This is a genomic window from bacterium, assembly GCA_037128595.1.
In the GTDB taxonomy this organism is placed as follows: Bacteria; Verrucomicrobiota; Kiritimatiellia; order CAIKKV01; family CAITUY01; genus JAABPW01.
Genome location: JBAXWB010000002.1, coordinates 1 through 230,686, shown reverse-complemented (window position 1 = coordinate 230,686; position 230,686 = coordinate 1). Strand labels below are relative to the sequence as shown.

The 230,686-nt window shown below is 56.3% G+C and carries 195 protein-coding genes, 4 tRNA genes and 2 other RNA genes; 150 read left to right on the top strand and 51 right to left on the bottom strand.

Features of this window, described 5'->3' with window-relative positions:
• Positions 1-986 precede the first annotated feature (986 nt).
• Genes WCS52_02015 through WCS52_02005 form a run of 3 tightly spaced genes read right to left on the bottom strand, consistent with a single transcriptional unit; the run spans position 987 to position 2,085 of the window.
• On the bottom strand, positions 987-1,310 hold the full coding sequence (locus tag WCS52_02015; protein ID MEI6165946.1) for a hypothetical protein: 324 nt from the start codon (positions 1,308-1,310) through the stop codon (positions 987-989).
• A complete protein-coding gene (locus WCS52_02010; protein ID MEI6165945.1) occupies positions 1,310-1,537 on the bottom strand; it encodes a hypothetical protein in 228 nt (75 codons plus the stop codon). Before WCS52_02010 ends, WCS52_02015 begins: the two co-directional genes overlap by 1 nt.
• Positions 1,534-2,085, bottom strand: coding sequence for a hypothetical protein (locus WCS52_02005; GenBank protein MEI6165944.1), 552 nt, complete (start codon positions 2,083-2,085; stop codon positions 1,534-1,536). The genes WCS52_02010 and WCS52_02005 overlap by 4 nt, the downstream gene beginning before the upstream one ends.
• A gap of 265 nt (positions 2,086-2,350) precedes the next feature.
• Here WCS52_02005 and WCS52_02000 point away from each other — a divergent pair, with 265 nt between their 5' ends.
• The 33 genes from WCS52_02000 (at position 2,351) to WCS52_01840 (ending at position 34,664) form a co-directional block, all read left to right on the top strand.
• Entirely contained in the window at positions 2,351-2,542 is a 192-nt protein-coding gene (locus WCS52_02000) for a hypothetical protein (protein MEI6165943.1), read from the top strand.
• 175 nt (positions 2,543-2,717) lie between these two features.
• Positions 2,718-3,047, top strand: coding sequence for a hypothetical protein (locus WCS52_01995; protein ID MEI6165942.1), 330 nt, complete (start codon positions 2,718-2,720; stop codon positions 3,045-3,047).
• A gap of 127 nt (positions 3,048-3,174) precedes the next feature.
• Positions 3,175-3,249, top strand: a tRNA-Met gene (locus tag WCS52_01990).
• A gap of 25 nt (positions 3,250-3,274) precedes the next feature.
• On the top strand, positions 3,275-3,748 hold the full coding sequence (locus WCS52_01985) for a ferritin-like domain-containing protein (protein MEI6165941.1): 474 nt from the start codon (positions 3,275-3,277) through the stop codon (positions 3,746-3,748).
• Positions 3,749-3,752: 4 nt separating this feature from the next.
• Positions 3,753-5,333, top strand: a complete 1,581-nt coding sequence (locus tag WCS52_01980) for a hypothetical protein (GenBank protein MEI6165940.1) — start codon at positions 3,753-3,755, stop codon at positions 5,331-5,333.
• Positions 5,334-5,533: 200 nt separating this feature from the next.
• Positions 5,534-7,639 carry a hypothetical protein gene (locus WCS52_01975; GenBank protein ID MEI6165939.1) on the top strand — a complete coding sequence of 702 codons (2,106 nt, stop codon included), beginning with the start codon at positions 5,534-5,536 and terminating at the stop codon, positions 7,637-7,639.
• Between the two features lie 24 nt (positions 7,640-7,663).
• Complete coding sequence (locus WCS52_01970) at positions 7,664-7,930, top strand: hypothetical protein (GenBank protein MEI6165938.1); 267 nt, start codon at positions 7,664-7,666, stop codon at positions 7,928-7,930.
• Between the two features lie 10 nt (positions 7,931-7,940).
• Positions 7,941-8,258, top strand: a complete 318-nt coding sequence (locus tag WCS52_01965; GenBank protein ID MEI6165937.1) for a hypothetical protein — start codon at positions 7,941-7,943, stop codon at positions 8,256-8,258.
• A 50-nt stretch (positions 8,259-8,308) separates the two neighbouring features.
• The gene (locus WCS52_01960) at positions 8,309-9,289 is read left to right on the top strand and encodes a hypothetical protein (protein ID MEI6165936.1); all 981 of its coding nucleotides are present in this window, start codon (positions 8,309-8,311) and stop codon (positions 9,287-9,289) included.
• Positions 9,290-9,312: 23 nt separating this feature from the next.
• Positions 9,313-10,254 (top strand): hypothetical protein, encoded by a 942-nt coding sequence (locus WCS52_01955; GenBank protein ID MEI6165935.1) that lies wholly within the window; start codon positions 9,313-9,315, stop codon positions 10,252-10,254.
• 81 nt (positions 10,255-10,335) lie between these two features.
• A complete protein-coding gene (locus WCS52_01950; GenBank protein ID MEI6165934.1) occupies positions 10,336-10,812 on the top strand; it encodes a hypothetical protein in 477 nt (158 codons plus the stop codon).
• 69 nt (positions 10,813-10,881) lie between these two features.
• Entirely contained in the window at positions 10,882-11,544 is a 663-nt protein-coding gene (locus tag WCS52_01945) for a hypothetical protein (protein ID MEI6165933.1), read from the top strand.
• Entirely contained in the window at positions 11,545-12,111 is a 567-nt protein-coding gene (locus WCS52_01940) for a hypothetical protein (protein ID MEI6165932.1), read from the top strand.
• The gene (locus tag WCS52_01935) at positions 12,108-12,440 is read left to right on the top strand and encodes a hypothetical protein (GenBank protein ID MEI6165931.1); all 333 of its coding nucleotides are present in this window, start codon (positions 12,108-12,110) and stop codon (positions 12,438-12,440) included. Before WCS52_01940 ends, WCS52_01935 begins: the two co-directional genes overlap by 4 nt.
• On the top strand, positions 12,440-13,816 hold the full coding sequence (locus tag WCS52_01930) for a hypothetical protein (GenBank protein MEI6165930.1): 1,377 nt from the start codon (positions 12,440-12,442) through the stop codon (positions 13,814-13,816). The genes WCS52_01935 and WCS52_01930 overlap by 1 nt, the downstream gene beginning before the upstream one ends.
• A gap of 92 nt (positions 13,817-13,908) precedes the next feature.
• Entirely contained in the window at positions 13,909-15,693 is a 1,785-nt protein-coding gene (locus WCS52_01925) for a collagen-like protein (protein ID MEI6165929.1), read from the top strand.
• Between the two features lie 2 nt (positions 15,694-15,695).
• On the top strand, positions 15,696-16,391 hold the full coding sequence (locus WCS52_01920; protein MEI6165928.1) for a tail fiber protein: 696 nt from the start codon (positions 15,696-15,698) through the stop codon (positions 16,389-16,391).
• A gap of 2 nt (positions 16,392-16,393) precedes the next feature.
• The gene (locus WCS52_01915; protein MEI6165927.1) at positions 16,394-16,978 is read left to right on the top strand and encodes a hypothetical protein; all 585 of its coding nucleotides are present in this window, start codon (positions 16,394-16,396) and stop codon (positions 16,976-16,978) included.
• Positions 16,975-17,325 carry a hypothetical protein gene (locus WCS52_01910; GenBank protein ID MEI6165926.1) on the top strand — a complete coding sequence of 117 codons (351 nt, stop codon included), beginning with the start codon at positions 16,975-16,977 and terminating at the stop codon, positions 17,323-17,325. The genes WCS52_01915 and WCS52_01910 overlap by 4 nt, the downstream gene beginning before the upstream one ends.
• 360 nt (positions 17,326-17,685) lie before the next feature.
• Positions 17,686-18,771 (top strand): hypothetical protein, encoded by a 1,086-nt coding sequence (locus WCS52_01905; protein MEI6165925.1) that lies wholly within the window; start codon positions 17,686-17,688, stop codon positions 18,769-18,771.
• A 7-nt stretch (positions 18,772-18,778) separates the two neighbouring features.
• Positions 18,779-25,219: a hypothetical protein gene (locus WCS52_01900; GenBank protein ID MEI6165924.1), complete on the top strand. Its 6,441-nt coding sequence runs from the start codon at positions 18,779-18,781 to the stop codon at positions 25,217-25,219.
• Between the two features lie 6 nt (positions 25,220-25,225).
• On the top strand, positions 25,226-28,759 hold the full coding sequence (locus tag WCS52_01895) for a hypothetical protein (protein MEI6165923.1): 3,534 nt from the start codon (positions 25,226-25,228) through the stop codon (positions 28,757-28,759).
• A 9-nt stretch (positions 28,760-28,768) separates the two neighbouring features.
• Complete coding sequence (locus WCS52_01890) at positions 28,769-29,074, top strand: hypothetical protein (protein ID MEI6165922.1); 306 nt, start codon at positions 28,769-28,771, stop codon at positions 29,072-29,074.
• Positions 29,075-29,198: 124 nt separating this feature from the next.
• Entirely contained in the window at positions 29,199-29,519 is a 321-nt protein-coding gene (locus WCS52_01885) for a hypothetical protein (GenBank protein MEI6165921.1), read from the top strand.
• On the top strand, positions 29,519-30,334 hold the full coding sequence (locus tag WCS52_01880) for a hypothetical protein (GenBank protein ID MEI6165920.1): 816 nt from the start codon (positions 29,519-29,521) through the stop codon (positions 30,332-30,334). Before WCS52_01885 ends, WCS52_01880 begins: the two co-directional genes overlap by 1 nt.
• A complete protein-coding gene (locus WCS52_01875) occupies positions 30,331-31,017 on the top strand; it encodes a hypothetical protein (GenBank protein MEI6165919.1) in 687 nt (228 codons plus the stop codon). Before WCS52_01880 ends, WCS52_01875 begins: the two co-directional genes overlap by 4 nt.
• Positions 31,014-31,451, top strand: coding sequence for a hypothetical protein (locus tag WCS52_01870; protein ID MEI6165918.1), 438 nt, complete (start codon positions 31,014-31,016; stop codon positions 31,449-31,451). Before WCS52_01875 ends, WCS52_01870 begins: the two co-directional genes overlap by 4 nt.
• Complete coding sequence (locus WCS52_01865) at positions 31,448-31,693, top strand: hypothetical protein (protein ID MEI6165917.1); 246 nt, start codon at positions 31,448-31,450, stop codon at positions 31,691-31,693. The genes WCS52_01870 and WCS52_01865 overlap by 4 nt, the downstream gene beginning before the upstream one ends.
• 184 nt (positions 31,694-31,877) lie before the next feature.
• Positions 31,878-32,534: a hypothetical protein gene (locus tag WCS52_01860; protein MEI6165916.1), complete on the top strand. Its 657-nt coding sequence runs from the start codon at positions 31,878-31,880 to the stop codon at positions 32,532-32,534.
• Positions 32,535-32,781: 247 nt separating this feature from the next.
• Positions 32,782-33,480 (top strand): hypothetical protein, encoded by a 699-nt coding sequence (locus WCS52_01855; GenBank protein ID MEI6165915.1) that lies wholly within the window; start codon positions 32,782-32,784, stop codon positions 33,478-33,480.
• Between the two features lie 13 nt (positions 33,481-33,493).
• Positions 33,494-33,751 (top strand): hypothetical protein, encoded by a 258-nt coding sequence (locus tag WCS52_01850; protein MEI6165914.1) that lies wholly within the window; start codon positions 33,494-33,496, stop codon positions 33,749-33,751.
• Entirely contained in the window at positions 33,748-34,122 is a 375-nt protein-coding gene (locus WCS52_01845) for an HNH endonuclease signature motif containing protein (GenBank protein ID MEI6165913.1), read from the top strand. The genes WCS52_01850 and WCS52_01845 overlap by 4 nt, the downstream gene beginning before the upstream one ends.
• On the top strand, positions 34,119-34,664 hold the full coding sequence (locus WCS52_01840; protein ID MEI6165912.1) for a DUF1353 domain-containing protein: 546 nt from the start codon (positions 34,119-34,121) through the stop codon (positions 34,662-34,664). Before WCS52_01845 ends, WCS52_01840 begins: the two co-directional genes overlap by 4 nt.
• 210 nt (positions 34,665-34,874) lie before the next feature.
• Here WCS52_01840 and WCS52_01835 read toward each other — a convergent pair whose 3' ends face one another.
• From WCS52_01835 to WCS52_01785, 11 genes are all read right to left on the bottom strand, one after another.
• Positions 34,875-35,039, bottom strand: coding sequence for a hypothetical protein (locus WCS52_01835; GenBank protein ID MEI6165911.1), 165 nt, complete (start codon positions 35,037-35,039; stop codon positions 34,875-34,877).
• Positions 35,036-35,323: a hypothetical protein gene (locus tag WCS52_01830; GenBank protein ID MEI6165910.1), complete on the bottom strand. Its 288-nt coding sequence runs from the start codon at positions 35,321-35,323 to the stop codon at positions 35,036-35,038. The genes WCS52_01835 and WCS52_01830 overlap by 4 nt, the downstream gene beginning before the upstream one ends.
• Positions 35,316-35,501 (bottom strand): hypothetical protein, encoded by a 186-nt coding sequence (locus WCS52_01825; GenBank protein MEI6165909.1) that lies wholly within the window; start codon positions 35,499-35,501, stop codon positions 35,316-35,318. The genes WCS52_01830 and WCS52_01825 overlap by 8 nt, the downstream gene beginning before the upstream one ends.
• A gap of 181 nt (positions 35,502-35,682) precedes the next feature.
• On the bottom strand, positions 35,683-35,964 hold the full coding sequence (locus WCS52_01820; GenBank protein ID MEI6165908.1) for a hypothetical protein: 282 nt from the start codon (positions 35,962-35,964) through the stop codon (positions 35,683-35,685).
• On the bottom strand, positions 35,961-36,263 hold the full coding sequence (locus WCS52_01815; GenBank protein MEI6165907.1) for a hypothetical protein: 303 nt from the start codon (positions 36,261-36,263) through the stop codon (positions 35,961-35,963). Before WCS52_01815 ends, WCS52_01820 begins: the two co-directional genes overlap by 4 nt.
• A gap of 361 nt (positions 36,264-36,624) precedes the next feature.
• Entirely contained in the window at positions 36,625-36,945 is a 321-nt protein-coding gene (locus tag WCS52_01810; protein MEI6165906.1) for a hypothetical protein, read from the bottom strand.
• Complete coding sequence (locus tag WCS52_01805) at positions 36,942-37,295, bottom strand: hypothetical protein (GenBank protein MEI6165905.1); 354 nt, start codon at positions 37,293-37,295, stop codon at positions 36,942-36,944. Before WCS52_01805 ends, WCS52_01810 begins: the two co-directional genes overlap by 4 nt.
• Before the next feature lie 15 nt (positions 37,296-37,310).
• A complete protein-coding gene (locus WCS52_01800; protein MEI6165904.1) occupies positions 37,311-38,192 on the bottom strand; it encodes a DNA cytosine methyltransferase in 882 nt (293 codons plus the stop codon).
• Positions 38,189-38,461, bottom strand: coding sequence for a hypothetical protein (locus WCS52_01795; GenBank protein MEI6165903.1), 273 nt, complete (start codon positions 38,459-38,461; stop codon positions 38,189-38,191). Before WCS52_01795 ends, WCS52_01800 begins: the two co-directional genes overlap by 4 nt.
• Positions 38,458-38,790 (bottom strand): hypothetical protein, encoded by a 333-nt coding sequence (locus WCS52_01790; GenBank protein MEI6165902.1) that lies wholly within the window; start codon positions 38,788-38,790, stop codon positions 38,458-38,460. Before WCS52_01790 ends, WCS52_01795 begins: the two co-directional genes overlap by 4 nt.
• 242 nt (positions 38,791-39,032) lie before the next feature.
• Complete coding sequence (locus tag WCS52_01785) at positions 39,033-40,226, bottom strand: tyrosine-type recombinase/integrase (protein MEI6165901.1); 1,194 nt, start codon at positions 40,224-40,226, stop codon at positions 39,033-39,035.
• 411 nt (positions 40,227-40,637) lie between these two features.
• Between WCS52_01785 and htpG the strand changes: the two genes are divergently transcribed.
• The 5 genes from htpG to WCS52_01760 all read left to right on the top strand — a co-directional run bounded on the left by htpG (position 40,638) and on the right by WCS52_01760 (position 47,222).
• Complete coding sequence (gene htpG / locus WCS52_01780; protein MEI6165900.1) at positions 40,638-42,476, top strand: molecular chaperone HtpG; 1,839 nt, start codon at positions 40,638-40,640, stop codon at positions 42,474-42,476.
• Between the two features lie 105 nt (positions 42,477-42,581).
• On the top strand, positions 42,582-43,100 hold the full coding sequence (locus WCS52_01775) for a type VI secretion system tube protein Hcp (protein MEI6165899.1): 519 nt from the start codon (positions 42,582-42,584) through the stop codon (positions 43,098-43,100).
• Positions 43,101-43,189: 89 nt separating this feature from the next.
• A complete protein-coding gene (locus WCS52_01770; GenBank protein ID MEI6165898.1) occupies positions 43,190-43,939 on the top strand; it encodes a type VI secretion system tube protein Hcp in 750 nt (249 codons plus the stop codon).
• A gap of 164 nt (positions 43,940-44,103) precedes the next feature.
• A complete protein-coding gene (locus WCS52_01765; protein MEI6165897.1) occupies positions 44,104-46,557 on the top strand; it encodes an ATP-dependent DNA helicase in 2,454 nt (817 codons plus the stop codon).
• 140 nt (positions 46,558-46,697) lie between these two features.
• Positions 46,698-47,222, top strand: a complete 525-nt coding sequence (locus WCS52_01760) for a thermonuclease family protein (protein MEI6165896.1) — start codon at positions 46,698-46,700, stop codon at positions 47,220-47,222.
• 16 nt (positions 47,223-47,238) lie between these two features.
• Here the strand turns inward: WCS52_01760 and WCS52_01755 are convergent, their stop codons facing one another.
• The 3 genes from WCS52_01755 to WCS52_01745 form a co-directional block, all read right to left on the bottom strand.
• The gene (locus WCS52_01755; protein MEI6165895.1) at positions 47,239-48,429 is read right to left on the bottom strand and encodes an MFS transporter; all 1,191 of its coding nucleotides are present in this window, start codon (positions 48,427-48,429) and stop codon (positions 47,239-47,241) included.
• A 17-nt stretch (positions 48,430-48,446) separates the two neighbouring features.
• On the bottom strand, positions 48,447-49,214 hold the full coding sequence (locus WCS52_01750) for a leucine-rich repeat domain-containing protein (GenBank protein MEI6165894.1): 768 nt from the start codon (positions 49,212-49,214) through the stop codon (positions 48,447-48,449).
• A 69-nt stretch (positions 49,215-49,283) separates the two neighbouring features.
• A complete protein-coding gene (locus WCS52_01745; protein MEI6165893.1) occupies positions 49,284-49,718 on the bottom strand; it encodes an EamA family transporter in 435 nt (144 codons plus the stop codon).
• Positions 49,719-49,923: 205 nt separating this feature from the next.
• On the opposite strand from WCS52_01745, the gene WCS52_01740 reads away from it, so the two are divergent.
• The 3 genes from WCS52_01740 (at position 49,924) to WCS52_01730 (ending at position 51,244) form a co-directional block, all read left to right on the top strand.
• The gene (locus tag WCS52_01740; GenBank protein ID MEI6165892.1) at positions 49,924-50,049 is read left to right on the top strand and encodes a hypothetical protein; all 126 of its coding nucleotides are present in this window, start codon (positions 49,924-49,926) and stop codon (positions 50,047-50,049) included.
• 70 nt (positions 50,050-50,119) lie between these two features.
• The gene (locus tag WCS52_01735) at positions 50,120-50,965 is read left to right on the top strand and encodes a GDSL-type esterase/lipase family protein (protein MEI6165891.1); all 846 of its coding nucleotides are present in this window, start codon (positions 50,120-50,122) and stop codon (positions 50,963-50,965) included.
• 57 nt (positions 50,966-51,022) lie between these two features.
• The gene (locus WCS52_01730; protein ID MEI6165890.1) at positions 51,023-51,244 is read left to right on the top strand and encodes a hypothetical protein; all 222 of its coding nucleotides are present in this window, start codon (positions 51,023-51,025) and stop codon (positions 51,242-51,244) included.
• A 742-nt stretch (positions 51,245-51,986) separates the two neighbouring features.
• On the opposite strand, the gene WCS52_01725 is transcribed toward WCS52_01730, so the two are convergent.
• The 5 genes from WCS52_01725 to WCS52_01705 form a co-directional block, all read right to left on the bottom strand.
• Positions 51,987-52,277, bottom strand: coding sequence for a hypothetical protein (locus tag WCS52_01725; GenBank protein ID MEI6165889.1), 291 nt, complete (start codon positions 52,275-52,277; stop codon positions 51,987-51,989).
• Between the two features lie 123 nt (positions 52,278-52,400).
• Positions 52,401-52,649 (bottom strand): GIY-YIG nuclease family protein, encoded by a 249-nt coding sequence (locus WCS52_01720; protein ID MEI6165888.1) that lies wholly within the window; start codon positions 52,647-52,649, stop codon positions 52,401-52,403.
• A gap of 167 nt (positions 52,650-52,816) precedes the next feature.
• Positions 52,817-53,171, bottom strand: a transfer-messenger RNA (tmRNA) gene (ssrA, locus tag WCS52_01715).
• A 475-nt stretch (positions 53,172-53,646) separates the two neighbouring features.
• Positions 53,647-53,723 (bottom strand) — tRNA-Pro (locus tag WCS52_01710).
• Between the two features lie 55 nt (positions 53,724-53,778).
• Positions 53,779-54,207, bottom strand: a complete 429-nt coding sequence (locus WCS52_01705) for a peptidylprolyl isomerase (GenBank protein MEI6165887.1) — start codon at positions 54,205-54,207, stop codon at positions 53,779-53,781.
• A gap of 139 nt (positions 54,208-54,346) precedes the next feature.
• On the opposite strand from WCS52_01705, the gene WCS52_01700 reads away from it, so the two are divergent.
• Genes WCS52_01700 through WCS52_01645 form a run of 12 tightly spaced genes read left to right on the top strand, consistent with a single transcriptional unit; the run spans position 54,347 to position 65,010 of the window.
• A complete protein-coding gene (locus WCS52_01700) occupies positions 54,347-54,541 on the top strand; it encodes a hypothetical protein (GenBank protein ID MEI6165886.1) in 195 nt (64 codons plus the stop codon).
• Between the two features lie 15 nt (positions 54,542-54,556).
• Positions 54,557-54,757: a hypothetical protein gene (locus tag WCS52_01695; protein ID MEI6165885.1), complete on the top strand. Its 201-nt coding sequence runs from the start codon at positions 54,557-54,559 to the stop codon at positions 54,755-54,757.
• Positions 54,758-54,782: 25 nt separating this feature from the next.
• On the top strand, positions 54,783-55,346 hold the full coding sequence (locus tag WCS52_01690) for a TadE family protein (GenBank protein ID MEI6165884.1): 564 nt from the start codon (positions 54,783-54,785) through the stop codon (positions 55,344-55,346).
• The gene (locus WCS52_01685) at positions 55,340-56,779 is read left to right on the top strand and encodes a hypothetical protein (protein MEI6165883.1); all 1,440 of its coding nucleotides are present in this window, start codon (positions 55,340-55,342) and stop codon (positions 56,777-56,779) included. The genes WCS52_01690 and WCS52_01685 overlap by 7 nt, the downstream gene beginning before the upstream one ends.
• The gene (locus WCS52_01680; GenBank protein ID MEI6165882.1) at positions 56,779-57,282 is read left to right on the top strand and encodes a hypothetical protein; all 504 of its coding nucleotides are present in this window, start codon (positions 56,779-56,781) and stop codon (positions 57,280-57,282) included. The genes WCS52_01685 and WCS52_01680 overlap by 1 nt, the downstream gene beginning before the upstream one ends.
• A complete protein-coding gene (locus tag WCS52_01675) occupies positions 57,279-57,926 on the top strand; it encodes a hypothetical protein (protein MEI6165881.1) in 648 nt (215 codons plus the stop codon). The genes WCS52_01680 and WCS52_01675 overlap by 4 nt, the downstream gene beginning before the upstream one ends.
• A gap of 19 nt (positions 57,927-57,945) precedes the next feature.
• On the top strand, positions 57,946-58,764 hold the full coding sequence (gene cpaB, locus WCS52_01670) for a Flp pilus assembly protein CpaB (protein ID MEI6165880.1): 819 nt from the start codon (positions 57,946-57,948) through the stop codon (positions 58,762-58,764).
• A 5-nt stretch (positions 58,765-58,769) separates the two neighbouring features.
• Positions 58,770-60,482, top strand: coding sequence for an ATPase, T2SS/T4P/T4SS family (locus tag WCS52_01665; GenBank protein ID MEI6165879.1), 1,713 nt, complete (start codon positions 58,770-58,772; stop codon positions 60,480-60,482).
• 17 nt (positions 60,483-60,499) lie between these two features.
• On the top strand, positions 60,500-61,387 hold the full coding sequence (locus tag WCS52_01660) for a type II secretion system F family protein (protein MEI6165878.1): 888 nt from the start codon (positions 60,500-60,502) through the stop codon (positions 61,385-61,387).
• Positions 61,388-61,389: 2 nt separating this feature from the next.
• Complete coding sequence (locus WCS52_01655; protein MEI6165877.1) at positions 61,390-62,313, top strand: type II secretion system F family protein; 924 nt, start codon at positions 61,390-61,392, stop codon at positions 62,311-62,313.
• Between the two features lie 56 nt (positions 62,314-62,369).
• A complete protein-coding gene (locus WCS52_01650) occupies positions 62,370-63,695 on the top strand; it encodes an FHA domain-containing protein (protein ID MEI6165876.1) in 1,326 nt (441 codons plus the stop codon).
• 1 nt (position 63,696) lies between these two features.
• Positions 63,697-65,010: a PEGA domain-containing protein gene (locus tag WCS52_01645; GenBank protein MEI6165875.1), complete on the top strand. Its 1,314-nt coding sequence runs from the start codon at positions 63,697-63,699 to the stop codon at positions 65,008-65,010.
• A gap of 10 nt (positions 65,011-65,020) precedes the next feature.
• Here the strand turns inward: WCS52_01645 and rfbB are convergent, their stop codons facing one another.
• Positions 65,021-66,049 carry a dTDP-glucose 4,6-dehydratase gene (gene rfbB, locus WCS52_01640; protein ID MEI6165874.1) on the bottom strand — a complete coding sequence of 343 codons (1,029 nt, stop codon included), beginning with the start codon at positions 66,047-66,049 and terminating at the stop codon, positions 65,021-65,023.
• A gap of 154 nt (positions 66,050-66,203) precedes the next feature.
• Here rfbB and eno point away from each other — a divergent pair, with 154 nt between their 5' ends.
• The 7 genes from eno (at position 66,204) to def (ending at position 71,588) form a co-directional block, all read left to right on the top strand.
• Entirely contained in the window at positions 66,204-67,478 is a 1,275-nt protein-coding gene (gene eno, locus WCS52_01635; protein MEI6165873.1) for a phosphopyruvate hydratase, read from the top strand.
• 89 nt (positions 67,479-67,567) lie between these two features.
• Complete coding sequence (locus WCS52_01630; GenBank protein MEI6165872.1) at positions 67,568-67,879, top strand: septum formation initiator family protein; 312 nt, start codon at positions 67,568-67,570, stop codon at positions 67,877-67,879.
• Positions 67,876-68,652 carry a hypothetical protein gene (locus WCS52_01625; protein MEI6165871.1) on the top strand — a complete coding sequence of 259 codons (777 nt, stop codon included), beginning with the start codon at positions 67,876-67,878 and terminating at the stop codon, positions 68,650-68,652. Before WCS52_01630 ends, WCS52_01625 begins: the two co-directional genes overlap by 4 nt.
• 60 nt (positions 68,653-68,712) lie before the next feature.
• Positions 68,713-68,798: transfer RNA gene (locus WCS52_01620), tRNA-Leu, on the top strand.
• A gap of 75 nt (positions 68,799-68,873) precedes the next feature.
• Entirely contained in the window at positions 68,874-69,485 is a 612-nt protein-coding gene (gene rdgB, locus WCS52_01615) for an RdgB/HAM1 family non-canonical purine NTP pyrophosphatase (GenBank protein MEI6165870.1), read from the top strand.
• Between the two features lie 128 nt (positions 69,486-69,613).
• Entirely contained in the window at positions 69,614-71,005 is a 1,392-nt protein-coding gene (locus WCS52_01610) for a 2-isopropylmalate synthase (GenBank protein MEI6165869.1), read from the top strand.
• Complete coding sequence (def, locus tag WCS52_01605) at positions 70,995-71,588, top strand: peptide deformylase (protein ID MEI6165868.1); 594 nt, start codon at positions 70,995-70,997, stop codon at positions 71,586-71,588. Before WCS52_01610 ends, def begins: the two co-directional genes overlap by 11 nt.
• Here the strand turns inward: def and WCS52_01600 are convergent.
• The 5 genes from WCS52_01600 to WCS52_01580 all read right to left on the bottom strand — a co-directional run bounded on the left by WCS52_01600 (position 71,512) and on the right by WCS52_01580 (position 77,951).
• Positions 71,512-72,366, bottom strand: a complete 855-nt coding sequence (locus WCS52_01600) for a ParA family protein (GenBank protein ID MEI6165867.1) — start codon at positions 72,364-72,366, stop codon at positions 71,512-71,514. The two genes, def and WCS52_01600, sit on opposite strands and share 77 nt — an antisense overlap.
• A gap of 3 nt (positions 72,367-72,369) precedes the next feature.
• The gene (locus WCS52_01595) at positions 72,370-72,906 is read right to left on the bottom strand and encodes a 3-isopropylmalate dehydratase (protein ID MEI6165866.1); all 537 of its coding nucleotides are present in this window, start codon (positions 72,904-72,906) and stop codon (positions 72,370-72,372) included.
• 14 nt (positions 72,907-72,920) lie between these two features.
• The gene (locus WCS52_01590) at positions 72,921-74,219 is read right to left on the bottom strand and encodes a 3-isopropylmalate dehydratase large subunit (GenBank protein MEI6165865.1); all 1,299 of its coding nucleotides are present in this window, start codon (positions 74,217-74,219) and stop codon (positions 72,921-72,923) included.
• 12 nt (positions 74,220-74,231) lie between these two features.
• Positions 74,232-74,930, bottom strand: coding sequence for a hypothetical protein (locus WCS52_01585; protein MEI6165864.1), 699 nt, complete (start codon positions 74,928-74,930; stop codon positions 74,232-74,234).
• Positions 74,931-75,047: 117 nt separating this feature from the next.
• Positions 75,048-77,951: a hypothetical protein gene (locus tag WCS52_01580; GenBank protein MEI6165863.1), complete on the bottom strand. Its 2,904-nt coding sequence runs from the start codon at positions 77,949-77,951 to the stop codon at positions 75,048-75,050.
• Between the two features lie 162 nt (positions 77,952-78,113).
• On the opposite strand from WCS52_01580, the gene WCS52_01575 reads away from it, so the two are divergent.
• The gene (locus WCS52_01575) at positions 78,114-80,639 is read left to right on the top strand and encodes an MFS transporter (GenBank protein MEI6165862.1); all 2,526 of its coding nucleotides are present in this window, start codon (positions 78,114-78,116) and stop codon (positions 80,637-80,639) included.
• 2 nt (positions 80,640-80,641) lie between these two features.
• On the opposite strand, the gene WCS52_01570 is transcribed toward WCS52_01575, so the two are convergent.
• Positions 80,642-82,822: a beta-galactosidase trimerization domain-containing protein gene (locus tag WCS52_01570; protein ID MEI6165861.1), complete on the bottom strand. Its 2,181-nt coding sequence runs from the start codon at positions 82,820-82,822 to the stop codon at positions 80,642-80,644.
• Positions 82,823-82,965: 143 nt separating this feature from the next.
• On the opposite strand from WCS52_01570, the gene WCS52_01565 reads away from it, so the two are divergent.
• The 11 genes from WCS52_01565 (at position 82,966) to WCS52_01515 (ending at position 107,357) form a co-directional block, all read left to right on the top strand.
• Entirely contained in the window at positions 82,966-84,093 is a 1,128-nt protein-coding gene (locus WCS52_01565; protein ID MEI6165860.1) for a substrate-binding domain-containing protein, read from the top strand.
• Between the two features lie 83 nt (positions 84,094-84,176).
• Positions 84,177-86,894 carry an AAC(3) family N-acetyltransferase gene (locus WCS52_01560; protein ID MEI6165859.1) on the top strand — a complete coding sequence of 906 codons (2,718 nt, stop codon included), beginning with the start codon at positions 84,177-84,179 and terminating at the stop codon, positions 86,892-86,894.
• Positions 86,884-88,155: a Gfo/Idh/MocA family oxidoreductase gene (locus tag WCS52_01555; protein MEI6165858.1), complete on the top strand. Its 1,272-nt coding sequence runs from the start codon at positions 86,884-86,886 to the stop codon at positions 88,153-88,155. The genes WCS52_01560 and WCS52_01555 overlap by 11 nt, the downstream gene beginning before the upstream one ends.
• A 15-nt stretch (positions 88,156-88,170) precedes the next feature.
• Positions 88,171-90,438 (top strand): hypothetical protein, encoded by a 2,268-nt coding sequence (locus WCS52_01550; protein MEI6165857.1) that lies wholly within the window; start codon positions 88,171-88,173, stop codon positions 90,436-90,438.
• Between the two features lie 5 nt (positions 90,439-90,443).
• Positions 90,444-91,733 carry a nickel-dependent lactate racemase gene (larA, locus tag WCS52_01545; GenBank protein MEI6165856.1) on the top strand — a complete coding sequence of 430 codons (1,290 nt, stop codon included), beginning with the start codon at positions 90,444-90,446 and terminating at the stop codon, positions 91,731-91,733.
• Positions 91,734-91,776: 43 nt separating this feature from the next.
• Entirely contained in the window at positions 91,777-92,019 is a 243-nt protein-coding gene (locus WCS52_01540; GenBank protein ID MEI6165855.1) for a hypothetical protein, read from the top strand.
• Between the two features lie 120 nt (positions 92,020-92,139).
• Positions 92,140-96,399, top strand: a complete 4,260-nt coding sequence (locus WCS52_01535; protein MEI6165854.1) for a choice-of-anchor Q domain-containing protein — start codon at positions 92,140-92,142, stop codon at positions 96,397-96,399.
• Between the two features lie 81 nt (positions 96,400-96,480).
• Complete coding sequence (locus WCS52_01530; GenBank protein ID MEI6165853.1) at positions 96,481-101,910, top strand: DUF2341 domain-containing protein; 5,430 nt, start codon at positions 96,481-96,483, stop codon at positions 101,908-101,910.
• Positions 101,911-101,933: 23 nt separating this feature from the next.
• Entirely contained in the window at positions 101,934-104,285 is a 2,352-nt protein-coding gene (locus WCS52_01525; GenBank protein ID MEI6165852.1) for a hypothetical protein, read from the top strand.
• Between the two features lie 19 nt (positions 104,286-104,304).
• Positions 104,305-105,657 (top strand): FAD-dependent oxidoreductase, encoded by a 1,353-nt coding sequence (locus tag WCS52_01520; protein ID MEI6165851.1) that lies wholly within the window; start codon positions 104,305-104,307, stop codon positions 105,655-105,657.
• The gene (locus WCS52_01515; GenBank protein ID MEI6165850.1) at positions 105,654-107,357 is read left to right on the top strand and encodes a pyridoxal-dependent decarboxylase; all 1,704 of its coding nucleotides are present in this window, start codon (positions 105,654-105,656) and stop codon (positions 107,355-107,357) included. Before WCS52_01520 ends, WCS52_01515 begins: the two co-directional genes overlap by 4 nt.
• Before the next feature lie 12 nt (positions 107,358-107,369).
• Here WCS52_01515 and WCS52_01510 read toward each other — a convergent pair whose 3' ends face one another.
• A complete protein-coding gene (locus WCS52_01510; GenBank protein ID MEI6165849.1) occupies positions 107,370-108,107 on the bottom strand; it encodes an endonuclease/exonuclease/phosphatase family protein in 738 nt (245 codons plus the stop codon).
• 7 nt (positions 108,108-108,114) lie between these two features.
• Entirely contained in the window at positions 108,115-109,221 is a 1,107-nt protein-coding gene (gene mnmA, locus WCS52_01505; protein ID MEI6165848.1) for a tRNA 2-thiouridine(34) synthase MnmA, read from the bottom strand.
• Positions 109,222-109,572: 351 nt separating this feature from the next.
• Here mnmA and ffs point away from each other — a divergent pair.
• The 7 genes from ffs (at position 109,573) to WCS52_01470 (ending at position 116,722) form a co-directional block, all read left to right on the top strand.
• Positions 109,573-109,671: signal recognition particle sRNA small type (ffs, locus tag WCS52_01500), an RNA gene on the top strand.
• A gap of 65 nt (positions 109,672-109,736) precedes the next feature.
• Entirely contained in the window at positions 109,737-111,455 is a 1,719-nt protein-coding gene (gene dnaX, locus WCS52_01495; GenBank protein MEI6165847.1) for a DNA polymerase III subunit gamma/tau, read from the top strand.
• A gap of 56 nt (positions 111,456-111,511) precedes the next feature.
• Entirely contained in the window at positions 111,512-111,826 is a 315-nt protein-coding gene (locus WCS52_01490) for a YbaB/EbfC family nucleoid-associated protein (GenBank protein ID MEI6165846.1), read from the top strand.
• 6 nt (positions 111,827-111,832) lie between these two features.
• On the top strand, positions 111,833-112,435 hold the full coding sequence (gene recR, locus WCS52_01485) for a recombination mediator RecR (GenBank protein MEI6165845.1): 603 nt from the start codon (positions 111,833-111,835) through the stop codon (positions 112,433-112,435).
• 18 nt (positions 112,436-112,453) lie between these two features.
• Positions 112,454-114,205, top strand: a complete 1,752-nt coding sequence (locus WCS52_01480) for an ABC transporter ATP-binding protein (protein ID MEI6165844.1) — start codon at positions 112,454-112,456, stop codon at positions 114,203-114,205.
• A gap of 118 nt (positions 114,206-114,323) precedes the next feature.
• Positions 114,324-115,712, top strand: a complete 1,389-nt coding sequence (locus WCS52_01475; GenBank protein MEI6165843.1) for an OmpA family protein — start codon at positions 114,324-114,326, stop codon at positions 115,710-115,712.
• A 65-nt stretch (positions 115,713-115,777) separates the two neighbouring features.
• Positions 115,778-116,722, top strand: coding sequence for a hypothetical protein (locus WCS52_01470; protein ID MEI6165842.1), 945 nt, complete (start codon positions 115,778-115,780; stop codon positions 116,720-116,722).
• Between the two features lie 99 nt (positions 116,723-116,821).
• Here WCS52_01470 and WCS52_01465 read toward each other — a convergent pair whose 3' ends face one another.
• Genes WCS52_01465 through WCS52_01455 form a run of 3 tightly spaced genes read right to left on the bottom strand, consistent with a single transcriptional unit; the run spans position 116,822 to position 119,252 of the window.
• Positions 116,822-117,709, bottom strand: a complete 888-nt coding sequence (locus WCS52_01465) for a lysophospholipid acyltransferase family protein (GenBank protein ID MEI6165841.1) — start codon at positions 117,707-117,709, stop codon at positions 116,822-116,824.
• Positions 117,710-117,743: 34 nt separating this feature from the next.
• Positions 117,744-118,235, bottom strand: coding sequence for a tRNA adenosine(34) deaminase TadA (tadA, locus tag WCS52_01460; protein MEI6165840.1), 492 nt, complete (start codon positions 118,233-118,235; stop codon positions 117,744-117,746).
• A 27-nt stretch (positions 118,236-118,262) separates the two neighbouring features.
• Positions 118,263-119,252 carry an aldolase catalytic domain-containing protein gene (locus WCS52_01455; protein MEI6165839.1) on the bottom strand — a complete coding sequence of 330 codons (990 nt, stop codon included), beginning with the start codon at positions 119,250-119,252 and terminating at the stop codon, positions 118,263-118,265.
• Positions 119,253-119,450: 198 nt separating this feature from the next.
• On the opposite strand from WCS52_01455, the gene WCS52_01450 reads away from it, so the two are divergent.
• Entirely contained in the window at positions 119,451-120,491 is a 1,041-nt protein-coding gene (locus tag WCS52_01450; GenBank protein ID MEI6165838.1) for a putative zinc-binding metallopeptidase, read from the top strand.
• Here the strand turns inward: WCS52_01450 and WCS52_01445 are convergent, their stop codons facing one another.
• From WCS52_01445 to WCS52_01430, 4 genes are all read right to left on the bottom strand, one after another.
• Entirely contained in the window at positions 120,492-121,538 is a 1,047-nt protein-coding gene (locus WCS52_01445) for a hypothetical protein (GenBank protein ID MEI6165837.1), read from the bottom strand.
• An 80-nt stretch (positions 121,539-121,618) separates the two neighbouring features.
• On the bottom strand, positions 121,619-123,226 hold the full coding sequence (locus WCS52_01440; GenBank protein MEI6165836.1) for a peptide chain release factor 3: 1,608 nt from the start codon (positions 123,224-123,226) through the stop codon (positions 121,619-121,621).
• A 12-nt stretch (positions 123,227-123,238) separates the two neighbouring features.
• A complete protein-coding gene (mtnP, locus tag WCS52_01435) occupies positions 123,239-124,117 on the bottom strand; it encodes an S-methyl-5'-thioadenosine phosphorylase (protein MEI6165835.1) in 879 nt (292 codons plus the stop codon).
• A gap of 63 nt (positions 124,118-124,180) precedes the next feature.
• Positions 124,181-124,256: transfer RNA gene (locus tag WCS52_01430), tRNA-Lys, on the bottom strand.
• Positions 124,257-124,496: 240 nt separating this feature from the next.
• Here WCS52_01430 and WCS52_01425 point away from each other — a divergent pair.
• Positions 124,497-125,264, top strand: a complete 768-nt coding sequence (locus tag WCS52_01425; GenBank protein MEI6165834.1) for a DUF4184 family protein — start codon at positions 124,497-124,499, stop codon at positions 125,262-125,264.
• Positions 125,265-125,754: 490 nt separating this feature from the next.
• Here the strand turns inward: WCS52_01425 and WCS52_01420 are convergent, their stop codons facing one another.
• Positions 125,755-126,075 (bottom strand): pyrimidine/purine nucleoside phosphorylase, encoded by a 321-nt coding sequence (locus tag WCS52_01420; protein MEI6165833.1) that lies wholly within the window; start codon positions 126,073-126,075, stop codon positions 125,755-125,757.
• A gap of 465 nt (positions 126,076-126,540) precedes the next feature.
• Here WCS52_01420 and uxaC point away from each other — a divergent pair, with 465 nt between their 5' ends.
• On the top strand, positions 126,541-127,944 hold the full coding sequence (uxaC, locus tag WCS52_01415) for a glucuronate isomerase (GenBank protein MEI6165832.1): 1,404 nt from the start codon (positions 126,541-126,543) through the stop codon (positions 127,942-127,944).
• Between the two features lie 57 nt (positions 127,945-128,001).
• Complete coding sequence (locus WCS52_01410; GenBank protein MEI6165831.1) at positions 128,002-128,859, top strand: alpha/beta hydrolase; 858 nt, start codon at positions 128,002-128,004, stop codon at positions 128,857-128,859.
• Between the two features lie 11 nt (positions 128,860-128,870).
• Here WCS52_01410 and WCS52_01405 read toward each other — a convergent pair whose 3' ends face one another.
• From WCS52_01405 to WCS52_01395, 3 genes are read right to left on the bottom strand one after another with little or no spacing between them, the layout of a single operon-like run.
• Positions 128,871-131,276 carry a hypothetical protein gene (locus tag WCS52_01405; GenBank protein MEI6165830.1) on the bottom strand — a complete coding sequence of 802 codons (2,406 nt, stop codon included), beginning with the start codon at positions 131,274-131,276 and terminating at the stop codon, positions 128,871-128,873.
• A gap of 3 nt (positions 131,277-131,279) precedes the next feature.
• Entirely contained in the window at positions 131,280-132,053 is a 774-nt protein-coding gene (locus WCS52_01400; GenBank protein MEI6165829.1) for a hypothetical protein, read from the bottom strand.
• A gap of 6 nt (positions 132,054-132,059) precedes the next feature.
• Positions 132,060-133,145 carry a hypothetical protein gene (locus WCS52_01395; protein ID MEI6165828.1) on the bottom strand — a complete coding sequence of 362 codons (1,086 nt, stop codon included), beginning with the start codon at positions 133,143-133,145 and terminating at the stop codon, positions 132,060-132,062.
• Between the two features lie 495 nt (positions 133,146-133,640).
• Between WCS52_01395 and WCS52_01390 the strand changes: the two genes are divergently transcribed.
• The 13 genes from WCS52_01390 (at position 133,641) to WCS52_01330 (ending at position 159,845) form a co-directional block, all read left to right on the top strand.
• Positions 133,641-134,627, top strand: a complete 987-nt coding sequence (locus WCS52_01390) for a hypothetical protein (protein MEI6165827.1) — start codon at positions 133,641-133,643, stop codon at positions 134,625-134,627.
• Positions 134,628-135,413: 786 nt separating this feature from the next.
• Entirely contained in the window at positions 135,414-136,520 is a 1,107-nt protein-coding gene (locus tag WCS52_01385) for a GntR family transcriptional regulator (protein MEI6165826.1), read from the top strand.
• Between the two features lie 279 nt (positions 136,521-136,799).
• Positions 136,800-140,651, top strand: coding sequence for a hypothetical protein (locus WCS52_01380; protein ID MEI6165825.1), 3,852 nt, complete (start codon positions 136,800-136,802; stop codon positions 140,649-140,651).
• A 40-nt stretch (positions 140,652-140,691) separates the two neighbouring features.
• On the top strand, positions 140,692-142,818 hold the full coding sequence (locus tag WCS52_01375; GenBank protein MEI6165824.1) for a hypothetical protein: 2,127 nt from the start codon (positions 140,692-140,694) through the stop codon (positions 142,816-142,818).
• A 139-nt stretch (positions 142,819-142,957) separates the two neighbouring features.
• Positions 142,958-146,758, top strand: coding sequence for a sugar-binding protein (locus WCS52_01370; GenBank protein ID MEI6165823.1), 3,801 nt, complete (start codon positions 142,958-142,960; stop codon positions 146,756-146,758).
• 108 nt (positions 146,759-146,866) lie between these two features.
• On the top strand, positions 146,867-147,832 hold the full coding sequence (locus WCS52_01365) for a glycoside hydrolase family 130 protein (protein ID MEI6165822.1): 966 nt from the start codon (positions 146,867-146,869) through the stop codon (positions 147,830-147,832).
• Positions 147,833-147,835: 3 nt separating this feature from the next.
• Positions 147,836-148,798, top strand: a complete 963-nt coding sequence (locus tag WCS52_01360; GenBank protein MEI6165821.1) for a uroporphyrinogen decarboxylase family protein — start codon at positions 147,836-147,838, stop codon at positions 148,796-148,798.
• An 87-nt stretch (positions 148,799-148,885) separates the two neighbouring features.
• Complete coding sequence (locus tag WCS52_01355; protein ID MEI6165820.1) at positions 148,886-150,646, top strand: hypothetical protein; 1,761 nt, start codon at positions 148,886-148,888, stop codon at positions 150,644-150,646.
• A gap of 111 nt (positions 150,647-150,757) precedes the next feature.
• Complete coding sequence (locus WCS52_01350; protein ID MEI6165819.1) at positions 150,758-151,507, top strand: SGNH/GDSL hydrolase family protein; 750 nt, start codon at positions 150,758-150,760, stop codon at positions 151,505-151,507.
• A 2-nt stretch (positions 151,508-151,509) separates the two neighbouring features.
• Complete coding sequence (locus WCS52_01345; GenBank protein ID MEI6165818.1) at positions 151,510-154,368, top strand: hypothetical protein; 2,859 nt, start codon at positions 151,510-151,512, stop codon at positions 154,366-154,368.
• 207 nt (positions 154,369-154,575) lie between these two features.
• Positions 154,576-155,910: an FAD-dependent oxidoreductase gene (locus WCS52_01340; GenBank protein MEI6165817.1), complete on the top strand. Its 1,335-nt coding sequence runs from the start codon at positions 154,576-154,578 to the stop codon at positions 155,908-155,910.
• A gap of 6 nt (positions 155,911-155,916) precedes the next feature.
• Positions 155,917-158,388, top strand: coding sequence for a glycoside hydrolase family 38 C-terminal domain-containing protein (locus WCS52_01335; GenBank protein MEI6165816.1), 2,472 nt, complete (start codon positions 155,917-155,919; stop codon positions 158,386-158,388).
• Positions 158,385-159,845 (top strand): MFS transporter, encoded by a 1,461-nt coding sequence (locus WCS52_01330; GenBank protein MEI6165815.1) that lies wholly within the window; start codon positions 158,385-158,387, stop codon positions 159,843-159,845. Before WCS52_01335 ends, WCS52_01330 begins: the two co-directional genes overlap by 4 nt.
• A gap of 343 nt (positions 159,846-160,188) precedes the next feature.
• Here WCS52_01330 and WCS52_01325 read toward each other — a convergent pair whose 3' ends face one another.
• The 4 genes from WCS52_01325 to WCS52_01310 all read right to left on the bottom strand — a co-directional run bounded on the left by WCS52_01325 (position 160,189) and on the right by WCS52_01310 (position 164,809).
• Positions 160,189-161,820 (bottom strand): hypothetical protein, encoded by a 1,632-nt coding sequence (locus WCS52_01325; GenBank protein MEI6165814.1) that lies wholly within the window; start codon positions 161,818-161,820, stop codon positions 160,189-160,191.
• 17 nt (positions 161,821-161,837) lie between these two features.
• On the bottom strand, positions 161,838-164,105 hold the full coding sequence (locus WCS52_01320) for a hypothetical protein (GenBank protein MEI6165813.1): 2,268 nt from the start codon (positions 164,103-164,105) through the stop codon (positions 161,838-161,840).
• A 76-nt stretch (positions 164,106-164,181) separates the two neighbouring features.
• Positions 164,182-164,568, bottom strand: coding sequence for a type II toxin-antitoxin system VapC family toxin (locus tag WCS52_01315; protein ID MEI6165812.1), 387 nt, complete (start codon positions 164,566-164,568; stop codon positions 164,182-164,184).
• A gap of 4 nt (positions 164,569-164,572) precedes the next feature.
• Positions 164,573-164,809 (bottom strand): CopG family transcriptional regulator, encoded by a 237-nt coding sequence (locus WCS52_01310; GenBank protein MEI6165811.1) that lies wholly within the window; start codon positions 164,807-164,809, stop codon positions 164,573-164,575.
• Between the two features lie 127 nt (positions 164,810-164,936).
• Here WCS52_01310 and WCS52_01305 point away from each other — a divergent pair, with 127 nt between their 5' ends.
• Positions 164,937-166,562, top strand: coding sequence for a hypothetical protein (locus WCS52_01305; GenBank protein MEI6165810.1), 1,626 nt, complete (start codon positions 164,937-164,939; stop codon positions 166,560-166,562).
• On the opposite strand, the gene WCS52_01300 is transcribed toward WCS52_01305, so the two are convergent.
• Complete coding sequence (locus tag WCS52_01300) at positions 166,509-167,429, bottom strand: AraC family transcriptional regulator (GenBank protein MEI6165809.1); 921 nt, start codon at positions 167,427-167,429, stop codon at positions 166,509-166,511. The two genes, WCS52_01305 and WCS52_01300, sit on opposite strands and share 54 nt — an antisense overlap.
• Before the next feature lie 135 nt (positions 167,430-167,564).
• On the opposite strand from WCS52_01300, the gene WCS52_01295 reads away from it, so the two are divergent.
• The 25 genes from WCS52_01295 to WCS52_01175 all read left to right on the top strand — a co-directional run bounded on the left by WCS52_01295 (position 167,565) and on the right by WCS52_01175 (position 191,102).
• Positions 167,565-168,491 carry a dihydrodipicolinate synthase family protein gene (locus WCS52_01295; protein ID MEI6165808.1) on the top strand — a complete coding sequence of 309 codons (927 nt, stop codon included), beginning with the start codon at positions 167,565-167,567 and terminating at the stop codon, positions 168,489-168,491.
• On the top strand, positions 168,488-168,979 hold the full coding sequence (locus tag WCS52_01290; protein MEI6165807.1) for a hypothetical protein: 492 nt from the start codon (positions 168,488-168,490) through the stop codon (positions 168,977-168,979). The genes WCS52_01295 and WCS52_01290 overlap by 4 nt, the downstream gene beginning before the upstream one ends.
• Entirely contained in the window at positions 168,976-169,422 is a 447-nt protein-coding gene (locus tag WCS52_01285) for a hypothetical protein (GenBank protein MEI6165806.1), read from the top strand. The genes WCS52_01290 and WCS52_01285 overlap by 4 nt, the downstream gene beginning before the upstream one ends.
• A gap of 472 nt (positions 169,423-169,894) precedes the next feature.
• Positions 169,895-170,536 carry a hypothetical protein gene (locus WCS52_01280; GenBank protein MEI6165805.1) on the top strand — a complete coding sequence of 214 codons (642 nt, stop codon included), beginning with the start codon at positions 169,895-169,897 and terminating at the stop codon, positions 170,534-170,536.
• Positions 170,533-171,327, top strand: a complete 795-nt coding sequence (locus WCS52_01275) for a nucleotidyl transferase AbiEii/AbiGii toxin family protein (GenBank protein ID MEI6165804.1) — start codon at positions 170,533-170,535, stop codon at positions 171,325-171,327. Before WCS52_01280 ends, WCS52_01275 begins: the two co-directional genes overlap by 4 nt.
• Before the next feature lie 168 nt (positions 171,328-171,495).
• Positions 171,496-173,046: an NCS2 family permease gene (locus tag WCS52_01270; protein MEI6165803.1), complete on the top strand. Its 1,551-nt coding sequence runs from the start codon at positions 171,496-171,498 to the stop codon at positions 173,044-173,046.
• Positions 173,047-173,051: 5 nt separating this feature from the next.
• Positions 173,052-174,113, top strand: coding sequence for a tyrosine recombinase (locus tag WCS52_01265; protein MEI6165802.1), 1,062 nt, complete (start codon positions 173,052-173,054; stop codon positions 174,111-174,113).
• Between the two features lie 36 nt (positions 174,114-174,149).
• A complete protein-coding gene (locus WCS52_01260; protein MEI6165801.1) occupies positions 174,150-174,488 on the top strand; it encodes a hypothetical protein in 339 nt (112 codons plus the stop codon).
• A gap of 7 nt (positions 174,489-174,495) precedes the next feature.
• Positions 174,496-175,791, top strand: coding sequence for a 3-deoxy-D-manno-octulosonic acid transferase (locus WCS52_01255; GenBank protein MEI6165800.1), 1,296 nt, complete (start codon positions 174,496-174,498; stop codon positions 175,789-175,791).
• Between the two features lie 5 nt (positions 175,792-175,796).
• Entirely contained in the window at positions 175,797-177,341 is a 1,545-nt protein-coding gene (locus WCS52_01250) for a DUF2867 domain-containing protein (protein ID MEI6165799.1), read from the top strand.
• Positions 177,342-177,465: 124 nt separating this feature from the next.
• Complete coding sequence (locus WCS52_01245) at positions 177,466-177,870, top strand: NADH-quinone oxidoreductase subunit A (GenBank protein ID MEI6165798.1); 405 nt, start codon at positions 177,466-177,468, stop codon at positions 177,868-177,870.
• Complete coding sequence (gene nuoB, locus WCS52_01240) at positions 177,837-178,337, top strand: NADH-quinone oxidoreductase subunit NuoB (GenBank protein MEI6165797.1); 501 nt, start codon at positions 177,837-177,839, stop codon at positions 178,335-178,337. The genes WCS52_01245 and nuoB overlap by 34 nt, the downstream gene beginning before the upstream one ends.
• 4 nt (positions 178,338-178,341) lie before the next feature.
• Positions 178,342-178,830, top strand: coding sequence for an NADH-quinone oxidoreductase subunit C (locus WCS52_01235; GenBank protein MEI6165796.1), 489 nt, complete (start codon positions 178,342-178,344; stop codon positions 178,828-178,830).
• Positions 178,827-179,945, top strand: a complete 1,119-nt coding sequence (locus WCS52_01230) for an NADH-quinone oxidoreductase subunit D (GenBank protein MEI6165795.1) — start codon at positions 178,827-178,829, stop codon at positions 179,943-179,945. The genes WCS52_01235 and WCS52_01230 overlap by 4 nt, the downstream gene beginning before the upstream one ends.
• Before the next feature lie 19 nt (positions 179,946-179,964).
• Positions 179,965-180,966, top strand: coding sequence for a complex I subunit 1 family protein (locus WCS52_01225; protein ID MEI6165794.1), 1,002 nt, complete (start codon positions 179,965-179,967; stop codon positions 180,964-180,966).
• Between the two features lie 10 nt (positions 180,967-180,976).
• Positions 180,977-181,417, top strand: a complete 441-nt coding sequence (locus WCS52_01220) for an NADH-quinone oxidoreductase subunit I (GenBank protein ID MEI6165793.1) — start codon at positions 180,977-180,979, stop codon at positions 181,415-181,417.
• Positions 181,414-181,956, top strand: a complete 543-nt coding sequence (locus WCS52_01215; GenBank protein MEI6165792.1) for an NADH-quinone oxidoreductase subunit J — start codon at positions 181,414-181,416, stop codon at positions 181,954-181,956. Before WCS52_01220 ends, WCS52_01215 begins: the two co-directional genes overlap by 4 nt.
• On the top strand, positions 181,953-182,291 hold the full coding sequence (gene nuoK, locus WCS52_01210; GenBank protein MEI6165791.1) for an NADH-quinone oxidoreductase subunit NuoK: 339 nt from the start codon (positions 181,953-181,955) through the stop codon (positions 182,289-182,291). Before WCS52_01215 ends, nuoK begins: the two co-directional genes overlap by 4 nt.
• Entirely contained in the window at positions 182,288-183,772 is a 1,485-nt protein-coding gene (locus WCS52_01205; GenBank protein ID MEI6165790.1) for a monovalent cation/H+ antiporter subunit D family protein, read from the top strand. The genes nuoK and WCS52_01205 overlap by 4 nt, the downstream gene beginning before the upstream one ends.
• Complete coding sequence (locus WCS52_01200; protein MEI6165789.1) at positions 183,769-184,026, top strand: hypothetical protein; 258 nt, start codon at positions 183,769-183,771, stop codon at positions 184,024-184,026. Before WCS52_01205 ends, WCS52_01200 begins: the two co-directional genes overlap by 4 nt.
• On the top strand, positions 184,013-185,818 hold the full coding sequence (locus WCS52_01195; GenBank protein ID MEI6165788.1) for a Na(+)/H(+) antiporter subunit D: 1,806 nt from the start codon (positions 184,013-184,015) through the stop codon (positions 185,816-185,818). Before WCS52_01200 ends, WCS52_01195 begins: the two co-directional genes overlap by 14 nt.
• Positions 185,819-185,821: 3 nt before the next feature.
• Positions 185,822-187,318, top strand: a complete 1,497-nt coding sequence (locus tag WCS52_01190; GenBank protein MEI6165787.1) for an NADH-quinone oxidoreductase subunit M — start codon at positions 185,822-185,824, stop codon at positions 187,316-187,318.
• A gap of 25 nt (positions 187,319-187,343) precedes the next feature.
• Positions 187,344-188,759 (top strand): NADH-quinone oxidoreductase subunit N, encoded by a 1,416-nt coding sequence (locus tag WCS52_01185; GenBank protein MEI6165786.1) that lies wholly within the window; start codon positions 187,344-187,346, stop codon positions 188,757-188,759.
• Positions 188,760-189,241: 482 nt separating this feature from the next.
• Positions 189,242-190,282, top strand: a complete 1,041-nt coding sequence (locus WCS52_01180; GenBank protein ID MEI6165785.1) for a sialidase family protein — start codon at positions 189,242-189,244, stop codon at positions 190,280-190,282.
• A gap of 484 nt (positions 190,283-190,766) precedes the next feature.
• Positions 190,767-191,102, top strand: coding sequence for a toxin-antitoxin system HicB family antitoxin (locus WCS52_01175; GenBank protein MEI6165784.1), 336 nt, complete (start codon positions 190,767-190,769; stop codon positions 191,100-191,102).
• Between the two features lie 93 nt (positions 191,103-191,195).
• On the opposite strand, the gene crtI (WCS52_01170) is transcribed toward WCS52_01175, so the two are convergent.
• Positions 191,196-192,707: a phytoene desaturase family protein gene (gene crtI / locus WCS52_01170; GenBank protein MEI6165783.1), complete on the bottom strand. Its 1,512-nt coding sequence runs from the start codon at positions 192,705-192,707 to the stop codon at positions 191,196-191,198.
• 12 nt (positions 192,708-192,719) lie between these two features.
• Positions 192,720-194,102, bottom strand: coding sequence for an aldehyde dehydrogenase family protein (locus WCS52_01165; GenBank protein ID MEI6165782.1), 1,383 nt, complete (start codon positions 194,100-194,102; stop codon positions 192,720-192,722).
• A gap of 56 nt (positions 194,103-194,158) precedes the next feature.
• Here WCS52_01165 and crtI (WCS52_01160) point away from each other — a divergent pair, with 56 nt between their 5' ends.
• The 7 genes from crtI (WCS52_01160) (at position 194,159) to WCS52_01130 (ending at position 202,435) form a co-directional block, all read left to right on the top strand.
• On the top strand, positions 194,159-195,649 hold the full coding sequence (gene crtI / locus WCS52_01160) for a phytoene desaturase family protein (GenBank protein ID MEI6165781.1): 1,491 nt from the start codon (positions 194,159-194,161) through the stop codon (positions 195,647-195,649).
• Positions 195,646-196,746 carry a glycosyltransferase family A protein gene (locus WCS52_01155; GenBank protein MEI6165780.1) on the top strand — a complete coding sequence of 367 codons (1,101 nt, stop codon included), beginning with the start codon at positions 195,646-195,648 and terminating at the stop codon, positions 196,744-196,746. The genes crtI (WCS52_01160) and WCS52_01155 overlap by 4 nt, the downstream gene beginning before the upstream one ends.
• Positions 196,746-197,228 carry a glycosyl-4,4'-diaponeurosporenoate acyltransferase gene (locus tag WCS52_01150; GenBank protein MEI6165779.1) on the top strand — a complete coding sequence of 161 codons (483 nt, stop codon included), beginning with the start codon at positions 196,746-196,748 and terminating at the stop codon, positions 197,226-197,228. Before WCS52_01155 ends, WCS52_01150 begins: the two co-directional genes overlap by 1 nt.
• 170 nt (positions 197,229-197,398) lie before the next feature.
• Positions 197,399-199,045: an electron transfer flavoprotein-ubiquinone oxidoreductase gene (locus WCS52_01145; GenBank protein MEI6165778.1), complete on the top strand. Its 1,647-nt coding sequence runs from the start codon at positions 197,399-197,401 to the stop codon at positions 199,043-199,045.
• Positions 199,046-199,090: 45 nt separating this feature from the next.
• On the top strand, positions 199,091-199,630 hold the full coding sequence (locus tag WCS52_01140; protein MEI6165777.1) for a DUF4337 domain-containing protein: 540 nt from the start codon (positions 199,091-199,093) through the stop codon (positions 199,628-199,630).
• A 248-nt stretch (positions 199,631-199,878) separates the two neighbouring features.
• Positions 199,879-201,360, top strand: a complete 1,482-nt coding sequence (locus WCS52_01135) for a transposase (protein MEI6165776.1) — start codon at positions 199,879-199,881, stop codon at positions 201,358-201,360.
• 208 nt (positions 201,361-201,568) lie between these two features.
• Positions 201,569-202,435: a DUF4388 domain-containing protein gene (locus tag WCS52_01130; GenBank protein ID MEI6165775.1), complete on the top strand. Its 867-nt coding sequence runs from the start codon at positions 201,569-201,571 to the stop codon at positions 202,433-202,435.
• A 69-nt stretch (positions 202,436-202,504) separates the two neighbouring features.
• On the opposite strand, the gene WCS52_01125 is transcribed toward WCS52_01130, so the two are convergent.
• Positions 202,505-203,656: a serine/threonine-protein kinase gene (locus tag WCS52_01125; protein MEI6165774.1), complete on the bottom strand. Its 1,152-nt coding sequence runs from the start codon at positions 203,654-203,656 to the stop codon at positions 202,505-202,507.
• A gap of 114 nt (positions 203,657-203,770) precedes the next feature.
• Between WCS52_01125 and secA the strand changes: the two genes are divergently transcribed.
• The 18 genes from secA to WCS52_01035 all read left to right on the top strand — a co-directional run bounded on the left by secA (position 203,771) and on the right by WCS52_01035 (position 225,592).
• On the top strand, positions 203,771-206,812 hold the full coding sequence (gene secA, locus WCS52_01120; protein ID MEI6165773.1) for a preprotein translocase subunit SecA: 3,042 nt from the start codon (positions 203,771-203,773) through the stop codon (positions 206,810-206,812).
• Positions 206,791-208,458, top strand: coding sequence for an apolipoprotein N-acyltransferase (gene lnt / locus WCS52_01115; protein MEI6165772.1), 1,668 nt, complete (start codon positions 206,791-206,793; stop codon positions 208,456-208,458). The genes secA and lnt overlap by 22 nt, the downstream gene beginning before the upstream one ends.
• A gap of 7 nt (positions 208,459-208,465) precedes the next feature.
• Complete coding sequence (locus tag WCS52_01110; protein MEI6165771.1) at positions 208,466-209,392, top strand: energy-coupling factor ABC transporter permease; 927 nt, start codon at positions 208,466-208,468, stop codon at positions 209,390-209,392.
• A 117-nt stretch (positions 209,393-209,509) separates the two neighbouring features.
• A protein-coding gene (gene prfB, locus WCS52_01105) for a peptide chain release factor 2 (GenBank protein ID MEI6165770.1) occupies positions 209,510-210,635 on the top strand; the annotation gives its coding sequence in 2 pieces (ribosomal slippage) (positions 209,510-209,578 and positions 209,580-210,635; 1,125 coding nt in all).
• 4 nt (positions 210,636-210,639) lie between these two features.
• On the top strand, positions 210,640-211,524 hold the full coding sequence (locus WCS52_01100; protein MEI6165769.1) for a YicC/YloC family endoribonuclease: 885 nt from the start codon (positions 210,640-210,642) through the stop codon (positions 211,522-211,524).
• A 25-nt stretch (positions 211,525-211,549) separates the two neighbouring features.
• Entirely contained in the window at positions 211,550-212,146 is a 597-nt protein-coding gene (gene gmk, locus WCS52_01095) for a guanylate kinase (GenBank protein MEI6165768.1), read from the top strand.
• Positions 212,140-212,970 (top strand): TatD family hydrolase, encoded by an 831-nt coding sequence (locus tag WCS52_01090; protein ID MEI6165767.1) that lies wholly within the window; start codon positions 212,140-212,142, stop codon positions 212,968-212,970. Before gmk ends, WCS52_01090 begins: the two co-directional genes overlap by 7 nt.
• A gap of 37 nt (positions 212,971-213,007) precedes the next feature.
• Positions 213,008-214,168, top strand: a complete 1,161-nt coding sequence (gene pdxB, locus WCS52_01085; protein ID MEI6165766.1) for a 4-phosphoerythronate dehydrogenase PdxB — start codon at positions 213,008-213,010, stop codon at positions 214,166-214,168.
• 6 nt (positions 214,169-214,174) lie between these two features.
• Complete coding sequence (locus WCS52_01080) at positions 214,175-215,431, top strand: competence/damage-inducible protein A (protein MEI6165765.1); 1,257 nt, start codon at positions 214,175-214,177, stop codon at positions 215,429-215,431.
• 92 nt (positions 215,432-215,523) lie between these two features.
• Positions 215,524-216,249, top strand: a complete 726-nt coding sequence (locus WCS52_01075; protein MEI6165764.1) for an ABC transporter ATP-binding protein — start codon at positions 215,524-215,526, stop codon at positions 216,247-216,249.
• Positions 216,246-218,504, top strand: a complete 2,259-nt coding sequence (locus WCS52_01070) for a Gldg family protein (protein ID MEI6165763.1) — start codon at positions 216,246-216,248, stop codon at positions 218,502-218,504. The genes WCS52_01075 and WCS52_01070 overlap by 4 nt, the downstream gene beginning before the upstream one ends.
• The gene (locus WCS52_01065; GenBank protein MEI6165762.1) at positions 218,501-220,354 is read left to right on the top strand and encodes a DUF4340 domain-containing protein; all 1,854 of its coding nucleotides are present in this window, start codon (positions 218,501-218,503) and stop codon (positions 220,352-220,354) included. The genes WCS52_01070 and WCS52_01065 overlap by 4 nt, the downstream gene beginning before the upstream one ends.
• On the top strand, positions 220,351-222,198 hold the full coding sequence (locus tag WCS52_01060) for a hypothetical protein (GenBank protein ID MEI6165761.1): 1,848 nt from the start codon (positions 220,351-220,353) through the stop codon (positions 222,196-222,198). The genes WCS52_01065 and WCS52_01060 overlap by 4 nt, the downstream gene beginning before the upstream one ends.
• Positions 222,199-223,581, top strand: coding sequence for a tRNA (N6-isopentenyl adenosine(37)-C2)-methylthiotransferase MiaB (gene miaB, locus WCS52_01055; GenBank protein MEI6165760.1), 1,383 nt, complete (start codon positions 222,199-222,201; stop codon positions 223,579-223,581).
• Positions 223,578-224,135, top strand: a complete 558-nt coding sequence (locus WCS52_01050) for a hypothetical protein (protein ID MEI6165759.1) — start codon at positions 223,578-223,580, stop codon at positions 224,133-224,135. Before miaB ends, WCS52_01050 begins: the two co-directional genes overlap by 4 nt.
• A gap of 36 nt (positions 224,136-224,171) precedes the next feature.
• Positions 224,172-224,378: a ferritin family protein gene (locus WCS52_01045; protein ID MEI6165758.1), complete on the top strand. Its 207-nt coding sequence runs from the start codon at positions 224,172-224,174 to the stop codon at positions 224,376-224,378.
• A 21-nt stretch (positions 224,379-224,399) separates the two neighbouring features.
• A complete protein-coding gene (locus WCS52_01040; GenBank protein MEI6165757.1) occupies positions 224,400-225,035 on the top strand; it encodes an HAD-IIIA family hydrolase in 636 nt (211 codons plus the stop codon).
• On the top strand, positions 225,032-225,592 hold the full coding sequence (locus tag WCS52_01035) for a manganese efflux pump MntP family protein (GenBank protein MEI6165756.1): 561 nt from the start codon (positions 225,032-225,034) through the stop codon (positions 225,590-225,592). The genes WCS52_01040 and WCS52_01035 overlap by 4 nt, the downstream gene beginning before the upstream one ends.
• Positions 225,593-225,607: 15 nt before the next feature.
• Here the strand turns inward: WCS52_01035 and WCS52_01030 are convergent, their stop codons facing one another.
• Positions 225,608-226,456 carry an ATP-binding protein gene (locus WCS52_01030; protein MEI6165755.1) on the bottom strand — a complete coding sequence of 283 codons (849 nt, stop codon included), beginning with the start codon at positions 226,454-226,456 and terminating at the stop codon, positions 225,608-225,610.
• A gap of 224 nt (positions 226,457-226,680) precedes the next feature.
• Between WCS52_01030 and WCS52_01025 the strand changes: the two genes are divergently transcribed.
• The 3 genes from WCS52_01025 to WCS52_01015 all read left to right on the top strand — a co-directional run bounded on the left by WCS52_01025 (position 226,681) and on the right by WCS52_01015 (position 230,645).
• Positions 226,681-227,319 carry a hypothetical protein gene (locus WCS52_01025; protein ID MEI6165754.1) on the top strand — a complete coding sequence of 213 codons (639 nt, stop codon included), beginning with the start codon at positions 226,681-226,683 and terminating at the stop codon, positions 227,317-227,319.
• 22 nt (positions 227,320-227,341) lie between these two features.
• A complete protein-coding gene (locus WCS52_01020) occupies positions 227,342-227,674 on the top strand; it encodes a hypothetical protein (GenBank protein MEI6165753.1) in 333 nt (110 codons plus the stop codon).
• Positions 227,675-228,155: 481 nt separating this feature from the next.
• Entirely contained in the window at positions 228,156-230,645 is a 2,490-nt protein-coding gene (locus WCS52_01015; protein ID MEI6165752.1) for an immunoglobulin domain-containing protein, read from the top strand.
• Positions 230,646-230,686 lie beyond the last annotated feature (41 nt).

The following is a 230,686-nucleotide window of genomic DNA, read 5'->3' as shown; positions in this document are numbered from 1 at the left end:
GAAAGGGCGTAAAGTCGTAACACGTTGAAGCGAAACAAGTAGGGAATTGCGGCTAGTAGACCAAACCTATGTTATGCGACATTGACTCGGACACGCTCCACTTCTCGCCAACTACACCAGCCAGAACCGAAGGCCAAGCCGCCGCCCGCCGATCCAAGCCGCGCCGCCCGAGTACACCCCCCATGGACCCCGGCCACTGACCCCCTATGGCCTGGGTCCCATACATCACCCCTCTCCGCGAGAATGGCGTTGCAAAATTCGTTGTCCCAAAAAACTGGTGGGGTATGGCATCTGCTAAAAGCTGAAAAAATTATTTGCCCTGCTGAGTTGATTTGACGTTTGGAAAGACTAGTTTGCAGATGTCTTGCACAAGTTTTTCTTCTGCGTGAAATAACTCCTTTGGCTTACGCTTGTCCATGGACGAAAACGCGGAGAGTGCGCAGTGGAGAGATTCGTGTAGCATGAAGTCGTCAGGTTCATTCTCTCCGGGTTTCCAATGATGAAGGATTGCGAATTTGTGTTTCGAGTTTACGAGGACAGAACCATGCGAGTTGGGGCGGCGCGGGAATGAAAACTCCCAATCATTGAGAATTCTGAATAGACGTGTAGTTGCCTTGAAGCGGCGGGATGGTTTGCGATATTTCACTTTGATTTCCTTGGCCTGTGATGGCGCGTGCCGACAAACCAGATATCGCGCTTTGGGATTCTGTCGTAGATGCGATACTCAGTGGGTTTCCCTGAGCCGTCAGTCGAAAGTGTTTCCCACCCTTTCGGGACCATATTCGACCACATCATCCAGAGATCAAACTTACCCGGCTTGCGAGTCATCCCGGCCGATAGGCCCCACGCCATTGATGGAGACCGTGAGAAGCAGATGTATGGTGGGCGCCATGCTCCACACCTTGATAATTTTCCGGGGCACAGGCCGGAGTGTTTAATTGATTCCCGGCGTGAGATAGGGGACCAATGGAAAAGCAGGAATGGCTTCATGGCAACACCCTGGGCTTCATTGTGTCATGAAGGCATGACGGGCATTCTTTGCCATTTCGAGGCTGGCGTAGTGAGACAGTCCCGCAGTGTGAACACTGGTATTCCGTGTGCATCGGATACCGTGGTGACTCCGAAATCTTTTCCGCCGGGGGCGTCCATCCCATGTCGATGAGCGCCTTGCGGATACCGGCGTCGCGCGTGTTGCATACCCACGAAGTCAGTGTGCCAAAGTATTCCGGGACACCTTCAAGCCGCTGGGCAATGATGCCTGACTCGATGTTGTAGGAGGTGACGAGATTGAGGGAGTGTTGCGCTTCCATTATGGCACCTCCACGTAAACGGGTGTGCGGTTCCAGTCGCCAGCGCCGTCAATGTGGTCAAGAATGAAGGTGCGCACACGGATTTGTTCATGCAGGTTTCTGATATTGGTAATCGGTGTGTGTCGTAGCAATGGAAGCTTGTAGAGGTCTGGCGGAGTTTTGCAATTGTCGAAACCGATTTCCATCACCTGCTCACAGCCGCAAAGTGTTTTGAAAATGGCCTTCATGATTGGCCCCCCGGCTTCATGCTTCCGATATCCGTGAAAGGAACCAAATCGTCAGGACAGCGCCACACCATGACGCGCCCATCTTCCATGCGGATCTTTTTGGGCGCAATCATTTCGAGTCGGAAAATCTTTTCGAGTAATTCCTGTTTTTGTTTTGCCAGAGCAATGACGCATTGGGCTTCGGTGCCGCCTGCTTTGATGATGTGCCACACCATTGCATCGTTTGTTTCTAAAACTTCTCGCGGGACGGAAGGGGTCAATTGTTCGATGCTAACGTACCCGTTTTCAATCCCTGTCACCCGGAACCAAGGAGACGGTTTCCGCATTTCCTTGACCCATCTGAATATGCTGCCATTGAATCGTATTCCTTCGATTGTGAAAGTATCGGTCATGAAGACATAGTGCTGTGAGCGGATTCGCCAAATAATCCTGCTCGGGTGAAATGCCAAAAACAAAAAGGTTGCCCATCTCGGCGGTATTTGCCCCTCCTCGATTCCGGCAATTTTGAACAGGTGAAGAATTGCTCTTGTGCGTAGTGGTTTTTTCATAGTTGAAAAAATGTAAGACAAAACACTTGACGGTGCAATCCGAAAAGCATACTAAAGTGTGCTTTATGACAACGAAGAAAACCAAACCGGAAACGAGGCCCACGATGTCAACGAGCGGGAGAAAGCCCCGTAAGACCCTCACGTTTCAGCTTCCTGATGAACTGGACACATTTGTTCGGACTCAGGACGGGAAGCCAAGTGAAGTGATTCGTGGTGCATTGTGGGCGGCGAAAATGAGACAGCCGAAAATGAAAAAGGTGAAGCAATGAGCATTGAAGTGAAGATCGAGGGAAACAAGGTAATCATCACTGCCGATATCAGTAACCCCCCGGTGGTCAGTAAGACCGGCAAGAGTTGCCTGATTGTTTCGTCCGGCGGGATTAAGAACACGGATGCCATGTTTAATGGCAGGCCGGTGAGCATTGGTTTGAATGTAATGGTTCCGGTGAAAGGATAACCATGTTCACGATCACGATTACAGAAACCAAGTTGATGCCTACCGTGACAAGTTCAGGAGACATTACAAATGAAATCTACCGGCAATCCTTCGAGGCGCTCGACATTCCCAAAATCGTGGCAGTACTGAACAAGCGTAAGCGAGTTCGTAAGGAACGCCAAAAGGAGTTACCGATATGACGCTTGCATCCACTCACCGGCAGATTGAGCGCCGTAAGTTTGCGGAACTGCAACGTGAAAACAACGGTCTGACCATGCAGCTTAAACAGCGTGACTGTGTTCTGTTTGGAATCCTCAAGAAGCACGGTCCTCAGACTTTGACCACTGATGAACTCAATGCCTTTGTCGAAGGTTCAGCGATTGTATGCCGGGCTGACCAAATCGGACAGAGCGTTGAATTCTCTGCCGTTGATTCTGATGAGGTTATCGCCCAGGCGAATGAAGTTGCGCGTAACGATGTAGCCCCACAACCGGAGAATCAAGATGTCCAAAAAGAACAAGGTTAAGACCATGTGTGCCAAGCCAATGATGAAGACGGCAAAGAAGGCTGGCAAAAAATCGGCGCCCGTAATGACTCAGGAAAAGCGGGACGCGATGATGATTTCAAGACCGAAGATGACGATGTGAAATAATTGCGGGGTGGAGCAGTGGTAGCTCGTGAGCCTCATAACCTCAAGGTCGTTGGTTCGAGTCCAACCCCCGCAACCACTTTAACCAGAAAGGCACCTGTTCGATGAAAACGAATCCGAAGATTGTTGTGGCCCTGCAAGGGCTGTATTTCGATGAGCGCATGGCGGAGAACCAATACCTTTCGCATTACGCTGTGGTATTTAACTCGGGCCTTCCTGTTCTTGCCGCTCAGATGAAAGAACGCGCCGCCGATGAAGCCAAGCACGCGGAGAGATTGGCCGGGCGCCTTGCATTCTTTGGATTCCCGGCAAATGCCTATTCCGGGAAGATTGATGAAAAACTGGGTTCTGAAATGGGAATTGAGCCGATGCTTGACGCGGAACTCCCCAAGGAACTTGACGCGATTGCCAAGTACAATGCGGCTATTTCCCTGTGCGTTGAACTCAATGACAACGACACCCGCGATTTACTGGTTTCAAATCTGAAGGATGAGACGGATCACGTTCACGAGATCGAGACCGCCCAGGGATTGATTGAATTGATCGGGGTTGACAACTTCGCTCAGGCAATGATGTAGAACCATGGCCGCAATCCTCACGCCAGAATTCCGAGATGAGTATAGCGCGAACATTCGCGACTGGAAATGGCGTGTCTCGAATTTGTACCACATAAAATCCATGAAGGCGGGCGATGCGATTCCATTTCGCCCAAACCCTATCCAACGAAGGTTCATGGACGACATGTGGCGCCGCAATGTGGTTCTCAAGCCGCGCGGAATTGGAATGTCCACACTGATTGACGTGATAATTCTGGATGACTGCTATGTCATTCCTAATTTCTCCGCCGCCCTGTGCGCCCACACTGAGGATAAAGCACAGGAGATTTTTCGAGACCTGATTCTTTTCCCTCATGAACATTGCGAGTATCCGGTAAAGCGTGGGCTCAAAGAGGGCACCTACGGTTCAAAGTCAGAGATGCAGTTTGATAACGGGTCAACGGTGGCCGTGTATGTGACGATGGCCGGTGGATCTCACCAGGCAATTGTTTCAACTGAACTCGGGGTGTTGTCTGCTTTGAACCCGGAGGCCGCAAAGAATTTCAAGATGCAGGGTTTGCCCACCGCCCGTGATGACAATTCATTTGTGTTCATCGAGTCCACTGGTCAAGGGGGGCCGCAAGGCGTCTTCTATGACACCTGCATGGCTGCGCGGGAAGAGACAAATATGATTTTGTCCGGGCAGATCAAAGGAAGTAAGACAAGTTACAGGTTTCACTTTTACCCTTGGTTTGACGATCCACGGAAGTCCCGAAAGAGTGAGTACCCGATAACCAAAGAGGATGCCCAGTATTTCGAGAAGATCGAACGCGAGTGCAAAGTAAAACTCACCAACGAACAAAAATGGTGGTATTGCGAGACGGCCAATGGCCCCACCGGGCTTGCCAAGATTGGCGAGATGCACAGCCAGTACCCCTCGACGTTCGACGAGGCGTTTGAATGCTTCGTACAGGACGCCTACTTGACTGAGGCTTTGAACCGGGCGACGCAGGATGGGCGAGTAGGAACCTTCAAGTACAATCCCATGTACCCGGTTGACACATGGTGGGACTTGGGTCTTGACGGAACCTCTATATGGTTCAGCCAGACTATCGGGAACATGGTAAATTTCATCTGGTATTTTGAGGATTCCGGGAAGGAACTGCCTTACTATCTTGATTATCTTCAAGGCGGAATGGTGAAACTTCCCTGGAACAAGTCGCGATATCGTTTCCACACTGCCCCCCATGATGTTGTGCGCCGTGATTTTGCGACACTTCAAAATGTTTGGCAGGTTGCCAAGAACCGGGGTGTAGCATTTGAACGTGGGATTGAGCGACCGGCCCGGAAGCAGGACAGTATTCAGGCGGCAATGATGTTTTGCCATCGTTGTAATTTCGACAAGGAAAACTGCGCCCAAGGATTGCGGAGACTTGAAAACTATCGCCCACAATGGGACGCTAAACTTGACATGGCGAAGCCGAACCCCCGCCATGATAAAAACTCACACGGTGGCGATGCATTTCAAACCGCCGCCTTGTATCACGACATGATTCTTAAAAAGCACGGCGAACGGGCTCCGGTACGCGCAACGGAATTTGCCATGCCTCAAGATTATCCAAGGTGACGAAATGTGTTGACAATGATTAAAAAGTCTACATAGTAAAAAGCATACAAAAGTACGTGATTCGATTTTGACAATTTAATTTTGTCCGGCAACGTCAGGAGGTAATTGGCCTGGCGCACTTCGGAGAAAAGGGCGGGAATTCTGGTTCCAGAAAACTAGATTTCCCGCCTTTTTCTTTTGCTGGCAATCCGAAAGCAAATATGGAGCCGACAATCACAAGACCGACGGAGCCGCCAGTAGACCCCACCGCGCCGGGAAGTGCCGCTCCTTTGTGGGGAAAGACGGTTCAATTCCATCAGGCCGCTCAAGTTGTATCTGACGCTCAGAAGGCAAACGCTGATGCAACCGCAACGGAACTTTCTTCCGAGCCAGTACGGTCATCGCTTATCAACCATCTTGAGTTGCTTCGTAATCAGGCGATTATGTCGAAGCTGAATAACGGCGTTACCGACCGGCTATTAGATTGCCAGCGGAGACGGCGGAACCAGCACAGTGCTGAACGGGAAGCACAACTCAAAAAATATAATCTTCCTATCTACTTCCCGCCATTGACTCAGACAAAGTGCATTCACACCGAGGCGTGGTTGCGTGATTTAACCATGCCCTATGGCTCAAAAATATGGATGTGTGAGCCGTCTGAAAAGCCTGAGTTGCCGGAAGATGACGTTCAAAGTATTGAGGCCAGCGTCGTTAATGATGCTGTGATTCAGATTCGCGCCGGTAATGACCAAGGGCTTCAAGCAGCCGACCTGGCTAAGATTGTTGATGCCAACATTGATGCGAAGTCCCGTGCTGAAAAAGAGCTTTCCAAGAAGCGTGCCAAGCGCATGGAATCAGAGATATTCGACAACCTCCAAGACTGTAATTGGTCAAAGGTGTTCGAGGAATTCCGGTCAAATGTTGTGACTTACGGGACAGGATTCCTCAAGGGTCCATATACCAAAACGGTTAAAGTAGCCACATGGAAGGGTAAAAAGCGGGTTGTGATTGATAAGGTCATCCCGGTTTGTTCGGCGCCTTCACCTCATGATATTTACCCGTCTCCCTGGTCTAAAGATGTTCAGGACGGATATATGATAGAGCGGATTAAGACATACCGCCCGGCCCTTAATGCAGTTCGGAAGTTGGAGTATTACCAGCGAACTGAAATTGAAGAACTGCTGAAAGACCAGCCAGTTTCTCGGTCTCCATTGATGACTCAGAATGGAGATTACCAACGCGCACAGCACGAGGACAACGGGAACAATACAACCGATGATCGCATTGAGTGCTGGGAATTCCACGGGTCGCTTCCGGGCTTCATGCTGGATACGTGGGGAGTTAAAAACATCCTGCCTACCGAAGATTACGAGATGGTTGTTTTGTGGTCTGGTACTCACATTCTGAAGGTGATGCCAGCTTGGAACGAAACCGGAATTCGCGGGTATTTCAAAGCGGTATTCAAACCTGTTGTTGGATCTTTTTGGGGTATTGGTGTTCCAAACATGATGAGCGCCGCACAAGACCGGGCGTCGTCTGTTATGACCCAGTTGCTTCAAAACACTGCATGGGCCGGTGGCCCTGTTTTCTGGATGTACGCAAACAGGCTTGTTCGCCCGGAGGATGCCTTGAATATCCACGGCGGAAAGGTCATTCCATTTACCCAGGACGATATGGCCCCCACTACAGCGGCGCCTATGGGCTCGTTTGACGTGACTGACAAGACCAGTGAACTCAATGCCCTTTATCAAGGGTGCCTTACTGATGCTGACAACGAATCAGGGGTTCCGGCCTACATGTACGGCGCGAATCAACAAGGGTCCGCCGGGGCCGTTCGCACCTTCTCGGGCCTTTCCACGTTAATGAATGCCGCCGCTCGTGGCGTCAAAGATGCCTTGATGAACATGGATCAAGCTTTAGGTGATTTCATTTCAAACTGGGCCGATTGGCTGAACGAGTACAGCGAAAACGACGATATCAAGGGCGACGTGCGCGTCATTTCCACCGGTGCGACTGGGCTTTTCATTCAGGAAATGCAGATGGATCGAATGGCGCAAATGCTCGACCGGATCAAGGACCCGAATGTGATTCAGGCGCTTGGCGTGAATGGCGTTGCATTCATGGTTTCGCTGATTAAGGGCATGGCTCAAATGCTCAAACAGGATGTGAGTTATTTGCCGAGTGAAGAGGACATTCTAAATACGGCAAAACGTGCGGCCATGAACCCGGCTCCCTCTATGCAGGTCCCTGGACAGTTGCCTCCCGCGCAATCAACTCAAGAAGAAGTACCCGCTGACGCCCAAGGTGTGCAGACAGTGGCGGGTTAAATAATGCACACGGAGAAAATGAAAATGAAAAAGTTACTCGCAGTGTTGGCGTTAGTTTCCGTGTGTGGAATCGTGCGGGCTCAGGATTTTGGGAATGCCACCTTTGGCAAGTTGTCTGGAAATGAAATCCAGGCGAGCAAAATTACGATCAAAGGGGTTCAGCCGATGACCAATGCAACGGCCACTGTCGCCCTGACACTCCAAACTGTTGCTGTAACCAATGCCGCAGGAACCGTTTCCCAATGTGTCACCGGGGCTACGGGAGTCGTAACGATCACTGCCCAGCGGTAAGGAATCAACGATGCTCAATCTCAATGGAGCCGAACTCGAATCCTTCAAGGAATCCTTGAAGATGATGGTCCACACCGAACACGGCAGGGTTTTTCTCGCCGCCTTGGAGAAGGATCTAAAAACGCTCGACGCCAAGAACAGGGTTATTGGGCAAGAAAATCAAGTGGGAGCCGCGTTCTATTTGGCGCGTCTCTTTGAAAATGCGAGCAACGCCGGATATCAGCCAGCCTATCCCTACGTTGCGACAAGTACGCCAGCACCCATCAAAGAGGTGCCTAAGTCAAGGCTTGCAAGAGTTTTATCCGCCCTTGTTGACACGGAACGGTAATTGCCGCCCCGGTAGCGCAGTGAGTACGGAAAAGAAGAAAGAACAGAATAATGAATCAGTCAGATATGGACATACTGAATAAGGAAGCGGAAGAAGCAACGGCACTGGCACGGAAGGAAGAAAACCCTGACGCCCCGGCCCCCGTGATTCCTCCTGTTCCCGATCCAGTCCCGAACGCTGAATTGACCGAACTCAAAAATCAGTTGGATGCAGAGAAGGCGCGTGTCGCTGAACTCACCGCAAAACTGAATGAGGCAGACGGTCGGCGTGGCGGGGAACTCCGAATGTTACGCGAATCGGTGGAATCTATGAGGGTGCAGATGCAGACGTTATCTGAGGAGAACCGAAAGCTCTCCGAAGCTGCAAAAAACCCACCCCCGCCAGCCGCCCCTTCCGTGGATGATGAGGAGGATAAGGCGTTTGCTGAACACTTCCCAACCCGTGCAGCACGCGAAAAGGCGGAAGCCAAAAGGCGTGAAGCGGAATTGGAAAAGATTCGGCAAGAAGCATTGGAGGCCAAGAAAAAGGCTGAATTGCTCGAACGCCAGTCCATGCAGACAGCCACCCAGCGTTTTGCTGAGGAGGTCAAAGCCAAAGTCCCGACGTTCCTTGAAGTCATCAGAGACCCGGCGTTTAACGCTTGGGCCAATGCGACTCGCATTAAAGGAACGCCCATGACGTTCGGTGATTCATACGATCAAGCCGCCGCTAACCTGGACGTTAATCAGGCTATCGAGGTTCTTGAGGCTTACGCATCAAGCAAACAACCGATCACACCCCCCGCCGCTCCCGTTGTGGATACCACGAAACCGCCAAAGCCTTCAAAAGAGGCTCAATCGGTTCCGGCTTCCGCCGCTGGTGGTGGCGCCGAGACTGTCCCCGATCCAAGCAAGGACAAGTCGAAGCGTGCTGCTCGTATCAAGGAGCTTGAATACAAGGTCTTCGAGTCGAGGACCGCAACCGTGGCCGAACGCGCAGAAATTGAAAAACTGTGGCGTGAGGCTGAAGCCGACAATCCAACCGGCGGATAATCCGCCAGGAAGAAGAAGATATCATGATCGCAACAGCACAGGGCACCCCGAACTATAAAGCCGGGTATGCCATTATGGATGTGTTCTCGAAGGTGTGGAACAAGCGGTATTGGGAAACCGATCCGCTTCCACTGATTACGACCTCCAAGTATTTCAGTGAGTTGAAAAAGGGTGATAACGTCAAGGTGACGAATGAGCCCACCATCGTATTCCACGATGACTATGAGGATGGTCAGGATTTGGAAGAAGATCCTGTGGAGTTGGATGGTATCGACGTGACCATCGACAAGGGCGGGTATTTCAACGTTCCCCTGACGGATGTTCAGGCCGAATTGAGCCACCTGGCGCTTTCCGACCAGTTCATGGAGACCGCGTTGAAGGAAGCCATGAAGAAAATTAACACCAAGTTCTTCATCGCAATGAAGGATGCGGCCATCGCTGCCAATAAGGGCGTTGCCGCCGGTGCATTATTCAGTGGCTATAACCTCGGGACAGCCGATGCCCCCGCCGCTGTGAACTTTGGTGGAACGAACACCGCCACGGCGATTGTTCAGTACCTTACCCAGTTCACTGCTGTTCTTCGTGAGCAGTATGCGAACGAGGAAACCTTCATGGTTATTCCTCCCTGGATGGAGTGGGTATTGGTGAACAGTGAGATGAAGTCCACGATGGTCATGGGTGATGGTCCTTCCCGCCTTATCAACGGATACCGGGGCAAGATCAACAACATGAACGTAATCGTGAGCGGGTATCTCCCCGGAAACGGTTCGGCTGTTGGGACGCCTACGGCGATCCTTGGCGGGAATAAGGCGGCTATTGGGTTCACGCTCAAGAATATCCGCACGAACAAGTGGTACAACGGTAAGTTCAAAACCTTGCTCCAGGGTGAATACATCTGGGGTTGGAAGGCAGTGAAACCGCAGGCCATTGTCAACGGGTACGCCTATTTCAAGGCGGCTGCGTAAGTAAACCTCAATCACTGGCCTATCGGAAGTCAAACCGATAGGCCAGTGGTTCAACATATCTCTGAATTGAAAGAAGATCCCATGAAAATGAAAAAGATTATCTCTCTCGCTATTATCGCGGCAATCATCGCGTTTGCCGTCCCCGCGTTTGCGGTCAACACCGTGACAAATTACACGGGTAGTCGAACAGTTTTTTCCTCACATGATCTCGGGAAGATCTATGTTGTTGAAAATACCGTTTCGTTTGGTGCTGGCGCCGGGTCCGGGGACATCTACAAATGCATTGGAGTACCGAAAGGTGCGGCTGTTTTGGCTGTAAGTGCGGAAGTGCTTACTGCTTCGAGCAATCCGACTGCTGCATTTGGAATTGGTGATTCAGGCAGTATCACACAGTACGTTGGGTCAACGGCGGCAACCAATGTTGCTATTACCGCTGCGGCCTACACGACTCAGAAGCAGTACACATCTGCCGCTGATGATATTCGCCTTACCACGACCGCCGTTTGCACGGGTGGTACGGTCCGGGTTCGTGCAGTAATTGCAGACCTCTCGAAGTAAGCACGAATTGTGTTGGTGCGGGCGCTTCGAAAGGGGCGCCCGCTTTACCGTATTCTGTGAGGAGGCCCTATGAAAGCCGTCAGACTCGATCAGCTTATCCCATCCGTAACAGACAAATTGCCTGCTACGCCACTCAAAGGGCAAGTCATCCGTGCCATCCGCGAAGCTGCGCAACGCTTTTGTTTTGAAACAGAGGTATGGAAGCAACCTCTTGCGGCTATTGACATTGTAGCGAATCAGTTGACTTACACTCTGGCCGCCGAATGGCAAGCTGAAATCCGACGCATTCACTCCGTTTTCATCAAGACCGATGCCGATGTTGCCGCCGGGCGCCTCGGTAAAGAGCGGGATTGCTCAGGCGACACCTTTACCCCGGCAACCTCTGAATATCGCTTTAAGTCTTCCCCTTCCTCGATTGCTGTAACTGATGGCCTGGTAATAACCGTGGTGCAGGTCCCGAATTTACAAACCGACGAGATGCCCGAATGGATTACCGGACTCTACGGAAATGCTTTTGTTTATGGTGCGATAGCTGATTTATGCACTCATAAGGGTGCTGGGCCGATGTATGATGCAGACACCGCGAAACTCTACAATCAGAAGTACGAGAAGATCAAGAATGCAGCGGCGTCAGAGGTTTTTCGCTCACACATGAACGCCTCACCGTCCATCAATCCGCTTTACAATCTTTCCGGTGCATTCTCAGGCACGGGTTACAGGGTGGGAGGATAAATGAGCATCGGTAGCGCAAGTATTACAATCAAGGTCAACCGGGAAAAAATGGAGTTAGTCATATCTGGCACAGTGCATCACCGCAATGCTGTCGCTGTAACTATGACGGGATTTGCTCCAACGATACCAGATAATCTGACTTTGCTGGTTTTGCGTGGAGATGCCAGGGTGTGCAACCCGCCAGTCTTCACCGGGTCTCCTACTGCCGAAACATCGCTCAATACGGATACTGACAAGATGATGGAGGCCTTCAGTGGCATCCCTGATGGGGTAGTGCGTGAATTTACTGTCAGGTTGTGGGACGCCGGATCTGCTGAGTTCTTGGGTATTGGCGTATTACGAATCATTGGGACTTCCCGGACATATTCAGGTGACACGGGCACTGTCCCTGTGATTCCAGTTCCTGGGCCTGAGTGGAATGCCTTGCTTGGTGATCGTCGTGTAATTGACGGGGTATGGAGCATTTTCAATCGAGATGACGGTAGGTGGTATCCCGAAACCATGAAGGGCGTCGGTGATGACCGCCATATTGACATTGGTTCCGAAAATGAAGGGGTAACAATATGAGTTTCACCGTGCAGGACGTAATCAATGAGGCCGGTACATTAGCGGCTGGATTGGCAATCACTGCCCCAAATGGATTGGCCTGGACTATAGACGCCGTTTCTCAACTGATGAGCCAGAGAACCGATTGTATGTACGATGATGACGGTGTGGCAATGGAAGTGCCCGCGTTGACAACATCCGGCGACACTATCCCGCTGGATAATAGGTTCCAGACGAATCTTGCCCGTTATGTTGCATCCAAACAATTCTTTACTGATGCGGAAAGTGCCAAGCATCGTGAGCAGGCTATTCAAATGCTTAAACTTTCAGGAATCGGCGGGAGGGTCTAATGGCAGATTCATCTAATTTGTTGCCATGGGCAAAGGCATCTCGTTCTAATGTTCGGCAGAACGAACAGAGCAATGACGAGTCGATTACTCTTCAATGGCAAAACGTTGTTGATAAAGACCGCGCTGCTGTCGTAGCGGAGTTGTACGCCATTGGCAGTGTAACCGATCTAATTATTGACAACGGCAGGGTGACATATCCCGGTGTGTGGCGTAATGCCGGGTGCGGGTGGGATGGTCGGACCGAAAATTATTACATGGAGCTCCGGAAGGGGTGGGCTACTACAACCCCGGAAGCAATGTCCGTCTATGTAAATGTGATTCGTAACAACCAATCCGGCAAGTTGACTCTTATCCGTAAGTGGCAGTTTATCGACCCTTCCGTGGCTGAAAAGCTGATGAAATCTCAGAATGCCAATCCAAAGGTGCTGTCAAACGTTGTGACTGACCCTATGGCTGATGGCAAGGTATATGAGGGAGAGTGGCTTGCCGTGACCACAGAGGGGCCGAAGTCGGTGCAAGACGGGTGTACTATCATCCAAACACTTATCAAGGCCGGTGACGCCAATCTGACCGTTATACTGGGCACAAATAAGACGACTTCCTCTCGCGAGTGCTACAAGTGGCAGACAACGGCAGAAGATCTTGAAGCGTTCCGAACGCACACCGGAGTTTATGCCGAAGAATTTGACTACAAGTGGGGAACCAATGAGGTAGGGATTCAAAAGGATTGGCAACCTTCTCAGAATGGTGACGACAAATCTCTGAATTTAGTTGCTAAGTACATAGTGAAGGAATTCTGGCAGTATCCTGCTGGAAATGACTTCGTGATTGTGAAGGATTTTGGCGGAATCTTTAAGGAAAGTGTTCAGAAGTTTAAGAACAAATCCACGATTCCGGTAGCTCAGGCGCCCGAGAATGGGGCGCAATTGGTTAAAGCCCTCGAAAATGACTTGGGGCAATTCGATGGCGAAATAATCAATAGGGTCATCAGTGGCGCGGCTATTGCTGGTTTTGTTACGGTTTCATCTTCCATCTACGAGTGGGACTTAGATAAAAGTGATGTGAAGCTGCCTATTTGGACTTCATCGACTAACAGTGATATTCCTCAGAAAATTACGGGTTATAATGTATTTCAATTCCGTCTCTATACCAAGAGAACTGTAGACGTTTCAATTACCCGCTCATATTCGGCAACTCATCCAGGCATTGTTGATGCCGCAACTTCGACAGCGGGAAGTAAGGGCGCCGGAACATCAGTGATAAAGCATGTGCTTGAAATATCTGAAGGGCTTTACGCCATTGAGACGAAGACAATAACCACTGGCGAATGGGTGGTAAGTGATTCTGATATTATCCCGCTCTACTCCACTCCATGAACAATTCACCGATAGCCGACAATTATGCTGGCTCGGTCGCTCCTAGATCAGCGGGCGAATTCCCCTCAGGGGTATCACTCGGTATTCAGGGGATGCTCGATGCCGACGATATGGCTAAAAGGGCTCTTGGTTCATTCCGAAAATCCGCTCTCCCGGAAGATCCGCAGGACGCTCCCGATAGATCCGAGAGAATCAATTTCTCTTTCAAGGCGAAGATTTCAGGGGAACTCGAATTTACGGTTCAGCCTGGTTTCGCGGAAGTCGCGCCGGATACCATCATATCGGTCACATGCAATATCATCCAGACTGTAACAGAAGGAAGCGCAGCATGGTACGGCTGGGTTGACGTGGATTCCACGGCGGGCACGGCTATTGCCTCATTCGGGGACAGTTGGCCCACGGCCCTGACGACTGAACAGAAAAAGACCATACGGCAGAAACGCATTCTTCAAATTGCGATGAATGACGGGATTATCAGCGCAATCAAGAATCTCCAATGCGGTGACATCGAGGTATTCGATCCTGTTAAAGTCCCGGCCCCTGACGCCAAAACGATCAACCTGAACGCCACTGAGGGAGCCCCCATAAACGGGATGCTTCAAATAGCTGGGGCTGATACCGTTGTCGCTTCCAGTGCCAGTTTCCCCATGATGAGCGGACCGAATGTTGGAGAGACCCCAAAGTCTGTTGAATGGGTGCAGGTTGACGGGGCCAATGCGACACCGGACGCAAGTTCCCTTTCGATCCGGGGAGAGGCCGGAGCCAAGAGACTGGAAATCAAGGGGTTTCTGGCCCATGTGGACGAATCCCCCACTGACGGTGCGGGGTGGGCCGTTATAATGAACAATTGCAGTCCGGGAATGCCTGACGTGAAATATGTCGGGTTTGAGAACTTCAAGACATGGCTGGGATTCAAAGACGAGAAAGTCAAGGTATCCGAGGGTGACACGGCTGGCGGGTATCTCGCGGCACTTATTACGGCTGGCACTACCAATGTTCATTTACAGGCTACTGACGGCAATCTCTCCATCAGTGTTGATGAGGTTTCAGGGCCATCCGGAACGGTTGCCGTAGGGACTACGTCCACGGGCGAACCCGGAACGTCGGCAAGTGTTGTGAATAGTGGAACAGAGACCGCGGCCATTCTTGATTTTACAATTCCTAGAGGTGCTGATGGAACAAATGGCGCTGACGGTGCGAACGGAACGAATGGTATAGATGGTGCGAACGGAGCGGACGGGGCCGCCGCTACAATTTCCGTTGGCACGACGACAACAGGAGCGCCCGGTACATCTGCAAGCGTGTCAAACAGCGGGACGCCATCGGCGGCAATATTCGACTTCGCCATTCCTCGCGGAGACCAAGGCGAACAGGGGATACAAGGCATTCAGGGCGAGACAGGCGCTCAGGGGGAGCAAGGAATTCAGGGTACACCAGGAACCAACGGTACAGACGGAATAGTTTCGATTGTCGTTACATGGGATGGCGGAACATGCCGTCCAACTCTCAGCGCGGGAGGGTTCTGGTATCTGGATGACGTTACTCTAGTCAATCATGTTCAGACATTTTCCATGAAACAAATGTGCCTCCCGATGTACGACGTGCCGGGATACTGCCCGCACACCGGAACAGTCAGCGTTGCCGATGCGACAACAGGAGAAGCATTGGTGTTCGATGTGGCGAATGGTTTGATTACCGGATCGCACGAAGGTGAGTTATTGCAGGGAATCAATCCGTCAAATGGAGAACCAGTAACTGCAACCATTCAGGCTAACGGAACGGTGACGGGATATGAGGGATTCATGAGAATCATAGATCCAACAACAGGCGATTCGGGCTTATTCAGAATAGGAAACGATGGAACAATAAGAGGATAAATATGAAAAGTAGAGTGATAATTATAGCGTTAGTGGTTGCGGCGAATGTGACTTACGGCCAATGGCTGCCTGTGACGGTCAACACGAATACCGGAATTTTCAAGCCAATAAATATTGGATCAGGAATATCGGCCGGGATCACAAACGCATACAGCGTGGGTGGATCATCGAACCTGGTGTCTATAAGCAATAAGACTTTGATTGTGCGGTTTGACACCAATTCCGTTTCGTCATCCATTCTGGCGGGAACCATTATACAGTTCGGCGGAACAAATTTGCCGACAGGTTATCTTTTGTGTGATGGCAGTTCTGTTACCACAAACACATACCATAATCTGTTCGCGGCAATTGGAACGCAATGGGGTGGATCTGGGGCTAATTTCAATGTTCCTGATTTAAGGGGGCAATTTTTAAGAGGTTGGTCTGGAACTTCCACAAATTCAGTTGATCCCGACGTGTATTCCAGAACTGCGCGTTATGCAGGGGGAGCGACATCAAATAATGTAGGTTCATATCAGAGCGATACCAATCAAGCGCACTCGCATTTATACACGGCTGGAAACCAGTCTGCTTGGACATTTTCGAACGGAAGTCCTTATAGTCCCGCATATTCGGCGGCGAATTCGGGAACTTCATCTTCAGGGGGTTCAGAAGCGCGTCCAAAAAACGCATACGTGATGTACTGCATTAAATATTAACCATGCCCTGTGACCTCATAACCAAAATCGAAGCACTCTATGCCGCCTACAACGGATTAACAGAACGGTGCTGTACTTCGATTTCACCGCTTGAACCTGACCAGTGTGCGGTGTCATCCATCAGCAAGGCCTATTATGCCGTCAAGCAACTGATGGCCGGTGGCTCATGCAAGAGTATGACGGAATCCACCGGCGCACAAGATCCCGGAGAGATAGGGCAATGCATGACCGGTGACTGGCTCGAACGGTGTGAGGCCTGGATAAACGGCATCACTTGCAACGATGAACCCGACTTACCCTCGGTATGTGATATCGCCCTCGATTCGGCTGGTGGCATAGAAGGATATGACCAGACGTTCTCAGCGCAGGAAGGGACGATTCATATAGAATTTGAGGCATACGGTATCCCTGACCAACTCATTATTTCGACCAACATTGCCACTCTTCTGGACACAGGAATGATGAGTAATCATCTGTCTCAGGATATTATCATTCCTCGTGGTGCTTCATATTTGCGGGTGCAGGTCGCCGGATCATCATCAGGCACGGCATGGACGTTATCGGTTCGTTGTCTGGAGGGCCTATGAAGTGGTTTACCGTTGCTCATGTTGAGTCATTCAGAGGAAAACGCCCCGCTGAATTTCTCGATGAAATTCTTAAGCATAAAGGGGATGGGCCTATTTTCGGAATCATGGATGACGACTACGCCCACATTCGAAAAACACACTTAAACGAACCTCTTCAATCCCCATCTCTGGATACCATGAATTTCGAGGAATTATGCGCATTAATTGAAACCCTCCCGGAACCGGCCAAGTCTTCCGGCCAAGTCATTGCCAACGCCAAGAGGATCAGAATTTCTAAGGCCGAATGCTCGCCGTGCGAGATGTCAAAGGCCGAAACGGCGCTTAGAGAGTGGTTGAAAACAAATTGACAAAGCATACTAAAGTACGCTATGTGAAATATGAAAGGTCGGTGGTTTATGGCAACGCAAGACTTTATCCCTAAGGCTCAGAATAAATTGGACATGACTCGGAGCGAGGTAGCGCCAGGTTATGATAGACTTGCGAGAGCAAATAAATTGCTGTCAGGTGTTCCTGAATATCGCGGGGCACTTGGGTCTTTTGACCCGTTAAAAGCGCCTACAGTCGTAAGTCGGATTGATCCTGCATCAGCTACCGGGTGGAGTCCTATAACTCGAAATGGTGTCTCTCCGGCGCCTGCTAGTGTTCAGGCGGGAGAAGCAGCACGTCCCGTAACTCCATGGTACGAACCTCCCAAGCAACTCAATCCGATGCGTGGTATTGACCACGAAGCCGGGACTTTCGTAGGTGAACAGCCTTCGCCTGTTTCTGTCGTCAGTCGAGATGTAGCGCCGCCCGTGTCGAATAGCGGTGTTGTTCCACGACGAACGGGGGTATTTGTTGGAGGAAGGGAGATCCAGCGCGGTGCTGATGGGGATTTGGAGTCAATTGAGCCAGCATTAAGCGGTGAAGAAGCCCAGTGGGAAGCCGCAAGATCATTGTCAAATTCTGGATTGGATACCAATGCAGCCGCGCAAGTCGCGCTCGATCATGCCCGAGACCCTAACAAATTGGGAATTGGAGAGGTGAGAGTTGTTGCCCCCAATGGCCGCATTTTCAGAGGTAACGGTACACAGGTTTCAAATGCAGTTTCCGCAGTAAGAAATTTTGCACGGCCAGCCATCGGGTCTACTACCCCTGGTGGCGGAATAGTGGTTTCCAATGACGTTGAGCGGGGTTCTGGCGGCGTGATGGGCACTCCTCGTTTGCCTTCTGAATCCATCAGGAGGATGGTTGAATCGTTTGATGGACCACACTTCAATTTGCGCCCGTCTCGTGATGAACGTGTCGCCGGTGTAATCGGTCGTAATCAACTTGCCATCGAACAACAGCAAGCACAGCACGCTCTCACCCTTGCCAGGGCTGGGTTTAGTCCAGACCAGATTAAACATGCCATTGAGCGCGAAAAGATGCAGAACGAGAAAGACATTGCCGCTGGGAGAGACCGGGCAACTGTCAGTGCGGCGGATTCACACAGTAAGGCACTGGTTGAATCAAGCAAGAATCGCGGGGATACCTCAATAGAGCGAGCCCGTCAAAATCAGATGTCTGCCTTCACGAAGATGTATCAATACGCGCAACAAATGGAAGATCAAGAAGGCATGGATACTGCCATGGAAAATATCAATCGCCTGAATGGTGAAGGCGCTCCATCATCGCCGGATCGTGCCGCTACTTCTCCTGTTGAACCGGCTCCTACTGCACGCCCAAAAAATCCTGAGCAGGCAATGGCTATTGCAAAACAGTCCGGTGCAAAATCATTTACGTTTGGCGGAAAAACGTATCAAGTAAAATGAGGTTAAGATGGCTTTGAATGACTCAGGCGTGAAGCATATTGACTTTGACGCGATGCCAGCCGCCGCGCCTTCTGATGCTGGTAGTCATATTGACTTTGATGCTGTTACGCAAACGTCTCCCAAGCCGGTAGACCACATAAACTTTGATGATAATGCCCCATCCCCTGAATCTTCCGCAGCCGGGGCCTTTGCTCGTGGGGTTGGATATAACATAGGGCCTGCAATCGTTGGGGCCGCTGGCGCGGTAGGTGGTGCCGTTGTAGGTGCCCCGGCGGGTCCCGCTGGCGTTATTGCTGGTGATGTTGGGGGTGCTATTGCAGGTACGGCACTGGGGGAAAAGATTCAGCGCACATTAGTTGGCGAGAAAACCGCCATGGAAATGGACGCGCAAGAAGCCGCAGACCGTGAAGCACACCCGATTGCGTCCGGTATAGGTTCGATGATTGGATCTGTTCCGCTGATGCTTACTGGCGGGGGCATCCCCACTGCAATAGCTCGTTCTGGATTAAAACGGGCGGGAACGGCAGTCACGAAAGAAGCCCTCGCGGTAGCTAAGTCCGAAGTCGAAAAGCGGGTATTGCCGAATATTGCGCGTTCGGCTGCTACTTTTGCAGGTATGTCTGGCGGGGAAGCGGCGGCAGAAAAGGTCAAGGGGGCACCTGGCACCGAAGATATCAGCATCGCTAACGAAGCCATCAAGGGGGCTGTAGGCGGCGCTGTCATGGGCGGTGCCGGGCAAGTTATTGGAAAATTTGTGCCACTTGCAAAAACCTACCTTGGAGGCATTGGCATACGCGCCCCGACGGATGCTATGATTTTGGCTGTTTCCAATGGATTATATGACCAAGCCGTCAATGGGAAACCATTTGACCCGGTGGAGACGTTTAAGCAGGGAGGCGAGAGTATTCCGGCCTTCATGCTGATGAACGCAGCCATGGGCCGCAGGGGAGGTATTGCCCCGAAAGTTGACGTGAAGCCGCCAGAGCCAAAACTATTACGTTCTGGCCGGTACGATATGCCTTCACTGAATAACATGAGCGAGGCACAAGTAATCACCTTGGCGCAAGAATATGGCATGGAGACGCACAATAAATCAGCCGCGCAACTCCGAAACGAATTATTCACTGGTCACAAAATTCAACTCGATAAGACGATCCAGGATGCCCCGGAAGTTGATGTTAGGAATCCACCATTTGAGAACCGTGTCATGGGGACGCGCAATCTTCTGCCTCAAAGGACGTTTATTGCTCCTGACCGCATGACGGATGTTCAAATTTACACCTTGGCGCAAGAGCATGGTTGGGACACATCAAATACCACAGCCCAAAAACTCCGTGAGAAGATGATGACTGGGCAAGAGTTTACCCCGGTAGAGAGCCGTGCTGATAGGCTGCTGAATGCACCTGAACCGGCCTCTGACGCCATCAATCGGGGGAAGCCTGATGTTGCGCATACTCGGTTGATTGAAGACTTGGAAGGTCACACAACCCGCGAATTAGGCATTTTGTATCATGCAGTTACCGGGAAGTCTCCTGAAGGCCTTAATCATCCCGAGTTAAAACAAGCATTACTTTCACAGTGGGGGCGCTCTTCTCAAGCAGAAGTCACGCCCCCCGATTCAATTTCTCGCCCTGACGCCGGTCCTGCACGCTCACAGGTCGGTCGCTCTACCGTTTCCCCGGCGCAGGGCGAGAATTCATTTCCTGAGCCCCCCACTGTCGCGCATCTAAAAGATCCGAATGCACCTGCTAAGGCAGGGGGGGCCATTTCTTCCACTCCCGCGCCAGCCAACAATTCCCCCTCTCAGGCAAAACCTGATGGCGCTTTGGCTGAGGCGCGGGACGTGGCGTTGAAGGCACATGAGGCGGCAACTTCTCCGCTTAATGGATTGCCTGAGCCCACCCAGGCGCAGAAGGATGCCGGGAACTATCCCAAGGGACATATCAAGGTTCATGGTCTCAATATTGCCATCGAGAATCCCGCTGGAAGCAAGCGCCGCCCGGAATGGAATCCGCTTGAGGATCATTACGGGTATATCAAGGGCACTATTGGCAAGGACAAAGATCACGTTGACGTGTTTGTGAACCGAGACAACCCGCAGAGCGATAAGGTATTTGTTGTAAATCAAGTTGATACAAAAACGGGGAAATTCGACGAGCACAAGGTTGTCATGGGTGCCAACTCTGCCGAGGAAGCCAAGGCAATCTACCAGCGGAACTATCAAGCCGGGTGGAGTGGTGGCGACAGTGTGGCCGAGATGACCGTTGACCAGTTCAAAAAGTGGGTGAAATCTCCCGCTACTGGTAAGCCTGCTGAAGTTAATCACACGGCGGAATCAAATAAATCTCTGGGAAAGCTTCGTTTTGAAAATGCTTCTAAGCGCTATGAGGCATCGAAGAAAACGTTTGAAGGTTTCCGCGAGTCTTTCAAAAATGGGGGATTGACCCCTGCCGGGATGAAGCGTGAGAACAAGATGTTCGCCAAGGAGCAGGAAATCTTTGACAAGGCTCAGAAGGAATATGCGAAGAGTCAGAGAACACCCCGGAAACCGATGAGTGATGAGACTCGCAAAAAGCTTTCTGATGCCTGGTGGGCTCGCAAACATAAAGAGGAATGGGATGAGGCAGAAGCTGAATCGCGGGAGATTGACGTGCGTATGGGCGAGATTGCCAAAGAGGGCAGTATCATTCCCACTGATTCGTATGTCACCTATTCCGGGGATAAGAACAATGGCGATTGGTCGGTTGTTGCTGTAGAAAAGCCGAATTCACTGAAGAACCTTAACCGGAATGGCCTTAATTATCAGATTCTCAATCACGAAACAGGTGATATACTAACTGTCAGCGGAAAAGAATTATCGCCACTTGAAGAAGTCGGAGGGAAACATGAGCTTGCCGGAGATCCATTGGAAAGCAAAAGCGGCGTTGTTGTCGGAGGTAAAACGCCTGAAAAGGGAAAAGGGCATGACGACACAGGACGCCCAGCGGGAAGCGGCGAAAATAGTTCAGGCTCAACTAAAGGCTCAACCGGCCTAAAGCCAAAGCAGGCCCAGCTTTTCGGAGAAGATGAAGGCGGTTTTACGCTTGCCGGTGAAAAAACTGCCGATGGTGAGCGCATTATCAGGGAGCGCGAGACAAAAGAGAAGGCCGCTGCCGACCTTGTAAAAGGCAATGGTACGCTGGATCTTGAGGGGAAGAAACTTTCCGAGCCCTCTACCAAGGTTGAAGATGTCAAACCATCAATTTCTCTGACGGAAGCTGCTAACCGTGGCACGCTTGAACCGCTTCCCCAGGGGCGCGGTACTCCGCTTCTTCGTATTGAAGCAACCAACGAGAAGGGCCAGAAGGCAACTGTCACCGCCAAGGATGCCGAAACGCTCAAGGATGGGGGGCCGTATAAGTCTATTCGGGTACTTGACACCAAGGGCAACGACGTGACAGCGAAGTATCCCTTAAAGGTTAAGGAAGTTCCGCCCCCATCTTCTGATGGCGCAAAAACAAAGTTCCGCGAAATCTTTTCTGATGCCCCGGCGCCGCTTCGCCGTGATGCTGACAAGTTGCTTCGCAGAATGCTTGGGCCGAATTACAGCCTGGACCAAGTTGATAGCCTCATGGCTGGTGGTGTCGAGCGACTTGGGCAATACTTCAATAAGGTTTTGACGGTATCAGGGAAAGGAGACCAGAACCGCACGTTTTTTCATGAAGCATGGCATGGCCTTCGTGATGTACTTAACCGTGAAGAAAACGAGAAAATTGACCGCATTGAGCCGGATCACGAAAAGCAGGCAGATGCGTTCATGGAATATGCGGCGAAGCATGGCGAGGGATTCACCGGGCATTTGAAGCGGTATTTTGACCGCGCATGGTTCAGACTCAAACAGCTTTTCGGGACGGCAAATGGTGCTGATGAGTTGAAGGCAATGCACGCAAAATTGCTTGATGGAGTCTATGCGGATAGGACGGTAGGGGAGACGACGGCGACAGAACCGGCATTTCGGACTCTCGACACGCTACGTGATGAAGTGAAGGATTTGCCTAAACGCGGGTTATCTCTTTCGGATTCAAAGAATAATCCGCTCGATCTCAGTAAAAAGATTTCTGACGCCAAGGATTCTGTTTTATCAGCCGTTGATGCCCTCAAAGCGGCAGGCCGTGTAACCCGCGAGGCCTTTATCGGTCTCCCCAAAGCCACCGACTGGCAAAAGGCTATTGGTGAATGGTCGTATCAACTACAAACCGCGAGCAGGTCTGCTCATGAATTTGCCAATGACATTCGCCGGGTACTGCCCGACCAACGCACATCGGAAGCAATCAGCAATTACATTGACGCTGGCGGCGACATGTCTGTTCTTAAACGTTCAGCGGTAGAGGCCCCGGAGCGGTACAAACGTGGATATCATGACGCAATGAAATTGACACCTGAGCAAAAGGTGTTTGCCGACAAGGTGAGTAAGTATTACGAGGAGCAGGGAAATACCGCCGTGCGCGAAGGCTGGATGAGTGATGTTATTGAAAACTACATCAACCGCACCTTTGAGAAGGATACTCCCTGGAAGAAGGGTGTCATGGCTGAAATCGGTGCTGGCAACATCGCTTCCGGGAAAGCCGGGTTCCTTAAAAAACGATTCAATCAGTATAATATTGATGCTGAAAAGGCCGGGGTCCGCACGGTGAAGGATGTCCGGCAACAACTGCTGGCTTATGACTGGGCGTTTGCAAAGACCATGGCGGACCGTGCTTTCGTGAAAAGCGCAATGGGAATGACTATGCCTGATGGCCGTCCACGCTTTGACGTGTCCGGTAGCGGGTCGCGGATTGTTGATGAGACCACGGGAGAACAGGACGCCACTCTTGTAAAGCCGTTCACCAAGCGGGCCGATAAAAACGATCCTGCCAATAATCGGGCCGACTATGTGGCTCTCGACCATCCTGCTTTCCGAAAATGGAAATGGGCATCTACGGATGGAGAAGGAAAGCCGGTAATTGTTCAAGGGCAAATGCTTGTGCATCCAGAGGCCTTGAAGGATGCAAAGGCTTTTCTTGGGAAATCTCAAATATCGCAAGTCCCCATTCTCAATACCGCTATGCGGATAAGCAGCACGATCAAACAGACCATGCTTGATTTATCAGGCTTCCATTTTGTTCAGATTGGTGTTCACGGTCTAGAACATCGCGTCAATCCGTTCAATCTTACCAAGATCAATATCACCAACCCGGAATCGACACAGGCAAAACTTGTCAAGGGCGGGCTGATGATCTCTGATACGCGGGGACACCAGCAATGGAGTGAAGGACTTTCCGGCGGTTCGGGTTCACTGTTCAGGCATTTGCCTATTGCCGGTGAATATCTGCAAAACTGGAATGATACGCTATTCAAAGAGTTCATTCCTCGCATGAAAATGACCATGGCCGAACATGCCGTTGAGCGAAATCGAAAGGTTTATGCCAAGGAAATGGCGAGCGGCAAAATGTCTGAGGACGCCCTTTACATGCTGACTGCCAATGAATCGAATGCGGCTTTCGGACACCTTAATTATGAAATGCTTGGACGGAGTAAAACAACTCAGGATTTATTGAGGCTCACGTTACTTGCTCCTGACTTCCTTGAAGCCCGTGGCCGATTTGCGGCGCAGGCACTTACGCAATATGGAAGTGAGCAGCGCGTGGCCCTCGCCCTGGGAGCGGCAACCCTGTATGTCGCGGCCAGAGTGTTGAATAAAACAATCAACGACGAGTATCACCTTGAGCCCGAGAACGCCTTTTCACTGGTAGTAAAGGGAAGGGCTTATAGCTTGCGCACAGTACAGGGCGACATAATGCACATGTTCACAGAGCCAGCAAACTTTGCATTCAACCGACTAAATCCTGTCTATGGCCGCACGACTATCGAGTTTTTGACGGGTCGTGACGCATTTGGGCGCAAGCGTGATGGGTTGCAACAGATTGGTGATTTGGCAAAGACCGCGACGCCAATTTCTCTGAGAAGTCAGCCAGAACAGAGATTGATTGAAAGCTTCATGAACGCCTTTGGATTCACAAATAAGCGGTATAGCGCGGTCAAAGATGTCTATAAAATGGCCGATGAATTCAGGAAAAAGCACAGTATTGCCGCTACGCCGGAAGTGATTTATGACCCCGATAATGATCCGCTCCACATGCTGAAAGTTTCGCTCTCGCTGGGTGATGACTCCATGGCCGTGGATGCCTATAGAAAGATCCTGTCTGACGGGACGAAAACCCGCCAACAGATTATCAAGTATTTCCAAGAATATCCGAATCGTGCATTTACTGGTAGTAGGTTGAATGACACCAAATTCCGCGCAAGTTTAAGCGAAGAGGAAAAGAAAATATACAGTGATGCCGTTGCGGAAAGACGGAATATGTCTCGAAACTTTTATAAGGTGATTCGACTTGCCAGCCAAACCAAAGCGATAAGCGAAAGGAATTGACGGGCAATGAATATTCGGAATATAAATTCACGCATGAATTTCCTGTTCATCGCGATTGTTCTTCTTGCGTTGTGCCCGATGGCGCATGGTCAAGGGAACGTCACCGTAGATCGTGATACGCTTCAAATCTTGTATCCAGCGGGGTTCGCCAAAAGCAATGACTTGGCTTCTGCCGTGCTCCTAGAAGCATACAAAAGTATGCTCTCTGATGAGATCCAGAGCAACGCCACTGACAGGGCATCCCTGACAAACATCACGGCTACCGGGGCAACTGTCACCATGTCGAATAGGACGGCCCACATTGTTGTCACTCCGTCAACCGGGTCCGCTGAGTATGTTTCCGCTGAGTTCCATGACCATGAAACGAACGCCAGCGCCCACGGGGGCACGGTTCTTTCACCGACGAACACGGCCTTGACGGGCTGGTCTCTGCGGTATTCGGAATCCGGGCGGCCCTACTATGCCCCGGTTCAGGCCAGCGACTTGATTATCAGCTACACCACGAACCTGGTATGGTCGGATGAACTGGACGGCGGGGACTTTGATTACGCAACCAATCAGGCAGCGGCATGGGGCGGACGATTGCCGACGAGGGATGAACTTGTCGCCATGGTGTTGACCTCCCCCGGCTGGAATCCCAATGTGGGTTATTACTGGTCTGGCACGATCACGACGCCCGGAAACGCCTACCTTGTTGACTATGCCAATGGGGACGTTTACGACGTGCCCACCATGGGGGAATATGACGTGCGGGCGGTCAAGGAGGTCATTACCTCCACCACGGCCCTTGACGCCTTCTCAAGCCACATAGGACAAACCACGGATGCCCACGGCGGCGTTATGCGTTCTGCCTCGAATCCCGGCGCGAACGGTCAGATCCTTTACATCAACACGGCCACCGGGCGGCCTTACTGGGGAACCCCGGCGATTGAGGGCGGGATTCAGTACCTATTGACCAGTGGCGTGGCCCGCGTGAATGGCCGGTACGTTACCACCAACTACACCGTAACGGTCTCCAATGGGACATGGGACGGCAGCACGGCCACCCTGACGCCCACGGGGATGATTACGGTTGTCTCGACGGTCCCTATTGCCCGCTGGGAATACTCTCACTCGACTCACATTGGCATGGGCCTGACTGACTTGATTGATACCTGGGCATGGGTGACGAACACGCACGGCCTGCTTTCCGCCGGTGATATCTATTCCGTGCGCTCGATTGGGAATGAGACGGCTGATATTCCAAGCATCGGCGAGGAAGGCCCGGTATCCATTTCCCTGAGCAATCTTGTGGTGTGGACATGGGGGGCCCCCGGTCTGTGCGGGACAACAAACTCGTTTGAGGGGACGCATGTCACGGTTGACGATCCCGCCGGGGAACTTGACCCCGTGAATCTGCGCACCATGCAGGAACGGATTGACGAAGTTTTCGGCAGCATGACGCCGAGCCGGTGGGCAGACTATGACGCCAACGGGGCCGGGAACAAGATTGACGGTGTGAACATGGGCGGGCGCCGGGTCTATTTGGACAATCAATGGTCGATGCTGGGCAGCGGAAACTATTTCGCCCTATCCTACAACGGCAAGGATATCCTCTATGTCTCCATGTCGAACCGGCTCCTTTCGATTGCCGGATTCACCCCCGGACCGCTCATGACTGTCCGGGTATCCACAAACACGGTCACGTCAAAGCCGTGGATCGAATACACAACCGACCTGACCGCCGGGAACTGGATCGAAATCACGAACGCAACGTCTACCTACCCGACCAAAACGAACGGGTCCTACGTCATGACCTTCAGTAGTGTCTGGCCAACGGCCTACTTCCGGGCGGTTCAGGCGAGCACAAACGTCAATGGTCTGGTTGTCACCGTCCCCCTGACAGTCCCGGCTATCACCCTCGGGGGAATCACTAAGACCTCGTGGCCGGTGGGAGAAAGGGGACCGGCGGGGAAAGATGGTACGAATACTCAGGTAACGGTGTTTGTGGGGGCGGCGAAAGGTGACCAGGGCGTGCCGGGATACACCCCGGTAAAAGGGGTAGATTATTGGGACGGAACTGTCGGCCGTGACGGTCGTGATGGACTCAGCGGCACCAATGGAGCGGCGGGCCGTGACGGGACTGATGGCCGTGACGGTCGTGATGGACTTCCTGGTCAGGATGGCGTTATTGGACGGGATGGTTTGCCCGGAATTTCCCCGACAATCAATATCGGGAATGTCACCACCGGCACCACCGCCGCCGTGACGAATACGGGCAACTCGACAAATGTTATCCTGGATATCGTCATACCGCCCGGTCCCCAAGGTCCGATTGGACCAGGTATGACGAATCTGCCCGCCGTATGGGATGCAGACTTGATCAGCACGAACGCCCTGTTCCAGAAGGTTGGAGGCCAGAACGTTACGCGCATTGACTCCAATGGAATCACCATGATCAAGGGCACGTTGCAAATGTACGAAGAGGACCTTTCCTGCAACGTCCGGTTATGGGGCGGAACCCGTCTGGCTCCCAGCCTGACCTTTCAGGGGCATACCAACGAGTGGGGACTTTATGACCGTGGGTATAACGGGCATACGATTGCCGGCTGGTCTGTGGCGGGGTCTGAAGTGGGCCTGTTATGGGATGGCGGAATCAAGCTGATGACCACGAACGCCGCGTTTGACGGTAAACACCTCGGAGACATCTCCGGCGCAACCGGATACCCGGAACCCCTCTTCAGAGCATGGAATACAAACATGAATTTCAGCGTGCTTACCCTATCGAATATGACCGTGACACCGGGAGGAATCGACGTAAAGGACACCCTGAGCACCACCCGCACACGCTTGGATACCACCGGAATGACCTACAAGAATGCTGGCGGGATCATCCGTTTAACCTCGGGTACTGAGGTTTATATCAAGGACGAATTAGGCCGCAACCGGACGATGCTGGATTTGAATGGCGTCACGACCTACGACGGCCCCAGCCAGATGCCGATTCTTGGGTTTGGATCATTAAGCCTTGACGCGGTTTCCTGCAAATTTACCGGGGGAAATTTGGTCTGGATGCTCAACTCCACTTATGGCCTACGCCTATGGGACCCTTACCAGACCGGCTTGCGGTTCGGGGTAAACTATCAGGGGATGCAGATTTACAACGCCTCAAGTCAGGCCGTATTCTCTGTCGATTCTGGCACGACGCCCCTGATCACAATGTGGAACACCGTCATCACCAACTCAGGAAACCTTACGTTTTACGGGGCAGTCGCTACAAACCTCCTGACGCTCACCGGTGCCAGTGGTGACATCAAGGCGCTGGGTCGGACGACGGTGGGCAATCTCAGCCTCACTAACAATGGGGCCGTGAGTTTCTACGCGACGGGAGGGGCATTGATGGCAACCATCACGGCTACCAATGGCGGCATTCAGGCATTCGGGCGCAACATCTTTTCGACCAACTGGCCGAGCGGTAACTCGACAAACCTCGGCATCGGGGGGCGTACCAACGTCTATCAGTTCCAGAGCGGCTACGTCACAAACATCATAATTTTATAAGGAGAAACTATGAAATACGCACTTCCAACACCGATTGCATCGAACTACAGCTATGAGGCTGTCCTGATTGAAAATGTCAAATATGACGGCACGCAGTACACCGCTGACGTGTTCGGAATCGTGGACGGTCAGCCTATTCCCCTGATCTTCAAGACCGCTGAGGGATTGATTCGCATTCCGCAATGTACGATCACGGATGAAGAAATCAATGCCGTGATGGCCGCCCATCCTGAAATCACCGTCCGACTTGATGCCGGTCTGGTCCGGGCGATGGAACGGTTGTACGAACTGATTGGAGCGCAGCCGAATGCGTAATCCGTTCAACTATTTCCGCAGGGGTACAGCCAAGGACAAAGACTTCCCGAGTGGGAATAAACTTTGCCTCTGTTTTCATGCTGTTCCTGCCGCCGAATGTCGGCAACTGCGGAAAATATCTGTGATGTTGGTTTTGATTTTCATTGTGGCCTATGCCGCCTTCAGTCAATGCCCCTCAGGACCGGAAGGCAAGCCGGGCGTCGATGGCATCGGGCCTGCATTACAGGTGCGCTCTGAAAAGCCCGTAGCCTACCGCATCCGGACCGAGGAAGCCATTACGGTACCGGCGGGCGTTACCCTTACGGAAGATGAACGAAAGGCCGTTGCTCGTCTCAATTCCCTGATGGAACGCTGGCCGCGAAAACTCTGGCTTTTTTCTAATAATGGACACCTCATGCTTGCCAAAATGGGTGATGACGGAAAACCCATGGGAGCCGGTAAATAATGCGTAAATGCTGGATAGTCATGATGCTGGTATTCGGGGGATGCGCCACCACTCCCCCGCCCTCTATCATTCCGGCACGCTTTCAGATTGGTGTTCCGCAAGCCAATGGCGAGAATGCCGTCATCATCCGGGGCGATGACCCGAACGGGAACGTGTACACCGTCCCGATTTTCGCCATTACGAACACCGCATGTATGGACACCAATAGCCCGGTAGGAATGGCGGCCTACAATGACATCAGCACCAATAAGTGGCCCTCCAAGCGGTTTCACCTGGAACTATCCCTTGATGGTGGATCGAACTGGAACCGGCGCATAGGTTACGGCGTCCAATTCGATGAAGCCCGTATCCATTGCGATTTCCAATGGAGCCCGCCCCAGGATTACAATCTGATGACAACCAATGCCATGATTCGTGCCACGACTCTGGACGGAGGCACATGGCCCGCCAGATCCCCGCGGAGACCTTACGACCTCCCCGACGGTGAATATCCCCATACTGATATATTCACGATTGGCGGGGCAGTCATGACCGCCCCCGCAGGAGGATCTATCCAGTGGCAGGGCAACGGGACGGTTATTACATGGCGACAACTGGGGGCTGGACCAGTCATGAATCTCTACTGGATGACACCGGACAGTTCAGGCGTTGATATGACTCATTGGATCACAACGATTAGCAACTGTGTGGACGGCGTTAATTCCAAGACCATCAGCCTCAACGTACCTGAGGCGGACGCCATGAGGCTGGTATTGATTTCAGTCTATGACCAACGGATACACGGGTATTCCGCAGTATTTACGGTGGACCCATGATGGACATAATGGAACTAGTCGAATGTATAAGTACCGACCGCGCCCCGGTCGTACAGCGCTTATGCTGGACTTGTTCCCGCCTGTTCTCTGTCCGGAATGGGTCCGACGATACGCGGGTATGCCCGGCATGTAAGCGGCGGAAAGAGCAGGGAAAGGACGCCATCACGACGCAACACGTCATCGGATCAAAAGGCATTACCTATCCCCTGGCGAAAATGCCGGCATCTGAGACCATCATTCCGGAAGATCGCAAGAAGATCAGAATGAATGATAATGGACCTAACAATCCGACTGTAAACCCCATCTTGCTTTATGCCGCTAATCAAGTGGTTATCACGCGAATGGACTGGTATTTCCTGAGATCAATGGTACCCGCCCGAGTTGATCTTGGCGTGTCTGTCGCAGATTTCAACCGGTGTGTTGTCATTAAAAACGGTAAAACGATCAAACTAACCAATCAAGAATTGAGAATGCTGGCCCTCCTTTGTGCGGATCTTGGCGCAGTAGTCCCGCTGATGATTCTTGATACCCAGGTGTCTCGCATAGCGGGGAGATCAATCGACACTTTCAAATCAATGCTGGGACGTAAGATCGGTATCAACATCAAACGAGTACACGGCATAGGCTTTTACCTCGAACCCACTACCGCCCATCGCCGGGCCATGAAAAGGAAGGCAGCATGAGCACCGTTGAACAGGAGAAGATCAAAGTTATGCGCGAACAGGTTCAGGGCTCCAAGGATCTTGGACAGGGCCATAAGGACGCACTCACTGACATGCTGATTGCTACCGGGCACGCGGCCAATGGTGCCCCGGATAAGATTCAGGCATTGACTGAGGCCATGGTGTCATTCGGAATTTGTATTGCCCGTGATGCCCTTCACCGTCCGAGTGACTTCAGGAGCATCCTGAATGACTCCCTCGAAACCCACACGAAGAATTGCCCGCTGGTGATTGCGAAGGAAAGCGGTGGGAATACCTGTGACGCCGGATTGACGGTCATTCAGGGGCATGGCGTCAAGGCGCAGGGGAAACCCTCTACCGTTCTGATTGTATCCGGCATGGCAACGGTGTCATGGCTGGCGTTTCTGGCCGCAAAAGTAGGAGGTGTGTTGTGAGTAGGAAATCAGGATTTTCGGACCCTATTACGCTGGCAATCGTCTACAGCCTGACGCTGGTTGTGGTGTCATGGTTCCACGGCTCGCGGTGTAACAACCTTAAAATCAACGGCGACAACAATACAGTCACGCAGTCCCTTTCTCCCCAGGGCGGCGACACAGTTTCAATTCCTCTCACCACGGCGGACGGCAAACGGGTGAGTGTACGTGTCCCGGCTGAGTCAGTGAGGATAGAACGATGAAGGCGCTGGCCCTTTTGTTTTTTGTCCTGACGCTCGTCAGTTCTTTCGCGGTGTTTGTCGGGGGAATGTCGAGCAATCCGGGGGCAGGTGACAGGTTCGCCCGGTCTGGATTGCTGGGGACGTGCATGTTTTGGACGGCGTTTGTGGTGTGTATAACGGTGGTAATAATCAGGAGTATAAAATAATGACTATCTGGCAGAGACTGAGTGACTTGATCGTGAAGGCGTTGGATGCGTATCAGAAAAGCAAGAAGAAGACTGAGCCCACCCCGGTTCCTACGCCGGTTCCGGTTCCGACGCCCCCCCCCGCGCCGGTGGTTGTCACGGGCGACTTGGAAGATCCCGCCGGATACACGGAGGCCAGTGTTTCCGCCAATGCCCACTATGAGGAGTGCCACATCGAGCCGTCTACCGGGCTTCTTATCCGGTACGCCGTGTATCGCCCGTCATGCCGGGGCTGGTGGATGTTATCTTCCCTGGGTGAAGGCCATGTCCGGCTTGAAGGCTCCAAGAGCAATGGGACCCTGATTGCCGAGAACTTCACGAAGAACGGGCAGAATATTGAGGTGCTTGGATTCGCAGATTACGAGATGCACAACGGGGATACCCCTGAGAACATCAGATTCATAACCAAGGGCAATAAGACACCTTACAACCACACGCGGCGGTACATCATTGCCGTATGCCACAAGGCCCCCAATGCTGGCCTGATTCTGTTCGGCTATTGCGTTATCGTAGCAGCCGTTGCGATCACGACCGCGCTTGGCGTTGGGCTCCACAAACAGAACAAATCCCGAACGCAATCCCCCCAAACCAATGCGATTGAAAGGATTGTCCAATGAAGCGCATGACAAACAATTCCCGTAATGGCCGCAGATTTAGCCCTGTTCCTTCTATCCCGGTTAAATTGGCCGTTTGGCTGGTTATTGGGATGGCCGTTGCGGGAACTCTTTCAGGTTGTAAGTCAACCTCTGTCAGTGATGACTGGCCCTATCAAGGGGCTCCTAAAGCTGGAACAAACGCAATTCCCGTACCGCACTGGTGAACAATATGAAAAATCAATGGTGGCAAAACAAAGAATGGAAGGGGATGAAGGCAATGTCCCCCCGCGCTCCCCGGCGAATGGAAGCAGAAGCTTTCGTGCCGTGTGTGCCGTTTACATGGGTGCCGTGGTGTGTCCCCTCTGAAAACCAGAACGGACCATCTTGCGCCGGGCACGCCCTGGGCAATTTCAAGGAAATCATGCTTCGCCGGTTTGTGGGTAAGGATACCTTGAAGACGTTCGACCAGATTGACGGTGACGCCATTTGGGCACGCGCCCGGAAGATGTTCTATGACGGGGACATGGACGGCGGGCTTTACATCCCGGAGGCGTTTCAGGCCGCGCTGGACTTGGGAGTATTCGCCCCCGGTTCCATGCTGATGACCATCTCCCGGAGTGAGGCCATGTATTCACCCCAGTTCGAGCGGACGCCCTTCATCGACGGGCGGGACGTGTCGGGCTGGGTCAATCACGGCACGAGCCCGGATAATGGACAGGTCTACGAGGGGCCGGGCGCTGATGGAACCGCCGGGCACGCAACGATTGACGCGTCCCGACTCACCCAGGGGAATTATAACTTCTGGCAGGATCAAAACTCATGGGGTCCAAAGTTCGCTTGGAACGGGTTATTCATCATGTCGGAAAGTTATGACAGCCTCACGGGTCTTGAAGACGCGAAGTATTACGTTCAGGAGCCCGAAGGCTGGGAACAGTGGGACGGGTGGAAGAAAATCATAACTCACTGATGAAAGGAACATTATGAAGCAGCTAATTGAATTCGTTTTGACGCAAATCAAGGGAAAAAAAGCCCGGTACATCGCCATGCTGGCGGCGGGCATTTTGCTGGGTTCCGGGATGGCGTCCCAGTACCCGGAGGAGAACGCCCGGTTTTGGGCGCAACCCCTTCCGGCCATTGTGCTGATTGTTTTTGCCGTTGTGAGCAGCAACAAGGCAACCAAAGAATGGAATGCCAAGGTGGAGAAGGCCCGGAATGAGGAGCCCCCGAAACAAAAATGATTCGTTGTGTCTCCATATTCGCGGTGATGCTGGCGCTCTTGACCGGGTGCCAGTCTCTACCGCGTCAAGAAGCCGTTCCGCGACCAGTTCCGACACCGGCGCAGGTTCAGCACGCAATGACCGCCTACAGGCAGGCCCACCCCTCCCGGTGCGAGGTATGCGGGAAGCCAGCGGCGGCGGACCGGGTTTTAGAGATCCATCATATTCACCCCCGAGAAGCATTCCCGGAGCAGGCGGCGAACCCGGATAACTTCATTCTGGTATGCCGGAATTGCCACATGTGGGTATGCCACCCCGGAGACTTTGGGAAGTATACCGACGACCTACGGGAATGGCTGAAGGACCGGAAGATCAAGGAGAACAAGCCGTGAAATCGTGGCAGAAATACCGCAAAGCGATTATAGGAACGCTTGGGGCGTTTGGTATTTGGCTGGCAGCCATCATGTCATTTCAGCCTGACGTGCCTCCCGCCAATCTTCCGCTGTGGAATTCTGGCATCAATGAGTGGACGCTGACGAACAACTGCAAAACCTCTGTAACCGTGTCCGGCGTGACCTACACGGTGACTATTAAAGAAGGGTTCAAAACTGACGGGGCGAGTATCCCTGAAGTGCTGGCGGCGCCGCTGGGCCTGACGCGTGACTCACCGGCAATCATCCGGGGGGCCTTGATTCATGACGCTATTTACGCCAGCGAATTACTCGACCGGCAGACGGCTGACTCAATCCTCTATGCCGCCTGTCTTAACGATGGAATGGCCCCGGAAAAGGCGCTTGCTGTCTGGAAGGCTGTTCGTGAATGGGGCTTCGTAGCGTGGGATCGGCATACGGATGAATCGGTATCGACTGCTCGTACGAAAGTTGAGGTCCACACAACATCTCGTACTCGATATTCCTCATCACGCTATCGGTGATTTTCTTGAATAAGCTGGGAGAGCAAATCAACATCCCATAGACCATGAAACACTGATCCTTTTCGACGTGCCTGAAATTCTCCTGTCGTTTTGTCCATTTGTCCCGTATTCGTTTCTTTTTGGATTTAGGGCGCCTGCATTGAACTCTGTCAATAACATGCAGGTTTTCCGACTTCATCAGCTTCAAATTATTAAACGGGTTGATTATGTTCATGCTCCCTTCGCCCGGTTGAATCCAAATAATACCCACAAGCCAACCAGAATCCACATGTTGGGATGTTCTCCGCCGCCGTGGGTCTCAATGTACGCGAGCCCGGAAACTAATCCGGTAAAACCTATGGCTTCTCCGACCGTAAACAAATCAATTAATTTCATTTTGCCCTATCAAGTAACAGTGTTTTGCAGTCTGTGCTTATATCAAACATCAACCCTTCGGAACCGATGACGCGGGCCAGTATGACCGGCAAACCACGCAAAAGGTCTTTTGGCATCTCCCTGAAATGAACGCAGTGAAGGACGTGCAGAACTTCGTAGTCTTTCCGGTCCGGTATCCCGCCGGTGATTTTGAGGATCTTGTCAATTGTGCAGATGCAGACATAGCCGTCCCGGATCATCTTTTCCAGTGCGGCCTGGCAAGCCATCTTCTGAATTTCATTCATGATTAAGCTTTGACACTTTCCCGCACCGCTTGCAGTACATTCGTGCGTAATCCCAAAATCCTTCAATACCATCGGACACCTGTTTCGTAGTGGGAGGGATGCCTTCCGCCGCCGCGCAAGTCCAGTCATGGAAGCGCCACACGTAACAGTTCCAGAATTTGGAGAACCATTTTTTCACGCCTTACTCCTTTGCCGTTTGTTCCATTCGATCATCAGACTGCTCAAAGCGTCCTGTGATTTGACCGTCAACTTATCTCCGCATATTCCACACTTGACCATGACATCGCCATCACGGCACTTCTGAAAGACATGGGGCCGAGAACCGCAGCACATATCGAAATCATCATTATGGATGGTGGTCATCCCCGCCCATCCTTAAGAACCGTCCACAACACTGAAACCGTAGCATCCATCGCCCACCATTGCTCAGAGTAGTACACCTCGCCTTTCATTCTGGCGCGTATCCTGACGATCTCTTTCAGCATTGCAACCTCAAGAGGAGCACGGTAGCGGATCATTGTAATCTGATCTTCATTCAGCGGACAAATTCGCAGAAGTAATGTTCTCTCCATCGGGACAGATCTTGGACACTCGCGGCAATACTTTAAGCTTCCAGCCTTATTGCAGATAAATATTTTCATTCCTTCACCTCTGGAACTACATTGCTTCTAACGCCTCTGTTATTTGGATCATCAAAATGGATTCTGATGAAATTACCTTGCCAGCCTTCGTATGGACATTTCCCGATATCAATCAGTCTCACAGGGAAAAGCATGGTCTGCTTTGTGTAGCCGCGCGCAAATCTCACATGGATAATTTCTGAACGCCTACTGTAAATTAGGCGCATCCATCGTTCGGACGGGGCGCGATATTCGACAAACTTACGCCCTTCTGCAATTTCATCGAACCAGTGATGGGTTAAAACAAGGTGCAGTCTCATGATTTCACCTCGTTACTTGGGAATCGGTCATGCAGGAATGACAGCAAGAATCCAAATCGCTCGTGCCACTTGTCTTTGTCGGGGCTTTCCCGGACTGGGCCATACGTTTCAACCATGAATGTCTTGGCGTGCTCGTAAATCTCATCGCGGGAATAACCGGATCTCACTGGGGAGTCAAAGGGATTGTCCGGTAGAAGCTCAAACTTATCCAATCGTTTGTCAATGCACGTCAGGCAGACATAGCCGCCCATTTCGTCGCGGCGTAAGGGTGTGTGCTTCCGTTCCCTGCAAACGGCGCATTCTGTTGCCTGGCTCGACGAGTAAGTCACGGCGTTGGGATTAAGTGGATGGTTCAATTCGCTCACGGCATCACCTTTAAGTCTTCTATGGCTTTTTGTTCTTGAAATTCTTTGGTGAGGTTTTTCCGAAGAATTAGCCACACGGATTCTGCACTCCGGGACAAGCAGGTATCCTTCATCAGCTTAGAAATATTGTGTTCTAAAATTCGTAGTTGATCCTCTTTTTCGCGAAGTTCTTTGAATCGGTAAAAACAATGTTCCGCCCACCGATCACTTCCCATAGGCATCCCGTCGTTTTCAAAAGCATCCAATAGTTTATCAAGAGTGGCGGGGTCTTTTAGGTAATTAATTCGGCATAAAGAGTTTGCTGTTGGTCCGCTCACTTTCTACCCCCTTCACCATCCGGCACCTTTGCGTATGAAACAGGGTTTTCCTCGTTATCTAATTTGATTGCCATTGCCAAAATCAATAATGCCTGTCGCACTCGCGGGCTCATTCCGCCGCCGAACATGGGCACACGATATCTGCATGATTGCATCATTGGCTGATAAGTTTGAACCCACGCATCGCCATCGCAACCAATGGAAACAGCGATTCCACTTCCTTCTGATGGTGGGCAATCATCCTGAGGGCGATAATAACGTCCATCACTTGAAAGCATTGGAGGCCACCACGGGGTTTCCAGAATGCGCACAACATCCTTTTCTTTAATATTGCCTGTTCTGATTTTCATTCTCTCAATTCTCCTTTAATTGAAACTCTCGAAATACCTGACAATCTCATTACCCACCCACTCGCCAACCGGCACAGAAACACCATTCCCTATCTGCCGATAGGCATCCCGGTCGGTGCCCGAGAAAGTGAAGCTGTCCGGCACTCCCTGCAACCTGGCATATTCACGCACGGTGTAAGGTCTGGCGCCGCCTGGGAACCGGGCATCAGCTACAAGGCGCGTAGATACGTCCTTGGCATAGTGGGCGACGCAGGTAGGGGCGAGGTCCCCTCTGGCCGGGTCGCTGATGATGGGCATGTCCCTGTAGACCCCGCCAAGGCGCTTGGCTACATAATCAGGAATATCCGGGCGTGGATCATCCTCAAGAATATCTCTCAGGGTGCATCTGACAGACGGGGAGGGCTCACGCCACGAGAAAGGCTTCCTGCTGCCAATAATAATCAGGCGATTCCGCTTCTGTGGTAGCCACATTTCAGACTTCACCGGGCAAACCACATGGACGTAGTATTCAGGTAATTTGGTCATGGACTCCATCACCACGGGGAACTTGCGCATTCCGGGGACGTTCTCCACGACATACATCTCTGGCTTCCTGATGGCAACATGCCGGAAGAAGTGCAAGAAAAGATCATCACCGGTCCGGGCGCCGTGAATATCGGCAATCGTGCTGTACTTCGTGCATGGGTAGGTGGCAACCATGACGTGACAATCCTTCTCGTTGCTCACCAACTTCTGAGTGATGTCTGTTTCCGATACTTCATGACTGAAATTGTGGCGGAGCGTCTCACAGCATTTAGCATCTATCTCGAAAGATTGCTGAACACGAACGCCTCCGCGCTCAAGGCCGCAGTCCATCAACCCGGCGCCTGAAAAATAGCTGTTGGCAAGGATGTTCATGATTTTGCCTGCCTATTCAACTCCTGAATGGATACCCCGGCCCGACGCATCAATTCCATGCGCCACCAGTAAGGACCGGCGCCGTCAGTACGCACCGGGAATTCGCCATTGACGCCCAAGGCCCACATGATTGCCTTGCGGAATTCCTTCTCGCGTTTTTGGGATTTATGGAGCGCATCAATAATGGTTCCAAGACGCTCACGCTTGTCGGTATTACAGCAAAAGTCAGACTCCTGTTGGGTGAGTCGCACCGCTTCTTTCAGATTCACTTCACCACCTCAATCCGTTTCCCGCAGTATGGGCAGAATGTGTGCTTGTTCTCTGATGGACCGGCTTCACTGAACAGATGGCGATTACCGCAGCCGGTATCCCACGAATAGGTATCATCCTCGGTCCATTGGCATTTCTGTTCAGGAGCTAGTTTATCCATAGCCTGCAAGGTTTCATGCGAGAATAAAGAAGGGTCCCCGTCACTTGGATCTCCCGACCAGTTGATGATTTCCGAAAATCCACGGCGGGCGATTTCAACCTGCTTTACCGCGATAGTCAGTTCCGCCTCAAGTTCCTTCACGTTTGGACAGTTTCTTATGTCACTCATGATTTCTTATTCCTTCGCTCAAGCCACCAGTATGGTGATTTACATTTACCGCAACGGCCTTCTTTGCCGGGGGTGGGTTCTTTCTTCGGGGTAAACCAGTTACCGCACCGTTTGCATCGAAATTGTTTGATGAGGCGTGTTTCCATTTGCGTGGGAAGCTACACCAAAGGTGCATAAACCGTCAAGCATACTTTAGTATGCTTCCAACTTTTCGATTGAACCGCCTGATTTGTTGGGGGAAATCAGATTTTAGGGATAATTTTCAACACCCACTTGCGAATGGGCTCAATGTCGGGATGACTGTAGACCGCCGTAACTCCCGGCATCAGTTCCTTTTGCCCAGGGAGAGAGTGATTTGTCAGATAGGCACGGATCTGCAAGGGGCACCCGGCTTCGTCCAGCATGGATGCAAAGGTATGCCTGAACGAGTGGAAGCTGGCGTGGCCTTCCTCATTATCCAACACCTTCACGCCCTCCTTGGCAAATAACTCTGAGACTTTCTCGGAAATCTTGGCGGCATCAGCATTGTATTTTTCTGCAATGGTGGGCATCACATACCCTGTGCCCTTGTGACTGAGCAATTCGGATAGTTGTTTCGACATGGGGATAAGCACAAGTTTATTTTTGCGCTTCTTGGTCTTGGCCGGGGTGAAGCCTATGATTTTGTCTTTAACGTTGACCTGATCCCAATCCAATGTGGCGCAGTCAATCAGCCGTTGGCCGGTGGCAAATCCTAGAAGCACAAGCGTTTTGTATTCGCCCTCAGCCGCCTCGTAGAGCCTTTTGCATTCTGCCAGTGTCAACCTACGGTATCCAACCTGAGTGTGGTCCATGGTCGAATGCAGGCCGCGCCACGGGTTCTTTTCATCGGGGAGCAGGACATTCCATATCATTTCCAGCAATCCGACATGTTTATCCACGGTCTCCGCATTGAGCTTTGGCTTTTCCTGCTTCTCAAGATCGTCGATATAGAGTTCACATATCCGGGGGGTGAGGTCCCGCATGGTCTTGACCGTGCCAGGGCTCCAGTTGGCAAAGCGGGTAAATTGCTGCTTATACCCCTTCAAGGTCTTTTCGCTGGTTGCCTTCTTCCGGTATTTCGATTCCTTGAATTTATCGAAGGCATCCTTAATGAGGATCATGCCGCCGCCGCTTTGAAGTTTCTGTAACTTGCGGATCTTGCTTTCGTTGGATTCAATCAGGCGTTGGAGATATTTTTCCTCATCAGTAATAAACATCAGGTCGGCTTTTTTATCAGCCCATCGTTGTCTTGCCTTTTCTAAGTCGGTTGTATTGAGGCAATCGACATAGCGGCGCCGGTTGATGTCATATTGAATGTAGAATTTTCCCTCTAACGGGTCCTCGGGCTTGAGCCGGATTTGCTTTTTCCCAAGATATTTTCTTTTGAAGAGATGCCCTTTGATTTCATCTTTCATGGATCACCTCCATTTTAGTACGCTTCCTAGTATGCTTTGAAGCCTTCTTTTGTATGCGAGACCTACAGAGAATATCATTTATGAGATTTTTGTCTATATTCACTTCATTCAATGTTTTCAGTATCCAAACCCTTATTTTTCTGATATTTTGCGTTCTTACTCAGGGGCCTTAGGCTGATTTGTAATCAGCAGGTCATCGGTTCAAGTCCGATAGCTGGCTCCAGTAAAAACGCTGTAAACATTAGGTTTTATTGGTTTTTACTGGAGCCTTTGGCGGAAATCCCCCCTTTGGTCCTGGTGGCATTTCTTTTGCTCCGCCTAAAGAAGTGCTGGATTTTTGGCCTGCTTTCTCTATTCTGCCGGACTTGTGATTTTGTGATTCACCCCTTTATTTGGATAGGAGATATGCATATGAGCGAAAAAACCATGGAATTTAAAACCGAACTTTCGCAACTGCTGCATCTGATTACGCATTCGCTGTATTCCCACCGGGAGGTGTTCCTCCGCGAACTGATCAGCAATGCCTGCGATGCCATCGATAAGATCCGGTTTGAAGCGCTGACCGACACCAGTCTGCTCGATGGGGACAGCGACTGGAAGATCTCGATAGCGGTGGATAAAGAGGCGAAAACGCTGACGGTTTCCGACAACGGGATCGGGATGGATGAAGCCTCGCTGATCCGGAATCTGGGCACCATTGCGCATTCGGGAACCAAAGCGTTTCTGGCGCAACTCAAGGAGTCCGGGGCCAAGGAGAATCCGGAACTGATCGGTCAGTTCGGGGTCGGGTTTTATTCCTCGTTCATGGTGGCGGATCGCGTCACGGTTGAATCCCGCATGCACGGCGCCCCGGCGGTCTGCTGGGCCTCCGCCGGAACGGGCTCGTTCACGGTCGCCGAAGGAACCCGTGAAAAACGCGGCACGATGGTGACGCTGCATCTCAAGGATGACGCGGCGGAATATCTCGAAGAGTTCCGGATTCGTGCGCTGGTCAAGAAATTCTCAGACTTTGTGGAGCATCCGGTGGTGATGGGTGAGGAAACCATCAACACCCGCAAAGCGATCTGGCTGCGCTCAAAGAGTGATGTCACGGCGGAAGAATACAGCGAGTTTTACAAGCATATCTCGCACGACTTCACTGCCCCGGCGGAAGTGATCCATTATAACGCCGAAGGCGCCATTGAGTTCAAGGCACTGCTTTTTATTCCTGAGAAAAAGCCGTTCGACATGATGATGACCAATGACCAAAAGGCGCGCCTGAATCTTTATGTTCAGCGGGTCTTTATCAGCAACGAATTTGAAAACCTGCTGCCGCCCTACCTGCGCTTTGTGAAAGGCGTCGTGGATGCCGCCGACCTGCCGCTGAACGTGTCGCGCGAAATACTCCAGGAAAACCCGCGCTTGGATAAAATCCGCCGGAATCTGGTCTCGCGGATTCTTAAAACGTTAGGCGACATGAAGGCGCAGCGCTATGACAAGTATCTCAATTTCTATTCCGAGTTCGGGCCCATGCTGAAAGAGGGACTGCAGAACGACTTTGAAAACCGCGAAAAAATTGCTGATTTGCTGCTGTTTGAATCGACCGCCACTGAAGCCGGTAAAATGCGTTCGCTGGCCGACTATGTCGGAAACATGAAAGAAGAACAAAAAGAGATCATCTATCTCGCGGCTGAACATCGCGGCATTGCTGAAAATTCACCCTTTCTGGAAGGCTTCAAGGCGGGCGGACAGGAAGTCCTCTTCATGCTTGATCCGATCGACGAATTCGTGATGCCGCAACTCGGCGAATACAAAGGTAAAAAGTTTAAAGCGGCCAATAAGGGTGAGCTGGGTGATGCCGATGCCCTGAAGGACGAAAAGAAAAAGTTTGAAGGCTTTCTCGGGTTTGTCGGCGAAAAGCTGGCTGGCGTGAAAGAGGTTCGCATCTCCTCCCGGTTGAAGGAAAGTCCGGCCTGTCTGGTCGGCGACGAGTACAGCATGAGCCCGCACATTGAAGCCATGATGCGCCGCATGGGACAGCCGGTGCCTCAAACGGAGCGCGTGCTGGAGCTCAATCCGGCCCATCCGGTGGTGATTGCGGTGCAGGCCATGTATGAAGCCGACAAGGAAAACCCGAAGCTGGGTGAAAGTGTCGAATTGCTGCGCGACCTGGCGCATGTGGCCGAAGGGTCTAAAGTCGACAATCCGGCCGTTTTTGCGGCCCGCATTGCCGCCTTGATGTCCCGCGACCTGGGTGCAGCCGGCGCATAAATAGTTGGATTTGATATTACACAAGGTTGATATTCAAGGTTTAGCTGTAGAAAGGGCAACGGTATGGCAAGCAAAACACGGGTAGCGGGGGCGGTCTTATCCGCCATGTTGATATTCGGGGGGGTGAGTACCCAGGCTGCGATGGATATGTTCCTCAAGATGGACGATCTTCACGGGGAATCACTGGATGCGGTGCATACCAATGAAATCGATGTACTTGCCTGGTCCTGGGGGATGAGCAATTCGGGCACCATGCATACTGGTGGCGGGGGGGGCGGCGGCAAGGTGAGCGTGCAGGACCTGTCGCTCACCAAGTATGTGGACAAGTCAAGTTCGGTGCTGTTTAACTACGTGTGCTCAGGGAAACAGTTTGCTGAAGTGAAGTTGACGATACGCACGGGCGGAGGCCCCGCGCCAGTTGAGTTTCTGATAATTACCATGACGGATGTGATTGTCACCAGCCTCTCGACGGGCGGGTCCGGAGGGGAAGACCGCTTGACGGAAAACATCACACTGAATTTTTCTGCCTTTAAAGTCTCTTACCAGCCGCGGAAGCCCGACGGCACGCCTGACGGTGGCCGGCTGGAATTAGGTTGGGATATTGCCGCTAATGTGAAGATGTAACGGGGAGCGGGATGCGGAAAACCTTGCCAGCAGATTGTTCCAGGCGCAGGTGGGTAACTCTTGCCGTTTGCTGGGCGTGGGGAGTGGCGATGTGCCTTGCGGCCCTGCCGGCTCATGCCGCCAATGAGGTTTTCCTGAAAATCCCGCAGGTGTCCGGGGAAAGCCAGAGCCCGTTGCACCTGGGGGAAATCGACGTCCTCGCCTGGTCCTGGGGCGGGAACTTTGTCCTTTCCACGAACCTTGCCGGCCGTGTGGGGCGCGTCAGTATGCAGGAACTATCCCTCACCAAGTATCTGGACAAGTCAAGTCCGGTGCTGATAGGGCGGGTCTGCATGGGGATGTCTTTTGGCAGCGCGAGCCTGATGGTCCGGAACGCGGCGAGCACCGGTGAGTTTTATCGTGTTACGCTGACCAACGTCATTGTCGAGAGTTATTCGACAGGTGGTTGGGGGGGCCAGGATCGAATGACTGAGAATATCGCGCTCGGATATAAGGCCTTCAAAATTGACTATATCTGCTACCCGCCCGGCGGCTTATACAGCCAGCGCAGGAGCTGTTCCTTCGATCTTGTGAGCACCAATGGCGGCGCCTTGGTCGATCAGCCGGAAAGGCTCGCGCCCTTTGTGGCCACGCTCACCTGCCAGGCGGGTTCGGCACAGGCGCACATGGCCTGGCACTGCATCCCTGGTCGGCAGTATCAGGTTTTGTTCACGGACGATCTGAATCATTCGTTTTCCCCATTGGCCACTTATCCCGCTGGCGCCACGGAAGTGATGTCCATCACCGTTCCGGCGTCCTTGGCCAAGGGATTTTTCAAGGTTATTGAATTAACCGAGTAGGGTTGAGAGTCGCGAGTTGAAAGTTGCGAGTTACGGGTTGCGTCTATTAAGGGCGCATCACACTCAATGGAGGGCGCTGCTCTGTCAGCGCCGGGCCCACGTCCTTGTCCTGCGGATGCGACGGAGCGCATCCCTCCACTGTAAGAACAAGAGGGTGTCAAGGTATGGTGGAAGAGAGCGTAAGTCCGTCAGTTGAAAGGGATAACTTCCCCAAGCCCCTCCACGTCGTCTCCGTTCGTGAGTTGGTAGAGTTTGTCTGGCGGCGTGGTGACCTGGGCGGGGGACAGCTTTTTGTCGGGCCCCGGCGGGCCCTCGCCGGCATCCGGGGACACCAGAAAATCCAACGCTCCCGCCCTTCGGGGTATCAGACGGAAATCCCCGTCGAATGGCCGGTTGAAACGGAGGAGTTTACGTTGCTGATCCGGGGCCGCATCGATGGCCTATTCCACGGGCCGGGAGAGGTCTGGCTTGAAGAGATCAAAACCATTCAGGGAGCCGGGGCGCCTTCGCCTGATCCGCTGCATTGGGCGCAGGCCAAAATTTACGGGTTCAGCTATGCCCGGGCGCAGGGGCTTCCTGAGCTCGCCATCCGTTTGACTTATCTGGAGCTGGAGACCGGGAAGATTACTGAGTTTCAACAGGTATTTTCCCTGGCCGAGCTCTCCGCCTGCGTTGAGGATACCTTGGCGGTCTATCTGGATTGGCTCAAGGAACGTCATGCCTGGTGCCGAACACGGGATGCCTCCATTCGCGCCTTGCGCTTTCCTTATCCTGCTTACCGGAGGGGACAACGTGAACTCGTGGAGGCGGCCGAAGGCGTGCTGGATGACGGGGGCCGACTGTTCCTGGCGGCACCAACGGGGATTGGCAAGACCATCTCCGTACTGTTTCCGGCCATTAAAGCATTGGGTGCAGGATCATTGGAACGGATCTTCTACCTCACGGCTCGTACGGTTGGTCGGTTGACCGCCGAAACGGCTTGCGTAGACCTGCGCTCGACGGGCTTGAAACTGCGGGCGGTGACATTGACGGCCAAGGAGAAGGTGTGTCCCCAGGGGGATGCGCTGTGTGATGCAGTAGTGTGTCCCCTGGCGGCCGGGTATTTCGACCGTAACAAAGACGCCATGCGGGAGGCGTTAGGGCACGAAGCGATGACACGGGCGGTGATTGAAGAGGTGGCGAGGAAACACCAGGTCTGCCCCTTTGAACTCTCGCTGGATGTGTCGGTTTGGTGTGATGCGGTCATTTGCGATTACAATTATGTCTTTGATCCCAAGGTCTATTTGCGCCGTCATTTTGCCGAGGGGGGCGGGTCCAACGGATTCCTGGTGGATGAGGCCCATAATCTGGTGGATCGGGCACGGGAAATGTTTTCTGCCGATCTGGATTATCGCGAGAGCGAGGCGGTCAGGCGAGCCCTGGGGCGCAATGCACCCCGTGTCGCCAAGGTGCTCGTCAAGTTGAATGCGGAATTACAGAAACTGGGCGCCCCGGGGCGGGCGGGGCCGGTCATGGAGGCTTCTGATCCGACCCTGGAGCTCGATCTGTTCCCGCTTGAGGTGAGGCCCGCCCCTGAGGGCGCTGGCGGGGTTCGCGCGAGTCGTGAGTTGCCCAGGGGCCTGGTTGAAATAGTGGAAACCGCCCTTGAGGAGATGGAGAACTGGTTGTCGAAAAATCAGCCGTCCAGTTTCCGCGAGGCGTTGCTGGCCCTGTATTTCCGTTTATATGGGTTCCGGCGCACGGCCGAATATTACGATGAACGGTTCGTGACGCTCTACAACAGCCACGCCACCCGGACGGTCAGGTTGTTTTGCATGGATCCCTCGTTCCTGCTCCGGGAGGCGCTGAACCGTGGCAAGGCCGCCATCTTTTTCTCCGCCACGCTGGCGCCTTTGGAATATTTCCGCATGCTCTTGGGGGGCGAGCCAGGTGATCCGGTTTTGCAATTGTCATCCCCATTCCCGCCCGAGAACCTGGCGGTGCTGATTCAGGATCGGATTCAGACCCATTTCAAAGGGCGAGCCGCGTCGCTGCATGAGGTAGTTGAGGCGATTGGGAGCCTGGTGCTGGAGCGCCGCGGGAACTACCTCGTCTATTTTCCGTCCTATCAATATCTCAATGATGTCCTGCAACTGTTTACCGGGAAGTATCCCTCCGTGGCGGTTCTTGTTCAACGGCCGGGGATGACGGAGGCGCAGCGGGGTGATTATCTGGATGCCTTTTCAATCGAGCATGGAGAAACCCTGGTGGGCTTTGCCATCCTGGGCGGAATCTTCGGGGAAGGGATTGACCTGGTCGGGGAGCGGCTGATCGGGGCGGTGATTGTCGGGGTGGGCCTTCCGCAGTTGTCGATGGAACGGGATTTGATTCGTGCCTATTTCCAGGAACGGGAGATGGATGGGTTTGGGTTTGCGTATACATTCCCCGGCATGAACCGTGTGCTGCAGGCCATCGGGCGGGTCATTCGCTCGGAAACCGACCGGGGGGTGGTGTTGTTGATTGATGCCCGGTTTGGTGAGTTACGCTATCGCCGTTTATTCCCGCCCTGGTGGAGATTTCTCCGCGTCCGCAATATCGGCGCCTTGAGCCATGCGGTGGATGCGTTCTGGCAGGGGTGATGCATGTAAATCACGGTGCCGCAAGCTTTGGCCAAGCCGATGGTGTACCTGTAACAATCGTCGACTCCCTTAGGTCATCTCGTGTATAATTCTCCTGGGAAAGGAAGAAAAGATAGGGATGTGGAAAAGGAGGTGACATCATGAAAAGTCTCTTCAAATTATGTGCGTCGGCCCTTTGTTTGATGGCCTTTTCCCCAATTGGTGCTCAAACGGATGTTGAGGAAGAAGGTGTGGCCGCGGCGCCGGACCAGTCGATTCCGGAAACGCCGGTCGTTCTGGCCGGTCAGACAATTCAGGGCCGGGTTTTAGATGTGATGAGCGGGGAAACGTTCACCATGAATACCCCGGACAACCAGGTCATTGAAGTATGGTTGGCTGAAATCGCCGCTCCCGCCTATGGCCAGAGGCATTGGGCCGCCTCCACCCAGGCGCTGGCTGACAAGATCATCGGCAATGAGGTAACCATACTCGCGATCAGCCAGCGGGACCTCGAAAAGGGAAGCATGCAACTCATTTCCCAGGTTTACCTGGGGGACCGGTGGATCAACCGGGAAATGGTGGCGGAGGGGATGGCTTGGCATTCCCCTGAATATTTGCAGTCCGATGAATTGTCAGCCGCCGAATATCAGGCGAAAGAGATGCAGTTGGGTATCTGGGCGGAGTAGCCGCCTGAAACGCATTTCAAGCCTCTGCCGGTGGGATGCGGACCAGGGTGCTGAACAGGCCCATCAGTACGGCAATACCGGCTGTGGCCAGGAACACCGAGGAGTGACCGTAACGAATCCACATCAGACCGCCCAGGGCGGGGATGGACATCGATACCAGATGGTTGATCGAGATCCCGAGTGAGAGGGTCGGGGCCAGATGGTCCCTCCGCAGCACGATCTTGGACAGGTAGGTGTCGCGGGCCATGTTGACGCCGAATAACAGGTTATCGCCCACGAAGCAGGCATAGAGCAGGCCCAGGGCGGCGGTCGGGTTCGGCAGGTGATGGGCGAATCCATAGCCGAGACAGACCAGCAGGATCAGAACGGAGTCCACCAGCAGGACCGCACGTTCGCCAAACCGGTCAATGGCGCGGCCGAGTGCCGGCTGAAAGAATACGCCGAGAACGGCGGCGGCTATCCAGAGCTGGGCAAAGATCCAGGCCGGCTGATGGAAAATGCGGATCAGGACCCACGGGCCGAAGGTGATGAATACCTGCTTGCGGGCACCGAACAGGAACGCCAGCACGTAGTAGAGCCAGTAATGCCGGTTCCAGATGAATTTCGGGCGCTGTAGGTGCGCGTTGGGGAGCCGCATGGCAAACAAGAACCCCGAGGCGGCGATCGTGACCAGTCCGCCCAGCACGAAGATCAGCCGGTAACTGGCATTCAGCCAGCGCATGGTCACCCACACAATCAGGCAACCGATGATACTGGCGGCGATGGAGGTGGAGGCGATCTGGCCGAGCCGCCGCCCCCGTTCCGCGGAGGTGGTCAGTTCCATGGAGATGGAGGAGCGGACGGGCATCATCAGGTGGGCGCCGGTACTCCAGATGGTCAGGAATATCAACATCCCGGCCCAGTGGGGCCCGATGAAGGCCAGCCCTAGCAGGCCAATCCCGATCCCCAGGGCCGAAAACCCGGCAATGCGGGTCTCGGCCAGGAAGAACAGCAGCCCGGCAAATAACGCGGTCAGGAAGCCCGGCAATTCGCGCGGAAACTCGAGGATTCCCCGGGCATCGGCCCCGAGGTTGAAGGTGTCGCTGACGTAGTTGTTGAAAGTGGTTTCCATCATGCCACCACTGACGCCCAGCAACGCCATGCCGGCCAGGAACAGAATCAGGTTCCGTTCCATTCCGCGACACCGGGTTTTGAGGGAAGTAAGCATGTTGAAATACTGAAGCGTCATTCCCCGGTGGTCGCAGGGCGATCTCCAAACTTGGCTCCCCAGCCAGAAGTCCCCGGCCGGTAATAGAGGGTTGCGGGGGACCCATCAAATACATGCGAACCCAACTGGGGCGCGTTCCCGTTGAAATGGACTTCCTTCAGGTTTTTACATCCCAGAAACGCATCGGATTGGAGGGTGGTGACCGTGCCGGGGATCGTGATGTGGGTCAGGTGGATGCAATATTGGAACAGTCCGCACCGGATGATGGTGAGGTTTTTGGGGATCATGAGGTTGGTCAGACTGGTGCAATACGAGAACGTACTGTCCCCGATATGGGTGACGCTATCGGGGAGTGTCACGGTGGCCAGACTGGAGCAGCACGCGAAGGCCAGGTCCTCGATGCGGGTAACGCCGGGGGGGATCACCATGCTGGTCAGGCCGGTGCAGGACCGAAAGGCATTGTTCCCGATGCTGGTGACGCCATTGGAGAGCGTCACGTTGGCCAATTTGTTGCAGGAAAAGAAGGCGTTATCCCCGATGCGGGTGACGGGCAGGGAATTGATGGTGCCGGGGATGATTACGGCGCCACCGAGGCCGGTGTAGCCGGTGATGGTGATGGTCCTGTTGTTGGTTGTGTAGGTGTAATCCTGATTGACCGTCCGAACCTGAGGCGGCTCATGCACCGTCGCGTGAATGCGGCCTTTGGCAGTCACCGCCGTGGGGGTTGCCAGCAAAAAGACGGCCGCGCCTCCCCACGCCATTCCGATCAGAAAACGTTTATTCAAAAGTTGTGCCTTCATGGGGTTATGGTGCGCGAGGGAATCCGAACCGTCAAGTGTGGTGTTGAACCGGCCTCAGCGCTTGAGCGAGAGAAGAAGGACACCCCCGGCGACCATGGCAATGCCCGCCCATTCGCGCAGCATGGGCCGCTCCCCGAGAAACGCAAACGCGAAGATGGCGACGAGTACCAGGCTCAGTTTGTCGACGGGGGCCACCTGCGAGGCTTCCCCGAGCTGGAGGGCCCGGAAGTAACACACCCAGGACGCGCCCGTTGCCAGACCGGACAGACCGAGGAACAGCCAGGTTTTAGAGGGGAGTGACAACGGATTGCTCCATTTTCCTGCATACCAGACGAAAGCGGAAAGGACGACGAGGATGATGCCCGTCCGAATCAGCGTGGCCAGATCGGAATCGACGCCCTTGATGCCGATCTTCGCGAAGATGGCAGTGAGTGCCGCGAAGACGGCGGATAAAATGGCCCAATGAAACCAACTTGTCGTTGTGATCATACCAGTGTGGAGCGATGTTCCTGTATGGACTGCCGAAGTTGTACCACAATCCGACGCTGTTGGCGGCCGCCAACTGAGTCACTTGCTTTCACGGTTTTGTTCGATTTTGCCATAAGTGAGCAATGATTAACACCGATTGCCACTGATATCAAGCCATAGGATAATACTGAAGGCTGACGACGACGAGGGGAAAGGAGTCGGAGCGATGAATGTACTCCTTGGGATGAACGGGTATGGGACGCCAGTGAATCTTAATCGTAATCCACCAGCGTTTCTAGGAGGGGCGGGTGCTGAAGGGAAAAATTATGATTATGATTACGATTATGATTAAGTTATAAATCTGGACTTCATTTTTTCGGGTTGAATCGGGTAAGTGGTTACATAACAAATAGGAGATACTGATGATGAGTTTTCAAAAAGGGTTGTCGTTGGCTATGTCTGCTGTGGTCGGGTTGTCCGTAGGGACCTGTTCTGCCCAGGAATTGATCGTCAAGAATGGCGCGAAAATCGCTTTCTTGGGGGATTCCATCACCCAGTTTGGCGGGAATAATCCCGGGGGTTACGTTAATCTGGTCATCAAGGGGTTGGAAGCGAATGGCCTGAAAGTGTCGCCCATCAAGGCCGGTATCAGCGGTCATAAATCCGACGATATGCTGGCCCGCGTTGATCGCGATGTCATTGAGAAGAAGCCCGACCTCATGACCCTGAGCTGTGGGGTGAATGACGTCTGGCATGGTGCCAGGGGCGTCGTGCTCGACCAGTACAAGACGAATATCACCGCCATTGTGGACAAGGCCCAGGCTGCAAAAATACAGGTCGTCATCCTGACCTCCACCCTGATCAAGGCCCCGGACAGTGTTGAAAGCGTGAAGCTGGACGCCTACAATGACTTCCTGCGGTCACTGGCCAAGGAGCGGAACCTTCCGTTGGCGGATCTGAGCGCCGACATGAAGGCGATCATCAAGGAAAAAGGGGCAAAAGCCGGTCTTACTACCGATGGGGTGCATATGGCCATCAATGGCGATATGATGATGGCCACGGGCGTGCTGCGCGCCTTGGGTCTGAATCCGAGTCAGATTGAAAAAGCCAATGAAGCATGGCTCGACATTCCTGACACCTGCGCTGTCACCGCCAAGTTCACCCTCAGACAATACGGCAAGTTGAGTGAGAAGGCTGGCAATGGTCAGTCAGTTGACATTTATGTAAAAGAGCAGTTGTCAAAGCTCGGCGAAGTTTCGGCGAAATAAAGAGCACGGATATTTGTTAGCGGTTATTCGTTATTGCTAAGGAAAAGAAGGAATCATATGGACAAGCTCAACATTGAATTGTGCCCGGAAACTGGGATCTGTTCCATCATCAAGAACGACGGGACCAAGGTGGATCTCATGCCGGATGAGGTCAAGAACCTGCGGGTGGCATTGACGGATCCCAATGCCGCCAGGGAAGTGATCGCGGAAGCGGATGCCGGGTTTGCGGCCTCACTAGCCGCGGATGAACTCAAGCAGTTGGCCGCCCGGCTGAAATAATAATAAATTGAATCACGCATGCTGCCTGTGCCATTCGTAGGCTGATTAAAGGGTGATCTGCAAAATGCGAGGGTAATTTGGGCGGGGACGTGATAGATGGCATTGTCAATTTCCCGAAGAAAGATCGATATGATAGGCCCATTCCCTTGTCTGTGATCTTAGGGCATCCTCTCAAATCCAGAGCATCCAGCGTAATCATGGATGTCAGATTGCTCAGGCCAATATTTCATCTCCATTCCATTGAACCTATTCTACACATTCGTTATGGAGTTCGCAGTTAAGCTGAGCAGGAGAATCTGAAACGCGAAATCAGGTAGTGATTCAAAGATATCCCATCTGAATTGAGGAGCCCCATCTCTGAGTCGGGCGGGGGGTTCCAATAGGGTGCAATCCCTCCCCATTGATGAGAAATGTTGTTTACACCATCATGCGTCAGGCTAGACTCGCCCTTTGAAGGACTGGACGAACGCCTTGCACGATCTCAAGGAGGCCCAGACCCTCTCACCTACTTGGGAGAAGGACTTCACGGGCCCGTACATCAAGACCATTGAGGGGATACTCACGGAACAGAAGAAACAGTCCCAGTCACGGCAGACAGACTAGATCTTTACCCCGGCTGACAGGTAAGCCTTTGTCTGGGCGGTGACGATGAGTAGGGGGCTGGCTCCTCTGGAGATCCAATATTGACAGGCTGTCAAAATCATCAAAATCCAGCAATTCCCTCGGGCTCCTTGGTTGCCTTTTATCTCCTGAATACCTTCTTGGCTATCGCCCACGGCAAGCCAATCAAAAATATCCAGTTTCCAATGTCGATTAAGGGAATGACCACCACCCATCCTTTTGGCTCATAGGGGTAGAGCGGATATGCAAGGCCTGTAAGAATGAAGGAAACCAGAGGGACGGTGGAATGATGTTTGGCGATCCCCCTCTTTTTGTTGAGGCTGCTGACAATGATACAGCCCCAGTTCATGGCGGAGATATACAGTGCCATCAGCATCAGGATTATTGCTGCGATTAAACGGGTCGTCATCATAATTGTCTCCTGTATTTCCCTGCCGGATGGCCCGATGCCAGAATCTGCCAATTGATACGCTTCCTGGATTCTTTTGTCTATCGGCAGAACCCTGTTATTCAATGTGAGGAAAATATAAGAAAGTCAGAAGTGACGTCGAGCAAACTCGCGTCCTGACCCGGTTTTGAGGTAGGCCTCAAAAGCGGCGGCTTTCTCTCGACTATCGAAGGCATGACAAGATTCAATTTTCCAGGGGCGGAATTTTGCTGTATGGGGGCATCCGCCCTCATTGTGCTTTTGAAGGCGAGCCTGCAAATCGTCAGTCAAGCCGGTATAGATTTGATCTGGATGGGTACAACTTCTCAGACGATAGACATAATGGAACTCATTCATGTCGGCAAGTGCGGAGGCGGTAGTCTCGCAGCATCATTTAATCGAGATATTCAGGGGCTTGCCAGCCGTAGTCTCGCAGCATCATTTAATCAAGAGTCCACCTTCGCCCTGAAATACAGGGTCTCCGGCGGACAACCTACGCTCTTCGCTGCGCTGCGAGCGAAGGTTGGTGGAGGCGGGGAGAATCGAACTCCCGTCCGCATTAGAGTCACCACAGCTTCTACGCGCGTATCCGATCAATAAATCTCATTATAACGGCTGCCGATCGTCAGGCCACCATCATAACCAGCATCCACGTTAAGTTTCGCCCAGAGGCCCGGTTGCCCAACTTCCAGACTAACCTGCTGTAGTCGCCTCACTCCGCCTAGCAGGTGTTGGCGGCGAGACGTCGCAGTCAGTTAAGCCGCGAGAGCGTACTCTGTGTTCGCTTTTATGTTTTTTCCGGAGATGATTAACGAGGCCAACCGGAGTCCTCGGCGCGCCACTGAGGCTTCAACCAACACGTCGAAACCAGTCGCCCCCATGGGATTTCCAATTCGTTATGATAGCATGAATGGCACGGGATGAAAGGGAAATCAATGTTATCGCGGAGGAAAAGCGATTAAGATTATGATTACGATCAAGATTACGAGGGAGGAAGTGGTCGTTGACCAGGCCCTGTACGCTCATGCATGCGGGCCATCTGGCTCCTCTCCAAACTCCCTCTTCCTGGAGGGGCGGGCGGAGCGTTTGTAGTAATCGACTTAGACGAGAATATATTGGGTTTGAAGGGTTACTGATACTATGAAACCGATTTTTACACACGCGCCACACACACGGGGGAAACTTTAACCTTTTTTATGGTTCAACGGTAGCCTTTCAGGCTGGCTGCGTGTGTGTTGTGTGTGTGATTGTGTGTGTGAATTGACCCCGAGTTTCACCGTTTTCCGTTTGGTTACGCAAAATCAGGTGATATTGATTTTAGTCAATGGAATCAGGGTATTTCGATTAAAAAAAATGGTCGGGGCGGCGGGATTTGAACCCACGACTTTCAGCGCCCAAGGCTGACGCGCTACCAGGCTGCGCTACACCCCGACAATAAAATCAAGGCCCGGAAGCTACCATGATGCGTGTGTTCATACAAGCACTGTTAGATCAGGATCTCAACCAGCTGCAGGTCGAAGGTGAGGTCCTTGCCGGCCAGAGGATGGTTTCCATCGAGGGTGATGGTCGTTTCGGTTTCCGCGACCACATTGACGGTGATCATGCCTTGCGGGGTTTTAAGCTGAACGCGCTGGCCGGGCTTGAGCGCCAGGTGGGCGGGGATCTCGGTTTTCGGGAGTTCCACCACCATTCCCTCTTGATAGGGCCCATAGGCGTCAACGGCTGGGATGTTGACGGTCCGTGTTTCGTTGATGGCCATGCCGGTGACGCCGCTGTCAAAACCGGCAATGACCTGGCCGCTGCCGAGCGTGAAGGTGAGCGGGTCCCCGTTGATGGACGAATCAAAAACTGTCCCGTCATTGAGTTTGCCCGTGTAATGAACCTTAACCTGTTGTCCCGCTTTAGCCTGTGTCATGGTTTTCTCCCTTAATTATTAGGGTGGATAACCTAGCAGAAAATCCCAAATGGGGAATAGGGAATCTTCAACAAAATCATGTGGAATGATTAAAATAGCTTATTTACATGCAATAAATGAGGCACTATGATCGTTATACATGTTAATGAGCCCAGTCATCAAGGCCGTGCGATCCTGTTCTGCACTGAGATCCCGCTCAGGGCAGGCCATGGTCGAGTATGTGGTGATCGCCGGAACGCTGTTGGCCGCAATGACGATTTTCTATCTCTTTCAAGAGACGTTTAAGGAGTTTGGGACGAGAGTGTTGAATCTGATAGGGTCTGAATATCCATAGGAGAAGGGTGCTAATATGAAGAATAACCGTAAAAGTGGGCAGGGCATGGTTGAGTATATCATCATTGTGGCGGTCATCGCCCTGGCGGCCATCGCCATCTTTGGCATCTTCGGCGACACCATCCGTGAGAAAATGGGCGGGGCCGTGAAGGAATTGGGTGGCACGGGCACCGACTCCACGACTACGTCTCAAGACTACATGAAAAGCCTGAAGTAGGCCTTTCCCAGGTCGGAGGTCTAACGTGAACGCACTCCCCAGGAGGCGGGCTTGCTCGCGTGATAAACGCGGGCAGGCCCTGATTGAGTCGTGCATGGTGATTGCTATCATTTGCCTTATTTTCTTCGGCATCTTTCAGATCTCCCAGCTCTTTGCCGCCCAGGAAGTATTGGATTATGCCGCCGGGCGCGGCGCGCGTGCCATCACGGTGGGCTTTAACCGGTTCATGGTGGAAAAGACGGTCCGGGTGGGCGCGATTGCCAACGCCGGACGACTGGTCAATCCTGCCTATCAGGGTGGGCCTGCGGTGGAACACGCTCTGGAGGCGGCCCGCATTCCGCTCTATCTGGCCGCTGACAATCACGGGCAGCTGGGGGCGATCCTGGACTATGAGCGGTGGGATACGATCAGTTTTGGATCGGCTTCTTCCATGGGGGATGGCACCTTCCGTTTCAGCGTGGGCCAGGAGGTGCCGCTGACCAACAACCCATTCTCGCGGGCGATTACCGCCGATAGCTCGATCGATCTGAGCGGCGAAAACTATCTGGATGAACATTACACCCTCTATATGGATGACGCCGGATGGTGAGCTCATTCCATAGCTCTCGTAAGTCGCGCTCCGGACAGGCCATGATCTTCATCATCATGATTGTCGTGATCCTGACGTCGTTTGCCCTCTGGAATTTCGACCTGCATAAGGTCGTCTACATCAAGAATATCAGTCAGAATGCCGGGGATTCGTCCGCCCTGGCGGGAGCGCGCTGGCAGGCGATCACCCTGAACCTGATCGGCGATCTCAACGTCATGCAGGCGGTCGCCCTGACCCGGGGGGAGACCAATGAAGCGGCGGCGATCAATGAGCTTCAGGCGCGCCTCTGTTATGTGGGGCCCATAGTCGGGCTGGTGGCGGCGCAGCAGGCGGCGAAGAATAACGGGATTTTCAACAATGAGGCCTATGCCGCCCGTCTGCGCAAGCATGCTGAGGAGGTTCTGGACTACCGGGCGTTAGGCGGGGATGGGCGCATGATGTTCACCGAGCCCTATTCCAATGCCTGGACGGAATATTCCGCGATGATCGAGTCGGTCGCGGAGGGCGGAGTGGCCGTGGGTCCGGATAATGCCCGCCTCTATACGGACTATTCCGGGGAGCATTATCTGCTCATGCCGGAGTTTTATGATGCGGTCGCCGGGACGGACTGGTGCTGGTTTTTCCATAACGCCCACGATCTCCTGAACAGTTATGTCGATTATCACTCCTGGCCGGCCTTGCCTGAAATTATCCTCAATCCCAACCCGGTTAACTCTGAATATTTCGGACTTGGGCTGCGGATTCAGTCCCTGATCGGGGATGCCCGCGGGCTGACGCAATTAAATCAGGCGCGGGAGGATCGGGGCTTGTCCACCCAGTTGATCGGGACCAACGTCGAAACCCAGGTGACGCACTGGTATTGTTTTGACGCCGGAGTCTGGGGGCCCTGGGATTCCATTTCGCCGGGAGGCGAAAACTCCTTTCCCGCCGCCGGTCCGGTGAAACCGCAATATGACTATGCGGGCGCGGATGCCGCGACCCGTGTGCTCGCGGAGTCGCCCCGGTTGACGCCCGGTGCGGGCAACAACAAGATCTCCTGGACGGCGGCGGCCAAACCGTTCGGGTATCTGACGGTAAATGGAGTGGCGGTCCCTCCGAATGACTACGGATTGGTATTGCCGGCTTTCCGGGATGTGAGATTGATTCCCATCGATGCCTCGTCGGCGCCGGCCGGGGGGGCATTCAATCTCGACTGGCGGGATCATATTGAAATGCATTTGCCGGGATATACGGACGATTCAGGGTTTTATCATCCCGGCTATATGGCGGCCGGCGAAACGGTGGACGGCTGCTGGTATTGCCTGCAATTGGTGGTGTGGGAAAATCCGGTGTTCCGCCAGACGGGCATTGACTGGTTGCGGGATAATAGTGATTCCTGTCAGCTCCATGGCCGGTCGGGTGGGCCGGGTGGCGGTAGCCGGAGGGGACACTGATGCATCAAAAATCAGGTCAGGCCGTAGTTGAGCTCGTGGCCGCCTTGGTGGTCATTCTCGTGCTGGTTGCCGGAACGATCCAGATCTGCTCCATGGGCGTCAGTCATTCCAAACTCATGACGACGGCGCGCCAGGAGGCTGGACGGAAGGCTCTGCAGGATGCCTCCTCCTTTTCCGGCCCGAAGTTTATTGCGGAGTGTACGCCGGGCGCTGATAACATTGCGTTTTCACGGGACGATGATGTGACGCCCGGCAACGTGGCGCTGTTGAGTATCGGGATTGTGGACTATGCTCATCCCGACGAACTCAATCAACGTCGCCTGGATAACCCTGTCTCGGCCCTCGCGAACAGCTCGTACCCGCAGGAACTGTTCGGGCTGGTGGATGGGGAAGCCAAAGTCAGTGTTCCGCTCATGCCGATTGTCCGGGAGCTGCTCTATGGGAGCGATTCGGTGGAACTGCAGGGCAAGGCCTGGATGACCTGGACAAAGGGGATCTATTGAACCACGCCCGCACACGATTCGTCTTTCTGGTATTGGCGGGGTGTCTCGCCGCCACGCTCCTCCATGCCCGGGTCTTCTCCTCGGGTCGCCTGGATTTGCTTAATCCGGCCACCTTTGGCCGGCTGATTTACAAAACCATCATGGAAATCAACGGGGGGAAGGCAGAGGTCAATGTAGTGGCCTGTGCCGAGGGCCCGGCGGTGGTGGAGGCCGCCCTGGCGGCTCACCGCGATCCGACGCTGCGGGTGGTCGCCCTGAGCGCGGGCGACGATACGCCGGCCTTGCTGGTCACGGTGGTGCAGTCTCCTTCTGAAAAAGATGCGTCCCGGCCGTCGCAGGCGCGCCATGGGCTCTCCGATGTCCCGGTTCCCGCGGATGGCGTCGTGCTCGGGACAATGAGAAGTGTGGATACCCGCACCACGTTTGAGAGGCTCAGCTCCCGGCAGGGGGTGGTGGAGGTGACACGATTTTTCGAGCGGGGGATGGGGCAGGCCGGGTGGTCGAAGCTGGTGGGGGCGGATGAGGGAAGTGGCTTTTTGTTTTATATCAAGGGGGCGGATCTGTGCGCGGTGCTGGTGACCCCCCAAGAATCCAATGGCGAAACAGGCATAACCCTGCTACATAAGCAGGGTGCCGTCAATTGAGCGACAGGAGAAGACCTTCATGAAGCAACGCATGGTGTTGATAATATCGGTTGTGGTGGGCTTACTGGCATTTGGGATGACGCAACGTTATTTCCATGTCCGGATGGCGGACCTGGAAAAAGAGCGGGCGGAATTGATTTCCAGTGAAAAACGGGTGGACGTGATTGCGGCCGGTCGCGATCTCCCCGCCGGCACCGTTCTGATCAAAAAGGACCTGCTAGCCAAAAGTATCCCCGGGCGCGAAGTGACCAAGAACACCGTGCTGGTGGCGGATCAGGAGCGGGTGTTCGGTAAAAAGCTCAAATACAGCATGGATAAGACCGAGACCATGATGTGGTCATATGTCGACGTCCCGTTCCGGCCCGGCTCGGGGTTGGCCCCGGTGATTTCCAAGGGGATGCGGGCCATTTCGATTTCGATCAGCGGGGCGGCCGGGGTCAGCGGATTGGCTCAGCCCAATGACCGTGTGGATGTGATGGGCTCCTTTACCTTTCCCTCCCGCAAGGATCCCGAGAAAACCGAATGGGTCACCTTGACGATCCTGCAGGATGTTTCCATTCTGGCGACCGGGCAGACCCTGGGTAAGTCGGAAGTGGGTGACCGGAACCGGGTGGCGGCCGGCTACAGTACGGTCACGGTTGAGGTCACGCCGCGTGAGGCGGAACTGCTCGTCTTTGTCGAGAATATGCGGGGGCATCTGACGTTGTCGCTGCGCAACCCGGAAGATGTGAGCTTTGAGAAAAACCTGCCGGAGGTCAACTTCAGCATGCTGGAAGAGGAAATGCCCATCCTGAACACCTATCGTCAGCAGATCATCCGGCATAAAGGCGTCCAGTAGTCCTCATGTATCTTGAAATCCAAAATCCTGATGGAAGCCGCAAGCTCATGGAGCTTTCCCCGGGCCTCTATTCAATGGGGTCCGACGAGGAGAACAAGATTGTGCTGAAGGGGACCGGCGTGTCCGGCCGGCATGTCATTCTCAGCCTGCGCGGGGGCTCCTGCTGGGTTGAAGACCTCACGTCCGGGGACACGCTGATTGATGGCGCCCTGGTGCATGGCCGTGCGGAGGTCATTGAAGGACAAGTGCTGCAGCTGGGCTCGATCGGGCTGAAGTTCAGTTCCACACGACCGGCCCCCCCTGCGCCCAAGGCGCCGCCCGCCGCGGCTCCGCCACCGCCCGTTGTGGTGCCCGCCGTTTCGCCTCCTGTCAAGGCGCCCCCCAAGCCGGTATCCCCGCCTGTGGTGGCTTCCGGTGCAGACCGCGATGAGCGGCTGATTGCCAAGCGGCAGGCCGTTAAGCAGCAAATTCACAAAGAGCTGTTGGAACGGATGGATATTAAACGTCTGACGGCCACCCATATTGATGAAACCGAGCTTCACCGGCGGGTGCTCGAGACGGTGGAAGGGATCGTCAAGGATGTAGCCCAACGCCTGCCGGCCGATATTTCCGCCCCGTCGCTGATCAAGGAAGTGTACGATGAGGCCGTCGGACTGGGGGCGATTGAAGATCTGCTCGCCGATCCCGATATCACGGAAATCATGGTCAATGGCCCACAGCATATTTATGTGGAGCGCCGCGGGCGCATTGAACTGACGGACCGGACGTTCCTGGATGAGAAAACGGTATTAGCCGTGATTGAGCGGATTGTGTCCCCGCTGGGACGGCGTATTGATGAGAGCCAGCCTTATGTGGATGCCCGGTTGCGGGATGGCTCCCGTGTGAATGCCATCATTCATCCCCTGTCGCTGATCGGGCCCTGCCTGACCATCCGTAAATTCTCCAAGATTCCCATGACGTCCGATGATCTGGTCAGGTATGGAACCTGGACCCCTGAAGTGCGTGACTTCCTAAAGGCCTGTATTGAGGCCCGCAAGAACATCATTGTGGCCGGAGGCACCGGTTCGGGAAAAACTACCCTCCTGAATGTATTGAGCAGCTTTCTGCCGGCGCATGAACGGATCCTGACGATTGAGGATGCGGCGGAACTTCAACTTAAGCAGACGCATGTCGTCTCGCTCGAATCTCGTCCCCCGAATATCGAGGGCAAGGGAGCGGTCACCATCCGGGACCTTGTGCGGAATGCCTTGCGGATGAGGCCGGACCGGATTGTGGTCGGGGAGTGCCGTGGCGGCGAAGCGCTGGATATGTTGCAGGCGATGAACACCGGGCATGACGGCTCGTTGACGACGATTCACGCCAATACTCCCCGGGATGTGATTTCGCGTATGGAAACCCTGGTGCTGATGTCCGGGATGGATCTCCCCATCCGCGCCATCCGGGAACAGATCACCTCCGCCGTGGACCTGATTGTCCATGAATCGCGGATGAGTGATGGGACGCGCAAGGTGGTCAATGTAACGGAGGTGGTCGGGAGTGAAGGGGAGCGCACCACCATGCAGGATATTTTTGTCTTTGAGCAGACGGGGCTGGGCGCCGAGGGGAAAGTCCTCGGCCAGATTGTTCCCACCGGGGCCATTCCCACCTTTCTGGATGATTTGAAAGCGCGGGGGGTGACGGTGGACCTGGCGATATTTGACAGGAACCGGCGCGGCTAGCGGCGGAACGAAACGACATGGATTCACTCTACATATTGTGGTTGGTGCCCGGGTTATACCTGCTCTGTCTGGGCGGGTTGACGTACTTCATCCTCGATTCATTTCATTCGGCGGCGGCCGATTATGCCGCGGCCTACTCCGAGAACACCTCCCGCCAGATGGAGGACATGTTCCTGTTCATTCCGCCGCGCCGCATTTTAGAGTTGGCGGCGGCCTCTGCGGCCGTCTGTTTTTTACTCGGATTCCTTCTGTTCGGGGGTGTTGATGGCCAGGCCTTTCTCATCGGAGTAGGGGTGGGGGGGCTGATGGCGGCCGTGGGGTGGACGATTCCCAAGCGGGTGCTGGCGGTGCTGAAACAGCGCCGTCTGGAGCGCTTCAACCTGCAGTTGGTGGATAGTCTGATCAATATGAGTAACGCCCTGAAGGCCGGTTTCAGTTTGCAGCAGGCGATCGAACTGGTGGTGAAGGAAGGCCAGAACCCGATTTCCCAGGAATTCGGAATGTATCTTCATCAGATGCGGGTGGGGCTGCCCATGGAAGAAGCCCTGGCGAGTCTGCAGAAGCGGGTGGGCAGTGCTGACCTGGCCCTGATGGTCTCGGCCTTCGAAACGGCGCGTCAGACGGGCGGTAACCTGACCGAGGTGTTTGAGAAAATTGCCCACACCATCCGGGAGCGATTGAGGATCGAGCTTCGGATCAAGACCCTCACCGCGCAGGGCCGGCTTCAGGGGGTCATTGTCGGGGCCATGCCGCTGTTGCTGGGGGTCGCCATGTTTTTTCTCGATCCGGTCATGATGTTGGCGTTCCTGCACTCGGGAATCGGGTTGGCCATGCTGGCGGCCGTGATCATATTGGAGCTACTGGGTGCCCTGTTGATCCGCAAGATCATCAAGATTGATGTCTGATTATGTCTACCTTCATTGAATATGGATTAGGTCTGATGTGGGCGGTGTTCGCCGGGTTGGGGACCTGGCAATGTGCCCAGGTGCTCCGGCAAGTCACGTATGTGACGCTGGCCGATGGGCGCCAGCAGGAGCGGCGGATTCCGTTCACCTTCCGGCTGCTGTTTCCGCTCGCTCCGAATCTGGTCCCGCTCTTCCGGCGTCCGTCGTTTGAGAAAGCCAATGCGGACGTGTCTCATAAACTGGTGGCCGCGGGGTTTGGCGGGATGCTGACGCCTGAGGAGTTCTCCGCCATGAAAGTGCTGCTGCCGGGCATTCTGGGGGTATTGTTGTCAGCCCTGGTGCTGGCATTGATCGCCCTGGTTCCCGGGCGGGTGGGCGTATCGCTCCACAATCACGGCATCTCGTTTGTCATCATCATCTTGCTGGGATTTTATGCCTATCCCGGGCTCTGGCTCCGGTCAGTGCTGGCGGACCGGCAGAGCCGGATTCAGAAATCACTGCCGTTTGTGATGGATCTGTTGACGCTTTCCGTTGAGGCCGGGTTGGATTTCATGAGCGCCATGCAGCGGATCGTCTCCAAGGGCAAGGTGGATGCCCTTGAGGAGGAATTTCTCCGGGTGTTAAGGGAGATTCAGCTCGGGAAGACACGGCGTAATGCGCTCCGCGACATGTCGGAACGGGTGGATCAGAAGGATTTGCGGTCGGTATTGAATTCACTGGTTCAGGCGGATGAACTGGGAGTGGGGATTGCCTCGATCCTGCGGATTCAGTCGGATCAGATCCGGCAGCGGCGGTTTGAGCGCGCCGAGAAGCTGGCCAATGAAGCGCCGGTGAAGATGCTGTTCCCGCTGATTGCCTTCATTTTTCCGGCGGTCTTCCTGGTGCTGTTGGGCCCCATTGTTCTTCAGATTTTCAGGCAGATGTAGCGGGAGAGAGTTGACACCGGTGCCGGGTGGGCGTAATTTGAATTTTTCATAACTCTATGGGTACGGACATACATTTACTAGTTACGGATGGGCCGGATAAAGGCCGGGAGATCCACGTGCCTCGGGAGGGCGTCCGCATCGGGCGTTCCTCACGGAACGATATCTCCATTGCGGATGAGGCGATGTCCCGGTTCCAGTGCCGGTTTTTCATTATGGCGGGCGATGGACTCTGGGTGTCCGACCTGGGGAGTGCGAACGGGACGATGGTGAATGGCAAGCTGGTCCAGGAACAGCGGCTCCATGTCCAGGATGAAATTCTGGCGGGGGATACCCGTATCCGGGTCGTCAATGACGGGGCGCGCGCGGCCCAACCCGAAAGCAATGTGATTATGCCGGCGTCCCTCAGGACGGCTGAGGCTTCCGTGGATCTTGGCCTCCGTAAAGACGGCGTGACGCGTGGGCCTGCCGCCCCGAATGCCATGCGCCGGAACCTGCTGTGGCTGGTGGCCATCATGGCGGTCCTTGTGCTGGTGGTCTGGCTTCAGAAACCGCTGATGGCCCTGTTGTCGCCCCCGCCGCCTCCGCCGGTTCAGCCTCAGGTTGACTTACCGGTCCTGGAATTGAAGTTTGAGCGGGTGGAGGGCTCGGCCTCCAATATTTTCAGGTATGCCCTGGAATTGAAGAAAGACTCCCTTTTGGTGCAGGTGGACGATCTGCAGAATGACCGGCATGTGAGGCGTGATAAAAAGGTGACGCCTGAGCTTCAGAAGGATCTGGCGCGCTCCATTGAGGCGGCGGGGGTATTGGATTTGCGGGAGGATTACAGCGGGCTGGAGCCGGGCCTGTATAACCTGAGCGACCTCTCGGTGACCATCGGGGCGGTGACGCGCCGCATCCGGGTGATGAATCAGGCGGAGCCTGAGATTTTCGCGACCACCCGCGGCATGATTGAGGAATTCGGGAAGAATGAATTGGGGCTGGCGGCCCTGGCGGTGGATCCGGCCACCTTGATCGAGAAGGCCAATGCGGCGTTGTTGCAGGGGAAGAAAATGGGGGATGAACGCGAAGTGCGTAATGAGAATTTATACAACGCCATCCGGGCCTACAAGGAATGTGAATGGTATCTGGAAACCATTCAGCCCAAACCCGCGTTCCTGGCGGAGGCGACGACCGCCAAGGCGGAGTGTACCCGCGAACTTCAGCGCCGTTTTGATGACCTGTGGTTTCTGGCCGAGCGCTCGGTTAAATTGCGGGAATGGAAGGAAGCCGACCGGCAGTTGAAAATCATCTGCGAGATGATCCCGGATCGTTCCGATGAACGGAACCGGACCGCCAGCCAAAATCTGGTGGAAGTAGAGCGGCACCTGACAACGGAAAAATAGTATGGCAAACCTGATCACCAGAACCCTTTTGTGCGTATTGGCCGTGCTCGTGACTCTTCCCGGCCGGGCTCAGGACGTGGGCGCACGCATTTCGGTGTCCACCACGCCCGATCAAGCGACGGTCCTATGTGATGGCGTGGCCCGGGGGATCTCACCCGTGGCGGTCTCCGGTCTGCTGGCGGGGCCCCATCTGATCTCGGTCGAGAAGACCGGTTATCTCCCGGCTCAACGGACGGTCACGGTGTCGGCGCAGGGTAAATCCCTGGTGGACATCAAACTGGAGCAACCTACCGGCCTGGTCCTGCTCCGCTCCACGCCCACGGGGGCCGATATCGAGATCAATGGAGCGCATCGCGGGACGACCCCGCTTTTACTGACCGACCTGCCCCTGGGCAAATATCGCCTGAAGGCGACGTCGCTGGGGTATCTCAGCAGGGATGTGGAGTTTGAGGTGGAGTCCCGTTCGCCCCAATTGGTGCAGGTCTCCTTGACATCGGATTCAGCGGTGCTGACGGTGCGGACCGAGCCGCCGGGTGCGTCGGTTAAAGTCAACGGGTTGTCCAAAGGCGTCACCCCCTGCACGTTGGATCGCCTTCCCGCAGGCGAGAATGAGTTGGCTGTTTCCCTTCCGGGCTATGTGGCTTATCGCTCCAAGATCAAACTTCTGGCCAATGAGGAGGAGAGTCTGGACATCCCCTTGAAACCTGAGCCGGGGGTGTTGTCGGTGATTTCCATTCCCTCCGGTGCCAAACTCTATATCGATGAGAAACTGGCCGGGCAGACGCCGTTGACGCTGGATTCAATGGAGGCGGGGAGTCATGTTATCCGGGCCGAACTGGATGGGTATGCGACGGTGACCCGGCCGGTGGATTTGAAGCAGGGTGAAAAGAAAGTGGAAGAACTGCAGCTGGAGCGGAATGTGGGAACGATTGAGGTCCTGGCCAAGCCGGAGGGGGTCAAGGTCTTTGTCGACGGGGCGGAACAGGGCGTGGTGATGCTCTCCCAGGATAATCCGGTTCCCCGGTTCACCCATGAATTGGCGGTCGGGTCGCATACGGTATCCCTCCGCTTGAAAACCTATGGGACGGTGGATCGCCGGGTGACGGTGGAGAAGGGGAAGACCATCACCCTGAAGGAAATTCTCAAACGGGTGTTCAATGTGGATACCCGGATCACCCTGCGCAATGGGGATGTGTTGATGGGCATTCTGGGGGAGAAGTTGCCGGATGGCGGCATCAAGCTGGAAACCCAGATCGGGATCTACAAGACGATCGAGGCCGTCGACATCGCCACGATCGAAGCCGTTAAGAATTGAGGGGCGGCCCTTAGTGGCACTGCTCGTCACGCCAGTTGTACATCTTGTCAAAGGCCTTCAGGTACTCCCCGCTGAGAATGCGCTGCCACCAGATTTGATGGGTCACATACCAGTTCACGGTGGCCTTGAGGGCCGCGTCAAATTTATACGCAGGCTCCCAGCCCAGTTCCGTTTTGGCACGCGTGTTATCCATGGCGTACCGGCGGTCATGGCCCGGGCGATCCTTCACGTACGTGATCAGGCTTTCCGGTTTGCCGAGGATGGCCAGGATGCCTTTGACGATCTGGATATTCGGGACGTCGTAGTTGCCGCCGAGGTTGTACACCTCGCCGGATTTCCCTTTCCGCAGAACCGTGTCGATGCCGGAGCAGTGATCCATGACATAAATCCAGTCACGCACATGCAGGCCGTCGCCGTAGACCGGAAGGGGTTTATCCGCGAGCGCATTGGCAATCATCAAGGGGATGAGTTTTTCCGGGAATTGATAGGGCCCGAAATTGTTGGAGCAGCGGGTGATCACGGTGTCCAGGCCGTGGGAATGCTGGGCCGCCCGGACCATGAAGTCGGCGCCCGCCTTGGTTGCGGAGTAGGGGTTGTTGGGTTGAATCGGCGTCTCCTCGGTGAAGGCGCCGGTCGGGCCAAGACTCCCGTATACCTCGTCGGTTGACACCTGCAGGTAGCGCTGGACCTTGAATTTCCGGGCGGCATCCAGAAGCACCTGGGTGCCCATGATGTTGGTCTTGATAAAGGCGCGCGGGCCCATGTGCAGGCTCCGGTCGACGTGGCTCTCGGCGGCAAAATTCACCACTACATCGATTTTGTGGGTTCTGAAGGCCTTCGCCACATCGCGGGTCGAGGTGATATCCCCATGGATAAAGGTGTGCCGGACATTATGGGTGAGATCGGCGAGGTTTTCGATATTGCCGGCATAGGTCAGGGCATCCAGATTGACGACCTCGTCCTCCGGATGTGTGGCCAGAATATAGTGGATAAAGTTGCTGCCGATGAAGCCGGCCCCGCCCGTGACTAGTAGTTTCATAAGAGAGCCCTCCTAAAACACTTTGTTATAAAGGGACCCTCTGTTGCTGTCCAGCACTCTCTGCTTGAAAGCAAGGGAGGGTTTCCGTATTGTGTGACCGTTTTCCAAGTGTCGCCAGTTGGCGGTTGAACAGCAACTAAGGAGTATTGAAGTTATGTCATTGATTGAAAGCATTGTGGCCCGTGAGATTCTGGATTCCCGTGGTAACCCGACGGTTGAAGTGGATATTACGCTGGAGAGCGGCATTGTCGGCCGTGCAGCGGTTCCTTCAGGCGCCTCGACCGGCGAGCATGAGGCGGTTGAGTTGCGTGATGGGGATGCCAAGCGTTACCTGGGTAAGGGCGTCCGCAAAGCGGTGGCCAACGTGAATGTCAAGATGGCACCCAAACTGATCGGATGGGATTGCCGTGACCAGGTCGGTCTGGACAACCTGATGATCGAGATGGACGGGACCGAGACGAAGAGCAAGCTGGGTGCCAATGCCATTCTGGCGGTCTCGCTGGCCAATGCCCGTGCGGCGGCTGAATATTGCGGCCTGCCCCTGTTCCGGTACATCGGTGGCGCCAATGCCAAGGTGATGCCGGTGCCCATGATGAACATCATGAATGGTGGCGCGCATTCCGATGCCCCGATCGACATCCAGGAATTCATGATTATGCCCAAGGGGGCCAAAACCTTTGCCGAAGCCCTGCGCATGGGCGCGGAAGTGTTTCACGCGCTGAAGAGCGTGCTGAAGGGATTGAAATTGAGCACGGCGGTGGGTGATGAGGGCGGGTTCGCTCCGAAACTGACCAGCAATACCCATGCCCTGGACGTCATCATTGAGGCGATCAAGAAGGCCGGTTACAAGCCGGGCAAGGATATTTTCCTGGCCCTCGATGTGGCCGCCAGCGAGTTCTATGATGCCACCAAGAAGCGCTATATCTTCAAGAAGAGCGACGGCTCCGCGCGGACGGCCGACGAGATGGTCGAGTTCTACGCCAAGCTGTGCGACAAATATCCGATCATCAGCATCGAGGACGGCATGTCCGAGAATGACTGGGATGGCTGGAAGAAGCTCAGCGACAAACTGGGCGGCAAGGTGCAACTGGTCGGTGACGATCTGTTTGTGACGAACACCAAGTTCCTGAAGAAGGGCATTGACCTGGGGATTGCCAATTCGATCCTGATCAAGGTCAACCAGATCGGCACCCTGACGGAAACGTTGGACGCCATCCGGATGGCCACGCAGGCCGGTTATACGGCGGTCGTGAGTCATCGCTCCGGTGAGACAGAGGATGCGACCATTGCGGATATCGCGGTGGCGACCAATGCCGGGCAGATCAAGACCGGCTCCCTGTGCCGCACCGACCGCGTGTGCAAGTACAATCAATTGCTTCGCATTGAAGAGATGCTTGGCAATTACGCCATTTATGGCGGCGTGATCTGATTGGCTCAGGCATGACCTATCAAGGATGAGGGCGTCATCGGCGGACGGGGTACCGTCCGCCGATGAACCCGTTTTTTTAACGGACGACTATGAATTTCTGGATTCTGGTATATCGGTTGGCCTGGATGGTGGTCGTCGCCTCCGGCGTCGTTGCCATTGTCTGTATTTTCCTGCCGAAAACGCATAACTATCAGACCCTGCAAAACCGGAAAGAGACCCTGGAGCAGGGGAATGAGGCGATGGAGACCCGTATCCGTCAATTTGAGCAGAATCAAAAGCGGTTCCGCAGTGATCCGGAATTTGTTGAGCGCAGTGCGCGCGAACAGGGAATGGCCAAGCCGGGCGAAACTATTTTCCGTTTTCCTGCCACCAATGCTCCCGTCAGGAGTGTGCGCCCATGAGCCCCCCGCGTCCATCTGGTATGATCTTTGCGCTCTTCCTTGCAGGACTCCTGTTTGCGGGGGCGGGCTGTGTTAAAATCGACGCGACGGTGAGTGTGGATCGTGACGGCAGTGGCACGTTACGGGCCATTTGCGGCATGCCTACCCACATTATCAAGCAGGCAGAGCTGGCGCGACAGTTATCGGCGTCACTGGATGTCGCCGCCGGGAAAACCAATCCGGTTCCTCAGGATCTGGACATTCCATTTCTCTACGATGAAGCGATGTTGAAGGCCCGCTTTGCCGCCATGGCGAAGGAGGGGGTCATCCTTGAATCCCTCAAGACCCGTGAACAGGGCGGGTGGAATTACGTGGATTTCACGCTGAAATTCACAACGCTCGAGGCGCTGGTCCGGCAGTCGTTTTTCCGGGAGTGCGGGGTGGTGGTCAAGCGTCTGGATGAGACCTCCTGCAAGCTGACCGTCACGCTCCCGCCAATCGGAAGTTCCCCTGATCTCGCCGCCGTGGTGACCCAGGAGAGTTTGAGCAAGCTCGCTCCGTTCTTTAACGGGTTCCGGGTGGTGACGCGGATCACGGTGCCGGGGGAAATCCGCAACAGTAACTCCTTGCTCAGCGATTTGCGGCGGGCGACATGGGAGTGGGATTTTGATAAGGATTCATCCTGCTTAGTCCGACTTGCACGGGATAAAATGATTATTGTTTTTGATGTTTCGGAGGCGCGCATTACGGATTTTGAGAAGCCGGCGGGGACGGCTCTTCTGATTAAAAAATAATCATGAATTGCAAGTTATGCTTGCTTCGAGAAAATTAAGTCGTTAGATTCTCACGCTTTTGCTCGGGTGGTGAAATGGCAGACACATCAGTTTGAGGGGCTGATGACCGCAAGGTCGTGTGGGTTCAAGTCCCACCCCGAGCACCATCCTTCGCTCTACGCCGTACCGGCTTGAGCTACGGATGGTCTTTGACCAGTTATCGCATCTATCACAGGCTTCTTATGAAACTCCTTATTGCCACCGGTAACCGGCACAAATTCCAGGAAATTTCAGCAATCCTGGCAATCCCTCAGTTAACCGTCATCAGTTTGCTGCAAATAGAGCAGGCTCCTGCGGTCGTTGAGGATGGCGATACCTTTGAGGCAAATGCGATCAAGAAGGCCGTTACCTTGGCCTGTTTCAGCGGGATGTGGACGTTGGCGGACGATTCCGGTTTGGAAGTGAATGCGTTGCAGGGGGCGCCAGGCGTCTATTCTGCCCGTTATGCCGGTGAGCCCTCCGATGATGCGGCCAACAACCGGAAAGTGATCGCCGCCCTGGCAGGGCGGACGGACCGGAGTGCCCGCTTCCGTTGCGCCATGGCCTTGTCAGATCCCCATGGCCTGGCTTACACCGTCTCTGGTGCGTGTGAAGGCCGCCTGTTGTCCGCCACCCGGGGCGTCGGTGGCTTCGGGTATGATCCGCTCTTTATCCCCACTGGCTATGAACAGACCTTTGCGGAACTTCCCGGTGAAGTCAAAAATCAGATTTCCCATCGTGCCTGTGCCTTGCGGGCCGCAGTGGCCGCGTGGCGGGAGTGTTTCATCCGCGAGCTTCCAGCCTGGCCGGTTTGATGGAAAAAGCACGAATTTGATGTATTTCCCGTTAAGTCTGTTGAAATCCGAATATATTTACTCTACTATCGCCCGAAATTCAGGTTTCCAGAGAGGCCTGACAATGGTTAGCAAGGATTGAGGTGGTTATGTTTGAGCTGAAATACAACCCGGGTTACAATACATTCGATTCGGATTCTTATACCGTTCACCTTGATAATCCCAAGGAGCCGGAGCTGTTCCGTCATACCTTCCCCTACGATGAGGTGCCTCGCATCGGCTTCAATCATCGGCTGGTGCCGATGCGGATGCCCAAGGATATCTGGGTGACGGACACGACCTTTCGTGACGGGCAGCAGGCGATGCCTCCCTACACCGTTAAACAGGTGGTGGATATCTACAAGATGATGCATCGGCTGGGCGGCCCCAAGGGCTTGATCCGGCAAACGGAATTTTTCCTCTACACCAAGAAGGATCAGCAGGCGGTCGAAGAGATCCAGGCGCTTGGCTATAAATTCCCCGAAGTGACCGGCTGGGTGCGCGCCCGACGCAAGGACCTGGAGCTGGCCAAGAAAATGGGATTGAAGGAAACCGGGATTCTGACCTCCTGTTCGGACTATCACATCTACCTGAAGCTCAAGATGAACCGGCGTGAGGCCATGCGGGAATATCTGAAAATTGTGCAGGAGGCCCTTGATGTCGGGATCACCCCGCGCTGTCATTTCGAGGATGCCACCCGGGCGGATTATTACGGATTCGTCGTGCCGTTTGCCGCCGAACTGATGAAGCTGGCCGAGGAGTCCAAGAAGGTCATCAAAATCCGCATTTGCGACACCATGGGGTTGGGCGTGCCGTATCCCGGGGCCGCGATGCCGCGGTCGGTCGCAGGCCTGATTTACGGGTTGCAATATTATGCAGGGTTCCCGAGCGAGTGGCTGGAGTGGCACGGCCATAACGATCTCTTCCTGGTCAGCGCCAATGCCGTGTCGGCCTGGCTGTATGGCTGTTCGGCGGCCAATGGCACCCTGCTGGGGATCGGGGAGCGGACGGGTAATCCGCCCGTCGAGGCCATGGTGATCAACTATCTGCAGTTGCGCGGGAATGATTGTCATGTGGACACCACGGTGATTACCGAGATCGCGGAATATTTCGAGCATGAACTCAAGGTTCAGATTCCGGTGAATCAGCCGTTGGTCGGCAGGAGCTTCAACGTCACCCGGGCCGGTATTCATGCCGACGGGCTGTTGAAGAACGAGGAGATCTACAACGTCTTCAATACGGAAAAACTGCTGAACCGGCCGGTTGAGCTGGCGGTGTCGGATGTCAGCGGGTTGGCCGGTATCGCGCTCTGGATGAAGAAGTATTTCCGGAAAGCCAAAACACCCGTCACCAAGAATGATCCTGGGGTCCAGAAGATTTATGAATGGATGATGACCCAGTATGATGCCGGCCGGACCACGGCGATCACGGACGATGAGCTGCTGGATCAGGCCAAGTTGCATCTGGGCATCTGGATGAAAGAAAACGGATATGAGTTTTGAGATCGTTACCTTTGGCGATCCGATCCTGAGGGTCCGGGCCGAGTCGGTGGCCCGGGTGACCGTCGAGTATAAGCGACTGGTCGACGGCATGATGGAGACCATGCACGCCGCTGAAGGCGTCGGGTTGGCCGCCCAGCAGGTCGGACGGACCGTGTCGGTCTGTGTGGTGGATATCCCGGTTGAACTCGATGTGGAGGAAGAGGGGGGCCCCCGGCTGAATCCGGAGGTGGAGATGCCCCTGATCATGTTCAACCCCAAAATCGTGACCCGGGGCCGTGAGTTGGCCCGCCGGGATGAGGGGTGCCTGAGTTTTCCCGGCATTCACACCGGGGTACAGCGCGCCGCCGAGGTGGATGTGACCTTTGTGGACTGGAAGGGGGCCGTTCGCACCTTGCATTGCCGCGGTCTGTTGGCGCGTGCCGTTCAGCACGAACTGGACCATCTTGACGGGGTGCTGCTGGTGGACCGGATGTCGCCGGTCAAAAAGATCAGCATGGCCGGCAAGCTCAAGCGTCTGCGGGCGGAGACGGAGGAGCGGATGCTGGAGAAGAAGGCATCGGCTCAGGCGTCGGAACGGAAATAGCCTGCTCTTTTTTCCGTTTCAGGAACTCTTTGGCCAGGGCCCGGTAGGCCTCTGCGCCGCTCGATTTGTCATCGTATAAAATGACCGGTTTCCCGTGACTCGGGGCTTCACTGATCCGGATATTCCGGGGAATCGCCGCATGGTATACCTTATCCCCAAAATGTTTGCGGACCTCCTCGACAACCTGCTGGGCAAGATTGGTCCGGCCATCAAACATGGTCAGGACAATCCCTTCAATGGCCAAGGTCGGATTCGCGCCTGAGTCCCGGATCTGACTGATCAGGCGGGTGATGACGCTGAGCCCCTCCAGGGCGTAATATTCGCACTGCAGCGGAATAATCACTGAATGAACGGCCGTCAGGGCATTCATCGTCAGAATGCCGAGGGAAGGCGGACAGTCGATCAGCACCACATCATAGGCGGCGGTGGCCAGAAAGGGATCCAAGGCCTCCTTGAAGCGGTGGAGATAGCGATCCAGGCGGGCGATATCCACCTCGGCTCCGGCCAGGTCGACTTCCGAAGGGATGATAGAGAGGTTCTCGACGGCGGTGGGCTGGACCTTGTCTTCCAGCTTGCCATGCCCGAGGAGGGCTTCATAGACGCTGCCCCCGGCGGCGGGCTGCAATCCCAGGCCGCTGGTGCTGTTGGCCTGGGGATCCAGGTCAATCAGGAGCACCCGTTGGTGGCGTTCTGCCAGACAGGCGGCCAGATTGATAGCGGTGGTGGTTTTGCCCACGCCGCCTTTCTGATTGGCTAAAGCTATGATGTGGCACGGCATGATTTACTTGATGATGCCTGCTTTCCGGGCGTAGGGGAAAATCCCCCCCGCTTCCACCACCGGCGCGACGGCCCCCAACTCCTTCAGGGAATAGGTCTTCCCTGAAGCCACATGAATCAGTTTCGAGCTTTCCACATGGATTTCCATCTGATCCCCGGTCTTGAAGAGGTCACAGAGGCGCAGGGGCGTCTCAAAGGGATAGAGCTCACCGGTAGCGATCGCGTTACGGAAAAAAATCCGCGCATACGATTCGGCCACGACGGCTTTCACTCCGGCCGCACCCAGGCAGACGGGGGCATGTTCCCGCGAGGACCCGCATCCGAAATTCCGTCCGGCAATCAGGATCGGGTACTCGGCTTTCATGGCGCCCGGTTTGACAAAGGGGGGATAGCTGGCCGGCAACCCGCACAACGCATACGACCCCAGTTTCGCGTATTCTTCCGGGATCGTGGGGACCAGGTTGAGATACTCGGCAGGGATGATCTGATCCGTATCAATATCATCCTTCAACACGTAGACGGTGCCTTTAATTACTTTCATTTTACTCCCTGTGCTTACATGAATTCGCGGGGATCGGTGATATGCCCGGTAATGGCCGAGGCCGCCACGGTTAACGGCGAGGCCAGGTAGATTTGTGACAATTTGGAGCCCATCCGGCCGGGGAAATTCCGGTTCGTTGTGCTGATGACGACTTCGTTTCCAGCGGTTCTCCCGTAAGTGTCTGCGGGACCGCCCAGGCAGGCCGCACACGAGGGGGGCGCGATATCATCACACCCTGCCGCCGCGAATATTTCCACGAGGGAAACACCGTCAATTTGTGTTTTGATCAGCGCTTCCGCCACTTCCATGGTCGCGGGGACCAGAAACGTCGGGATCGTGACCTTCCGCCCCTTGAGGATGCGGGCGGCTGCCACAAAGTCGGTGATTTTACCGCCGGTGCAGGAGCCGATGTAGGCCCGGTCCAGCTTGATGTGGGTCCGTTCACGCGCGAGCGCATAATTGCTCGGTACATGCGGTTCGGCCACGCACGGTTCCATCGTGGAGGCATCATACGTGCGGTCGCTGTCATAGACGGCGTCCGGGTCACTGAAGACGGCTTCAAACGGTTTGTCGGTCCGGGCGCGGACGTATTCGAACGTCTTTTCGTCCGGCTCGATAATCCCGTTCTTTGCCCCGGCTTCAATAGCCATGTTGCAGATCGTCATCCGCTCCTCGACCGAGAGCTGGTGAATGGCTTCCCCGCTGAATTCCATGGCGCAGTAGCTCGCGCCGTCAAACCCGATGTCGCCGATGATCTTCAGGATGATGTCCTTGCCCATGATATAGGGAGGGACGGTGCCATTGACCTGGAAGCGCATGGTTTTCGGAACCTTGATCAGGAGCTTGCCCGCGCCCATGATAAAGCCGGCATCGGTATTGCCGATCCCCGTGGCAAACGCGCCCAGCGCGCCATGCGTGCAGGTATGCGAATCCGTGCCGAAGATCACCTCGCCGGGCCGGACATGGCCTTCTTCCGGAAGGGCCACGTGACAGACGCCTTTGTATTGGGGGGTCCCGGGGTCATAAAAATAGGGCATGGACTGCTCGGCGACGAAGGTCCGCAGGGTATCCACATTCCGGTGGGCCTTCTGGTCTGCCGTGAAGATATAATGATCCGGGATAATCACGACCTTTGATTTGTCCCAGACCTTGGCGGTGGCGCCGAATTCCCGCTGGAACACGCCGATCGTGCCCGGACCGCAGACGTCATGCGTCAGCAGGATGTCCACTTCCACCCAGACGTTGTCGCCGGGACCGATGACGCGCTTGCCTGCGGCGCGCGCAAGAATTTTTTCCGTAATGGTCATGCCCATGGGTATACCTCTTTACTGTTTTCGTGCCTGTTTGGCTTTAATGAGCGCAAAAAAACGATCTTCATATTCCGGGAAAAGCCCGTGCTTCTGCAATTTATTTCCCAGTTCCGTGATGCGGGCCGGCTGGCGGCCGGCCAATTGGAATTCCGTTTCAATTTCAAACCGGAGGCCGGCATTGGGGGTGAACATCCGGTGGCTTTCCATTTCCCGGACATTCGCCTGGAATGAATTATTGCTGACCTCAAACATCATTTTGAGGAGCGAGACCTCCCACGGCGAGTCCACCCCGGCCACCACGGCGGTCAGGGGTTCATCCTTCTGCCGCACGGCGGCGGCCACCCGGTCCAGGACTGCCTCCAGGGTGTCGGTGATGATCTCGTCGTTGATTTCCTCTTTTCGGATGACAAACCCGTATTGAAGCATCCTGAAATTCTGTGAGTTCTCCCGGAGCCAGTCCATGTACTTTTCCGCCTCGGCGCCAAACCCTTCCAGCATATTCTCGGTCAGGGCGGTCGGAGTGATGATTTGCGGCCGTTGTGCCACAATGCGGCCTTCCCGGACCCGGATTTTATTGATGGAGTCCATCAATTCGCTCACCAGATGGTAATGAATGATGGTGGCCCCGAACGTTTCGAGACGCTGGACCGGCGCCACCACCACACGGGTGTTGTTAATGGCGTACCAGAAATCAAATTGACTGGGTGCATTCATGAAGCCGTTAAATATATCAGATTGAAGCCAGATGGCAAATGGCGAGATAGGGAAATGTGAGGAGGCTTCGGTTTTGATGCAAATAACGGGTGGTCTATCTACACGCATTAACTGATATTATCTAATAATCTCGATTTCGAGACGCGTATAGCTGTCAAGATTGGTGATTTCCGGTTTTGGAAGGGGGTGGCCGTTCAGGCGGAAGGAGGCTTGCCTTTTCTGTATGCCCTGGCCTTTTGTGGTGATTTTGACACAGAGCGGGATCTGTCGGTAGCCGCCCCCCTCTTTTGCCAGATGGATGATCCGGCGCAGTGTCATTTCCCCCTTGAGGGCCGCCGGCAGATTCGGTTCGATGCGGATGGCCGGTTCGGTCGGGTTATGGAGTTGGAAGGTGAGTCCGGCGATTTTGTGGAAGACTTCGACAATCCAATCGACTGATCCAGAAAGACCGAAATACATTCCCTTGCCGAAATGGGGGTCATCTTTGTCGGAAACGTAGGAGGTGCTGGGCGTCTCGAACGGGCCGCACAGGTGCTCATCGCGCAAGGCCGACATCATGGGCTTGAACTGTTCCCACACCGTGTCCGCCTGACCGAGAAGCGAGAGCCTGAAGCGGTGCATCATCACCTGGCAGTGGTGATATTCCCCGTTTTCGGCCGTGCCGACCGGTAACATCCCCATACGGCCCGCCAGCGCAATGGACTGGGCATTATTGGCAATGGGTTTGGTGTACATCACCAGACCCAGCCGCTGGTCATAAAACAGCGTGTCCACCGTGTGTAACATCCGGGTGATCATGCGGGGGGCCTCCGGTATTCCGGTGAGCCAGGGCCGGCTGATGGTCAGCATCTCCAGGGCATAGGCCTGGCAGTTTAATTCGCGCCGCTTAATGCCGTCGAAATCCGTTCCTTTCAAGGATCCCAGGGTGTAGCCTTTTCCGCCCCGGGCATAATCCGGTCGTGAGCCGTCCACAGTGAGCTCATGAATGCAATTCAAAAAGCCCGCCGGGAAGCGTGCCGGACCATCTTCCCATGCGACCTTAACGATATTCTGGCGCAAGCGGTCCGCGAAGGTCTTCATCCGCAGGATGTCCAGCGGGATGCCCGCCCTGGTCAGCGCGTCCCTTACCTGCCGGCTTGCGAAGAGATCAATGGTCTCCACCAGTGCGAGGAAGACATGGGCGGAGAGTCTCGTTTGGACACCACGTCCCTGACCGCGTGTGCGGGCATCCCCGACCACGCTGGTGCCGAACATGTCAATCGGATCACACCAATCCCCGTAAAGGATTTGAGCCATGCCATAAGGCGAATCGACGACATGCCGCTCAAAGCAGGTGAAGATTTCCTGGACGACTTCCGCTATGGACAGGCGCGTATTACCCCCGAGGATGCCTGAGGTTTCAGGATGGTCCGGATCGGTTAGGTGGATGGTGCCTACTTGCTCCAACAAGGGGGTGATGTCGCCGGTTTCCCTGACATACATGTTGAGTGAGTTGACCAGCCAGAGCGGACTGTCGGTATAGGGGCGGTTATCATTTTTGACTTCCCGGGTGCGGTCATTCCAGCGGCTTGGATACTGGCGGGGAAACATGCCGTGCAATTTTTCCTGCAGCGTGAGAGGTCGGGCGTTAGAGAGGGGGGCTTCCACGGTTCGGTACATGAAACTCAGCGCGTAAATAAGATCTGTCCGGATCCGGCCCGGGTCTTCCTTCATTTTCGGCCACATATCCTGCCCCCGGTCACGGGTCCCCAGTTCAATACCGTCGGCCAGTTTGGCGCCATGTGCCCGGCAGTTTTCATAGAGTTCCATGACGCCGGTCCAAACCGAGTTGGCGTATTCCGACACCGCCCGTTCAGCGGGGAACTGCACCTCAAAGAAAGGCCAGGGTTTTCCTTCGCTCAACACCCCTGACGGCTTCAGTGTTGTCGAGGTGTTTTTTAGTAAGGTGCTGCTGGCCTTCTCAAATGCCTTGGCCATGGCGGCGTAGGTGGGCTCTCGATGTCCGGCCTCAGCGCGAAAGGTGTCGCATACGCCTTTGTCGGTCACATAGAGCAGGCTTTGCCGCAGGGTGGCGGAAGTGCTGCCGGGCAGAGTGAACCCGAACTGGTTGGCGCCAATGGCGGCGGTGGAGAAGCGGTTGATTTCCCGTCCGGCTCCACCTTTTAACATATGTCCCTGTCGCACCGCTTGGGGCAGCTGGGCGCTGGCGGCGGTGTTACCGACAAAGGTGGAGTAATCGCAAGTGGCATCAAGGGGGGTGAACCGGACCGGCTCACTGGTGAGACGTTTGATCTGGATGATGTCGGAGTAGGGCACCCGTGCGGTCATGACCAGTTCGGTGAGCGTGGCCGGATAACCGCAGTCATACCAGATCTCCTTGTTGTAAGCGAAGCGCTGGGTGCCATGCAGGCCATAATAGGTCCATAAGTCGCCTGTGACTGTGGTCCGTCCGAGATTCTTGACATAGATGTCACGAACGAGGGCCGGGCCTTGGTCGGTTTCCCGCAGCATCAGGCGCACGGCCGTGGCGAGGCGGATGCCCGGGGCAGGGCGGAATTCCGACGCAAACCACATTGATCGTTCAGGCGCGGCCAACTTCACCACTTTGATCCAGGTCGGAGTGCAGTCGTTCGCGCTGTGGGGATTGATCAGAGAGACGGTCTGCCGTTTTCCACCCGCCAGAAAAGAGAGCCAGACATTGCCGGAGGGAACGCCGGTTTCACGTTTTTCGACAGGGTCAAAATGGCTTTCGAGGACTTTGATCTCCATTCCGTCGGGCAGTTTGATTTCGAAGCCGACGGAGCCGTTAGACATAAAGGTGGCGGTGCTGGGCCCCTGGGTATCCACCAGTATGGAGGGACACCCGCAGGGATGTGCGTTGTAGATGACTTCGCCTCCGTCGCCATACCCGCCCAGCCGGTTGACGCGAAACGCGGGCTGAATCGCCAGGATATGTTCCGCCTGTTGGGATAGGGTGAAGCTCCAGTGCAAGTGTGACGTGTTTTTTTGAGAAAGTTTCATGTTATGATTTCCCTAATGAGGATCATCACCGATTCATTTAAAGGTTTACGAGGGATTCAATCGAACTGCCCTGCATCCGTCAAGTATAACAAATATATTGTCGCTTGACCGGGGGCGGGCTGTATGTTGAAATATTAAGCAATTCACAAGGAGACGCTTGAGATGCCTGTTTCTTCCATGCCGACTGATGATAAATACAAAGTCGGTACGTTGCATTACACCAAAGTCACCCTGTTCGCACTCTTCAGTTGGATGATTTGGGGCAATCTGTGTTTCCTGCTTTTCGAATCGGCTGGCGGTCCAAACATCCTGGGATTATTCCTGCAGGACAACTTCCATGTCAGCAACCTCCAGGTCAACATCCTGTTCAATGTCATTCCCATGGTCATAGGAACCGTGATGACACCGATTGTCAGTTTCAAGTCGGATCGCACTCGCAGTCGCTTTGGCCGGCGCATCCCTTACATCTTGTTCACCATGCCGTTTCTGGTTTTTTTTGCGGCCGCGCTCGGTTTCTCTGACGACATTATTGCCTTTTGCAAGACGCACTTGTCTGAGACCTCTTTTATTTCACCTTTTGCCGCTGCGCTCATTGCCATAGGTTTTCTCACCATTGGCTTCTCGTTTTTCAACGAGTTCGTGGGGACCGTCTATTACTATCTTTGCCCTGATGTTATCCCACGACATTTCATAGGGCGTTTTCAAGGGGTATCCCAGGTTTTCGGGACGGCCTCCGGCATCCTAATTAATATTTATATTATTCCCCATCAACTGACTCACATCAAGGCCATCCATGTGGGCGTGGCGATTCTTTATTTTGTGGGATTTGGACTGCTTTGTTGGCGGGTTAAGGAGGGGGAATACCCGCCTGTGACGGATGTCACCCAAAAAACCAGATTTCGGGATCAGGTTAAACTGTATTTCAGGGAGTGTTTTACCCACCCCGTATTCATCCTGTTCTATCTCTCGACCGCGGTGGCGGTGCTCGCTAGAGGCCTTAATCCATCAGGCGTTTTTGGCCTCCATCTCAGCCAACACCAAAAAAGTATTGTGGCGTATTCCGATACGGACCATGCAAGCATCACTACCCCTGCCATTCAACGGGCCTCCATGGTCCTGGCGATGACTCCGGACGGTCGGTGGGCCGTTTCCGGCGGTCCCGACGGCCTGCTCAAGGTGTGGGATGTTAATATACTGAATACACCGGTCCTGCTCACAACGATTGACACCCGGTCTGGGCCGGTATCCGCCGTGGCCGTTTCGTCGAACGGACAGACCCTTGTATCAGGTTCACGGGGCGGGATTCTGAAGATCTGGGAAGCCGGGACAGGGAAATGCCTGCAGCGTCTACCCGCTCACGAGGGCACTGTGTGTAGCGTTGCGCTTTCCCCCGACAATAGGTTGGTGGCTTCTGCTGGCACCGATAAGCAGGTGAAGCTCTGGAATTGCCAGGACGGAACAGTTCTCGCCAAGTTGTCAGGCCACGATGATGTTGTGAACGCGGTCGCCTTCTCCTGCCGCGGCGATCGCCTGGTTTCCGGGGGGGCAGACAAAAAGATTATTATTTGGGATGCCCTCACGGGCGCCCTTCTGAAAACGATTGAAGGAAGTCCAGGCCCTGTCTACACGGTTTGCTTCTCTCCCGGATTGACGGCCGTGCCAAAGTCTGAAGAACCCAAGAAAGGGGGCTGGGCCTCCTTTCTTGGTGTCGTGGAATCGTTCCTCACGGCTGTCTTCACAAACGAATCACTGTATGATGTCCCACCCGACCGGACGAGCAGGATTCTTGGGGACGATCTCTGGATCCTGTCGGGTGGACGTGATGGCCGAAAAGATAGCGAGAACTCCCTGGTGCGGATTTGGGACGTAAATAACGGGCAATTGATTCAGACATTGAAAGGGCACAAGCAAGCCATTTCATGTGTGATTTACAAGCCCGACCTCCGCGTAATCCTGAGCGGCAGCATGGATGAGAGCATCCGGTTGTGGAGGCCCCTGGCGATTAGCGATGCCGCCACGGATCAGTCTTTCAAGACATTCTCGGGTTACACCCATTCCGTTACGGCGCTGGCATGTCAAAGCCGAGGGGTGAAGGTGGCCAATGCCAGCGATAATGGGACGTTGCACCTCTGGGATATCGACCGGGGTATTAGTTTGGCCAGGGTCGGGATGACAGGGATTTTCCTGAATATCATTGGTCTGTTGTTGGCCTATCCGATCGGGGCTCTGGTGGATCGCAGGAATCCCCTCAAGTTGGTCCTGGTGGCCACCGCAGTCTTGATCCCCCTCGCGATTTCAAGATTTCTGTGGCTTCATGACTATACCTTCAGCGTGTGGGCCAGTCTCGTCACCAAGCCATTTGAGATGCTGGGGGCCATGGCATTGATGCCCATGCTCATCATGATATTACCCAAGACAAAGTACGGTCAGATGTGTTCAGCCAATGCCATGGTCAGACAGTTCGTTGCGGCCGTCGCGGGGCCTGCCGGGGCTATTTTCATGGATTATCTGACGGCAGGCTCGATGGATACCGACAACTTCCGATATGGGTTTCTGTTCCAGGGCCTTGCGAGTGCCCTGAGTTTCATGGCGCTCCTGGGTGTCTATCAATACTGGAAAAAGCTGGGTGCCGAAAACTACGTGGCTCCCGAAGCGGATGACGCCTCTCTTAATCGCCCGTTGCCTTGAACTCAGTCGGTTTCGAAAGAGACCACGCAGGCTTCGTTCTGTTTCCAACGCAGGGGAAATTCCCGGCCATTACCCAGGGGCTTTCCGGTGCGCTCATCCTTGACGTTTCGCACAGGCGTGGCGAAAGCGAGGGTGACGGGAATCGTCTCGTCTTTCAGGCCGACTGCTGCCCCGCCCCCGAGATCCGTTGCCGCCACGTCCTTGTTGGCAATGAGGAAGAGGATCGTCCGGTTTCCCTGATTCCAGTAGGTGATCTCGTAGCCGAACTCCTTGTCGCCAGCGTCCTTCAGCTGGACCCATCGCCGGATTCCCGCGTCATGGATCGGCTTCATGAAGATGGAGCGTTTTGAGGCGGCCTCGGCACCTTGAAGACGATACGCATTATACCATTGGGGGGACAGATTCATCAGGACGGCGGTGCCTTTGCCGATGTGATTGATCTTGACTGTACCCATGTTACGCACGGCCTTGTTAAAGCCGTTGGCGTCGCGGATGCAGGTGTTTGCCCGGGTTAACATCACCTCGGGGTTCCGGGTGGTGAAGTTGGCATCCTGGTCGGTCTCGCACCAGAGTTTGTCGTTGCCATTGAATACGTCCTTACAGGTCATGGCGGAGCTGTGCTTGACGCCAAAAAGGTCGTCGAGGGCGCCGCCGGTGGCCCGTCCTTTTCCGTGCTGGTCCCACAGGCCGGGCAGGGTGTCGGCCACAACGGTTCCGCCACGCTCGCAAAATGCTTTGATCTGCCGGGCTTCGGCATCGGAGAGACACCAGGTGGAGGGCAGGATGAGGACCTTGTACGAGGAAGGGACGCCGGACTGTATGAGATCCACGTAACTGAGGAAGTTAAACTGGAGTCCCTCGTCCCTGAGCATGTTCAGCCACGCCTTGCGGCATTGGGGGACGCACCCGAGGCGCGAGTCGTCGTTACGACTGCCCCAGGTTTTGCCGTGTGCGGCTGCGTCCAGAATCCAGCCCAGTTGGATGGAGGCATGGCTGTAATAGACCGCGATGCCGTCATGCTTCCATTCGGCGCCGCTCATCAAGGGCCCGATTTTTTCGCCGCATTCCCGGTAGGTAGGGGCAATGGCGTTCAGCCAGGGATTGGGGTGTGATGCATCATCAAACCATTTTTCCACCCAGGCGATGTGGCCCCGATTTCCCTGTGCCAGATAGTACCAGGCCTGCCAGGCGGCATCCGAGACATCATTGCTCTTGCCTGAATAGAAGAAGGAGGTGACCGTAGGCATCGCATTGCGGGGGTTGAGGGATCGGATCACGGACTGGGAGTCGCCCTTGTTATAGGCTTCGATGTACTGGACTTTTCGCATGATTTTGGCGTAGTCGTAACCGCCGAAGGCGGCCGGCTGCTGGCCTCCTACAAACCCGCAGGGGGTTGCGGAATCCTGAGTGTTGGCATAAGTCACGAGGTCACCGAGGAAATTGTTAAAGTAGGAGTCATTGAAGGACCATTGGTCCATCACGGGGCTGGCGTCAAAGTTGGACAGGCTCCATCCGGCGAGATGAGTCCGGATTTCATTGTAGCTTATCCACTGTTTGGGACGAGGGGCTCCCGGACCGTAAATTTCGCAGAGCCAGGCCGTATAGGCGGCTCCATCGTCAGTCACCTGCCACATACATGGATGCACGAAAAACCCCCAGGAAATTTCATCATCTAACGCGTATGCGGCGCGATAGGGCGAGGATTTAACTTGGGCGATGCGGGTCTTGATCAGGGTTTTCAGGCGGGTTTTCATGACTTCGTTGATGGGTTTGGCGCGTAGCCCGGTACCGTGAATCTGATCGGCTTTATCCTTCGGGAACTGGTCCCAAAGGTGGAGGTCGCCCTTTCCGGCAAGATGGTCCACATAGAAACGAAATTTGTTCGAGTTAATCCAGTCGAGGTGGTCAGGATTACCATGATCTACGAAGGCGCCGTTGATGCCGGTCTCCTTGCAGAATTGCCCCGAGGCCTCCGTAAACCCGATGGTCCACTGGTAATACCAGGGCATATAAACCCAGTTCGGATAGGCGTTGATCAAAAAAGCCTTGTCCTGTTTTACGGGTTGGAAGTCCCGGGAGTTTTTGACGTATGTTTCATAGGGATCCACGCCTGCCATTACTTTGGCGCCCAATATGGTCACTAGGGTTAATGCCGTTCCCCACCGCCGCCAGTCATTCATCATGGTACGTCTCCTTGTTTTTCCTGGCACCACTATCCGACTCCATTCTTCATTTTTCAAGTATAATTTATATATTACTTTAAGAGGGTGGGGGAAGGCCTTCATAAAGGCTTGAGTTGGCGTGGGGCTCCCTCTATATTCATTAAATGATCACATTTCGTTCCAACAGTAAGGATCCCCTGCACATTCAGGGGGCTGAACGCATCCGTAAGTATATCGCCCGCCAACGGTTGCGCCAGGGGGATGCCTTGCCGCCGGTCAAGGAACTCTGCGACTACCTCGGCCTGTCGTATGTGACGGTTCATAAGGCGTTGGCGGTCCTGGCGCGCAAAGGCCTTGTCCAGCCCATACGGGGTAAGGGTACTTTTGTTACGGGTCGGGGTGGGGCGGGTCAGGGACCAAGCCAGATTGGATTGGTGTCGGTCGGAGCCCATGCCTCCATGCTCCAGCAGGGGTATCGGCTTGAGATGTTCAGGGGTATCATTGAGACGGCCGGGGATCAGCATGTGGATGTCCGGATGTTTTCCCTGAAAAATCCGGCCGATCGGCTATCAAGTCAGGAATTGCGGCAAATGGAGATCGACGGCTTGTTGGTTATGGAGTTGACCGATCCGGCGTTGATGAAGCGCTTTGTCCGGTCAGGTGTCCCGGTTGTTGTGGCGGATTCGTGTCTGCCGGATATTCCTTTGAACTATGTGGTTTGCGACAATGAGGGCGCTGCTACCCGCTCTGTCAAGTATCTGGTCGAGATGGGGCACCGGCGAATCCATTATGTGGGCGGGGCGACCCGCCATCCGGTGACCAATGCCCTGGTCAGTTCATGGGACGCAGAGATCCGTCGCAGGTTCTACGAGATCGCCATGGAGCAGGCTGGGCTCGTTCCCGTCTGCCACGGCGGGGAGAGCGGCCTTGATAAAAAGAGGGTGGAGTCCTTAATCAAGACCTGCATCAGGGGCAATAACCGTCCCACGGCGGTGGTGACCTATGATTGCGCCGTGGCTCATCAGTTCATCGATGGACTTAAACAGGCAGGGATCTCGGTGCCGGGCGACTTGTCGGTAGTGGCTGTAGCGGGTGAGCTAACCGCGGAGAAGGGGTACAGCCCCCTGTTGTCCCATAATTCATTTGATTTTCATGGGATGGGCGTCCAGGCGCTGCGCATTCTGATGGACCGGTTCAGCGATCCCGATATGCCGATGGCCCAGGCGGCGATCCACCGTGTTGGATTTACATTCGTTGAGGGGGAAACGGTCGCAACTCTTAGGCCCTCCTGATTCTTCTTAATTCCGCTTCTTTCATTTTATTCCTTCAAATATAATTTATATACATACATGATGGGGTTTGGTATCGTCATTGGATGAGTGTTTGCACTTTGATTAAGGAGGCACGGGCGGCGGCAGGCCGGTTCCGGGCGTTACGCGTACAGGAGTCGGTGAAGTCCATCTGGAGTCATGCCCGGTGGATGGATACGCCTGCCGTGCAGAGGGCGGCGGAGACGGTTGCCGGTGAGTTACGCCGGGCGGGCCTCCAAAATGTAAAGATCGAGACGATTCCGGCTGACGGCACGACGGACTACGGCGGATGGATTATGCCGGTGGCTTGGTCTGTCAAAGAGGCCCGGTTGGAGTTGCGGGATCCGGTAACCCCTGATCCGGTGTTGATCGATTACGCTAAGGTTCCTCAGGGGCTCGCGATGTACAGTCCGGGGACCCCGGGCGGTCGCTGGGTGGAGGGGCCTGTGATCGCCTCCACTGATGCGTACTCGGTGCGTAGACAGCTGAAAGGTGCTTTTCTGCTTTTGGAAGGGATTGCGGGCTCATTTGAAGCAACCGAAGCCGCGGCAGAGGCGGGGGCGCTGGGGGTGCTGGTGTGCGGCACCCATGATGACCGCAAGGCCTCCCGCTATCTCAACTATGCCGTTTCGCCTGCTGCGGATCGTCTTTGTATCCCGTGTTTTTCCTTGTCGCCGGAAGTTGGGGACAGGGTGCGGGCACTGCTGGGGAGACCCGGTGGACTGCGGCTTCGCGCCCGGGTAAAGGCTGGGCGCAAAGCCGGAACGATGCCCCTGGTGACGGCTACGCTGGGGCCGGCTAATCCTTCGCTCTATATCTGCGCCCATTTGGATGAGCCTGGTGCCCAGGATAACGCGTCCGGGGTGGCCGTGGCGCTTGAGGTGGTGAGGATTCTGCGTGCGTTGGAGGTGGCTCCTGGATTCCGTGATGCTAAACGGGGGGTCCGGGTATTTTTCTCAACCGAGGTCAGGGGGGTGCAGGCGTGGGTGAACCGCGTTCCGAAAGAAAACACCTTTATCGCCGGGATCAACCTCGACATGGTCGGGCACGACCTCGTTCCCGTTGTCCTGAGAGGCGGATTCCGGGATCAGCCCCATTTTGCGCGACATCTCCTGCGTGAGGCGGCACAGATTGCGGATCAACTGGTAAAGGGTATTCCGACGAAGACGGGCTTTAATTATGTGAGCGATGCCATCCTGAAAACCTGCCAAACCGCCGCGCATGTTTCCATTGAGCAGGCGGTGGATTCAACCTATCATACATCGTCCGATGAGCCTGATCGGCTTAAACTAAGGACGATCCGGTGGGTAGGGTCGACCGCGACGGCTTTTCTATATTCCGCCATGCGGATGGACAATGATGATATTTTGCGTTTAGCGCGGGTGATCCTGACGGAAAGGGATCGTGAGCTTCGTGAGAAGACCGGGAAGGCAGAGGTGATCGGCCGGCGGGTGCAACATGAGCTCGAGTCGTTACGCCGATTGATGACCGTACCGGAGTTGTATGGAGACAGGCTCAAGCCGGAGGATTTGTACCGGGAAGGCGTCAGTCGAGCCACCGGGTGTTGGCCTGAAGTGGCGCAGCAGGCTGAACTGGATCGACTCATTGCCGGACACGCGGGACAGAAGTTATCCAGGGCCGGATGTTCATACGTCCCTGGAGGAACTTTGGCGGTTGCCCACAAGGAGGCAACGCGCTTGGTCCCTCAGATCCTGTTCAACGGATTTCTAACCTTCGAGGATGAGTGGCGTCCGGACCAGGCTTCTGCGTTGAAGAAAGCCCTGGGACTGTCACCCGCTTGGGGAACCGAGGGCTGGGCGTGGATGCTGGCACGTCAGTTCAGGGGTAAATCCACGGTGGCGGAGGTCGTGAACAAACTGGCCATGATCGGTGTCGAGATTGATATGGAGAAAGCCGTGCGACTGGCGCAACACCTTGTGCAAACCGGCAAGGCGCGCCTGATGCCGATGATTACGCCGTCTGTGCTTCGTGAAAAGCTTAAGGCGGTTGGGCTGAAACGGGGCGGCCTTGTAGTCGCCCATTGTTCGCTCAGTAATTTCGGTTATGTCCAGGGCGGATCTGCAACAGTCGTGGATGTCCTTCTGGATCTCGTGGGACCGCGCGGCACATTGGCGATGCCAACGCACACGAACAGTGTGCTTGGCGCACAGCCGTATGACCGTAAACTATCCCCTTCGCTGGTTGGGGCCGTTACAGAATATTTCAGGACACGCCCTGGGGTATTTCGCAGCGCCCATCCCACCCATTCCGTCGCGGCTTTCGGGCCTGCCGCGAGGGACCTGACCGAGGCGCACAAGGTTACCATGTCGCCGATGGATCGCGCGGGTTTCTGGGGGCGGCTGGTTGATCTCGAAGGGGATGTTCTTCTGCTTTGCCCGATTCGAAGCGCTACCCTGTTCCATGCCGGTGAGGATTGGACCGGTGTGCCGCAGCCCGTTCTCATTGCCCATGCCATTGGACCAGACAACCGGCGCCGGGTTCATATCCTGCCCCATGCCCCCTGGCATGTGGACCATTTTGAGTCCACCATGGCGGCCCCTTTGTTGAAACAGGGACTTATGCGGAGCATGGGCTTGGGTGATGGGGTTATCTATCACGTTCCGGCGCGTGCCGTGGCTGACATTAGTGTCAAAGTGAACCAGGCCAACCCTTTGGTTAGCCTCGGTAAGGGAGGAACCTGCACTTGCTTCTATTGTAAGACGCTTCGAAATGGGATTGCCGCAATATTGAACAAGAAAATAAAGGCAGAATATGAAAACTAGGTTTATTGTGGTCGGGACGGGGAATCGCGGGTTGGGATGTTTTGCCAAGGGGCTCCTGGGCTTTCCTGGCAAAGGGCTTCCCGAATTTCCGGACCATGCGGATCTCGTCGCGTTGGTGGATTCCAACCTGATGCGGGGTAAAGCCGCGGCGCGCGAACTGCTTCGTCCTGATATGCCGGTGTTTCGCACGATTCGCGAGGCGCAGCATCATATACCTGCCGACTGGTGCATTGTGACCACGCCGGATTGTGAACATCGTGATGTGGTCGTGGAGGCCTTGGAGGCCGGTCTGAAAGTACTGGTGGACAAACCGCTGGCCACCAGCGTCATGGAGTGCGACCAAATCATCGCGGTGGCGGCGCGGACGGGGAACGAGGTGGTGGTCGGCCATAACATGCGCTACCAGCCCTGGACACTGAAGGCGGCTAAACTGGTGCGCGAGGGAGTGATTGGCAATGTGATTTCCGTTGAGGCTGCCGAGGTACTCTCCTACTCTCACGGGGGTGATTACTTCCATCGTTGGCACAGCGACTTTTCGAAATCGGCCGGTTTGGCAAACCACAAGTGCTGCCATCATCTTGATATCCTCTGCTGGATCATCAACGACGATCCCGTAGAGGTATCGTCGCGGGGGGGGCGGAGCTTCTATCGGGCCCGGCCTGACCTTAATCACGGGGTGCGTTGCGGCGACTGTGCGATCACGGCGACCTGTCCGCATTATTTCGACATGGACAAGTGGGACGGGGTGTATCGCCGGATCTACCGGGAGGCGGAAGGGGAGGATGGGTATGTTCGTGATCGGTGTGTCTTCAGCGACCGCCATACAGTGTATGATCACCAGTCTTTCCAGATCCGGTTCGCTAAAGGAATTCTGGCGGTGTTTACGCTGGTCACGTTCTCGCCGACTGAAGGATGCTATTTCTATATCACAGGGACCAAGGGGCGGCTGGAGTTGGGCGAGAATGTTTCAGATCGCAAACCCTACCTGAGGTTGATAGACGCCGCAGGAAAGACCACCGAGTTTGTTGTGACGCAGGATACGTCGGAACATGAACATGGCCATGGAGGGGCGGATATCCGGCTGATTGCCGACCGCCTGGGATTGGGTGATTCCGATCCCCTGCAGAAGGCGACCACTGCGGAGGCCCGGCGTGCCGTGTTGATTGCAGACCTGTCGTCACGATCGGTGGCGGCCGGTGGAATTCCCGTCACGCCGGACGCTGCTGGCCATGATTTTCCGCCCGCTCCGCCGATGCCATAAAAGGAAACGAAACACATGCCACCTATCCAGTTGAAACCATTGAAACGGATGGAATCATTAACCCTTGAGAATCGGGATGTTTCCCTCGCCGTGGAAAAGAGGACCGGGTGGATCCGCTCCCTCAATTTCAAGGGGAAGAACATCGACCTCTTTCAGCAACTCCGGCAGGGAATTCCCGGATATATCGGCGGGCTGAGGATTTATGACGAATATGATGAGAAATGGTTTGACGATCTTAATGACCCCTTCACGGTAACCGGTTGCCGGCAGCGTGGCAACGTCGTCACGTTTGCCAAGCACTTCCGCGGTGCGGCCTTCATGCTTTTGGTCAAGTTTACGCTGGGGAAAGACGCCTTCCAATGGGAGGTGAGGGCTGAAAAGAAATCGCCCAAGCTGCATGACCGTTCGCTCCGGATCCACTTTACATGGCCCGTGATTGCAGGTTGGAATGTCTGGGCGCCGGCCTATGGCGCGGAATTTGTGTTCGACGGTATGACCTCATTCGAATACATGCACCTTCAGGTACCGTACGTCTCCAACAAGGAAATCATCCTGCCGATGATTTCCCACTTCAGCCGGGATCTGGATGTTGGTTTCTCCATCATGGAGCCCATTGACGCCAAGGTGCCAGCGGCCAAGTTCCAGGTCTCGAACGGCGAGAGATGCTACAACTGGGGTTCGATGAAAAAAGATATCAGGTCCGTTCCGGTGCTGGAAACCGTTAATTACTACATTGGTTTGATCGGTACCCGGCCGATGAAAACGAAGATCATGATGATGTTCCACTCCGGTGACTGGCGGCCGGCGCTTGGTCAGGTTTTTAAACGCTGGCCTGAATATTTCACGCCCACCTCCGACACCATTTACACGCATGAGGGCACGTTCACCTGCGAGGGCGTTCAGACGGCGGACGATCTGCAGCGATGCAAGGATTTTGGGATCAAGACGCTTGAAGTCCACGGCCACTTTGAGGACTACGGCGACTACTATCAGGCTGGTAAGGACTCCTGGCATACCAACTGGGCCAAGGAAACCTATTTCCACAAACATGGGCGTAAGATCACGCCCGCGCAGCTCGACGAATACTTTGACACCCATATGGATTCGGAAATCGACGCGGAGTTACGGAGCATGCAGTCTGCTGACCCGAATGTTTCGCATCGGCAGGTCCGGCACCACCGTGCTGATATTCGGTCTCGTCTGGCAAAACTTTCGCGCGCCGGTGTGGGTTGCTACTGGTACTTCAACTACACCGATGGCTATCGTCCTCGTGTCGAGCGGGAGTGGCCTGACTCCATTGCCCGGAATGAGGACGGTTCATATCAGGCGTCGGGTTGGCATAATTGCCACAACATGAACGCTGATCCGCGCTGGTCTTTCGGCCGACACATGATCCGTGACGCCCGTCGCATTTTCGAGGGTTATCCCTCACTGGCAGGCTTCTTTCTCGACTGCTTCCGCCACTATGATATTGATTTCGCCCACGATGACGGCATAACGGTGGTGAATAACAAGCCCGCCTATTGTATGAACTTCTCTTATGATGGTGCCGAGAAGGCCATAAAGAAGTTCATGATTCCCCGCGGACTGGCCTCGTTCGCCAACAAGCCGCAATCCATCCGATCCCTGCGTTGGACCGATGGCGTTCTGCTTGAGGGAGACGGCGATTATGGTGAGGAGAAGTACTTCTGGGCCAGTCTGGCCAAACCGCTTTTTTTCATGTGGACAAGCAACAAGAAGACGATCGATGAAAATCTCCGCCGCTGCATACTCCACGGGTGCTTTCCGAAATACGCCTCCGATCCCAATCTCACCTATGCCCGGAACAAGGCTTTGTTTTCAAAGTATCTTCCGCTTTGCGAACAGTTCAAACGGCGGATCTTTTGTTTTGAAGCTGATCCTCTGCGCGTACCTGTCGGCTCGCGTGGTAAACTCTATACGGTCGGGCAGGACTATATTGCCGGAATCATGTCGGAATTCCTGGCGGCGGATGATACGGTGAGTTATGGTCACACTCCACACGTCGTATTCCGTGTGACGCGTGGAGCCGATGTTGGCAAGGTTGGCATGATGGTCCCCGGTGATAAGAAATGGCGGTTCCTGAAGGTACGGTTCGATGGAACCTTCGTGTACGTGCCACTCGAAGGTTACAAGAACTGTGCGGTTGTACGCCTGTTCGTTACCCGGAATACAGGCAAAAGTATCGGGATAAATCGGTTCAAAGAAGGTGTGGATTACTGTGGCGATCCGGAAAGTTCGTTTTGTGAGAGGAATGAGCGGTGAGTATCATGACTCGCATACGCATACCTTATCATCAAACCTACGAGGAGGCTGAGATCCCTGATCGACAGTTGCGGGCTGTCCTGGTTCCGTCCTGTTTTCATGGACTTGGGGGTGGAGCCCCTTCATTGGTTCAGCAACAACAATGTGTTGAACGGGCCCTTGATCAGCCTATCGATTCTCCACGCCTTGAAGTGTTGGCTGCCGGGCGAAAGACAGTGACCATCATTGTCAGTGACCATACCCGTCCCGTTCCCAGTCGGATTACCTTGCCACTATTGTTGGAGCGGTTACGTTTGGGGAATCCCGGAATTACCGTAACCATTTTGGTCGCAACCGGCTGTCATCGGGCTACAAGTGATAAAGAGCTGCGAGCCAAGTTTGGTGATCATATCTGTGACACCGAGCGATTGGTCGTGCATGACTGCGAAGATCGCGACAGCCTGATTCACCTTGGGACATTTCCCTCGGGTGGGGCGTTGTGGTTGAACCGGCATGCGCTGGAAACGGACCTGTTGATTTCCGAGGGGTTTATTGAACCTCATTTCTTTGCGGGCTTCTCCGGGGGACGTAAAAGTGTCATGCCCGGCATTGCCGGACGTCAGACCGTTCTCGCCAATCATTGTGCCCGGTTTATTGAGGATCCACGAGCCCGGACGGGCAATCTGGAGGGTAACCCGATTCACGGAGACATGTTATTTGCTGCAGATCAAGCCCGGCTGGCCTTCATTCTCAATGTCACTTTGAATCCGGACAAGACCATTTCCGCAGCCTTTGCCGGTCATCCCGAGCACGCCCACCTTGCGGGTTGTGCGTGGCTGAAAGAAGGCGTTAGCCTGCGTGCCGTACCGACGGAAATTGTTATTACCAGCAATGGGGGATACCCGCTGGATCAGAATCTCTACCAGGCGGTCAAGGGCATGACCACTGCGGAGAGTTGCTGCAAAAATGGCGGCACGATCATTATGGTGGCCGGGTGTAGCGATGGATATGGTGGGGAGGAGTTTTATCGCTGCTTGTCTGGTGCGAAAAGCCCGCAGGCGCTATTAGATCAGGTACGGCGGGTCCCGCAGGAGGAAACCCAGCAGGATCAGTGGCAATACCAGATTCTGGCGCGCATTCTTTCCAATCACCGTGTCATTCTTGTGACCCATTTCTGTGATGGACCGTTCATTCGGGCCATGCATATGGAGCATGCGGAAACCCTTCAGGAGGCTGTCAAAATGGCCCTTGATACCGCAGGCCCGGAGGCTGGCATCACCGTCATTCCTGACGGCGTTGGCGTGATTGTGGAATAGAAAAGATTAGATACACGTGATGAGCGGTCAAGAGGGAGTAACCATGATGAATATGGGACGCAAGCTGGTGCCAGTCTTCAATCCTTTCACTGATGGAAAGAAACTGGTTATCCGTGGCGTTGGTTTGGAGATCCTCAGGGAACTTCGCCGCCGTGGCAGCGCCATTCCGAAACACAACCCGCTTTCCCGCGAGAATCCCGAGTATGACTGGGTGAGCCTTGATGCGGAAATACTGAAGGGGGGCTCGATGAAATTCCTGGAAAGGGCGGGGTGTAGACGCGATTAGTACCATCGGTTCTTGTGCTTGAAATATGTTATTTTCGTGTTTGCAAATATAATACATATAGACTAACATTTCAACAGTAGGAGTTAATATGGTATGTCGAAAGACGGGGAGGGTGACGGTATGAAAGTACGGATTGAAGGCCTGATGCGGGGTATTCTGTTTGTAGCGTTGTTGATGGGATTGGTCGGTTCTGCCTCTGCCCAGAAATCCCTGAGCTATAGTACTAATTCCTTTTTGGAACGCTGGCAGAATGACGGCGGGATCGGCAGCACGATCACGGTGACACTCACGAACGATGTCTTTGCGGGAACAAATGGCCAGGAGTATGTGGGCTCGGGCTGGGTGACTCCGACCAATGTCCCCTCCGGGTTGACAGCCCAGGCGACGCGTACCGCCACCAATAAAGTAGTGTTATCGCTGGCCGGTAATGCCGCCAGCCATACCACAGCGGCGAATATCAGTAATCTTAGCTTTGCCTTCCTTGACGGGGCCTTCAGCAATGGCCCGGCATCTTCTGTTGCCAATGCCAGCGGCACTAACCTGCTTGTCACCTTCTTGGCTCAGGTGTCATCTAATTGGTATGTGTCCGCCACCGGCAGTGACGCCAATTCAGGACTGTCGCCGGCTACTCCGTTCGGGACGGTATCCAATGCCATTGCCCATGCACAGACCGCTGCTAACGATGTCATCCATCTGGCCGCCGGCATCTATACTGAGAATACCGGCGAATCCTTCCTCAATGGAATCACCAGGGTCGTCACGATTTCAGGCAATAACAGTTCTGATACGATTCTGCAGGCGGCGTCTACGCCCTATACGACCAATAAGAACATTCTGGCGTTCAGTGTAAACGGCATGATCAGCAACCTTGCGCTGCAGAATGGCAACACCACCAGCCCCGGCGGAGCCCTCAATCTTGCAAATAATTGCGAGTACTACTTCGATAGTTGCCTGTTTGCGAGTAACGCCACAACGTCAAAGGGTGGCGCCATCTACGCCAACAATGGTGCGGCAACTCTTAATTTCCGGAATTGCCAATTTGTTGGCAACCGGGCGAGTCTTGATGGTGGCGCAGTCTATACTTATACTCCCGGTCTCTGGGCTTCCAACTGTACGTTTTTTGCCAACGCATCAGGTGGTAGTGGCGGGGCGCTCCACCGGAATGATGGCAGCAGCACCGGCAGCATCACGGTCTACAATTCGCTTTTCTCCGGGAATAGCGCCACCAACAGTGGGGGCGCTATCTATGGGAACACGTACACCGCGCTGACGATCTGGAACTCCACCCTTTCGAGTAACAGCGCCGGAATTTCCGGTGGCGCCCTCTATTCGAATCTCAAAAATGGTACGCCCTCATGTCTGATCAATAATTCTACCCTTTACGCAAACAGATCCGGGAACATCGGGGGCGGGATATATCATTGGTCCAATGGCGGCAATCCGCTTGTTCTCGACAATTCCACTGTTTTTGGGAATACCGCGGCGATAAACGGCGGCGGTGTGTACACGGATGCGGGGGCATCCTATAGCCTCTACAGTTCGATTGTGGCTGGCAATACGGCGCCCACCGGACCTGACATTGGAGTCCAAAGTGGTGGAGCGGGGACAATTAGCCGAAGTCTCATCGGTAACAGCACCAATGCCGGCACCGGACTTGTCATCGGCAACCCCAATGCCTCTGGTAGCTATATCGGGACATCAGGGGCGCCGATCAACCCGGCACTTCTCCCGTTATCCAACAACGGTGGTTTGCGGTTGACGTGCGCTTTGTCGGCTGCCAGTCCGGCCGTCAACAACGGGACCAACCTCCTCAACCTTGCCTTTGACGAACGCGGCCCGGGATTTGTCCGCCTTGTTGGCACCGGATCTGATATGGGCGCCTACGAGTTCGGCGCGGGACCGGCGCGGTTTATCTACTCTTCCGGTGTGTTTGACGAGGCACCCGCCAATGATGGCTCGATTGACAATTCCTCGCCGCTTCAGATCACCCTGGCGGAAGGGATTGATGCGTTCACAGGGGTGAACGGTGACAATTTCGTAACCCAGGGGAAGTTGGTGGTTTCGAACCTGCCATCCGGATTGGCCGTGGTGGCCTCTCGTGCCAGCAGTACCAACTTGAGTGTCACGATAACGGGCAAGGCGACGGCGAACAACACGGCCGACAGCGTCACTAATCTCACCTTCACGTTTCAGCCCAATGCGCTGGCTGGGGGCGTGGTCTCCAATGCCGTAAACGTCACGGTCAATACTCTGCAATTGCTGTTTAATGACAATGTCAACCCGTCCCTCTGGTATGGTGGTTCAACTTTTACTGAGTCGGCGGCGAACAATGGCGCCATCGGCAATACCATCTCGATAACGCTGAGCAACGACACCTTCACGGGGGTGAACGGCGATGATTTTGTGGTGTCCAACAAGGTCACCGTTGCCAATATGCCGCCAGGCCTGACGGTGGTCCTTACCCGTCAGGGGCCCAAGAGCCTGAACGCCTCCCTGTTCGGCAGTGCCACGGCGCATAATTCGGCGAACAATGTCGGCAACCTGACATTCACATTCCTGAATAGCGCCTTTGTTGGTGGCAATGCCTCCATTGTTTCCAACGCCGTGGTATCAACCCTGGCGGTCCAATTCCTGGATCCTCTACTGACCTATTCGGCCAAGACCTTCTATGAAACGTGGAAGAATGATGGGAGCCTCTCCAATACCCTCTCCGTAATGCTGTCAGGCGATTCCTTCAACGCTGTGGCCGGGGAGGATCTCGTTGCGAGCGGAAAAGTGGTGCCGGTGAATCTCCCTTCCGGGTTGACGGCCGTTGTGCGATGGCAGGGGGTGGCGACGCTTGCCATTTCGCTGCTTGATAACGCGGTGAACCATGCCAGCTATCAGAATGTGAGCAATCTCGGTTTCACATTTGGCAATCTGGCTTTTGTTGGAAATCAAGCTGGAATTGTAGGCAACTACAACGAATCGGACCTGGCGATTACCTGGTTACCGCAGGATTCATCCAATCTCTATGTATCGGTTTCCGGCGTGGATACGAATACCAACAATGGATCACTGGCGCAACCGTTCCGAACGGTAGCGTATGCCGTCAGCCGTGCTCAGAGTGCGGCCAACGATGTGATCCACCTGCTGCCCGGTGTCTACACCGAATCCAACATCAGTGTCGGCAAGCCCCTGACCTTTGCAGGCAACACCAGTAGGGATACGGTCTTGCAGGCGGCGGCCGCGCCATTCACCACCTTTCAGAGTACGGGGATCCTGAATTTCACGACTCCCGGGATCATCAGGAACCTCACGCTGCAGAATGGTTACGCGACCAATGCCAATGTTAGCGGTGGCGCCGTAAATCTGTCCGCATCCGATTTCCTCTTCGATGGTTGCCGGTTTGCCAGCAACGCGACAATGTTCGTGGGCGGCGCGGTTGCCGGACCTGAAAATACGAGCGCTCAGACCTACCAGTTCCTGAATTGCCAGTTTATTGGCAACCGTGCGGTGCGTGAAGGGGGCGCGATCTATACGTACACACCCAGCCTCTGGTTATCCAACTGCACCTTCCTGGTCAATACTTCCGGGATCAATGGGGGTGCGGTCAGTCGTAGTAATGTCGGTATTGGAACCCTGACTGTGCTCGATTCACTGTTTGCGGGCAATGCCGCCACCACTAACGGTGGCGCCATCTACGGGGCGGCGGATACGGCGGTGATCCTTTTGAGTTCCACCCTGTGCAGCAATAGCGCGGGCGGTTATGGGGGCGGGCTCTATTCCGCCCTGCAGGGTAACAATACGACCAATCTGGTGATCAACTCGACATTGGCTGTGAATACGGCGGGAATATTCGGCGGGGGGGTGTATCATTGGTCCAATACCGGTAAACAACTCTCTCTGTACAACTCCACTGTGTTCGCGAATGTTGCCACCTCGAACGGGGGGGGGATCTACATGGATTTTGGACCGGCCTACAACCTCTACAGTTCCATCGTGGCGAGCAATTCGGCCGCCATCGGACCGGATATCGGCGTGCAACTTGGCGGAGCCGGCGTGGTGACCAACAGTCTGGTCGGGAACAACTCCGGAGCGGGGAGCGGCCTGAACACGAACAGCGTCCCGAATGTCAGCGGCAGTTACATCGGCACGGCGGCGGCACCAATTGATCCGCGACTCCAGCCGCTGGCGATCAACGGGGGGATTCTTCCGACTTGCGCCCTGTCTGCGGGAAGCCCGGCAATTAATCATGGCGTCAACGTGCTTGGTCTGGCGACGGATGAACGGGGTGTCGGCTTCAGCCGTATGGTGGATGCTGGGTGTGACATGGGGGCATTTGAGAGTGGAAATGTAATTCCCTCGGCTCAGCATGGAATGATCTTGATTGTGAATTGATTTCGAGGTGCTGAAGAATTTTTTCGGTTGCGGCGTAAATGGTTGTGTGTGGGGGGATGATGATGAAAGGGGGCGCGTGTTATGAATCGAATCGTTAAATGGAGCGGGTGTTTACCCTTGCTTGCGGGGTTTCTGTGTCTGGGCTTGCTCGAGGCTCATGCTGCGAATTACTCAATGACGGTCACATTCCCGGGGTACAATAACCGGACGGAAACCCTGACGAACTTTCCGGCGCTGGTGACGCTGAGCAACAATGTCGGCATGAGCGGGTTCAATTACACTAACTTCAGTTCACCCTACGGCTACGATCTGCGATTCGCCGATGTATTGGGCTCAAACCTGAACTACGAGATCGAGTCATGGAACACCAATGGGGCGTCGCTTGTCTGGGTGCAGTTACCGTACCTGCACGGCAACGGCACCGAGACAATCACCGCAACCTGGGGAAATAGCGGGAATGGCCAATTGGCCTTCACGACAAACGGGGCGGTGTGGGCTAATGGATATGTCGGCGTATGGCACATGGACCATACGAACGGCCTAGGTCAGATTCCGGATTCCACCGCCGGAGGATGGCATGGAACGCAGACGGGAATGATCCAAACAAATGGTATGGCCGCAGGGGGGTATTGTGTCACGAGCGCAGTATCCACATACTATATCACAACGTTATCCAACACCGTCAGTGGAGCGTCTGGGTTAACCCTTGAAGCGTGGGGTAAAGTGCCGTCACTGACAACTTACGCAGCCCTGTTTCGTAAAGACACGATCTGCCTCCTTCGCGCCAGCAGTTCATCACCTCACGTCACTGAGTTTCTTCTTGGTGTTGGTGGTAACTCTTGGAGCGGCGCAGGCCTCATGACCGGATCTACCGCCATTGACGGTGGGGTGTGGCATTATGTGGCTGGTACTTACGATAGTGCCATTACAACCAAGCGCATCTTGCTTGATGGCAAAGTTGATGCCTCTTCCACAAGCGTATCAGGCGCAATAAACGCTGGTAGTGCGAGTCTGAACCCTATCTACATTGCTGGCGGTGGGAGTCAGCCATGGGCGTCAGCATCGGGAGGAGGACTTGTGGATGAGGCTCGCATCTCGATTGTTGGACGGTCCACCAACTGGATCTGGGCGACCTATGTGAACATCGCCTCCAATACTACAGTTTTCAACTCCTATGGACCTGCGGCCGTTGCCGGAGTGGCGGCGATCGCCAACCAGGACCCCCCTTTGAATATTGGGGCCTACTTGGCGACGGTACAAGGAAATCTCGCGAGCGACGGGGGGGTGGCAACCACCGTGTACCTGTTATGGTCCACCAATTCAAATTCGTCACCGTTGGATAATCTGACCAATCTGAATGTGAAAACTCCGGGGCTGGTGAACTGTACGTTGTCAAATCTGACACCCATGACCTCTTACTACTACACTTTTATGGCCAGTAATTCAGTAGGGCCGCTCTACTGGGCAAATACAACCAACAACTTCAGGACAACCAATGCAATCCCGGCCATCACGCTGGTGGGCTCGAGCAATGTCGTGTCTACCTCGGTCGCCCTCTATGCGAATCTCTCCTCCACGGGAGCCTGGCCGACGACAGTGTACTGCTCATGGGGGCTGTCGAATGGGAGCTTGACCGCGAGCAATATGGGGTCCGCGGGGCTGGCACCCGGATTGGTGAGTAATCTTTTGACAGGGCTGACCCCCAGCATGGCTTATTCCTATACCTTTATGGCGAGCAATCAGGCGGGAGTGGCGATTACAACGACGAACAGTTTCACCACCTATCCGGCGGGTGTGGATGCGGTCTGGGTCGGCGGGTATGCGGGTAATTCTTGGACCAATGCGGCGAACTGGAGTCCGGCCGGTGAGATCGACCCCGGCAAGAACTACCTAGTGAACACGCTGGCCAACACCTGCACGGTCACGGCGAGCGGGACATTCATCGGGAAGAGTTTGACCATTGCATCAGGCGGTCTGTTTCTGATTCCGGATAGCGTGGCGGCGAGTCTGAGCGGGGTGGGGACAGGCAATACCAATGCCCTGGTCCTGTCGGGCGGTGCGGTGCGGTTTCTGGGAGCGGGACCGCCTAGTCTGGTCGTCACCAACGGGATTAATGTGGCCGATGGGACGACTAACACCCTGATGCTGGATACCACGAGCACGAGCCATGATAATATCCTGACTCCGTCATCCCTGTCTGGTGCCGGGATGCTGAGGAAGACCGGGGCCGGCGCGCTGCAGATTTTTGGACTCTACAGTCCCTCCTTCACCGGGACGGTGAATATTGATGCCGGGGTGATGGAGTTGAATGCGCCATCTGTCTTTTCCAATGCCACGGTGTATGTGAATGTGGGAGGAACGAATACACTTATTAATGCGGCGATCTCATATGCCGGGTTCATTTTCAATGGGGGAACCTTAAACACGCTGGGCGGGGCTAGTTGTGCCTTGAAAAGCCCGGTTATCAATGTCGCCCAACGGAGCTACATTGTGGGATTAACCGCACTCTTCAACGGTATCATGACGGGGAGTTCCAACCTGGTGCTGGCGCCCGGGTATACCATGCTGTTCGCGTCCCCGGATGGCTCCGGCTATTACGGGGCACTGGAGTTCGGTGCTGGGGCGACGAATGACCTCTCCGGCTACAGCACGACACTGGGTGGGTTGGTGAGTCCCAATGGCCAGGGGTTGGTAAGGAATAGTTCCGCCACCTTGGCCACGCTGACGCTACAGCCTCCGGCGGGGGTAACGAACGATTACTCGGGTTCGATCGGCAGCTCGAACATTGCGCTGGTGGTGACCAATCGCGGGGTGCAGAAGCTGAGCGGGTCGTGTGTCTATACCGGGCTGACCCTGGTGGCGAACGGAACGCTGTTGGTGAATGGGCCGTTATCCAACGCGGGGGGATCGGTGGCAGTGACCGCGGGTGGGACATTGGGCGGAACGGGAACAATTAATCGGGCCGTGGCTGTGGCCAACGGGGCGATGCTGTCACCGGGTGATGGAGGCATTGGCACTTTAACCGTGAGTAACCTCATGCTTTCTGCGGGTAGCACGAATATATTTGAACTGGCCAGTACGTTGTCCGGCGACCAGGTGTTGATTAACGGAAATAATGCGCTAGGAGGGGTCTTGCAGGTGGTGGCGCGGGGTGGCTATGTGCCCGTAGCGGGCGATCATTTCCTGATTATGACTAATACGGGCGTGTTGTCGGGTTCCTTCGACAACATCGCGGCGGCACATGTCAACGTGGTGAGCAATGACATGGCACACACGGTGATCGGGCGGATCGGGGTTTATGTCAATGTTCCCGCAGGGAGCGTGACCCTGAGCAATTTTGTTGCCGGCACGGTAGCGCCGGTGATGGTTAACGGGGCGGCCACGGGGATCGGGGCGTATTCGGCTACGGTATCGGGGAATCTGGAGGATGAGGGTGGGGAGGCAACAACGGTAACCCTCCGCTGGGGAATCAGTTCTGGCGCCTTGAACAGCGTAACGAATCTTGGTGTTTGGACGCAGGGTGCGGTGAGTAATACGCTGACGGGTTTGACCCCTGTGACGGCTTACTACTACACATTTATGGCGAGCAACTCGGTGGGGCCATGCTGGCCCGCGACGACCAACGTCTTTACGACGACAAATGCGGCGCCAGTCATTGTACTGGCGGGAACGAGCAACATGTGGAACAACGCGGCGACGCTATGTGCGAGTTTGATCTCCACAGGAGTTTGGCCGACGACGGTATTCTGCTACTGGGGGACGAATTCCACGACGTTTGGCAATAGTACGAACCTTGGGATAGTACCCTTCGGGTTGGTCAGTAATGACGTCAGTCTGAATCCTTCTGCGACATATTACTGGACATACCGGGCGACGAATGCGGCGGGTGATGTCTGGGCATCGGCGACGAACGCGTTCACCACCTTTGAGGCGGGCGTGGATGAGGTTTGGGTCGGCGGACATGCCGGGAATTCCTGGACAAACGCGGCAAACTGGAATCCCGCCGGGGAAATTGACCCCAACAAGAACTATCTTGTGAACTCGCTAGCCAACACCTGTACGGTCACGGCGACTGGCACATTTATTGGAAAGAGTTTGACGATTGCGACCGGCGGCTTGCTCTGGATCCCTGAAGGCGGGATTTCAGCCCTGTTCAGTGGGACGGGGACGGGGCACACCAATGCCTTGATCCTGGCGGGAGGCACAGTCAGGATTTATGGATCGATTAATGCCATGTCATATCTCAGCGTCACCAACGGAATCAATGTGGCAGATGGAACCACGAATACGCTTCAGATGGATGAGAATTATTGTATTGCCGAGAATATTTCCAGTTTGACAGCCTTTTCCGGCGGAGGGGTGCTGAATAAGCGGGGGGCCGGCCTGTTGTGGTTGAACTCGCCCCATAGTCCTGCTTTTACAGGCACGGTAAATGTGAATGCGGGCATCATCATTCCCTCCAGCACTTGTTTTTCAAATGCCACCTTGTTTCTGAACCCCGGGGGGACCAATGCCCTGGCCAACATACCCTATTACTTCGGATTGCTGGTGTTGAACGGGGGGTATTTGTCCCAGGGCTATAATCAGTCCTTGAGTGGAAGTAATGCGGTTGTTCAGAAAAGCTATGTTCAGTTGTATAACACGAGCGTTAACGGGGTCATGACAGGGAGTTCGAATCTGGTACTGCTCCCTGGCTCCATCCTATCGATCGGAAATCCATTCAACGGGAGTGGTTACTATGGGGCTCTGGAATTCGGAGCAGGGGCATCATATGACCTAATGGGGCATGCCGCGACGCTGGGCGGATTGTTGAGTGGCGCTGGTGGAGCCGGCATTGTGAAAAACAGTGGCTCACAGGTGGCTACGCTCACGCTGCAGCCGCCGGTGGGCATGACGAACGACTTTTCGGGTATGATCGGCAGTTCAAACATTGCCCTGATGGTGACGAATTGCGGGGTCCAGAAGTTGAGCGGGTCATGCAGCTACACCGGGGTGACCACGGTGGCCGGCGGGACACTTATGGTGATCGGCACGTTGTCCAATGCGGTGGGGGCGGTGGGGGTGAATGCAGGAGGGACCCTCGGGGGAACGGGGTTGATTAACCGGACGGTTGCGGTGAATGCGGGCGGAATATTGTCCCCCGGCGATGCTGGCATCGGTACGCTGATAATGAGCAATCTGACGCTGTCTTCAGGGAGTACGAATTGGGTGGAGTTAGGCGATGGGTCACAGAGTACTCGTGTTATGGTAAATGGATCCCTTGTTCTGGATGGCGTGCTGAAGGTTGTGGTGTCGGATAATCATTTGCCTTATTACGCCAGTTTCCTGATTGCTACCAATACGGGATCGCTGTCAGGCTCTTTTGCCAATCTGGTGGATTCTTATGTAAAGGTAATGGATATGCACCGGGTTGCGACGATTGGGAAATTGCATGTAACCGTGAATTCCCATGCCGTTACGCTCGACCAATTTGAAACGCTAATAACAGGGTCGGTCTATTCAATCAGATGATCCAGAAAGAAAAGAGAACCGGTATGTTAAGAACCCGTAATATGGTGGTGACTTTTTGTATTGCCTCGCTATCGCTTTCTACCCTGGCGGGAGAGGCACCATCCCGGATGGCGGCGGCCCCTGCGCTGGTCGCCGGTATAAAAGTTCAGCCGGACAAGGCTCCGGATTGCTCCTCACTGAAGGCCATTGCCGAGTCCGTTACGCGAGGTTGCAAGAATAATGATGAAAAAGCCATTGCGGTCTACAATTTCATGATTCTGACGCATTACCATCGCAACTACCCGAACGAGCCGGGTGGCCTGTCAGTGCTCAAGGAGATCAACTGCTACGGATGGAGCCTGTGTGGCGGTCTTCATAGCGAGCAGTCGGCGATCTGGCGTGAGTTGGGCTGGAATTGGCGTTTTGTCGGTTGGGATGGTCACACGACGGTGGAGGCGCAGTATGATGGTCGCTGGCACTACCTGGATGCTTTTCTCAAGTTCTACGCCTGGATGCCGGATGGTAAGGGGGGACGCACCATTGCCGGTGAAGACGATCTTAGCAATAACGCGCAAACGCTGGTCACCGGGGCTTTTGAATTGGACAAGGCCCGTAACTGTGTCTATGCGAAAAATAATGCTTTTGTGACGAGCGGGGAGCAAGTCAACTGGCAGGCGCCAGCCTTACTCTCCTGTGGCGATACGCTCGACGGCGTAGTGAAGGGGCTGAAGAGCCATCGTGCCGGTAATAGTGCGGATAGCTGGATGGGCATCAATCATGCCACGGGATCTTACTCCACCGATGTGAACCTCGCTCCGGGCTACGCCATCGAAAACACATGGGATGCCCAGACAAATGCCTGGTTCTGGATCGGCAATAAGATGGCGCCGCGCCATACATGCCCCGGGCATAAGGATACGCGTAATGACCCTGCTTATGGCCTTGTCCTGGAACCATACATCAACAGCAAGCCAGGCCGGAGTTATGCCAACGGCATGTTGAACTTTGCACCGGACCTCGCCTCGGAGGCCGTGCTGAAATCGTTTGCGTCGACAGACAATGTCAAGCATGTGGGCAAGGCGCTTGTTCCGGTCGCCGCCGGTGCTCCCGGCCGCGTCACGTTCAGTCTGGCGACGCCCTATATGTTCACGCAGGCCAGCGGTGAGGCGGTTGGTGCGGACATCGTGGAGGTTTCGACAAATGGAGGTGTCACGTTTGTTGCGGTTGATGTGAAGGATTTTTCACAAGAAATCAATGGACATCTCGAGGTTCTCGTCAGGGTCACGTTCAAGGAATCATTGTTGGCGCTGAAGGTGCAGGCGGTGTTCCAGAATAACCCGGGCGCATTGCCTTACCTGTCGCCGGGACGCAACGAAGTGAACGTGTCTGTTGCGGATCCCAAATCGTTGGGGAATAATCAGTTGATCGTGACGTATGCCTATCGGCTCGGTTCGCGCGCCAAAAGTTTTGCAAAACTGTGTGCGGACGGCCGAGAAATTGCGAAACAGCACAACGCGAAATGGTCCGACACTATTACGGTGGTGCAGAAGCGCTTCTCGGCCAAGGATTTACCCGCCAAAATCGTCATCGACTGTCCTACTCCCAAGGGGCAATACCCCGTTTATCCCCGCATGGTCTCTGTGCGCCGGGAAGTGGTGGTTCCGGGAGGCGTTGTGCAACCGCTGCCAGCTGGTGCGGAGGAGGCAAAAGTGGCGTCTGAAGCCGAACTCCAGACGCTTCCCAGTCCGTTTCTGGTAGGGACTCAGCCGCCACCGGCATGGGCTGCCTCCGGCTCAAAAGAAAAAACCTTGGAGGGCGGGGCGGGTGACATGTCCTCGCCCATTGGCGGTGGGATACCTGTCAAAAGTGATGAAACCATGAAGATTCCGCTGACCTATGTGAATTTTTTAAACGACAAAGGGGAGTCGGGTGTTAGGGGGGCGCTGCGTTGGCCCAAGGCAAGCGATGCTCCCGGCAAAGTGGTGGCCGGGATGGTGTTGGTCAAGGGGGACTTGAAAAAGTTGGCAGGCAAGCATATTGCTGCCGTTCGTCTGGTGGTGCCCGTCGCTGAAAGTCATAAGAGTGCACCGGCTAAACTCGGGGCATTTCTGCTTGTGGTACCCCCTGATTTTCGTAAGGCGTTTAAGGAGGGTGGTTTGCCTGAGGTGGCTGGAACGTGTATCGTTCCCCTGCGGGAGATGCCTTACAATCCGGCAAAGCCGTTCTCCATCGATGTAACGGATGCCGTCAAGGCGTCGGTCAAGTCGGCGACCCCGTTCTATGGGTTTGCCCTGCGGTTAGTTCCTGATCGCGAGGTTGACAATGGTTATACGGTGAGTTGCAAGATTTCGCCGACCGATCCCGTGATTCTGGAGGCTGACCTTGTCACCAAGTGAGGCTTTGGATGAGGAGCGCATGACTGAATACATATTGAAGTCAAGTTCATTGCCGTTGAATGATTCCTGGGATGTCATTGTCGCCGGAGGCGGTCCGGCCGGGTGTACCGCGGCGGCGGCGGCGGCGCGTGAGGGGGCGAAAACGCTGCTGCTGGAGTCGACGGGGGCGCTCGGAGGGATGGGCACTTCTGGCTTGGTACCGGCTTGGTGCCCTTTTACTGACAAGCAACGCATCATTTACGGGGGCATGGCGGAGAAGCTCCTCAAGGACTGTATCGGCGGCATGCCACATGTTTCAGCGGACGGATTTGATTGGACGCCCATTGACCCCGAACTGTTGAAACGACTTTATGATGACCTCGTGACCCAGTATGGTGTAACGGTTCTGTTTAACTCTTTCGTGACGCGGGTGGAGTGTGACGTGCCGGGTCACATTGATGCCGTTATTGTGGCCAACAAGGCCGGTCTTACGGCCTTCAAGTCCAAGATTTATGTCGATGCAACAGGGGACGCCGATGTAGCGGTTTGGGCTGGTGCGGAATTTGAGAAAGGTGACGAGTCAGGGAACCTTCAGCCTGCGAGTCACTGCTTTACGCTTACGAATGTCGACATGTATGCGTATCAGCATTGCGGTATGCTGAAGAACAGTCCCAGTCATAATATCATTGATGATATTGTGGCTTCGGGCAAATACCCGAACATTCCCGACCACCATGCCTGCAATAACATGATCGGACCGGGCGCAATCGGGTTCAACGCCGGTCATATCTGGGAGGTGGATAATACGGATCCCTTTTCGGTCAGCAAAGCCCTTATGAAAGGGCGGAAAATGGCTAAAGCGTTTCGCGACGCGTGTGCTGAATATTTCCCTTCAGCCTTCGCTAATGCCCACTTGACCCAGACGGGAGCGCTACTCGGAATCCGGGAAACCAGGCGTGTCACGGGGGATTACACGCTTACCGTCGATGATTTCATTAACAGGCGTCATTTCCCGGATGAAATATGCCGCAACAGTTATTATGTGGATGTTCATCACAAGAAAACTGAGATTGCGAGAGACAAGGAGCTGGCGTCAACCGCGATCCGGCTCGAGGCCGGTGAATCGCATGGCGTTCCGTATCGCTGCCTGACGCCCAAGGGACTACGCAATGTTCTTGTGGCAGGTCGAAGCATTTCCACGGATCGTCCGGTTCAGGGAAGTACGCGAGTGATGCCTGTGTGTCTGTGCATGGGCGAAGCGGCGGGTCTTGCCGCGGCAATGGCCGCAGGTGACGGATCGACCGATGTTCATGCGGTCAATACCGATGAGTTGAGAAACCGGCTCAGACATTACGGGGCGTACCTGCCCTCAGGCGATCGAGGTGAGATGTGAAGTCAAAGAATACAAGACAAGATGGAGGTGATGCCGAGCACGCCGTTGATCCGGCCTTCGAGGCGCGCTGTCAGCATGTACGGGAGCATTTCTTTTCGCGTAATCCCAAGTATTGGCCGTGTTTTAAAGACCCTGGCTTCAGCCAGATCATTGAATTCAGGAACCGTCACCTGAAACCGGATCACCGGCTGCTTTCCTACAATGGCGGGGTGGGCCTGCGCCAGCAATTGATGACGCAGGACCGGATTCCACCGGGAATTCAGTTGCCGGGCGGTCAGCCTGATGGCCTGCTGCGCTTTGCCGCGGCGCTGTCCAAGGATTGGGAAAATCCTGCCAGCGTTGAGAATGTGATCACCATGCCCTGCGATCCCGCCATTTACGGGGCGATGATGGGGTTGCTGGCCAACCCGAATCTGGTCTACACCGAATATTCAGGAATGGCTGATGAACTGGAGAAAAATGTGGTGCGCCAGATGGCGTCCCTCGCAGGCTATGACGTGGGGCAGGCGGCCGGGTTGTTTACCCAGGGAGGCACCTTTTGCAATCTTTACGGGTATCTGACGGGCATCCGGAAATCGCTGCCGGACGCCAAGCGCCTCGGGATGGGGGCGGGGCGTGATTACCGGATTATGAATTCGCAGGGCGGGCACTATTCGAACATCACCAACTTATCGCTACTGGGTGTTGATATTGAGGGCCGGACGATCCGGATCAAGATCAATGAACGTAACGAGATCGATCTGAATGATCTTGAACAGCATTTGCGTGCCTGCTTTTGCCTGGGGTGCCCTGTTCCCGCCATTATGCTCACGATGGGAACCACGGATACGTTTGCCGTGGACCGGGTCAAGCCGGTATATGACTTGCGCAACCGCCTCTGCGAGCAGTACGAAGTGAAAGTGAAGCCCCATATTCATGTCGATTCCGCAATCGGATGGGCGCTTCTTTTCTTTCTTTCTTATGATTTCGACGGCAATCCGTTGCACATTAATGAGTCAACCCTGGGCGGGCTGCGCCGGAACGTGGAGTTGTTCAAGGAGTTACAGTTCGCCGATTCGTTCACGGTTGATTTTCAGAAATGGGGGTATGTGCCCTACACATCAAGTCTGGTGATGTTCAAGGACAGGGATGACTTGAAGGCGCTGGAAAATGATCCTGAGAACTTCTCATATTTCGAGAGGGATGTTCAGGGGCAGTCCCATCTTCAATCCACGATTGAATGTTCGCGCGGGGCGGCAGGGGTCTTCGGGGCCTATGCGGCCTTGAACTATATGGGTATCGAGGGGTATCAGGTCGCGATTGCGAATTGTCTGCAAAATGCGGATTATTTCCGATACCGGCTCGGACAATTTCCGAACATCAAGGTGGTGGCTCCCGAGAATCAGGGGCCGAGTGTGGGGTTCAGGATCTATGATCCGGCCATTGTATCGGATGCAGAGGCGGCGTATGACTTTGAATATCAGACGTCCGGGAGCCCGGAATACCTGACCTGGCTGCAGCGCAACAATGACTGGCATCGGCAGCTGTTTTTGCAGCGTGGGAAGGTCGGGTTGTTTACCAACTGGGTCGAATTTGTGGCCCATACCGCCTATGACGCCAAGGGCCGTTACCACCGGCTTCCCGGTGAGAAGGCGGTGTTCTTAAACCCTGTCACCACCCGGCGCGAGATTGATTTGTTCATCAATCATCTGATGTCTTGATGGGAAAAGGCATTACTTCACAATATCGAAGTTGCAGACGAGCGGCAGGTGGTCCGAAAAGGTGACGGGGGGCATTTGGAAATCGCGGATGACGATGCCCGGGCTGTGCAGGATGAGGTCCAGTTCCATCTTGGGTGACCAGCTCGGGTAAGTGGCGGCATGGCTGATGTTGGCACTTTTCAGGTTGGTGGCGGCGAGGAATAATTCAATTTCAGGATCGCCCCAGAAGACATTGAAATCGCCTGCGATCATATAGGGCGTTTTCAAGTCCTTCACCAGCGAATACAGCTCGCATAACTGGTGCTGGCGATGGCGGAATTTAATGGAGAGATGCACCAGGAACAGGGTGACTTCCTCCAATTCCAATTGGATGACCAGCCGTTTCACCCCGTGATCAAAATAGAGGAAGCGCTGTTCCTTGATGACATCACGGGTCAGGAAGGCATTCATCTGGCGGTTGGCAATGGGCATGAACCGGACCCAGGAGTGGTCCCCGTATTTGGATTTGTACGTGTGGTAGTGCCCCAGGGCGGAAGCAATATATTCGGCCTGATTCTGCCGGCTGGAGCGGAAGGACCCGCCATCCACCTCCACCAGACCGACAATGTCCGGCTGCTGGGCATGGATGAAGGCGGTGATCTGGTCCAGCATGGGGCCGGTCCGTTTCAGGTAGCCGGAGCCCGGAAAGGGGAGATGGAAGCGCCGCCCGATGCCTGCCCCGTAGCGTACGTTATAGAGTAGGAATTTCATGATGGGCTCATGGGGTGGAAATGGTCCCGCTTCCGAGCACCAGGTCATCGGCATAGAAAACCACAATCTGGCCGGGAGTGATGGACATCTGGGGCTCGTCAAAAATGGCCTCAATCAGGTCGGTGCCCGGCAGTGCCTGAATGACGGCCGGAGCCTCTTTGTGTTGTTGCCGGATTTTGGCGTGAACCCGGAGTGGTTGGGTGGGAGCGGCGGGGAGGCCGATCCAGTTCAACTCCCGGGCGACGAGCCGGCTTGAAAACAGTTCCGAATACGCCCCGACCACTACCGTGTTGGTGCAGGCATCGATCCTGAGGACGTGCAGGGGATCTGCGGTGCCGCCGATGCCCAGCCCTTTACGTTGGCCAATGGTGTAATGGATGATGCCGCGGTGCTGGCCCAGGACCTGGCCCTGAAGGGTCACAATGGGCCCCGGCGTCTGCTCCTTCTCGCCAAAAAGGACCCCGTAGTCCTTGCTCTCAATGAAATTCTGGCTCTCCGGTTTGTCGGCCACATCATCCCATCCGATTTCCCGCGCGATGGCTTTGACCTCGGGTTTGGTCATGCCGCCCAACGGGAAAAGGACCTGGCTGAGCTGGGTCTGGGAGAGGTGCGAGAGGAAGTAGGTCTGATCCTTGGCCGGATCCACGGAGCGGCGCAACTGCCAGCGGCCGGTGGCGGAATCCTGTCCCACCTGGGCATAGTGGCCGGTGGCAAAGGTATCGAAGGCGATCCCCTGTGTTCGGGCACGGTCCAGCAGCAGGCCGAATTTCATGCTGCGGTTGCAGCGTACGCAGGGATTGGGGGTGCGGCCGGCGCGGTATTCGGCACGGAAATAATCGAGCACCTCCGTGTTATATTCCGGCGCCAGTGAAATCACATGGTGGGGAATTCCCAACCGGTCGGCCAGGGCTTTGGCGGCGGCAATATCACGGGGTTCCCCCGGGCCGTAGCAGCCCGAAAGCCCTTCGTCGAGGAGGGGAAGCGAGCCGTCCCAGATCTGCATCGTCAGGCCAAGGACATCAAGTCCCTGTTTTTTGAGCAGATAGGCGGCCACGGAGGAGTCAACCCCTCCACTCAAGCCGACGGCGATCGTTGGATGATGGTGTGAAAGCATCCGGTAATAATGGGGAAATGTGCGGGTTAACGCAACCGGAAAGAGAGAGTGAGATAATGATTAAGACGGGGAAGGCAGGGTCTTTTGTTTTTGACTCATTTCGGCTCTCCGGATGCGACAGAGCGCATCCCTCCATTGTGAAAACACCTGATATTTTCATGATTTCAATTATTAATGGAGGGTTTCGCTCTGTCGAAACCAGTGCCAAAAGGGCCAAAACAAAAGACCCTGGACGGGGAAGGGGTGGTCATGCACGTTTTCCTTTACGCTTTGGCCGATAATCAGGTAACTTAACCGCCCGATTGAGACAGCGTGAAAGATCTGATTCCCGATAAGCTGGGTCCCGGTGAGAGTCGGGGGCTATGCGACGGAGACGGGCAAAATCCCGCCAGGACCGGAAGGTAGCAACGGTATGCCAGGTGTCCGGGCGCCGTAGTTTTTCTGATTTGAGCCGGGGCCCGGCTTAACGGGAATCAGGGATTGCGTTGAACTGACAAAACCGGGGAGATCTGTTTATGGCGTATGAAGTGTTGGCAAGAAAATGGCGGCCGCAACAGTTTGCGGATGTGGTCGGGCAGGGGCATGTCACGCAAACGCTGCAGAATGCCATTACGGCCAACCGGATCGCCCACGCCTACCTTTTCGTCGGACCGCGCGGCACGGGGAAAACCTCGCTGGCCCGGCTTTTTGCCAAGGCCCTGAATTGCAAGAACGGGCCGACCATCACCCCTTGTGATGCCTGTGACTCCTGTCGCGAGATTGTCTCGGGCACCTCGATGGATGTTCTGGAAATCGACGGGGCCTCGAACAACGGCGTCGAGCAGGTCCGGGATTTGCGTGACAATGTGAAATTCGCGCCCGTGCACGGGGCCTACAAGATCTACATCATCGATGAAGTCCATATGCTCAGCACGGCGGCATTCAATGCCCTGCTGAAAACGCTCGAGGAGCCGCCAGCCCATGTGAAGTTTTTCTTTGCCACCACCGAAGCGCACAAGGTGTTGCCCACGATCGTATCGCGGTGCCAGCGTTTTGACCTGCGGCGCATCCGGACGGAATTGATTGTGGAGCGGCTGAACCTGATTGTGAAGGAGGAGCACATCTCGCTCGACAGCGATGCCGCCCTGGCGATCGCCCGGGGGGCCGAAGGGGGACTGCGGGATGCGGAATCCGCCCTCGATCAGCTGATCGCCTTCAGGGGGGATACGATTACCGAGGCGGATGTCCTGGCCGTGTTCGGACTGGTGTCGCGCCAGACTCTGGAAGCCCTGGCGATGGCGGTCCTCAAGGGCGATGTGACGGAGCTGGTCCGTATCATTGGTGAGCTGGATGCCTCCGGCAAGGACATGCAGCGGTTGGTGCTGGAGTTACTGGACCAATTCAGGTCTCTGCTGATTTTCATCTGTGCGCCCACGTCCGCCGCCAGTCTGGATATTGTCGAGAGTCAGCTGGAAAGTTTCAAGAAACAGGCCGGGCTGGCCACGCCTGACCGGTTGATGCGGATCGCGGAAATCCTGTCGCAGGCGGAAGACCGCATGCGTTATTCCCTTTCCCGCCGGACCCTGGTTGAGACGTCGCTCATCCGGTGCGCGCTCTCCACGCTGGTGTCCGTCGACGAGTTGTTGCAACGGGTGGATGCGTTACGGCAGTCGTTGGGGATTTCTCCCGCCGTTGCCGTTGCGCCCACCGCCGTACGGGAAGCCGCTCCCGCCCCTGCAGCGCGGCCTGCGCCGCCGCCCGTGCGTGTGGCGCCCGCGGCGCCCCCTCCGGCCGCCCGGCCCGCTCCGGTTAAACCGGCTTCGGCTCCGGCGTCCGCGCCCACGCCGGCCAATGAACTGGACCATCTGATGGCGCAATGGCGGAGTGAAATTGTGGAACGTGTCGGGCGGGTGCCGACGGCCGCCCTGGCGCGTAACCTGCTGCTGGATGCCCGTCCGCTGGCGGTGGAGCCCATGCGGGTTGTGATCGGGTTTGATCCTGAGTTTTCCGGTAATCTTGAGAAAATCAAGGTGCCGCACTACCTCAAGGCCATTCAGGGAGTGCTGACCACCTTTTTGAAACGGCCGGTCAATGTTGAGTTTCAGCTGATTTCATCGGCAGGGCCGGTGGATGTGCCGGCGGATCATGTCGAGGAAAAGACGGGCGCGAAGTCACGGCAGGATTGGTACAAGGAGCCGGTGGTGCGAAAGACCCTCGAGTTTTTCAACGGGTCCATTACGGATATCCGGGAGTAGTGTGTAATCCCTAATCGTAATCTTAATCTTAATCATAATCCTATGGAGACGAAATCATGAACGTAATGAAGATGATGAAGCAGGCCCAGACGATGCAGAAGGACATGGAGCGCGTTCAGGCCGAGCTGGCTCAAAAACGGGTGGAGTTTTCCAGCGGGGGCGGAATGGTGACGGCCGTCGCGACGGGGGATGGCAGTATTTCCGGTATCAAGATTGATCCCCGCGTGATTGTGGCGTCCGACAAGGAATTGCTGGAGGATATGGTGTTGGCCGCCGTGGACGGCGCGATCAAGAAGAGCCGTGAGATGGCCGCCGCGGACATGCAGAAGGTGACCGCCGGTCTGGCGATGCCGGGCCTGTTTGGACACTAACACGCCATGAACGGGCTTGAGTATCTCGATCGGATCACCACGGCCCTGGGTAAACTCCCGGGCATCGGGCGGCGTTCTGCCGAACGCATGGCCTACCGCCTGGCCGGTGATCCCGAGGGTGTGCTGCGGGAACTCGCCCTGGCGTTGCAGGAGGCCCGCGAGAATATCCGGCTTTGTAACCTCTGCGGCAGCCTCACCACCGTGGCGGAAATGCCCTGCCGGATCTGTACCCATCCTTCGCGGGACGGGGCGATGGTGTGTGTGGTGCAGGATCCCAGTGATATCGTGGCCCTTGAACGGACCGGCATCTATAAGGGGCGCTATCATGCCTTGATGGGGATCATTTCGCCGATGCATGGGGAGGGACCGGGCGATATCCGTCTCCAGGCGCTGTTTAAACGGCTGGATACCGAGGGCTTTCAGGAGGTCATCCTGGCACTGGGAACGGATGCGGAAAGCGAGGCGACGGCCAGTTACATTGCCGAGGTGCTGAAACCGCGGAAACTCCGCATCACCCGTCTGGCCACCGGTATTCCGGTGGGGAGCGGAATTGGCTATTCGGATGGCCTGACGTTGGCCCGCGCCATGAAGGGGCGGCAAAGCCTGTAAATGTAAGGAATAGGATTCATGTCATCATTACCTGAAAAAATTCTAAAGCGCAGTGATTTTGCGTCCTATCGGCGGCTACTTCAATACACGCGTCCTTATCTGGGACGGCTGACACTGGGCGTGCTGTTCGGGTTTATCTGTGCCGGGGCGAATACAGGGCTGTTGGCCTTTGTGAATAAGGGAATCCCGTATTTTTACAGTGCGGAGACGCCCCGCCATACCATCATCCTGATTGCGCTGGTGTTGCCGGCGGTGGCCTTGATCCGTGGGATTGCTGATTTTATCACCCGCTATCAGATCCGCTGGGTTGGGTCACGCGTGGTCATGGATTTGCGCAATGCGATTTTCGAAAAATTGAACGAACTCTCCTTGTCCTATTTTGTTTCCAGCCGTTCCGGTGAACTGATTGCCCGCACCACCAATGATCCGATGGCCGCTGAAAATGCCGTCTCCGTGGTGGTGGAGGATCTGGCCAAACAGCCCCTGACGTTGATCGGGGCCGTTGGGTACCTGATTTATATTGATCCGTGGCTGGCGTTCATCAGTCTGGTATTGTTTCCGATCTGCATCATCCCGGTGGCCATCTTCGGCCGCAAGTTGCGCCGCTTCACGCGGGAGGCGCAACAGCGTGTGGCTGATCTGGTGTCCGTATTACAGGAGACGATTGGAGGCGTACGCGTCGTCAAGGCCTTCGGGATGGAGGCCTACGAGGGTCGTCGTTTCGGTGATCAGAACCTAGCCTTTTTCGGGCGAACGATGAAGGGGGTGAAAGCCAATACCTCGGTCGAACCGATGATTGTTTTTATCTCCTCCTTTGGATGCAGCCTGGTGTTGATCTACGTCTGGGCGCGCGGCATGCCCGTCAGTGACTTCCTGACGTATGCGATGGCCCTGTTCATGATGTACGAACCGGTCAAGAAGATCAGCCGCATTCATCTCCAGGTTCAGCAGGCCTTGTCCTCGGCAGACCGGATTTTTGATCTGCTGGATACGCCGGTGGATGTGAAGGAACGCGCCGGGGCGGTCGCGTTCACCGGTCCTGTGCAGTCCATCACCTTTGACAAGGTGATGTTCGCCTACGGGCAGGAGCGCACGATCCTGGATGGGGTGGACCTCGAGGTACGCGGGGGACAGCGCATCGCGATCGTGGGCGGGTCGGGGTCCGGCAAGACCACGCTGGTCAACCTTCTGCCCCGGTTTTATGACGTGACCGGCGGGACCATGATGATCAATGGCCGGGATGTCCGTGAGTTCACGATCCCGTCGCTCCGGCGGCTGATGGGGATTGTGACGCAGGATACGGTGTTGTTCAACGACACGGTGGCTAATAATATCAGCTATGGGTCGAAGGAGGCGTCGCGGGAGGAAATGATGGCGGCTGCCAAGCGGGCGTATGCCCACTCCTTTATCATGGAGATGCCCCAGCAGTATGAGACGGTCATCGGCGATCTTGGTGTCCGGTTGTCCGGGGGGCAGAAACAACGTCTGGCCATTGCCCGCGCGATGCTCAGGAATCCACCCATTATGATTCTGGATGAAGCCACCAGTGCGCTCGACACCGAGTCGGAACGGTTGGTGCAGTCGGCGTTGCATGAACTGATGACAGGGCGGACGGTGTTTGCCATTGCGCACCGGCTCTCTACCATTACGGACTGCGACCGGATTATCGTTTTAGATAAAGGACGGATTATTGAGGCTGGAACGCACGACGAACTATTGGCCCTGAATGGCCAGTATAAGCACCTTTATGATTTGCAGTTTGCCGGATGAGTCCAGATTTTTGATTTTTTCTTTTGTTTAAGGGCATAGTTTTGATATTAACAAGGTTTCCTTTGGAGTGTGTTCCGGGGAGGTGATAGGTGTATCAGTTGAAAAAAGAGGCATATCTATGAAATACGGACGATTTTTCGGGTTCTTAATGGTCGCTGGACTGGCGACAGGCGTGATGACAACCCATTCGGCAAAGGCGCAGGAGAAGGGGGACCGGCATCCCTGGAGTATCTCTGTGATGCCTGGTTTTATGGACATGGAAGGGGATTTCCCGACCAAGGACGGCTTTATCGGATCGGTCAAGTTGGGTTATGAATTAAATGACTGGTGGTCGTTTGAGGGGGGCGCCTTTCTCGCACCCTCGTTGGATGCGCAAACAACACCCCGCCGTGATGCCTCCACCGGTGGAGTCTGGAAAGATGTCAACCTTCTGGCCGAGCAGACCGGAGATGCGGGCATCAGCAGCACCACAGGATATGGCTTCACTTTGGACGCCCTCTTTCATCCCACTCCCTGGAAGCGTCTGGACCCCTATTTGACCATCGGGGGTCAGGGCATCGGATTTACCGATGACTTGAAGGACTATGACCGTTTCGCCTTGGGCATCCGGGCCGGTGGGGGCGTGATCTATAATATCAATGACTCATGGGGCGTGCGCGCTGATTACCGGGCGGCCTTTGCGGAAGGGACGGACAAGGGCACGGTTAACTCCACGACGGAGGTCGGTGTCCGTTATGTGTTTGGAGCCGATGTGCCGCATAAGTTTGTTGTCTCCGGTGGCCCCAAGGACAGTGATGCCGATGGGTTGACGGATGATGAAGAGATCAACGTCTATGGTACGAATCCCCTGGATCCTGACACGGACCATGATGGATTGAGCGATTTCGATGAAGTGCGCAAGTACAAGACGGATCCCCTGAATCCCGATACTGACTTTGACGGGCTGAAGGATGGCGCCGAAGTCTATAACTACCATACCGATCCGTTGTTACGTGATACCGATGGTGGTGGCGTGGCCGATGGTCACGAAGTGATCGAAGATGGCACGAATCCCTGCGCTGGGCATGGGGCGGATGACTTGCAGCTTTTCGAATTGAACATTCAGTTTGATTACGACAAGGATGTGATCAAGTCGGAGTATTTCAAGGACTTGGACATCATTGGCAAAGTGTTGCAGCGGGATCCCGGGGCGACCGCCCGCATTGAGGGGCATGCCGACAAGCAGAAGAAATCCAGCAAGCCGCACAATGACCAGTTGTCTGAGCGTCGTGCCAAGGCCTGCGCCAATTATCTGGCCACCAAGTGGGGCATCAAGCCCTCTGACATGAAGGCTGTTGGTTATGGCTTCAGCCGTCCGAAAGCGAAGAACGATCCGATTGTCGGCAATCCGGTGAACCGTCGCGTTGAGGTGTATATCCGCAAGTCCGGCAAGCCTGAACCGACCGCGCCGATGACGCAGGTGGAAATCAACAAGGTGGGCGCCGTGGTGCCCGTTGAAACGAAATAATCACTGATTATGGTGGAAGGCCCGGAACAGGAATGTTTCGGGCCTTTTTGTTTAAGTGAGAAATCATGAGTCCGGAGATTCCGTTATCCATTGGGCTGCGCCTGCGATTCAAGGTTGAGGCGTGGCTGTTTGCCGGGGCGATGCGTCTGATCCCGTCGCTTTCCCGCAAGAGTGTGACGCGGCTGGCGCGCCTGTTGGGCCGGCTCGGCTGGATCCTCTCCCTTCGGGATCGGCACATTGCCAAAGCCAATCTCGATCTGGCCTTCGGGGAGACGCGTACGGCCAGGGAGAAAAACCTCATTGGACGGCAGGCCTTTACCACGTTTGCGCAAACCGGGCTTGATTATTTCTGGTTTTCCCGCGACCGGGTGCAGCGCATGCGCGAGTGGACGGCCGTAGATGAGTCGGCGCTGAAATGGATGCATCCTGGCCGGTTGGTCGGAGTGACCGCCCATTTCGGAAACTGGGAAATTCTGGGATGGCTCTTTGTCTTGAATGGCGCCAGCGTGTCCAGTGTGGCCAAGCCGGTCAAGAACCCGATGATCGATGCGGAGATCAACCGGATCCGGATGCTCTCCGGGCAACATATTGTGCCGCGGGACGGGGCGCTGAGGGCCCTGGTGCGTGCCTTGAAGAGCGAGGGGACAGTCGCCCTGCTTCTGGATCAGGATACGCTTCCTGCCGAAGGGGGCGTGTTTGTTCCCTTTTTTGATGTTCCCGTGCCCATTTCCTCGGCCGGCGCCGGGCTGGCGCTCAAACTCAGCGCTCCCATTCTGATGGCCTATTGTGTGTGCAATGCCGAGGGGCGCTATTTCTGCTATGCCCGGGAGGTATTTCTTCCTGAACAGATTGCCGGGATGAGTTCCGAGGAGGTGACGGCTAAAATCACCGCCTCCCTGGAAGCGGAAATCCGGCGTAATCCCGGTTGCTGGCTCTGGAGCTATAAACGGTGGAAGCGGCGGCTTCCCGGCGTGGATCCCGCCCGGTATCCCTACTATGCGGATTGCTGAAGCGTCTCAAACGTTCATCAATCATTTTTCAGACAGAATTTACATAATAAGACAAAATGGCGTTGAGTGCGTGCCGATTTGCCATTTTGTACATTTTGTTCATTCTGTCTGATTTTCTTTTCCAGCTTTCGGTTCGGTTCTCCAGCGGCGGTGAATCCAGGTCCATTGGTCGGGGTATTCCCTGACCACCTCTTCAATGACTTTCGTGTAAAGCTGCGTGTAGGCCTGGATCGTTTCCGGCTTGCGGTCCGGCGGCGGGGGGATGGCGGGGTGGGCCTTGATGAGATGCCGGCCATTCTCCAGGCGGATCATGAAGACGGGAACCACGGCCGCGCCGGATTGCGCGGACATATACGCGAGCCCGGGCGAGGTGCAGGCTTTTTTGCCGAAGAAATCAACGAAGATCCCCTCCGTATCAATCATGTTCTGATCCAGGACAAAGGCGACGATCTCATTCTTGCGCAAGGCGCTCAGGCACTGGCGATACGAATTGTGGGCCGGCACAAACTTGAGACCAAACCGGCTCCGGGCATTCATCCAGAATTTATTGATGGCGACATTCTTGATGTTCTTGGTAATCACCGTGGTCGGGAAATCGAACTTGGGGGCAAAGGTGCATAACAGATCGAAGTTTCCCAGATGGGCGGAGAGCACCAGTAGTCCTTTACCTGCGGTGAGAACATCATGACTGTAGGCTTCGTTTTCCCACAGGATATTTTCTTCCAGATAGGCTTTTGAGACGGAGGGGAGCCGGAATTCCTCAATGAGGTTCATCCCGAGATTTTGATACATCCGGTCGGCAATCCCGGCGAGTTCCTGTTCCGTTTTCTCCGGGAAACTGCGGTGCAACGCCTCCAGCGCCTCGTTGCGGCGAAGCCGTAACACAGACCCGAAAAACCAGCCCAATCCCCGTCCGAAGGCGAGGGCGCGCGGAAGCGACAGCCAGGCAAAGAAACGGGTCAATCCTTTTAGTATGAAATGAAGCATAGGGGGAATACCGTATTCAGAAACAGGGTGCGGGTCAAGTCAGGGTGTCACTTATTTTGCCGCTTTTATCTTTACGCTTTTTGCGGAAGAACTCCTGAAGCATGGCACGGCAGGCGTTCTCAAGGATGCCCTGAATCACCTCCGGACGGTGGTTGAGCTGGGGATGATTCAGGATATTGAACACCGAGATGGCGCCCCCCCGCAGGGGGTCTGCCACGCCGAACACGACCACGGGGATGCGGGCCAGCACAATCGCCCCGGCACACATGGGGCAGGGCTCCTTGGTCACATAGAGCACGGTCTCCGTCAGGCGCCAGTCGCCGACGGCGGAGGCCGCCTGGGTGATGGCGATCATTTCCGCATGGGCGGTCGGATCCTTCAGCAATTCGGTCTGGTTATGCGCGCGGCCGATGATGGCCCCGGCCTTGATGATAATGGCCCCCACCGGCACCTCATCCGCATCGGCCGAGAGTTGCGCCTCCCGGAGAGCCAGCTGCATATAATGGTCATGGGTTGGCTCGAACATGAGGTGGCCTCAGGGGGGTGGGGGGGCTCAGGCGTCCGTCATTTCGTCATAGAACTTGACGATATCGGTGCTGTTTCCCTTTTCCATAAACTCCATGGCTTCACGGGGATGCCGGTTCAAAATTCCGCTGATCATGTAGGGAATGCTGAATCCCCAGAAAAAGTCTTTCCGGAAGGGCTCGATATCCTCCTGAATGCACTTCAGCAGCGGCCGCATGCGGTATTTCGGGTTATGCAGGAAGCCGAGCAGCAGCTCCATCTGGCAATTGCCGGCCCCGCGCCCGAGTCCCGCGAGACTGGCATCCAGATAGTTGGCCCCGCAGATAATGGCTTCGATGGTATTGGCGTAGGCCAGATTGCAGTTATTGTGGGTGTGGATGCCCACTTCTTTGCCTCCCACCTTGGCGTACTTGTGGAACTTATGCATCAATGCGCGGATCTGTTCGCTGTAGAGAGTTCCAAAGCTGTCCACCAGATACATCACGTCCACTTCCGACTGGCTGAGCGCTTCCAGGGCGCCATCGAGTTCGCATTCCGGGACCGTGGAGATGGCCATCAGGTTGATGCAGGTTTCATAGCCCTTGTCATGGGCATCCTTGATCATTTCCAGGGCCGTGGGAATCTGGTGGATGTAGGAGGCGACCCGGATCATGTCGATGGCGCTCTGGTCACGCGGGAGAATGTCGTGGTGATAATCCGTACGCTCGGCATCCGCCATGACGGAGATTTTGGTATCCCCCTTCTTTTCGCCGACGACCTCACGCAGGACCTCCTCGTCGCAGAATTTCCAGAGACCGTTTTCCGTCTGGGAGAAGATTTTCTTGGACCCTTTATAGCCGACTTCCATGTAGTCGACGCCCGCCTCACAACACGTCTGATAGACGGATTTCACGAGACTGATATCGAACTTGTGGTTGTTCATCAGGCCGCCGTCACGAATGGTGACATCCATGACCTTGATTTCGGGACGGTACGAAAGCCAGCCTTTGCTCCCGCTAATTTGTTCAGTACTTGCCATAAAATGAGCTCCTCTCTTGATAATCCTGCCCCCCTGGCCATCAGGAGGGCGGTATTGAGTCTGTTTTTAGTCCATTTGTCAATGCGCGAAAAATCCGTACCCGTAAAAAACGATTCCGTTTTGGGGAGAAGGTGTTAAAATCAGAGCTCTTTATGTTTTCTGCAACCGGACAACGCGTTCGTTTTCTCAGGTGTGATAATGAGTGCTAAGCAGGCTAAATTACTTGTAACGAGTTGGAGCACAATTCGTTATGAATTACTTAATACCCGTATTTCCGATTTATCCCTCTCGATCAAGGGCTCGCCGCTTGAGGGGATGATCCAGCAGATCAGCCGTGAACTTCAGGCCAAGGGGATCAATTTTGTGCCGGAATTTTACCTGACGGATAGCTGGGGCTGTCCCGATGAAGTGCCGGCGGTGGGGATTCCCTTCTATCTGGCGGACCGGCGGTTGGCCCGGATCGAGGAAGAACAAACCGGTGAAATTGAAGATACCCGCACAACGTTGATGTATTTGCGGCATGAAGTCGGTCATGCGTTGAACTATGCGTACCGCTTGTGGGAGTGGCCGGGCTGGACGGATGTGTTCGGAAAATTCTCGAAGCCGTACCGGGATGTGTTTCTGCCGGATCCGTCCAGCAGGGATTTTGTACGGCATCTGGTTCACAGCCAGTATGGCCGGAGCTACGCACAGAAGCACCCGGATGAGGATTTTGCCGAGACCTTTGCTATCTGGCTGACCCCGCGTTCGGGTTGGCAGCGCAAGTACCGGTTCTGGCCGGCCATGCGGAAACTGGCGTTCGTCGCGAAATTAATGAAAAGTTTGAAACGACAGGCGGCGCCCGAGGTGGCTTCAGGGCCGCTGCTCAATCCGGTCTCGGAAATGACGATGCTGTTGGCTGAGCATTATGGTCAGCGGGCGGAACGCTACCGTGAGGCCGCTCAGGGCTATGTGGATGATAAATTGCAGCAGGTGTTTCCCAAGGTCCGTGCGGAAGCACAGGTGCCGGCCTGCCTGTTTATCCGGCAGCACCGGAACCGGTTGGCGTCAAGCATCAGCATCTGGTCCGGACTGGATTCCGAGGAAGTGACCACGATTATCGAGAAACTGGCCGACCGCTCCAAATTCCTGAACCTGCGGATGCCCCGGCGCAAGGGGACCGAAAAGCTGGTCGAAATCACGTCGCTCGCCACCTCCCTGGCCAAGGACTTCGCCTATACCGGACGGTTCACGGGATAATTAAATCATCGGCACGCCGACATCGAAGGAGGGGCCTTCCATGGCGATTTTGACGATCTGCTGGAGCAGGTGCGGATAATCAATGCCCGCTTTCTCAGCGGAACGGGCCAGGGCCACGCTTTCATCCAGGGACGGGTTGCAGTTGACCTCAAGGACGCGGGGTTGGCCCACTTCGTCGAGCCGGATATCCACACGGCCATATCCCCAACCCCCGACCGCACGGAAGGCGCGCAGGGCAATGGCGCTGATCTCTCGGGCCAGATAGGGTTCCACCTCGGCCGGACAGATCACCGACGTCTTCTGGTACTCGACACTGTCTTCCATCCACTTGGCGGCATAGGACATGATCGGGGGAATTTCCTTGGGGAGGCGGGTATAGTCGACCTCGGCCAAAGGAAGCACGGTCAGTTTGCGTCCGCCCAGGATGCCGACGTTGAACTCACGGCCGGGTAGAAAGTGCTGGGCCAGGGCCGGTTGATGGTAGTGCTTGAGAATTTCGCGCACTTTTTCCTTGAGGGCCGATTTGGTGGAGACCACCGAATCGCGGGAGAGCCCGATGCCGGCATGTTCGCGGCTGGGCTGGACGATGATCGGGAAATTCCATTTGACGCGGTCCACATCGCCGATCCGTTCCACCATTTCCGTTTTCGGCGGCATGGGAATCCCTGCGCCCTGGAGCAGACTGGCCGACATGTATTTGTAGCGGCTCAATCCCAGGGCAAGGGCGGGGGAGCCCGTGATCGGAAAGCCCATCATCTGGACAAGGGCGGCCACCCGCATCTCGTACAGGGCGCCATGAACGACGTCGTCATACTGGTTGAAGACCACATCCGGACGGAGCCGGCGCAGTTTGCGCTGGAACGCCAGCAGGTCGTTGGCGAGGGGGACAATCGTCACCTTGTAGCCGACTTTGCGAAGCACATGGGCCATGCGCCGGATCATCTTGCGCAGATCATCGGTGCTCCCCGTATCTTCCGGGACTTCGGGAGAGGCGGAGGCGCCAGCGTTATAGACAAGGGCTACATGGTATCGGGTCGAATGCTTCATAAAAAACTCCAGTTCAATCGTCGTGCTTTTAGCAATCTAAAGGAAGGGACCGGATAAAGCAACAGACAGATTTCCCGGACTCAGGCGGTGGCGTGCGGGGACACGGTGTGGAGTTCCACGCCCGGATGTTCCTTGATGAAGTATTCCACCCCCCACTTGTCGGGGAACAGGATGACAAATTGACCGCGGATATCGGTGGCGACTTTGACCCCCGTGCCCAGATAGAACTTGTCCAGCGTCTCGCGGGTGACGCTCGGGGAAAACCAGCGGATCTGCGCGAAGGGGGCCGGTTCCATGCGAGGGTCGGCGCCATATTCAGCTTCGAGCCGGTAGGCCACTACTTCGAACTGAAGTTGACCCACCGCGCCCAATAGCGGTGCGGTCTGGTAATCATTGAGCAATTCGAAGGACTGGATCACCCCTTCCTGCAACAACTGATTCAACCCTTCCCGCAATTGTTTCTGCTTGGAGGCGCCGGTATTGCGGATATAGGAAAAAGCTTCCGGAGGGAAGCGGGGAATTTCATCATACCGGATTTTCGGATTGCTGGTCAGGGTGTCCCCGATGCGGAATGCCTTATGCGTCACGAGTCCCACAATGTCGCCCGGATAGGCAATCTCGAGGGATTCCCGGTCCTGTCCGAATAACTTCTGGGGATAGGACAGGCGGACCGGCTTGCCGGTTTCGGGATCATTGACGACCATATCCTTTTCGAAGATTCCGGAACAGACCCGGACAAAGGTCAGGCGGTCCCGGTGCCGGGGATTCATATTGGCCTGGACCTTGAACACGAACCCGGAGAACTCCGGATGTTCCGGGGCGATGGGCCCGTTGGATGAAATCCGCGGTTGGGGCGGGGCCCCGTGTTGGACAAAATAGTCAAGCAGCAGTTGGACCCCGAAGTTGGTCATCCCGCTCCCGAAAAATACCGGGGTGATCTCCCCGCGCAGCACCTGTTTTTCATCAAACCGTTCGCCGGCGGCGCTGAGCATCTCAAGCTCTTCGAGCCAGGGATCGCGGATATGGGGCGGGATCTGGTCAAGCAGGGCCTGATCATGGATGCCCGTGACTTGTTCCGGAGCGCGGTGGGCATTGTGGGCGGTGCGCTCGAAGAGATGCAGCTTCTTCGTCAGCCGGTCATAGACGCCCTTGAACTCGACGCCACTGCCCAGGGGCCAGGTCACGGGGAACGCGCCGATGCCGAGGACTTTCTCGAGTTCATCCACCAGGGCGAGGGGATCCTGCGCCGGCCGGTCCATCTTGTTCATGAACGTGAAGATCGGGATCCCGCGCAGCCGGCAGATCTCAAAGAGTTTACGGGTGCGCTCCTCAATGCCCTTGGCGGCGTCGATCACCATGATCACACTGTCCACGGCGGTGAGCACGCGGTAGGTGTCTTCACTGAAATCCTTATGGCCGGGGGTGTCGAGAAGGTTGATGACGCAGCCACCGTAATCGAACTGGAGCAGGGTGGAGGACACGGAAATCCCGCGTTCCTTTTCCAGTTCCATCCAGTCGGAACTGGTGTTCTTGCGGTCCCGACGGGAGCGGACAGAACCCGCCAACTGGATCGCCCCACCATAGAGCAGGAGTTTTTCAGTCAGGGTCGTTTTCCCGGCATCCGGATGCGAGATGATGGCAAACGTCCGCCGGCGCGCAATTTCAGTAAGAAGGGGAGAGTCAGTCATGGGGCGCAGCGGTTAGCGATATTTGGCAAGCAGGGGCTCCAGCGCTTCCAGGGTGGCGGGAGGGACGGTCTTCATATCGGTCATGATCGCGTTTTTCAGTGCGTTCTGACACGGGCAGATGTGCTTGGTCGGAAGTTGCGGGACAAACCGGCGGATGATTTCCTTTGCCAGGGCGGTGTTGGCGGTCAGCGTCTGGATGATCATGTCCACGGACACTTCCTCCTCGCTGGTGCGCCAGCAGTCGTAGTCGGTAGCCATGGCCATGGGCAGATAGCAGAGTTCCGCTTCGCGGCACAGCTTGGCTTCCGGCAGGCTGGTCATCCCGATGATGTCAAAGCCCATCTGACGATAGGAGTTGGATTCGGCGCGGGTCGAGAAGGCCGGCCCTTCCATGTTCACATAGGTGCCGCCCTTATGAAGCCGCACGATATCGCCCAGCTTCAGGTCACGGACCACCTCGACGGCGACCTTGGCCATGATTTCACGAAGCCCATGACAGGTGGGATCACCGAAGGACACATGGCCAACGATTCCATTGCCGAAAAAGGTGTGGTTCAGCGAGCCTTTGGTCCGGTCGAAATACTGGTCGGGCAATACAATGTCACGGGGGCGGATGCCTTCGCGCAGGCTGCCTACCGCACTGACGGACATGACGAGGTCGACGCCCAGTTTTTTAAAGCCCCAGATGTTGGCCTTGTGGTTGATCTCGGCCGGCAGGATGCGGTGTCCCCGGGCATGGCGGGGGAGGAAATAAATATCGACTCCGCCCAGCGTCCCGTGAATATAGGCGTCGGAGGGGTGGCCGAAGGGGGTGGCCAGGGTGACTTCATTAACATTCTCGAGGCCTTCGAGTTGATACAAACCGCTGCCGCCAATGATTCCGAGTTTCATGGGAGTCCTGTCAGTATAATGTTTTCTACACTGTGTTCAGTATCTGAACATCCTGTAAAGGGGTGGTAGGCCGTGTGGGATTCGAACCCACGACCCCAACATTAAAAGTGTCGTGCTCTACCAACTGAGCTAACGGCCTGCGAAAAAGTCGGGTCACAATAGAGGAACGATCCGCTAATGTCAACGGTGGATGGACAAAAAGGAATGGCCGACATCTCGATGATTGCTGACAGGGCTGTAAAACCGGAGGATTTGACAGAATGAACAAAATAAACAAAATTAGTTTGAAACACGTAACAATGGGGTTTTCGATTTTTAACATTCTGTAAATTCTGTCAGAAAATCTTGCAGCTGTTGTTGCGGAGGGAATGCGAGTTTAATGCCTTTTACGATTTCACATGTAGCGGTGGCGGCGCCTTTGGCCCGGCGGGGATTGATCCTGTCGGCGCTGGTGGTGGGCAGCATGGCGCCGGATTTCCTGTATTTCTTAACCCTCTCCACCAACAGCGGTTGGGGACATTCGCCCGAGGGGTTGCTTGTGTTCAGTCTGCCCGCCGCCTTGGTCGTGCTCTGGGTCTTTCATGGATTCCTGAAACGGCCCCTGTTACGGCTGGTGCCGCTGGCGCATCGACGCCGGCTCTTGCCTTATGCCGGGCCGTTTGCGTTCTGGCCTGCGAAACGGCTTTTCCTTGTTTTTGCCTCGGTGGGAATCGGCATGGGGATCCATTTGATATTGGATAGCTTTACCCATGACTATGGTTTGCTTACCGTTCGCTTCCCGTTTCTGCAGGCCACGGTGCTGCAGGTGTACGGCCGGGCCATGCCGCTGTGCGACCTGCTTCAGATGGTGTTGTCAGTCGGGCTGCTCGGGGTGCTGGTGGCGCAATATGCGCGCTGGTTCTTTCTGAACCGGACGGGGGCAAGTCTGGCGACCTTTCTTGATTTCCGGACGCATCTTCCCCTGTATCTGGTGCTGGTGGTCATCGCCACCATTCCGGCGGTGCTCTATGCCCATCACAGCGTGCCCCTGGTTTCGGATCTGCGCACCCTCCGCATTTTCGCCGGCCGGCTGATTCTCTTCCAGATCTCCGCAGGGGTGCTGGAGGTGCTGTTACTGATCAGCTACCGCGCATGGAAGCGGTTTTGATGGAGGGCACCGCTTTGTACTTATCCTTACACGTAAATACAAGAAGACTTCACCACTAATTAAAGAAATGAAAGAAATCCTGAAACGCCCAAAATGTTTGGCGATTTGTCATGTCTGGCTTGGCGCGCTATGGGCATGGTAGGTTCCCCTGTAAATAGCCAGCCACGAAAAATCGCCAAACGGGTTTTCCCCGGACATCAGGGGAAATGAGGAAGCTCAAGGGCTTGATCCCGCTATGATTCTTTCATGCCCCCGAAAAACCGTTGCGGGATTTTTAATTCGGGGAAGACCACAACGCGTTCTCGTGTAACTCAATAGAAAGAGCACCCCGAATTAATAATGCCGCAACATTTTGGATTTCTTCGGCTGAATCTGAATTTCTTTCATTTCTTCAATTAGTGGTGAAGTCTTTTCTTTAAATCCGAATAAGGAGCAAGCTCTGTCGGTGCCGGCGGTCAGGAAGGTTTTGACAGAGCAAAACCCTCCATGATTATTTGAACGAGCAGATGTATTCGGCGATGCCGGATTCGACGGTGATGTCGAACTTGGAGTTGCCGGGAACATCGAACTGGGTGCCGGCGGCATAGGGAGTCCATTGGGCGGCTCCGGCTTGACGCGCGGTGCAGGTGCCGGCAATGATTTTCATTTCTTCCGGCGCGCCGGTATTGAAAGTATAGGTGCCGGGGTAGATGAGTCCCAGGGTCTTTTTTGAACCATCGGGGAAGATCACCGTGTGGCTGACGACTTTCCCGTCAAAATAAACATTGGCCTTGGCGGCAACTGAAACGTTTTCAAATGTAATGGTGCTCATGCCGGACTATATATCATTCCTGCCGCGCGGCATTCAAGGGTTGATATCACTTTTGAGGGCTTTTTCATTACTAATAGTACCGCCGAACAGAGGGACTTCACCACTGATTTAAGAAATGAGTGAAATCCAGAAACGCCAAACGGTTTTCCCCCGGACATCAGGGGAAATGAGGAAGCTCAAGGGCATGATCCCGCTATGATTCTTTAATGTCCCCAGAAACACCGTTGCGGGATTTTTAATTCGGGGAAGCCACCGACGCGTTCCCGTGTAACCCAATAGACCGAGCACCCCGAATTAATAATGCCGAAACATTTTGCCTGCCCTGAGGTTCCTCGAAGGAGATTTCTTTTATTTCTTAAATCAGTGGTGAAGTCTTCCTCTCGACTTGTGGGTAATAGAAAGGAAGAGGGCCATGAGTAGAAAATCTTTGTCTTTTTCCGGCAATCCCTTTATAGGAGTAACCCTATGAAATCATTTATCCATGACGATTTTCTGCTGGAATCCAAAACGGCGCGCCGGTTGTATCATGAGGTGGCGGCGGTCCAACCGATTATTGACTATCACTGCCATTTACCCCCGGCGCTGATTGCCTCCAATCATCAGTTCCGCAACCTGTATGAAATCTGGCTGGCGGGCGACCACTACAAGTGGCGGGCGATGCGGTCGAACGGGGTGGCGGAACGGTGTATTACCGGCGATGCCTCGGATTATGAAAAGTTCATGGCCTGGGCCGGGACGGTGCCCTACACGTTGCGCAATCCCCTCTATCATTGGACGCATCTGGAGTTGAAGCGGTACTTCGGGTGTGATGAGCTGCTGGACGAAAAATCGGCCCCCCGTATCTGGGAGAAGGCCAATGCCGTGTTGCAGCATCCGGATATGAGCGTTCGCGGCTTATTGGAGAAGAGCCGGGTCGAAGTCGTCTGTACGACGGACGATCCCGTTGATTCGCTGGAGTTTCATCGTGAGATCCGGAAATCGGGGTTAACCACCCGGGTGTATCCGACCTTCCGTCCCGACAAGGCGCTTTGGGTCGACACGCCGGCTTTTAATGGGTGGGTCGAGGCCCTGGAGCGCGCCAGTGGGGTCACCTGTAACCGCTTGACTGATTTTATGGCGGCATTGGATCAGCGGCATGCCTTTTTCCACGAGTTGGGCTGCAGGGTGTCGGATCACGGGATCGAGCATTGCTACGCCGGGGCTTGCTCCGAGGCGGAAGCCGCCTCCATTTTCGATGCAGCCCGGGCTGGTAAACGGGTTTCCCGCGAGGCGGCGGATAAATACCGTGCATTCCTGATGCTCTTCTTCGGGCGTCTTGATTTTGCCCGGGGGTGGGTCAAGCAGTTGCATTTCGGGGTGGTGCGTAATAATAATTCCCGGATGATGCAGCAGTTGGGGCCGGATACCGGATTCGACGCCATCGGCGACTTCAGTCAGGCCCAGGCGTTGATTGGCTATATGAATGCCTTGGATCAGGAAGGCCATCTTCCCAAAATGATCATCTATAATATCAATCCCTCTGATAATTATATTATCGCCACGGCCATGGGCTGTTTTCAGGATGGCACGACGCCGGGTAAGATTCAGTTCGGCAGCGGGTGGTGGTTCCTGGATCAAAAAGAGGGCATGGAATGGCAGATGAATGCCTTGTCGAGCCTGGGCTTGCTGCGCCGGTTTGTCGGGATGCTCACGGATTCACGGAGTTTCATCTCCTATACCCGTCATGAATATTTCCGCCGGATTCTGTGCCAGATGATCGGGCGTGATGTCGATCGGGGCGAATTACCCGATGCCCCGGAGTTGCTGGACTCGATGGTCCGGGATATCTGTTATGAAAATGCGAAACGATACTTCTCATTTCAACACTAACATGAGCTTCATTCCCGTTTGTATTGATTTCTGCTAATGAAAGGACCGGAAGAGGATATGATGACTGTTGCGGCTGAGCCGAAAGAACGAACCGAACTGATTGAATTATGGCCTGACGGAGCGCCTGGGGCCTTCGGGAAGGAAGATACCGACCGACCCTCGCTGGAGGTGTATCTGCCGGAGGCCGGGAAGGCCTGTGGCTCCGCCATGGTGATCTGTCCCGGTGGGGGCTACTGGGGGTTGGCGGGGCACGAAGGGCGCGACTATGCCCTCTATTTGAATCAGCAGGGCTTGGCGGCCTTTGTGTTAAAATACCGGCTGGGCTCTTCGGGCTACCGGCATCCGGTCATGCTGCAGGATGCGGCGCGTGCCTTAAGGGTAGTGCGCGCCGGGGCGGCCCGCTGGGGGATCAGTCCTGACCGGATCGGGATCATGGGGTCATCGGCCGGCGGCCATCTGGCCTCCTCGCTCATTACCCATTTTGATGCCGGACAGGCCGCTGACTCAGATCCCGTCGAGCGCGTCAGTTCACGACCGGATTTCGGGGTGTTGTGTTATGCGGTCCTCTCCATGGTGGACGATGACGTCACGCATACCGGCTCACGAACCAATCTGCTGGGTGATGCTCCGACGGCCGAGCAGATGCGCCACCTTTCGGCGGAACTGAATGTGACCGACCAGACACCGCCCTGTTTCATCTGGCACACCTGGGCGGATGGCGGGGTGAAGATGGAAAACAGCATGCAGTTTGCCGCAGCCCTCCGACGCCACAATGTCCCCTTTGATTTGCACATCTATGCCAAGGGCTCGCATGGGATTGGCCTGGTCTCCAAATGGCCTTTTGAAAATCCCCACCCCTGGGCCCAGGATCTGGTCTTCTGGCTGAAGGAGAGCGGCTTCATCCCCAAGGCGTAAGCCGTAGGCTCCTAAGGCGTGGTGGCAGGTTGGTCGAAGGTCAGGCCGACCTTCCAGTCCAGTTCAACGTCAGGGGTTCCTTTTCCGGCGGTCTTGCCCCAGGCGGTGAGCGCATCCTCAATATGCTGCCGGAGCATCAGGCTCATCCGGTGCCGGACATCCTCGCTCTCAATGACGATGAAGAGTTTGAGTTTGGGCGGGGTCCGTCGCTTCAGGAAGCCCAGTCCGCTATGCTCCTTCTGCCATTCATGCACCGTGTTCGTCCACAAGGCTTTCAACTGCGGAGTCATGGCTTCAAAGATGGCCGTGGCGGCGTCCTGCGGCTTTCCAGGATCGAATGAGACGTTGCAGTTGGTTACCCCCGTCTGGCTTAATAAACGGGCCGTGGCGGGGCCGGTAGCGGCTCCGGTCAGCAGGAGAATGCCGTCCGGCTCGTTCCGGCGGTCTACCCGGGTCCGGCTCAGGACGGCATCGGCGGCCCCCTCGCTACCGCCATCTTTCGGGCTGGTTTTGGGAACAGGGGGTTGGACCTCTTTGGGCGGTTCGGGATTCTGCTCTTCCGGTTTGGCGGGATTCTGCCGCAGGTCCTTGATTTTGCCCTGCTCGGCCTCGGAGTTGGGGCGCGCCTCGGAGGGCGTGGCTGCCGTGGCGGGGCTGGGGCTTTCCTGGATCGAATCGTAGAGTTGCCGGACCGTTTTGTTGAGATGGGCCAGGGTCAGATCCAATATGTCCTTGTATGGGGTGGCCTGCGCCCGTGAGTCGGCGGCCCAGGCGGTCTCCAGGGCGGCCTGCCATTCGCACCGGATGTCCTTATAGGGACGGCGGGCCGTGACCTCTTGACGGAGGGTGTCGAGACGCGCCTGTTCCAACTTGCTGACAAGGGCCAGTTGGGTGGTCAGCACCTCGTAGCCTTCCTTCGCTTTGCGATTGGCGAGGGTGAGGACACGGCTGACGGTTTCCGCGAGGTACGTATCACGGTCACGTACTGAAACGCCGAACAGCTTCACCGCTTCAGTGAGGGTGGTCAGCGCCGCGCCCCCGGAGTCCTGCAGGACGCGAAACGCCTCAGGGGAGAGGCGCTCATTCCGCTCCAGGGCCGAGAAGGATTTTTTAAACTGCTCGTCGCTGACGGTTTGGCGGGCGTCCATAAGGCTGGTGTGGAGTTCCCGGGTCAGGCGCGTCTCAAAGGCATTCGTGAGAAGTCCGTTCGTGGTCAGAAGCACCGTGAAATACGAGGCTTCGCCCGCCGGGGTGGCGCCTGCCGCATACGTCAACGCGGCCTTTTCTTTAAGGGCCGGAGCGAGCGCGCCAAGGAACACCGATTGACTGGCCGCGAGCGTGGGATGCTTGTCCGGCTCCGAGCGGATGGCTTTGGCCAGCGGATCAGGTTGAATGGCCAGGCAGGGGCTCTGGGCCAGGAAGGCGGCGAGGCGCCCGGTCTCCAGTTTGGTGGCCAGCCCGGGGACGCTGTTCCGGACAGGGGCCAGGACGGCGTAGAGCGGCACCGGCTTGCCGCTGACATCAGGAGTCCCCGGTTGGGTTCGTTCTTTGGCAAGATCAGATTCCAGCGAGCTCAGCAGGGCCAAGGCAATGGTAGAGGCGTGGCGACGGTCATCCGGGATACTTTGGGCCGCGGCTTTTTCAAGAGAGGTCAATTGTCGCTCATATTGCTTCCGGATCTCGCTGGAAATCAGGCCGGTCTGCTCGTGAAGGGCCTGTTTCAATTCTTCGAAACAGGCGTTCCGGTCGGGATTCGCCAGTGCCAGAACTTTTTGTTGAAGCCGGGTCTCGTCCTCACGGGTCAGGTGGAGGGACTCGGGATGTCCGGCAACCTGCGTTTCCAGAAACTCATTGACTTCGCTTTCGTTGGGGAACCGCAGTTGCTGTTCCAATTCCTGGCGGAGCAATCCGATGGCCCGGGCCCGGGCATCATTGAACAAAGGGAGCTGTTCGCTATTGGCAACCGACTGCAGGGCCTTTTCCATGGCATTGCTCCAGCTTGCGCCCAGGTGAGCGGTGACATCGCTCCAGAGGATGGGGATCGACGATTGCTCATTGGCGTGGGCCAGTACGGTTTGAAACTGGCGGTCAAACTGTTCCTGCCGCATGCGGATGGCAATGTCCCGGCATAATCGCTGGCTGGCGCTACGTGAGGCATGACCCGGCAGATCCGCCCGCATGGCCTGGTTGAGCTTTTCAACCAGGAGCGTGCGCGCTTCAGGGCTGAGGGCGGTGGGCTGGTTGAGTTCATCCAGGATTTCACGGGCAGCGGACAGGGTGGCCAGACGCCACTTGGCGCGCTCCTTCGGAGAATCCGACGGGAGGGTGGGTGAAGTGGTCTCACTATAACTGCCGGTGACACTTGCCAGAATGGCAAATATCGCGAGACCAATCGTCGCCATACGGGGAATGTTCATGGGTCAGGGCGCCTTCCGGTATTCATGGGTGAGGCCGGGTAATAAGGGATACCCCCGCGCCTCAAGGGTCGTTGCAATGTTCTTCATCTGGGTCTCGAGCCGCGCGTCGGTCAGCGGATCCCCGGCAGGCAGTTCAGAGGCGAGCCGATCCACCAGTTTCCACTGCAGGTCTTCGACCTCCCGGCTCCAGCGCTTGCAGCGCTCCCCGATGTATTGAAGCGCATACTGACGCCGGGTATCGTCAATCCGGAATTCAGGGGGGACGGAGTTGGAGGTGACGCCGGGCGGGGCGTAGCGAGGGTCAAAGAGCGTGACAAACTGGCCCGGGCTGGCCTCGCCGGGTTGAGCGGCAGGAGTTCCGTTAAGGGCTTCCCGGTAGAGGGTTTCTTTCAGTTTCTCCATTTCAGCCAGCTCGGTGGCTTTCTGGCACAACTGACGGAACCGGTCATCATCCGGCCAATGGTTGGACCAGTACACCCGGTTGAAATCGGAGAATTGGGGCAGGCCCGATTGTTTTTCCCAATGCTCCAGGGAGCGATCCACCCGGAGGATGAGATGCTGCTTCCATAAATCGAGAACGGCGGGGTTCTGGCTCTGGGTGGTCATCCCTTGTCCAATGGTGATGAGTCGGGTGGCGATCGCCAGGATCAGGACGACCGGCAGTGAGATCTGCACCAGCACATCATTCGGGCTCATGTTGAAGAGCTTGTGTGTGGAATGGCCGATGGCCTCATCCAGTTGCTCGTAATCGTTATGTTCGTTGTGCGGGGTGCTCATGGAGGATTACCGGTTCGGATTGAGGTAGGCCGCCAGCGCGCTGCGCAAGGCATCATGGTCCCGCTGAACCTGTTCCCGCTGTGCCGAGGCGGCGGCCACCATGCCGGAAAGCGCTTTCAACGCCTCCTGATGCCGGGCTTCCTGACCGTCCACCAGCCGCAGGACGAGTCCATTCGCCTGGCGCTGGGTCTCCAGGAGTTGGGTTAATTGCCGGTCCGACGCCTCGAGAATGGGGGCGATCGTCCGGATCGCCTGCTCCACGGAATCCAGGCGGGCCAGCCGCTCGGTGGCGAGGGACTGGTTTTGGGCGATGGCGGCCAGCGTGGTGTTGGTTTGCGTTAGTTTGGCGCAGGCCTCACGGGTGGCGGCTTCCTGGCGGTCCATTCGTTGCAGTACGGTATGGGCGGTGTCCGGGCTGAGCAGGTCCGTGAAGGTGCGGCTCGCCTGGCTGAGGCCCCGCAGATCCTCGGTCAACCGCTCAATGGTGGCGGTGAGGGTTTGCCGGGTTTCGTCCGCCTTGACGCCGGTGACGCGGCCGAAGAGCCAGGGAACGGGGCGGGCAGTGATAAAAGCACCAATCAACCCGACGAGCGAGCTCAGGAGGGCGGTGGCGGTTCCGCCCAGGAGCCGGTCCAGGGACTGGCGGATGGAATCAGCGGTGGGGGTCTGGCCGGCGAGTTCGCTGACGCCACTGACATCCAGCCCGATATACATGCCGTAAAGCGTACCGGTCAGTCCCAGCATGACTTGGAAAAAGCCGAAGTGGGAGGGATAGGGGTCGGGTCCCATCTGCTGGGCAAAGGTTGGGTCGGATTCAAGGCGCCGCAGGATCCGGATGATCTGAACGAGCGGGATCAGGAAAATCAGGAAGGGGATCAGGGTACTGACGGTGCTCAGGTCGGCGGATAGAACCGACCAGATATGATAGAGCCCGACCGGTAAGATCCGGTCGAAAAAATGGAGGGTCGGATAAAATACCCGCAGTCCGATTTCGATGTTGACCAGGAAGGCGCCGAAGCAGAAGGGGAGTGGCAACAGACATGCGAGTGCCAGAAGGAGTAAGGAGCGTGGTCGAGGCTGTTCAGTTTTCATGGCCGGAAGGGTGCTTAAAAACGGCTATCAGGTCAAGCCTGATGATAGGGCATGCGCAGGTGTGGGCGGGTAGGACGATCTGACAAGCGATGCGTTTCGCTGATGGAAAAATCGTTACTTCCGCTGAATCAGAATTATTGAAACTCCTCCGCCGCGATTGGGATTTGGTTGCACGAGAACACGGGCTTCCTTATGGACTCGCCTGATGACGCACGGAAGGTGCCCTCTTCCGGGCTTTCACGACGCCGGACCTCGGCGTCCACCAAGTCCCGCTACGGACGAATGAAAAGGCCCGTATACGTGTGTGCTCACGGGCCTTGTTGTGTGTGCTAAAACCTGTAAATAAAGTTTTAGCTCAATTTCGCTGATGACGGGAATGCGGTGAAATTGAAAACCAATTGATCCCCTTCACTTGCGGGGGTTGGAGGGTTTTGCTCTGTCAAAACCTCCAGCGGTGGTGGCGCTGTATTCTCGGCCTCAGGCTCTGACACCCAGGTGGATGCCGCCGTCTCGGCGGCATTTGTGCCTGAGGGGGTCATGCTAGTCGCCAATGCCGCCGGGACGTCGGCCTCCACCTGTGAGCCCAAAGGCGCAAATTCGACTATCGGGGGCGGCGTTAAGGCCGGCACGTCCGTGGGCAAGGGTGGTTCCGGTGTTGGTGTAGGCGTCGGTTCAACTGCCGGTTCCGGCTCTGATATCGGTGCGTCCATCACGACCGGTGTCGACACCGGGTCCGGCTCCTGCGCAGGAATGGATGGAGGGTTTTGCTCTGTCAAAACCTCCAGCGGCGTTGGTGCGGGATTCACGGCCTCAGGCACTGACGTCAAGGTGGATGCCGCCGTCCCGGCGGCATTTGTGCCTGATGAGTCCGCGCTAGTCGCCAATGCCGCCGGGACGTCGGCCTCCACCTGTGAGCCCAAAGGCGCAAATTCGACTATCGGGGGCGGCGTTAAGGCTGGTGCATCCGTGGCCAAGGGCGGTTCCGGCGTTGGTGCGGGTTTTTCGGCCTCAGGCACTGACGTCCAGGTGGATGCCGCCGTCCCGGCGGCATTTGTGCCTGATGAGTCCGCGCTGGTCGCCAATGCCGCCGGGACGTCGGCATCCACCCGGGAGCCCAAAGGCGCAAATTCAATTATTGGGGGCGGCGTTAAGGCCGGCGCATCCGTGGGCAATGGCGGTTCCGGTGTTTGTATGTGCGTTTTCTCAACGACAGGTTTCGGCGTCACGATGACCGGCTTTGGGGGCGGAACTGATACAACTGGCGTCGGGATTCTGGTCTCCCGGTCTGCGGTCTTCTCCCCGCTGCTTCCTGCAGACTGCCCACTGCTGACGGCATTTAACATCGCCTTCCCCGCGCCTTGCCACAGAACAATCACCGGAGTTCGGGTTGGTGGCGACGCGGCCGGTTCCCCGGACGCGGAACTCGGCTGGCGCGGTACTCCCGCCTCCATGCTCCCCGCTATTTCCGACACGGAAGAATAGACGGTCGGGCAGCACAGGAGTCCGGCAACACCCTCGTTAAGAAATGTGATCAGCGGTGGTTGGGCGGTTGCCGGGTCGATGGTCATAACGACCAGCCTATACCCTGCCGTGGTCAAAATGGAGATCAGGCCGGGAATCAGGCCAAGCGTTTCTGGCGTGCTGGTGGGGGAGAGAATCAGGCCAATTTGCTTTCGTTCCGGTTTCCTCTCTGTCATCTGTGATTTTTTATCTGAACTGCCGTTTTGCGTCTTAACGCCGCGGAACGGCTTCCTGAGCACGATATCGCGCGCAACCAGGTTTGGTTGATAGCCCAGCTGGAGAGCGATAGAACGGATTCGCGCCTGAGTGGTAGGGCTGATCCTGAACGTATTCGCTTTGCCGTTCATCACGAGAGAGACCGTCGCAATGGATATCCCTGCCGCTTGGGCCACATCTTTCAACGTCACTTGATTAGTCATGCTAAAACCTATAAACAAAGTTTCAGCATAAATCAACCCGCATCCTGTTGGGGGCCAAACTCCGCATTCTTGCGAGCGCATGGGCCTTTCAATTCGTAGGAGTCGAAAGGGATGATCGGGCGCTTCATCAATCCCTGGTATCTGCTCGGACTCGCCGCGGTGGCGATGTTGCTGGCGAGACATGTGGCCGGCCGGGCGAGACGGTAAGGTGGGCACGGCGGACCGGCTTCGTATCATAGACGGGGCAGGGAAAATAGGCTTGATGGGGTATCTTATGCACCTTATAGTATAAGCAAAGAACGCCTTTGAATTAATACGGAGATATTTTGTGACGCTCATTTCGGATAGCCCTGTGGAACCCGTTGTTGGAAACGGACAGATCGTGATGGACCGTCTTCCCTTGCACGCGAAAGTGCGCGAGACCATTCGCGATATGGTCATTGCGGAGTTTAAGGATGGCCAGAAATTCCTGAGCGAGGCGGTGCTGGTTCAGCGTCTGGGCGTGTCATTGGGAACGGTGCGCCATGCTCTTTCTGATTTGACCCGCGAAGGCTTGCTCGTGCGACTGGTGCCCCAGGGAACGTTTGTGCGGAAGCCGGATGACCAGGGGTGGGACATCCGGGTGATCATGCCCCAGACCGAATCCATCTTCCTGGCGACCCTGATGGAGAAAGTGGTGATGGCCAGCCAGGAAATGGACTTGAACCTCCGGATTCATCAGACTCACCGGGGGGAAACGACCGCTGATATTCTTCGGTTGGTGCATGGGGTGCCGACGCGGCAACGCGTGATTCTGTTGGGTGAGATGCTGAAAACAGCGCGGGGGCTTTATATGGCGCTGGCCAAACGCGGCTACCGGGTGGTCAATGTGGACAACCTGTTGGTGGGGTGTGGCGATGTGTATGTCGGGGTGGATAATGCTATCGGCATCCGGCTGGGGATGAAGCATCTGATGGACTTGGGTCACCGCCGGATTGCGTTGCTGGTGAACGAGCCGGCAACCCGCGGAAATTCCCGCGACCGCGTGCAAAGTTTCAAGACCATTGTTGCGGAATCCGGACTCAAGCAGGCGCGGGTGGTGGTCTGCGATGGGGATCCCCTGGAAGAGTCCATTCAGGGCGCCTTGGACAGGATTCTGGAACTCAAGCAGCGGCCGACCGCTCTGTTTGCGATTTCCGATACCGGTGCCTGGATTCTGCTGAAGGCACTGGCTAAACGGGGCATCAAGGTGCCGGATGAGATATCGGTGATTGGCTTTGATGATGATCAGGCGAGCCGGTACATGAACCCGGCGTTGAGCACCCTGGCCCAGCCGTTTGAGTCCATTGCCCGGCGGTCCCTGGAACTGGCGATTCAGAAAACCAGTCCTGACGGCATGGTTCTGTTGCCTCCCTCCCTGGTGGTTCGCGAGAGCACCGGCCCTGTCGCGCCTTGACGCCGTTCGCCTTGAAACAAGATTTCAAACCGGCGGTTCTTCATGGGAAACATCTCACTTTGACTTTGGCCACCTTGAAGCGCGTCACCCCCTAGTTTCTTCAATATCCGCCTATGTCTGCCCTGAGGGGTGCGGCTGTGTGCGATGGCTCTCTGTGTGGGGCGGATGGCCTCATCCGCCCGTTGGAGTCCTGTTTTGCACCCTTGACATTGCGATTTGTTTGCTTTATAGTATGAACCATTAAATTGGGAGTAGGGTAAAACTGTCTGGGGGTTGATTATGAATAAATATATTAGCGGTTGCTTTGTTTGCATTTGGAATCTGGCCATGATTGGGGGGGCGCTGGTGGTTCTCGCGGCTGGAGAGGCGCGGGCCACGACGTTGTGGTGGGATACGGCGACCAACAACATTACGCTCAACGGTGGCAATGGCAATTGGGATTCGAGTACCGCGATGTGGGCTACCACGTCTCCGCCGGTCTCGAACAATGTACGCGTTACGTGGGGCCCCAATAACGACGCTGTATTTGCGGCTACGGATGTCGGATCGACCGTGACGGTGGCAAACGTCACCGTCGGCAACCTGAACATCACAAGCACCAAAGGGGTCACGTTCCTGGACGGTGGAGCGGGGGCTATAACGCTCAACAACGGCTTCACCAATACCGGTTCTGCGGTGACGTTTAACAATGGCATTTCGCTGGGTGGAAACCAGACGTGGTATCTGACGCAGCCGACCACCAATTACGGTCTCGTGGATGGGGCGGGCTACGCGTTCACCAAAGACGGGGCGGGCACGCTCGTTCTCGGCACCAATTTTCTCACAACAGGCTCTCTCGCGTTGGTCGCCGGTACGGTAGTGAATATAAGCAGCGCCTCCAGCACACCCTTTGGCACCGGTAATCTGTTGATCAACAGCGGAACGTTATCCATGCAGCCAACGGGTACGGTTGGCGCCGTGGTCATGAGCGGGGCCAACGCAGGGGTTGGCACTAAAGTTACTTACGCCAACATTGCCACGTTGGAGGTGAAGAAGGGCGCCTGTAGCAGTGTGACCTACACCGCCGGCAATGCCGGGGCAGCACCGAATTCGGTGATGGAGCGCAGCGGTTCAGGGGTGCTGCAAGTCCACTATCTCGTCGCTAATGCCTTGGGGAGTACCGAGAACTTCGTCGTTAACGGCGGGGTGGCGACCAATCCCGTCAATGGGCTGGTCTCGGCCTCCATTGTCGGTACGGTTGGTACGGGGAACGGCTACCCCGCCGATTTTCTCACCTACGATTCGGCGAATGGTTTCAAGGTGACGACCTACGATGCAGTTAAAACCAACATTAGCGCCAATGTAACCTTTGCGGCGGATCGCGCGCTGGCGGCCATGAAGGTGTATGCCGCTACAGCGACGGTTAGCGCCGGGGTAACGTTATGGGTTACCAATGGACCCGATGCTGGCCTGATCCTTGACAACGCCCTGGGTGTCATACCTGCCGTGGTCGGTAGTGGAACGCTGAATTTCGGTGACTCGGAGGCGATCGTTTACGTTCGGAACTACAGCAGTACCGCACCCGGCACGTTGGGCGTCAACCTGGCGGGCACGGCTCCCTTGACCAAGTTCGGGTCAGGAACATTGGTTCTCTCCAATGCGAGGCTATGGCCAAACAACATGACGATCCATACCGGCGGACTGACGCTTAGCCCAACAAACGATTGGACCTACTCCAAAAACATCACCGGCGCAGGCTTTCTAATCAAGAGTGGCCCCAATACGCTCACCTTGACAGGAACGAATGCGATTTCACTGGGAACTGGAACTGGTACCGGTGTCAACGCCGGACTTGGCGGGGGGGGGATTGCTATTGCCAGTGGAGGAGTGTTTACCAATTTATCAACCGCTGATCTGGTGTTCAACTCGGACGGCAGCAGTCTTCGCGTGACCGGAAACGGGTCCGTGTGGAACCAGGGAGGCAAGGCGCTTAGTTTGCCAAGAGCATCCTGCCGGTTGACGGTCGACAATGGTGGAGTGATAACCAATCTCTACCGGGCGTACATCGGATATGGCGCCGGCTACAACGGGAGCAGTCTCGTGGTTTCCAATGGAGGGAAACTGGTCTCCTTTTTTTCGGCATCCTCTTACGTTGGAAACGGTAGTGATTCAAATAGCGTATGGATTGGTGGCACGAATGCGACCACCGGTGACCGGGCTGTGTGGGATATTGGTCCTGGCACGATTGCGGCCGGAAACGCGAGCGTCGATTCTTACAACACGGTGACCGTTACATCCGGAGGGACGATCTCGAACGGCCTCGCGTCGAGTGCGATTACTGTCGGCGGGGGTGCTGGAGCCGCCTACAATAGCTTGACGATTACCAATGGTGGTCGCGTGATCACCACAGGAACGATTACGATAGGAAACGTCGGATCAAACAACTTCGCCTGGGTTGGAGGTGCGGATCCGGACACTGGTGCCAAGTCCCTGTTTAACCTGAACGACGCTGCCCTGCTCGTTGGAGGCACGGGACCTGCCAACGCCAACCGTTTGATCGTGGATCATGATGGTGTGGTGACGAATATCGGCAGCGGCGGCTTGAAGATCGGCTACGACACCGGAGCCTTCGGCAACTCGGCCATCATCACAAATGGCGGGCAGGTGTATGCCACTGCCAATGTGATTGTAGGAAACACGGCGGCGGGGAACGGGAATTCGTTGACCATCAACAACGGCACGATGAGGGCCGCGGGCGGGGTGTTTGTGGGGTATGGCAGTTCAAATAATTCCATGACCGTCACCGCGAATGGGTGGTGTGATATGGCCTCGACGGAGTTTCGAATTGGTGGTGGCGGTACCGGTAACACCGTTGTGGTATCGGGTGGCGCTGTGGTCACTAATGTCGGAGCCTTTGGTGTGGATGTCGGTTACAATCCAGGTGGCGATGGCAACAGTCTGACTGTTGCGAATGGGGGGCGCTTCTATTCGAGTGCCGGTGGGATCAGTGTCGGTGCTTGGTGCGGCGGGGTTTCGCAGACCGCAGGCGGAAACAACAATAGTGTGAGCATAGGGACTGGCGTGTTGAAAGGCAGTACGTACAATTCTTATGTCGGGTTCGCTTCCGCGAGCAATAGCGTCAGACTTTACGGCAACACGGTGTGGGACGCGGGAGGAATGATACTTTACGCCGGATATAGTTCAGCCACGGGCAATGTGTTTTGTGTGGATAGTGGTGCCACCGTAACGAATCTTGGCACTTTGACGGTCGGCCAGACCAATGCGGCGCTGAACAACAGCGTGTTCGTCACCAACGGAGGCACGCTCGCCGTCACCACCCTGAAAGCCGGCCTTTCGACGGCGGTGGGGAGTCTGGTTCAAATATCGGGGGGCAGTCTGCTGGAAGCCAATACCATGACCGTGGGGACGGGCGGCGGCAACCTGATTACCAATTCCGGCGGTGTTTATCAATTCACGACGGCGGCACCGGCCATAACCAATAACGGCCCAGGGACGATTGCGCTCAACAACGGTGCCGTCTCTTTCCGGAATGTGACAAACGCCAATGTGAAGGGGAACTGGACGACGATCCTATCCAACATGACCTTCACCGGTGCCAATGCCTTCCGGCTGAATAACTCGACGAATGGCGTTGCGACGAACCAGGACTATACCTTCAATGCCGTTGCCGTAGCACTGACCAACTATGCCGGCCTCGAAATGGTGAATGGCAATACGGCGTATACCAATGGAAACGTCTCCATCGGATCCGCCGGTTGGCTGACCTTCTCCAATACCGTTGCGGTCATGAGGGGTGCGGTGACAAACACTGGCGTGATGAATGTGGTGAACAGCACCGTGACCTTCAATACCAATCTGGTGCTGATCGGCGGCACGATCAACTGGACGACGAATAGTCCGGCGCTGGTGGTGAAAGGCACGTTGACACTGGCCAATCCCGTCACGTTGAATATATCGCCGACGCCCGGGCCGAATGACCAGATAACCCTGTTCACTTCGTCCTCTGCGATTAATGGCTCGCCGGCGAACTGGACGGTCACTCCCGGTTCCTTCAAGGTGGCGAAAGGGCCTGGTGGCACAAATCTGGTCCTGAGGCCGGCCGCCAGGGGATTTGTCGTGATCGTGGAGTAATGGGTGCGGAAATAAGCGAAGGCGGCAACGTGGGGGGCGTATGAGCAATGCAACATATCATGCCTGGCTGATTCTGCTTCTGGCAGGAATCGGGTTGGGTAGTGGAACGGCAGGCGCGGGGGTGACCAACGCCGTTCCCTGGCTTGATAATTTCGAGGGGTATGCCGTCGATACCAGCTTGGACGCGACGAACGGTTGGTCCGCCGAGATCAGTGGCGCCGGTGTGGTGAAGGGGGATCCACTTCCCCCGGCCGCCCATACCAACGTGCTGCGGTTGACCAGCCAGATTTGCAATGACATTCAAAGTGCCACCGGGGCCGTGGTGACGCTGGATCTCCGTGCCATGCCGACACTCCTTGATGCCCCTCCAGCGAATGTGGATGCGACCGCGCAATATTCGTTCTACGTATCGACTAATGGCCATGTGGTGATATGGCACCAGGACATTACCGGCACGCCCACGAACAAGTGGCTGGAGTTGGTGAACACGCCCGTTTCAACCGGGACCTGGACCCGCTTTACGGTGAAACAGGACTATTCCAACAACTATTTCCAGATCAGTGTGAATGCAGGTAGCCCGCTCACGGACAACACCGGGTGGACGACGCCCGGGGGCGGCCATCCGGGTTCCTGGTTTCACATGGTCCAGACGAACGGGGTCATGGCCCGGCTGAGGGTGGGTGAGGACGCCACGAACTACGTTGACGATGTGTCGGTAGATTTCGGTAATCCCGCGGTTCTGAGTTATGGAACCAATGTCTTCGCCGAAACGGTCACCAATAACGGCGTTGTAAATGGAACGACACTCTCCCTGGTGAATAAGATATTCAATTCAACGAATGGCGAAGATATGGTGGCGAACGGCAAGGTGACCTTTACGAATCGTCCGGCGGGGCTCGGGCTCCACGTCATCAGGGGTTCCACGGCGCAGGACGCAACGGTGGTATTTTCAGGGACGGCCACCTTTCATGCCCTGGCCGACAGTATCACGAACCTGACGATCACGTTTACGGACAATGCGTTTCTGCTCGGGAATGCCGCTGCCGTTTCGAATTACTCGTTGTCTAATCTCCATGTTCAGTTCGCGGATCCCCGGGTGTTGACGTATAGCGGCAACATTTTTAATGAACTGTCTGGCGGCGTGATCGATAACCGCACCCCCATGACAATCACGTTGTCGGGGGATACCTTTGCCGGATCCGACGGGTTGGATTTTGTGGCGCAGGGTTGGATTGCGACCAATGGATTTCCGTCCGGGTTGACTGCCCGGATTATCCGGAGCAGCGCGACGCAACTGGTCGTGCGGTTGACCGGCCAGGCCGTCAACAACTCGACGAATGACAATGTCTACAACGGCGCGTTCACCTTTCTTGACAATGCGTTTACAGGGGGGAATGCCGGGTTTGTGACGGGGATAACGAATACGGGGATCCGGATTCTCTTCACCAACGATACCGGGTTTTTTAATGTCCTGCCCTATGTGGAGCCGTTTGAAGAGTACCCCAACGGGTTCCTGCTGGCCGGGACAAATGGGTGGTCATCCGACGTCCAGGATGCCGGGGTGGTGACCAATGATTCTCTGTTAAACGCGGGGGTATTGGCCTACGTGGATCCCCTGCACCTGGAGTTGCCGATTAATACAAACCATACGCAACTCCTTGCCCTGAATGACATGGTGAGCTGTGAGGTCAGCAGTGAGGGGAGCCCGTTGGTCTATCTTGATCTCATGGGGTTACCGGTTCCCTATGTCGGAACCTATCTTGAAGATACGAATCGCCAGTACGCCTTCTGTGTAAGTTCCAACTGCCAGCTGGTGATCTGGCACCGGAATATCACTAGTGGCCGTCCAGGTTCAAACGAATGGTTGACCCTCTCGACAATGATCAATACATCGAAATGGACGCGGTTTACAGTGGCGCAGGACTACACCAACCATCGCTTCCAGATAAGGGTCAATGAGTCTGCTCCTCTCGTGGATCCCGCCGGGTGGGGGAATGACGGACTGACGCGGACCGGATCCTGGTTCTACATGGTGCAGACGAATATTTCCATGAGTCGTGTTCGCGTGGGTTCCAGTGGCTGTTATCTGGACGACCTGACGGTACGAACTTCCCTGCCCGGCGCTTTCGGCAAGGGAGCGAGTGGGACGGTGTACTTGATCAGGTAAAAGGTTGCCGGGATTGCTTTCCTCCTCGGTATACTTTTTTACAAATACCGGAAATCTTGTGGATTATTTATGCATAAACTCTATAGTATGCAGTGTATTGATTGGATTGATGGGAAGGTCTAGTTGGCATAGGAGCAAAATGAAGAGTTTATTGTTTTATATGATCGTGGTGGGCTTTGGTGTGCTTTTGAATGGGACGTGTTTCGTGCAGGCTGGCGATGCCGTGCCGGAGAAGAGGCAGACCCTTTTGCTGGATGAGGTGCTGCAAGCGGGCGAAATGGATTGGTCCTTTGACAACGGGCGTGAATTCAAAGGGGCAAAAGGATCGCTTATCCTGCTTAAAGATGAACCCGAAGCCGGTCGGAACGGCATGCGTCTGGCAGGCGATTTCACAGGTGGCGGAGCCTATGTGCAGGCCGTGCGCAAACTTCCTGAATTGGCAGGTAGCACTTTGGACAGTCTCGTGCTCACCCTGCGGTCAACCAACTGCACGAAGTTTACCGTGCGGATGACCGACAGTACCGGGCAGTGTCACCAACAGAAGATCGCCACTCTCGTGGCCGATGGGCAGTGGCATGAGGTGGTGCTGGATCCCTTGAAGATTGCCGGAGGCGAACACTGGGGCGGCGCCAATGATGGCCAGTGGCACGGCTCACCCTCGATGGTGGCCGTGATCCTCAACAAGAGTCAGACCCTGTCGCCGGTACTGGACATCGCCCGGCCCAGGGCCATAACGAAGGCGGTTTCCCTTGTGGAGGCGGCCTGCTACAAGGAAGGCTTCGAGGCGGGACGGATGCCGGAGAAGTGGGAGTCGGTGGGCACGGTGATGCTGACGGATGTGCAGCCATTTTCCGGCAACGGGGCGCTGCAACTGGTTCGTACCCTGGAGAATGTAAACCAGCCCATTCATGCCCGTGGCCCGGTGTTTACCGCCCGGCCCGGAGCCTGGGAGGTGGCGGGGGCGGGCCGTTCGGCCTTGTATTCGCCGGATGAGTCCTTCCAGGGGGTCATCGCGGTGGAGTGGCTGGATGCCGCAGGCAAGATGCTGGAGCGCTCTCTCGCCCAGGAACTGCGGGGTACCAATGTCTGGAAACCTTTCAAGAAAACGCTGGAGGCTCCGGCTGGAACGGTGGCAGGCCGCTTGGGCGTTGAACTTGAGAAGACGTATGGGGCAATGGCGGTGGATGAACTCTCCGTTTCCTTTGTCCCGCCTGCAGCCGGAGCGGCAAAGCAGTTTGACCGGGTTATGCTTTCACCTTCACGTCTGGGGGGGATGTTCCTGCCGGACGAGATGCCCACCTACAAGGTGTCGGTCTGGGCTTTGAAGCCGCTGAAGAAGGAAGACCTGACGGTGACGGCCAGCATTTCCGATTACTGGGGTGCCGAGCAAGGCGTCAGTCAGATAGTGACGCTTCAGAAGACGGCTTTCAAGCAACAGGTATTCCAGTACGAGGGCGAACTGGTGTTGTCGACCAACGGGCTTGAGGTGGGACGGTTCTACCGCCTGCATCTGGATGTGCCGCAACCCGGTGCCAAGCCGTTTCGCCACACGATTGGTCTGGCGCGGTTGCCTGAGGCACTGACCAAACAATATTCGCCGGAGGAAATTCCCTTTACCATCCGGAACTGGGACAATCGGATCAAGGATTACTTCTTTTTGACCGACCGGATTGGTATCCGCGTGCCGGGTGTCTGGGGTGGCTGGAGTGACAAGCCGCCCTACAAGCCGAATTTACCCGGCGGTGAGTGGTGCCAAAAGCTTGGCATGAAGTGGGTGACCGGCTCACCCGGGGCGGGCGTGGAACGTGGAAAGGTTATGGATCCGGTGATGCTGAAGACCGGCATGACCAATTTCCTGAAAACCTATGCCACCAACGGTCTGGCCTATATCTGTCTGGGGAACGAGCCAAGCGGCGGCCCGAGTCAGATCACCAGCAATATTGCGGCTTACAAGGTGTTGTACGAGGCGGTCAAGGCGTTCGATCCTAAAATCCAGGTTATTGCCACGTCGGTGGAGCCGAATGAGGAGTATTTCCGGCAGGGCTATCAGAATTATTGCGATATCTACGATTTCCACACCTACGAATCCTATCCCGGCATCCGCAAGACGGTTGAGGCTTACAAGGCGCTGATGGAGAAATATCATGCGGTAAAGCCGATCTTCAGCACGGAGCTGGGATTGAACTGCCAGGGACTCTCACGCCAGATTGTGGCCCAGGAAATGGTCAAGAAATTCGCCGTCTTCTTCGCGGCCGGCGGCGTCAACGCCTCGTGGTTTACGATCATGTATCCTGATCCCAAGGGCACGGAGGCCAATTCATCAGGACAAGCGTTCAACATCTACGATACGCGTTACAATCAGTACAACCCGAAGTTGGATGCGGTGACGTTGTACCAGGCCATCAATGCGATTGCCAACAAGGCCTTCAAGATGGAACGGACCTATGCGGATGGCACGGAATCCTATCTGTTTGCCAACTCCAAGGGCGAGTGTTTGCAGATGGTCTGGAATGAGAAGGGGAGGACGGATATCGGGCTGGCCGTGCCGGGTGCGGAGACGGCCTCGCTGGTGCTGCTTGACGGGACGACGCTGCCGCTGGCGCCGCATGAGGGGGTTGTGACGGTGACAGTTTCTGCGGAGCCGATCATGGTGCTCTACCGGGCCAAGACACCGACACTGCAAGACAAAGGGGCTGTACCGTCCGTTGCGTTGGAGGCGCCTCCGACATCCGTCGTCAAGGGCCAGAAGCGTGAATTGAAACTTTTCGGTGCAGGATTAACGCCGGAGTCGGTGCGTGTTACCGTGCCGCCGAAGTGGCAGGTGACGAACCGTACGGCCGGGCCGGATGAGGTCGTGTGCGAGGTGATGCCACCCGCTGAGACCGAGGCGCAGTCGGGGCGAATCACGATAGGCCGTGTGGTTTCCGGGAAGACGGTGGCGGCACTCGTGGTCGATATGCCGGTGGATAGCAGTTTTGCGGGCTCCCTCAAACCGGCGCTTGGCGATGCTCTCGGCTCGAAGGCGGTTCAGATTTCTCTCGTCAACCATAGCCAGGAACCGGTGACGTTGCATTGGCAGGCGGTCATCGGGCATGAACTCAATATGGCCAAGGCCTCGTACCGGTTAACGGATCCCCAGCCGGCCCAGGCCGGTTTTGGTGAGGCGGCTGACGGCACGGCGAATTTGGCCGCAGGCGAGACGAAGACCTTCCGCCTGCCTCTGCGCGATATCGCTCCGCTGACGCTCTATCATGTGACCCTGCGGGTCAATGATGACAACGGGCATGAATCGATGGTCTCCCGATATGTGGCGGGCTTTATGGCGGTTCACAAAGGCACGCCGGTGATGGATGGTGACTTGAGCAAGGCCTGCTGGGCGAAGGCGCCGGTGGCGACGATTGACCAGCCTGAGCAGTTCTATGGATTCAAGGGGGCGAAGTGGAATGGCCCGGATGACGTGTCGGCGAAAGTCCGGTTCCTGTGGGATGAACAGTATCTTTATCTGGGCGTGCAGGTGACGGATAATATCTTTGTGTCCAGCAAGGCGGATGGCGATCTGTGGAATCAGGACGGCTTGCAGTTCCTGGTGGATCCCCGTCGGCAGGGCGGTGAAAAAATGGGGTACTACGATGGATGTTTGGGGCTGGGCACCAAGGGCCCCCAACTCTGGTACAATTCCACGGCTTCGCCGGAAGTCATGACCGGCGAGGTGAAGGATGCAAAGGTGATGGTCAAGCGCGGGGCAGGGGGCAATGCGGACTACGAGGTGGCCATTCCGTGGTCGCGGCTGGCACCCTTCAAACCGGTTCCCGGCGCCGACCTAGGCATGGGGCTGATTGTAAATGATGATGATGGGGCCGGTCGCAGTTTCGCGGGGTGGTTCAGTGGTGTCCACCTCAAGGAAACCGATATGGTGGGGGATCTCATCCTGACGGAGTAACAGAATGAATGACTTCAATTCGACGGGACTGGTCGGGCCCCGGTTCCGTTTACCTCATCCAGTGATCGAGGTGTCATCTTATTTTTATACAACAGAAAGAATATATATATGAACGAAATAATCACGCGATATCCCCATAATCCGATCCTGTCAGCGGATCGGATTCCATATCCGGCAACCCTCATCTTTAATGCCGGTGTGGCCAAGTACCAGGGCAAGTATGTCATGGTGTTCAGGAATGACTACGGGGGGCGTCCGGGCAGTAACCATTTTGATGGCACCAATATCGGGGTGGCAGTTTCCGATGATGGGATTCACTTTGTGCCAAAATCAAAGCCGTGGATTGAATGGAAGACTGAGGAGATTAGCCGGGCCTACGACCCCCGGATCACGGTGATTGATGACCGCTGTTATCTCTGCTTTGCCGTCGATACCAAACATGGGATTCGCGGCGGTATTGCGGTGACAGATGATTTTGATCATTGGGAAGTCCTGAGTCTTTCCGCTCCTGATAACCGGAATATGGTCCTTTTTCCCGGGAAGGTGGACGGGAAGTTTCTCCGGCTTGAAAGACCGTTCCCGATCTATGGCCGGGGAGGTCCGGAGAATTTCGACCTGTGGTATTCGGATTCTCCTGATTGTGCCTACTGGGGTAACACACAGTTGGTGCTGGGTTCCGAACAGGTGCCATGGGCTAACTGCAAGATCGGTCCCGGTGCCCCGCCGGTGAAGACGCCTGCCGGCTGGTTGACGGCGTTTCATGCCGTCAATACGGATAAAACCAGGGAACTACCCGCCTGGCATCGGGACTGGTATAAGACCTACACCATCGGAATCATGCTCCTTGATCTCCAAAGTCCGTGGAAAGTGATTGGTATGGCCCGTGAACCCCTGATGGTGCCCACCACGAGTTATGAGAAGGAAGGGTTCCGGGGACACGTGCTTTTCCCGGGCGGTATGATTCTTGAGCCGAACGGGGAAGTGAAACTTTATTATGGCGCGGCCGATACGGTAGAATGCCTGGCCACGGCCCATGTGGATGACCTGATTGCCTTGTGTCTGGGGAGGAAATAAGCCGTGAATAAACGAGACGCTATGATAGCCGCGCTTTCGCGGAGGACCCCCGGAGTGGCCGTTCCGATCTGGGAGCTCGAGTTCCAGGCGTGGGATGCGGCATCGGGGAAACATGTGGTTTTAGGGCGCGAGTTTGAGTCGCTCTCCCCGGCCGGGCAGGAACAGGCCATGCAGCAGAATGCCGAGATCATGGTTGCTGTCTCGGCGGAGTTGGAGTATGCCGCGCTGACGGTGCCCAACGGGTATTGGAATCATGCCCCGGGCCAGTTGGCCTATTACTGTCTGCCCGGTGACACACGTTTCCGGCAATCGGCCATATTGCGGGAACGGGCCCCACGCGATCTGATGCTGGTAGCGATTACGGGGGGTATCATCAAAGCCGACTACTCGATGGAGTTCTGCTGCCGTCTCGTGGATGACCCCGAGAGTATTGACGCCATGGCTCAGAATAGCCTGAAGGCCGCATTGGAGGTAGCGAAACGTTTTCGTGATGTCGGGGCGGAGATTGTGGTTTCCCCTTCCGATCTCGCCGACAACTCGGGGCCTTTTTTCAACCCCGAACAAATGGAGCGCTGGATTCTGCCCTATTTAACGCAGTGGTCGGATGCGATTCGTGAAATGGGAATGTACAGCATTCTTCATAGCGATGGGAACCTGACCCGTTATCTAGAGACCATCGCGTCGACCGGGGTTGATGCCCTGCAGGCCATTGATCCTACCGCCGGCATGGATATGCCCAAGGCGAGGGAGATGGCCGGGCAGCGCCTCTGTTTGTGCGGAAATATTGATTGCGGTCTTCTGCTCAGGGGGCGGCCCGACGCTGTTTATCAATCCACCCGGAACCTCCTCGTCACCTGCAAGGCCGACGGCGGATTGGTCCTGGGCGCCTCCAATGCCGTCCAGCCTGAGGTGCCGATGGAGAATTACCGCGCCATGATTCAGGCGTGGAGGGAATGGGGTCAATGAAATCGAACTCGATGGCCTGTTTTTTTCAGCCAGTACTATATAGTGTTTAACGTTATGCGCCAGTACTGTCAGGCAAAGGAAAGTTTTATGAATGAAAGACCACCAGTAAACCGTGAACTCATTGCCCGTGTTCCTGCATTCCGTATTGCGATCAGCGTCATGTTGATCGGTTGCCTGTTCGCTTTACCGGCCAGAACGTTGGCCGCGGATCCTGTCCGGCCTGTAGATCGGCCGGTCAGTCCCTTTGGCATTGGGCCCTGTTCGATGCGGTCGCAGTGCTTTCCCACCTGGATCCCTCAGATGGTGGAGATTGGGGTTACCGATGTGAGATGTTTCGGGGGGAGTTGGGGGTGTGAACCTGAGCAGGGGAAATTCAATTGGAAGGTGACGGATGAACGTCTGGACTATCTGGAATCCCAAAATGTCCATGCCGGGGCGCTTCTCATGGGACGTCGTCCGAAATGGCTCACGAATGGCACCAGTCGATTGCCGCCCAGCGGGCTTCCGTTGGACTGTCTGCCCGAGTGGTCGAACTATGTCTCCAACATGGTGGCGCATACCAAGGGCCGGGTGAAGTACTTCGAGGTTTGGAACGAACCGCCAAACGGTACCAAGAACGCGCCTCCCTCCGATTATGCCAAAGTGATGGTGGCCTCCTACGATGCCGCCAAGTCTTCCAACCCGGATGCCTTGGTGGGGCTGGCCACCAAGTCCGTGTATCTGTATTATCTGGACGCGGCGATCAAGGCCGGGGCGAAGGGCCATTACGATTACATTACCCTGCATCCTTATGAGGTTCTGGGTACGGTGGCCTCCCATCCGGGTACCGAGCCGCTGTTCCTGACCATTGCCTCCAAGGTGCGGAAGATGCTGGCCGCCCAGGATCCGGCCAAGGTTAACGTTCCCATTTTCTTTACCGAGATTGGCTATGATGCCAAGCGCAGTGCCGCCAAGCAGGCTCAGGCGCTGGTTAAGACCTACACCATGGGCATTGCCCAGGGCATCGCATGTATTCAGTGGTTTGAAGGCCGGGATGGTGACAGCGGTCCAATGGGCCTGATGGATGCCAAAGGCAATAAACGTCCATCCTACACCGCCTTGTCAGTGATGATTCGCTATCTGGGCAAGTACCCCCGTTATCTCGGCTGGGTATTGCTCAACGATAAGCACTACGCCTTTGTCTTTCAGGGGGCCAACGGAGTTGTCCTGATCACATGGGCTGCAACCGCTACGCCGGACGAGGTGGAGTTCGATTCGGGGGTGGAGTATATCAATCCGCAGATTGACCAGATCGTCAAGGCCTTCAAAGTGCCGCTGACGGCCGATCCGATCATTATTGAAAAAGGTGTCCCGGACAAACTGGTGGCGCAGGCGAAGGCCAACAAAACCAAACCGTTCCCATGGGGTGGCGATTACACGGACGCCAAATCGGTCTCGGTTACCATGGGTGCGAAGAATGTGGAGAAAGGGCTGCACACCCTGTCGGCCGACAGCATTGCCGCCGATGTTGTTCTCTATGGCGGCAACGCCCGCGCTGGCAATGTGCCGGGCGGCAATGCCTTCCTGGTGGATCCCAATTTCCTGTCCTACGATACCGTTCCGGTCGAGATCACCGCTGTAGTCCGCCGTAACGAGCAGAATGATCCCTTCAAACTTACCCTCCAGTATGAATCCACCAGTGGGTATAAGGACGCCAAGCCTTACGACATTCCCGACAACCAGGAATGGCACAAGGCGACCTGGCGGATTGATGACCCTCAGTTTGTCGCCTCCTGGGCCTTCGACTTCCGTATCAACTCCGGTAAGTACTGCATCCAGAGTGTGACGGTGACGAAGCTGGCGAAATAACGGGAATCTCGAATCTTTATCAAGGAAGTGCGCGTAAGAAACATGACGCCGGCCAAGGAGACAATTCCAGAAGTTGTGTTTGGAGGAACGGTGAATAGAAAGAGGAGACTTATGAAATCTGTGCTAACAACCTTTCTCATGACAACCCTGGTATGCGCCGGTTCTGTCGCCGTCGCCCAGGAAACCAATGGCATGAATACCGGTGAAACGGTGGCGGATGCGGCCGTTCCCCAGAACAATGCCATGGCGAAAATCAAGGATGTTCCCGGCTTGCCGCGTGTCCTGCTGATTGGCGACTCGATCTCCATCGCCTATACCCTGCCGGTCCGGGCGCTTCTCCAGGGGAAAGCCAATGTCCACCGGATTCCTGTGAACGGTTCGGCGACTGGAACCGGCGTGGCAGGTGTGAAAAGCTGGGTTGGAACGGGTCGATGGGATGTGGTGGTGTTCAACTTCGGAGTCCATGATGCGAAGTTGTATGACAGCGAGGGGAAGGTGGCTCAGACAAGGGAGGGGGCGCATCCGGCCACCAGTATCGAGGCGTATACCAATAATCTCCAGAAGATCATCAACTTGCTGAAGCCGACGGGTGCGAGCCTGATTTTTGCGACGACGACTCCCATTCCAGAGGTCACGACAGGAAGGCTCTTTGATTTTATTCCTCCGCGCAATGCGGCCGCTTTGGAAGTAATGAAGGCCAATGGGGTTGCTATCTGTGATTTGTATTCCGCCATCCTTCCCCGGTGGAAGGAGTTTCTGCGCCCGGGTGACGTTCACTTTGCCCCCGGGGGGTCTGCTGTGCTGGCGTCAGAGGTGGTGAGGAGTGTTGAGGCCAAAATGGCAACACAGAAGGCCGAGTAACCATGTCCCTTTTAAAAATCTCCGCCCGACGACACGCCGGTATTGCTCTTGGGGCATTTCTCCTTTTGGCGATGGCGACACTGCAAGCCGAGGACATTCCGCTGATTGACAGCACCAATCCAGCCAAAGGCTGGGGCGCCAACAATGGCGCTGAGTTCCCCGGGGCCAAGGTGTCGCTGGTGGCGGACCCGGCGGTGAACAAGGACGGCAAACCCAGTCTGCGCCTGACGGCAGACCTCACCGGTGGCGGCATGTATTGCGACATGAGCCGCAATGTGAAGGCGATGAAGCTGGAGGTTGAAAGTGTTTCGTTCTGGCTCAAGGCCCCGGGCCTTGGCGGGCTGACGTTGCGCCTGGGCGACGGTGGTGGCCGGTGTCATCAGATCAAGCTTAAGTTGGATCCGGTGTCCGACGACTGGCGTCTGGTCAGTTTTCCGATTGCCCGCTTCTTTGAAAAACGCGGTACCGCCGAGGCGGTGCAGGGGGTCGCCCAGTACCAGTCTTGGGGCGGACTCAAGGGCAAGCCCGATGGGTGGAACGGCCAGTTGCAGTCGGTCAGCATTCTTACCGGTCAGAAGAAGCAAACGACTACGATTTGGGTGGCCGGTCTTGTTGCCACAGTGCGTTCCGGCACCACCGATTGGAGTTGCGGTTTTGAGGACTCCAATGTCTTGCCAGCCGGATGGAAGTCTGAAGGCACGGTGAAGGTGGCCAAGGATGCCTTTAAGGGGGCCAACTCCCTGGCGCTTGAACGAGTCAAGGCCGAACGCGAGAATCCCTGTTCGGCGACAACGGCCATTTTCCCGGTTGTCCCCGGTGTGTGGGAAATCTCAGCCGCAATGTCGGTTGATCTCGAATCGCCCGATGCATCCTACTGCGGTTCGCTCCACTTTGAGGCGATCGATGCCTCCGGCAAAGTCATTGAGACAATGGAGATTGCCACTCCCTACGGCCAGAAGCCCTGGCAGGTGGTGAAGAAACAGGTGCGAACGCCCCTTCAGACCACGGCGGGTCGTCTGGTCGCTCGGATCAACAAGACCGTCGGCACGTTCCGTCTCGACGATCTGGCCGTGAAACCGCTGGATACCACCAAAAAGTTGCCCGCCGTTGACCGCATCGTCCTTGCCACGGCGGCCCTGGGTAATCTATTCAAGCCGGAGGATCGTCGCGCCTACACGATCAGCGTTGAGTCTACCCGTGCGTTGAGTGAGGCTGAGCAGGTGGTGACCTGGTCGGTGCGCGACTACTGGGGGGGTGAGCAGGCTGCACCAGGGACTGTGACGGTGAAAGCCAATGGCAAGAACAAGACCCGTTTCCGCTACGAGGCCAGCGTGGATCTTGCTGCGGTGCCGCTGGAAATGGGGCGCTACTACGAATTTCATGCGCAGGTGCCGCTGTCCGATAACGAGCCGTTTAAAAACAGCTCGGGCTTCGCCACCCTGCCGATCGCCGCGACCAAGTCGTTTCCGCCCGCTAAGATTCCCTTCAACTCGCGTAACTGGGACGGACGCATTGGCGAGTACATCCGCCTTGCCGATCGCCTCGGTGTGCGTTGGATCGGTCTGTGGGGCGACAACAACATGAACCTGTGCAAGGAGTTGGGCGCGGGGGTGGTCACCGGCTGCGGCGCCAACGTCGGTTCGATCGAGCGTAAGGGTAAGGACTGGGAGAAGTGGACCGACGAGGCGACTATCCGCAAGGCGGTGCAGGATTACTTTGCCAAGAACGGCGCCTACCCGCAGAAGCCGCTCGGTGTGGTCTTCGGCAATGAACCGAACATCACTGGTGAGCACCTCAAGACGGTGATGAAGGCGTACAAGATCGCCTACGATGAGGTCAAGAAGGTCGCTCCCGAGACCGTTGTCATTCCCACCTCGGTGCCGCCCATCGAGGAATGGTTCCAGGCCGGCTACGGTGAGATCGGCGACGTCTACGACTTCCATGTCTACGAGACCCCGGAAAGTGTTCGCCAGTCGATCAAGGACTACCAGGCGCTGATGAAAAAGTACAAGTGTGAGAAGCCGATCTGGTCAACCGAGATCGGGCTCAACAGTCAGGGTCTAACCCGACAACACATCTCCGGCGACATGATTCGCAAGTTTGCCGCCTTCTTCGCCGCCGGAGGGGTGAACATCGGCTGGTTCGACTACCTTTACCCGGATCCCGATGGCAAGGCCCTGGGCACCAGCGGCGATTCGTTCAACATGTTCGACAGCCGCTACTGCAAGTACGCCGTCCGCCTCGACGGGGTGTGTTGCTACAACCTGATGAACGGCATTCTCGATAAAAAGTTCACGGCCGAGAAGACTTGGGCTGACGGCACGTATGCGTGCCTTTTCCGCAATCCTGCCGGTGAGTGCTTCGTCACCCTTTGGCGCGGCAAAGGTCGGGCCGACCTCTTTCTGCCGTTGCCTGGAGTGAAGGAGGTTACGGTGATTCATATTGATGGCCGCCGCACTGTCATGCAGGCGGGAGGGAAGGGGATTGGCCTCACCGTTTGCGCCGATCCGCTGTTGCTGGCGTTTAAGGGTCCGGCGACTCTGCCGGAGACACTTGGTGAATCGCCGCTCAAGATCGTCACGGCTCCCGTCCGGTTGATGCGCGGCGCACCCGGTGTTGTTGAACTCTCCGGTACGGCTGAGCCCCAACGCGTCACCTTGCTTGCCCCGCCGTTATGGACAGTGGCTCAAGCCAAGGATAATCCGCTGCATTTTACCGTCAATACGCCCGAGAACAGTTTGGCGCGCGAAGGTGATATCCTTATCCGTGTGGTTGATGCAGAGGGGGCGATTACTTCTGAACTGGGAACCCGTCCGATTCTGACCGGCCTACTGGCGGGTGAGGACCATTTTAAGCCCTGAGGGGAAGTTCCCGCATGAAGCATCGCGCGTTCAAGACGTTGTTGGCCCGTGTGGGCCAAGCAGGGGAGATTCTGATTCCGTTGCCAGTGGTTGATCCACCCGCCTTTATGTTGATTGTTTTCGTTAAAAACTATATAGTGTGTAGCGTGTAATTCCGGAGTGATTGCCGTGACTGTTTCCTGGGTTATATAAAAGGAGTGTGATGGAATGAAATTTCAGCGTGAAGTGCCTGTTCGACATGAGGTGGATGTTTTTGTTGCAGGGGGCGGGCCAGCTGGCTGTGCTGCCGCCTGGCAGGCAGCCCGGCAGGGAGCCAGTGTCTTTCTTGCCGAAGGGCAGGGCTGTTTTGGCGGGATGGGCACATCCGGGCTGGTGCCGGCATTCATGCAGTTTGGTGATGGAGTCACCTTTCTGGCTGCGGGATTTGGGGAACACCTATTGGATCGGTTGATTGCTGCGGAGGGGACGCCCCGGAGGAAACCGGGGGAGGATCGTACCAGTGGCTATACGATTCGAGTCGAGGTCTTGAAGCGGGTCTATGACGAGATGATCATCGAGTCGGGGGTAACCTTCTCCTTTCACACACACTTGATCGGGGTGGAGGCTGAAGGGGGAACGGTCAGCCGGGCCATTCTCTGGGGGAAGAGCGGCCTCTTTGCTGTACAGGCCAAACAGTTTATTGATGCCACTGGTGACGGGGATCTGGCTGTGCAGGCGGGGGCCTCCTTTGAAAAAGGGGATGACCAGGGGCAGTTGATGCCCGGCACGCTTTGCTCGATCTGGGCCGATGTTGATTTTGACAAGGTAATCTGGGAGGTGCCGCAAGGGGCCCGGATTGAAGAAGCCTATCGTGCCGGAGTGTTCCAACACTGCGACAAGCATCTGCCTGGCATCTGGAAGATTTCAGAAGGACTCGGGGGAGGGAATGTCGGACATGCGTTCGGGGTGGATGCGACGGATGAGCGCTCACTGACTCAGGCGATGGTTGGGGGGCGCCAGATGATGATGGAGTATCAGAATTACTATCATCAGTACGTGGCTGGGTTCTCCCGAATGAAACTGGTCTCAACCGGTGCCGTGTTGGGGGTGCGTGAGACCCGGCGGATCATGGGTGACTATATGTTGAACGTGGGCGATTTCACGTCGAGGGCGGTTTTTGCCGATGAAATCGGCCGCTATTGTTATCCGATCGATATTCATGTGACACGGCCCAACGATGAGACGGAATACAAGCGGTTTGAAAAGGAGTTTGCGGAGATGCGGTATAAGCCAGGGGAAAGTTACGGCATTCCCTATCGGAGTCTGGTTCCCCGCGGGCTTGACAATGTCCTTGTTGCGGGACGTTGCATCAGCGTGGACCGGCTTATGCTAGGTTCGATCCGGGTGATGCCCGGCTGTTTCATTACCGGTCAGGCGGCGGGGATGGCGGCCGCGATGGCGGCGGCTCAAGGGGTGACACCGAGGGAACTGGATGTTTCCAAATTACAGGCGGAGTTGGTAAAAGCCGGCGCTTGCCTGCCCAATACTTCAAAAACGACATAATACCCCATGAAAAAAATAACATTCCACCTGATTGCAAACGCTCATCTTGATCCCGTCTGGTTATGGGACTGGCGTGAGGGGATGAACGAGGGGCTGATTACCTGCCGGACGATTTTAAACCTGATGGACGAATTCGATGAGTTGACTTTTGTCCGGGGCGAATCGGCGATTTATCAATTCATCGAGGAGCATGACCCGAAGACGTTTCGGCGTATTCTGAAGTACATCGAGGCCGGGCGTTGGGATGTGGTGGGCGGCACTGTGATCCAGCCGGACACGAATCTGCCGGCCGCTGAGACGTTCGCCCGTCTCTTTACCCATGGGCAGAGCTATTTCAAATCCCGCTTCGGTTTCACAGCGCGGGTTGCCTGGGCGGCGGATTCATTCGGTCATTGTGCCGGGTTGCCGGAAGTGATGGCGCAGTCCGGCATCACCGGGTTTGCCTTCACACGGCCCATGGAGGGGACTTTACCGCTGGCCAAGCCGGCGTTCTGGTGGGAAGGTCCGGGCGGGTCACGGGTGATGGGCTATCGGCCCACAGTGGGGTGGTACGGCACGCAACGCATGGAGATGCAACCCCGGCTTGATGCCTCCCTGGAGGAGGCCCTCAAATGTGATTTGAAGAATGTGGGAATTTTTTACGGACTGGGTGACCATGGAGGAGGGCCGAGCCGCGTGCATGTTCGGGAGATCCGCCGGTGGGCGGCCGCGCACCCTGAGGTCAACGTGGTGCATTCGGGGCTTCACCGTCTGTTCGATGCGCTTCATCAGGAAAAGGCTGAATTGCCGATCCATCACGGGGAAATGAATTTCACTCTGCGTGGATGCTATGCCTCTGTGGCGAAATTTAAATTTGCCTACCGCAAAACCGAGGCATTACTGGCTTCCGTTGAACGGACTGACTCCGTCATCCGCAGTTCGCTGAATGAAAAGCCAGCGGACTTGCGCGAGGCGTGGGATAGCGTGTTATTCAATTCATTCCATGACATTCTTCCCGGCTCCAGTATTGAACGGGCATATGATGAACAACTGGCCTGGCTGGGCGGGGCGTTTCATCAGTCCCAGCGGGTTGAGTTGTCCGCTCTGAATGCGCTGGCCCTGAAGGTAGATACCCGCGTGGCAAAGCCGGAGGGCGATTTCCCCTCTGCGTTACCGGTGCTGGTTTGGAATCCCCATCCCTGGCCGTTCAAGGGGCATATGGAGTGGGAAGCATGTATGGACTACCGTGACATTGCCCAATACAAGGGGCGTGGTGACCAGCTTCCACTGCGGGTGCTGGATGCCGATGGGCGAGCCCTGCCGTTTCAGGTGGTTGCCAATGAAAATGCCCTGGACAACTGGGGGGCACCCTGGCGGAAGCGAGTGGTGGTGCCGGTTGAGTTGCCGCCGCTCGGGTGGAAGGTGTTTGAGTATGGATGGGTGGAAGGCGCGGAGAAGCCCCAGTCGTCAAACCCGGTGTGCGCCGGGAAACCCGGCATGATTGATAACGGGTTGTATCAGGTGCAGGCAAAGGTCGGCGGCAAGGGCATCAAGATAGGTCGCAAGGGGAAGCCCGTGCTGGGTGGAGAGGGGTTGTCGGCCGTTGTGGTGGAGGATCAATTGGGGTCATGGGGCGCCGAAGGTCAGCCTGAAACCATAAATCTTTCGAAAGTCCTGGAGCATTGGAAAATTGCGGCGGTTGAGACGCTGGAGTCCGGACCGGAGCGTGCCAAATTGTGGGTCCGGCTTGCAGGCGCGCGATCATGGATTGAGCTTTCATTTCAACTTTTCCGTGGGCAGGATGCGGTCGAGGTGTCGGCGCGCGTTCTCTGGAATGAGCGGTATGCCCGGCTCAAGTTGGTGATGCCGGTGGGTGCTACCGAAGCTGAGTTCGAGGTGCCCGGTGCCCGGGTCAGGCGCAAACCCTGCGGTGAGGTGCCCGGCGGACGCTGGGTTCGGACTTTTGGCAAGGCCGGGACCTTCGGGTTTGCCAGCGATAGCCTCTATTGTTTTGACTGTACCGATGGAATGTTGCGCGCCACGGTGGTGCGTTCCAGCGGGTACGCCCACAGTGGGCCGCCTCTGATGAAGGACTGGCGTCCTGCGGTGGATTGCGGGGAGTTGAAGTTCCGTTTTCTGATCAATCCCGGCAATAAGGAACTCCCGTTCCTGGCTCAGACGTTGGAGCAGCCACCGGTGGCGGTTCTGGTTCCGGCCAAGCAAGGGCCGCTGCCGAAAACGGGGTCGTTGGCGTCGCTCAGTCCAGCCTCGCTTCAGGTTCTGGCTTTGAAAAGGGCCGAGGATGGCAAAGGGTTGGTTTTGAGAGTTCAGGAGACGTCCGGCCAGAAAACGGTGGCGACCTGGACGTGGCTTGGACAGACCATTCAGTTGGGGGCCGTCAAGGCGAATACCCTGGCAAGTTGGCGCCTTCTAAAACAGGGTGGCCGTTGGAAGGCAACCCGCACATCCATTGTCGAAACCGGAACGGGTAAACCATGATGGACAGTCATGTCGAAAAAAAAACGGATTTTACGGTAGAGAATGGCCGGAAGGTTTATCACTGTGGCACGCTGACTTATACCAAGCCGGCTCTGGCGGTCTTGTGCTTCTGGCTGCTGTGGGGTGACTTCTGCTATATGCTGATGGAGACGGTGACCCCCAGCATCATGCCGTTGCGGTTCAAGGCGCTGGGGGCAACCAATACCGAGATGGGGTTGATTCTGGGAACCATCCCTGGAATCGTCTATTCCCTGATGAATCCGGTGATCAGTTTCAAGAGTGACCGGTTCCGCAGCCGTTGGGGGCGGCGGATTCCATTCATTCTGGCCTCGTTACCGTTTCTGGTGATCTGCCTGTTCGGGCTGGCGTTTGGTGATCAGATCGGGTTCTGGATCCACAGCAAAATTGGGACGACGGCGATCACGGCGAACCGGGTGGCGATCTGGACGTTCGGGGTATTTCTGGTGTGCTTCACGTTTTTCAACACCTTCGTGACTTCAGTCTTCTGGTATTTATTCAATGATGTCGTGCCTGAGCATCTTCTGGCTCGATTCATGTCGTGGTTCCGGATCATCTCCCTGGGGGCGGGCTCGCTCTATAGTTTCTTTGTGTTTCCGCTTGCAGGCACGCATGCCACAGAGATTTTCGTTGGTGCGGCGATCCTCTATGGCGTGGGATTCACATTGATGTGTTTCAACGTCAAGGAAGGGCTGTATCCTCCGCCGCCGCCGTATGTCGGGGGGCAGGTGGGACCGATTGCGGCGATCAAGACTTACGGTAAGGAATGCCATTCCCATAGCCATTATTGGTATTTATGGTTTTGCTCTTTTATTGGCGCGATTGGGGGTGGTACGGCCACTTTCGGTATCTTTTTCTCACTGGCAATTGGTTTGAATCTGGCTCAGATGGGCAAGATTGGCGGTACCACGAGCATTGTTGTTGGGATTCTGACGCTGGGGGTGGGGTGGCTGGCTGACCGGTATCATCCGATTCGGGTGGTCATTGCTGCCTCTATTGTAAGTCTGACGCTGACCATTCCGGCAGGTCTGAGTTGGATGTTCTGGCACCCGACTCCGGAGTTGGCGTTCTGGGTTGCGATGACGTTTTCCCTTTGCTTTGGTGCCCCTGCGGCGGCATTGGCCTTTGCGTGGGATCCGCCCCTGCTGATGAGGCTTTTGCCTAGGGAGCGGTATGGACAGTTTTGTTCAACTAATGCCGTGTGGCGAGCCGTTGGGGGGATTGTCGGGGGTGGTCTGGCAGGGGGATTCCTTGATCTCATGGGCCACTTTGTCGGTAAGGAGCGGGCCTATTTCTTTATACCGGTGTGGCAACTTGCCTTTGGTATTCCTGCCTTCTTCATTCTTCTGAAATTGTATAAGAGTTGGAAGCGCTATGGTGGCGATGTGAGTTATAAGCCGCCAATACCCGACTGCAAAGATGCGAGCCAGGGGACGTAAGTGTATCCGCGAGTACGGTCAGCGAAAATGGGGGCCAGTAACCCTCCCAGCCCGGACTTGCTCTAAAGTGATAGCGTCGTCCTGACGCTGCTATGAAAGGCCCACATACGTGTGGGCTCGCGGGCCTTTCGGTTCGTGAGAGGTGGCGGCCGACGTCTCGGCGGCCGCTGATGCCGCTGATTGAGGTCAGGATGGTTTCACCTTTTGGGCATTCACGCCGCCGGGACGTCGGCGTCCACCAAGTCCGTTTACGGCGAATGGAGAGGCCCGCCTATGTATATGTGCGCAGGACTTTTCCGTGTGCTAAAACCAGTCATTGTTGTTTTAGCACCCTTTGATGGATTCACTCATCCCAATTGAAATCGACCGTTTTGCCGTTCAACTTCCATTTGCGGGGGAAGGGGGTTTCCTGCCAGTCCAGGGGTTCGCCTACCGGGAGATCACGGGCGGCGAGGGTAAAGCACTCTTTCATGAAGGCGCGTTGTTCTTGGCCAACGGCCTCTTTCTGGGCGGAGATAAACAGCGGGGTTCCGCTCTCGGCCAGCAGTTGCATCCATTGTTTGTTCTTTGCCCAGGGGACTGCCGGGGTCAGGCCCACGCAATCTCCGTCCGCTGCATAGAACCGGTTGTGCTGGGGTGCCCGGAAACCGAGGGTGTTGACTCCCATTTTACGGGTACGTGCCCACTCCTGGCCGCTGGTGTCATCCCCGATCCGCTGCACTTCGAAAAGGCCGGCAGAGAGATGGCTGATGGTGTTGCACCCCAACAGGAGGAGCTCATCCCCTGCGGCGTCACGCAGGGCCTGGTAGAGTTGAAGGACCACCTCGGCATTGGTCAGGCTCTGGTCATGGAAGTGCCAGCCGGGAAAGGTCATGTCGCGGTCCGTAATCATCTGGAATCCCCACTTCCCGAAGAGGTCCACCGTGGAGAAGTCGTGCTTCACCATCTCGTAGCCCCATTGGCGGTAGGTGTGGAGGTTGTGTTTGATCCGCTCCAGGTTCTCGGGAATCGTCGGATCCAGAATCGGGTAGCCCAGCGCCTCCACGCGGGGAATATGGGGGACCAGGAGATTCGGGTTATCGGTGTGGCTGGCGCAGAGCGGGCGGGTCCACAGGGCAGGGCGATAGCCGAGCTTCCGGAGATCGCCGGCCACTTGCGTCATGTCGCCAAAGGAATCATGGGGGGTGTCGTAGTAGTCCGCCCAGCAGGAAATGGTCTCTTTACCCGGCGCCCGTTTCGCCCAGCCGGCATCGATGACGCAGAAGGGTTTGTTGGCGTTACCGACGGCCAGCGGGGCCAGCATTTCGGCATGATCAAGGATCACCTCGCGGGTGATGGCGCCATAGGCGAAATACCAGTCATTGATCCCGTAGACCGGGGCCTTCGGCAGACGTGGCTTCGGGCACATCATCGAACAGAAGCGTTGGGTGGCCTGGAACGGGGATTCGCTGCCATCGCCCTTCAGGACTACGATTTCGGCGGCCCGGAGCGTGCGGGCTCCCAGTTGGACGCCGGATCCGCCACAGCGTGTGTCCAGCACCAGTTTGAGAACGCCGTCACAGAGGTTCCATGCGGCAAAGGAGTTTCCCCCGGTTTTGACCCCCGCGCCATGCGTGACCGCGCCGCTGTTGGCCATGAAATACCAGGGCATGATGCGGTCCGGGTTTTCCGGTTCCCAGTGAAGGTCACCGTAGGAGCGTTCCCAGTGGTCGCCCAGAAGCAGGAAATGTGACGGATGGCGCCAGCGGATGATCAAACTGGCGAGGCTTTCGCCGGGGGCCTCAATATCGATGGCCAGGCTGTCGGACGTGTCAACCAGGCTGACCCGGATCGACCCGGCGGACCAGTTAAGCATATCGGTATGGGAGAGTTTACGGTCGCCCCGGGCGGTTACCGCCACGATCTCAACAGGGGAGAGCAGTTCAGAATGGGCGCTACGGTGTGGCGATGGCGGTGTTCCGGTGGTCGTTGTCATTTAATCATTTCCTTCATTTAGGGAGTAGAATACCAGACTAGTACCTGTCCGGGATAGAGGGAAACCGAGGTCGTCTGGCCTTTCCGTCTGACCGGTTTGCCGGTGAGGTAGTCAGTGAGGTTGGGTTGCTTAAGAGTAATTCTGACATCGCTGGCATCCGTCATGCCGGTATTGATCACCGCATACCAGGTCCCGTCTTTCGGGGTTGAAATCTGGCGGACGACCACCTGTTTGTCGGAGGCCGCATTCGCCACCGTCTGGCCCGGCAGGGCGGGGAGGGCGAGAAAGGCCTGATTGAAGGCGCGGACATATTCCGGGAAGCCGCGTTGCAGGCTGTTGGCCGTCAGGTACCCGATATAGGTCGGGTCGCCGAGCGCCAGGGCGCGCGCCTCTGCCAGCATGCAATACGGGCCGGCCTCTTCGAAATCCGCGACAAAATAGCCAATGGGTTTGTCTTTGTTGTCGCCAAAGCAATTTTCATTGAGGGGGTAATGACGGATCATCGCCAGTCCACTCGGGGTCCGGAACCCCTGCAAGGCTTTGGGGTCCGATACCGAGTATTGCCGGCTGAACGCCATGGTGAGCAGGACGCCCGGGGTATGGGTATAATTCTGCGGATCGAGACTCGGAATGGAGTGCTGCCACTCCCAGCCGCCCCAGGTGTCGTGTTCGCCGGTCAGGGCGGCCCAGCCCAGATGCTGGGAGATGACGCTGTCCGGCAGAACGGTTTTTTCGCCGGGGAATGGGCCGGGATTATCGGTGACAATGCCGCCCCCCTCAAAGATTTTGCCGGGCTCGCTCGGGTCACCAGTGAACAGAAGCACCGCGTTCGTGCCGAGTACCGAGGGTTGGCCCAGGTAATCCTGGATGGCGACAAAGAAATCATGACGCTTCAGATGCCACCAGTTCAGATAGTCCTGATAGAGCGCTTTGTCGGATTTCAATTGGGAGCGGGTAGGGGCCTGAGGGCGCCGGGTCTGGTCGGCGTAGAGCTTCAGGCAGCGGTCGGAGAAACTGACGGGCAGGCCGCTATTACGGGGGCGGAGCCAGGCTCCCAGGAAATTCGCTTTGCCTTTCTCGTCGGTGATGGTGATTTCCAGCATCTTGCGGAAGTCCGCAATGGTGTCAGGATCCGTCACGTCGGCATTGGCGTTTTCGCTCCAGTGGATATGCGTGTAATCGTCGCGTCCCTTGGGACCTTTCCCCGCCTGCCCCAACGTTTTGCAACGGCGTTGCGGGCCCAGCGCCAACCGTCCGCCGATGCTGCCGCAGTATTCATACAAGGGCAGCACGTTCACCTGGTTTGATCCGGCCAGCGTCACCACTTGACTCCAGAGCTGGGGGTTGGGGGTTTGGTAAACCCAGTCATTGCTGCCGTATTTAGAGGAGTCCCAGCCCTGGTTATGGCCGAACTCCAGCAGGTCTTTGGAAAACGTATCCATGCCCAGGAATTTCATCAGGCGCATCTTGGCCGCATACCACTCCGCCATTCTCGGCGGCTCAAAGGCCGGGTTCTTTTTGTCGAAGATAATTCCATCCGACATCTCCTCGCGCCAGAAAAGGTGGCGTTGCGGTAAGGCGGCAGGAGGGCGCTTGACCGTCAAGGTCAGGGACTTCAGGTCAGGTGCCGCGTAGAGGCGGACACGACCGGCCGCAAGTCCTTGTGAGGTGGGATCATTGGCATGCTTATAATGGGCCAGGACCACCGTGAATCCGTCGGCCGGTGTCAGGGGGCGGTCGCTGATGCGGGCGAGTTCCGGGTAGTGGGGATGCAGTTCGAAGACGGTGGTCCAGTTCTGCCAACGGCCGGAAAGCGGATAGGCCAGGGACTCGGGGTTGCCGGACACATAGGGCATTTTAAGCGCATCACCTACTGAGTTGCCGGTATGGAAGGCGCGGGTGGTCTCATTGCCGGTGTTCCAGACAATCATGCTGCGGGCGACATCCTCCGGGTAGTCGATCTGCAGGACATAAGGCACGCCGTCCTTCAGGCCTTTGCCTTCACCCAGGCGCACGGCCACATAGCGATCCGGTGCATCCGGGCGGTCGGGTAACAGCAGGCAGGGCTTGCCGAGAATGGCCTTTTTCTCCACTACGACCGTGTCGGGGAAGACCCGGAATCGGTGGCCGGGTTCGGGCGCCGCCAGATCCACCTCGTCAAGCAGTGGCAGGGTGGCCGGATCGAAGGGGAGCTGAGGGCGCGCGACTTCCGCGAATGAGGCCAGGGGCGCGGTGAGCAGGAGCAGTGTCAGGCAGAAAGCAACTCTATGTTGGTGGGTATTCATATGACAAGCATACCATTCTCATTCAACCGTCAAGTGGCGCTCTCGGCCATTCTTGTTTGCAATCGGGACCTGCCGCTTATTTTGAGTAGGCAGGCGAGAGCCCTTTAAGCATGGGGTAGTGCTTGATGTTGAGGGTCTTGAATTCTGCGTTCTCGGCTTTGGTCGTTGCCGCCATAATGGCATCGGCGAGACCAATACCATGTGATTTATGGAAGTCGCGCTTGTGAAGGCCTGCCAGGCGGGCGATCTCCGTCGAGACTGGGACAACCCGAAAGAGATCGACAAAGGCATTGAGTGTGGCGAGTTCCTTGTCGCCCTTTACTCCTGCATAGAGTTCGGCAACGCTGATGGCGGAAAGAATGATTTGAGCCTGATGTGCCCTGATGAGGTTCCCCGCTTTGTCAAGCCCCCGGAGAAAGTCAATCAGCACGTCGGTGTCAATCAATACGGGGCGGGGTGTCATGGGATTAACTCCGATCCAGGCTTTTGCGCACTTCCGTGAAGTCGGGAAGGTCCGTACGGTGCTGCCAAACGCCAGCCGCTTCCTTCAGCACGGCTTGACGATGTCCCGGGCTGGATTGACAAATGAAGATGTCAACGGCATTCCTGATCAACTCGCTTTGCTTTTTTCCGCTTGCCTCGGCTAAAACGGCCAACCCATCCCGCTCTTTCTCTGTTAGATATATTTGTGTCCGGACCATCATGACTCTCCTTCAGATATACATCATGCTAATACATCACTTGATCTATGGTCAACGAAAACAGTAGTATTGTCGGGACTGAAGCGGACATGGAACGGATGGAAACGCATTTTTTGAAAGGATCACGAAGATGAAGCGACGCATGATGTTGGGCGCAATGCTGGGAGTTTTTCTGGCCGGGTTTGAGTATGTGGCGTGTGGCGCGATTACATTGCCACCGGTGTTGAGCAGTCACATGGTCCTGCAACGCGAGATGCCGGTTCCCGTATGGGGGACGGCGGCGCCAAATGAAAAAGTGACCGTAAGCTTCAGTCCTTCGAAAAGTTCCGGACAGGCGCTCCAGACAAAAACAACCACGGCGGGGAGTAATGGGACATGGAAGGTGTGGCTTGAGCCCCTGTCTGCCAGTGCTGAACCAGGGACGATGGTCATTTCAGGGGAAAGCGATAAGAAAGAACTTTCAGACGTGCTGGTCGGGGAGGTGTGGGTTGGCTCCGGGCAGTCCAATATGGCGATGGCGGGTGCCGGTTACACGGCGAACGATGAGCCGCTGAAGAAAAATATTGAAGGAGGCCCGTATCCCCAGCTTCGGGTGATTGCGCCCGGGCAAGGGTGGCAGGAGTCCACTCCTGCGGCTCTCCGGAGTTTCTCGGCGCTCTTGTTCAGCTTCGGCTTACCGTTGCAGCAGGACCTCAAGGTGCCGGTGGGCTTGCTGGTAGGTGCGGTGGGCGGGACTCCGTCAGGGTTCTGGCTCAGCCAGGAAGCCTTTGATTCAGACCAGTCCTGCAAGGGGGCCATTGCGGGATATGCGAAGACGTATCGCAACGATGAGGCGGTCAAGACCTACGAAGCGAATCTGGCGAAATGGAAACAGGAGGTTGAGGCGGCGAAGCAGAAGGGTGAAGCAAAACTGCCAAAAGAGCCCCGTAAACCTTTGAAAGCTGGGGAATGCAGAGGCCAGGTGGGGAACCTTTATGAGAAATTGATTCGTCCCTATATGCCCTTTGCCATTCGCGGCGTGGTGTGGGATCAGGGGGAAGCCGGCACCGCCATTGAAGGGGTGGACCAGTATACCCTGATGGGGGCGCTCATTCGCGGCTGGCGAAAAGAGTGGGGGCTGAATATGTCCTTCGTCTATGTGCAGAAGCCGAGCGGGGGTGGTTGCGCGTGGGATGCGGCCGAACCGGTGACCTGCAAAGCAGAGACCTTGATTAAGCTCCCGCCACTGGTTCCGGCAGATGGTACCTCTCGGGAGATGCATATCCGCATCATGGGGTATCCCAATACGTTTATGGTTACTAGCAGTGATTTAGGGAATGGGATCCACCCCGTGAATAAATCCGGTTATGGCCTGCGGGCGGCCCGGGTGGCGCTGGGCGGGGTGTATGGCCGGGCTATTGAGATTTATGGGCCGGTTTACAAATCACACAAGATTGATGGCGGGAAGGTCACCGTGACCTTTGACCATGTGGGCAAGGGGCTTGCGTTCAAGGCTGAAGCGATCGCCGCAGGAACAGGGCCCGGAGTCAGCACGTTACAGGGGTTTGCGCTTGCCGGTGAAAAAGGGGCATTTGTATGGGCGGATGCGGTGATTGAGGGGAATACGGTGGTGGTGTCCTCGGATAAGGTGCCGCAGCCGGTTTCGGTCCGTTACGCCTGGGCGAGCCAGCACCGGTGGGCCAATCTTTTCAATAAAGATGGATTACCGGCACTGCCGTTCAGGACGGACGGTATGGCCTCTGTCATTCCTAAATGACGAAGGCGAGCCGTGATGGCGCTTTTTGAATGCGGCCGAAAAATAGAGCTGGTGTCCCCAGCCGGTCATTGCCGCAATCTCCTTGATCGAGAACGTGGTGAGCCGCAGCAGATCGGTGGCGCGCCGGAGGCGCAGGTCGATCAGGGTATGATGCAGGGTCCGGCCGGTGGTTTCCCGGAAAAGAAACCTGAGATGCGAGGCGGAAATGCCCAGGGCGGTGGCGATCGTCCCCGCTGACAGGTTCGCCTCGCAGTAGTGGGACTGGAGGTATATCCGGGCTTCAGTGGCCCGTCGGGCATTGAACGAAAGCGGGTCATGCTGGGGCTGGGTCGCGACCTCGACGTAGGCGGCCACAAGGGTCCGGAGCATGCCCAGTGCCCGTTCGCGGCCCCACGCGCCTGCGCCCTGCGCCCGGGCCACCTGTTCCATCATGCTTCCAGGGTCCATTCCGACGCAGGTGGTCCAGGCCGCAAATTCGGCCGGGGACAGGATGGCGCTGCTTCTGGATTTGGCGCTGTTCACCCTCAAGGCCCCATATGGGTTTTCTGAACCAGGCAGGTCCATGACCAGGAGTTTCAATTGCGGGGATTGCGTGCGGTAATCCACCGGCAGATGCAGACAACCGGGCGGCACAATCAGCAGGTGGTGGGTGGGAATAAGGGAAGGGGCGCAGCCTGCGGTCACAAATTTCAGGCAGGAGCGGACGGGACAGAACAGTTCCCAGGTGTCATGGCTGTGCGCCCCTTGGGGTATTATCCCGTTGGTCACATTCGATTCAGCCAGATGGATGGCCGCTGGATCGGTCAACGGCCCGGACAATACCTGGCGAATAGCGTTTGTGATCGACTCGAAATCATCATTTTTCATATAGCTTCATAAATTATCGCATACAGGAGTACTGGTCAACCCGCTACTGTTGGTTCAAAGTAATTTTAAGAAGCAGGTAATCATTAAAAATAACATATCGGTGTGGACCGCACAGCCACCTTGGAGAATATAAAAATGAAGAGCGTCAGTATCGGAAAACTAAGTGGCGTCTGGTCAGCCACGCCGACCCCGTTCACCCATCGCATGCAACTTGACAAGGGGGCGGTGAAGCGGCTCGTTGAGCACCATGTGCGGCTCGGGGTCAATGGGTTATTTATTTGCGGTACGTGTGGGGAAGGCCCCTGGATGCCGGATCGCGAACGTCGCGAGATGGTCCGTGCCGTTGTGGCGGCTGCCCGCGGCCGGTTGCTCATTGCCGCACAGGTGACGGATAACTCCGCTGCCCGGATCCTGGACAACATGCGGGCGGCGGCGGAGGATGGGGCCGACTTGGCGGTGATTGCGCCGCCCTTGTTCCTGCTCAATGCCACTCCCGCCAATGTGGCGGCGCTCTATCAGGAGGCGATCCGGGGCTGTCCGTTGCCGGTGGGTATTTATGACCGCGGCAAATATTCAGCCGTGCCCGTAACCAACGAGGCCTTGCGCCAGATTTATGCCGAGCCGAAGGTGGTATTGATCAAGGACAGTTCAACGGATCCCGAGCGGATGAAGCTGGCGCTGGCGGCACGACAGGCCCGGCCGACATTGCGGCTGCTTAATGGCGATGAGTTCGCCTGCGCGGATTACCTGCGGGCCGGTTATGACGGGCTCCTGCTTGGGGGGGGCATTTTCAATGGCCGGCTTGCGGGGATGATCCTGGAGGCCGTACGGGCCGGCCGGCATGCCGAGGCGGACCGTCTGCAGCGCCGTATGAACCGGCTCATGTGGGACGTCTATGGCGGCAAAAAGATCACCTGTTGGATGTCCGGCCTCAAGCATCTGCTGGTCGAGATGGGGCTCTTTCAAACCACACGCAACTTTCTCAACTATCCCCTGACCCCCGGGTGCCAACGGGCGATCGCCAAGGCGCTGGTACGTGAAAAGGAGGTACTGTTCCCATGAAAGAGACCATGGATCGGCGGGCGGCCGACAACGCCTACTTCCATCGTGATTTCCACGGCGCCCTGAGTTGTGGCATCGAGTACCTGCATGTCACTTATGGCGAAAACGCCGTCAGGGAATACCTGCGGGAGTTTGCAATGACCTTCTACGCCCCGTTGCGACAGGCGTTGCAGGCGAACGGGTTGGTCGCGCTGAAGGCGCATTTCGAGGCCATTTACCGGCAGGAGGGCGGCGAGGTTCAGTACGAGCTGAGCGACGATGAGCTGGTGATCCGGGTGGCCGCCTGTCCCGCGGTGCAATACATGCGGACCCAGGGGCATCCGGTGGCGCGCCTCTACCATGAGACCACTCGCACCATCAATGAGGCCTTGTGCGAAGGCACGCCATTTATGGCGGAGTTGCTCGAATACGAACCCCAGACGGGGCGCAGCGTCCAACGGTTCAGTCGACGGTTGCCGGACGAGGGCACCAGAAGGAGTCACCCATGATCAGTTGCACTGAATTCATTCCGGCTTATAGCCAACTCTTCAAGACGCTGGACCGGCTGGGTGGAAAGACCGCGGTCGAAACGTTCTGGCGCTACCTGTCGGCGAACTTTCTCACGAACCTGCGAGATCTGGTGGTGGCCCACGGCATCCGGGGGTGCTGGCTGTACTGGAGCCGTACGCTCAGTGAGGAGGCCGCCGATTTCACCATGGACCTGGACGAGGAAGCGGGGACGTTTTCAATCACCATGCATAAGTGTCCATCCAAGGGGCGTCTGCTCGAATGGGGGCACATTGAGCCGTATCCCGACTACTGCCGGCACTGCGATCTGCTTTATCGCGAGGTGCTCGAACCGTTGGGTTACTCGTTTAAAATTGATCTATCCCAGTGCGACCAGGCCCGCTGCCGCGCGACGGTACAACGGGTGGTTCATGAGATTAAATAGGGGCGATTTCGACCACCGCTGTCGAATCCCGCCAGACAAAAATTTTGTCCATAGCGAGCTGCATGCCACAGGTGTGCTGACTCGCACCGGCGAGGGACCAGGAGTCCGTTAAGGACAAGGAACCCTCCGTTGCCAAGGCGCATGGCGAGATGATCCGGGGCTGGAAGAAGGCCACGGGCCGGAAGGTTTTCCTCTGGACCTATCCCTGCTGGCCGGTGGAGGACACCACCTTGCCAGTCATGCCCACATGTATGTGAATGTGGAATGATCCCCATCTTAATCTTACTCGTAATCATAATCTTAATCCTCCTCCTGTGAATTTGCATCATGCGCCATGGATATGGGACGACCCTCCTCTCGCTAGCCATCATCTCGCAGGAGTGAGCGCACGCACTAAACTGGATGTGAAATAAAACAAGATCGGGATCACAACTCTATTTACGATAAGCATCATCTATGCTATCTTTCGTATATGAAATTCGAAGAAGTGGTCCGGTTTGTTGGAGACCTTCAGTGTTTTGATCTTCCTTTGCTGACGCAAGCCTTTTCCGTCAAGAGGCCTGGTCTTCGGGTTCAATTATCCCGATGGATGAAGGACGGGAAAGTCATCGGAGTACGCAGGGGTGTGTACGTTCTCTCCCCCACCTATCGTCGTCGGCCTTTGAACACGGGAATCCTGGCGAATCAGCTCTATTATCCCTCATACCTGAGTGGTCAGTGGGCGCTTGGATATTACGACATGATCCCTGAACATGTCGTTTGGCTTACCAGTGTGACATCCCGTGCGCCCCGGCGTTTTGAAAGTCAGGTGGGGGTGTTTGATTACCGGAATATCAAGCAGAGCTTTTTTTTCGGCTATGGTACCCGGAAAGTAGGGGATCAGGAGGTCATGGTGGCGGATCCTGAAAAGGCCCTGCTGGACTATTGGCATCTTAATGCCGGGGAATGGACGTTGCCGCGTTTGGCTGAGATGCGGTACCAGAATAGGGAGAAAGTCTCAGGGGAGCGACTCAGGGAATATGCGGTCCGATTTGACAGTCCCCGATTACTCCGTGCTGTTGAGCGATGGTTGAAATTGATGGCGGAAGAGCAGGAAGGCTGGGTGGCGGTATGAAGGAGCAAGCGCTGGCATTGGCGCGCGGGATCAATGATCCCGGGCAGCGGTTGAACAAACTTCGGGAATATCTTCAGGCGCTGGTTCTGAGATCCCTACATGAATCGGAAGCGTTCCGCTCACTGGCCTTTGTGGGGGGCACGGCGTTGCGGTTCCTGCATAACCTTCCGCGTTTCTCCGAAGATCTTGATTTTTCGGTTGTTTCCCCTGATGGGTATGCGGGTGCGGAGTGGATGGCCAAAGTTAAACGGGATCTCGTGCTGGCCGGCTTCAATGCACAGGTCACCTGGAATGACCGGAAAGTGGTTCACGCGGCCTGGATCCGGCTGGAAGGCCTTTTGTATGAGGCGCAATTAACGGGGATGCCAGATGAGAAATTGGCGATCAAGCTGGAGATCGACACCCGTCCCCCGCCTGGAGCCCAGTGTGAGCGTCAGGTGGTTTTCAAGTACGTGACCTTCCTGGTTCAGTACCATGACCTGCCGTCATTGTTGGCGGGAAAACTGCATGCGGTGCTCACGCGTAAGTATGCCAAAGGGCGGGATTGGTATGATTTGCTTTGGTATCTCTCACAGCGCCCGCCGGTGGTCCCGAACGGTCTACAGTTACAGAATGCACTCGATCAGACGCAGGGCGTTGGGATTAGCGACGCCCAAGCATGGAGATCCCTTGTTCGCGCTCGTCTGGAGTCGCTGGATATGGAGATCGTGATGGATGATGTCCGCCCCTTTCTGGAGCGGTCGCAGGATGCCTCGTTTCTCACCCGCGATAATCTATTGAGCGCGATATAAACAAATTGCCGAGGCATGGCTGCGGGCGATTTATTAGGGAGTCCCTCATGCTTGCTTCTCACGTACTAACCGGGAGATTACGGAAAAGGAATTGATTTAACACTATGCCCCGACTATTTTCAGCGCATGACAACTCCATCATCTGCATTCGGTCCATGGATAGCGGCCTTGAAATCACGGGAACCCTGGTTTGTGAAGGGCGATTTGGACGGGTTTTTCGGTCTGTTCATCGATAATCTGCTGCAACTGATGCTGATTGGCGTGTTGTGCCGGTTTGTATGCGGGTTTCCCGCTGAATTCATCACCACGGTCATTCTGCCCGGTGCGGCGGTTTCCATTCTGATCGGTAACCTATTCTATGGCTGGCAGGCCCGGGTGGTGGCGTTGCGGACGGGTCGCAAGGATACCACCGCGCTTCCCTTCGGGATCAACACGCCGAGTCTGGTGGCCTATGTGTTTTTGATCATGGGGCCGGTATATCGTGAGACTGGGAGCTGGCACCTCGCCTGGCAGGCGGGGTTGTTCGCCACGCTCATCTCGGGGGTGATGGAAGTGGCCGGTGCCTTTGTGGGGGACTGGATGCGCAAACATACGCCCCGTGCCGCCCTGCTTTCGGCCCTGGCCGGGATCGCGATCACCTTTATCGCCATGGGCTTCATTCTCCAGATCTTTGCGTCGCCGATGATCGCGATTCTGCCCATGATGCTGATCCTCATCTCCTATGCCTCACGCGTGAAATGGCCGTTGTCCCTGCCGGGCGGTTTCCTCGCCGTGATTATCGGCGTCTCCCTCGCCTGGATTCTGCGCTCCCTCGGATGGGTCACCTTCACCACCCCGCAGGACGCGTATACTTTCGGATTCCATATGCCGAAGTTCCTGTTCGGGGATGCGATCGCGTTGATGGTCTCCCCGCTTGGCTGGAAGTACATGGCCATCATTCTGCCGATGGGCCTGTTCAATGTCATCGGCTCGCTCCAGAACCTGGAGAGCGCGGAGGCGGCGGGCGACCGCTATGAGACCAAGCCCTCCCTGTTGACCAACGGGATCGGGACCCTCGTCGCCGGCTTTTTCGGCAGTCCCTTTCCGACGACGATCTATATCGGCCATCCGGGCTGGAAGGCCATGGGCGCGAGGGGCGGCTATTCGATTCTGAACGGGGTGGTGATCACGCTGCTCTGCCTGTTCGGCGGATTGACCCTGGTCCTGAAGGTCATTCCCATTGAGTGCACGCTGGGGATTCTTCTTTGGATCGCCATCATCATTACCGCCCAGGCCTTCCAGGAAATTCCCAAGCCCCATGCCCTGGCCGTGGCACTGGGCCTGATTCCCTCGTTTGCCGCCTGGGTGCTGCTCGAGATCGAAACAACCCTGCGCGTTTCAGGGTCGTCGTTATTCGCTGTGTGGGACAAGTTCGGTCCGGATCTTTACATTAAAGGCGTGGTCGCGCTCAGTCAGGGCTTCATCATGACCTCCATGGTACTGGCCGCGGCCGTGGTCTTCATGATCGACCGGAATTTCCTGAAGGCCGCCTACTGGATGTTTGCGGGGGCGGTGTTATCCGCGGTGGGCCTGATCCACGCCTATACGGTGACCCCTGCCGGCATTGAGAATAAATTCGGCTGGCTGGCCGCTCCGGATTTCGCCGCCATGTATGCCTTGACCGGTCTGGTGCTTGTTGGCCTGCACTTCTGGCATCTGCCGGAAGCGGACGCCCATTGATCAATATGACGCCACAAGATTACTACCTGACTCGCAAGCCTGCCCACGTTCCCTCCGCTTCCGCGGTGTCCGCGCCGGGTGGGGCGGGGCTGGGGGGCGCCATGATGACGGACGACCCCTGCGTGTCGCAGTATGCCGCGCACTTGGAACATGAACGGAATGCCTCCCGCCATACCATTGCCAACTACCTCATGGATATCGCCCAGTTTGTCCGGTTCACCTGGACGGGGGACGCCTTGCCCCCCTACGCGTGGCAAAGCGTGGACCGGTTTAAAGCGCGTGCGTTCCTGGTTGATTTTCAGAAACGGGGAAGTGAGGCCACCACGACGTCCCGGAAATTGTCCAGCTTGCGGGCGTTTTACAAGTTTATGGAACGGGAAGGCATGGTGACGTTGAATCCCTTTGCCGGTTTGAAGGCACCCAAGCGCGCGAAGAAGCTTCCGAATTTCCTGTCGCGTGATGAAGTCAACCGGCTTCTGGACATGCCGATGAAATTATGGGCGGATGCCAAAAAACCGAAACAGGACCGGGAACGCCGACTGGTGGAATACTGCGCCTTGCGGGATCAGGCGATCCTGGAGGTGCTCTACAGCACCGGGGGCCGTATTACCGAGATTGTCGGACTGCTGGAGCCGCAGGTGGACTCGCTGAGTGGAGTGGTGCAGGTGCGGGGCAAAGGCAAGAAGGAGCGCCTGTGCGCATTGGGGCGCCCGGCGGCCAAGGCGTTGCGCGTCTCGTTAACGCTGCGTAATGAGCTCTGGCCGGAGATGGAGCGACGCCGTCCCAATGACCGGCCGCTCTTTCTGAATGTGCATGGCGGTAAGCTGACGAGCCGGTCGGTGGAGCGGTCCTTGAAGAAATATCTGCTCGGGGCGAATTTGAATCCGGACATTTCGCCGCACTCGTTGCGTCATTCCTTTGCCACGCATATGCTCGATGCCGGGGCGGACTTGCGCAGCGTGCAGGAACTGCTCGGCCATGCCAGTTTATCCACCACCCAGATCTACACGCATGTTACGGTGGAAAAATTAAAGAAAGTATACGATGATGCCCATCCGCGAGCCTGACCGCTGTCATGTAAGACAAAGGCGTATAATAAAAGAGTGGGAAATTTTGAACAGAAGCCCGCAAAGATCGCGAAGAGAAGGATTTCACCACTGATTAAAGAAATGAAAGAAATCCAGATAATGTTTGGCGATTTTCTGTCTGGCGGGTACCCCAGCCATAAAATCGCCAAACGGTTTTCTTTAATTGAAGAAGCACCATGGCGGGATTTTTGGATCGGGTACTCCCGAACAAGAAATGCCGCCATATTGTCTTGCTCTTCGCGGTCTTTGCGTGCTTCTGTTCAAATTCTTCCGCTTTCTGGATTTCCTGTATTTCTTGAATTAGTGGTGAAGTCTTTCTTAAACGAACTTGTCGGACAGGATACTAGGATTTGAGATACATATGATTTGGTTGATATACAATTTATTATTTCCGGTGTTGTTTCTGGCGATGTTGCCGTATTTCCTGCTACGCATGTGCCGGCGGGGCGGCTATGCCAAGGGCTTTATGCAGCGGTTGGCGGTCTACGATGCCGGCCTGAAGGCCCGCCTCAGTGAACACCAGCGGGTGTGGGTACATGCGGTCAGTGTGGGGGAGACTTATGTGGCACTCCGATTCATGGAGGAATGGCGGCAGGTCCAGCCTGATATCGCCTTTGTGATGACCGTCAACACCTCCACGGCGCACACCCTGGCGACCAAGGCCTTGAACAAGGCAGATGTGCTGGTGTATTTCCCCGTTGATTTCCCCTGGGTCATCCGGCGCGTACTGAACCTGCTGAAGCCCCGGATGCTGGTGCTGACGGAATGTGAGTTCTGGCCGAATCTGATCCGGATGAGCCAGGCGCGCAGGATTCCCGTGATGCTGATCAACGGGCGCCTGTCCGACCGGTCTTTCAAAGGATACCACCGCTATCGCTGGCTGTTTACACCTCTGCTGAGAATGGTGGATCGCCTCTGCGTGCAGGGCCCGCAGGATCAGGAGCGGTATCTGGCGTTGGGCGCGGCTCCGGACCGGGTTCAGGCGACGGGCAGTGCCAAGTATGATGTCGCCCTCAAGGAGCCGGGCAAGTTGGAGACGGCTTCAGCCATTCTGGCTTCCGCACGGATGGCGGCGGGCGATTTGATCTTGTTGGGCGGCTCCACCTGGCCGGGGGAGGAGGAGGTCCTGCTGGATTATTATGTTCAAGCGAAATCCCGATATCCCGGTTTGAAACTGGTATTGGTGCCCCGCCACGCCGAGCGTCGGGACGAGGTGGTGGCCCTGATTGAGAAGAAGGGCCTTCAATTTGTCCAACGCAGCAAGGGTGGGGCAGCCGTCACCGGTGAGCCGCCAGGAGTACTGCTGGTGGATACTACTGGTGAGTTGAAACACCTTTATACGGTGGCCACCGTGATCTTTATCGGGAAGAGCCTGACGCAACATGGCGGCCAGAACATTATTGAGCCGGCCGTCTGTGGAAGACCGGTGGTGGTGGGCCCGAATATGGAGAACTTCGCCGATATCGTCCGGGAGTTCAAGGCGGCAGAGGCCTTGATCCAGGTGGGGACAGAGGCGGAGCTGAAGGAGAAATTCGATCAGCTTCTTGCTGATGAGGGGATGCGCACGACCTATGGCACTCGCGCCGCCGCATTGGTCTCGAAGAACCGTGGCAGCATCAAGGCGACCGTGGCCGCGGCGCAGGGACTGCGCCGGTGAGCAATATGAATACTAAGCCTGTTGCGTCAGAAACAGGAAGTAGTCCCGGCCCCGAGCCACTCTATTGTCTTGATCTGCCGACGCAGCCCAGGCCGGGCGCCGGCCCGATTCTCGTGACGGGCGGAACGGGTTATATTGGGGGCCGGCTGATTCATGAGCTTCTCGCCCGGGGCTATACGGTGCGCGTGATGGTGCGGAAAGCCTCTCCGGAACATGTCGAGCGCTGGCCCGGGGCTGAAATTGTGGTGGCGGATGCCTCGGATGTGGCCTCCCTCACGATCGCCCTGAAGGGGATTCATACGGCCTACTACCTGATCCATTCCCTCTTGCTGGGGCCGAAAGAGTTCGAGGCCATCGATCACGCCAATGCGCGGAATTTCAGGGAAGCCGCCACCCTCAACGAGGTGGCCCGAATTATTTACTTGGGCGGGCTGGGGGATGTGCGTACCGTGCTTTCCCCGCATCTGCGAAGCCGGATGCATGTGGCGACGGAATTGGGAAGCGGGGCCATCCCCGCCACCGTGTTGCGGGCTGCGGTCATTATCGGCTCCGGGAGCTCCTCCTACGAAATCATCCAGCATCTTGTGCGGCGTCTGGCCGTGATCGCCATTCCCTGGTGGGGTCGCACCAAATGTCAGCCGATCAGCGTCCGGGATGTCATCCGGTATCTCGTGGGCGTGCTGGAGCATCCGGATACCAAGGGGCAGTCGTATGACATCGGGGGGCCCGATGTGCTGACCTATGAGGATATGCTGAAGGTGGTGGCCGACGTGCTGGGTAAAAAACGCCTGTTCATTCCGTTCTTTCTGTCCGACGTGCGGTTGTATGCCTATCTTTGCGGCCTACTGACCCCGGTTCCCGCCCCGATCACTCGGAGTTTGATGGAGGGGTTGAGGAATGATGTGGTGTGCCTGGACTCCCGGATCACGAAGCTGATTCCCTTCCGCCAGGTGCCTTATCGCGAGGCCGTGAAGGAAGCCCTGGTCCATGAAGCCCAGGATTCCGTCCATACCCGCTGGTCAGATTCTTACCCCCCCCATCATGAGTTCAGTGTCAAACTTCATGAACTGCCACACGCCCCCCGTTTTACGGCTTCGGCTTCGGTGCTGACGGAGAGAAGCAGTCGCGATCTGTTCCGTTCCGTCTGCCTGATCGGGGGCAAGGAAGGGTGGTCGCATGGAAACTGGATGTGGCGGCTCAGGGGCATGCTCGACAAACTCCTGATGGGAGTGGGCACGACCCGTGGCCGGCGGAGTTCATCTACCCTGCGCGTGAATGATGTGGTCGATTTCTGGCGGGTGGAGTCTTTGTATAAGAACCGGATGGTCCTGCTCCGGGCTGAGATGAAACTGCCCGGCTTCGCCTGGCTCAAGTTCAGCATTTATCCTGAAGCGGGCGGCCACCGGCTTTCAGTGGTGGCATATTATGATACGGACACCTGGTATGGGAAGCTCTACTGGTATATTTTCCTGCCCTTCCATGGCTATCTCTTCGATCGGTTGGTCCGCAAAATTTCAGAACGGACTCTTGATTCAGAGCAGGCTAAATAGTGGGTAGGCTATTAGCCTGATAGGCATAGTAATCATCCCCCTTTTTTTGTTGATCTGGAGATCCTGCGATGGTATCACTTTCGCCTTTTGTGACCGGGGGGGTAGGGACGGAGCAACTTTCTTTATGACCAATACCGTTGTCTGGAGTTTAATTTATCTGCTGGCCTTCTTGGCGGCGGGGCTGGTGATCGGATTGGGCGCCATGGTGATGTCCTGGTTGCTGGCCCCGAAGCGGACCCGGGAGGTCTACCAGAAAACCCTGCGGAGCATTGAGTGCGGCGTGGCGCCCATCGGCCATGCCTGGATCCGGTACGGGGTGGTGTATTATCTCTATGCCCTGATTTTTGTCGCGTTCTCCGTTGACGTGCTGTTCCTGTTTCCTGTGGCCTTGATTTATAATGAGAAGCCGGGTTGGCTGGATTTCGGGGAAGTTCTGCTTTTTGTCGGTATCCTGGCGCTGGTGATTGTCTATGCTTGGAAGAAAGGCGTTTTTTCATGGAAAAGCAAGTTGAAGTCCCCCCAGGCTTAATTCACTTCGCAATGCTTGATGATGTGCTGAATATGGCGCGTGCCAATTCACTGTGGCCGATGACCTTCGGCCTGGCTTGCTGTGCCATCGAGATGATGGCGACCGGGGCGTCGCGGTTTGATATGGCCCGGTTTGGCTGCGAGGTCTTCCGGCCTTCCCCCCGCCAGAGCGATCTGATGATTGTGAGCGGCACCATCAGCCGTAAGATGGCCCCTGCGGTAGTGACCCTTTACGATCAGATGCCTGAACCCAAGTGGGTGCTGGCCATGGGGAATTGCGCCATCTCCGGCGGTCCGTTCAAGTTTCCCGGCCAATACGGGATTGTCGAAGGCGTGGATCAGCTCATTCCGGTGGATGTCTATGTGCCGGGTTGTCCGCCGCGCCCCGAAGCCCTGATTGAAGGGATCCTCACGCTGGAGGAGAAACTTCGCGGCAAACGGTGTTTCCCGACTGTGGAGGCCCGCTAACCCCATGAAAAGCCTCACATTGAAATCCAAGTTTGAAGCGATTGCCGTGCGTGGAACCCCCGCGCCCGTCGCTGGCGCCGAGGCTGGCGCTCCGGTGCCACTGGTGCTCGAAACCCCGCATGCGACCAAGGGGATTGACCTGGATGTAACTGTGCCGGCGGAGCGTGTGGTCGAGGCGGTCAAGATCCTGGATGACGCGAAATGGATGCTTGAGGCGATCACCGGGGTCGATTGGCTGGCAGAACGTCAATTCGAAGTCGTCTATGACTTTACCCATGTCGAGTCGGGTGAGCGCGTGGCCGTCCGGGTGCGAATCCCGCGGGACACACCGGAATTGCCGACCATTTCCCACATTTATGGCGGGGCCAACTGGCATGAACGGGAAACCCATGATTTCTTCGGGATTATCTTTACAGGGCATCCGGAATTGATTCCGTTACTCCTGCCGGAAGATGCCCGCTTCCACCCGCTGCGAAAGGACTTTACCGCGTGAGTACTGACGCACAAAGTGTTTTGAACGAGACGTTTGTACTCAATCTGGGGCCCCAGCATCCCGCCACCCATGGCGTGTTGCGCATCAAGCTGACCATGGATGGGGAGTACATTGTGGATGCGGAGCCGGTGATCGGGTACGGACACCGCATGCATGAGAAGATGGGTGAGAACCGGTCGTATGCAAAGTTCCTGCCTAATACCGGTCGCATTGATTACGTGGCCGCGCTGTTCAATGGTCACGGGTATGTAGGCGCGGTGGAGCGGTTGGCGGGCATCACTGTTCCGGAACGTGCGGAATATATCCGCGTGATCACCTCCGAATTGAATCGCGTGGCCAGTCATTTGCTGTGGCTCGGCGCTTTCCTGGTCGATCTGGGCGGGTTCACCCCGCTCCTGTATTGTTTTGATGACCGCGAACAGATCCTGGATCTGCTGGAATCCGTTACCGGTGCGCGCCTGACCTTCTGTTATTACCGGTTCGGTGGCGTGTGCAATGATATTGACGATGACTTCGTGACCGGGTCAAGGGCGTTCCTCGCCCGGCTGCGTTCCCGGATGGCGATGTATGACGCCCTGGTCACCAAAAACATCATCTTCCGCAAGCGGGTGGAGGGTATTGGCCTGATCTCGGCGGAGACCTGCCGCAAATATGGCGCCACGGGTCCGGTGATCCGCGGGTCCGGTGTGGCCTATGATGTGCGTAAAGTGGAACCCTATTCCGTCTATTCAAAATTCAATTTTGATGTTCCGGCTTTCCCCGAGTGCGACTGCATGGCCCGTTACAAGGTGCGTATCGAGGAGATGATTCAAAGCATGCGGATCATTGAGCAGGCGCTCGACTCGCTCCCTGCCGGGCCCGTCATGGCGGAGAAAGTGCCGCGCACCCTCAAGCCCGCCAAAGGCGACGGCTATTACAATGTGGAGTCGGCGCGGGGCAGTTTCGGGGTGCGGGTGGTGAGCGATGGCTCGGAGAATGCCTACCGCCTCAAACTGCGTTCCCCGTGTTTCTCGAACATGAGTCTGTTCCGCGAATGTTCAGCAGGGATGCTGTTGCCGGATGCGCTGGCGCTTCTGGGAAGTTTTGATCTGGTGATCCCGGATATGGACCGTTAAGGATGGGAGAGGGTTAGAAATGTCGAGCGACATGATCATGGAAGTAGTGCGGCTGATCCTCTATTTGGTCGGCTTTCTTGCCTTTGCGCTGCTCAATGCGGCGTACCTGACCCTCGTGGAACGGAAAGTTCCCTCCTGGTTCCAGCTCCGGCCGGGCCCCATAGAAGTGGGCCCCTGGGGCCTGTTGCAACCGGTGGCGGACGGCATCAAGTTGCTGGGCAAGCAGATCCTGACCCCGCAGGGCGCCGATCTGATCATGTTCAAGCTGGCGCCGGTGATGGTGGTGGTGCCGGGCGTTCTCTGCCTGGTGACGATGCCGTTCAGCGAGTCGATTGTGCCCCGGAATTTCAATCTGGGACTGCTCATGATCTTTGCGTTCGGGGCGTTCGGCGTGTTTGCCATCCTGTTGGGCGGCTGGGCTTCGAATAACAAGTATTCAAGCATCGCCGCCGCGCGGGTAGTGGCACAGAACATCGCCTATGAAATTCCCATGTTGCTGGTGGTCATTTCCCTGGTATTTGTCACGCGCACCTTCAACCTGCATACGATTGTCGAGCAGCAGATGGGCGGATTCTGGCACTGGAATGTGCTGAACCTGAAGGCCAGCCTCATGATGCCGGTCGCCTTCCTGATCTATTTCATTTGTATGCTGGCGGAAACGAACCGGGCGCCCTTCGATATGGTCGAGGCCGAAAGCGAACTGGTGGCCGGAGCCTTTACGGAGTATTCAGGGATGGGTTTCGGCCTGTTCTTTGTCGCCGAGTATTTGAACATCATGGTCGGCTGCTGCGTCGGGACGATCCTTTTTCTGGGCGGCTGGGATTGCCCCTTCGGGATCCTGCCCGGCGTCCACTGGTTCCTGATCAAGATGTATGCCCTGTGTTTTGCCGTGATCTGGGTGCGCTGGTCGTTTCCCCGGACCCAGTTTTACGGGCTTCTGAACTTGTCGTGGAAAATTCTGATTCCGTTCGCGCTGGTGAACCTGCTGCTGACGGCCTTTATGCTTAAACTCTTCCACTAGGCTTATCCTGATGATTACTTATTTTAAAGAAATTCTGAGCGGGCTGTACACCCTGTGCGTGGGGATGAAGATCACCTTCCTTCACTGGTTCCGTCCGAACGTGACGGTGCATTATCCCCGGCAGAGTCTGAAAATGACGCCGCGCTATCGCGGTCATATCGATCTGACCTCTGACGCGGCGACCGGCAAACCCAAGTGCGTGGTCTGCATGGCGTGTCAGCGGGCCTGTCCCTCCGGCTGCATCAAGCTGGATGGGGCCAAAGCCGAAGGGGCGCCCCGCAAGTCGTTGACCTCCTATACGCTCAATTTCACGACCTGCAGCCTGTGCGGGCTCTGTGTGGAAAGTTGCAGCTTTGATGCGCTCCATTTTTCAAAGGAATACAACCTGGCCTCCCGGAAAAAAGAGGATTACACGATGGACCTGCTCAAACGCGTGCTGGAGAAAAAATGACGATCGACCTGACCCCTGCAACGCTCAATACGGTGGCTTCCTCCCTGCTTTTTGCAGCGGTGGTGGCGGTGACCCTGACGGGGGCAGTGATCGCCGCGGCCTCACGGCGGCTGGTCTATTGTGTGAGTGGGCTGGTCCTCTCCTTTATGGGGCTGGCCGGGCTGTATGTCTTCCTGAACAGTCCGTTTCTGGCGCTGATGCAGGTGTTGATCTACATCGGGGCCATCTGCGTCACGATCATGTTCGCGCTGATGCTGGCTGATCCCAATGAGGAGTCGTCCCTGCTGCCCCGGAATGTCCTGCTCGGGTTGTCCAGTTTCCTGGTGGCGGCGATGCTGGCGGTGGGCCTGATTCTGGTGGTGGCCAAAACCCATTGGCTGCCGAAGGCCGTCCAGATCAATGCCGGCTCGGTTGAAGATCTGGGGCGGGGGCTGTTGACGCGCTTCGGTTTTGCATTTGAACTGATCTCGGTGGTGTTGCTGCTGGCCATTCTGGGGGCGCTGGTGGTGGCACGGTCGGGGCGGAGGACTCACTCATGACACTACTCAATCTGATCATTCACGCGCCTGGAAATCTGGCCGCCTATCTGGCCGTTGGGGCGCTGATGTTTGCCATCGGCTTCTTCGGGTTTATCCGGCACCGCACGCTGGTGGGCATGTTGATTTCCGGTGAGTTGATTCTGGCGGGGGCCTCGCTCAATTTCATGGCCTTTGCCCATTTCCGCGCGGCGGATCCGGTGGTCGGACAGGCCTTCACCTTGTTTATCATGGGAATCGCCGCGGCCGAGGCGGCCATTGTGCTGAGCATTATGGTGGCGGTGTATCGCAATTATCACTCAATTGACGCCCGTGACCTGAAGGAGATGGAAGGATGACGATTGCTGCTCCCTTGGAAACTCCCCGTCTGCTTCTGGCGATCCTGGCGCCCCTGATCGGTTCCGCGGCGGTCATGCTGACCGGCAAGCGACCGAATGTGCGCGAGGCCTGCTCCTTTATCACGGCTACCATCCTGTTCGGCACCGTGGTTTCGCTGGTTCCGGCCGTTCTCGCCGGGCAAAAACTGGTGTATCATCTCTTCAGCATTCTGCCCGGGGTCTCGGTGACGTTGCGGGCGGATGCCTTTTCCATGGTGTTCGCGCTGGTCGCCTCCCTGTTGTGGATGGTGACGGTGATTTACTCCATGGGTTACATGCGCGGCGCCCATGAGCATGCCCAGACCCGCTTCAACGCCTGTTTTGCGCTGGCCCTGTTCGGGGCCATCGGTTGTGCCTTCTCAGATAACCTCTTCACCCTTTACCTGTTCTACGAAATCGTCAGCATCAGCACCTATCCGCTGGTGGCGCATCATCAGGACCAGGAAGGCTATGAAGGCGCCCGCAAGTATCTGACCTATCTGACGGCCACGGCCAAGGGGTTGGTGCTGCCGGCCATGATCATGACCTATGTCCTGTGCGGTACCCTTGATTTTTCGACCAACATCCGGGACGGTATTTTCCCGACGGATGCCAGTCGCTGGCTGGTGACGATCACCTACATCTGCCTGATCCTAGGCTTTGCCAAGAACGGCATCATGCCCTTCCACAGCTGGTTGCCCGGAGCCATGGTGGCTCCCACACCCGTGAGCGCCCTGCTGCATGCGGTGGCCGTCGTCAAGGTGGGGGTATTCTCCACCACGCGCGTCATGCTGTTCCTGTTCGGGGTCGTCAAGATGGATGACTTCAACCTGGGGATTCCGACGGCCTACTTTGTGTCCTTCACCATCCTGGCGGCCTCCCTGATCGCCTTGAGCAAGGATAACCTGAAGGCGCGGCTGGCCTATTCCACCGTGAGCCAGTTGTCGTATGTGATCCTGGGCGTGGCCTTGCTGACGCCGGTGGGGATCGAAGGCGGCATTGTCCACATCGTCAATCACGCCTTTGCCAAGATTACCTTATTCTTCTGCGCTGGCGCCATTTATGTGGCCTCCCACAAAAAGGATATTTCCGACATGAAGGGGCTGGGGCGCGTGATGCCCTTTACCTTTGCCGCCTTTGGCGTTGCGGCGTTGAGCATGATCGGGGTGCCGCCGGTGGGCGGGTTCATCAGTAAATGGTTCCTGCTGGTGGGCGCCATGGATGCCGCCCAGATCGGGATCGTCGTGGTGCTGCTGACCAGTACGATCCTGAATATCGGATACTTTGCGCCTGTCGTGTATTCCGCCTTTTTTGGCAAGCCGGCTGATCCCCATGCGTATGACGGGGTGGGGGAAGCCCCGCTGACCATGGTCGTGCCCCTGTTGATTACGGCCTCGCTTTCGGTGGCGGTGGGTATCTATCCCGACTTTTTCCTCAACCTCATAAAGGGAGTGTTCGTATGACCCTTGTCACCCTGATTGATTTCCTGCGGGACCGGCTGAAAGCCGTCATCATCGTGGGCTGTGTGGTGCTGGCCCTGCTGGTGTTGGGCGATTGGTTGTTCGTTGACAAGGAACATGCCCACACCAAGGCGGAGCATATTGTTGGCTTCTGGTCGGCCTTCGGGTTTGTGGCCTGTGTGTTGATTATTTTTGTTTCCAAGTGGTTCGGACACCGGGGCATCATGAAACGGGAAGATTATTATGGCGATGAATGAGTTCTGGATACATCCGGCGCTGATCCTGATTGTGGGCGCCATGGTGATGCCGTTCCTGCGCGGGCTGGCACGTTCCGCCTGGCTGCTGTTGGTGCCGGCCCTGGTGTTTGCCCAGGTCATCCATATGGGGGCCGATCCGGGCCTGCATGGCGTGGTCAAGTTCCTGGACCTGACCCTGACCTTCGGGCGCGTCGACAAACTCGGGCAGGTGTTCGGATACATCATGTCCCTGATGTGTCTGCTGGGCAGTTTGTATGCCCTGCACGTCAAGGAGTCCGCCCAGCATTCCGCGGCCTGGGTGTATGTCGCCGGGTCATTGGGCGTCATTTACGCCGGCGATTTCATGACGTTGTTCCTGTTCTGGGAGTTGATGGCGTTTTCCTCGGTGTTCCTGATCTGGTTGCGGCGGCGTCCGCAATCGTTGGGAGCGGGCTTCCGGTATTTGCTGGTGCATGTGGCGGGCGGCCTGGCCCTGCTGGCCGGAATTTTGTTGCGGTACCACGCCACGGGCGGGGATCTCACGTTTACCCAGTTGGATGTCCATCATCCGGATCTGTCGACCTACCTGATCATGATCGGGTTCATCCTGAATGCCGCGGTGCCGCCGCTGCACGCCTGGCTGCCCGATGCCTATGGCGAGGCCACGGTCACCGGTTCGGTGTTCATGTGCGCGTTCACCACCAAGACGGCCGTGTATGCGTTGTGCCGGGGCTTTGCGGGGATGGAAATCCTGGTCGCGCTGGGCGTGATCATGGCCCTGTACGGGGTGGTCTACGCGGTGCTGGAAAACGACTCGCGCCGGTTGCTGGCCTATCACATCATCAGTCAGGTCGGCTATATGGTGGCCGGGGTGGGGCTGGGAACGCAGATGGCCATCAATGGCGCCTGCGCCCATGCGTTTGCCCACATTTTGTATAAGGGCCTGCTGTTCATGGGGACGGGCTCGGTGCTGCACATGACGGGCAAGAGTAAATTCTCCGAACTGGGTGGCCTCTACAAGAAAATGCCCTGGGCCTTTGTCTTTACCCTGATCGGGGGATTGTCCATTTCCGCCTTCCCGCTGTTCAGCGGGTTTGTCAGCAAGTCCATGATTGTGCAGGCGGGTTTTGAGGATCACAAGATGGTGGCGGCCTTTCTGCTGATGCTGGCCTCGGCGGGAACCTTCCTGCATACGGGTTTGAAGGTGCCGTATTTTATCTGGTTCGGGAAGAACAACTGCAGCAAGGAAACCTGGGAGATTGCCAAGGATCCGCCTTGGAACATGTGTGCGGCCATGGCCTTGATGTCCTTCATGTGCATCTTCATCGGCTGCTATACCCCGTATCTATACGCCAAGCTTCCCTATGAGGTCGATTATCAGCCGTACACCGCCTACCACGTTTCTGAAACGCTTCAGATCCTGTTATTCACGGCGCTCGGCTTTTTCCTGTTTGTCAAAAAACTGACACCCGAAGCGACAATCAGCCTGGATATGGACTGGTTCTACCGGATGGGTGGACGCGGGGTGGCCTGGGTCTCCCGGGTGCCGGCCCAGGCGGTGGATGAGTGGGTGAGCGAGTTCTACCGGTTCTGCGGACTGGCCTGGACAATGTCGCTGGCCCGGGTCTCCTCGTGGTTTGATTGGCATGTGATTGATGGTGTGGTCGATGGGGTGGCCCTCTCGGTGCGGTGGATCGGGGAGCGCGTGCGCCACATGCAGACACGGAATCTTCAGTTCAATATCTTCAGCGCGGTCGTAGTGGTCGTGGTGATGCTCTTGACCTATGCGTTGACAGCGATGACGTTGAGGTAAGCTATGCTTTGCTTTTATACAAATGGCCAATGGCCGATCTTGAGTGTGCTGACCTTCCTGCCGTTGGCGGGGGTCCTGTTGCTGCCGGTCCTCAAGGGGGATGGTCCGGCCAAAGTCTGGGCGCTGGGGGTGACGCTGGTGACGGCGGTGCTGTCCCTGCCGCTGTTTGCCGCGTTTGACCTCACGACGGCGTCGTACCAGTTCTCTGAAAAGGTCGCGTGGATTCCTTCGCTGAACATCCATTATGCGCTGGGCATTGACGGGATCAGTCTTCTGCTGGTGTTGCTGACCACCCTCCTGATGCCGCTGTGCATCCTGTGTTCCTGGCGCGCGATCGGGTCCCGCGTCAAGGAGTTCATGGCCTGCATCCTGATCATGGAAACCGCCATGCTGGGCGTATTCATGGCCCTTGATTTTGTGCTGTTCTACATCTTCTGGGAAGCGATGCTGATCCCGATGTTCCTGCTGATCGGGATCTGGGGCGGGCCGCGCAAGATCTATGCGTCGGTCAAGTTCTTCCTGTATACGCTGGCCGGATCGGTGCTGATGCCGGTGGCGGTGATCGCCCTCTATCTGCACAGCCAGCCCCACACCTTCTCCATTCCTGAGCTGATGAACCAGCCCTATTCCTTCACGCTGCAATGCTGGGTCTTTCTGGCCTTCTTCGTGGCCTTTGCGGTGAAGGTTCCGATGTTCCCGTTCCACACGTGGTTGCCTGCGGCGCATGTGGAGGCGCCCACGGCCGGGAGCGTGCTGCTGGCGAGTGTATTGCTGAAGATGGGGGCGTATGGCTTCCTGCGGTTCTGTTTGCCGATGACGCCGCAGGGCGTCCAGGCATTTGCCCCCTATGTGCTGTCCCTGTCGGCCGCGGGCATTATCTACGGCGGGTTCACGGCCTTGGCCCAGAGCGACATGAAGAAATTGGTGGCCTATTCGAGTGTGGCGCACATGGGGTTTGTCACCTTGGGAATCTTTGTCCTGAACACCAGTGGCGTTGAGGGCGCCATTCTGCAGATGATCAACCATGGGATCACCACGGGGGCCCTGTTCCTCTGCGTGGGCATGATCTATGAACGCACCCATAGCCGGGAGCTGGCCAATGCGACCGGGATCGGCAAGGTGATGCCCGTCTATGTCACCGCGCTGGCGATTTTCGGACTCTCCTCCCTGGCGTTCCCCGGTACGAACAGTTTTGTGGGTGAATTCATGGTGCTGGTCGGCAGCTTTGCCCATTCCATGAAGCTCGGGTGGGTGGTGGTGCCCGGGGTGGTCCTGAGTGCGGCCTATATGCTGCGCATGCTGCAGCGCGTGATCTGGGGCGGAACCCACAATCCGGATACGGCCTATCTCAAGGATTTGAACTGGCGCGAGATCGTTACGCTGGCGCCATTGGTGGCGTTTGTTCTGTGGATCGGACTGGCCCCCGCTCCGTTTCTGAAGGTGCTGCATGTCAGCGTGCAGCACCTGCTCATGCAAGTCCAGTTGGGCTTGAGTATTTAATTTACGGAAGGAATGGCACAACACGATGAATCCGATTCTTTTTTTACCTGAACTGGTGCTCATCTTCGGGAGCCTGGCGGCCTTTGGCGTGTGTCTGGGCGAGGGGCGGACCCGGCTGGCGGCGGTGACGGCCTTGACCACGGCCTTGCTGACCCTGGTGGCCAGTGTGGCGTCCCTGTGTCTGGCCGGCGATCTGTTTTGTCATGCGTACCGGGTGGATCTGTTTTCCCAACTGTTCAAGGTGTTTATCGCCCTGGGCCTGTTGGCGGTGGTGTTGTTCGGTAGCAAATTGAAGGACATCCGGGCTGACGTCCGGCCTGAATATTTCCTGTTTCTGCTGCTGGGGTCACTGGGCTTGACCCTGCTGGTCAGCGCGGTCGAGCTGATCACGCTGTTTATCGCCTTGGAGCTATCCTCCTATGCGTTGTATCTGCTAGTACCCCTGCGTCGGGAACAGACCGGACTCCGCCTCCAGATGGAATCGGCCGCCAAGTATGTGATGTTCGGGATTGTGGCCACCGGCTTTCTGCTGTTTGGCATGAGTTACCTGTACGGAATGACGGGGTCCACCTATTTCAGCGAAATCGGGCCGGCGCTGGTTCAGCATTGGAACGAACCGGCCGTGCTGGTGGGCATGATCCTGATTCTCGCCGGACTGTTCTTCAAGTTGGCCGCCTTTCCTATGCACCTCTGGGCGCCCGATGTCTATCAGGGGGCTTCCAATGAGACAACGGCCTTTATTGCCGGTGTCCCCAAGGTGGCCGTGATCGCGGTCTTGATCCGTTTCCTCATGTGCGCCCACTCTACAAATGAGACGTTGAGCCTGGTGATTACGCTGGCGGCGATCGGCTCCATGTTCTTCGGGAACCTGGCGGCCCTGGTGCAGAAGGATCTCAAGCGGATGTTGGGGTATTCGAGTATTGCCCATGCTGGCTATGTCCTGCTGGGGTTGGTGACCCTGCAGCCGGGCGGATATGCGGTGTCGATGTTTTATATTTTCGGGTTTCTCGTGATGAGTCTGGCGGCCTTTCTGGTGATCTGCCAGATGTCAAAAGACGGCGAGAATGTCACCCTGGATGATCTGTCCGGCCTGCACCAGCGCAACCCGCTGGCCGCATTTATTCTGGCCGCCAGCATGTTCGCCCTGGCGGGGATTCCGCCCTTTGCCGGCTTTATCGGCAAGTTCCTGCTTTTGAATGAGGCCCTGCGTGCCGGCTTTACGACGCTGGTGGTGATTGCCGCCGTGAACACGGCCATAGGGGTGTATTACTATCTGACCGTCGCCCGTGTCATTTATTTCACCGATCCCGGGCAACGCCCCGCCTTCACGTTTGAGCGCGGGGTGGCGGTTCTAGGCGTGGTACTGATCATCCTGGTTACACTACTCGGTATTGTCCCTGCGAAACTGTTGAACGCAGCGATTCTGTCTGTTCAGTTTTAAAGAGAAGTCTTTACTGAGCCTTTAACAACGTAGCAACCCGGCACGTGCTTTAATGGCCCCACCGCCTGGCCCGGTTCGCCCGGAAAAAACGAAAACGTTTTCGTTTTTTCAAGGGAGGAACCCGCCGCTCCTTCGATCTTTTCCGCGCCTTATCCGCTTCTCTGTTCGATCAGCCCACGCATTCGCCTCCGGCGTCTTCTCCGCTCCCCTCACGGGGATACAGTTGCCTTTGGCTACCCTTCGCCGTTATCTAACTGGGGCAGGACTTGCTTCCTTGATTTCATCCAACTTTCCGCTAGGCTTGACCCCATGTAAAAAGTTGGTACGCTCGCGGAGCGCACCTGCAAACAACCGGGCTTGCCCGGCACACAACCAAGCGGCTCAGGCTACGGCTCGCAAGCTCGCTCCCGTGAAAACCAATGTTCGACCCGAAGAGAAAGCATGCTACCACGCAAGTGGGACATTATGAGAGGATGCGAGAGATGAACGTTAAAATCAAACTGGTTCACTGCGACACGTTGAGTTGCGAGCCGATCCTGCGCCGGATGCCAGATGGTAACCTCCTGTGCGTCAGCCAATGCGGAGACGTGGACGAGCCGGCACCTGGCAACCGCGTGTATGCCTTTGTAAGCCGTGACAATGGGGAAAAGTGGGGCGAACCGCTCAAGGTGTACCCGGAGACAGGAGAAGCAGTTTATGTGACCGAGGTGAGGGTGCTTGACGGCATCATTGACGCGTTTCTGCAGGTGCACAGCGGAAGATTCCTGAATATGCGCTGCGTGGTCATGCGCAGCCATGACAGCGGGAAAACCTGGGCAAACGCGGGCGAGCCACCCTTCTTCCCAACCTTTTGCTTCATTCGCGGCACGTTGCCGCTAAGCAATGGGGAGATCGTCTTGCCGTACATGTACTTTCCGGTCACGGAAGCGGAGAACAGGCGGTTGATCGCGGCTAGTCACAACTTGGATATTCGCCATCAGAGGGCGATCTGGGATGCCGCTATTGAACATATCGAAAACGGCGTGATCGTCAGCAGGGATCTGGGCAAGACTTATCAGCGTTTTGTAGGTCCGAAAATCCCCATCAAGGGAGCAACCGGACGGGCCTGGGCGTGGACCGAGCCGACGATTGCCCAGCTCTCCGATGGTACAATTGTGATGCTCCTGCGCGTGGACGGCAGCGGACGGCTCTGGCGAAGCGAATCGCGGGATAACGGACGCACTTGGACAGAGGCGGCACCGACAGATATCCCCAACCCGGGCAACAAACCGAAACTCATTCCGATGACGGACGGGCGCATTGCCCTGATCCATACTCCGAATTCCGATCCCTCTTTTACCTCCCGCTATCCGCTGGCCCTCTGGATCAGCGATGACGATATGCAAACCTTTGGGGACAAGCGCCTGGTCACCGACTTCCCGGGCAACTACTGCTATCCTGATGGCTTCTTTGAGAACGGTCACATACTGTTTACCATAGAGATCAATCGGCACGAGATTCTTTTCTTTGATTGCGAGATTTAGCCGTCGGCTCCCCGGATCGGAAAACACGATCGCGGCGTCGAACCACGGCCCGCTGCCTATCGCCGCTGGCGAGGCTCACGCAGAGGCCGAGGATTTCAACGTTCCCTAAGGCCGAGAAAGTCCGACCGGATAATTGGGGCCGTTCCGATGTGGCGAAAGAACGACATCGGGGCATTAACGGGTGTCCCTACCGCGATGCATAATAAAATTGATTGATGATGATATCAATAATGATACTATATTCCCATGGGTTCAGTTGAAGACACAATTTCAGAGATGCGAAATAATCCTAAAGGGGTTCGCTTTGCTGATTTGTGCCGGGTGTGCGAGAAGTATTTTGGACAACCAAGGCAAAAGGGAACTAGCCACCGGATCTATAGGACGCCATGGCTGGGGGATCCACGGGTAAACATTCAGGACGACAAAGGGAAAGCGAAGGTTTACCAAGTCAGGCAAGTATTGAAGGCAATAGAGAGGTGGGACTATGAAAACCATTCCAGATGATCATTATACCTACCGCGTCACGTGGTCGGAAGAAGATAAAGAGTACGTTGGACTTTGCGCGGAATTTCCGGGATTGAGCTGGCTGGCCGCAGCACCGGAGGCCGCGCTTCGCGGCGTCCGGTCCGTAGTGGCTGACGTTGTCGAGGACATGAATAAACAAAGGGAACCCATTCCTGAGCCGCTGGCAAGCCGGTCATTCAGCGGGAAGTTCATGGTGCGCGTCCCTCCCCATGTGCACCGTGAACTCACCGTAGAAGCTGCTGAAGCTGGTGTCAGCTTGAACCGTCTCGCATCGGCAAAACTGGCGCACGGATAAAAGACCCTGCCAACCAGAAAGTTCAGGTTACCTCGGTCCCGCTCCGAACCTGACTTTCGTCGTTGAGCACACCGTCCCGGTTGGCAAAAGCCCTCAGACTTCCTGGTTGCCTGATACGTACGGAATCCCGTGGCGGCGCGAGATCAAGTTGGCGGAGATCCGGCCTGATTCGTAAATGGTGGGCAGGCCGCTTCCCGGGTGGGTTCCACCACCGACCAGATAACAGTGGTCGACGTCTTCAAATTTGTTGCGCGGTCGCAGATAGACCATCTGGCCCAGGTTGTGCGCCAGATTGAAGGTGGCGCCCTCGTAAACGTGATAGTGTTGATTCCAGTCTGCCGGTGTCACGAGTTGTTCCGTGACAATGTGGTTCCGGAGTTTCATGCCGGTACGGGACTCGATGGCATCGAGTGTCATCTCTCGATAAGCGGCCCGGCGCTGTTCCCAATTGATGGCCCCGCGTAAATTGGGCACGGGAACCAGGACGTACAGGGCGGAGTGGCCGGCGGGGGCGAGGGTGGGGTCGGTCACGCTCGCGTTGCGCACGTAGAACGACAGATCGCCTGTCAGTTCCTTCCCATTGAAGATCCGCTCGATGTTGGTGCGGTAATCGCGGGCGAATACAATCTCGTGATGGGGGGTGTCGTAGCTCCGGTCGAGCCCGAGATACATCATGAACGTGGAGCAGGAGAGCTTCATGTTCTGCATTTTACGGGGGGTGTATTTCCGCAAGGTGCCGGGCGCGAAGAGCCGGGTGGCGGCATACCCGAAGTCGGCGTTGATGACGACCTCATCGGCCTCGACGACGTCACCACTGGCCAGCCGCACGCCAGCCGCGACACCGTTGCGCACGATGATTTCCTCGACGGGGGTGGAGAGATGAATCACCGCTCCGTTCCGGCGGGCGACATCGGCCATGCAGTCGGAGATGCGACTCAGGCCGCCGATGGGGTGGTAGATGCCGAAGGCGTGCTCAATATAGGGGATCATCGCGAACATTCCCGGACACTCCCATGGCGACATGCCCAGATACTTGGACTGAAAGGTGAAGGAGAGGGCCAGGTCCTCGTTCCCGAAGATCTTTACCACTTCTGAGAATAAGCTGCGGCCTAGCGCCATGTGGGGTAGCGCCTTGATCAGGCTGCCTGAAAACAATGAAGACAGGGTGTGGTAGGACTTTTGCAGGCAGGGATAGAGTTTTTTGAATCGAACCTTTTCGCGGCTCATGAACTCATCATAGTGGTGCTCGCGGCCAGGGAAGACTCGGGCGATCTCGGCTTTCATCCGTTCGCGATCCATGGAGGTATCGATGGATTTGTCGGCAAAATGGAGCCGGTACATGGGGTCCAGCCGGCGCATGTCCAGCAGGCTGTCAGTGGTCGCCCCAGCCTCGATGAAGACTTCGTCGAGCACCTCTTTTAACATCAGGAATGTGGGGCCGGCGTCAAATACATAAGGGCCTGATTTAATGGCCGCATTACGGCCGCCCACAACGGGTTGGGCCTCGAAGAGGGTGACTTTGAATCCCCGGTGGGCGAGGATCATGGCCGTGGTGAGCCCGCCGGGGCCTCCCCCTACGATGACGATATGTTTTTGTGCTGGCATGGGTTAACTCCTTTAGTTGCTCATCAAAAGACGCTGGAACCATTTCAAGGTGGCCAGGGAAATCCGGGGAGGGGGATAGGTCAGGCCTGGATCAAAATGCGGGGAGCGTGTCAGCACGCTCCGGTAATGGGTGAAGGTGTCGAAGCCCGCCTTCCCGTGATACGCGCCCATGCCGCTTTCCCCGATACCGCCGAACGGTAGGTCACGACTGAGGATGTGGCTCAGGGTGTCGTTAAAACAGACGCCGCCCGAGGCGGTTTCGGCGAGCAGGCGTTCCTGGGTGGCCCGTTCGCCGGTAAAGGCGTAAAGCGCCAGTGGCCGCGGACGAGTGCGGAGATGGCTGATGACATCATCCAGTTTTTCAAATGGCAGGACCGGCAGGATGGGGCCGAAAATCTCCTCCTGCATGATGGGGGCGGTCAGGGAGACCCCGGTGAGGATGGTCGGGGCGAAGTAGCGGTCGGTTTGGTCGAAGGCGCCGCCACACTCGAGGTAGCCCTGGTTGAGGTAGGTGGTTAAGCGGTTCAGGTGCGGGAGGTTGACGATGCGCCCATAATCCGGACTCTGCTGCGGGTCGGGGCCATAAAACTCACGCAGGGTCCGGGTGAGGTGCTTCAGCATGGGCTTCACGACCTCAGCCTGAACCCAGACATGGTCCGGAGCCACACACGTTTGGCCGGCGTTGAGGAATTTTCCCTGGACAATGCGGTGTGCGGCCACCTGCAGGTCGGCGTCGGCACAGACAATGCAGGGCGATTTACCGCCCAGTTCCAGCGTGACGGGTGTGAGGTTGGGGGCTGCTGCAGCCAGCACCAGACGCCCCACGACTGAACTGCCGGTGAAGAATATTTTATCGAAAGGCTGGCAGACCAGTTCCCGGGCGCGGGCGGCATCGCCTTCCACCGCGGTGATATAGTCCGGCTGGAAATGGTCACGCAGGAGACGGGTGATCACGCCCGAGACATGGGGTGCGTATTCTGAGGGTTTGACACAGACCCCGTTGCCGGCCGCCATGGCGGACACCAGCGGGGAGAGGGTCAGGGCGAAGGGGTAGTTCCAAGGTCCGATGACGAGGGCCACGCCGTAGGGTTCGGGGTGAACGCGGCTTGAGGCGGGCCTGAGCCAGAGCGGAGTGTGGCGTCGCTGGGGACTGGCCCAATCGGTCAGGTGTTTCAAGGCGTAACGGATATCGGCGAGAACAAACCCGACTTCCGAGGCATAGGCTTCGATGACCGGCTTGCCCAGGTCCAGGTGCAGGGCATCAAGTATATCGCCTTCGCTGGATTCAATCGCAGCGGCCAGCATCTGGAGTTGCGCCCGCCGGAATGACAGGGATCGAGAGGTCCCCTTGTCCCGGAAGGCGTGCGCCTGGGTCAGCCATGAATCTGCAGTCATGGGACAGGGAACGAAATATTGTCGCATCCCGTCAAGGTTATTGTATAAGAGACGGTATGAGCACAACCGAGCGAAAAAAGGTAATCGTTATCGGGGCGGGACTGGGGGGGCTGTCGGCGGCGATTTCGCTGGCCCAGGAGGGCTATGCGGTTGAGGTTTTCGAAAAGAACGGGAAGATCGGCGGCAAACTGAACGTCCTCACCGAGCAGGGTTACACGTTCGATCTGGGCCCGTCTATTCTGACACTCCCGCATATCTTTGAGCGGCTTTTCCAGCGGTCGGGCCGGCGGATGGCTGACTATATCCCGATCCGGCCGCTTCGGCCGCATTGGCGCAACTTCTTCGAAGACGGGACGGTACTCGATCTGGTTCCCGAAGCCGACCTGATGGACGCCGAATTGCGCAAGGTCGGCCAGGATCCGCAGCGTTTCAAGGAATTCCTGGACTATGCGGGCCAGCTTTATGACCTTGTTAATGCCGGCTATTTTGAGCGTGGGTTGGACACTGTGCGCGATTTTCAGCGCTTCTACGGACTTCTCGACTTTCTCAAGTTTGATCTTTTCCGGACGATGCACGGGGGGGTGGCCCGGTTCATCGACGAACCGCATGTCCGGGACGTGCTTGATTATTTCATCAAGTACGTGGGGTCCTCCGCCTATGATGCTCCTGCGTTCATGAACTGTCTGCCCACGATCCAGTTCCGTTACGATCTGTGGTATGTGGATGGGGGGCTCTACCATATCGCATTGGGGTTACGCCGGTTGATGGATGAACTCGGGATCCCGGTGCACCTGAACTCGGAGGTTGCCAAGATCCGGACGCAAGGGTGCCGGGTGACGGGCATCACCACCACGGAGGGGGTGCCACACGATGCGGATCTGATCGTCTCCAATATGGAGGTGATTCCCGCCCACGAGACACTATTGCCGCCGGATGACGCGGCGCGGCGGCGGCTCCGGCGTTTTTCCCCCGCCTGTTCCGGGCTGATTATCGACCTGGGCCTGGATATCTCCTACCCGCAACTGGCGCACCATAACTTTTTTTATTCGGGCGGGCAGCGGGCCCACTTTGATGCGGTTTTCAAAAAGGGAGTTCTTTCCGACGATCCCACCATTTACCTGGTGGCCGCGTCCAAGACCGACCCGACGGTGGCGCCGCCAGGGTGCGACTGTCTTAAAATCCTGCCCCACATTCCCTGTCTGAATGAGCAGCACCCCTTGACCGAGGCGGACTACATGGCTTTCAAGGATCGGGTCATCATCAAACTTGAGCGCATGGGCCTGACGGATTTGCGCAAGCACATCGTGTTTGAGCATGTGTGGACGCCCCGTGACATCCAGCGTCAGTATTACTCGAACCGGGGTTCCATCTACGGGGTGGTGGCGGACAAATGGAGGAATTTCGGTTTCAAGGCACCCAAACAGGATGCTCGCTACGCGAATCTGTTCTTTGTCGGCGGCTCGGTTAATCCCGGCGGCGGGATGCCGATGGTTGTATTATGCGGCCAGAACGTGTGCCGCAAGATTGTCGAGTGGGACCGGGGGTGATCGCGCTACTCATAGTGATGGGGCTATGGGCGCTTGGCTTCTTGTTCCTGTTCCGGATCCCGCCATGCCGGCGGAGTCCGGTTTCCGGAGCGCCCTTTACCCTCTCCGTTATTGTGCCCGCCAGGGACGAGGAAAAGAACCTGCCCGTGCTGCTTGGTTCCCTGGTGGCGCAGGATCTGCCGCCGGAGGAGATCATCGTGGTTGACGACGCCTCGCGGGACCGTACGGCTGGGGTTGCCCGGGCGGGTGGCGCGCGGGTAGTGTCATCGGCTCCGCTCCCGTCAGGGTGGCGGGGTAAAACCTGGGCGTGTCATCAAGGTGCCCGCGAAGCGGAAGGGGATGTTTTGCTTTTCGTCGATGCGGATGTGCACTTTGAACCAGGAGCGTTGCGTGCGATCCGGGACACCTATACCCGTCAGCCGGGCGTTTTATCGGTAGGGCCCTATCACAGGGTCCCCTTGTTCTATGAGCAGCTGTCGGCCTTTTTCAACCTGGTGATGACGGCGGGCACCGGAGCCTTTACGGTTTTTGGGGCGCATCTTCAACCCCGTGGACTTTTCGGGCCTCTCCTGATGGTGGGGCGTCCTGCCTATCAGGCGATCGGCGGCCATGAGGCCGTCAAGGGACGGATTCTTGAAAATTTCTTCATGGCGCCTTTGTTCGCGCGGGCGGGTGTTCCGATGCGATGTTACGGAGGAGCAGGGGTGGTGACGATGCGGATGTATCCCGGTGGACTCCGTGAGTTGGCGGCGGGATGGACCAAGGCGTTTGCGACAGGCGCCGCGCAGACGCCGTTATTGATATTGCTCGCCATTGGTGCCTGGATAACAGGCGGGTTAACGGTAGTGGGCCTCCTGGCGCTGACGGCCGCGCGCGGGGAGAATCCGGGCCCGTGGCTGGTGGTCTATGTATTATACGTGGGGCAAATTTATACGATGCTCGCAAGGATAGGGGCATTCCGCTGGTTTGTTGCGCCCAGCTATCCGGTTTTCCTGGCTTTCTATCTGGCTGTTTTTACTCGTTCCGTTGTAAGGGTCGGGTTCGCGAAAGACGTATCCTGGAAGGGGCGTCGGATCGATTTGACGGAGGAGGGGTAATGCCGGAGGAACCGTTTATGTGGTGGTTGGTGGCCGTTAACATTCTGGCATGGTTGCTGATCCACCTTGGGGTGGCCGGCCTGGGGACACAACTCGCGCCGGTCTGGTTCGATCCCGCCGGCTGGCTTTTTCGAGGGCGACGCTGGGAACGCGGCGGGCAGTTTTATGAAAAGTTGCTCGCGATCAAGGCGTGGAAACGGATGCTGCCGGACGGGGCGGCTCTCTTCAAACAGGGATTCCGGAAGAAGACGATCCGGGGTCATGGGGCCAGCTATTTGAATCGCTTTTTGATTGAGACCTGCCGCAGTGAAGTGGTGCACTGGATTGTTCTTGGATTTTCATTGGTGTTCTTTTTCTGGAATTCGTGGAGGGTAGGGATGGTGATGGTGGCGTATGGGGTGGCGGCCAATCTGCCGTGCATCTTGGTCCAGCGGTATAACCGGTTAAGGTTGACCGCCGCTTTGAAGCGCCAGACGAGTTAGAGGGGCGGAACACCAGATTCCGCCCCGAGGTGATTGTGAAAGTTTTAACGAACAATTGCAATTGGACTGTTGTGCGTGCTATAAATCGTTCCATTGTTATTTTACCCAACTGTGCTCTCCATGAAGGTGAACATCGTTGGGTATTATCTTGATTAAGGAGTGATGCTGACATGTCGACTCGTGATTCAATGACGTTTGATATTATTGGTGTGGGTTGTGGAGTGGCGACGCTTTCCACGGTATTGCAGTTGCTCAAGCGGGTGAAGCGGGAACCGGATGGTTCGATGCAGCCGCCCAGCATTCTGATTATTGATAAGGCCCCATCCGTGGGAGCGCAGAATTTGTCGGGCGCCGTGGTGGATACCTCCTCTCTCGCTGATTTACTCGAATACGAAGAGTTTGCAGCGCTGCCGCAGTTCGCGGCGGTCAACAAGGAAAGCTTCCATCATCTGACGGCCACCGGTTCGACCAAGGTCCCCTGGGTGCCGCCGACGATGCATGCCGAGGGCTATCCCATCGTGTCGTTGTCCGCCCTGACCCGCCATTTAGCGGGCTTGTGCGAAAAGGCCGGGGCTGAAATTTACTCAGGGTTTTCCGCCGTTGAGCTATTGCGGGAGAAGGGGCGTATTGTCGGGGTCCGTATGGGCGACAAAGGGCTTGATAAAAATGGCGAGCAACGTGCGAACTTTGAACTCGGTCCTGATCTGATGGCCACCATGGTGGTTCTGGGTGAAGGGGCGTGCGGGTTCCTGACTGAGAAATTGTTGACCGATGAGGGAATGCGCGGGGCGAATCCCCAGACCTATGCCGTTGGCGTCAAGGAGTTGATCGAGACGCCTGAGTGCAAAGGCCGGGCCGGCACCATCCTGCATTCCTTCGGCTATCCGCTGGATGCCAAGACCTACGGCGGTGGCTTCATTTATTGCCTGAGCGACACGTTGGTGGCGATCGGAATGGTGACCGCCCTGGATTACAAGAATCCCACGACCAATCCCCATGATATGTTCCGGTTGTTCAAACACCATCCGACGGTCCTTCCCTTTATCGCGGGCGGCAAGGTGTTGGAATATGGCGCCAAGGTCCTTCCTGAAGGAGGCTTGAATTCGATTCCGAAATTGGTCGCGGATGGGGCCGTGATAGTGGGGGATGCGGCCGGGTTGTGCAATTCCTTGCGTCTGAAAGGCGTCCATCTGGCGGTTCAGTCCGGGATCGCGGCAGGGGATGCGTTGTTCGAAGGGTGGAAGAATAAAGACTTTTCCGTGGCGGCCATGCAGAAATATCCCGAGTCTCTCAAGGATTCGACGCCTTGGAAGGAGTTGGAGAAGATCCGGAATGTCCGTGCGGCCTTTACCTATGGTTCACTCCCGGGTATGGCGGCGGTGGGAATGAGCGTGTTCAGCGGTGGCGTGCTCCCGCCCGGACGGATGGGGCTGGAGCCCGACTGGGAGGTCATGAAGGCCAAGGCCGATGTGAAGCCCTGTGCGGTGCCGCCTAAGGTGGCTGCCGATGAGGCGAATGTGCAAATGGACCGGCTCTCGGATTTATTCCTGTCCAAGACGCACCATGAGGAAAACCAGCCGTCGCATCTGAAGATTCTGGATACTGAAAAATGTAAAGTGTGCATCAAGAAATATGGCGCTCCCTGTACGCTGTTCTGTCCGGCACAGGTATATGTGCTCAAGGATGATCAGCAGGGGATCCACATCGATTTCTCGAACTGCCTGCATTGCAAGACCTGCCAGATCAAAGATCCCCTGCAGAATATCAAGTGGACCCCCCCGGAGGGTGGTGGCGGCCCGGTTTATTCCAAAATGTAAATTACCCGAACCCTGAACTTCGAACCCTGTTTTTAGGTAAATATTATGGCAGACGACAAAAAAGAGCCTTGGATGAATTGGCTGGCATTGACAACCGTGATCCTGGCGGTGTGCGCCACGATGGCAACCTTCAAAGGGGGGGGCTATTCCACTAAATCAGTGATGAGCCAGACCAAGGCATCGGATCAGTGGGCGTATTATCAGTCAAAAAGTATTAAGGGGTATATTTACGATTTGCAGGGTGACAAGCTTCAGCTTGAACTCAAGGCTGCAGGGGCCTCCTTATCGGCTGAACTTCAAAAAGACTACACGGAGCGGATCACGGCCTATAAGACGAAGGTGCAGAAGTATGAGGGCGAGAAAGTTGAAATAGAAAAAAAGGCGCGTGACTTGGAGGATTTTCGTGATCTTTGCGGTCGGCATTCAGCTGCCTTCGGGATGGCTGTCATTTTTCTGCAAATTGCCATCCTGCTTTCATCCATTGCCGCCTTACTCAAGAAAAAGCCCTTATGGGTGACCGGCTTGGGCGTTGGCGCGGTTGGCCTCGTGCATTTTGCCAACGGATTCTATTTGTTCCTGAAATAGGCGGCTCCTTTTCCATATTTTGAGAAATTTCGCATTCCGCGCTCGTAATTACCGATAGTTTTTGTCCTGAATGGCACTTGGCACTCCTTCTGCTTCATTCCTAATTAGAGCCTGTCCCATAAGCACACCCCTACGGCAGGAGTGAATGAATTGGTAAAAAGAAAATGGGCAAAGGCCGTCAAAAACGGTGCTTTGCCCAAAATCGGTGTGTTATAACCCTGGTTACGACGCCTGGGAGACACCACGACATGAGATTTATAGACCAAGAGCAGGAGCTGAAGCGAGAACTTCCGAAAGTTTTTGGGAATGCGGATTACCGGGAGTATGCCGGGCAACTGGATCAAATTGACGAACTTCTGGTTCGGAGCGGGATTGAGACCCACTTTGTGGAGACGAGGCTTGCGGCATGGGAACAGACTGGAGATCGGCTTGGGACGAAAGCCCGGTTGCGCTATCAGACGATGTGTATCCAAGCCTTGCGGGTGGGGATTGCGCGGCAGTTGACAGAGCGGGAATACCGGAAGTTTGCGATGCGATTGGCGGAAAGTTTTGTGTTGCAGCGGTTCTGCCAGGTGGGAGGGATTGAAGGGGTGAAGATTCCTTCGAAGAGCACGCTGGAGCGGTATGACAAGCTGGCGCCTGAAAGCGAGATCCGGGAACTGGTCAGTGTGTTGTTGAGGATGGCTGGCGGGGTAGATCATGCCGGACTAGGGCTGGACGCCGACGCAGGAGTTGATGTGCTGCTGGTGGACTCGACTTGTCTGAAAGCGAATATTCATTTTCCGACGGACTGGGTGCTGCTGCGAGACGGAGTTCGCACGCTGATGAAGGCGGTGTCATTAATCCGTCGTCACGGGCTGAAACACCGCATGGAGGAACCTGAGACGTTTCTGCGCGAGATCAACCGGTTGTGCATCGAGATGACGCAGGGGCGGCGAGCGGCTGATTCGGTAAAGCGGCGCAAGCGGGTGTTGCGCCGGATGAAGCGGCTGGTAAAGGTGGTGCGTAACCATGCGCAACGGTATGTGTCCCTATTGAAGGCCGATTGGATGCAAACGGATTTGACGGAAGCACAAGCGCGGCAGGTGTGGCGGCGGATGGACGGGATCCTGACGCAATTGCCCGAGGCGGTACGGCAGGCCCATGAGCGACTGATTGGTCGACGATTGGTTCCCAATGAAGAAAAGCTGCTGAGTCTTTACGAGCCGGATGTGCGGGTGATTGTGAGGGGCAAGGCCGGGGCCAATGTTGAGTTTGGGAACACGCTGTATGTGGGCGAGCAACAGAATGGCTTGATTGTGGACTGGAAATTGTTGCGGGAGCAGAGCCGGGGAGATTCGCCACTGTTGGAGGAAAGCCTGGACCGGATTCATGCGGATTTCCAACGGTATCCATCGGCGGTCGGGGCGGATCGGGGATTTGACCGGCCGGCTACACGACGCAAGTTGAGGAAGCACGGGATCATGAACGGGATATGCCCACGCTCCGTGCCAGTGCTCCAAGATCGGATGCAGGATGAAGGGTTTGCGGACATCCAGCGTCGTCGGGCACAGACGGAAGGGCGGATCGGGATTTTGAAGAACAATTTTCTGGGACCGGTATTGCGCAACAAGGGATTCGAGTCACGTGAGCGTGAAGTGGCATGGGCGGTGTTGGCGCATAACTTGTGGGTTTTGGCGCGGATGCTGCGTGCGCAAGAGAAAGACCGTCAAAAAAGAAAAGCGGCCTAAAAGGGTTGTTTTAGAAAAGCTGGCGAGGAGCAAGGAAAAGAACGCGGTGGTCTGTCTGAAAATGGCCTTTTTGTTAGGGTTTTGATGGGTGTACGACAAAAGTGAATGGCTGGCGGAAAAATGGCGCTTGGCTGGCACAAAAATGGCGGAAGAAAATCAGGAAATAGCGTTATATGGGACAGGCTCTAATTACGGAGGAATGCAGAAGATGGGTACAAACTTCAAAATGCAGGGGGAGCTTGAATCAGGACTGCTCATGGACATGTTGCAGGTGATGACCCGCCGGAAGACGCTGAACGGTTATGTTGAAGTATCCGCGTCGGCCATGACTGGGCGGATCTGGCTTCAGGAAGGGGCGATTATCGCTGCGGATTGGAATGGACGGAAAGGCGAACTCGCCGTTGAGTGCATGCTTCGCCTCAAACAAGGCCAGTTTATGGTGGGGGAGGCAACGGAGTTGCCGGCCAAAACCATTGTCAAGGATACGGTTGCCCTCCTGATGCTCTGCCTGAGGGCGATTGGACGGGACGCGTTGGCTCCGGTCGCTCCCGCCCGCCTTCCGTCGTCACCACCGGCGCAATGCGTGGTGTCCGATGTTTCGGGGAGTCCTGCAGATCAAAGCGATGAGCCGATGCCCGCGCCTGCTCATCACGCAGGTGTTCGCCCCAGTAAGCGCGGGTTTTTGATGGCGGGGCGCTGGATGAAGCCTGTTGCCGTTGCGGCCGGGGTGGCATTGGTGGTCGGGCTGAGCGTCACCTGGGGGGCTCGTTTTCTGACAGAAAAGAAAGCGTCGGCAGCGGTCAACCCCATTATGGAACCCCGCCCGCCGGCCGTGATGGTGGTGGCCACCACCCCGGAGAAACCTCCGGTTGTTATCCAGGATGGATGGCCGGATATCATTCTTTCGGCCTTGGCCGCCTCCGGCCAGAGGCAGTGCTACGCCATCCTGAACGGCCAGCTATTGGGCGTAGGCGAGCAAGTGGATGGGGTGACCGTCCGCTCGATCCGGGCCAATGGGGTGATGCTGGAGTATCTCGGGAAGCGTCGCTTCCTGTGCGCCGTACAGCAACGGTAGTCAGTAGGCAGTAAGCAGTGGGCAGTAGGCTGCTTACTGCCCACTGCTTACTGCCTACTGACTACGGGCTTACTCCAGCCGCGGATTGAGGAATCCGGTGTTGGGGTCGGTGATTTTCTGCAGGTAGGTCAGGAGTTCGCGATCATATTCGGTATCCGCACTCTGGCCCATTTCGCGATAGATGCTGCGCAGGCGGTAGTAACTCTCTTCGGCTTCCCGGGCACTGCCATAGCGTTGTTCAGGGTCGGGAGCCAGAAACCGCTTCAGCAGCCGCACAATACTTTTGCTTTTCTGGATGTTCGGCGGGAGCAGGGCTTCCACTTGGCCATACAGGAAGAGCTTGAACTGCAACAGGGTTTCATCATCCATGTCGTTGCAGGCCTCGAGGGATTTGCCGCTTAACATTTCCAAGGCCACCATTCCTGCGCTGAACAGGTCGGTTTGTGCACGGCCGGGCTCGAGGCGGTGGGTTTCCGGCGCCATGTAGACCGGGCTCCCCAGCAAAATACTGATTTTCTCGCCGATCTCAACCGCCCGGCCGAAGTCGACGAGCTTCACGGAGCCCATGCGGTCAATCATGATGTTGGAGGGCTTGATGTCAGCATGCAGGTAATTGGCCTCATGAAGCACCATCAGGCCCATGAGAATCTTGCGCAGTATATAAAGCGCCGCTCCGGGCTGAAGCGTGAAGCGGGCTTCCTCCATCCGGAACAGGGTGTTCATGAAATGGTCCCATTCCTCATCGGTGGACTGACTGCGCGCAATCGCAAGGTGCGAGCCGCTTAGCAGATACTGCAGGTCAATGCCGTCAATCACCGACATTTGCAGATGGCCGATGCCGTTGGTTTCATCATAGCTGTCGCGGGTGACCAGATTCTCGCTATGGACCGGTTGAAGTTTTGAGACCTGACTGGCCAGTCGCCCCATGTCCGTCCAGTATTTTTCAGCGGAAGAATAGATGCCGGGATCATGGATCTTAATGGCATGACGGGTATGGCAGCCGCGTCCGCCCTGGCGGGTCGCCAGAAATACAATTCCCTGCCGGCCTTTGCCAAGTTCTCTCGAAAATTGATAGGGAACCGGCTGGGTGATGCCGCGGCTGGTGATGATCGCACGGTAATCGATGATGAGGCGGCGGATATCCGGATCGACCGGAGGGGAGGGCGGGGTGCTCTCCAGTACGGTTTCGTCCGCATCAAGTTGTATTGAGTGATCTTCCATTTGAGGGGCAAACCTTACCATAGCGGATTCTGACTGGCAATCATGGCTATAATGGCCTAGAGTGCCCCTGTTTTTGACTTTCCCCGGAATCGGGTAGTGAGTAAGGAATTATCTATGCAGTGGTTGTTGAAAAAAATTGTCGGGACGAAGAATCAGCGTGACGTGAAGAAAATGCAGCCGCTGGTGGCTCGGATCAATGAGCTCGAGCAGCAGTATCAGGCGCTGACGGAAGATCAACTCAAGGCCAAAACCCTTGAATTCCAGGAGCGTTTGGCGAAGGGGCAGACGCTGGATGACATTCTCTGTGAGGCGTTTGCGGTGGTCAAAAATGCCTGTCGCCGGTTGTGTGGCACCCAGTTTGACGTTTGTGGGCACGAGCTGACCTGGGAGATGATTCCCTTTGATACCCAGTTGATGGGCGGCATGGCCCTGCATCACGGGAAAATCGCCGAAATGGCCACCGGTGAAGGCAAAACCCTGGTCGCGACGCTCCCGCTGTATTTAAACGCCTTGAGCGGGTCGAATGTCCATCTGGTGACCGTGAATGATTATCTGGCCCGCCGCGATTCGAATTGGATGGGACTGCTCCTGAAGTATCTGGGGCTTACCGTCGGCTGTATCCAGAATCAGATGAATCCCGAGGAGCGCCGGGCGGAGTATGCCAAGAATATCACCTACGGCACCAACAGCGAATTCGGATTTGATTATCTGCGCGACAATGGCATGGCCTGGCGCGCCGAGGATCAGGTCCAGCGGGGCCATTTCTATGCCATTGTTGACGAAATCGACAGCATCCTGATCGATGAGGCGCGTACCCCTCTGATCATTTCCGGCCCCGCCCCGGTATCGTCCCATCAATACCAGGAAGTGAAGCCCCGCGTGGAACGGCTGGTCAAGCGGCAGTCGGAACTGTGCAACCAGCTGATTGTCGAGGCGCGCACCGCCATTGAACAGAAGAACGATGAGCTGGCCATGCAGAAGCTTTACAAGGTGCGCAAGGGCATGCCTAAGCACAAGCAGTTGACCCATCTGCTCGAGGAACCTTCCGTCCGGCGCCTGGTGGAGAAGGTGGAAGGCATGATGCTGACGGATATGTACAAGGAGCAGGCCCGTGCCTTGCGCGAGGAGTTGCTGTTTGTGATTGATGAGAAGGGGCATGATGCCACCCTGACGGAAAAGGGCTGCGAGGAAATGAGCCCCTCCGATCCCGAGGCGTATGTGTTGCCGGATCTGGTGTCCGTGATGTCCGACATCGATGGCGACACCACCTTGAGCGAAACGGAACGGGCTAAAAAGAAACTCGAATTCCAGGAGCGGGTGGCCCTGCGTAGTGAGCGCATTCACAATGTGGATCAGCTGATCAAGGCGTACTGCCTCTATGAAAAAGATGTCCAGTATGTGGTCCAGGAAAACCAGGTCCTGATCGTGGATGAGTATACCGGCCGAATTCTACCCGGTCGTCGCTGGAGTGACGGACTGCATCAGGCGGTGGAGGCCAAGGAAGGGGTCAAGATCGAGCGCGAAACCCAGACGCTCGCCACGATCACCATTCAGAATTACTTCCGCTTGTATAAGAAGCTGGCCGGCATGACGGGTACGGCGGAGACGGAAGCGGATGAGTTCCACCAGATCTACAAACTGGACGTGATGGTCATTCCCACCAACCGGCCGGTGCGTCGGGTGGACAAGAATGATGTGGTCTACAAGACCCAGCGCGAAAAATTCAAGGCGATTGTCGATGAGATTGCGGAATGTCATGAACGGCAACAGCCTGTGCTGGTGGGAACCATTTCGGTGGAAACGTCTGAGCTGGTGAGCCGGATGTTGAACCGCGCGAAAATCCCGCACAGCGTGTTAAATGCCAAGAACCATGAGCGTGAGGCGGATATTGTGGCCCGTGCCGGACAGAAGGGAGCGGTGACCATCGCTACCAATATGGCCGGACGTGGTACGGATATCAAACTGGGCGAAGGCGTCATCTGGGTCCCCCGTGAGGTGATTCTCTCGCAGCATGCGCTGAACGAGAAGCTGGATGGAAAAACCCTGAAGGATCAACTGGTGGAAAAGCCCTGCGGCCTGTATGTGATCGGGTCCGAGCGGCACGAGTCGCGGCGTATTGACCGGCAGTTGCGCGGGCGCTGTGCCCGGCAGGGCGATCCCGGGATGTCGCGCTTCTATGTGTCGCTGGAGGATGACCTGATGCGCTTGTTCGGCTCCGACCGGATTGCCAGTTTCATGGAGAAATTCGGCATGGAGGAGGGCGAAATGCTCGAACATTCCATGCTCAACCGCTCCATCGAAACCGCCCAGCGCCGGGTGGAACAGCAGAACTTCTCCATCCGCAAGCGCACGCTTGAATATGATGATGTGATGAATAAGCAGCGCTCGATCATCTATTCGTTCCGCGGGGATATCGTCCGGGGCATTGAGACCCGGGAGCAGCTGTATGATGTCATTTATGATGTGATCTCCACGCATGTCGATTCCATGCTGGAGGGGGGCAAGGAGGATGCCATTGAGGCTTTTCTCATCTGGGTCCACAGCACGTTCCCGATCGCCGTGAAGCGGGAGGAGTTGAGCCTGGGCAAGGACGATCTCGAGAAAGTGGTGAAGTTCATTTTCGAGAGAGTCAAGGAGGCCTATGAGCTTAAGGTCGCCGCAGAAGGCGGCGAGCTGATGCAGAATGTGGAGCGTCAGGTGATGCTGCAGGCGATCGACCTGCATTGGCAGGATTACCTGAGAGGGATTGACGGGCTGCGGCAGGGGATCGGGATGCGCGCCTATGGCCAGCGGGATCCGCTGATTGAATACAAGCGGGAAGCCTACGACATGTTTGCCACCCTGATGGATGACATCCGGGCGGATATCTGTGAAAAGATTTTCAGGGCATCCACCCAGATGCTGGCATTCGAACGGTTCATGCGTGAAATGCCCACCCAGACCATTCATGACGGGGTGTCGGTGCTGGGGCAGTCGGACGAATCCGCGGCCCAGCCGGCAAAATCGGCGGTGCGTGGCGGTGACGCGGCGATGCAGGCGGCCATGAAAGCCGCCTCCCAGCCGGTGCAGCGGGCCACGGCGAAAGTCGGGCGTAATGACGCCTGTCCCTGCGGAAGTGGCAAGAAATACAAGAAGTGTTGCGGGGAAGCTACTTGATCCGGTGGTTGGGGTGGATACGCGAGTCGTGGCGCTGGATCGCCGCGGTGGTATCGGGGCTGTTGCTGGCCGTCGCGTTTCCTCCCTTCGAGTCCGGTCAGGTGGCTTGGGTCGCCCTGATCCCCCTGTTGCTGGCACTGTTGGTGCCGCCACGTGAGCCCTCGACAAGATCGGTCCCCCTGGCCTTTAAACTGGGGCTGACGACCGGTCTCATTTTCTGGCTCACCACCATGAGCTGGTTGTTCCGCCTGTTTGAGACGTCGCCGGCGCCCGCCCTGCTGATTGTGCTCGGCTGGCTGTTGCTGTGCGGGTATTGTGCGCTTTATCTTGGAGCCTTCGCCATGTCGGCCGTCTGGCTCGTCAGTAAGATCGGCACGGAAAAGCTCTGGCAAAGCCTTCTGCTGACGATCATGATCCCGGTCTTATGGGTGGGCTCGGAGATCATCCGCTCCTTTCTGTTCGGGGGATTTCCCTGGAACCTGCTGGCCATCTCCCAGTACCGGAATATCATGCTGATTCAAACGGCCCAATGGGTCGGGGTGCCTGGCGTTTCAGGGATCCTGATGCTGGTGAATACAGGATTGGCGATGACACTCTTGCGCTACATCCCCTTTCGCAAACAGGAGCGCTACCGGCCGCATTTGGAGCTATTCATCGCGTTGATCAGTATAGCGCTGTCCTTCCGGACGGGCGTCCTGCTGGTTCGGGAACAGGCCCCGACTGGCGGGTCCGTGACGATCGGGGCCATTCAACCGGCCATCCCGCAGGTGACAAAATGGACGGATGAACATGTGGATCTCATTCACGCCACCTTCAGGCACCTGATGGCACAGGCGGTGAAGGATCCCGAGGGCGCTCCCGATTTGATTATCTGGCCGGAAACCGCAACCCCTTATTGTGTGACAGATGATCGCGGGGACTCGAAGGCGGTGGTTGAGGAGCTCAGCCGGTGGGGAAGACCCCTGCTGGTCGGCTCCATGGATGAGGTCAGTATCGGCTGGAATGTGATGTATTATAATGCGAGTTTCCTGTTCGACACCAATGGCGTGATCGCCGGGCATTATTATAAGCAGCATCTGGTTCCCTTTGGTGAGTATGTGCCTTTGAGCGGCTGGATTCCCTGGCTCGGTAAGTTAGCCCCCATGGGGTGGAATTGCTCACCCGGAGACGATGCAACCGTGTTTACGATGGGAACCTTACCGCAGTGGACCTTTTCCTGTCTGATCTGTTTTGAGGATATCATGTCGGATCTGTCGCGGCGGGCCGTCAAAAAAGGGGCCCGATTGCTGGTGAACCAGACGAATGATGCCTGGTTCGACCGGTCCGCCGGACCGGAGCAGCACTTGAGTCATTGTGTTTTCCGTTGCGTAGAGAACCGGGTGGCGGCGCTACGGGTGGCGAATTCCGGCATTTCCTGTCTGATTGAACCCACAGGGCTGATTGTCGAGCAGACTGAAAACGGGATTGGCCGACCACCGGAGGCCGCCGTGTTGCGCTGGCAGGTTCCGATGCCCGGGGCCGATTTCGAATTGACGCCCTACACCCGCTATGGGGACTGGCTTTTAGGAATTCCCTGCGGCGTTGTCGCGGTTCTGTGCTTTGTGTTGTCCTGCAGATCCCTCATGCCTAAACGCCAAAAGGGGTGATGCGTTCATGCACATGGCAGATGCGTTAATTTCACCCGCGGTGGGCGGAGCGATGTGGGCGCTAACGGCCGGGGTGATGGCCTGGTGCGCCCGGAAGGTCCGGGAAACCCGTGATGACCGTCTGGTTCCAATGATGGGGGTATTGGGGGCCTTCATCTTTACGGCCCAGATGATCAATTTTTCAATTCCGGCAACGGGTTCAAGCGGGCATTTAGGCGGAGGACTGCTTCTGGCAATTCTGTTGGGACCGTATGCGGCCCTTCTCGTCATTGCTTCGGTGCTAACGGTGCAGTCCTTGTTTTTTGCCGATGGGGGGCTGATGGCATTAGGCTGTAATATTTTCAATCTCGGGTTCTTTCCCTCCTTTATCGCCTATCCACTGGTCTATAAACTGATTGCCGGTAACGACCGGATGGGCAAACGTGCCTGGAGCGCCGCCATGGTGGCCGGGATCGTCGGGCTGCAACTGGGCGCCTTCGGGGTGGTCGTGGAAACAACGTTGTCGGGTATCTCCGAGCTGCCATTTAAAACGTTTGCCCTGATCATGCAGCCCATTCACCTGGTCATCGGAATGGTGGAGGGGCTGGCCACCGCGACGGTGGTGGCGTTTGTGGCCCGGGCCCGACCGGAGGCGCTGGTCAGGGGCCAGGTTGCGTTGAAGGAACCCAAGGGCCGGTCAGTGGTGGTGGGGCTGTTAGTGGCGGCGGCGATCCTGGGCGGGATCGCCAGTTGGTTTGCCTCCACCCATCCAGATGGACTTGAATGGTCCATCAGCAAAGTCACCGGTTCAGTCCAACACATTCCGCCGTCTGCTGAGCCATGGCCGGCGGTGAGCGCCGGAACCTCGCTCTCGGGATTAGTGGGCGGGGCGCTGACCCTGGTCCTGGCGGTCCTGGTTGGCGTGGCCCTGAAAGCCTGTAATAAAAAAACGTGAATTTACCCCTTAGGGCAGGGCCTGCCTTGTGGGGTTGTCGCCGGCATGGAGTTTATGATAGTTTGGCGAACCGTGCGACGCAGGAGGCGGCACGTGTGAAGTGGAAGTGGAGCTAATATGAACGAAGATATTCAGGGCCGCATTTTGAAAATGCGGGAGAAAACCGATGAGATGCGAGGTTATCTTTGACGTTGCCAAACGCAAAGCCTCGTTAAATGAGCTCGAAGCCCAGACCGGGGCCCCCGGGTTCTGGGATGACCCGAACAAGGCCAAGGCCCATCTCGGGCGTGTGAATGAGATCAAGGCGGTCCTGGATCCGTTCGGCCGGATTGATAAACTGGTTGAAGAAGCCGGGCTGATGGTCGAGTTATCCGAGGCGGAAGAGCCCGGTCCGCTCCGGGATCATGCCCTCAGTGATGCGGCCAAGGACCTTGAGCGCGCCGAAGTCCTGTTTGCTGAATTGGAAACACGGTCGTTGTTGAATGGTCCCCTGGATCGCAGCAATGCCTTTGTCACTGTCCACGCTGGCGCCGGTGGTACCGAATCCTGCGACTGGGCCAACATGCTGTTCCGGATGTTCCAACGCTATGCTTCCAAAAAAGGCTTTGAGGTTGAAGTGCTCGATATTCAGGCGGGTGACGAGGCCGGGCTGAAATATGCCACCTTTGCCGTGCGCGGTCCGTTCGCCTATGGCTATATGAGATGCGAGCGGGGCATTCACCGGTTGGTCCGGATCAGCCCGTTTGATTCCAACAAACGGCGCCACACCTCCTTTGCGTCCCTGGATGTGATTGCTGAATTGGATGATGATATCGAGGTCGAGATTGATGAAAAGGATTTGCGGATCGACACGTTCCGTTCCAGCGGATCGGGTGGACAGCACGTCAACAAGACGGACTCGGCTATCCGCATCACTCATATGCCGACCGGCCTGGTGGTGTCGTGTCAGGCGGAACGTTCCCAGCACATGAACAAAGCCAAATCCATGCAGATGTTGAAGGCTAAGATTTATGAACTGGAAATGGATAAGAAGCGCAAGGATATGGAACGGTTCTATGGACAGAAGGGTGAAATCGCCTGGGGCAGCCAGATCCGTTCGTATGTGTTTCAGCCGTACACCATGGTGAAAGATCATCGCACCGATGCCGAGACCAGCAATGTCGAGGCCGTCATGGACGGGGATTTGGACCGCTTCATTGAAGCGTACCTGAAGAAGGAAAAAGCATCCGAAAGGAAGGGCTGACCCCATGTCATTGCGCAGCATGACCGGTTACGGGCGTGGCGAGGCATCAGCCAAAGGGCTCCGGGTCGAGGTGGAGCTCAATTCGGTGAATCGTAAGCAGTTGGAGGTCCGGATCTCCCTGCCGCGGGCCTGGCAATCCCTGGAGTCGCGGGTTGTGGAGTTGGCACAGGAGTCCATCTCACGGGGACAGGTGTCCGGTTCCATAGTGGTGCATGTCTCTGAAGCGTTACGTGCCAAGAGCCTGAAGGTCAACCGGGCGCTGGCCGCCGTGTATACGGCGGAACTGCGCAAGACGGCCAAGGCCCTGAAGCTAAAAGATGATCTGTCAGCGAGTTTACTGTTAACGTTGCCGGAAGTGGTGAGTTATTCCGGGATGGATCAGGATGTCGATTTTGTCTGGCCGGTCATGGAAAAAGGGGTGAAGGCGGCGATGGCCCAGCTTCTGGCCATGCGACTCAAGGAAGGCGCGGAGCTGGTTCATGATCTGGAAGGGCGGCTGAAAAAACTGAGCGAGCATCTCGATGGCATCCGGCAGGAAGCGCCCCAGGTGACTGAGCGTTACCGTGAAGCGCTGCGAAAGCGTCTGGCTCAGGCGGGGGTGGCCCTGGATGGCGCGGATCCGGTCGTGATGAAGGATCTGGCCCTGTTTGCCGACCGGGCGGATATTACCGAGGAAATCACGCGGTTGGAGAGTCATTTCAAGCAGGCCCATGCCTTATTCAAGTCGCGCGAGCCGGTGGGGCGGACGCTGGACTTCCTGGCCCAGGAGATGTTCCGGGAAATCAATACCATCGGGTCCAAGGCCAATGAAGTCCGGATCACCCGTCTGGTGATTGAATTCAAAACCGAGCTGGAACGCATCCGGGAACAGGTCCAGAATATTGAGTAGTACCGGGTTCGGGTAAAGGACGTGAATGAAAAGAGCCTTATTGATTGTGATGTCGGCGCCGTCCGGTGCCGGGAAGACAACCTTGTGTAACCGGTTGCTCGCCAGGCATGACGATATGACCCGTTCCATTTCCTGCACGACCCGTGCGCCGAGAGGAACCGAGAAAGATGGGCGGGATTATCACTTTTTGACAGTGGCTGATTTCAATAGCCGGGTTTCACAAGGCCTGTTTCTGGAGCATGCGGTGGTCCATGGTAACCAGTATGGGACCTTGCGCAGCAACGTGGAATCCGCTTTGTCGGCCGGGAAGGATGTTCTGCTGGTGATTGATGTCCAGGGGGCGGCCGCCGTACGTCAGGCCGCTCAATCCGCGGGAGGGCCCTTAGGGCGCGCCTACGTGGATATCTTTATTGCGCCCCCTTCGATTGAGACCCTGCGCGACCGGCTGCTCAAGCGTGGTGAGGATGCCCCTGAGGTGATTGAACGCCGTCTGCTGAATGCCCGGGGCGAAATGGAGCGGGGTCGTGAATACCAATACCGGGTGGTGAACGATGAGGTCGATCAGGCCGCGATCGAACTGGATGCCATTATCCAGACGGAGCATGACCGGACGCCATGTTGATTGATACCCATGCCCATTTCCGCGAAGCCATGACGCCTGAACATATTGCAGGGATCATGGAGCGGGCGCGTTATGCCGGGGTGGGGCGGATTATGGCCGTGGGATGCGAGCCCGATACCAATGCGGCCGCCCTGCGACTGGCGGCCGCCTATCCGGACCGGGTTAAAGCCGCGGTGGCCTATGATCGCAGTCTCGCCGGATCCGACGCCAAGGCGGAGGATATCCGGGAGCTGATTCAGTCGGCTCCGGCCGGACACGTCGCCGCCATTGGCGAGATCGGTCTGGATTTCCATTATGAGCCTGAAACGGCGGACGTGCAGCAGGAATTGATGGTCTCCCAATTGGCCCTGGCTCGCGAGTTGCGTCTGCCGGTGATCATTCATAGCCGTCAGGCGGATGCCGAAACCCTCGCCCTGTTAGCCTCGCATGCGGACGCCTGGGAAGGGGAGCCGGGCCGGATCGGGGTGCTTCATTGTTTTACCGGGGAGGAACCTTTTGCCCGGCAGTTGATGGACCTGGGGTTCATGATCAGCTTCAGCGGGATTGTGACCTTCCGGAATGCCGATTCCTTACGCGCCGTCGCCAGGGTGATTCCTGATGACCGGCTTCTGATTGAAACCGATTCGCCCTACCTGACGCCGGTCCCGCACCGGGGTAAGCCCAATGAGCCCTGTTATCTGCCCGCAGTGGCCGAACTCCTTGCCAAAGTCCGAGGGGTGTCAGTTGAATCCTTAGCGGTGGCAACCTCTGCGAATGCCTGTCGGTTGTTTCACTTTCTTTCCGCTTTCACCTCCGGTTCATCTTCTGTACATTGCTCTACCTAACACTTTCGTGGAACGAAGTCCGGGAACGAGCCATCACATGAAAATTATCTGTGCGACAAATATGCCGTTTGCAATGGAAGCCTTCAGCACCTTGGGGGAGACCCGTATTCTGGAGGGCCGGAATATCAAGGCCGAGGATGTACAGGAGACGGAGATTCTGGCGCTCCGGTCCACCACCAAGGTGAACCGGGCGTTGCTGGAGGGGAGCAAGGTCCGGTTTGTTGGAACCGCGACCATCGGTACGGATCATCTGGATATTCTCTATTTTGACCAGGCGGGGATCAAGTGGTGTTTCGCCCCGGGTTGTAATGCGAACAGCGTTTCAGAATATATTACGGCGGCGTTGCTCTATCTGGCCTGCAAACACGGGTTTACCCTCGAGGGGAAAACCATCGGGGTGATCGGGGTGGGTAATGTGGGACGCCGGGTGGTGCAGAAGGCCCGCGCCCTGGGTATGCGGGTGTTGATGAATGACCCGCCGCGAGAGCGGGCAGAAGGCAGTGGGCAGGCGGGAAACCCTTTTGTCAGCTTGGATCAAGTGCTGGCGGAGGCGGATATCATTACCGTGCATGTGCCTTTGACGAAAGAGGGCCCGGATAAAACGGTGCATCTGGCGGATGCGGCCTTTTTCGGGCGCGCCAAAAAAGGGCTGATTTTCCTGAATGCGGCCCGGGGGCCGGTGGTGGATTCACCGGCCTTGCTGACTGCCCTGGCCGGGGGCCAGGTCAGTCACGTGGTGCTTGATACCTGGGAAGGGGAACCCGATTACCGGCTGGATGTCCTGGCCAAGGTGGATATCGCCACCCCCCACATCGCCGGACATTCCTTTGAAGGCAAGGTGATGGGGACGGTGATGGTCTACCGCGAAGTCTGTAAGTTTCTGGGGGTTCCGGCGACCTGGTCACACGAGCCCCTCATGCCGGTTCCGCTGGTGCCTGAAGTCACCGTGGATGTGGCGGGACGGACTCATCAGGCGGTGTTGCGGGAGGTGGTCCGGCAGGTCTATGATCTTGAAGGGGATGACCGCCGGTTCCGTGATTCCTCGCTTGCTGACCATGCGGCACGGATCAAGAACTTTGACCGGTTACGCAGTCATTACCCTGAACGTCGCGAATTTCAATACACCACGGTAAAGTTGACTGGCGGTTCTGAGCCCTTGCGCCGCATCCTGCTTGACCTTGGCTTTAAGGTGGAGTGATTAAAAATGAATGCGATTATTTTGTCGATTGGCGACGAGCTCGTGCTCGGGCAGACCATTGATTCCAACTCCGCGTGGCTCAGTGCCCGCCTGGCCGATCGTGGCATTATTCCCTTGTATCACAAAACGGTGGCGGATGACCTGGAGGCCACGGTCACGGCCCTGCGCCTTGCCGTCGAGGAAACGGACTTGATTATTGTCACCGGCGGGCTGGGTCCGACGATGGATGATTTGACCCGCCAGGCCTTTGCCGCGTTCACCAATAAACCCCTGGATCTGCACCCGCCGTCCCTTGAGCGGATCCGTGCGTATTTCAAGTCATTGGGGAGGGAGATGCCGTCCTCCAACCGGATTCAGGCCCATATTCCTCGTGGCGCAGAGGTCCTGGATAATGACTGGGGTACGGCGCCGGGAATCAAACTCAAGGTCGGGAAGACGTTGATTTTTGCGCTGCCGGGTGTTCCCTACGAGATGGAAAAGATGGCGGAGCATTATATTTTCCCTCTTTTTGATCGCGGCTCCGGCATGGCCGTCGCGGTGGCATTGCTGGCGACCTTTGGGGCGGGGGAATCAACCATTGCGGAGAAATTGGCGGAGCTGATGCGGCGTGACCGCAACCCGCTGGTGGGGACCACTGTTTCCGGCGGGGTGGTGACGATCCGGTTGCGCAGTGAGGCCCCAACGGCCGATCTGGCTCAGAAACAGCTGGTCCGGACGGTGGCATTGGTGAAGGAGCGTCTCGGAACCCTTGTTTTTGCCGAAGGCAAGCAGACCCTGGCGGGCATCGTGGGCCAGGCCATGCTGGCAAAGGGCGCGCGGGTGGTGACTGCGGAAAGTTGTACCGGCGGGCTGGTGGCCAAGATGTTGTCAGATGTCCCCGGAGCCAGCACCTGGTTTGAGGGCGGCTGGGTGACGTATGCGAATGCCCTGAAAACCCGGGAATTGCGAGTGCCTGAATCGGTCATCGCACAGGAAGGCGCCGTGAGTGAAGCGGTCGCCTGTGCCATGGCGGGGGGGGCATTAGCTGAGTCAACCGCAGATTATTCGGTAGCGCTGACCGGCATTGCCGGACCCGACGGCGGAACCGAAGCCAAACCGGTGGGAACCGTGTGGATCGCCATTGGATACAGGGTGGGGGACCGTATGGAGACTCACGCCGAGGGCTTCCGGTTTCCCGGCAACCGGGACACGATCCGGGACCGGGCGGCCAAGACGGCGCTCAATCTCCTCCGCCTTGAGTTGACAAAACCGGTTGCCGGCTAATCCTCTTTTTATGACGGTTGCTAGCTTGACGGGGGGCTTGCCGGTGGCGATAATAACCCCTTTGTTCATCTTTTGCGGGTGGTCTGGTTGATATGATAGATGTTGAAAATGTAATGCAGCAATTTGGTCCGGTGACAGCGCTGGAAGGGATCTCTTTCCAGATCAAGCGGGGGGAATCCATCGCCCTGGTCGGGGCCAGCGGGGCCGGCAAGACGACCTTGCTTCGCATTTTGTCGACCTATATGGCGCCTACCCGCGGGACTGTACGGATTGCGGAACATGATGTGGTCACCGATTCGTTAGCCGTCCGGCGCCTGATCGGCTATCTCCCGGAGAAGGATGCCATATATCCCGAGATGCGCGTGATGGAATATCTCACGTTCCGGGCACGCCTGCGGGGACTGTATGGGCGGACACGGGTCAAGCGCCTGAGGGAAATGGTCGGGCGTTGCGGGTTGGCCGGTCTGGAACGCGCGCTGATGGGCAACCTGTCGAAGGGGGAGGTGAGGCGCGTGTTGTTGGCGGACAGTCTTTCCGGGGAGCCTGAGGTGATCCTGCTTGATGAACCCACGATGGGGTTGGATCCGATGAATGTGGAACGCATTCATGCCCTGCTTTCCCCCATGAAAGGCGAGCGAACCATGATTTTTTCCACCCATGACATGGCGGAGGCCGAGTGGCTTGGCTCCCGGATCATGATTCTCGGGAAAGGCCGGGTCCTGGCCTTTGGGTCCGCGGCGGAACTCGTGTTGCAGTTCGGGGTCCGAACGCTGACAGAGGTGGTCCGGGCCTCTGCGACCGGAGGCACTTTCCAATGAACGCGATCCGTATTCTCTGCCGGCGTGATTTGCGATCCTGGCTCTCGCTTCCTTCATTTTTCCTAATGGGGGCGGGGTATCTCCTGGTGACGGGGATTGTATTCTGGGTGTTTGCCGTGACGATGGGTGGCCGCGGGTTGATGACGACGGAAATCACCTTCAATGGCATGTTGTTCTGGATGGCATTTTTAGCGCTGGCGTCAGCCGTATCCGTAAAGCTGCTGGGCGATGAGCAGGAGCGGGGCACGCTGGAGCTGCTGTTGACCGCCCCCGTCAGTGAGGTCGAGGTCGTTTTCGCCAAAGCCGGGGCTGGCTTTGTATTGATTTTACTGCTGGCGGTGCCGGCGGTGATCTATCCCTGGATTTTGAGAGGGCTTTATCCAGGCTGGCGTGGCGTGGATCCCGGCATGTGGCTCTCCGGCGTGCTGATCCTCGTGCTGCTGGCCGGGCTGCTGACCCTGACCGGAATGGCCTGGTCGCAGTTGCTACGGAGGCAGACTTCGGCCAGTGTGGCGACCTTCCTCACGGGATCGATGCTGGTGTTCCGGGGCTCTTTGCGCAGTTGGATTGGAGGCGGGGCGGATGATGCTTCGGCTGGCCTCATGGCCGTCGCCTCTCATATTTCCAGTTTTGCCGTCGGACTGATCGACAGCCGTGCGCTGGTTTTCTACCTGAGCGGCATGGCGATTCTGCTGTTTGTGAATATCCGGCTCCTGCAATGGGCTCGCTATCGTCGCACGTCCGGCGTGTTGAATGTGGCGGTCTCGTTGGTGCTGGTGTGGGTGCTGGGCGGGCTGGTGAATTACCTGGCGGTGCTTCATCCGGTCCGGTTGGATGTCAGTGCCGCAGGCAACAGCCCGTTGCCCGGGGTGGTGGTCAAGACGCTGGATCATGTTAAAAAACCGGTTCGGCTGATTCTCCTGTCTCCCGATGGGGACCCGGTGGCGATTCTGGCACGACGCGTGGTGGAGAAGTATCGGTTTGCCCACCCTCTGCTTCATGTGGAAATGGTGGACCAGTCCACCGATCTGAGCCGGACGCGTGATCTGGTGAACCAATTTAAAATCAGGCAACCCAATGTCCTGATCGTGAGTTGCGGGACCCGCCAGCAGGTGTTGCCGATTAAAGACCTGGAACGCGTTTCCCCTGGAGAGACGCGACCTGATCTGCGGGGTGCCACCCCGGGGGCGGCACTCGAAACCGAACTGATTGCCGCCTTGCAGTCGGTGGTTCAGGAGAAGGGCCCGGTGGTCTATTTCCTGACCGGACACGATGAGCGCCGGATTGATGATTTTTCGGATTATAACGGCTATTCCGGGATTGCCGGAATGATCCGTGAAAGGCAGGCGGAGGTGCGTTCCCTGCTGCTGGCGTCGGCAGAATCCGTGCCGGAGGATTGTGCGGCACTGGTCATTGCCGGACCGGCACGGCCATTGGCGGATTGGGAAGTGGGCAAAATCAGGGACTATTTGACACGCAGCGGACGCCTGATGGTGCTGGTGGATTCCGGCACCAGCAGCGGGCTGGACGCGCTCCTTTCGGAATGGGGCATCCGGCTGGGGGAAGAACGGATCCTTGACTCGAAGAGTTCCTCCCTGCTGATATCCAATGCGGGCCGGTCGCCGGCGGTGGGGATGGGGGAAGTTCCGGTGATCCGGTATGGCCGGCATCCCATCACTGATAATCTGGATGGCTTGGTCACCTCTTTTTACATGCCTCGTCCGGTTGAACCCCTGTTCAGCAATGCCCGGCGGGGGAGCCTCAATGACCATGCCGATCGCCCGCGTGTGATTGAGCTGGCGTTCAGTTCAGGCAAAAGCTGGGCTGAGGCGGACCGGGACCAGAATCCCCCCCGCTTTAACGAGGGGTATGACCGGCCCGGCCCTTTGTCGCTGGCCGTCTGTGTCGAAAAGGGCCTGTCCTCAGAGCTGGCCATGGATATCAAGCCGGTGCGGCTGGTGGTGTGTGGCGATTCCCAGTTCGCCGCCAACGCCTGTCTGGCGGGCGCCAATGAGGCCTTCTTTATCAATGCCCTGGAATGGTTGCAGGAACGGGGAGGCGACCTGCCGAGGCTTGCGGCGGCAGGCGGGATTTATAATTTACGGATTGAGTCGGGCGACCGGATGATGGCGTTCTTCCTGACCGTGGGCGCCATGCCCTTGCTGTTGGCCGGGCTGGGCGGCTTTGTTGCCTTGACCCGGCGGGACCGGAGGGCGAACCATTCCCCCTTCCGGAAGGAGCGTACGCCCCTATGAGTTGGAAACCCACACTCTGGATTTTAATCCTGGTGGTTGTGACCGCCCTGTTTATCCTGGTTTTCGACCGGCCGGCCGATTCCCCTGCGCGGGCCCTGCCGATCGAAGCCCCGTTGCTGCCATTGAGTCCCGGAGCCGTGACCCGGCTTGCCATTACCGCAGGGGATGTCGTCATTGAATGTGTCCGGCGTGAGGGAGAATGGGTGTTGACACGACCGGAGGAAGCCCGGGCGGATGAAGCCCGCATCAAACAGATTCTTGAGGCATTGGACGCCAGCCGCATCAGGGAAACGCTCAGTCCCGAACGGCTGGTGCAGCGCCGCCTGACGGCGGCCAGTTTCGGTCTGGATGCCCCGCGTGCCCGGTTGGTGGTGGGGACCGAATTGCGGGCGGATGAGATTCTGGTGGGGGATGATGCTCCGCTCGGGGATCTGGTTTACCTCCGCTTGAAAAACGGGACCGATGTCATTGGCGCGACCTTGAAGATGTCCGATATCCTGCCCATCAATTTTGAAGGAATGCGGGACCATTTCATTTTTCCGCCATCCCTCAAACGGGTGACGCGACTGGAATTGAAGCATTCGGGCGGGTTTCTGCAGTTGGCACTCCGGGACGGGCAGTGGCGCATTCAGCAGCCGATTGACGCCCGGGCCGATAACCGGCGGGTCGAACAGTTGATCCAGTCGCTGATGGCTTTAAAAGTTGAGGCGTTTGGGGCTGTGGCCGCTCCTTCCGATCCGGCCGTTTATGGGCTTACAGCTGATGAGGGCTTGATGCAGATTACCCTGACTCCCGAAGGAGGGCGCGCCCCGCTGGTGTTAACGGTGGGGAAGGCCCGGCAAGACCTGCCGGATCTCATCTATGCCCGGATCAGCGATGTGTCCTCCCTTTGCTCCATTAATCGTGAGGTGCTCGCCTTTCAGGCCATTAAGGCAGAATCGTTGCGGGACCGCCGTTTATGCAATGCCGACCCCGCGGCGATTGTTTCCATCATGTTGCGTGAGGGTGATGAAAAATTAGTGTTGGAAAAACAGGAGAAGACGGGCTGGATGATCCGTGAACCCTTCCGGTTCAAGGCGGATTCCCAGGCGGTGGGCGGTCTTCTGAGGGCGATCTGTAATTTGAAAATTGCGGAGTCTTCAGGTAACGGGACCACCCTTGCCCCCGGGGGCACCCCGCCCACACCGGCCTGTCGGCTTGCCCTGGCCACGGAGTTGCCCTCAAGCCTGGTTACTAATACTCCCCCGCCCTTAACGCCCCCCAAGGGGACCAGCTGGAGCTACCGGTTTGCGGTTCCCGTCGCAGCCGGAGCCAATAATCAGGTCTATTGTGAAGAAACAAAGATGGTGACCGAGGTTCAACCTCGCGAGTTAAGCGCGGTATGGCCCGGAGCGCAACCCTCCCGTTCGCTCAGTGATCCCCGTCCCTACATGGATTGCCGAATGTTTGAATTTCCCTCTGATCAAGTCCGGCGCGTCACCCTGGCCCAGAATGGCCGGGAGGAAACCGTATCGGTCGGGAGCGATGGGCTCTGGCTTGCAGACTCGCCCCCGGAGGGGCAGATTCGCAAAGGGGCCATTCCTGAATTATTGAGCCTGGCCTCCTCACTAAGGGCGGAGCGGATTGAGTCCATGAACGCCACCAACCTTCTGGCCTATGGGATTGATGAGTCATCGCCACGGGTGACCTTTGGATTAACCGGTGCGAGTGGCATTCAAAAGACCGTGCTCATCGGTGGTCCCTGCGGAACGAATGGCGTGTACTCGATGATCCAGGGGCAGGATGTGGTGTTTGTGCTTAAACAGGAGATGGCGCAGGCCCTGTCGCGTCCCTTGGTTGAAATGCGATGAGCTGGATTTCAACAGGGTTAACAGGGCTCACACGGTATCGGCATTGGCTGGTGGGCCTGCTGGTGGGCGGTCTGGCGCTGGTGCTCGGTCTGGCAGTGCTCGGATTTCCTGATTTTCTCACCCGTTGGATTCTGGCCGACGCCAATAGCGGCAATTATTTTATTCAGGCCCATGAGGTGCATCTGGACCTGGGTGGGGGACTGAACGCCCGGAACCTCACGGTGTACCGGAAAGGGTTGCCCGGCCCCCCCTTTCTCGAGGCGCGGGAATGTCGCGTGTTGTATCATCTGTTCGAACGACCCAGGGCGGGGCGTAGCCGGATCAAGGAACTAACGGTGTCGGATGGCCTGCTGCGTCCTTTATGGAGCGCCTCCCAACCGGGACTCAAGGGGGCACGGGGGAGCTCAGGGATGGGGACTGCCCCATGGCATCAGGACGGGGCGTTTAACCAGATTGACCTGGAGGTCGCCTTTTTTAATTTTGATGTCATGGGCGTTTGGGTGGATCAGGTCAGGGCCTCCGTCCAGGTCAATGAAGCAGGCGTCTCGTTGCCGCGACTCTCCGGTAAAATAGGACGGGAACTGCATTCCGGCAGGATTGATGGCGCACTGGCCTGGCGGCCTGAGGGCACGCTGACAGGCCGGTTGGCCACGTCGTTCGACCCCCGTGCCTTGATTCCTGTCTGCAAGGTGTTTTACCCGCAGGCGGTTGGGGAGTTGGAACGGTTCTCGTTTCCGACCGTCCCTCCCCGGCTGGAACTGACCTTCGACATCGGTTCCAAACCCGGCCTTTCCGTGCTGGCCAGAGGCCGGTTTCAAGCGTCGAATTATGCCTATCGGGGCGCGGTCATTGGCTTTGCCAACATCAATGGTGAGGTGGTGATTGGCAATGGCACGAACCGGCTGCGTTTGGATCCCTTCAGCCTCACGATTGGCGGGCGGCAGGCGAGTGGACAGGTGTCATTTGATTTTAATTCCGGCACGTCTGATTTCCAGGTGCGATCAGAAGTCAGTTTGTCATCGGTGCTCCGGCTGGTGGGCATGAAAGAGTCCCTGCTTGCCCCCTGGAATTTTGAGGAGGGGGCCCGACTGGTGGCAACAGGGCGGATGGGATATTCCTGTCCGGAACAGTCTGAAGTCGAGGCGCGGGTGGAGGGGACTAAAATCGGTTATCAGGGGATGACGGTCAGTAATTATTCTTTCGATTATAAAAATCGCGGGTTTACCCATTCGTTTTCTGACTTCCGGGGGAATATCGGCGGCGGGTTTGTCGGGGGCGGCGCCACCATGGTGTCGGATAAATCAGGCGCGCATTGGACCACGGACGTGAAGGCGGAAATCATCAATGCCGACACGGATGAATTGCTGCAGTGGGTCAGCACGAATCCCGTATGGCGTGTGGGGGGGAAGCTCTTCGGGAATCTCGAGATTGGCGGGATTGGCTCGAACCTGGTGGGGCAGGGGGCATTAACCCTGCGTGAGGCCCGGCTGCTGAAAAGTCCCCTGACGTCCCGATGGGTGCAGGAGTGGGGGGCGGCATCACGCGGACTGGATCTGGCGGATCTGCCGGCCGAAGCCCGATTCTCATTTGCCCTTGGTGATCATCACATTACCAGCCAGGATCTGGTGATTGAAGCCGGTCCGGTGGAGCTTGCGGCAAAGGGGGGGTGCGGGCTTGATGGCTCATTGAACTGGCTGATCACCCCGGCTCTATCAAAAAACACCAATGCCAGGGGGCGGGCTGCATTTTCGTTGCTCGCGCCGGCGTGGCCGGGCGGGTATGCCTTGACCGGAACGTTTGAGAAACCGGAATGGCGCCCTGTGTCCCATTTCAAGAAGGACTGAATGATGAGACCATCAGATAATCGAGTGCGAACCGTTCATATCAAAACCTATGGGTGCCAGATGAATGAGCGCGACAGCGAGGCGATCGGCGCCCTGCTAGTCCGGCATGGATATCAATTGTCGTCCAGTGAAGCGGAGGCGGATGTCATTCTGGTCAACACCTGCAGTATCCGGGGAAAGGCCGAGGAAAAGGCGCTGGGAAAACTCCGGCTGATGGCGGTGGAAAAACGGGAGCGGCCCGGCCTGATGGTCGGGGCCGTGGGGTGTATGGTGCAGCGGCTGGGCCCGGAGATCCTCAAAAAGGTCAAGGGGCTGGATCTGGCGGTGGGCACGCACCGGTTGAATGCCCTGCCGGCCATGATCGAGGCGGTGGCGGCCGGGCACGGGCCCCTGGTGGACACCGGGGAGGCCGACCGGGAAGCCGAGGCGCTCGCCGGACATCTGGGCGGCTCGCTTTCGGCGTACGTGAATATTTTATTGGGCTGCGACCGCCATTGTGCCTATTGCATTGTGCCCACGGTGCGCGGTGCAGAATGGAGCCGCCCTGCGGAAAGCGTGTTGCGGGAAGTCAGGGCCTTGGCGGAACAGGGATGCCGTGAAATCACCCTGTTGGGCCAGAGTGTGATGTCTTATGGGAAAAAGAATCCGGTGTGGGCCGAGGCGCACCGGTCGGAACGGGGCTTCGTGGAGCCTCTCCCGCGGTTATTGGAGGCGGTGAGCCAGGTGCCTGGGATCCGCCGGATTCGCTTTACGTCCGGGCATCCCACCGGCTGCAGTGCTGAAATCGCCCGGGCCATGGGCGAGATCCCGGGGGTATGCGACCATCTCCATCTTCCCGTTCAATCAGGCTCTGACCGGATCCTGAAACTGATGCGTCGCGGGTATACGGCGGACGACTATCTTGCCGCTGTACGCCGACTGAGGGAGTCCGTGCCCACCCTGGCGCTGACCTCGGATGTGATTGTCGGGTTTCCGGGTGAGACGCAGGAGGACTTTGAGGCCACGCGCCGGTTGATGGCGGCCGCCCAGTTTGATAATGCGTTCATTTTCAAGTACTCCCCGCGCGAGGGGACCCCGGCCGCCGACATGGAGGATGATGTGTCGGCTGAAGAGAAATTGCGGCGTAATCACATCATTCTGGCCGATCAGGATGTGCTGGGCGAGGGCCTCAACCGGGCTTGCATCGGAACGACCGTTGAGGTGTTGGTGGAGGGGCCCAGCTTGAGGAATAAGGAGCGCTGGGCCGGCCGGTCGAGCACGAATAAAATCACCATATTTGACCCTAGCGAAGAGGTGCGGGTGGGTGATATAGTCAGCGTCCATATTGAAAAGGTTGGGGCTCAAACGTTATACGGATCACTAATCGAGGTTAAGACGTCATGATGTCATTATCGGAATTATCGCTTTGGATGGGAGTCATCTATGTGGGGGGGCATCTGCCCCTGGTCGTGGCCCCGCAGCTTGTCAGGAAGGGCTTCAAGGCGTTTCCCCGTAATTTCTGGATAGGGGCCGTTCTGGCCGCCATGGCGTTAGTCTGGTCCGCGTGGGAGGTCAATAACATGCCCTTGGGAAATTTCATCGGGGATTATAAATGGCTGCTTTGGATTCTTACCCCAGTGGTTATCGGCCTGGTCCTGATGTTTATGAATGAACTGCTTGCTCCGCGCGCCTTGGGTGGACTGCTGTTACTGGTCGCCAACCCGGTCTTGAGCATCCAATGCCTTTCGGCCTCCCGGGCGACCTGGCTGTTGGCGGGGTTGGCGTATGTCTGGGTGGTGGCGGGGACGATGTTAGTGCTGTCTCCCTACCGGTTCCGGCACGCGGTAGAACGCTGGTGTGGAACGGACGCGCGCTGCCGGCTGGCAGGGGTGGCAGGGATGGCGGTTGGATGCATTCTGATTGTGCTGGGGGTGACGGTGTTTGCGCGTTCGACCTGACGAATCACATCCGGCCCCGGCCGGAAAAGGGGGAATATGGACTTGAATTATGGATTGGCGACGCCCATGGAGATCCTTCAAGAGGCGCTTAAGCGAGAACATGCGGCGCATGATTTTTATGCTTCGGTGCGGGATCATGTCAAAACGCCCCTCATTCGTGAGCTGGCGGAAGGTTTATGCGAAGAGGAGCAGCGGCATATCCGGTTGATTGAAAAACAGATCGTGAAGTTGAACCTGGGTTAGAGGCGAGACAGGGAGTTCGACGTGGAACCTGGAAAATTAATTATTTTTGACCTGGATGGAACTCTGGTGGATTCCTGCATGGATCTGGCGACGGCGGTCAATCTGATGCGCGCTCATTTCGGGCTGCCTGCGTTGGCGCTCGAGACCATCAGGGGGTTTGTGGGCAATGGCGTGAAAATGCTGGTTACCCGAGCGCTGGAGGGAACCGGGATTGATGTGGATGACGCCTTGAAGGTGCAGATGCCGCTTTACCTGGCGCATGCCGTTGAGAAAACGGCGCTTTACCCCGGAGTGCATGAGGGGCTCGCGCGTTTGCGTGAGCGGGGGTATCGTCTGGCGGTGGCGACCAACAAACCGGCGGAATCCTGCGATTTGATCCTGACTCACCTGGGGATTTTCGATTGGTTTATGGCCGTGATGGCGGCGGGACGTTGTCCGGTGTTAAAACCGGCGCCTGACATGATTGAGAGCCTGATGGGGAGCGCCGGGGTCGCGCCGGAGAATACCTGGGTGGTAGGGGACAATTACACGGATCTGGAAGCGGCCCGCCGTGCCGGGGCTAACAGTGTGTTTGTCACCTATGGGTATGGGACGCCTGGTAATGAAACCCCCACGCGGCGCTGTGACACGTTTGAGGCCCTATTGGACATTATATGAGTCTGATTGAAATCCTGCTCTTGTCTATCGGGTTGGCGATGGATGCCTTTGCGGTCTCTGTTACCAGCGGCATTGCCATCAAAAATCTCCGGCTCAAGCATGCCCTCCTGATTGCCCTGACCTTTGGCGGCTTTCAGGCGGTGATGCCGGTCATCGGCTGGCTTGCCGGACTCGGGCTCCAGCAAGTGCTTTGCAATGTAGATCACTGGATCGCCTTCGTATTGTTAAGCATCATTGGTGGGAAGATGATCTACGAGGCGTTTCAGCTGGAAGGGGCTGAGGAGGCCGACAATCCGCTTAAAATCGCTGTTCTACTCGTGTTAGGCATTGCCACCAGTATTGATGCCCTGGCCGTGGGGGTCACCTTTGCCATGATCAAGGTGGCGATCATCACCCCGATCGTCCTGATTGGCTCCGTCACCTTTGCCCTTTGTCTGGCGGGCGTTTATATCGGGGATGCCTTCGGGCATTTCTTCGAAAAGAAAATCGAAATCTTCGGCGGGTTAGTTCTCATCGGCATCGGCCTCAAGATCCTGATCCAGCATCTGATGATGTAGGGAGGCACGCCCCTTTTACCGTCGTGCCCACAGGTCTTTCTCCAGTTGGTCGGCCGGAATGACCAGTTCCGCAATGGTTTTCCCTAGTTTATTGGTGGTCAAGGTGAACCGGGCATCCAATAAGTTGGCGCGCATCATAATTTGCTTAAGACCCATCCCCTGCACCTGGGCGGAGGCGGCGGGTAACGGGGCTCCATCATTGGATACCGAGACGATGATTTGCCGCCCTTCCAATACCAGGTCGATCCAGATGTGCCGGGCCTTGCCGTGGCGGATGGCGTTTACCACCGCCTCCCGGATCACCCGGTAGATGTGCCTGGACTCCTCCTGGGTGAAGGTCATCAGGTCGGCATCACAGTTAAGCTCCAGCAGGGTGCCCGGGAGACCATTGAATCGACTGACGAACAGGGCTAGCGCATCCGGCAGGGATTGAGACTCCAATTCGTGCAACGTCAGATTATAGGAGATGCCCCGGGCGACTTGCAGGGCATAGGCGATCTGCTCGGTCATAAGGGGCGACTGTTGAGAGCCGAGGTTCTCGGCCATCCGGAGCAGACCGACCAGTTCCTGACAAAGACTATCGTGGATTTCCTGCCCGACGCGTCGCATCTCGTCTTCAGTTGAGCTCAGTGCGGACCTGACCGCCTCCCGTAGTTCTGCCTCTCGACTGGCGATCACAGCACTGAGGTTCTGATTTTCCTGGCGTAACTCGTCCTGAACCTGTCTGGCCCTCGCAATCTCCTCTGTCAGGGCGGTGAGGCGTCCCCGACACAATACCTTGGTCAGCGCCTGACGGCAGTTCCACGCCAGTGCGATGAGCAGGAGCATGCCTCCGGAAATGGATATAATCAGATACAGATTCATAAGGAAGCTCAGACTATACACCAACGAGGCCTACTGTTAATCCTAAATAAATCCTTTCAACTACGAAGCCAGGGTCTTTTGCGCTGCCCACGTCTTTACCATTGTGTAGGCAATGGCTTACGCAATTTTCAGGACACGACTTTAGTGACAATCCGGGTTTGCGTGTAACAATAAAAAGGGAGTCATTGTATACCTAATCTATTAATTGACGGAAAGAGGGGCTCATGTTTTTTGTCATTAAAGTTTTTGTTCAGGATATGTTGATTGAGGGACTTTTTCAAAAGGAGATCCGGGTAAAGAAACGGCATTTGGCACCGCTCCTGGTGGTCCTGGTGCTGGCTGGGACCATTCTGGGGCCTGCCGTTGCAGAGGCAAGAGACGCAAAACCGGAATCACCCGCAGCGAAACCGGACGACAAGTACTTGAATGAAATTGAGGCCATCTACCAGAAGGGCTTGGCGGCCCGTGAGGCGGCTCAGAAAACTGCAGACACGGCGCGTGAGGCACTGGCTAAGGCGGAAGCCGCGCTGAAGGACGCGCGCTCAGATGGTGATAAGAAAAGAATCAAGGCAGCGGAAGCGGAGTGGTTGAATGCGAAAAACGTAGTCCTTAAAACAAGCGAAACGTTGAACCAGATGGATAAACTGGTCGATCGCCTGAACGTGATCAACGACAAGGCTAAAATCCTGGCGAAAGAGGATGAACACGGGAAATTGGAGAATCTCGCGGAAAAGGCATCCGTTGTGTTGGACTTTATCAGCGAGATCTCAAAGCATCATCCGCCCATCATCATTGTGGTGCCGCCTCCTTGCACCACCAGCACCACACAACCCAGTCCTACACCGGTAGGGCACCGAGGGTAGCCGTTGGGTCGAATCCATCACCATGAAACCTGAAATCAAATGTATCCACGTAATCGAGCATGACAAAAGGAACTACTTGAGTCAGCTGGGTGCGGCGGGGAAGGTGTGGGAAAGCGGTTTCTGGCCGCTCACTGAAGCGGACGCCAAGCCACTCATAGGCGGTTCAATTTTCTTTCACAAGAAGAAGAGTGGACCTTCGTTTTGCGGAGGGCTCATCCTTGATTGCCGCATCCGCAGTAGTGGGGAATGGGCGGGGCTCGTCATATTCACGTTTGAGTATCGCGACGATCATGGGAATGTTTGGACTGATGACAAGGGGTGGAAAAAGGATATGAAGATCGCGATCAAGGAATGACGGGGGGCGCCATGAGTATTTCAATTGATTGCTCTTCTTGTGGGAGGCGCGCTATGCGCGGCGAACTTGACTGCTCAGTCGCCCCGTTGAGCCTGTCGCGGCGCGTAGCGCCCCTCCCACAATGAATCAATTCTTGTCCAACATCATTTCAAGTTCATTCCCAAGCGAGAGTTATAACTCGGTAATGCGCCCTTTAAGATAAAGCTCGCGTACCGCCCCGTTTGATCTACGTCATCATTGGCCTACTCCACGCATGGAGTACCTTCACTCGGAACATGCTTTGTGTGATCGGTGAAGCATTCCCGACGACTTAAAAAAGGGTAGCGCCTACAAAACCCCATTCCTGTAAGGCGTTCCTTACACAAAAACCAGCCACATGGCTTGCATACAAAAGTATTCAATACTGGTATCAATTAACGCTTCTGACATGCGACTTCGCAATCGTGTGATCAATTTTCCGTTTTTTTAGAGAAAGGTCTTTATGACAAACATGCCCGGACGGTTATCGGTTCACGCGTTTTATACTCGTTGCATAGGCCTTCCCTTGGCCGGGGTCGCTTTCTGTCTCAGCCTGCTGCTGCCGCAAGCCACGATGGCAACGTCGGGCGGAGCAACCATCACGGTATGGGCCACAAACGGAACCACGACCATCGTCAGCAGCGCGGCGGCCAGCAAGGTCAACGGTACAGACTTCGGGGCGTGCGTGCCGGGGAACGCCTACACCAACACGCTGTATGTCAGTAACGATGGGGACGGGACACCGCTCACCATCAGCAGTTGGACCACGAACGGACCGGGCTTTACTTTCACCGGCATCCCCTCGTCAGTTTTGTATGGAGCAAAGACGCCCTTCAAGGTGATTTACCTCCCGCCCGCCAGCGGCAGCAACTCCGTCTCGCTGGTCATCAACAACTCGGCCTCCGGGGCCTACACGGTCAAACTCGCGGGTTCGGGGCCGGTCGCAACTACCCCCGTCATCACAGCCCAGCCGGTGAGCGCGGTGGTCGCGGTTGACCAGCTGGCCAGTCTGAGCGTCAGCAACAGCGGCACAGGGCCGTTTGTCTACAAATGGATCAAGGACGGAGTCATCCTTTCCGGTCAGACGAACAGTACGTTGAGTATTTCTTCCTTCAAGTTCACCGATAGCGGCAGTTACTCTGTGGTGATCACAAACTCGGTCGGAATGTCTATCAGTCTGCCGGCCAGCCTGAGCGTGCCCAATGCGCCGCTGCGGGCTTGGGGCAGCAATGGTTCCGGCCAGCTGGGCAACGGCACGACGGGTGGTCCCACGAACCGGCCTGCTCTAGTGGCGAACAATGTGGTGGCGGTGGCTGGCGGCTGGAGTCATTCTCTGTTTGTGCAGGCGGACGGCACGCTGTGGGCCATGGGCTACAATGGCTCTGGCCAGTTGGGCAACGGCACGACGGGTGGTTCCACGAACCGGCCTGTTCAGGTGGCGGACAACGTGCTGGCGGTGGCTGGCGGCTTTTCTCATTCCCTGTTTGTGAAAGCAGACGGCACGCTCTGGGCCATGGGTGCCAATGGCTCTGGCCAGCTGGGCAACGGCACGACAGCCGACACCAACCAGCCGGTACAGGTGGCGAGCAACGTGGTGACGGCGGCAGCCGGCTATTCTCACTCCCTGTTTGTGAAAGCGGACGGCACGCTGTGGGCCATGGGCGCCAATGACTACGGCCAACTGGGCAATGGCACGACGGGTGGTTCCACGAACCGGCCTGTTCAGGTGGCCAGCAACGTGGCGGCGGCCGCCGGGGGCAATGCGTTTTCCCAGTTTGTGAAGGCGGACGGCACGCTGTGGGCCATGGGCGAGAATAACTCCGGCCAGTTGGGCAACGGCACGACGGGTGGTTCCACGAACCGGCCTGTACAGGTGGCCAGCAACGTGGTGGCGGCGGGCGGCGGCTATTCTCACTCCCTGTTTGTGAAAGCGGACAGGACGCTCTGGGCCGTGGGCAACAATACTAAAGGCCAGCTAGGCAATGGCGCGACGGGTGATCCCACCAACCGGCCAATTCAGGTGGCGAGCAACGTAGCGGCCGTGGCCGGCGGCCAGAATAACTCCCTGTTTGTGAAGGCGGACGGCACACTGTGGGGCATGGGCAACAATATCGATGGCCAGTTGGGCAACGGCACGATGACCGATACCAATCGGCCGGTGCAGGTCTCTGGAAACCTGCTGGCCGCTGTAATGGCCAAAGCACCGACGGCTTGCCATTCTCTGGCAATCGCAGTCGCCTTGCCGGCGGTGTCCGTATCCAACCGGACGGTTACGTTCGGTCAGTCGACCAACTTCATGGCCGCTGTCACTGGCGACAGTCCGTTCACCTATCAATGGCAAAAGAACGGCACCAATGTCGTGAGCGCCACGAATGTGACTTACACGATCTCCGGTGCGGCCCTGAGCGACGCCGGCAGTTACGCCGTGATGGTTGCCAGTCCCTATGGCAGTGCAACCAGCCTTGTCGCCACTCTGACGGTTTCCAAGGCCGATCAGACGATCACCTTTCCGGACATCGGCGACCAGTTGACCACCAACCACGTTGGGCTGGTGGCGACGGCCACCTCGGGCCTGAGCGTGACATTCACAACCAATGGCGGTCCGGCAATCATTACAGGCGGCACGAACCTGACCTTCAGCGGGACGGGCATCGTCAGTATCGTGGCCTCGCAGGCAGGTGACACGGACTGGAACGCCGCCCCCAATGTGACCAACACGTTCGAGGTGACACCCGTTGTCAACCACGCCCCCGTAGGCACCTCCAACACGGTGACCACGGTGGAAGACACGCCATACACGTTCGCGACGGCGGACTTTGGCTTCACCGATCCAAACGACGCTCCGGCCAACGCCTTGGCTGCCGTCATGATCACCACGGTGCCGGGAACGGGAACGCTACGTTCCGGCGGGAGTGTGGTGACGAACGGACAGAGGATTGCGGTCGCGTCCTGAAATAGGTTGTCACTTTGGGAAAGGAAAAGACCAAGGTGAGG

Coding starts and splice junctions, on each gene's coding strand:
- WCS52_01995 (MEI6165942.1), top strand. CDS start 2,718: ATGACGCTTGCATCCACTCACCGGCAGATTGAGCGCCGTAAGTTTGCG.
- WCS52_01350 (MEI6165819.1), top strand. CDS start 150,758: ATGAAATCTGTGCTAACAACCTTTCTCATGACAACCCTGGTATGCGCC.
- WCS52_01830 (MEI6165910.1), bottom strand. CDS start 35,323: ATGAATGAAATTCAGAAGATGGCTTGCCAGGCCGCACTGGAAAAGATG.
- WCS52_01820 (MEI6165908.1), bottom strand. CDS start 35,964: ATGAAAATATTTATCTGCAATAAGGCTGGAAGCTTAAAGTATTGCCGC.
- WCS52_01725 (MEI6165889.1), bottom strand. CDS start 52,277: ATGATGACGACCCGTTTAATCGCAGCAATAATCCTGATGCTGATGGCA.
- WCS52_01035 (MEI6165756.1), top strand. CDS start 225,032: ATGAGTCTGATTGAAATCCTGCTCTTGTCTATCGGGTTGGCGATGGAT.
- uxaC (MEI6165832.1), top strand. CDS start 126,541: ATGAAATCATTTATCCATGACGATTTTCTGCTGGAATCCAAAACGGCG.
- WCS52_01745 (MEI6165893.1), bottom strand. CDS start 49,718: ATGATCACAACGACAAGTTGGTTTCATTGGGCCATTTTATCCGCCGTC.
- WCS52_01285 (MEI6165806.1), top strand. CDS start 168,976: ATGATCAGTTGCACTGAATTCATTCCGGCTTATAGCCAACTCTTCAAG.
- WCS52_01405 (MEI6165830.1), bottom strand. CDS start 131,276: ATGAACATTCCCCGTATGGCGACGATTGGTCTCGCGATATTTGCCATT.
- WCS52_01200 (MEI6165789.1), top strand. CDS start 183,769: ATGACCCTTGTCACCCTGATTGATTTCCTGCGGGACCGGCTGAAAGCC.
- WCS52_01960 (MEI6165936.1), top strand. CDS start 8,309: ATGAATCAGTCAGATATGGACATACTGAATAAGGAAGCGGAAGAAGCA.
- WCS52_01870 (MEI6165918.1), top strand. CDS start 31,014: ATGAGCACCGTTGAACAGGAGAAGATCAAAGTTATGCGCGAACAGGTT.
- WCS52_01110 (MEI6165771.1), top strand. CDS start 208,466: ATGCACATGGCAGATGCGTTAATTTCACCCGCGGTGGGCGGAGCGATG.
- WCS52_01845 (MEI6165913.1), top strand. CDS start 33,748: ATGATTCGTTGTGTCTCCATATTCGCGGTGATGCTGGCGCTCTTGACC.
- WCS52_01920 (MEI6165928.1), top strand. CDS start 15,696: ATGAAAAGTAGAGTGATAATTATAGCGTTAGTGGTTGCGGCGAATGTG.
- WCS52_01280 (MEI6165805.1), top strand. CDS start 169,895: ATGAAATTCGAAGAAGTGGTCCGGTTTGTTGGAGACCTTCAGTGTTTT.
- WCS52_01945 (MEI6165933.1), top strand. CDS start 10,882: ATGAAAGCCGTCAGACTCGATCAGCTTATCCCATCCGTAACAGACAAA.
- WCS52_01335 (MEI6165816.1), top strand. CDS start 155,917: ATGAAAAAAATAACATTCCACCTGATTGCAAACGCTCATCTTGATCCC.
- WCS52_01805 (MEI6165905.1), bottom strand. CDS start 37,295: ATGAAAATCAGAACAGGCAATATTAAAGAAAAGGATGTTGTGCGCATT.
- WCS52_01565 (MEI6165860.1), top strand. CDS start 82,966: ATGATCACATTTCGTTCCAACAGTAAGGATCCCCTGCACATTCAGGGG.
- WCS52_01180 (MEI6165785.1), top strand. CDS start 189,242: ATGAACGTTAAAATCAAACTGGTTCACTGCGACACGTTGAGTTGCGAG.
- WCS52_01575 (MEI6165862.1), top strand. CDS start 78,114: ATGCCTGTTTCTTCCATGCCGACTGATGATAAATACAAAGTCGGTACG.
- WCS52_01765 (MEI6165897.1), top strand. CDS start 44,104: ATGGTGGAAGAGAGCGTAAGTCCGTCAGTTGAAAGGGATAACTTCCCC.
- WCS52_01420 (MEI6165833.1), bottom strand. CDS start 126,075: ATGAGCACCATTACATTTGAAAACGTTTCAGTTGCCGCCAAGGCCAAT.
- WCS52_01135 (MEI6165776.1), top strand. CDS start 199,879: ATGAGATTTATAGACCAAGAGCAGGAGCTGAAGCGAGAACTTCCGAAA.
- WCS52_01785 (MEI6165901.1), bottom strand. CDS start 40,226: ATGAAAGATGAAATCAAAGGGCATCTCTTCAAAAGAAAATATCTTGGG.
- WCS52_01735 (MEI6165891.1), top strand. CDS start 50,120: ATGATGAGTTTTCAAAAAGGGTTGTCGTTGGCTATGTCTGCTGTGGTC.
- WCS52_01425 (MEI6165834.1), top strand. CDS start 124,497: ATGCCTTTTACGATTTCACATGTAGCGGTGGCGGCGCCTTTGGCCCGG.
- WCS52_01355 (MEI6165820.1), top strand. CDS start 148,886: ATGAATGAAAGACCACCAGTAAACCGTGAACTCATTGCCCGTGTTCCT.
- WCS52_01685 (MEI6165883.1), top strand. CDS start 55,340: ATGGTGAGCTCATTCCATAGCTCTCGTAAGTCGCGCTCCGGACAGGCC.
- WCS52_01790 (MEI6165902.1), bottom strand. CDS start 38,790: ATGAGTGACATAAGAAACTGTCCAAACGTGAAGGAACTTGAGGCGGAA.
- WCS52_01450 (MEI6165838.1), top strand. CDS start 119,451: ATGAGTGCTAAGCAGGCTAAATTACTTGTAACGAGTTGGAGCACAATT.
- WCS52_01655 (MEI6165877.1), top strand. CDS start 61,390: ATGTCTACCTTCATTGAATATGGATTAGGTCTGATGTGGGCGGTGTTC.
- WCS52_01070 (MEI6165763.1), top strand. CDS start 216,246: ATGAACGCGATCCGTATTCTCTGCCGGCGTGATTTGCGATCCTGGCTC.
- nuoB (MEI6165797.1), top strand. CDS start 177,837: ATGGAAAAGCAAGTTGAAGTCCCCCCAGGCTTAATTCACTTCGCAATG.
- WCS52_01050 (MEI6165759.1), top strand. CDS start 223,578: ATGATGTCATTATCGGAATTATCGCTTTGGATGGGAGTCATCTATGTG.
- WCS52_01185 (MEI6165786.1), top strand. CDS start 187,344: ATGAATCCGATTCTTTTTTTACCTGAACTGGTGCTCATCTTCGGGAGC.
- WCS52_02000 (MEI6165943.1), top strand. CDS start 2,351: ATGAGCATTGAAGTGAAGATCGAGGGAAACAAGGTAATCATCACTGCC.
- WCS52_01625 (MEI6165871.1), top strand. CDS start 67,876: ATGAGCCCCCCGCGTCCATCTGGTATGATCTTTGCGCTCTTCCTTGCA.
- WCS52_01290 (MEI6165807.1), top strand. CDS start 168,488: ATGAAAGAGACCATGGATCGGCGGGCGGCCGACAACGCCTACTTCCAT.
- WCS52_01370 (MEI6165823.1), top strand. CDS start 142,958: ATGAAGAGTTTATTGTTTTATATGATCGTGGTGGGCTTTGGTGTGCTT.
- WCS52_01015 (MEI6165752.1), top strand. CDS start 228,156: ATGACAAACATGCCCGGACGGTTATCGGTTCACGCGTTTTATACTCGT.
- WCS52_01800 (MEI6165904.1), bottom strand. CDS start 38,192: ATGAACATCCTTGCCAACAGCTATTTTTCAGGCGCCGGGTTGATGGAC.
- WCS52_01835 (MEI6165911.1), bottom strand. CDS start 35,039: ATGAAATTAATTGATTTGTTTACGGTCGGAGAAGCCATAGGTTTTACC.
- WCS52_01815 (MEI6165907.1), bottom strand. CDS start 36,263: ATGAGACTGCACCTTGTTTTAACCCATCACTGGTTCGATGAAATTGCA.
- WCS52_01315 (MEI6165812.1), bottom strand. CDS start 164,568: ATGACACCCCGCCCCGTATTGATTGACACCGACGTGCTGATTGACTTT.
- WCS52_01755 (MEI6165895.1), bottom strand. CDS start 48,429: ATGCTTACTTCCCTCAAAACCCGGTGTCGCGGAATGGAACGGAACCTG.
- WCS52_01090 (MEI6165767.1), top strand. CDS start 212,140: ATGTTGATTGATACCCATGCCCATTTCCGCGAAGCCATGACGCCTGAA.
- WCS52_01245 (MEI6165798.1), top strand. CDS start 177,466: ATGACCAATACCGTTGTCTGGAGTTTAATTTATCTGCTGGCCTTCTTG.
- WCS52_01520 (MEI6165851.1), top strand. CDS start 104,305: ATGACTGAATACATATTGAAGTCAAGTTCATTGCCGTTGAATGATTCC.
- WCS52_01410 (MEI6165831.1), top strand. CDS start 128,002: ATGATGACTGTTGCGGCTGAGCCGAAAGAACGAACCGAACTGATTGAA.
- WCS52_01320 (MEI6165813.1), bottom strand. CDS start 164,105: ATGAATACCCACCAACATAGAGTTGCTTTCTGCCTGACACTGCTCCTG.
- WCS52_01730 (MEI6165890.1), top strand. CDS start 51,023: ATGGACAAGCTCAACATTGAATTGTGCCCGGAAACTGGGATCTGTTCC.
- WCS52_01130 (MEI6165775.1), top strand. CDS start 201,569: ATGGGTACAAACTTCAAAATGCAGGGGGAGCTTGAATCAGGACTGCTC.
- WCS52_01490 (MEI6165846.1), top strand. CDS start 111,512: ATGAACGTAATGAAGATGATGAAGCAGGCCCAGACGATGCAGAAGGAC.
- gmk (MEI6165768.1), top strand. CDS start 211,550: ATGAAAAGAGCCTTATTGATTGTGATGTCGGCGCCGTCCGGTGCCGGG.
- WCS52_01300 (MEI6165809.1), bottom strand. CDS start 167,429: ATGAAAAATGATGATTTCGAGTCGATCACAAACGCTATTCGCCAGGTA.
- WCS52_01935 (MEI6165931.1), top strand. CDS start 12,108: ATGAGTTTCACCGTGCAGGACGTAATCAATGAGGCCGGTACATTAGCG.
- WCS52_01175 (MEI6165784.1), top strand. CDS start 190,767: ATGAAAACCATTCCAGATGATCATTATACCTACCGCGTCACGTGGTCG.
- WCS52_01880 (MEI6165920.1), top strand. CDS start 29,519: ATGCGTAAATGCTGGATAGTCATGATGCTGGTATTCGGGGGATGCGCC.
- miaB (MEI6165760.1), top strand. CDS start 222,199: ATGATGAGACCATCAGATAATCGAGTGCGAACCGTTCATATCAAAACC.
- WCS52_01470 (MEI6165842.1), top strand. CDS start 115,778: ATGAGTCCGGAGATTCCGTTATCCATTGGGCTGCGCCTGCGATTCAAG.
- WCS52_01310 (MEI6165811.1), bottom strand. CDS start 164,809: ATGATGGTCCGGACACAAATATATCTAACAGAGAAAGAGCGGGATGGG.
- WCS52_01255 (MEI6165800.1), top strand. CDS start 174,496: ATGATTTGGTTGATATACAATTTATTATTTCCGGTGTTGTTTCTGGCG.
- mtnP (MEI6165835.1), bottom strand. CDS start 124,117: ATGAAACTCGGAATCATTGGCGGCAGCGGTTTGTATCAACTCGAAGGC.
- WCS52_01720 (MEI6165888.1), bottom strand. CDS start 52,649: ATGAATGAGTTCCATTATGTCTATCGTCTGAGAAGTTGTACCCATCCA.
- WCS52_01060 (MEI6165761.1), top strand. CDS start 220,351: ATGAGCTGGATTTCAACAGGGTTAACAGGGCTCACACGGTATCGGCAT.
- WCS52_01295 (MEI6165808.1), top strand. CDS start 167,565: ATGAAGAGCGTCAGTATCGGAAAACTAAGTGGCGTCTGGTCAGCCACG.
- WCS52_01125 (MEI6165774.1), bottom strand. CDS start 203,656: ATGGAAGATCACTCAATACAACTTGATGCGGACGAAACCGTACTGGAG.
- WCS52_01585 (MEI6165864.1), bottom strand. CDS start 74,930: ATGAATGCACCCAGTCAATTTGATTTCTGGTACGCCATTAACAACACC.
- WCS52_01665 (MEI6165879.1), top strand. CDS start 58,770: ATGTATCTTGAAATCCAAAATCCTGATGGAAGCCGCAAGCTCATGGAG.
- WCS52_02005 (MEI6165944.1), bottom strand. CDS start 2,085: ATGAAAAAACCACTACGCACAAGAGCAATTCTTCACCTGTTCAAAATT.
- WCS52_01980 (MEI6165940.1), top strand. CDS start 3,753: ATGGCCGCAATCCTCACGCCAGAATTCCGAGATGAGTATAGCGCGAAC.
- WCS52_01985 (MEI6165941.1), top strand. CDS start 3,275: ATGAAAACGAATCCGAAGATTGTTGTGGCCCTGCAAGGGCTGTATTTC.
- WCS52_01020 (MEI6165753.1), top strand. CDS start 227,342: ATGAAACCTGAAATCAAATGTATCCACGTAATCGAGCATGACAAAAGG.
- WCS52_01455 (MEI6165839.1), bottom strand. CDS start 119,252: ATGGCAAGTACTGAACAAATTAGCGGGAGCAAAGGCTGGCTTTCGTAC.
- WCS52_01900 (MEI6165924.1), top strand. CDS start 18,779: ATGGCTTTGAATGACTCAGGCGTGAAGCATATTGACTTTGACGCGATG.
- WCS52_01345 (MEI6165818.1), top strand. CDS start 151,510: ATGTCCCTTTTAAAAATCTCCGCCCGACGACACGCCGGTATTGCTCTT.
- WCS52_01930 (MEI6165930.1), top strand. CDS start 12,440: ATGGCAGATTCATCTAATTTGTTGCCATGGGCAAAGGCATCTCGTTCT.
- WCS52_01740 (MEI6165892.1), top strand. CDS start 49,924: ATGAATGTACTCCTTGGGATGAACGGGTATGGGACGCCAGTGAATCTT.
- WCS52_01330 (MEI6165815.1), top strand. CDS start 158,385: ATGATGGACAGTCATGTCGAAAAAAAAACGGATTTTACGGTAGAGAAT.
- WCS52_01595 (MEI6165866.1), bottom strand. CDS start 72,906: ATGAAAGTAATTAAAGGCACCGTCTACGTGTTGAAGGATGATATTGAT.
- WCS52_01540 (MEI6165855.1), top strand. CDS start 91,777: ATGATGAATATGGGACGCAAGCTGGTGCCAGTCTTCAATCCTTTCACT.
- WCS52_01045 (MEI6165758.1), top strand. CDS start 224,172: ATGGACTTGAATTATGGATTGGCGACGCCCATGGAGATCCTTCAAGAG.
- WCS52_01850 (MEI6165914.1), top strand. CDS start 33,494: ATGAAGCAGCTAATTGAATTCGTTTTGACGCAAATCAAGGGAAAAAAA.
- WCS52_01380 (MEI6165825.1), top strand. CDS start 136,800: ATGAATAAATATATTAGCGGTTGCTTTGTTTGCATTTGGAATCTGGCC.
- WCS52_01400 (MEI6165829.1), bottom strand. CDS start 132,053: ATGAGCACCCCGCACAACGAACATAACGATTACGAGCAACTGGATGAG.
- WCS52_01885 (MEI6165921.1), top strand. CDS start 29,199: ATGTTGGTTTTGATTTTCATTGTGGCCTATGCCGCCTTCAGTCAATGC.
- pdxB (MEI6165766.1), top strand. CDS start 213,008: ATGAAAATTATCTGTGCGACAAATATGCCGTTTGCAATGGAAGCCTTC.
- WCS52_01910 (MEI6165926.1), top strand. CDS start 16,975: ATGAAGTGGTTTACCGTTGCTCATGTTGAGTCATTCAGAGGAAAACGC.
- WCS52_01560 (MEI6165859.1), top strand. CDS start 84,177: ATGAGTGTTTGCACTTTGATTAAGGAGGCACGGGCGGCGGCAGGCCGG.
- WCS52_01855 (MEI6165915.1), top strand. CDS start 32,782: ATGAAGGCAATGTCCCCCCGCGCTCCCCGGCGAATGGAAGCAGAAGCT.
- WCS52_01705 (MEI6165887.1), bottom strand. CDS start 54,207: ATGACACAGGCTAAAGCGGGACAACAGGTTAAGGTTCATTACACGGGC.
- WCS52_01325 (MEI6165814.1), bottom strand. CDS start 161,820: ATGACAACGACCACCGGAACACCGCCATCGCCACACCGTAGCGCCCAT.
- dnaX (MEI6165847.1), top strand. CDS start 109,737: ATGGCGTATGAAGTGTTGGCAAGAAAATGGCGGCCGCAACAGTTTGCG.
- WCS52_01580 (MEI6165863.1), bottom strand. CDS start 77,951: ATGAAACTTTCTCAAAAAAACACGTCACACTTGCACTGGAGCTTCACC.
- rdgB (MEI6165870.1), top strand. CDS start 68,874: ATGAAACTCCTTATTGCCACCGGTAACCGGCACAAATTCCAGGAAATT.
- WCS52_01650 (MEI6165876.1), top strand. CDS start 62,370: ATGGGTACGGACATACATTTACTAGTTACGGATGGGCCGGATAAAGGC.
- WCS52_01215 (MEI6165792.1), top strand. CDS start 181,414: ATGACGATCGACCTGACCCCTGCAACGCTCAATACGGTGGCTTCCTCC.
- WCS52_01140 (MEI6165777.1), top strand. CDS start 199,091: ATGGCAGACGACAAAAAAGAGCCTTGGATGAATTGGCTGGCATTGACA.
- WCS52_01550 (MEI6165857.1), top strand. CDS start 88,171: ATGCCACCTATCCAGTTGAAACCATTGAAACGGATGGAATCATTAACC.
- WCS52_01695 (MEI6165885.1), top strand. CDS start 54,557: ATGAAGAATAACCGTAAAAGTGGGCAGGGCATGGTTGAGTATATCATC.
- WCS52_02015 (MEI6165946.1), bottom strand. CDS start 1,310: ATGGAAGCGCAACACTCCCTCAATCTCGTCACCTCCTACAACATCGAG.
- WCS52_01970 (MEI6165938.1), top strand. CDS start 7,664: ATGAAAAAGTTACTCGCAGTGTTGGCGTTAGTTTCCGTGTGTGGAATC.
- WCS52_01445 (MEI6165837.1), bottom strand. CDS start 121,538: ATGAAGCATTCGACCCGATACCATGTAGCCCTTGTCTATAACGCTGGC.
- mnmA (MEI6165848.1), bottom strand. CDS start 109,221: ATGCTTTCACACCATCATCCAACGATCGCCGTCGGCTTGAGTGGAGGG.
- WCS52_01165 (MEI6165782.1), bottom strand. CDS start 194,102: ATGACTGCAGATTCATGGCTGACCCAGGCGCACGCCTTCCGGGACAAG.
- WCS52_01100 (MEI6165769.1), top strand. CDS start 210,640: ATGTCATTGCGCAGCATGACCGGTTACGGGCGTGGCGAGGCATCAGCC.
- WCS52_01940 (MEI6165932.1), top strand. CDS start 11,545: ATGAGCATCGGTAGCGCAAGTATTACAATCAAGGTCAACCGGGAAAAA.
- secA (MEI6165773.1), top strand. CDS start 203,771: ATGCAGTGGTTGTTGAAAAAAATTGTCGGGACGAAGAATCAGCGTGAC.
- WCS52_01905 (MEI6165925.1), top strand. CDS start 17,686: ATGCGTGGTATTGACCACGAAGCCGGGACTTTCGTAGGTGAACAGCCT.
- WCS52_01535 (MEI6165854.1), top strand. CDS start 92,140: ATGAAAGTACGGATTGAAGGCCTGATGCGGGGTATTCTGTTTGTAGCG.
- WCS52_01195 (MEI6165788.1), top strand. CDS start 184,013: ATGGCGATGAATGAGTTCTGGATACATCCGGCGCTGATCCTGATTGTG.
- WCS52_01265 (MEI6165802.1), top strand. CDS start 173,052: ATGACGCCACAAGATTACTACCTGACTCGCAAGCCTGCCCACGTTCCC.
- WCS52_01950 (MEI6165934.1), top strand. CDS start 10,336: ATGAAAATGAAAAAGATTATCTCTCTCGCTATTATCGCGGCAATCATC.
- WCS52_01025 (MEI6165754.1), top strand. CDS start 226,681: ATGTTTTTTGTCATTAAAGTTTTTGTTCAGGATATGTTGATTGAGGGA.
- WCS52_01150 (MEI6165779.1), top strand. CDS start 196,746: ATGCCGGAGGAACCGTTTATGTGGTGGTTGGTGGCCGTTAACATTCTG.
- WCS52_01030 (MEI6165755.1), bottom strand. CDS start 226,456: ATGAATCTGTATCTGATTATATCCATTTCCGGAGGCATGCTCCTGCTC.
- WCS52_01965 (MEI6165937.1), top strand. CDS start 7,941: ATGCTCAATCTCAATGGAGCCGAACTCGAATCCTTCAAGGAATCCTTG.
- WCS52_01600 (MEI6165867.1), bottom strand. CDS start 72,366: ATGCCGTGCCACATCATAGCTTTAGCCAATCAGAAAGGCGGCGTGGGC.
- WCS52_01075 (MEI6165764.1), top strand. CDS start 215,524: ATGATAGATGTTGAAAATGTAATGCAGCAATTTGGTCCGGTGACAGCG.
- WCS52_01475 (MEI6165843.1), top strand. CDS start 114,324: ATGAAATACGGACGATTTTTCGGGTTCTTAATGGTCGCTGGACTGGCG.
- WCS52_01525 (MEI6165852.1), top strand. CDS start 101,934: ATGTTAAGAACCCGTAATATGGTGGTGACTTTTTGTATTGCCTCGCTA.
- WCS52_01305 (MEI6165810.1), top strand. CDS start 164,937: ATGAAGCGACGCATGATGTTGGGCGCAATGCTGGGAGTTTTTCTGGCC.
- WCS52_01220 (MEI6165793.1), top strand. CDS start 180,977: ATGATTACTTATTTTAAAGAAATTCTGAGCGGGCTGTACACCCTGTGC.
- WCS52_01925 (MEI6165929.1), top strand. CDS start 13,909: ATGCTCGATGCCGACGATATGGCTAAAAGGGCTCTTGGTTCATTCCGA.
- WCS52_01895 (MEI6165923.1), top strand. CDS start 25,226: ATGAATATTCGGAATATAAATTCACGCATGAATTTCCTGTTCATCGCG.
- WCS52_01875 (MEI6165919.1), top strand. CDS start 30,331: ATGATGGACATAATGGAACTAGTCGAATGTATAAGTACCGACCGCGCC.
- tadA (MEI6165840.1), bottom strand. CDS start 118,235: ATGTTCGAGCCAACCCATGACCATTATATGCAGCTGGCTCTCCGGGAG.
- crtI (MEI6165781.1), top strand. CDS start 194,159: ATGAGCACAACCGAGCGAAAAAAGGTAATCGTTATCGGGGCGGGACTG.
- htpG (MEI6165900.1), top strand. CDS start 40,638: ATGAGCGAAAAAACCATGGAATTTAAAACCGAACTTTCGCAACTGCTG.
- WCS52_01680 (MEI6165882.1), top strand. CDS start 56,779: ATGCATCAAAAATCAGGTCAGGCCGTAGTTGAGCTCGTGGCCGCCTTG.
- cpaB (MEI6165880.1), top strand. CDS start 57,946: ATGAAGCAACGCATGGTGTTGATAATATCGGTTGTGGTGGGCTTACTG.
- WCS52_01395 (MEI6165828.1), bottom strand. CDS start 133,145: ATGAAAACTGAACAGCCTCGACCACGCTCCTTACTCCTTCTGGCACTC.
- WCS52_01480 (MEI6165844.1), top strand. CDS start 112,454: ATGTCATCATTACCTGAAAAAATTCTAAAGCGCAGTGATTTTGCGTCC.
- WCS52_01510 (MEI6165849.1), bottom strand. CDS start 108,107: ATGAAATTCCTACTCTATAACGTACGCTACGGGGCAGGCATCGGGCGG.
- WCS52_01235 (MEI6165796.1), top strand. CDS start 178,342: ATGAAAAGCCTCACATTGAAATCCAAGTTTGAAGCGATTGCCGTGCGT.
- WCS52_01955 (MEI6165935.1), top strand. CDS start 9,313: ATGATCGCAACAGCACAGGGCACCCCGAACTATAAAGCCGGGTATGCC.
- WCS52_01975 (MEI6165939.1), top strand. CDS start 5,534: ATGGAGCCGACAATCACAAGACCGACGGAGCCGCCAGTAGACCCCACC.
- WCS52_01775 (MEI6165899.1), top strand. CDS start 42,582: ATGTTGATATTCGGGGGGGTGAGTACCCAGGCTGCGATGGATATGTTC.
- WCS52_01365 (MEI6165822.1), top strand. CDS start 146,867: ATGAACGAAATAATCACGCGATATCCCCATAATCCGATCCTGTCAGCG.
- WCS52_01660 (MEI6165878.1), top strand. CDS start 60,500: ATGGATTCACTCTACATATTGTGGTTGGTGCCCGGGTTATACCTGCTC.
- nuoK (MEI6165791.1), top strand. CDS start 181,953: ATGACACTACTCAATCTGATCATTCACGCGCCTGGAAATCTGGCCGCC.
- eno (MEI6165873.1), top strand. CDS start 66,204: ATGTCATTGATTGAAAGCATTGTGGCCCGTGAGATTCTGGATTCCCGT.
- def (MEI6165868.1), top strand. CDS start 70,995: ATGAGTTTTGAGATCGTTACCTTTGGCGATCCGATCCTGAGGGTCCGG.
- rfbB (MEI6165874.1), bottom strand. CDS start 66,049: ATGAAACTACTAGTCACGGGCGGGGCCGGCTTCATCGGCAGCAACTTT.
- WCS52_01465 (MEI6165841.1), bottom strand. CDS start 117,709: ATGCTTCATTTCATACTAAAAGGATTGACCCGTTTCTTTGCCTGGCTG.
- WCS52_01340 (MEI6165817.1), top strand. CDS start 154,576: ATGAAATTTCAGCGTGAAGTGCCTGTTCGACATGAGGTGGATGTTTTT.
- WCS52_01375 (MEI6165824.1), top strand. CDS start 140,692: ATGAGCAATGCAACATATCATGCCTGGCTGATTCTGCTTCTGGCAGGA.
- WCS52_01770 (MEI6165898.1), top strand. CDS start 43,190: ATGTGCCTTGCGGCCCTGCCGGCTCATGCCGCCAATGAGGTTTTCCTG.
- WCS52_02010 (MEI6165945.1), bottom strand. CDS start 1,537: ATGAAGGCCATTTTCAAAACACTTTGCGGCTGTGAGCAGGTGATGGAA.
- WCS52_01700 (MEI6165886.1), top strand. CDS start 54,347: ATGTTAATGAGCCCAGTCATCAAGGCCGTGCGATCCTGTTCTGCACTG.
- WCS52_01760 (MEI6165896.1), top strand. CDS start 46,698: ATGAAAAGTCTCTTCAAATTATGTGCGTCGGCCCTTTGTTTGATGGCC.
- recR (MEI6165845.1), top strand. CDS start 111,833: ATGAACGGGCTTGAGTATCTCGATCGGATCACCACGGCCCTGGGTAAA.
- WCS52_01570 (MEI6165861.1), bottom strand. CDS start 82,822: ATGATGAATGACTGGCGGCGGTGGGGAACGGCATTAACCCTAGTGACC.
- WCS52_01610 (MEI6165869.1), top strand. CDS start 69,614: ATGTTTGAGCTGAAATACAACCCGGGTTACAATACATTCGATTCGGAT.
- WCS52_01080 (MEI6165765.1), top strand. CDS start 214,175: ATGAATGCGATTATTTTGTCGATTGGCGACGAGCTCGTGCTCGGGCAG.
- WCS52_01275 (MEI6165804.1), top strand. CDS start 170,533: ATGAAGGAGCAAGCGCTGGCATTGGCGCGCGGGATCAATGATCCCGGG.
- WCS52_01645 (MEI6165875.1), top strand. CDS start 63,697: ATGGCAAACCTGATCACCAGAACCCTTTTGTGCGTATTGGCCGTGCTC.
- WCS52_01630 (MEI6165872.1), top strand. CDS start 67,568: ATGAATTTCTGGATTCTGGTATATCGGTTGGCCTGGATGGTGGTCGTC.
- WCS52_01530 (MEI6165853.1), top strand. CDS start 96,481: ATGAATCGAATCGTTAAATGGAGCGGGTGTTTACCCTTGCTTGCGGGG.
- WCS52_01555 (MEI6165858.1), top strand. CDS start 86,884: ATGAAAACTAGGTTTATTGTGGTCGGGACGGGGAATCGCGGGTTGGGA.
- WCS52_01225 (MEI6165794.1), top strand. CDS start 179,965: ATGTCGAGCGACATGATCATGGAAGTAGTGCGGCTGATCCTCTATTTG.
- WCS52_01915 (MEI6165927.1), top strand. CDS start 16,394: ATGCCCTGTGACCTCATAACCAAAATCGAAGCACTCTATGCCGCCTAC.
- WCS52_01145 (MEI6165778.1), top strand. CDS start 197,399: ATGTCGACTCGTGATTCAATGACGTTTGATATTATTGGTGTGGGTTGT.
- WCS52_01190 (MEI6165787.1), top strand. CDS start 185,822: ATGCTTTGCTTTTATACAAATGGCCAATGGCCGATCTTGAGTGTGCTG.
- crtI (MEI6165783.1), bottom strand. CDS start 192,707: ATGCCAGCACAAAAACATATCGTCATCGTAGGGGGAGGCCCCGGCGGG.
- WCS52_01250 (MEI6165799.1), top strand. CDS start 175,797: ATGAATACTAAGCCTGTTGCGTCAGAAACAGGAAGTAGTCCCGGCCCC.
- WCS52_01890 (MEI6165922.1), top strand. CDS start 28,769: ATGAAATACGCACTTCCAACACCGATTGCATCGAACTACAGCTATGAG.
- WCS52_01205 (MEI6165790.1), top strand. CDS start 182,288: ATGACGATTGCTGCTCCCTTGGAAACTCCCCGTCTGCTTCTGGCGATC.
- WCS52_01065 (MEI6165762.1), top strand. CDS start 218,501: ATGAGTTGGAAACCCACACTCTGGATTTTAATCCTGGTGGTTGTGACC.
- larA (MEI6165856.1), top strand. CDS start 90,444: ATGACTCGCATACGCATACCTTATCATCAAACCTACGAGGAGGCTGAG.
- WCS52_01860 (MEI6165916.1), top strand. CDS start 31,878: ATGACTATCTGGCAGAGACTGAGTGACTTGATCGTGAAGGCGTTGGAT.
- WCS52_01440 (MEI6165836.1), bottom strand. CDS start 123,226: ATGACTGACTCTCCCCTTCTTACTGAAATTGCGCGCCGGCGGACGTTT.
- WCS52_01590 (MEI6165865.1), bottom strand. CDS start 74,219: ATGGGCATGACCATTACGGAAAAAATTCTTGCGCGCGCCGCAGGCAAG.